This is a genomic window from Streptomyces sp. RLA012 (genome assembly GCF_056270325.1).
Genome location: NZ_JBWDPA010000002.1, coordinates 1 through 227,157, shown reverse-complemented (window position 1 = coordinate 227,157; position 227,157 = coordinate 1). Strand labels below are relative to the sequence as shown.

The following is a 227,157-nucleotide window of genomic DNA, read 5'->3' as shown; positions in this document are numbered from 1 at the left end:
GAGGCGAGGTGGGTGATCGCTTCGGGGTGGTCGAGGCCCGCGCGGATGGCGACCAGGGCACCCCGGTCGTGCCCCGCCAGAGCGAAACGTTCGTGACCCAGCGCGCGGGCGAGCGAGACGATGTCGGCGGCCATGGTGCGCTTGGAGTAGACGGTCCGATCCGAGCCGGCGGTGTCGGAGGGCTTGTCGCTGGCGCCGTAACCTCGCAGGTCGGGGCAGATGACCGTGTGATCGGCCGCGAGGTCGACCGCCACATGCCGCCACATCAGATGGGTCTGCGGGAAACCGTGCAGCAGCACGATGGGGCTGCCGGAGCCTGCGACGGCGACGTTGAGCGCGACCTCGTCGGCGACCCGCACGCGCTGGTAGTCGAAGCCGGGAATGTTCGGTGCCATGAGTCGGCCTTTCGGTAGGGGGAGAGTCGGTAGGGGGAGAGCGACGGACACCACGAGCCTGCCCGGCGCGAATCAGCAGCTGATCAGCGCGTACCGTGGCGGCAGATGTCCGGAGAGGCAGGAGCGGAAGGACGTCCGGAGAGGTGGGAATGGAGCGGGTCGCGTTCGGTGTGCTCGGACCGGTGGTCGCCGCGGGCAGTGGCGGCGCGCTCGCGTTGAAGGGGCCGCGGCATCGTGCCGTGCTGGCGCGGCTGATCGTGGCCCGTCGGCGTGTCGTTCCAGTCGCCCACCTGGTCGAGGACCTGTGGACGGATCCCCCGCCCGGCGCCGTGGGCGCCGTGCAGACCTTTGTCGCCGCGCTGCGCCGCGTCCTGGAACCGGACCGGCCGCCCCGGGCCCCCGCCCGCCTGCTGGTCACCGAAGGACCCGGGTACGCGCTGCGCCCGGAACCGGACGCCGTGGACGCCTGGCGCTTCGAAGCGGCCCTCGGCACCGCCGCGAAGCTGTCGGCCGCGGACGCGCTGCCGCGGCTGGAGGAAGCACTGGGGCTGTGGCGAGGCCCCGCCTACGCCGAGTTCGCGCAGGAGGACTGGGTCCGCGGTGAGCGTTCCCGACTCGCCGAGCTGCGGCTGCAGGCGGTGGAGCGGCGGGCCGGGGCGCAACTGGCCCTCGGCCGGGCCGACGAGGTGGTACCCGACCTGGACGTACACCTTGTCGAGCACCCCTGGCGCGAGGACGCGTGGCGGCTGCTGGCGCTGGCGCTGTACCGGCAGGGCCGTCAGGGGGATGCCCTGGAGGTGCTGCGCAGGGCCCGGGCGGTGCTGACCGACCAACTGGGCGTGGACCTCGGTCCGCAGCTGCGTCGCCTGCAGGCCGACATCCTCACCCAGGCGCCCGGCCTCGACCTTCCGGCCGAGCCGACGGCGACGCCGGCCCGGCTGTGGACGCGGGCGGCAGCCGCCTACGACCGTACGGTCGCCACCGGTGCCCGCGCTCGGCTGGAGACGACGGTCAGCCTGATCCGGAACCTCGCGGTGACGGGCGGCGGCGGCCTGGAAGCGGCCCGACAGCACCGCGTGGAAGCCATCGCGGCGGCTGAGGAGTTCGGCGACCCGGAACTGACCGCCCGGGTGATCGGCGCGTACGACGTTCCCGCGATCTGGACCCGCAGCGACGACCCGGAACTTGCCCAGCGGATTGTCGCTGCCGCCGAGCACGCCCTCACCGCCCTGCCGAGTGACTCGCACGAGGCGGCGCGCTGCCGACTGCTGGCCACGATCGCACTGGAACTGCGCGGCACCCGAGCACCACGCGGCCTCCGGGCCGCCCGGGAAGCGGAGGAGATCGCCCGCCGTCTCGACGATCCCGCGCTGCTGGCCTTCGCTCTGAACGGGGCGTTCATGCAGTCCTTCAGCCGGGCGGGCCTCGCCCCACGACGCGACGAGATCGGCGCGGAACTGGTCGAACTGGCCGTACGACACGACCTGGTGACCTACCAGGTACTCGGCCACCTCATCCGGCTCCAGGCACGCAGCGCGCTCGCCGACTTCCCGGCGGCCGACCGCCATGCCGCCGCCGTGGACGCCCTCGCGGAACACCACGAACTGCCGCTGGCGAGCGTCTTCACCCAGTGGTACGCGGCACTGCGGCTGGCCGCGTCCGGCCAACTGCCACAGGCGGAGGCCGCCTACCGGACCGCGGCCGCGGGGCTGGACGGCGCCGGCATGCCGGGCCTGCAGCAGGGCCTGCTGCCGCTCGCCCTGCTGTGTCTGCGACTGACGCACGCAACGCAGATCGGTGCGGGGTCGGTCGACATCGACCTGGCAGCGGACTGGGGCCCCTTCCGCTCCTGGGCCGAACCGTTCGCCTTGGTGGCAGCCGGTCGCCGTGCGGAGGCGCGGGCGGCGCTGCGTGCGCTGCCGGAGCCGCCAGGAGACCTGCTGTACGAGGTGTGCTGTTGTCTGGAGGCCGCCGTCGCACTGGAAGTCGGTGACCGCGACGTGCTGGAGCGGGTCCATGCCCGCCTGCTGCCGGCCGCCGACGAACTCGCGGGCGCGGGCAGCGGCCTGGTCACCCTCGGCCCTGTCAAGCACTACCTCGCCGACATCGTCACCTCGCTGCGTACTCCGGTACGGCCGACCGACGGCGCCTGACAGCCGCGCAGCAGGCCCGCAACCGGCTACCGCCCGGTCGACGACAAGAACGGCGACCTGGCCGTGCAGGACAAGGAGTCCCAGGAGGTGTCCATGCCCGCCCCCTCCACCTCCTCCAGCCCGCCCCGGTCCACGTCAACACGCGGCTGATACGGCAGCGGCCCCTCACCGGTCCGAACTGGGCCGACGCACTCACCGACGCCGACCGGCGGGCACTGTCCAGCCGTCCTGGACCCGCCATGGCCGACGGGAACGAGAACGCAGCCCTTCCGGGCTGTGCACGCGAGTTGCGACGTCGCTTCGACATGAGACTGGCAGTGGAGTGGCACGCCCGCGCGAATGGGCGGTGTGCGCAAGAACGGGAGTCAGCGACGCCGAGCCCCGCTCAGACGCGAAGCCGTCGAGGAGCACCCCGGCTCGGGGCGTACGGGACCAGGCAACCGGACACTTTCCTCGTTGGTCAACTCCTCGTGCAGTGACGGAAAGCGGGAAGAGGCGACGAATGCGGGTGCGCGGCGTCCTGACGGCGCGCATCCTGCACGATGAGTCTGCCATGTGCCCTGCGGACCCTCCTCCGCAAGTGATCTTACGGTGCGATGATCTTGGGGGTGGCTCATGGGATCACGGCGTCGGAACCCTCCTGGACAGCCCCGTTCAGCGGGCTGAGCCCCCGCGCTTTCGGCACGTTGGTAACCGCGCTGCGCCGCGAGGGCTCCGACGCGCCCGGCCGGGGCCGGCCCTGGAAGCTCCCACGCCGGGGTCCGGCAAGGTCTGGTGCGCGTTCGGCAGCGCGACTGCGAGCGCGTCGGTCAGCTTTGCCGGCGGTCGCCGGTGATGCGGTTCCACAGGGAGCGGGTGGCGCCGAAGTTGCTCTCGTGCACCCAGACGTGGGTGCAGGACGGGCACTGCAGGTGGAGCAGGCTGCCGGTGTTGGAGAGCAGATAGCGCCAGTGGTCCGAGCAGGTGCGTTGTTGCTCGCACGGTGCGCAGCCGCGACTGTCGTCGCAGTTCGGACAGGCCACCCAGGCGCGGCGCCCGAGGTCTGCCTGCGGATCAAGCGGCAGCATGTCCGCCCCCGCGCCGGGGGAGTACGCCGGCCGCGACCAGGTCGTCGTACAGACGTTGCTGCTTCTCGTCGAGACCGGAGTACAGGAGGTCGTACGCGGCCTCCTCGCCGCGCAGTACCTCCATCGGGTCCCAGTCCGGGCCGAGGGTGGTCAGAACCTGGGCTTGCCGGAGCACCTCCTGTGAGGTGAGGTCGACGGCGAAGTCGACCAGCTCGGGGGTGTCCGGCTCGTCGGGGGGTGAGGGGTTATGCGGGGCCATGACACAGAAACTTAGGTATGCCTTCGTTGCCGCGACAAGAGGAGGTGGCCGAAGTCACAGCAGGTCGGCGCGGTCATGGCGTCTCTCCGAAGAGCCGTCCTGGCGATCCGGTGATCCGGCGATGACCCCCGCGCGGCTACCAGCGTCAGGCACATCACCCGGTGACGGGGAGGGCGACGGTGCCAGGGGCGGAGCCGCGAAGCGGCAAGGCGGGCCGCGCCGTCCGTTACCTTCACCTGCCTTCATCGTGAGCGCAGGCGCGCCGAGGTCCGCGACAAGATCGAACTCTGGGTCGATGCCGTCAAGGGCGACATCGGCGGGCAGGCCGATGCCGTTGGCCTCGACCTTTCGCGACGGCCCGTCGGCTTCTCTGGCGGGCCTTTTTGGCTGCTGTCCGAGGAGCCACCGTTCGGCTTGTGTCGGCACGGCCGGGCCGGAGGGCACCAGAGATCGAAGCAGCCCTGGAGATGGCCGGCGACCAAACGCAGTGGAGTCGTGGCCGCGAATTGTTCGACCGCGTCCGCCAAAGCAGTCTGGGCAGCGAAGACCGACTCGCGGAATATCTGGTCTTGCGCCTCGCTGAGCTGGTCGGCAAGCTCGCACACAACGTTGCGGGACCCTATCCGCATTTCGACCATCACGCCGGTTGGCAGATCGGGCCCATTGCGTATCGACTCGCCATCGAAGTGCAGGATCCGGCACTCCAAGACCGGCTCGCTTCCGCGCTGGGAAGCTGGCCGACGAGAGGACCTGGGACCGCACCCTAACCGGCCTGTGACGTTAAAAGGTACGCTAAAGGGCGGTTCTAAGACGTTCCTTTAGCGTTCGGTTAAACGTCAAACTGAGCGGTCAGCTTCCGTCGTCGTCGGCGAAGTAGCAGTAGAGAAAGCGAGCGGATTCGGGCTCCCTTTCCAGCAGGGCGAGATACTTTCGGGCATCGGGCCGGGAGACGATGCGCTCCCGCGGGCCTGCGATCATTTCGCGCAGTGCCTCCATCGCCTCGTCACGATAGACCCGCCCCAGCCCCGCGTAGGCTCCGAAAGCCCACCTGCGGACTTGGTCGTCTCTCCGCCTGTCGGTCATGACCTCACGCAGGGCGTGAGCTGCCTGGGCCGCGTGATCCGGTCCCAGTCCGGCGTAGTGCTGCAGCGCGGATGCCGCGCGCTCGTATTCGTGGGCCATGACGCGGTCGGTGATCAGTTCGCGCAGTGCGGGGCCGGACTCGGTGGCGTAGTCGGGTCCGAGGCTGCCGAACAGCATGACCGCCCGCGCCCGTAGAGAGCGTTCGACGCCGGGATCCGTCAAAATCTCGCGTAGAGCGGTGGCGGCCTGACCGGGCCGGTGCGTGGCCAGCGCGCTCGCCGCCCGCATCCGGTCCGGGCCGGGGGCACGCGCGGTGCGGTTCAGGAACCGTTCGACGGCGGGATGGTGCATCAGGGCGGCCCAGTCCCACCACTGGTCGCATGCGCCCGTGCCCCGGGACGGCCGTGTGGTGAGGAACCTTTCGTAGTGGCGGGTGTCCGCGGGGGCGCCGTCGGCGAGCAGCCGCCCCGCCAGGCACTGATGCGGATTTCCGTCCCGTTGCAGCCAGTCGAGGAGGTCAACGCCGGCCGCGGGACGGTGGTGGAGGAAGTGGAGCAAGGCACCGTAGGGGACCTCCTGGCCGCGGGCGTGCTGGACGACCCAGGTCCAGGTGGCATCGCAGGGGTCGAAGTCCGCGGGGAGCCGGGTCGCGTGGTACTCCGCCGCGAGGTGTTCGGCGAAGCTCGCGTGCAGGAACCGCGCCGTCCTGCCCCTGACCGTGATCAGGCCGGTGCTGGAGAGGGCCGCGGCGACCTTGTCGCTCCACCCGGGCACGCTGGTGGTCGGCCGTGGCCCGAGGCGGCGTTCGAGTCGGCGCAGTGCCGCACCGAGCAGGTCGGCGCCATCACCCGACGTTTGCTCGACGGCCAAGTCGTACAGCATCTCGTTGCGGAGAGCGCGTGCGTTCTCAAGGCCGCTCCGCTGTCCGGAGGCGGCGTGACGATCGGCGGCCCGCAGCAGGGACTGCCAGTGGTCGAGGCACCGGAGCTCCTTGGACTCCGAGAGATACGCCCGGTACTGCTCGTAGAGGTGGTAGCGGTTGGACGGCAGAGGGCGGTCCGGGGTGGCCTCGAAGATCACGGCTGTGATGGTGGCGAGAAGCGGAACCCGGACCAGTTCACGGATCCCGGGCCAGCCGGCCTGCCGCACGTAGGCCGCGGCCCGCCCGCGACCGGAGGCGTCGTCACCGAACCAGCGGGTGGCGAACTCCTCGACGTCGCCCTCGCCGAACGGCTCCAGTGCGTACTGACCGAATCCGGCCTGCCGCAGGGAGGCCGTCTCTCCTCCGGGAAGGGACCGGGTGGTGACCAGGAAACGCACCGGAGCTTCGTCGCGGGTCGCCAGCGCGGTGAGACGCGCGACCAGGGCGCGGCGCGCGGTGGTGTCGGCGATCTCGTCCACGCCGTCCACCAGCAGCAGCCACCCGGTGTGTGCCGGGATCGAGCAGACCGGGCCGGACCGAGTGACGGGGGCGGTCGTTCCCGTGCTCATGAGTTCGTGTGCCGTGCGGACGAGCAGCGCCTCGGGACCTGACGCGGCGTCGTGGAGCAGGCTCGCCGCGGTAACCATGAGGGGGATGGGCGTATGCGGCGGGGGATGCGGTGCCAGCCACGTCCGGGCCAGCGATCCGGCCAGGCGCAGGGTCAGAGTGGATTTTCCGCCGCCGGGGCCGGCCACCACCAGCAGATGCTCGAACGGGCTGTCGGCGAGCACGGCCTCGATGCGCCGTGGAGGCTGGGGCGGCACAGTACCGCCGGATTCGCCTGCGGTGTCCGCTCGGCCGGGAGTCCGCTCGTCGGCGTCATCAGGTACGGCGTCGAGCGACTGGCGCACATGGATGTCCGACAGCTTCGGCAGACGTCCCTCTTGGAGGAGGTAGGGCAGCGACTCCGCGTCCAGGCACTGCTGTCGGAGGAGGGCCAGGACCGTGTCGGAAAGCCTGTGGCCTTCATGGCCTGGCTCCGGCGACGCATCGGGGGATCCTGCGGGGGCGGTGTCACGGGCGGACGTGCGAGCCCGGCTCCACCACTGCTTCCACGTCTCCCAGTCCGGCTCGCCGCCGCGGTGCGAATCCGGGCGAGGGGAGTGCCCGGCCCCGCGTCGGCGACGCGCCCTGGTCGTCAGGGCGGCCAGCACCGGTTGTAGGCGCTCCCAGCGGTCCGGTACGTGGTCGCCGTTCTTCCAGGCGCTGATCAGCCCTCCGGCGGCCCTACCCTGACGTGATCGCAGCCCGGCCTCTGCCGCCACGGCGTTGAGATCAGGTCGGCCGGCCGCCTCCCACAACTTCCGCAACCGCTCGGCGAACCACGCGCGCGGATCGTCCTGCCCGCCGCCCACTGTCCCCCTCCTCCAGGCCCGGCGGGCATCCGGGCCCCGGTGAGCTCCGGATCCGGACCGGACCGGACCGGACAACCACCCTAGACCCCCGGACCTGCCTGTTCACGGCTCCCAGCGGAATCGGCGGCACACCTCGCGCTCCTGGAGACCTGTACTGGACACCACGCACCGAGCACCGTCCAACCGTTTCGAGCCAGACCCTGGGAGCGCCCGTGTTCAACGCCTTGGCTGCCCTGCCGTCCGTACCCACTGCGGTGCTGGTCCTGCTGGCCCTACGTCCCTGCACCCGGCACGCCGCCCTGCTCGCGGGGCTGGTCACGGCTCTCCTCACCACCCGCGGTGAGCAGCGTGTACGGTTGTTCACGGCCTTCGCGCAAGCGACGGAGCCCAGGCGCGGCCCCTCCCGGGGCGCGCTGCCGGCTCCGTGGCGGCCGGGCCGTGGAGAGCGGCCGAGGCAGCGTTGACGAGGGCGCCGGTCAGTGTCGGCCGGCGCATCATCCGGTTTCACCGCGTCCGGCCCAGGATCTCGACAGGCAGACCGGCCGACAGGTGGGCCAGGCGCGGAGCGGCATACCGGCGTCGACCACCATCAGCACGTCCGGATCACTGTCCGTCCACTGGCCGGCGGCGACTCGACGAGGCTCCGGGTGTAGCCGCCGTCGGCCCAGATGAGGGCGAGGCGGTGATGCGTGTCGGCCACCTGTCCAAGCAGCACGTGGGCGGCGGTGCGGTCGCCGGTGTCCGCGCTCGGGACCACCACCGCGAGCATCAGGCCGAGGGTGTCGACCACGACGTGCCGCTTGCGTCCGTTGATCAGCTTGCCGCCGTCGAAGCCGCGGCTGTCCGATCCGACGACGGCGTCTGCCTTGACCGACTGTGAGTCGACCACCCCGGCCGTCGTCCCCGTGTCCCGTCCCAGCCTCGCGGACCTGTCTGCGCAGCCGGTCGTGGAACTCCCTGACCGGGCCATGGTCAGTCACGCCAGCGGCGGAAGAACGCACAGACACGGTCCCACGGCGGGAAGTCCGCGGGCATCGCCCGCCACTTGATGCCGTTGTCCACCAGGTAGCGGATCGCATCGAGCATCGCCCGATGGCAGTACGCCTACGGCCGACCGCCCCGACCCCGCAGCCGGCCCGGCACCGCCAGCAGCGGCCGGATGGCCGCCCACTCCTCATCCGGCATGTCCGTCGGGTAGCGCGGCCGCCGGACCCCGTTGTCGGCGGCGTTTCCGAATCGGTGAGCCAGGCTTCACCTGTATGCGCCAAGCGCCCCGCGACCACGCGATCGAGACTCCCGTTCGACGCGCATCTCTCAAGATCGGAAAGACAACGGCTACCGAGTGGCAAGTGGGTGCTGGGGAGGGGTATTGGGCCCAATGCATCCAGGAGCTCGATCAGGCGCTGTTCTGTCTTGTTCCCACAAGCTGTATCAAGGCGCGAGGACCAGCATCAACCGTCTTGAGGGTGGCCGGCGGGCTCGTGAACGGCGCTGGGTGAGACAGATATTGATGCGGGTTGCGGCGCCTCGCCGGCTAGCATCCTCTGCATCAAGGGGGAGCCTTGGCACCGGGTCGCACGGGATCACGACGCATCGTCGTCGAGGGCACGGCGTACCGGTGGCGGCTTCGCCGACGGCCGACCTATTTCCCGGCCCTGTCCTGGACGCCCCGCACGTTCGCGGTCGAACATGCTGATGTCCCGGGGACAACGCTCGTGGTCGCCACCAACCAGCCACATGCGAGTAACCGGTTCGGACGTGAGGCCAAGCCTGTGCTGCCCTCCGGTGTTGCACGTGCCATTGAGCTTGCTCTCCAACAAGACAAGGGGTCCTGCCCCGGTGCGGCGAGCGGCGGCCGGCCCTGCGGCGGACTGGCAGCGAGATCTACCTCGCCCGCGACGCCCGCGGTGGCGTATGCCGGCAGCGGCCGTCACGGGGGGTTGGCCGCCATTCGGCAGGCACCGTTCGCGGCGCCGCCCGGCGTGCCGGCCTGGGTCAGGGCGCTCACACAGCCCCGCAGGTCACCGTGCACACCTTGGTTGCACGCCATTCTGACGGCGTCTGAGACTTCGACGCCCGTTTGTTGGACCATGTTCGTGCAGGCCGGGATGTCCGCGTGGGCGGCGAAGGCCACGCCGCCGAGTGTGAGGGTCAAACCGGTGAGGACACCGGCGATACGGGCCGCCGTGTGCATGGGAGGCACCTGCTCTCCGGGGCTGGTCGGGGATTCGCGGATTCAAGGCGCCGAGCAGCGGACGCGCCCGGTGTACGACCGTGGCCTCGGGCCCCCGCCCCCGTCGGCTCGGCAGGATTGCCCCTCCTCTGTTCGACGCTAGAGCAACCCGCCGCCGCGCGCACTGCGGCCCGACACCGGGACACTCCTGACCGGCTCATTCCGCTCGTGCGGGCGGTCCCACCGGTGTGGGGCAAGCGCGCCAGCCCAGGCGCCGCCCCGACGCTGTGCTCGGCGGCCTCGGGGGGTACGACAACATGTGACCACCGGCGGTCAAAACCGTCTGCGGTTTCCTGTATGAGCTCACTGAGCGGGGAAGGTGAGCCGCAGAACGATCTCACCGTCGTCCCTCTCCCCGGTGGGCTCGAACCCGAACTTCTGGTAGAAGGGCCATGGTTCGCCGTCGCCGGGCTCGTAGCTGGTCAGCAGCTCGGTGGCGCCGTCCGCGCGAACCAGTGCGGCGATCTGCGTGAGCGCTTCTTGGCCGATCCCTCGCCGCTGGTACCGCTTGTCGACGAGGAGGCGCCAGAGGAAGTGCCGCCCTTTGAAAAGACCGGCCGGCGGCTTCCACGACAGCATCACGAAGCCGACTGGCTCGTCGCCACGGTACACGGCGCGGTACCAGGGATTGGCCTCCGGTTTCTTTGCCGCCTCCTTGAGCGACTTGGACACGGAGGCGACAAACTGCTTCTGGTCCCGTCGGACCCGGAGGGCGCGTACGGCATCCCGGTTTGCGTCGGTGATCTCCTGTAGGTGCACACCTGGAGACCTCATGCCACACCCCTTCCACATCCGGCAGCCGCGCCATCCGAACCGACGTGAAGAGCTGCCACCGGACGGCATTCCCTTGTGCGTACGCGTTATCGAGGACGCCAGGTCGGACGTCTTCGCAGCGTATTCGACATGGGCGATCTGGAGCGGGACTGGCACGCCGGACTGTGACCACGTCCGAGGCAGCTCCTGGTGGAGAGCAATTCGGCCTGACGTGGCGATGCCCGTGCCCAGAGCCCGCTGCCGGGGGTGGGACACCGCACCAGTTTGGAAGATCGCGTACGCGGATTGGGGCTGACCTGTCAGAACGGTGACCTGCGTGTTCTCGGGAGGCCCCCTGGTCGACGATCACGAAGATCATCGCGCGGAGCAGCGCCGGCTGCAGCTCATCTCCGAGAGCGAGGGGGATCGCGAAGATGGCGAGGGTCGCGATGGCCATGCCGATCGAGTACCGCTGCTCGGCTTTCTCGATGCAAGCGGCGTCACGAGCTGAAGGCCAGAACCCGGGGGAGTGGCCGGCGCGCCTCCGCGCCGATCTCTCCTGCCCCGGCTTCGGTGCCTCAGCCGGACTTTGTCGACACCTTCACCAGTCCGGCGACGATCGGGACCGACGAGAAGAGCGAAAACAACCCCATGCTGAACAAGGCGGTGCGGCCGCAGGGGAACACCGAGACCCGCTGAGACGGCGCCTTCGGAATCGTACGGTCCGGCCCCCCCCGGAGGACCGGGCCCGCGGTGTGACCGGCGGCTGCGGTCAGCCGCCGTCAGAGCAGACTGGTGACGTGCTGCTCCCACTGGTGCAGCCGGTCGGCGTGCCCGTTCTGGCCGGTGGTGGGGACGGTCTGCAGGTCCTCGGGCGGACGGCGCGTCACGATCCGAGGTGGGATCGCCGGCCTTGCCCATAACGACGCCGACCTTCCGAATTCCTCCGGCGCGCCGGACTGCCCGACGCCGAGGAACTCCTTGGCGCCTCGGCATGGGACCAATGGCGCGGCGGTCGAGCCCACCTCATGAGGCCGCATGAGCTCGCTCGTATGTGTGGCGTCGTCCGACATCTGGCCATCCCGATCGAGGGCTGGTCGGGGCTCGCCCTCGATCGCGGCCGGCCGCCGTATGGAGCCCGGGGCCATGTCCGCCGGATGCCTGCCCGGTCCGTGTCCCCGTCCTTCCTCACACCGTCGTAGTCGGCTTCCACCCCCACCACTTGGCGCTGGGCCGCTCTGGACCCCGGTCGCCGCCGCGGTGAGGTTCGTCCTGGCGGCGGGCAAGGCCCGCACCGGGCCGCTCCGCTTCTCCCCGGGCAGCACGATGAGGCGAATTTACTAAGGCAGGTTGATAAAGTAGCCTTAGTATATGGACGATGACCTGGACCCCGGTGGAGTCGCCTCGGCCCTGCTGGCGAGTCTCAGCGTGTTGGTGCGGCGGGTACGCCAAGTGCCGATCGACGGCGGACTTACGATGCCCGAGCGGACCGCTCTGTCGCACTTGGACCGCTCGGGCCCCACCACTTCCTCGGCGCTGGCCCGGGACGTGCAGATCACCGCGCAGGCCATGGGGGCGACGCTCAATGCGCTGCGGGCCCGTGGCCTGGTCGAACGCCGCCGGGACCCGAACGACGGCAGGCGCGTGGTGCTGACGGTGACCGAGGGCGGTCTGCAGGCGCTGAAGGACAAGCGCAACGCGCGGGCCGAACTCATCGCCCGGGCCCTGACCAGCGGCACGTTCACCTCGACGGAGCTGGAGCAGCTCGCAGCCGCCGCGCCGCTGCTGGAGCGACTGGCACAGAACATCTGACGCCGACGGAACCATGAGGAAGCGAGCCGATGACGGATCCTGTCAAGACGCGCGCCCCGCGCCGCTCGGCTGGTGACCGGTACAAGTGGACGGCGCTGACGAACACGACCGCCGCGGTCTTCATGTCCGCGCTGGACGGCTCCATCGTGCTGATCGCCCTGCCGGCGATCTTCCGTGGCGTGCACCTGGACCCGCTGGCTCCGGGCAGCATCGCCTATCTGCTGTGGATGATCATGGGGTACCGGCTGGTCCAGGCCGTCCTGGTGGTCACGGTGGGCCGGCTGGGAGACATGTACGGCCGGGTCCGGATCTACAACTCCGGGTTCGCGGTCTTCACATTCGCCTCGATCCTGCTGTCCTTCGACCCTTTCGACGGCGGTCACGGAGCGATGTGGCTGATCGTCTGGCGGGTGGTGCAGGCCGTCGGCGGCTCGATGCTGACCGCGAACTCGGCCGCGATCCTGACCGACGCCTTCCCCAAGGAGCAGCGCGGCTTCGCCCTGGGCATCAATCAAGTCGCAGGCCTGGGAGGGATGTTCATCGGCCTGGTCGCCGGCGGTCTGCTGTCGACCTGGGACTGGCGGGCGGTGTTCTGGGTGAACGTCCCCGTCGGCGTGTTCTTCACGCTGTGGGCGTACCGCACCTTGCGCGAAACCGGCAAGCGCGGCGGCGGTCGGATCGACTGGTGGGGCAACATCACCTTCGCGGTGGGCCTCAGTGCCACCCTGATCGCGATCACCGCCGGCCTCCAGCCCTACGCCGGGCACACTATGGGCTGGACCAACCCGCTGGTCGACGTACTGATCGCCGGCGGACTACTCCTCCTGGCGGCATTCGTCATCATCGAGAACCGCGTCTCCGCGCCGATGATCCAACTGGCTCTCTTTCGCCGACGGGCCTTCACCTTCGGCAATCTGGCGGGCCTGGCCATATCGATCGGCCGCGGCGGGATGCAGTTCGTGCTGATCATCTGGCTGCAGGGCATCTGGCTTCCGTTGCACGGCTACGACTACAGCGCCACGCCGCTGTGGGCGGGCATCTTCATGCTGCCGCTGACCGCAGGCTTCCTCGCCGCGGGCCCGGTGTCCGGCTATCTGTCCGACCGGCTCGGTTCCCGGGGCCTGGCCACCGGCGGCGCGCTGCTGTTCGGTGCCAGCTTCCTGGGCCTGATGCTCCTGCCGATCGACTTCAGCTACTGGATCTTCGCCGTACTGATCGCGCTCAACGGGATCGCCAGCGGCATGTTCGCCTCCCCCAACTCCTCCTCGATCATGGGCAGCGTGCCCGCACACCTACGTGGTGTCGCCTCCGGTATGCGGGCCACCTTCCAGAACTCCGGCACCGCCGTCTCGATCGGCGTGTTCTTCTCCCTCATGATCGCCGGACTGGCCAGCAGCCTCCCGCACACCCTCACCGCCGGCCTGCAACAACAGGGCGTACCGGCCCACGTCGCCACCCAGGTCGGCAGCCTGCCCCCGGTCTCGTCCCTGTTCGCCGCCCAACTGGGCGTCAATCCGATCCAGCACCTGCTCCAGCCCAGCGGCGCCCTGACCCACCTGACTGCGGCGCAGCAACAGACCCTGACCGGACGCGAGTTCTTCCCGACCCTGATCTCCGGACCCTTCCACTCCGGCCTGGTCATCGTGTTCGCCTTCGGCGCCACCCTCGCCTTCCTTGCCGCGATCGCCTCCCTGCTGCGCGGCACGAGCCCCGCAGCCAAGACCCCAGGACCGCGAACGGCCGCCACCGGCGACGCCCTCGCCCGTGCGACCGACGGCCGGACGGGGACGCCGGCGGCTGAGATGGCCACGCCCCCCGAGCCCGGCAACCAGTGACATCCACAGGAGAAACAACCTTGGCACTGACCACGATCGACCCCATGTCCGCGCTCGTCGTGATCGACCTGCAGAAGGGCATCGTCTCGGCCCACACCGACGATCCGCTCACCGCCGTCGTCAAGCAGGCGACCCACCTGGCCACCGAGTTCCGGCGGCACGGCCTGCCCGTGGTCCTGGTCAACGTCACCGGACGCGCGCCGGGGCGCACAGAAGCCGGACGGTCCGGGAGCAGCGCCGCACTGCCGTCCGGCTGGGCCGACCTCATCGACGAACTCGATGTCCAGCCGACCGACCACCTGATCACCAAGCGGCGGCGCAGCACGTTCCACGACACCGGACTCGACACCTTCCTGCGGGACCTGGGCGTCACCCAGATCGTGCTCGCCGGCATCTCGACCAGCGCAGGCGTCGAGTCGACCGCACGCTCGGCCTCCGACTACGGCTACCACGTCGTCCTGGCCACCGACGCCATGAGCGACCCTGACGCCGACGCCCACCGCCACAGCATCGAACGCGTCTTCCCCAAGCTCGGCGAAACCGCCGCCACCACCGAAATCATCGACATGATCGAGGCAACGCGATGACCCTGCTGGGCCGACTCCTGAACAACCGCAGAGCAGGCGAGACCCACACGGCGTGGAATCTGCCCAACCTGCAAGGCCCCGAACTGCTGACCCTCACCAGCCGGCACTTCAGCGACGGTGATGCCATACCGCTGGAGCACGGCGCGAAGCACATCGGCGGCGACGACCTGTCCCCCCACCTGGCCTGGACCCCGCCACCACCCGGCACCGCGCAACTCCTCCTGGTCGTCGAAGACATCGACGTCCCCCTGGCCAAGCCCGCCGTGCACTGCGTCGCCCTGATCGACCCGACGTCCGGGCACCTCGGCCCCGGCGCCCTCGGCGCACGGCAGTCGGCCACCGGAGTACAGGTGCTGCGGTCGACCATCGGACGCGGATACCACGGTCCCGCGCCCATCAAAGGCCACGGGCCACACCGCTACACCTTCCAGCTGTTCGCCCTCTCAACCCCCGTGGACAGCACGCCCGGCACAACGCCACCGAACCGGGCACGGCCCCGCGCCCTCCTGCCCGCCATCACCGCACCCGTCCTCGACCGCGGCCGACTGACCGGCATCTTCGAACGCTGACCCCAGGCCCTGGCCCAGGCCCCAACACAGACAGCCCCGGGCACAAGGATCTACGGGAGGCGAGCCGCCCCACCGAGTAATCGTCGGCCGGCTACCGCGTCCGCTACACCACCGCAGCCAGCCTGGTGAACGAGCTCGTCGAGGCGGCCCATGACAAGCAGCTCGGCAAGACCATCGCCCGCTACGGACACGCCGACCTTTTGGAAATCGACGAGCTCGGCTACCTCGAACTCGACCGCCGCGGCGCCGAGATGCTCTTCCAGGTTCTGACCGAGAGGGAGGAGAAGAACAGCATCGCGATCGCCTCCAACGAAGTGTTCACCGGCGGGTCGAAGACCTTGACCGATCCGCGGCTCTGCGCGGCGATCGTGGACCGGCTCACTTTCAACGCCACCCTCATCGAGACCGGAACCGAGTCCTACCGCTGGCCCGCACCAGGGCCAAGAACAACAGCACCAAATACAAGCCTGTCCTCGAATGGCGCTGACCACGGATCATGGACCGTCTTTCACTTCCCCCATGTCAACCACCCTTGGCGCGCCCCGACCTGACCCGGCTGACTACATGCTGCGAGCCGCGGCCAGCGCCGTCGGCCGCGGCTACAAGCAGGAGTCAATGGAGCTGCTGGACGTCCAGCCGGGCCAGACCGCGCTCGACGTGGGATGCGGCCCAGGCACAGACCTGCCGACGCTGGCAGAACGCGTCGGCGCGAGCGGCACAGTGATCGGCGTGGGCCGCGATCACGCGATGCTGTCCGAAGCTCGCCGACGCACCAGCGCCCTGCCAGCGGTTCAGATCCGCGAGGGAGACGCCCACGCCCTCCCCGTCGAGCCCGGCACGGTGGACCGGGCCAAGATCGACCGGGTCCTCATGCATGTCGCCGAGCCGGTCGGCGTGCTGGCACAACTCCACCTGGCCACGCGGCCAGGAGCGCGGATCGCTCTGGCGGAGCCGGACTGGGACACGCTGGTGGTCGATGCGGAGGATCTCGACATGAGCCGCGCGTTCACGCGTTACACCACGTCGCAAGTGGTCCGTCACGCCACCATCGGACGCAGCCTCGCCCGTCACGCAGAGCAAACAGGCTTCGTCGTCGAGACGGTGAGGGCAACGACACCGGTCTTCCTCGACTTCCCAGAAGCGGATCGCACCCTCGGACTCGGCCGCAACATGCAGCAAGCCATCCAGGACGGTCGCATCGACCAAGCACGCGGTCGTCGGTGGTTCGCCTCGCTCTCCGAGGGACCTTTCTTTGCTTCTTTCACACTCGTCACCGTGATCTGCTCCCGCTGACGAAGGGCCGGGACCCGCGCGGTGACAACTGCGCCAGTCCCGGTTGCCGATTTGGAGCCGGTGGTCCCAAATCAAGCCGCTGCTCAGAGCCACCTCACAACGCCTGATCTTCACAAATCACCCGCGAATTGCGGCCAGTTGGAGTCGCCTGGGTGGGGCCGCTGGCGGGCTCTGGCACAGATCTTGGGGAGTGGTGACGGAGGGTCACTGGAGCAGGATCATTTTGCGGAGCAGTTCGAATCCAGTCCGGCAGATCAGCGCCGGTGCGCTGGGTGAGCATCTGGGCGAAGCCCCGTACGAGTTCATGGGTTTGCTCCAGCTCCGGGCAGGCGTCAAGCACCGCCTTGGGCAGCCGGTTCTCGTCCTCGGTGAGGGTGTCCGGGTGCCGGGTGATCCAGCCGACAACAGTGCGGACGGGGGGCGCCGCGGCGGCCGGTGCGGACACGTCGGGCCACTGCAGGCGGCTGCGGGCCCAGTCCCGCAGGCTGCTGTAGGGCACCGGATGCCATACTCGGCCGCTACGGACCTCACTCTGAGCTCGGTGGGCCTCACACAGCTACATCGCAGACAAGTTGAGGATCGCGGTTGCCGAAGCCGGAGCGGTGCTGACGATTTGAGCTGCTGCGGCGCCCGCTGGTTCTCGGGGATCTTGCACATGCTCCGCGTTGCGGGCGCTTCACGCGGTGGCCGAGTCTCTTGGCGGTTCCTCGATCGGAAAGAGAATCGGGCTGAGCAGGTATCGCGCGCGGTCGCTGGTGGGCCGGTTGGCCAGCCGGGGTGCGATCGCGCTGCGCAGCTCACTGATCAGCTCGTGGAGTTCATCACGGCTGAGCCAGACCGCGTGCTGCCGGTAGCCGACGAGATCTGCGGCCGGGTCGGCGTGGTCTTGTTCGAGGTAGGCATTGAACTCGGCGGCCAGCACGGCGAGTGCGGTGGCGAACGCGCCGCGGTGATCGTCGAGCGAGAGTGACTTGACCATGTCGGCATCGATGACCGCCTGGTCCTGGCGCAGGCGGAAGGTCCGTTCCACTGCGCCCCGCACCCGCCGCTCCTCGGCCACTTCGAGAATGCCGCCCGCGGAGAGCAGGTCGACATGCCGGTAGAGCATCGCCTTCGACACGTCAGGCAACAGCGTGCCCAACTGGGCCGTGGTCAGCATTCGCCCGCCACGCATGGCGTGCACGATCCGCAGGCGTACCGGGTGTGCCAGGAGTTCCAACGTGTCCATGAGTCAACCTTCTCGCAATCTGCTACCGTTCGCAAAAAATGAGAAAGGTGGTGAGAGATGGGACCGAGTCCGACAGAGAGCGCGACGCGGGTCGTCGACCTGGCACGCAGCGGACGCTTCAGCGAGATCGAAGAGCTTTTCGCCCCGCGGCTGCGAGCAGTCGTGTCCGGGGAAACGCTGCGAACGGCCTGGGCGACCGAGATGGGCGCGAAAGGATCGATCTCGGAGATCGGGCAACCGACGAGCGAGCAGCGCGAGCCGGGGCTGGTTCGCGTAAGCGTCCCGGTGACCTGCGAACACGGGGGCCTGACCGTGGTCATGTCGGTGGACGACACCGGCATGCTGCACGGCCTACGATTCGCGCCGCCGTCCACCATCTCCTGGACACCACCGCCCTACGCGGCCCGGAGCAGGTTCGCCGAGCAGGAGGTCACGGTCGGCGCCGGCCCACTCGCCGTGCCCGGCACGCTGACGCTGCCACGGAAGCGTGGCCCACGGCCCGGCGTCGTGCTCCTCAGCGGCGGCGGCCCCTTCGACCGCGACGAGACCAGCGGACCGAACAAGCCGCTGAAGGACCTGGCCTGGGGACTGGCCAGCCGCGGCGTGGCCGTGCTGCGGTTCGACAAGATGACCCACACCCACCCGGACGTCGCCTCCGCGCCCGATTTCACCATGTCGGACGAGTACGTGCCGCACGCGGTCGCCGCCGTCCACCTGCTCCAGCGTCACCAGGCCGTGGACGCCGAACGAGTCTTCCTGCTCGGCCACAGCATGGGCGGCAAGGTAGCGCCGCGCGTAGCAGCCGCCGAACCGTCCGTCGCCGGCCTGGTGATCCTGGCCGGCGACGCCCAGCCGATGCATCACGCCGCCGTCCGAGTCACCCGCTACCTGTCCACCGTGAACCCCAGCCCTGACATCGCCGCCGCCGTCGCCCTCGCCGCCGAACAGGCCGCACGTGTCGACAGCACCGAGTTGTCTGCCTCGACCCCGGCCGGGGACCTACCGTTCGGCTTCCCGGCGCCGTACTGGCTGGACATGCGCGACTACGACCCCGTCTCCGCTGCGGCCAGCGTGGACAAACCGGTGCTCATTCTCCAAGGAGGACGCGACTACCAAGTGACCGTCGACGACGACCTCGCGCGGTGGAGGCGCGGCCTCGCCCACCGCTTGGATGTCACGATCCGCATTTACGAGGCCGACGACCATCTCTTCTTCCCCGGCGAAGGACCCTCCACGCCGACGGACTATGAAGCGCCCCAACACGTCGACCCAGCCATCGTCACCGACATCGCGCAGTGGCTGGCACCGAACCGGGGGAAGCTCACTCGATTCCTCCCCACGGACAGGCGCCGCTGAGACTGATCACTGGCTCGGGCGCGACCACGGTCCGACTCGAAAGGCCGGAGGTCGAGTACGAACTCCGTGCTCGTCCAGGCAGGCCAGCCCCTTCTCGGTCTGGAAGGTCTCCTCCCCCCGCCACCTTGATCCAGCGACCCTGACCAGGGTGGTGAGCGGGACCGGTCCGGTGGAGTGGCAGCGGTAGTAGACCAGTTCACCGGTGCGGCGGTTGAGGCGGATCAGCAGCTGCCGGTGTCCGGGGCCGGGTTCGGCCAGGTCGATGACGGCCCAGTCGTAGAAGCGGTTGCCCTTGACTCCCGCGCTTGCCGACAGCTTCTGCCGGGCCCGCTCAGGTATCTTCGCCGCCGGCGTGTCGGCACGGAACTCGCCTGCTTTGGTGGCGGCTTCGGCCGCGCAGGCCACTGCGAGGACGTAGCCGAGGCCGCGTTCCTCCATGGCGGAGTGCAGCTTGGCGTTGCCGCCCCAGACCTCGTCGCCGGCGATCCGGTCGACGTGGTGTCCGGCGTCCAGGAACCGTTCGATCATCGTGCGGGCCAGCTCAGGCTTGGTCGCGAAGACGATGTCCGCGCCGAGCCCCGCCGCCCGGCAGCGGTCCTGGTCGCAGGTCCAAGAGCGCGGGAGATACAGTTGCCGGTCCACCGCCGCGTGGCCTCGGGCACCTGTATGGACAAGGTAGACGACGACCTGGGAGTTCTCGATTCGCCCGGACGTCCCGGCGTACTGACGCTGGACCCCGACAGTGTGGACACCCTTCTTCACATCGCCTGTCTCATCCACGACCGGCACCGCGGCATCGTCGTGTGCAGGTGCTCGACGACGTACTTGCGGACATCATCACGGACGGCGTCGGCGTCCCAGGAGGCCCTACACAGCAGATGCTGCATGCCGTGCGGATTGGCTTCCCCGGCCCATTCCGCGATCGTCCAGCAGTTCTTGCGCGGCAGGTCAGAGAGCAGGCCCAGCACCAACCGGCCTGCCCGGCACCGTGGTTCGACCCGGGCGAACCGTCCCGTGATACGGCCATGGCCACCTCGAACGCCTCCCGTCAACGAACGGGATCTATGGTGTGACCTGCGGTCACCGTCTCAGCGTTACTCCGCACACGTCACGATGATCAATGGTGGCCGTACCCGTACCCGTACCCGTACCCGGACCCGGACCCGGACCCGTACCCGTACCCGGACCCGGACCCGTACCCGGACCCGTACCCGGACCCGGACCCGGACCCGGACCGGGCCCCACTGTCTGTGACAGCGAGGCTTGAGCGCATGCCGCCGAAGGTTGCGCAGGAGGTCCCGGGCAACATCACCGTCCTTTGAGCTGAGGCAGCCAAGCGGCTACAAGGCCACAACGAGGGCGCAACGGGTGGGTGGCGGCGCTGCAACTCGACGCGGATCGTCCCTACCATCCGGCGTATAGGGGGTACAAATAGCGATCCCCTGGGCAAGGGGGGTCTGTGCAGTCAACCGTTTCATGGCCGGTGTTCCGGCGCTTCGTCGGCGCTTTCGCGGCCGTAGTGGCCCTGGCCGCAACCTCAGGGTGCACGGTTCCCGCCGATGCCGTCGCCGGCATCTCCGTGACCGGCGACGGCCATCTGCTCGGCGTCATGATGGTCTGCGGGCATCAGATCGATGGCGCGACCCTCTACGTGGACGGTACCGGCGTCGACAGTGAGGTGACGGTCGGTTCATGGGCCGCCGACCGACCCCTCACGGCCGGTCTCGCCACCTGGACCCTCGATTCTCCTTCCGACGGCTGGACCGCGACCAGATCTCTCAAACCGCTCAACGCCAAGACCACCTATGCCCTCTACGGCTGGACCAAGGACAGCTCGTGGTCATCGAGTAGCGTCTCCTTCACCCTGACCGACCGGGACCGGCTCACCCCGGGAACGGTCCGCTACGACGACGTCTCGGGCAACGGCGGCGAATCCGCTATCACCGTGCCCGTAGCGGAGTTCAAAGCCAGGGCCTGCGAGAACAGTTGACGCCACGGCGCCTTGCACAGGGCCAGGCACTCAGAAGATCATGATCTACAGCTGGGGTACTAGGCTCGACGGTTCTCCGGACACTTACTGGGCTTTCGGATGCTTCGGGTGGGGGCCCGGCTGCTGGGCGGCGGGCTGTGCGTGAGGTGCTCCAGTTGGGGGCCGGTGAGAGGTTCGCGCGTGGTGACAGGACCTGGGATGTCGCCAAGGGCCTGCGGGTGAACGAGCGTTCAGTGGAGCGTTGGCGCCATGTCTGGTACGAGAACACCTTCCACTCAACATCAACTACCCTGACCCGAGCCGCATAGACGTGTTCAAGATCCGGGGTCAAGGCCCGTTGGCTGCAGAGATACCGATGGACAGGGGCAGGCCGTTTCGGTCGATGATGAGGTGGATTTTCGATCCGTTCTTGCCGCGGTCGGTCGGATTCGGTTCCGTCAGCTGCCCTTTTTAAGGGCTCGGACGCTGACGGAGTCGGCCGCGCACCGCGACCAGTCCAGCTTGTCCCGGGAACCGAGTTCGTCCAGGACCAGGCGGTGAAGCCTGGCCCACACCCTGGCCCGGGACCACTCGGTGAACCGGCGGAAAGCAGTCACCTCCGACAAGCCGAAGCCCGACGGCAACTGGTTCCATATGCACCCGGAGGTAGCCACGAAGACGATCGCAGCGAGCACCTCCCGGTCACCCCGTCGGCGCCGACCCCCGCCGTGTGGCCGCTCGGGAGGAGGCGGAACCATGCGCTGGAACAACTCCCACAGATCCTCAGGCACCATCCGCTTACCGAGCGAAGCTGTCACCACTCCAGACCGTCGCAAGGTCACACCAAACGAAATGGCTTCTTTGTATGGCGGGGTCTCTGTAGCTACTGGAGAGGCACTGCAGCTACTGGAGAGGCACTGCGAGAAGATCTTCTTCCAGATTTCTCCCAGCCGCGGGGCGTTGCCGGGCGGCCAGGAGGCGGCGCGCCGGCAGATTTGCGGGCCGCGCTGGGAGCCTTCCCTGACCTGCCGTTTCCCGGCCCGAGGGCGCCCTCGCCCCACACCCGTCCCACGGTGAACTGCGCTGCGACCTGGGTGAAGCGCGCTCGAAGGCAAGTCCTGACTCACGTCGGCTGGACTTCCGTCCGACTGCGAGGTGCGAGATCCTGGTACTCCGAGCGTGGACCAGCGAACAAACGCGGGCTGGTGCGCCTCTCACGCGTCGTAAAGCCCACCTCATGCTCACACGGCCATCAGCGCGACGGGAGTCGTCGCGCCTTCCCGAAGGAGGCCGGGCGATGAATCTCCCGTCGTACCGTGACCGCAGAAGCGCGACAGCATCACCGCGGCTCCCCGGCCGGGCCAGAAACGCACGCAGACTGAGCACTGCTGCCGCTGTGGCGGCGATGCTCCTGGTGGGCTGTGGTACGGGCACCCCCAAGGCGTCCCCGCACTCCAGTGGCCCCGGTGTGTCCCTCGCGCCGTCTGCCACGTCTTCCCCCTCCCGTTCGACCTTCGCTCCGGCTCTCACCACCGCCGCCACCGCGTGCACCAACAGCACGAAGCTGGCCGGATGGTCGAACCGCCGGCTGGCCATGCTGACCATCGCCGTCCCGGTGTCGGAGACCTCGGTGTCCGGCGTCACCTCCGAGGTGAGCGCCGGTGCGGGCGGTGTGCTGCTGTTCGGCAGCAAGGCGCCGTCCGACCTCGGCTCCCGGCTGACCGCCCTGAAGTCCCATGTACCCGGTCACCTGGGCCTGCTGGTGATGACCGACGAGGAGGGCGGCGGCATCCAGCGCATGGCGAACCTCGTCGGATCCCTGCCCTGGCCCGCGTACATGGGCAAGCACTGGACCCCGGCGCAGATCCAGCAGAACGTCACGAAGGTCGCCTCCAAGATGGCGGCCGCCCAGGTGAACATGGACCTTGCGCCGGTGGTCGACGTCGACGGCAGGAACGTGGCCCCCAGCCGGACGAACCCCGACGGATGGCGGTCCTTCAGCGGCAGCACCTCGGTGGTCTCCAAGGACGGTGTCGCCTACATGAACGGGTTGCGCGCCGGACACGTGATACCTGTCGTCAAGCACTTCCCGGGCCTTGGCGGCTCCAGCTACAACTCCGACTTCGGCCCCGCCCGCACCCTGCCCTGGTCCACCCTGCAAAAGGTCGGCATCCCGCCGTTCACAGCGGCCATCAAGGCCGGTGCCCCGGCCATCATGGTCTCCAACAACATCGTGCCGGGCCTGGGCACCAATCCGGCGAGCCTGTCACCCACCGCCATCAGCTACGAGCTGCGCGGCAAGCTGGGCTTCAAGGGGCTGGTCCTCACCGACTCGCTCAGCGCCAAGGCGATCTCCGCCGCCGGCTTCAGCGTCCCCGCCGCCGCCGTCCAGGCCCTGCGCTCCGGCGCCGACATGGTCATGTTCGACCTGGGGAGCAACGTCAGCTCCCAGACGTCCTCGATCGCCACGGCGATCACCAATGCGGTGGCGGGCGGACACCTCGCCCGCAGCCGCCTCATCGACGCGGCGGGGCACGTCCTGGCCGTCCGGCACGTGAATCTCTGCTCCTGAGCGTGAGCGGGGCGCAAGGAGCTCTTGGCTCACCGGACTGCCCAGTGGGAGGCGTCCCTTGATGCCCGGCCGGCCAAGTGTCAACGTCACCTTTTGCCGAGCTCAAGGACCTCTTGCGGGAGAAGGAGGGTCGCACGGGGGATCCGACGGCGGCGATCGTGGACTCGCAGTCGGTGCGGGCCGCGGTGACTGTCCCGCGCTCGACGTCCGGCTGGGACGGCGGGAAGAAGGTGGGCGGGCGCGAGCGGCACCTGGCGGTCGACTGCCTCGGCCTGGTGCTGGTGGTGCCCGCGGCGAGTGTGCAGGACCGGCGACGCCGTCGTGCCGCTGCTGGAGCGGCTGCGCAAGCTGTACTTCTCCATCCGCCTGGCGTGGGCGGACGGCGGCTACTCCGGTCGCCTGGTCGACTGGGCGGCCGAGAAGCTCAAGCTCACCCTCGCCATCGTCAAACGCTCCGACGACACCATCGTCTTCGTAGTGCTGCCGAGGCGGTGGGTGGTGGAGAGAACGCTGAGCTGGCTGATGCTGCGCTGACGCCGCCTGGCCGGGCGCCGCCGGGATGCCTTCATCCCGAAGCAGCAGGCACCAACGGGCTGACCGCACCGAACACGTTCGGCCGCACCTCCGCGGCGCAGCCCCGCGCGGCCAGCCGCTTCACCCGCGAGCGCACCCCTCGATCCGGGCCGGCGTCGTCTTCCAGCCCAGCTGAACCGCAAACTGTTTCACCCACAACCAGTCGGCGGCCTCCGGCGCGGCGAGGACCGACAGGATCTGCTGGTACTGCGGCGCGAGCACCTCCAGGCCGATGCCCTCGGCCCGCGGCGGCACGACCGAGCCTGACACCGTGGCCCTGACCGGCCTGACCGGCCTGACCGGCCCTGCATGTCCGGCCGACGGCTCCTCGGCCAGCACCTCCGTGACTGTCACCCGCGCATCCGCCAACCGGTCGAGATCGCGCTCCGTCGCTGGGAGCGCGGCCCGCACCCGCTCGGCTTCCTCAGGCAGCCGCACCACTTCTTCCCGGGCCTTCTTCTCCCGGGCGTCCAGCAGACCGAGCACCGACGGCACCAGCCACCTCCACAAGCGAGACGAACGGACGAATCACGCCCATGTCTCCTGCCACCGAACGGAGTTCATGTCCACCCAACCCGAACCAAACGACACGTTCGGAAAGCCGATGGCGTTTCAGGGACTCCAGGAAACCGGGGTCAGCTCATACAGACGGTGGTTCGCAGATCACGCCTGCGAACGGTGGGGCTGGAACGTCCCTGAACTTGGCATGCAGCAGGCCCCGTCGAAGCCAGAACAGCTGAGCTTCGACGGGGCCTGACAGCAACGGGACTACTGGAAGCGGGCGGCGAGACGCTTCAAGCGGGGATCTCCGGGCTTGATGTGGAAGTGGATGTGGAAGTGGAAGTGGGACTGTTTCACCGGCTTCCGGTCCCCGGCCCACGCCACGACGCCCTCGCAGTCGGCGAGGATGTCCGCGACGACGATCCGTTCGGTCTCGCTCATGCCGGTGTTCTTGACGTCGGCGCCGAGCGGGTAGTGCATGGGACGGATCGTGATGGCAGTGCCCGACAGATGGTTCGACTCGAACGAGGCACCAACCCTTCGATCGGTGGTGTGCCCGTGGAGGTCGCCGGCCCTGAGCATGTCGACTTCGTACGCGAACCGGCGGGCCACGTACAGCAGTACCGTCGCAGCGTCGCCCTACGCCAAGGAGGCCTCGACGCCCGTGCCCTCCACCGTGGTACTACGTGGTGTGATCACGGGTCCGGCAGTCGTCAGGGCGATCGCTGCCCCGGCTCCTGCGCCGAGGCCGAGAGCCCGTCAACGCGGCAAGCTCGTTGTCACGAGGAGCCATTCTGTACTTGTAGCGGTTGATGAGGAGCAGGGCGGAACAGACGACGGAGCAGGCCAGCCCCGCGTACAGCAGGGGCGGGACCCAGAACCACACCACTTCGGTGCTGTAGCCGCTGGTCCAGTGGCAGGTGAGGGACGGAGGGAAGCTGTCCATGTTCACCGATGTCAGGCTGTAGTCCCGCCCGGCATCCATGTACACGCCGTCGCCGGTCTTGTCCCCGCATACGTCGAGCGGGTTCGTGAAGGCGAGCCCGTAGACGGTCCCGGCCCCATAGGCGGCGATCGATGCCGCGATCCCGATCACAGCCCAGCGGGCCGGCCTGGAGGGCTTCCTCCAGGCCACCCACAACGCGTACGGCAATGTCCCGACGGCGAAGAGGGCGAGCGTGATCGCGGGCGGGCCGAAGAACGCGAAGAGAGACACCATGCACCCTGACGTTACTTCGAGCGGACGAACCGTTGCTGGTCCGCCCGGTGCTCAGCCCGTCGGAAACTTTCCGCGGAGGCGTGCTGTACAAGGCTGTCGCCGAACGCGTCGCGCCAATCGTCGAGTTGACCGCTGGGAGAAGGCGCGGCATCAGAGCGCCCGTGCCGCCGTACGTCTGGATCAGGAGGATGCGGCCCCCCTGGGCTTGCGGCACGCGGACTGCCTCGTCCTGGCCGCCGTCGATGCCGTTCAGCCCCACTGCCCGCCGTGGCGGCAGGAGGTGTGCAGGCCCTGTCGGGTGTGGCAGGGACCCCTCTCCCACCTGTCGCACGTGGCACGGGACTGTCAGACTGTTTCGTTCGAGAAACGGGGTCAGTCCTGGAGAAGGCCGATGCGCCGCAGCCACGACGGGACTTCGGCATCGGCTTTCCGGACTTCCTCGCCGCGTACCGCAAGACCTTCACCGATGGTCGCGCCGGGGCAGGAGGCCGCGTAGTCGCGCTCGGTGGTACCCAGTCCGCTCATCGCATACGTCGTGACCGGATGGACCCTCTTGCCGCGGAAGTCGTATCTGTCGGCGAAGGTCGACATGATCATGGGTGCTCGGATGTTCCAGATGGGGCTGGCCAACAGCACCACGTCGTAACGCTCGATCGAGGAGGGGGGATTGGCGATCGCCGGCCGCGCGTCGGTGTTCTGTTCGCGGACATTGCGGGCGACCGTCGCGTCGTAGTCGTCGGAGTAGGGGTCGACGGCTTCGATGCGGTGGACGTCGCACTCGATGTGCCCGCTGATCATCCGGGCGAGGACTTCGGTGTTTCCGGTCCTGAGATTCGTACGCCCACCGTAGGAGTAGTTCTCGCCAGGCCGGGAGAAGTAGGCCAGCAGGACCCGCTTCCCGGACCCAGTGGCCGAGGGGCGAGGCGCTCACTCGACTCCGGTGCCGCCCCGCTCGACTGCGACGGGGAACAGCCGGTGATCTGGACACCGGTCATGATGGTGGCTCCTCCCAGAAGTACGCCACGAAGGAGAGCGCGTCGCCCCGGCGAGGCGAGTTTGCCCTTCCCGGTGTCGAATCCGCGCGCTGTCATCCGCTGCTTCCGTTCAGGGAACGGACAGCGTCGAGATCCGCACGCACTGTCTGCGGCTCGGCTTCGACCGGGAGGTCGGCCGGGTCCAACACGCCGTCCACGGAGCCGGATTCGTCGCTCTTCAGGGTGCCGAAGAGCCCGACCCGGTCGGACGGCTCTTCGCCCTCGGCGGCAATGAGCTCGAACGTCCTGCCCAGCGCAGTGCCGGTCAGCAGGCTGCCTACCAGTGTCTCGGCGATCTGTTCGCGGGCGATCCCGCCGTCGGCCGTACCGCCCTGCTCCAGGACGAGCCGCCGCCGAGCGGGGCCGGCGTGGTCGAACCAGCCGGGGCGGCCGATCGCGTAGGGCAGACCGTCGGCTCGCAGGAGGCGTTCGGAGCGCCGCTTCCAGGGGGTGGCGCCCGGGCGGGGGCCGCCACCGGATCCGTGGGTGAGGGCGATCGCGTCGGCTCCGCTGACCGCGTGCTCCAGGGAGGTGGGATCCTTGAGGTCGCCCTGTATCAGTTCGACGCCGGGGAGCAGTCGTTCGGCTCGTCGCATGTCGCGCACGAGTGCCCGCGGGCGCAGGCTGTGTCGCTGCGCGGCGCGCGCGGCGAGTTGTCCGATGCTGCCGGCGGCGCCGACCATGAGTACGTCGGTGATGTTCTGGGACATGATCAGGCCCTGGTCCGTGAAGGGTGGGCGCCGCCGTGAAGACGGCGAGGTGGAGATCCGCGCACGGGTGCCTTGGTCCGGGCGGATGAAGGCACCCGCGCGCGAGAGTTCTGCGGCGGTGGTTGTCGCCGTCTGCCGGGTCAGCCGTCCAGGCGCCGTGCGCTGAGCCAGTTGACCATGGCCGGGTCGTGGTGGTCGAAGAACAGCGAGGCGCCGGTTTCCAGGGTGGCGATGGATGCCATCTGGTCGTCGGTGAGCTCGAAGTCGAAGATGTCGAAGTTCTCGGCCATGCGCTCGGCGCGGACCGACTTGGGGATCGCGACGACGCCGCGCTGGGTCAGCCAGCGGAGCACGACCTGCGCCACCGACGTGCCGTGCTTCTCACCGATCTCGCTCAGGACCGGATTGGTGAAGAGGTCGTTCTTGCCCTCGGCGAACCCGCCCCACGACTGGATCTGGACGCCGTGCTTGCGCATCAGCTCCTGGTAGTCGGCGCGCTGGAAGAAGGGGTGGGTCTCGATCTGGTTGACCGCAGGGGTGACCTCGTTGTTGATGATGAGGTCGAGGAGGCGGTCGGGGTAGAAGTTGGCGACGCCGATGGCCTTGATGTGGCCCGCGCGGTGCAGGTTCTCCATGGCGCGCCACTGGCCGTACACGTCGCCGTAGGGCTGGTGCATCAGGTACAGGTCGAGGTAGTCCAGGCCGAGCTTGTTCAGCGAGGTCTCGAAGGCGCGCCTGGCGTTCTCCTCGGCGGGCGCGTCCTGGACCCACAGCTTGGTGGTGACGAAAAGTTCCTCGCGCGGGATGCCGCCGGCCTTGATGGCGCGGCCGACGGCCTGCTCGTTGGCGTAGGCGGCGGCCGTGTCCAGCAGCCGGTAGCCGGCCGCGAGGGCGTCCGTGACGGCCCGCTCGGTCTCCTCCGCCGGGATCTGGAAGACGCCGAAGCCGAGGACAGGCATCTCGACGCCGTTGTTGAGGGTGACGTTCTGCATGGGATTTTTCTCTCTGTGCGGGGCGGGGCGGGGGACAGATGACCGGTCAGCGTTCGAGTGGGCGTGGGCCCGCGTCGGTGGCGGTGGCCGGAATCTGATGTGGGACTTGAGTGCGCAGCAGCACGGTGGCCACGATGCTCACCGCAACGGTTGCCGCGGCGATCAGGAGGCTGGTGTGGAGGCCGGAGACGAACCCGGTCCGGTCGGCGACCAGCGAACCGAAGACCGCGACGGCAAGGGCGCCGCCGAGCTGGCGGGCGGCGTTCAGCACACCGCTGGCGACACCGGCCCGCCCGGCGGGCACCTTCTCCAGCAGCAGCGCCGTCAGCGCGGTCACGGCCATCGCGCCGCCGGCGCCGACGGGCACCATCAGCACCACCGTCAGCCATACCGGCGCGTCGGCGGGCAGGGCCACCATCGCCAGCAGGCCCGTGGCCATGAGGGACTGGCCGGTGATCACCGGCATCCGTGCACCGAGCCGGGTGGCCAGGCGGGCGGCGACGGGGCTCATGAAGGAGGTGAGCACCGTCATCGGCAGGAAGGCCACGCCGGTGGCGAGCGCGCTCAGCCCGTGCACCTGCTGGAGGTACAGGCCCAGCAAGAAGATCATGCCGTAGAAGCCGACGTTCAGGGCGAACCCGATGGCGGCCGAGAGCGACATCGTGCGGGAGCGCAGCAGCGGCAGCGGCGTCATCGGATGCCGACCACGGGCCTGTGCGATCAGGTAGACGACGGCCGCCACGACCGCCACCGCGAAGGCGACCAGGACCCGCGCGGTGCCGAAGCCGTCGGCACCGGCCTCGATGACCGCGTAGGTCAGCGCGCCCATGGCGGCGACGGCGGCCACCTGGCCGGTCCAGTCGAAGGGCACCTCCTGACGCGGGGAGCGCCGGGCGCGCTTGAGGAGCAGCAGGGCCACCGCGCCGACGGGCAGATTGACGAAGAAGATCATCCGCCAGTCGATGAGGGTGAGCAGCCCGCCGGCCACGGGCCCGGCAGCGGCGCCGACAGAGCCGCCCACGCCCCACAGGGCGATCGCCTTCGCTCGGGCCGCCGGGTCGGGGAAGGTCTCACGCAGCAGCGAGAGGGAGGACGGAACGACGACCGCGGCCCCGGCTCCCTGCACCAGCCGCGCCGCCACCAGAACGCCCAGGTTCGGCGCCATCGCACAGACCGCGGACGCCGCCACGAACAGACCCAGACCGCAGGCGAACGCCTGGCGCGCCCCGATACGGTCACTGACCGCGCCCGCGGACAACAGGAACGCGGCGAAGGCGAGGGTGTAACCGTCGACCACCCGCTGAAGCCCGGTCATCCCGCTGCCGAAACCGCGTCCGATCGAGGGCAGGGCCACGTTCACGATCATCGCGTCGACCATGATCGTGAAGAAGCCGAGCAGTACGGCCGCCAGCGCCGGGCGAGCGCCGGAGACGCTCTGCGGCGGCGGACCGGCCGCGCCGACTCGGAGCGATGCGGGCGAGGCGGACGTGGACAAGGGATGATCTCCTGCACTGGGAAGGCCGGGTGTGCTGTCGGAAATCGAGCCTCGCGCTTTTCCGGCCCCGGTGGCAGGCCGGGATCTGCCAGGCACTGACGTTCAGGGGTGTGACAGGGCCCCCCACGCGCCTGCCACGCAGGTCAGCGCGGTGTGACACTGGCGCTATGGCACCCGAGCAGAGCAGCGGCGCCGACATGGAACTCGGCCGGTACCTGCGCGCGCGTCGCACCCAGATCAGCCCCGGCCAGGTCGGCCTCACCGTGGGTACAGGCATGCGCCGCACCCCCGGTCTGCGCCGTGAGGAACTGGCGACGCTCGCCGGCATCAGCATCGACTACTACGTCCGTCTGGAGCGCGGCAAGGAGACCCGTCCCAGTCCCTCCGTGCTCGACGCCCTCGCCCGCGCCCTCCACCTCGACGACGCCGAGCACCAGCACCTGCGCGAGCTGGCCGCCCGGGCCGCCAGGTACGCTCCCGAACCCGCGCCGCCGCCCAGCCGAACCGTGCGCCCACACCTGGAGCTGGTCCTGGAGACGCTGCGGCCGAGCCCGGCCTACATCGTCAGCCGCAGCATGGACCTGCTCGCCTGGAATCCCGGCGGCCTCGCCCTGTACGCGGGCCTCACAGACTGGCCCGCCACCCAGCGCAATCTCGCCCGCTACCTCTTCCTCCACCCCACCGCGCGCACCCTCTTCCCCGACGACTGGGAACGCCTGGTCCGCGGCTGTGTCGCCCGGCTCCGCGCCGTGGCCGGCACCGCCCCGGACGCCCCCGATCTCACCAACCTGGTGGGTGAACTCCTGCTCAAGAGCCCGGAGTTCGCCAAGCTGTGGGAGCGCTACGACGTCATCGGGCGCAAGAGCGTCCAGAAGACCTTCCGCCACCCCCAGGTCGGCACCCTCACCCTCAGTGGCCAGAGCATGCACCTCGAAGGCACCCCCGGCCAACGCCTGGGCGTCTACACCGCCGAACCCGGCAGCCCCGACCACGACGCCATGCTCCTGCTCGACATGACCGCGCCTCGGCCCGCCGGACGTCCCAAGACGAAAGCGGAACAGCAACGACGCACGCAGTCCTGACTCCAGCTCCACGGGCGGCGCGAGCGGGGCACCAGCATGCGCGTGAGGCCCCCGCACACCTGCCCACTGTTACGGAAGGCGTCCTGAAAGGCAGCCGGTCGGTGGGGGGTGACCCACCAGCACTGCGGCAGCACCGGGGACGTGCGCAACTGCCAGGTCATGGTGATGCTCAGCTACGCCGCCGAGGCCGGGCGCACCTTCTACGACCGGCGCCTGTACCTGCCAGCCGGCTGGGGCGACGACCCGGCCCGCCGCCGGGACGCGAGCGTGCCCGAGCAGATCGCCTTCGCCACCAAGCCCCGGCTCGGCATCAGCATCGGCATCGGCATACTGGCAGGCGCGGTGGCGCGCGGGATGCCGTTCGGCTGGGTCGCGGCCGACGCCGACTACGGCACGGACCGCGCCCTGCGCGCCTTCCTGCACGAACACACCCTGCCCTACGTCTTCGCCGTGCCGGTGACGCTGCCGCCGGCCGGCCCCGCGGCCAAACCCCGGCAGCCCGCGGTTGCGCAGGCCGGGGACCTGCTGCACTACGCGAACAGCCATGACCGGTGGGAGCTCCGCAGCCAGGGTGAGGGCTCCAAGGGACAGCGGTACTACGACTGGGCCTGGTTCGAGGTGACCAACGGCCGGCAGTCAGGCAGCAGGCCGTGCCGGCGGCGCCGAGTACCGCCGGGAACGCTGGAGCGTCAACGCCGTACCGTGGCCGCTGAAGGCGCGGCAGTGGGGAGTCATTCCGGTTCTTGGACATGCTCGCAGTGTCACAAGCTCACTTGCCCGCCGTCTTGTAGAAATGTTCCCCTGTGACCCCCGCCACCGGCCTCGTGCCCGCCGGGTGCAGACCGTCGGGTCAAGCCTTGGACAGGTATTCGGGAGCGGCCCACGCGACGTCGTCGACCGCAAGCCACGGTGCAACCGCAACGGCCGTGGGCGTCACACCGGCGAAGGCCATGACATCCCGGTGGAGGTGGGACTGGTCGGCGTAACCGATCTCCGCCGCCACCCGTGCGGCGCTGTGACCCGAGGCCAGCCGGTGGGCCGCATGGTCGAAACGGACAAGCTGAGCGGCGCGCTTGGGGTTGAGACCGATCTGGGCTCGGAACCGGGACCAGAGACGCTTACGGCTCCAGCCGACCTCGGCTGCCAGCCGCTCGACCCGAACCCCTCCCAGGTTCGTCACCATCTGCCCCCACACGAAGGCCACCTCAGGTTCGACTGCTCGGCTTGCCTCGTGTCGTCGAAGGAGCGCGGCCTCCGCTATCGCGAACCGGTCGTCCCACGGCCCGGCAGCGCGCAGTTGCTCTTGGGTGCGCGCGGCGTCGCGGCCCCAGAAGTCGTCGAGGGAGACCACCGAGGCGCCCGACTCCGCAATGTCGCCCAGCACCGCGTGCGCGACCGGCGGCGACAGCCGCACCTGCAGGCACTCGATGTTCCGGCCGCGCCCTCGAACGCCGCCGGACGCGAGCCCCACGACGACGCTGCCGCTCTGCTGGCGACCGCCGACGTCGTCGACGACGAGTGGTCCGTCGCCGAGGTCGACGGCCACCGTGACCGCCGGGTACGGGACCACGCCCAGGTCGACGAGGTCGGTCGTACGGGCGCGGAATCCGGCCATGCCGACCCCGGGCAGCCGGGCGGGCCGCGACGGGGTGGCGATGTCCCACAACGACGCCGCGTCATGGGCCAGTTCGGCGGATCGCATGGCGTCAAGCTACGCGACATTCGTACAAGACGCGACGTCGTAGGCGCGACAACACTGGCGGCTCCTGCCAGCCCCGTACCGGAAAGGACCGCCCGTGATGCGCTCGCCGATCGACCCGTTCACGCCGGCCGTCGAACTTGCCGCGGCCATCCGTCGGAAGGAGGTGAGTCCCGTCGAGGTGGCCGACTGCTTTCTCAAGCGGATGGATGAGCTCGACCCCCGGCTGAACGCCTTCTGCCACCGGGCCGACGACGACGTCCGCAAAGCCGCGTCCGCCGCGGCCGATGCTGTGGCGCGGGCCACGTCGGCCGAGGACCTCCCGCCGTTCCACGGCGTCCCGCTGCCGGTCAAGGACCTTGTTGACGTTGCCGGATGGCCCACCACCCATGGGTCCGCCGGCGCCGAGCAGGCACCGGCCGAGGCATCGGACCCGGTCGTGCGACGGTTCGTGGACGCGGGCTTCGTCCTGCTCGGCAAGACCACCACCTCCGAGTTCGGCAGCCTGCCCTTCACGGAAAGCGACGCCCTGGGCATCTCGCGCAACCCGTGGGACCCGGACCGCACGCCCGGCGGGTCGTCGAGCGGAGCGGGCGCTGCCCTCGCCGCCGGGATGACGCCCATCGCCCACGCCGAGGACGGCGGCGGGTCGATACGGATCCCCGCCTCGTGCAACGGTCTGGTCGGCCTCAAACCCACCCGCGGCCTGGTCACCAACGCCACCGTGGAGGTGGAGGGTCTCGGCACCAGCGGCGTACTCACCCGCTCGGTGGCGGACACCGCGGCGGCCCTCGATGTGCTGGCGCGTCACGATCCGGCCGCGTGGTGGTCGCCTCCGACACCGCGCACGTCCTTCGCCGCCGCGATGAAGACGGACATGCCGACCGGGCTGCGGATCGGTACGCTCACCGAATCCCCGATCGACGGGATAGACGTGCACCCGGCGTGTACTGCAGCCGTCGATGTCGCTCTTCGGACACTCGAATCGGCCGGCCAGCACCTCGTCGACACCCCCCTTCCGCTGCCGTCGGCCGACGAACTGGTCGCGGCGTTCACGACCCTGTGGAACGTCGGCGGTGCCGGAATCGCACTCGCGGAACCGGACCGTGTCGAGCCGCACAATCGCGCCCTGCGTGAGGCGGCACGAGCGATCGACTCGTGGGCGTACGCGGAAGGGGTGAAGAAGACCCAGCAGTTGTCGCGGCGCATCGTCGAAGGCTTCCTCGCCGGCTTCGACCTCCTTGTCACGCCGACGATGGCCTGTCTCCCGCCGCCCGTAGGTGCCTGGCGGGCAGGCACCGACGACGATCCCCTGAGGGCACTGTTGAACAGCTACCCGATGGGGGTGTTCACGTCGGTGTTCAACGTGACCGGCCAGCCGGCGATCTCCCTCCCCGTCCACCACGACGAGGCCACCGGCCTGCCCGTCGGCATCCAGATCGTGGCAGCACCCTGGCGGGAAGACGTCCTGCTCCAGGTGTCTCGGACCCTCGAACTCGCACACCCCTGGACCGGTCGCCGCCCGCCTGTCAGCTGAGTACGGAGGCTCTCCCCGAAGCCGGACGAGAATGAAGCCAGCGTGCTCAGCTCGTCGACCTGGACGTGCGGGACCGGCAGATATGCTGGGTGCGGGCCGGTGGACCGTATGTATCTGGTGCTGATCGGCACGACGACCGAGTGGGAGTCGCCGATGGCCATGCTGCGGGAGATCAGCGGTCCGTCACGGCGCACCGTCTCAGCCGGTGTGCCCCCGATGAGGAACTCGCCGTGCTGGGGAGTCGGGATCTGCACGCAGTGGCCGTCCAGGAGGCTGCGGGCCTGGCGAAGGAGGCCTTGATGCGTACCCGGAACAGCGTCGCTCTCGTACGCGATGGCCATGGGTTCCAGGAGCCGCTCGGCGTGCAGCGCGAGGCCCTCACGGCCTTCGACGAACAAGCCGGCCTGTTCCAGCACGGCTGCCTGCAGCAGGGGTCGGCCTTCGTTGAGGAGGTGCCGCTGCCGCTTCTGGTGGAAGACCGGGAAGAGGCGCTGGTGCAGGTCGCGGTAGTGCTGGGAGCGGACCCAGTGCAGTGCGATCAGGTTCCGTAGCCAATTGGTGGTCGAGGGGGGCGTCCAGCGCCGTGCCGTCCGCGACCGAGGCGAAGACCTCGGGGAGGTGCTGCTCAACGTCGTTCCAGGTCTGCTCCGGGGAACCGGACGCGTACGGCACGAAGTCCTGGACCCGGCCGACACCGCGCGGGGTACGAGGTTGGGGCAGGCGCTGGTGGTGGCGCAGGCCGTAGGGCTGGACGTGCGGGCCGGCGGTGTACCGGATGGGCGTGGCGAACTGGGCGAGTAGGGCCTTGGAGGTGAGGTGTTGGCGCCGGACCGGCGCGGCGGTCTCGGAGGCCAGTCGGCGATGCGGGTCGGATCGTCGCGTCCCGGCGGCGGTAGTTGTGCAACCACGGCTCAATCGGCCCAGCGCGCCGGGGACTTCGGCTCGGCCTTTTCGTCGGCGCCTGGGGTTACATGGTGCGCCAGGATTCCAGGTGCTGCGCGACGGTACGCAGGTCGGCTTCCTGGGTGCGTACCGTGTGGGCCAGTTCGTAGAGTTCGTCGTCTTTGACCTGGACGGGCTGGCCGGAGAGGGTCATGTACTGGTGGGTGCAGGCCCAGCCGACGACCAGGTTGTAGTCGGTGAAGGGGCGCAGCAGCAGGGCGGTGTGCAGGAAGGTGGCAGCGCGGGCGGGTACTTCTTCGTAGTAGAGGGAGCCGCGTTCACGTTCGAATTTGTGCCGGTCGGCCATGTAGCCGAGGGCACCCCAGTCCGCGATCGGCACGTTGAGCGGAGAGATCGCTGCCTGGACCTGGAGAACCCAGCCGACGTCGACGCGGATGAGCGGGCTCACCGCTGGCCTGCGGGGAAGTGCTCCATGACGGCGGGCAGGATGCGCTCGGCTTCGGCGGTGGCGCCTTCGACGAAGGCGATCCGGTCGGCTTCTTCCACGGTGACGTCGTGGACGTGGTCCTTCAGGCTTTTGCCTGTGATCTTGGCGCGGTCGCGGAGACGGGCCATTTCTTCCGGGGTGAATTCGATGTTGAGTGCTGGCATGTCTGCAGGGTACCCGTACAGGTACCGATCTGGGTACCGGTGGGATGGGTGACGATGGTGTGCCTCCGGCTTCCCAGCGGCCGGCGGGCGGGAGCGGCGCGCCTTTCGGAACACTGGGGTGTGTGCCTGGGCGGCGGCCGCGGCCTGAGCCGATGACAGGGTCGGTGTCCGCCGAGCGGCAGGGATCACCGGCTCGGCGGCACGCGCACGAGGTTTGGACTTCCGGTGTTCAGCCCGTCCCACGGGCAGCGCCTTGCCGGGCGGCAGGGTCCATCCCTGTTTGCCCGCACGGTCCGACGGAGTGGAAACCTTGGCGTTGGGAGGGGCGTGAGTGGCGCGAGGGGCGTCTGTCTCGGCGCTCGGGCGGGTTACGCCTGATCAGAGGCCCGGCAGGGCGGCGGCACTGCTTCTTGAAGGTTGCGCAGTGCCACCAGTCGGGTGCGCGCGGCAACTCACCTACAGCCAGTGGAAGTTCATCGAGCTCTCCCAGTCCAGGTCCTTGGTGATGTGTATCCCGGCGGCGTCGTGGTGCGCTCGGGCGGTAGTGGAGTCCACGCTGACCAGGGACAAGGCTGACCAGGGACAAGTCCGTCTTCGCCGGCCCGCAGGCTACGATGCGGATCTTTACAAGGAGCGGAATACTGTCGAGCGCCTGATCGACAAGCTGAAGGCCTGGCGGGGTATCGCGACTCGTTACGACCAAAAGCCCGAGAGCTACCTCGCAGGCCCCCACCTTCGCGCCTCGATGATCTGGATCAACGACCTCCTGCAGGAAACTGATTGACCGCACCATCACTGAGGAAACGGCGGGACAGATGCGATCAGAAGCGGCCCTTGACCGATGAGTACAGGGTTTCCACGCTGCGCCGGGTGCCGTCACTCCCGCCGATGAAGTTCGTACGAGGGTTCAGACGGAACGTGCTGCCGTCCGCGCGACGTATGCGAACGTACGTATTCCCGGTGTAGGCGCCGTTCATGTGGAGCTCGATGGGCCCACCGCCCAGTGCCACCTCGTCGAGCGGATCCGCCCATAGGAGCCCTTTGTCGCGGATCGACCAATAGGTGCTCTTGACCAGGAGCACCCGGCGGTCGGTCACCCCGAGGACGGCACGCCGGAAACCGGCACCGAGGTACCCGGACAGGGCCACCTTCAGTGTCTCCTTACGTAGATAGGGGTGCAGGGCCCGCTTCAGCTCGGACTCACTCATGACGACCCTCCGTCGGCCGGTGTGTGTATACCTGGCACAGTGCCGCGGCCGAGTGCACACACCCTTCGTCGGTGTTCGCACTACCGGTGTACCCATCGATAGTGCACGCCGTAACGGCCGCGATTCACTCTCAGAGTCCTACCGGATCCCGCCCCCGCCGGGGACGGAACCCGGGAGTTGATCACCACTTCATACACGGCTTACCGATCGTTTCAGATTGGCGGATGAGGATGCGGAGCATGACGAGGGCAGCGGACAGGTAGAGGGAGAAGTCCACGACCTGGCCGTCTTTGTCGGTGCAGCGCCGGAGTTTGCCGTAGGCGTTCATCCAGGAGTGCGTGCGCTCGATCACCCACCGTTTGCCGGCCTGGATCGGTGCGGGCACCCCTGCGGGCGATCTCGCCAGTGAAGCCGAACTCCTCCGGCAGGTCCCGGGCCTTGAGACTTTCGTAGCCGCGGTCAAGGTTCACGTTTACGTCCTCGGGCAGGATTCCGACCTGCTCTTTCGTCGCTTCCAGGGTGGGGCCCAGCAGCGGTGAGTCGTGCCGATTGGCGCCGTCGGAGACGATCCTGAGCGGCACTTCGGTCACATCGGAAGCCACGGAGCGTTTCAGGCCCTGCTTGCCCCGGTCGACCGGGGAGCGTCCGGCCTTTTCGCCTCCCGAGGGTGCACTGCCCCAGCCCAAGCCCGAAGCCTTCGATCTGGCGACCGTGTTGCGCGCCCTCGGCGACCCTGTGCGGCTGGAGATGGTGCGGCGCCTGGCAGCGGACGGGGATGAACTCGATGACCGCTTCCCCTGTCTGCTCGGCGCCGTGCTGGGCCAGTTCGCCCGCTCCTTCGCAAACTCCTGATCCAGCCGGGCCCACCTGGCTGCGACACCGCTGATCGCACCGAGTCCTCGCGATGAGCACGCCGGCGCAGGCGTACAGATGGGTCACTGCCGCGCTGCACAGCCCTGAGAGCATCAATTGCTGGTCGGTCTGAACAGCCAACCAACAACTACTGGCGCAGGGCACTGGAACCGCGTCGTCCTCATGGAGAGGTGGCGTCATCGGCCTGCGGTTCATGTGTTCCGCCCGCCGTTGACACCGACCACCTGGCCGGTGATGTATCCGGCCTCCTCCGAGGTGAGGAAGGCGCAGGCGGCGGCGATGTCTTCGGGAAGGCCGGTTCGGCGTACCGGGGTCTGTGCGATGTGGTGCTCCATGCTCTGGACGAAGCGGCCCAGCTTCTCGTTGCGGCGCAGCATCGGCGTGTCGACGAATCCGGGCGGGATCGTGTTGACGGTGATTCCGGACGGGCCGAGCTCAAGCGCAAGGGCCTTGGTGAAGCCGATGACGCCCGCCTTGGAGGCGACGTAGTGCGTCATGAACGGCTGGCCGCTGTGCGCGCTGGACGAGGAGATGTTGACGATCCGTCCCCAGCCCGCCTCGACCATGTCCGGCACCACTGCCTGGCAGCAGTGGAAGGTGCCGGTCAGGTTCACCGTCAGGAGGGAGTTCCACGCCTCTTCGGTGATGTCGAGGAACCGTTTGGCGCCCTCCTTGCCGGCCGAGTTCACCAGCACGGTGACGGGCCCGAACCGCTCGTGGACCTCCTTGACCGCCCGGTCGATGCTCTGACGGTCCGCGACGTCGACGCCGACAGCAAGTGCCGAGCCGCCCTCGGCCACGATCTCCTCGGCCACCCGTTCGGCCGCGGCCGCGTCGAGATCCAACACGGCCACGTCGGTACCCTCACGGGCCAGGCGCTGCGCACAGGCCCGCCCGATTCCCGACGCTCCGCCCGTGACGAGGGCGACTCTGCCGTTCAGTTTTCCGGCCATCTTCACCTTCCCTTCGGCGTTGGGTTTTCGACCGGGGGAGGGCCTGGGTGGTCGGCGCCCTCGCGGACCAGCACGCCGTTCAGGAACAGCCGGACGGCGTGCTGGATGTGCTGCTCCTCGACCTCGGGCGTCCGGTAGATGCCGTAGGCCGCCAGCCATGCCGGCATTGCGCCGACCATGGCGAAGAACTGCTCGGCCGCGAGCTCGACGTTCACGACGGACACCGTGCCCGCACGCTCGTGACGGTCCAGCAGATCCATGATCACCTGGATGCGCGGCGACCAGGTGACGGCCTGGGAGCTCGCCGCGAACTCGGGGAAGCGTTCCGACTCGGCGATCGCCATCCGGCTGAGCCGCACGATGTCGGGATCGACGGACCGCGCCAGGATCGACCGTGCGATCACGGTCAGGCTGCCGGCGAGGTCGTCGGGCAACGGCTCCAGCACCCGTCCGTCCCGTTCCTGACGGGTCAGCGCCCACGCACTCACTGCCACGAACAGGGTCCGCTTGTCGGCGTAACGGGCGTACAGGGTGCTCTTGGTGATGCCGGCGGCCTTCGCCACCGCCTCCATGGTGGTGCCGTCGTATCCGTGCTCCAGGAAGGTGTCGACCGCGGCCCGCCGGAGCCTCTCGGTCAGCTGAGCGGCCTCCACCGACGTGGGCCGCCCGGATCGCGATCGTTCGCTGCTCGCCTTGGACTCCATTCCCAAAAATGTACGGTCGCGTCTGATTTCGGTCAAGGTGGCAGGTCAGGCCCGTTGACCGTAACCATACGGCATCGTATGGTTTTTGCGCGTCCCTGCCGCGGAGCATCGGAGCAGGCCATCAGAGCAGGCACAGAAGGGACTTGACGATGCCTCATTTTGCGAAGCCTGCCGAGGGCAGCTGGACCGAGCACTACCCTGAGCTCGGCACCGGCCCGATGTCCTACGAGGACTCCATCTCCCCCGAGCACTACGAACTCGAGCGCAAGGCGATCTTCGAACGGACCTGGTTGAACGTCGGCCGCGTGGAGCAGGCGCCGACGAGGGGCAGCCACTTCACCAAGGAGATCGCCGCGGTCCGTACGTCGGTGAAAGTCCTTCGGGACGCCGGCGGCGAGGTCCGGGCATTCCGCGGGAGCCCGTCCGGACCCGTACCGGTCCGCTGCGAGGTCTGGGAGGGCTTCGTCTTTGTCACCTTCGACGACGCCGCCGAACCGCTGGGCGAGTACCTCGGCGGACTCGCCGCCGGCTTGGAGGGCTATCCGTTCGACCGGATGGCGGAGGTCTACCGGTATCGGGCCGACATCGGCAGCAACTGGAAGCTGTACATGGATGCGTTCGCGGAGTTCTACCACGCGCCCGTTCTGCACGCGAAGCAGTACGTGGGCAACGAGTCGCGCAAGCTCTCAAGTTACGGATTCGAGGCCCTCCACTATCAACTCGACGGCCCGCACGGGATGGTGTCGTCATGGGGCGGGATGGCGCCGCCCAAGGACCTGAGCATGGTCAAGCCGATCGAGCGGGTACTGCGCAGCGGTAACTTCGGGCCGTGGGACCGCCCCGACATCCCTGGGCTCGACCCGCTGCCGCCAGGACTGAACCCGTCCGGCCACCAGGCCTGGGGCATCGACTCGTTCGTCTTCTTCCCGAACTTCATGATGGTGGTGTGGGCACCCGGCTGGTATCTCACCTACCACTACTGGCCGACCGCCTACAACCGGCACATCTTCGAGGGCACTCTGTACTTCGTTCCGGCCCGGAGCGCTCGTGACCGGGTGCGGCAGGAGCTGGCCGCAGTCACCTTCAAGGAGTTCGCGCTGCAGGACTGCAACACACTCGAAGCCACCCAGACCATGCTGGAGTCACGGGTGGTCTCCCACTTTCCCCTCAATGACCAGGAGATCCTGCTGCGGCATCTGCACCGGACAGCAGGCAAGTACGTGGCCGCCCACTCCGAGCGGCTCGGGGATCCGGGGCCAAGTCACTCCTAGTGTCCTGCGCCGGAGATTGCGCCGGAGATTGCGTCGGCAGACGCAGCGGGGGAGTCGAGGATCTCTTCGGCTGTCCTGGTCCGGACGCACGGCTCGGGGTCTTCGTTCCAGTCTTTGAGGCGCCCGGCTTCGGGCCGTCGGACCGACTCCCCGGTCAGGTCGGTCGGCGGCGGGTCCACCGGGCGTGGACGGCGGCCAGACCCGCGGCAGGGCCGAGCTGGATCCCGGGCTCGCCCCAACTGCCGTGCCCGGCACCCCTGTCCGGACGGCTGGTGGGCAGCCGGGGCCCGCGGCTGCCGCCGGTGATCGCGATGACGTCGAGGGCGGTGATCACTTCGAGCGGGTGGAGCGGATCGTCGCGGAGCGGGAGCGGACCCGCGAGGCGCTCCTCGGACTCGGCTGGGATGTGCTGCCCGGTGACACCAACTTCCTTTGGCTGCCACGGGCGATGCCTCGGAGCCGGTGGCTCAGGAGCGGGAGCGGCGCGGTCTGCTGGTTCGGGCCTTCCCGGGCAGCGGCCCGCGGGTGACGGTGGGCAGCCCCGCCGCGAACGACCTGCCGATCGCGGTGGCCAAGGCGGCCGCACCACCGGCCCGGTGACCCGCCGCGAGCGGGGTCCGCGCCGGTGTCACGCCGGACCGATGACCTTCTTGCGCATGTGCCCGTAGACCACCGACGTCCGTACGTCGGCGAGTTCCGGGCGCTTCGTCAGCTTGTCCAGGACCACCGCGTGCAGATGGTCGGTGTCCCGGACGGCGACGTGCACGAGGAAGTCGTCGTTCCCGGTGAGGACGAAGATCGAGATGACCTCGGGCATCCCCTCCAGGAAGGTCTGGAAGGCCTCGATCACCGCACGTGTCGGCGGGCGGACGCGTACGGCGATCACCGCCTGCAGCCCGCGGCCGATCGCCGCGAGGTCCGCCTCCGCGTGAAATCCCGTCAGGATGCCGGTCCTGCGCAGCGATCGGATTCGCTCCAGACACGTGGACGGGGCGATGCCGAGTTCCTGGGCCATGTCCCGGTTGGTGCGCCGACCGTCCTCCTGGAGCATCCGCACCAACGCCGAATCTAGTTCGTCCATGCTTGCCTCACCCCGCCGGATTCCGAAGGTAATTCGGACTCTTCGCATCACCTTCGATGATCTTGTTAGCCTCCAGCCTAGTTGACTGACGTTCGTTCGGTCACGGTGTGGTCGGCGGCAGTGGGTGGCGGGCAATGAGCAGTGGGGAGGGGTGACTTGACGCGCGAACGAGGACCCACGGTGTGGGCGGTGTGTGCGGTCATGGCGGCCGCGCTGTTCTGGAGCAGTTCGTACGCGGTGACCAAGCGGGTGCTGGAGGATGTCGGCCCGCTCAGTATCGGCGCCATCAGGTTCACCCTCGCGGATCTACTCCTGGGCGTGACGGTACGGCTGGGCCGGCGCCGCCCGGCCCGGCCGGACCCGCGGCAGCGGCGGCAGCTCTATCTGAGCGGGTTCCTCGGCATCACCGTGTACTTCATCCTGGAGAACGTCGGTGTCGACCTGTCCACGGCATCCGACGCGTCGCTGATCGTGGCCACGTACTCGCTGATGACATTGCTGGTGGAACTGGTCGTCTTCCGCACCAGGATGCCGCTGCTGAGGGTGACGGGTGTGCTGCTGGCCACCGTCGGCGCCTTCCTCGTCGTACGCAACGGGGCCGAGGTCGGCGGCAGTTCGCGCTGGCTGGGGGACATCCTGCTGCTGCTCGGCGGGCTGGCCTGGGCCGGCTACAACGTGCTCGGCAAGCGCGCGAGCGCGGGCCAGGACGCCACGAGCGTCACCTACTACCAGACCCTGGCGGGCGCGGCCGGCTTCCTGCTCGCGTCCCCGCTGGAGGCCGACGACTGGCGGATGCCGGGCGCGACCGCCTCATCGCTGCTGGTCTACCTGGCCGTGGCGTGCTCGGTCGGCGGCTTCCTCCTCTACAACTACGGCCTGCGCAGGATGGCGTCGAGCGTCGCGGTCAACATCCTCAACCTGGTCCCGGTCTTCGGCGTGATCGGCGCCGTCGTGATCAACGGGGAGTCGATCCGGCTCGCGCAGGTGACGGGCGGCGTGATCATCATCGTCGGGGTGGCGCTGGGCATGGTCGAGCGGAGGCAGGGAGCCACAGCGACGCCGGACGCGGGGGGAAGCGAACCTTCCGGGACTGAGACCGCTCGGACTGCGGCGGAGGCGGGACCCATGCCGGACGAGCCCGAAGCGGCCGTACCGACCGCGCATGAAGTGATCGACGGGGCTCGGTAGCCGCTGGCAGGTGTGCGGGGTGGTCGGCCGGGTCGGCCGAGAGCGGGACGGCGCCGACCGGATTCGGAGTCTGGGTGACATCGGCGGCGTCGGGCGGTGCCCCCGCGATCACTGCGCCTGGAGGTGGTCGCCGACGCCGTGGTGGCTGCTCAGCAGATGTTCCGCGCTGCCCTCGGTGCGGAGTGCGGCTTCGGCCGAGCGGGGCAGCATCGTTGATTCGTAGTCGTGGACGGCCTCGTCGACGGTGGCCGCCGAGCTGAGCGCGGCTGCCAGTTCGTAGGCGTCGAGCATGGCCAGGTTGACGCCGAGCCCGACCGGCGGCATGAGGTGCGCGGCGTCGCCGAGCAGGGTCACCCCCCGAACCGGAGCCCACGTGTGGGGCGCCGGCAGCACGAACAGCGGCCGGTCGACGTAGGGACCGTCGTTGTCGGTGATCACGCGCTTCAGGGCGGGCGCCCAGTCCGCGTAGGAGTCGAGCAGCCGGGCTCGCAGGGCGGCAGTGTCGCCGGGGGCCAGTCCGGCGGCGGAGATCCAGTCCGCGGGCAGGCGTTGCATGAGGTAGACGCGGATGTGCCCGCCGTCGCTGCGCTGGGCGAACATGCCGCGGTCCCCGTCGGCCATGGCCGCGCTGCCGGGGCCGGTCAGCTCGGCGAGTTCGGGATGCCGGTCGTCGACCTGATTGAAGTGGGCCTCCAGGAACGTGACGCCGGTGTAGGCGGGTTCGGCCGCGGAGACCAGCGGGCGGACGCGGGAGAACGCCCCGTCGGCGCCGATGACGAGATCGGCTTCCTCGGTGTGCCCGTCGGCGAAGTGCAGCACGTGAACTCCGTCGCCGGTCGCCTCGATCCGCCGCACCCGGCTGCCCCAGCGCACCCTGTCCGCGTCCAGCGAATCCAGGAGCAGGTCACGCAGCTGGCCGCGGTCGATCTCGGGTTTGAAGCGTTCGCCGGGCTCGGGCACGGCACGGGCCACGATCCGGCCGGAGGTGTCCAGTTGGCGCATCTCCTGACCTTCGGGCCGGGCCAGCTCGTGGAAGCGCTCCAGCAGGCCGGCCGCCTCCAGCGCGCGCTGGCCGTCGTCTTCCCGCAGGTCCAGGGTGCCGCCCTGGTCGCGGGCGGTGCGGTGGGCGTCGCGGTCGTGCACGCGCACCGCGATTCCGCGCCGTTCCAGGATGCTCGCGCAGGTCAGCCCGCCGGGGCCGCCGCCGACGATGTGGATGCGGGCGCTGCGCGGAGAGGGAGAGGACATCTGAAACTCCTAGAGCCGAAAGGCCTTCGTAAGTGGTGTGACACCAATAGTGGAGTGACTACACTTGTGGAGTCAACTCTCCTTTGGCAGGATGCGTGCATGAACGCTGGATCTCCCGGGACGTCGGACACGACGTCGACCCGCCGTGAGCGGAAGAAGACGCGGACGCACGCGCTGATCTCGGACACCGCCACGCGGTTGTTCCTGGAGCGCGGCTTCGACGCCGTCACGGTCAAGGAGATCGCCGACGCCGCCGATGTTTCGCCGACCACGGTCTTCAAGCACTTCCCGGTCAAGGAGATGCTGGTCTTCGACGAGGACCCCGGCCTGCAGACGGCGTTGGTCGCCGCGGTGCGTGAGCGCCCCCCGGGGCAGGACGTGCTGGAGGCGCTGGAAACCCACCTCGCGGGCATCTGGCTGGCCAGGCGCGGACGTCCGGGCTTCGCCGAGTTCGCCGGCCTGATCGACGAGACACCCGCGTTGCGCGAGTACGCGCGCGTGATGCTGCTGCGGCACGAGGCCGCGCTGGCGGACGCCATCGCCGAGACCTCCACCCCGCCCGTGAGTGCGGTGAGCGCGCAGGCGCTCGCCAGGTTCGCGCTGTCCGCGCTCGACCTGGCGGACCGACAGGGCGATCGGCGCACCGCCGCGCTCGCCGAGGTCTTCGCGCTCCTCCGCAGCGGATGGCCGACCGGGCCCCGGTCCACGCAGTGATCACCCTGGCGCCGACCAGGACGGTGCGTGGGCCGCGGTCGCATTGAGGGCACTTTCCCGAGCCCGCCGGCTGCCGCAGCCGCGTACGCGCCGTCCCGTCGGCGCCGACGCCGCGGGCCGGCGTTCCAGAACGGGTGCCACCACAGGCGTACGGACAGTCGCAGGAGACGGCGGCGCAGGGCTGTGGTGTCGCGGGGCTGGGGCGCGGTGAGTGTTTGGTGGGTGGCGTTCTGGACCTGCTGGGTCTGCACCGGGTCGTCGGGGAAGTCGGAGCAGCTGACCAGTGCGACTCAGCGCTTTGATTGGCCAGTGAGCGCGCCAGTTGGAGTGCCAGTCGGCCCCACTGGTGTCGCCGGTGGAACGACTCCCCCACCGGGAAGGCGTTCGGGGCGCAGGCCGATGAGGGGCCACCGCCCGTGGTACGACGAGGCGTACGGGCCTGGTCGGGGGTCTGACACCCCGTTGCGGCCACTTTTGCCCAGTCCCTGGCTGGAGTTGGGGGAGAGGGAGGGCGGGATGGGCGGCGCGGACGCCCGGGGACTGGGCGCGCTCGCTTGTGGTGCGCGTCCGCGCCGCCGCCGCGCCTCGCCGCCGTCAAGCGGCGCGATGGTGGAGGTCTTGGAGAAGGAGCACGGCATCACCGCCAGCCGCTACCACGACCGCCCGTTCCGGCCGGCCTGCCATCCGATCCGCCAGGACTACCTGGAGCGCCGCAGGCCGCGCCGGCCCGGTCGATGCCCAACTCACCCAGGGCGGTGAGCTGTTCGGCGGTGAGCTTGTCCCGCCTCGACTTGGTGTTCGACACCCGGACGCCCAGCTTCACGACCACCGGCTCCGCCTCGCCGTCGACCGCGATCTCCCCACTGTTGTCGCGGCTCTCGGGGACCTGCGCCGACGTGCGCGAGCGACGACCGCGTCCATTCAGAACTTGAGCTCAGCCTGTCGATTGCTCGGGGCACCTTGGTCGCAGCCGCGGCCTCCTTCGGATCCACCGTCCGCGGCGCCTTGGCCCCTCGGCGGCAGAGGTTCGCAGGTCGTAAATGTACTCCTATAGTGTTTTATAGTGGTCCAACCAGTCAACAAACCTAGTGGAGGATTCCGATGCACCAGACTCAGACGGAGCGGAACAAGGCCGTCGTCCTTGAGTTCCTGACAACCGCGTTCAGCTCCAAGGATTTCGCCGCGCTGGACCGGTACGTGCACCCGGACTACGTGCAGCACAACCCGTTCATCCCGCCGGCCAAGGCCGGGCTGCGCGGGTTCATCGCCGGCCTGCCCGACGCCACCCGTTACGAGCCCGGAGCGATCATCGCCGAGGGGGATCTGGTCATGGTCCACGGCCGGTACTCCGGAGGGTCCGACAAGCCCCTCCTCGGGATCGACATCTTCCGCTTCGAGGACGGCCTGGTGGTGGAGCACTGGGATGTCCTGCAGGACGAGGTGGCCGCGGAGGACACCGTGGCAGGCAACCCCATGTTCACCAACCCGCAGGCCGGCCTGGCCGACCGGCAGGCCTGACCCGGCGACGCGACGGCTCGGGTATGCACTCCGCGGCGGCGCCCGACGCGAAGACCCGACACCGACACCGACCCCGGCCGGACCCCGCCGACCTCACGGCACGCCAACCTGATGTCGGTGGGGCACGGCGTCCACGCCGCTTCTCGCGGCGGCTTCCGCCGCAGGCGCGCCGAACGCGCGCCACAGGCGAACGCCGCAGGAGCATCGACACGCAGACAGCGTCACTCACCATGGAGACCTACCCATGACGAACCTATTGGATCTTGTTCTTGAGGCCCATGGCGGCCTCCGGCGGTGGCAAGAAGCAAGAACCATCCATGCCACGGGGGCCTTGGGCGGACTCCTGTGGACCCTCCACGGCCGGCAGGGAATCCTCGCCACGGCGGACATGACCGTTGACGTGCAGCAGCAGCGCGTGGTCTTCGAGGGCTTCACCGGCCCGGGACTGCGCGGCGTGTTCACGCCCGGCCGAGTCGCTATCGAGGGGCGGGAGGGCGAGGTCGTGGCCGAGCGGACCTCCCCACGCGAAGCCTTCGCCGGCTACGGCCCGGACACTCCCTGGGACGAGCTCCATGTGCTGTACTTCGCGGGCTACGCCATGTGGAACTACCTCACGGCCCCCTATCTGCTGACGCGCCCCGGCGTCGTGGTGGAGGAACTGGAGCCCTGGCAGGAAGCCGGCGAGAACTGGCGACGGCTGCGGGCGACCTTCCCTGATGCTCTCGCAACACACGCCAGCGAGCAGATCTTCTACTACAACGCTGCGGGACTGCTGCGACGCCATGACTACGCTGCGGAGGTGCTCGGCGGCGCGCCGGCTGCACATCTGTGCGAGAAACACACAACAGCATCGGGACTGACCTTCCCGACTCACCGGTACGTCCTGCCCATTCGGGAGGATGCGCGGGTCCTGCCCGAGCCGGTCCTCGTCACCATCGATCTCACCGAGATCTCTGTTGCCTGACCACGGCCCGAGTGCACCCCCGCGCCGGCGTCGCCCAAGGGCAGCCGTCCATCGCCACCCCGGCACGTGCGTGCTCTCCGGCGGGGGAGGCCGGGCAGCGCCCGACGGGAAGAACGGCGTTGCCCTCGGCCAGGCCCCGCTGACCCCGGGGCCCCGCCCCAGGGCGACGGCTCACGACGCCTTTTTGTGGCTGCCGCATCCGAGTGGGCTGCCGCGAGATCTCATGTCCCGAGCCGGCGTATACGCGTCTGCGGCGGACCATGCCACGTGGCTTGCCCCGAGTGGCGGTCCCCGTTGATTACCCCGCCCGGTGGGCACCTTGAAGCACAGAAGTTTGCGTTAGGACGTTGCGGGTGCTACCGTCAATCTAAAGCTCATTTATGTGCGTTAAAGGTTCGGTGTCGTGCGGGACGCCACGGACCGCCTCCCAAGGTCGCCGATCCTCGTCCCGCGCCGGGAGTCAAACATGAGTTCGATACAGCCTTTGCTTCTGCCCTACCAGATGCGTGACGTCCCTCTGGCGAACCGTGTGGTCATGGCCCCGTTGACGCGGAGTCGTGCACGCAACCGGGATCTGCTGCCCACCGATCTTCACGCCGAGTACTACGTTCAGCGGGCATCAGCCGGACTGATCGTCTCCGAGGGCGTGTGGATCAGCCGCGACGCGGTCGGATGGCATGACGTCCCGGGGCTGTTCACCGGCGAACAGGTCGCCCACTGGAAGCAGGTGACGGACGCAGTCCATCGTGCAGGCGGTGTCATCTTCGCTCAGCTGTGGCACACCGGGTCCGCTTCGCACCCCGACTTCTTCGACGGTCGCCCGCCCCTTGCGCCCTCGGCCGTCGACCCGGGGCTGCCGTCCCCGACGTCGACGGGCCGCAAGCCCACCGTGGAGCCGCGGGCGATGTCGGCGCACGACGTCCGGCAGACGGTCGCCGACTATGCGACGGCGGCTCGCAACGCCATGGCGGCAGGATTCGACGGTGTGCAGCTGCAGGCAGGCTTCAACTACCTGATCAGTCAGTTCCTCAATCCCCGTACCAATCGGCGCACGGACCGCTACGGCGGCTCGATCGAGAACCGCGCCCGCTTCCTCTTCGAGGTCATCGAAGCCGTCGGCGAGTTCGTCGACCTGCGGCGGGTTGGTGTGAAAGCCGGACCTGCCTGGTCCGAGAGGGGAGAATTCGTCTCCGGGCCCGAGGCGCTGGATGACAGCGAGTACGTGCTCGGACGGCTCAACGACTATGAACTGTCACATCTCCTGCTCATGGGGATGATGGCCGACCCCACCGGCGGGCCGTTGGAGGAGTTGGCCGGCGACGGCATGTTCCGGCACTTCCGGAAGATCTATCAAGGCACCGTCATCGCGAACGTCGGGTTCGACCAGCACCGGGGGAACACGATCCTGGCCGACGACCTGGCAGATCTGGTCGCCTACGGGCAGCCGTTCATAGCCAACCCGGATCTGCCGGCCCGGTTCGCCTCCCACGCACCGCTCGCCGAACCGAAGGCGAACCTCTTCTATGGTCCGGATGCCGCCGGCTACACCGATTACCCACTGCTGGAAGGGTGAAGGCAGGACAGGTGGTCACATGCCGGGCCGGACGGTCTCGGCAGCGAGCGGGCGAATCGACCTGATCGACAAGGCGACGGAGAGCCACACCTCGGTGGCCACATCCCCGCCGGCCCTCCTGGCTCGCTCTGAAGGGGAATGCCGCACGCTTCGCGCCTGACCGATGGCGGGAGCTCTTCCATCGACCCCGAGAGACCACCGACCCCGCGCCGCAGCAACGACCGGCCCGGCTGCCGGCCCGCCGCACCACCCAACAGCGTCAGCGCCGCTGTCCACCGCGCCCTACCGGCCGGCCCACGCAAGCACTCGCGCCGGGCATTCGTTCAGTGAGGGAGCACAGGACAATGCGCGGGTTGCCGGGAGCGGCACGTCCGGCGGGCGCGCAGGCCGGTCGACGTCTTGCACCGGGACCGGGAACCCGCCTCATACGGACTCGTACGAGACTCGTTCACCAAGCGGGTCGGTGGGCAGGGGTTGCTCGGTCCAGATGCATTTGCCGGACCCTGTGTAGCGGGCGCCCCATCGGCTGGTCACAGCGGCGATCAGCTGGAGTCCGCGGCCGTTCTCGTCGGTGTCGGCCGCTCGACGGATTCTGGGCATCGCGGGGCTGGCGTCCGCGACTTCGCAGGTGAGGGTTCGGCCGCGCAGCAGCCGCAGGGTGATCGGTCCTCTTGCGTGGCGGACGACATTGCCGACGAGCTCGCTGGCGACGAGTTCGGTGGTCATGATCAGCTCGTCCAGGTTCCAGGCGGCGAGCTGGGCTCGGACATGCGCGCGGGCCTGGCGGGCGGCCGTGGGGTCGTCGTGCAGCCGCAGGCAGGAGATGTCCTCGGGAGCCAGCGCGTGGGTGCGGGCGACGAGCAGTGCGCTGTCATCGCGGCTGCGCTGGTCGGGCAGCAGGGTGGTGATCAGGCGGTCGCACAGGTCGTCGAGGGTCTCTGTCACCTGAGGGTGGGCGGGGCGAACGTGGCGCGCGAGGCGGCTCATGCCTTCGTCGATGTCCAGTCCGTCGGATTCGACGAGACCGTCGGTGTAGAGCGCGAGGACTGCGCCGTCGGGCAGGCTGAACTCGGCGCTGTCGAAGGGCGGGGTGGCGGCACCGAGCGGGGGGTTGACGGGCAGGTCGGGGAAGTAGCTGGTTCCGTCGGGCCGGAGGATGACGGGCGGAGGATGACCGGCGGTGATGGCTTCACACATTCGGCTGGCCGGGTCGTAGACGATGCACAGACTGGTGGCGTAGAAGTCGTCCCCGAAACCGCTGACGACTTCGTTGAGGTGGAAGAAGCACTCGTCCAGGGGCTGTTCGAGATCGGCGAGGGTACGGACCGCCGTGCGCAGGCGGCCCATGGTGACGGCCTCGGACAGGCCGTGACCCATGACGTCTCCGATGACCAGGGCAACCTGCTCGGCCGACAGCGGGATGACGTCGTACCAGTCGCCGCCGATGTCCGTGCCGTCGCCGGTGGGCTGGTAACGGGCGGCGGTGGTCACAGCGGGCAGGGCGGGCAGACGCCGCGGGAGCAGACCGCGCTGGAATTCCTGGGCCCGGCGGTGCTCGGCGTCGTACAGCCGGGCGCGCTCCAAGGCCTGGGCCACCATGCCGCTCATAGCAGTGAACAGGGTGCGTTCCTCGTTGCTGAAGGCGTGCGGACGGTCATAGATGACACAGGAAGCGCCCACGGCGCGCCCGGAGGCGATCAGCGGCAGGATCGCCCACGCCTGGGCCCCGCTCGCAGCGGGCAGGTCGGCAAGCGCCGGGTAGCGGCTGATGAACTCCTCCGCGGAGGAGATGAAGTCCAAAGTGCCCTCGATGAAGGTTTGGGCAGACGCCGGGAGCTCTGCGATGCGGGCGCCTTCGAACCGGCGGAGGCTCTCCTCGGACTGGCCGGCACTGCCCATCAGAAACGCTCGGCCGTATTCGTGAGCCCAGACGCCGACGCCTTTGGCGCCGAACAGGGGCACCATGTGGGCGGACATGACATCGGCCACGTCATGTCCGGTGACCGCACCGGCAAGGGCTCGGGTCAGCTCCACGATTCGCATGGTGCGCCCGACGGCAGCGCCCTCGGTGGCGGCCTCCTCGGCCTGTCGGCACCGGGTGCCGCTGATGTCGGTGATGCACAGGCCCAGGCCGTCCGGCAACGGGGCCAGTCGCACATGCAGCCACCGGCCGGTGTCCGAGCGTATGTCCAGCTCGGTCGGTCTGCCCTCGGCCGTTGCCCGCCGGCCGGCTTCCTCCATGCCGAGCGAGCGCAGCGCCGGAACCGCATCCCACAGCACTTGCCCGAGCAACTGCCCCGACGGGTCGAGAAGGCGCTCGGCGTCCGGATCGGCAAAGATGATCCGCCAGGTGCGGTCGACGGCCAGGAATCCGTCGTGCACGAGCCACTGGGCCCGCTGCGCCGATTCCTTGGCCAGGTGGTCCGAGGTGATGTCACGTACGATCCCGGCCAGGCGAGGGCCGGAGCCGCCGTCGGCACTCGACGTCTGGCCCCGTACCTCCAACCGGCGCATGCCGGCATCCGGCCGGCGGACCCGAAATTCCGTCTGGTACGGCGTGCGGGCGCGGAGGGCCTCGTCGGCCCGGGCCAGCACCTGCGGCAGATCCTGCGGGTGGACCAGCCGCCGCCAGGTACGGATCCGCCCGTCGAACACCTTCGCGTCGATCCCCAGGATGCCGAGCGCGGCATCGTCCCAGATCACCGTGCCGGCACCGAAATCCCAGCCCCAGAATCCGACGGGGAGTTCCGCGGTGTCGCAGTCAGCCGGGCGGCCCCCATCCTCGGGTTGAGGAGGTCCCGGACTGTCGCGCAGACAGTCGGCGATCCAGCCTGCCACGGCCGCCAGTTGCTGGTGCAGGGCCGGCTCCTCCGGCATACGGGTGAAGACGGACAGCGCGCCTAGGGGCTCGTCCGAGGCCGGTACCGGAACCGAGAGCAGTGCGGCTCCTGCAGGCACGCCGGGCAGGGACGCGGCGAATTCGGGGCTCGTCGGCGCCGTCCATGCCGGGGCGTTCGTGCGCACCGCGTAGGCGGGAGCCTCCGGCGAGCGGCGCTCGACCTCTTCCCAGCGCCGCGTTGCCGACTCCTCGAAGTTGCTCTCCACCGCCAAGTACAGGCCGCTGCTCCCAAGGGGTCCGAGGTGCACCATGCCGCCCACGGCCTGAGTCACTGCCACCGCGTGGTTCAGTCCGAGCCGTAGCGTGTCGTAAGCGTTCAGATCAGCACTGTGCGCGGGCGGCAAAGGCCGGCGAAGCGCCTTTGACGGGGCGCCGCAGGGGGTGTCGTCCACCGCCTGCGGGTGCTGGGCGCGCCTGTTCTTGCCTGACATCGTCTCCCACCTGCATTCCGGTGCATTCCGGCAAGGAAAGTTACAGGCAAACATATCCGAATGGGTGAAATAGCGGGGATTCTGACCTTCGTGGATGGGTGGTCTGCTCCGACGTCGGAACGACCGGCTCGGCGAGCGTGACGCAGGTGGAGGTGAAAGCGCTCGGCCGATCGCATTTCGACGGTGGCGGTCTCACGGCCCTCGGCCGGCGAATTGGCCTGCGCCGCCCGTGGCGGCATGGGCTCCGAGCGGGAAGGTCGCCATCTGGGTCGCCTTCCACCGCGGGGTCGAGGGCCGCGAGTTCCCACTCCGTAAGGCTCTTTCGCTGGAGACTATGACTCCAAAAGAGTTTATGGGGCCTCTTGGTTTCCTGGTATAGAATATGGTCATGGTAGAGCAGGAGCGGTCGGTGACCATCGACCCGGATCGGCCTATGGACATCCTCGATGCGGCCTGCCCCAGTCGTGATGTCTTTGTGGACCTGGCCGACAAATGGGCTCTGCTGATGCTGGCGAGCCTGCGTGAGCGAGGTGCCCAGCGGTACTCGGAACTGCAGCGGTCCCTGGGCGGGATCAGCCGCAAGATGCTGTCGCAGACCCTGCGGACGCTGGAACGCGACGGCCTGGTCCTGCGCAGCGTCGACCCCGAGGTTTCGCCGCCTTTGGTGCTGTACGGGCTGACCGACCTCGGCAGTGAGATCGCCGAGGAGACCCGGGCCCTGTGTTCCTGGACCGAGAAGCGGGCCGCGCGCGTGCATGCGGCCCGCGTCGCCTACGACCGGCGCCACACCTCCGACCAGGGGACGTGAGCCGACTCGGGCGGTGAGTGACCGGGACCGGTCCGCGCGGGCCGTTCCGCCGTATGGTCAGGTGCCGAGCAAGGTGGTGATGCGGTCCAGGCATGCCTGGTAGAAGCCGCCCACTGCGCCCGCGGCCTCGTCGGCGGGGACGCCGGGGACAGGCTCGAAGGATGCCGTCCACTCGATCGTCGACCGGTCCGGTCCGTCCTCGACGACGGCGATCCGGGCGGTGAAGTCGGCCACCGGAATCGGGCCGGGGTCATCGAAGCGGTAGTGGTGGAACCACTTCCCCTCGTTGAGCAGTCGCTCGACGAGCCGTCCGCCGTCGTGCATGGTGAGTGTGCGGGTCCGCCGGTCGGTGTCCGGAACGGTGCCGGCGACGCCGGGCATCCAGGCTTCCACGGAGTAGAAGTCCCCGATGAGATCCCACACCGTGGATGCGGGTGCTGCGTAGTGCTGCTTCTTGCTGAAGGTCGTCATGTGCTCGTTCTCCAGTCGACGGTTGGGTGAGCCGTCCGGGGTGCTTCGGGGGCCGGGCGGATGGCGAAGCCGCGGACGGTCGGTGCCTGCACGGTGCCGGTGCCGGTGTCGGCGTGGCTGTCGTCGAGGGCCGTGACATCGGGCTCGATGCCCTTGACCTGAGGGACTGTCAGCAGGGCTGAGGGCAGGTGGTGGAACACGGCTGTCACCCGGCTGCGATTCGTCCCGGCGGATGTACTCGGGGTAAACGGTCGGGCGTTCGCGCGGGGCGAAGCCCGTCTTGACGGTGTGGGCCAGGTCGTCGACCTGCGGCCGGGGCCGCTCGGGGTCGACGTGGTCCGGAGCCGGCGGGGGTGACACCGTCGTGTCGCCGACCCGTCGGCGAGGTGCCAGGGGAGCGGTGCCGTCCGGAACGCCCCACCCGGGTGAGAGCGGCCGGTCAGTGCTCGTCGGCAACCGGTTCGAGGACGAAGAGGGGGATGTCGCGATCGGTCCCGGCCCGGTAGTCGACGAACGGCGGGTAGGCGGCGTCCGCGCGCTTCCACCATTCGGTCTTCTCCTCGCCGTGGAGCTCGCGGGCGATCATGTCCTGCTTGACCGCACGGTCCTGCACCTCGACAAGGGGATGGGCGACCACGTTCTGGTACCAGGAAGGGTGTGTGTCGGCGCCTCCGTTGGAGGCGGCCACGGCGTAGGAGCCGTTGTGCTCGACCCGCATCAGGGGCATCTTGCGGATCTTTCCGGACTTCACGCCCTTGGTGGTCAGGATGATGACCGGCAGGTCCAGGAAGGTCCCGCCTTCCGCGCCGTCGGTGGCCTCGTACTGCGCGACCTGGTCGCGCACCCACGAGGTGGCGCTGGGCTTGTACTCACCGTGCAGAGGCATTGATCGTGCTCCTGGTCGTTCTTCATGGGACGGACCGTGAGGATTCTCGCGGTCCCGGTAAGAGAGGGCTCTTCACCAGAAGGCCCCTGGAGGCACCGGGAATTGGGGTGCCGGACGGGTCAGGCAGTGACTTCGGCCAGGGCGGCCCGGCCGGCGGGGAGGGCCATGGCCTGTGCGGCGACCCGCGTCCCGAGGTGTTCGGCGGTGGCGATGTCGGCTTCGTGCACCGTCTTGATGACACCGTCCTGGGGGGTCTGGGCGGTCAGGAAGTTCAGGGTGTTGAGCTTGTCCCCGCTCTTGGAGGCGGAGTTGGTGAAGCCGGCGGCGATCTTGTCCGCCCAGGTGCCGTTGAGGTACCTGCCGCTACTGGCCTCGGCGAACGCGTGGAAACCCGCGGATACGCCGCCCATGTACGTCGGCGACCCGAAGACCACCGCGTCAGCCGTGTCCAGCTGGTGCCACTGCTCGTCGGTGATGGCGTCCACCGCGATGAGCGTCAGGTCGGCGCCGGCCTTCTCGGCACCGCGTTGGACCGCCTCGGCGAGGACGGCGGAGTGTCCGTATCCGGAGTGGAAGGCAACAACCACGCGCGGCTGGGTGACAACGACCTGGAACATCTGGGGCTCCTTGGCAAGTCGAATGAAGCAGGTTTCCGAGCGTGGTCTCTAAAGTAGACCACACCTCCATTGGTGTCTAAACATAGAAAGGAGCTTAGGTGCCCGGTGGAGTTCTTGGGTGTGGCGTTGGGCACGCTGCGGCGGGAGCGGCCGTGTGTGCGGGCCTCGGCGGGACCGGTCGCTGCTGCGGTTGCTGCGGTTGCTGCGTGACGTCTGACCGTGCCGTCCCGGCGTTCGGCGTGGGGGTGGGTGACCGCATTCCGGTAAGGGCGGGGCCTGCGCTTCCGTTGTGGTCCAGGCGGACCACAACGGCGTACCCTGGGGACATGGGAAGGAAGCGAGGCTTCGACGAGGCCGTTGTGCTGAATGTCGTACGCGACCGGTTCTGGATGACCGGATTTGTCGGCACGTCCACCTATGACCTCATGGAAGCGACCGGGCTGGGCAAGGGCAGCATCTACAAGGCGTTCGGCAACAAGCACGACCTGTACGTGCGTGTCTTCTCCGACTACTGCCAGGACCTCGTCGCCCAGGCCCGCGAGCAGCTGCAGGGCGGCCCGGAGGCGGTGCTCCCCTCGCCGGTGGCGCGACTCGAGCGCTACCTCGTCTCCCTCGCCAGCGCCTTCGCCGGTGAGTCGCCCCACCGCGGATGCTTCCTCAGCAAGGTCACCGCGGACCGCGCCGGGGAGGACGAGGAGGTGGCGCGGACGGCCCGCCGCGCGTTCGACGATCTCGCCGGCGTCCTCGCGGCCGCGATCCGCGACGCCCGGGACGCGGGGGAGGTGGCCGACCACGTCGACTCCTCGGCGTTGGGGTATCTGCTGCTGAGCGTCATCAGGGGCATCGATTCCATTGCCAAGGCCGATGTCGACGCGGCGACGCTTGAGCAGGTGGCGCGATCCGCCGTGGCCCTGATGCCGAGGGCGGACCCGCCCCGTGTGGAGGTCTGACCCCCGTCGAAGCGCCCGGCCGGCCGCTGCCTCCGTCCGCGTACACATCGGCTTTGGCCTGGAGGTTCTTCAGGACCGCAGCCCACGTGCCATCGATGTGCCAGCCCCGGAACATCGTGTACGCCGTCTGCCAGGGCCCGTACCGCTCGGGCACATCCCGCCATGGAAAGCCGGTTCGCGCACGCCATCAGATCCCGTCGAAGACCTGCCGCCGATCCCTTGGCGGTCGGCCCATCCGCGCTGTCGGCGACAACAGCGGCTACAGCGGCGCCCATTGATCATCCGTCAGATCTCCGCGGGCCACACCGAGTTCGTTTCACGGCTTTGATCGACGCCTTCAGCGGGCGGCGACCCGGGGCCGCCGCCCGCTGTCGTTCAGAGCGCAGTCCGCTCCACGGGGATCCACAGTTCCGCATCCGCCTGCGTGGCATCCTGCGACAGCCGGGTCCGCAGGATCTCGGGTCCCGGCCGGCTCCGGTATGGATTGGACGGGAACCACTGCGTGAACACGTCCCGCCAGAGGTACTGCAGCGCCTGCGGAAACGGCCCAGAGTTCTCGAAGACGGCCCACGTCCCGGCCGGCACGGTGAGCGCATCCATGTCCTCGGGCACGGCGGCACGGGTCACCACCCCGTGGTGGTAGTCGAGTTCGGTTCCCTCCGCCCGACTGGGGTCGAGGTTCACACTCACCCCTACGATCCCCTGTGGCTCCTGATCAGACAGACTCTGAATGCGCTGCAGCGTCTCCCGGCCGATGCCCCGGATGAAGTCGGCGATGGCAGAGTTCACCCCTTCGTGCACGAGGGGGACGTGCGCCTTCCTGCCGACCACACGGAACTCGTCCTTCTCCACGACCCGGTATCGCATACTGCTTCTCCCTTCGACGGTGAGGCGGAAGGACAACCGTGGCTGGGACTGCAGACTCGCACCGGACCGTCTGGCCTCGCCGGGGCCGACGCCGTGCATGACGCGGAACGCACGCGCGAACGCATCCCCCGACGTGTAGCCGTAACGCACCGCGATCTCCAACAGTGTCCGGTCCCCGGCCAGCACCTCAGCACCAGCGACCGTGAGCCGCCTGCGCCGGATGTACTCCGACAGCGGAATTCCCGCCAGCGCGGAGAACAGCCGCCGGAAGTGGTAGTCCGAAGTCACCACGATCCGCGCCAGGTCGGCCACCTCGATCCGCCGGTCAAGGTGGCACTCGATGTGCTCCATGGCCTGGTTCAGTCGCTCCAGCACCCCGGCCTCCTTCCCTTTCGATCACTCACGTTAGGAAGGATCCACCCTGCCGGACCCGACATCCTGTGCCCGATCCAGTCGGGTACGACAAGCGGCCACGATCCGCGCACATCACACTTGCATGAACCACTGCGGGTGACACTGGACGCTGCGATCACATCTCAAGCACGGCCCAGTCTTCCGAGTCAGGAATTCTGTTCGGATGTACAGGCCTGCTGTTTGGTACGGACGGGGCGGCCGAAGGCCGAGTTGACGCTGTCGGACGAGGAACGGGCCGTACTTGAGGGGTGGGTGCGGGGTCGTTCCACGCCGCATGTGGTGGGCCGTTGGCGGGTTCGGTTCGTGCAGTACCGGATCGCCGGTCCGGGTGACGTGCCATGTTCCGGTGGCCCCAGGACAGTGACGGACGAACAGGTCGCCGCGGTGGTCACCAAAACGCTGGAACCCACTCCGAAGAATGCAACGCACTGGCCGACGCGGCCGATGGCGAAAGAGACGGGCCTCTCACCGGCTCCCGAGCGACTCACGGCCATGTGCGTGCCGGCACCACCATGTTGTTCGCAGCCCTTGAGACCGCGACCGGCAAAGTGACCGGCTCTGTGCACCGCAGGCATCGGGCCGAGGAGTTCAAGAAGTTCCTGACCAAGCTCGACAAACAGGTACCTTCCGGCCCACCCCCGGTTCCACCTGCACTTCTTACCGACCGGCTCGTCCTGGCTGAACCTCGTCGGGCGATGGCTCGCCGAACTGACCGACCAGCAGATACGCGATACGCCAAGGCGTTCCTCGAACGCCTCGCCAGCCATCTGAACAGGATTCCTGACTCAGGAGACTAGTAGTAGGCCAACAGAATCCCGGAATGATCCCCAGCCCCCTGCCGCGCGACGACGCCACCTCTTCGGGTGCGGGCGTCATCAGCGTAGGGGCAGACACATGCCGTGTGGGGTGTGGGGTGTCAGTGGGCGGCGGCAGTGGTCTGCTGCGGGTCGGGGGTGGCGGTGAGCAGTCCGGCTGCCGGTGCGAGGGTCTGGTGGCGTCGGGTGAGGTGGCGGTCCAGCAGAGTGCTGCCCATGGCGGTTACTGCGAAGGCTGCGCCGATCCAGGCGGTGCCCGCCAGTCCGAGCCAGGTGTCGATGACGAGACCGGAGACTACGGGGGCAGCGGCGATGCCGATGTTGAAGGCGGCGATGTTCACCGCGCCGCCCAGCGTTCTGGTCTCGCCCAGGATGGAGAACACCCGGGCGTTGACCGCTGGGGTGACGGAGAATTCGGCCGCGCCCAGCAGTACCACGAGCGGGATCGCCGCCCATGCGCTGTCCGCGGTGACGGCGAGTACGGCCGCGACCACGGCGAAGGAACCCATGCCCGCGAGCAGGACGGTGAAGGGGGCGCGGTCGGCGTTGCGTCCTCCGATGGTCAGGCCGGCCAGCGCGCCGACTCCGTAGAGTCCCAGCACGAGGGGTATCAGGCCGTTGCTGATGCCGGTGACGTCCTCCAGGAGGGCGCCGAGGTAGGCGAAGATCGCGAAGTTGGCGGCTACGGACAGTGCGGTGGTGGCGTAGGCGACCCACAGCCGCGGCACCCTCAGCGAGCGCAGTTCCGTGCCCAGGCGCGGCTGTGCCGCCGTGGTGTCACGGCCGCCGGGCAGGACGACCAGCAGTACGACCGCGGAGAGCGCGGTGATCGTGGCCACGGCCCAGAAGGCAGCCTGCCATCCGGCGTGCTGGGCCAGCAGAGTGCCGGCCGGGACGCCGATGATGGTGGCTACGCTCAGCCCCGAGACGACCACCGATATGGCCCGGCCGCGCTTGGCGGCGTCCACGAGTGAGATGGCCGCGACCGAGGCCACAGCCCAGAACCCGGCGTACGCCATGGCCGACACCACCCGCATGACCAGCAGGAACGCGAAGTCCGGGACGAGCGCGGCGGCGACATGGGCGGCGATGAAGATGAGCTGGAAGCCGATCAGCGCGGCACGGCGCGGCATCTTCAGGGTGGCCGGGCCCAGCAGGGGTGCTCCGGTGAACATGCCGACGGCGAAGGCGGACACCAGCAGCCCGGCGGAGGAGAGAGGGACGTCGAGATCGTGGGCGACGGAGGGCAGCACCCCGGAGAGCATGAACTCCGAGGTGCCCTGAGCGAAGATGCCCAGCCCCAGGACATAGATGACGAACGGCATGATCCAGCTGCTCCGTAAGGTGGTAGAAGGACGAACCAGGCGGCTTCCGCTCCGCTCCCTGCGGTCACTGCACGCAGCTGAGGGCTCCGCTTCACGCCGTACAGCGCGGGTGAGGCGGCGCTGCCATCCCGGTTCACATCCAGCCTCGCGCCCTCCCGGCCGTTACAGACCTCCTTCGCGCGTCTTGCTGAACCTAGGTCCAGGCGGTCCACCTTCGCCGCCCCGTCAGGGCACTACGGCGGTAACACTGATTGCATGGATCAAAACGGCGAATCGGGTGATTTCCTGCCCGGTCACGCATCCGTCGGCGACCAGATTGTCCGCCCTGTCAGGCAATGCCTCGGCGAATAGCCGGCAGGGGTAAGTCCCGCTGTCTCTGGGCCCGAGGTCCACGGCCCGAACGGGCTCTCGATCACCTGGCGCCACTTCCACACCGTCACCCGTCTGCCGGACGGGCCACAAAAAGGAGATCACCAATGACTGAATTCGCGCCTATGCCTGATTTCGCTCAGGGCCCGGAAATCCCTGAGTCCGGTTATGTCGTCACCGACCTGGGCGGCGGTGTCCACGGCGTCACCCAGGGGATGATCAACACCGTGTTCCTGCTGACCAAGAAGGGCGTTGTCCTCGTGGACGCCCCTCCGGTCCTGGGTGACAAACTGCTGGCGGCCATCGAGGAGGTCACTCCGAAGCCGCTCACCCACCTCATCTACAGCCACGCGCACTCCGACCACATCGGGGCAGCTCACCTGCTGAACCGGGACGGCCTGAAGATCATCTCCCACGAGCTCACCGGCGAGTTCATCAAGGAGGCGCATGACGACAGGCGGCCCCTGCCCACCGAGACCTTCAGCGGGAGGCGCAAGGAGCTGGACATCGACGGAGTGAGGTTCGTCCTCGATTACACGGGGGACTGGCATCAGGCGGGCAATCTGTTCATCCACCTCCCGGAACAGCAGGCCATGGCGGCGATGGACAGCTTCACAGTCAAGAACGCGCCGTTCTTCCGCCTTGTCTTCTCCGCTCACGTACCCGCGTACTTCGAGGCCATGGACCAGTTGCTGGAGTACGACTTCGAGACCATCGCGACCGGTCACATGTCCCTGTACGGCACTCCCGAGGACGTACAGACGAATCGTGAGTACATTCGCGACCTGCGGACCTCTGCTGTCGAGGCGCTGCGGACGGTGGATCTGAAGGAGGCCGCGGCCGCTGCCAAGGTGCCGGCGAGCAATCGGCAGGGTGAGCTCAAGGTCTGGATGGACGCGGTCGTCGCTCGCGCGGCAGAGCTGATGCCGTCCTGGGAGAAGCGCCTCGGGGGGACCGACATCTTCCTCGCCGACAACCTCAACGCCGTCGCATGGAGCGTCTTCATCGACTGAAGGCCGGCTGTTCGGCATTGGGCCGGTCGTCCCATTGATTCCCCAGGCGAACCCGCACTGACCTGCGGACAGGCCGCCACAAGGGAGAGGCCGCCCGACAGCCGACCAGCACCAGGGCCGTGGCGGCCCGGACACTGATCGCGTGGGCGGCTCCGGCTCACCCGGGGCCCGGCGCTCACTGAACGTTCCCACTCGCGGTGCGAGTGGAGCGCGTGAGCGCCTCCGCGGACGTCATGGTGGTGGAGGCGGTGTCCGTCGGGCGGCCGGCCGGGTCGGTGCCCGGATGGTCGGAAGCGGTCCGCGCGGGCGTACAGCTCGTGTCAACGGACGCTGGACGAACGGCCGTTGGGCGGCCGACGGGTCGTGATCCTGCTCCGGGTACGGCGGTTCTTCTGCGGCCGGAGAAGCTGTTCTCGTAGGACGTTCGTGGAGCAGGCCGGCGGGCTGACCGAGCGGCACCGCCGGTCGAGCATGGGGCTGACGCGGGGTGGCTGCAGTCGGTCGCGGTGGAGCTGGGCAGCCGTCCGGCCGCGCGGCTGTGCCGGAGGTTACGGCTGGCCGCGGGCCGGACCCGGCTGCCCGGGCTGCTGACGGCACCGCCTGTGCCGGACCGGGCCCCGCGGATGGACGAGTTCACCTTCCATAGGGGCTGCACTTACGGCACTGTCCTGGTCGACGCCGAGGCCCGAACTGCCGATGCCGGAACTGCCCCGCACCCAGATCATCGAGTGGACCCGTCACCGCTACGAGGACATCCACCTCCTAATGATGTTGTCAAGCCGCAGCAGTGACGGGGAGGTTGCTTTGGTAGCACTGTCCGTCACGGATGAGAGCCCACAGGACGTTCACGCGTCGTCGGGCCAGGGCGAGGACGGCCTGGATGTGCCGCTTGCCTTCGGCGCGCTTGCGTTCGTAGAAACGACGCGACTGGTCGCAGCTGCGGATGCTGATCAGCGCGGAGGTGTAGAAGACGCGTTGCAGCCCGCGGTGATAGCGCCTGGGCCTGTGCAGGTTGCCACTGATGTTGCCCGAGTCCCGGGGGACCGGGGCAACTCCGGCAAGGCTGGCCAGGCGGTCAGCGGTGCCGTAGCGGCTCATGTCGCCGGCGGTGGCGGCGAGGAACTCTGCGCCCAACAGTGGGCCGATGCCGGGCATGCTGGAGATTACTTCGGCGAGTTCGTGGTCGCGAAACCGGGCCGCAATGAGCTTGTCGATCTCGGTGATCTGCTCGTTGAGGCTCATCACCTCCTTGGCCAGGGTATGGATCACCTGCGCCGTGATCTTCTCCCCGGGGACGGCGGTGTGCTGGCGCTCAGCCGCTTCCAGGGCGACCTCGGCCAGGGCTTCGGGACTGCGGGTGTTACGGTTCCGCAGCCAGGTCTCCAGGCGCCTGCGGCCGGTTCGACGCAGAGCGGCCGGCGTCTGATAGCCGGTCAGCAGAATCAGCGGCCCGGCGTTGCCCAGGTCGAGGACTCGCTCCAAGGCCGGGAAGATGCTGGTGAGTTGGCCGCGCAGGCGGTTGATCCGGCGGGTGCGGTCGGCGTTCAGGTCGGCCCGACGGCTGGTGAGGATCCGCAGTTCGATGGCGTGCTCGTCGTCCGGCTTCAGGACGGTCAGGTCTCGGCGCATCCGGGCCTGGTCGGCGATGACGGTGGCGTCCTTCGCGTCGGTCTTGCCTATGCCCCGGTAGCGGCCGAAGCCCGGTTAACCGCCAGGCCGGGTATGTAGACGAGGTGCTGGCCGTGGTTGAGCAAGAGGCTGATCCACAGTGCGGCCATGCCGTCGGCGACGTCGACCGCCCAGACCACGTCCTCGTCGAGGGCCAGCACATCGGCGAGCAGGGCCAGCAGCTCCGGCTCGTCGTTCAAGACCCGTCGCGACAGCAACCGTGCGCCCTCCACGTTGAGGACCACGCAGTGGTGATGGGTCTTGCCGATGTCCGTACCCGCCCAGATCTGGGCCACCTGTTCCTCCGGTCGTTCGATGACGCTCTGTTCTCCCGGACGACCTCGCCGGCGTGGTCCTACTCAGCGATCCGCTCGAAGGCGTTCGCAGCTCCTAATCAGCGGCCGAGTCGTCGTGAGACACCGGGCGGCCAGGTGGATGGAACCATCGAGGGCAACCGCTTGGAAGCCATACCTGGTGTCTCTGGGTCTCTGGACCTTACGACGGCCCGTCCAACCCACGAACAAGGTAGGACCGCTTGGTGAAGAAGGGCTCGACGATCAGCGCGATCGCCCGGCGACTGAACCTCGACCGCAAGACCGTGCGCCGCTTTCGCGACACCGCACTCGACCAGCTGCTCGTCTCCGCCCGCTGCCGCCGCACCAACGGGGTGCCGGAACCGTTCAAGGCGTACCTCAACGCTCGCTTCACCGGGGCAGAGTGCCAAGTCGGCGGCACATGCCTGTTCCTGGAGATCCAAGAGCGCGGCTACCGGGGCAGCCGCCAGGTCATCCGCAAGCACCATGCCGCCCTGCGAGCGGGCACCGCCGCGCCGGTCCGAGCCGACATCCCTGGCCCACGCGAGATCACCTCCTGGATCGTGCGGCCCCGCCAGACCCTGACGGAGAGCCAGGACCAGCGCCTCCTTCAGGTCCGGCTCGCCTGCCCGGACATCACCCGGGCCCGCGACCTCGCCCGAGCGTTCGCCGATCTCGCCCGTCACCGGCGCGGCTACCTCCTGCTGGAGTGGATCCGCCGGGCTGAACAGGATGCCCCGAAGCCGATGCGGGGCTTCGCCACCCAGCCATGACCTGGCCCAAAACCGTTTCGTCAGGCGCCACACTGCCGGGTACGTTCACCTTGTGTGCTACTACGCCGGGAAGCCCTACAAGCTGCATTACGCGTGCGTGCCCTGCCGCGTCGCGTTCAAGCGGCACCCCGGGCCCGGCGAGCACCGATGCCCCCGATGCTCAGAGCCAATGGCCTGTGCCGGCCACGACTTTGCGGCACCACGGCGCCGAGACACCAAGGCATGGACCGTCGTGGCCGCGGTGCTGGGTGCCGGACTGCGTTACGAGGGCCGTGAACTCTGCGGCTGCGGCAAGGAACCCAAGTTCCGTCCACGTACCCGAGCCCAGTTGCGAGCACGTCGAATCGCGGCAGCCCGGACAGGCACCTCTCTCGCCGACATGCTGGGACGCGCAGATTCACCGGCATCCGTATGACCTGACCGAGCAGTGCACAGGCGGCACATGGTCCGGTCCGCCACCTCATCCACAAGATCATTCACGCGGCTGCGGCCCGAGCCGTTTTCAAGAATCCCCGTCAACGTCAGGCTTTACGCCGCTCATGCGCGGGTCGGCTCCATCGGGGGTCCCTGCCGGTCAGGGCCAGTGCGCGGTCGAACAGGGGCGCGTGGGTCTCTTGCGGCACCTCGTCGGCGAGAAGGCCCAGGCCGCGCATGCGAGGTGCCTCGCGTGTGTATGTGTCGAACGCGGCCTCGGCCAAGGACGTGGGGATATTGATGGGCTGACCGGTGGCTACTGCCGTGTCCCATGCGTGGATGGTGAATTCGGCGATGAGGATCCTGCCGAGGGCGGTGGCGGCCATGGGCGGTCCGCCGAGGCTCGCCTCTCCTTCCCATGCCGCCGGGTCGGACCAGGCCTTTGCTGTCGGCGCCGCTTCGTCGGCCAGCAGTTGAGCCCAGTCGGACTCCGGCCGTCCGGCGAGGAAGGGCACTGGGTTGGCGGTCAGCAGGCTGGGGTCCGATGCCGTCCGGGTGCCCGAGTCCCTTGTCATGAGGAGCATCATGGCGATGTGGTTGACGAGATCCCTCACCGTGAAATCCGAACACGGGGTTGGATTCTGATACTGGTCCACTGGCGCGCCGTTGACGGCGTCCAAGACCAGATCGATGCTCTGTGCCAGCAGTTCCGCCCTAGTCGGTGACATCATGCGGTGGCCTTTCCTCTCGTGTTTCAGGTCGGGTGAACGGTCGTTCGGCCGTGTGTGGTTGGGTCAGGGGTACGGTCTGCGCAACCGGCTCCGGTCGCCTTGTTCGCCTTGTTCGCCTTGTTCGCCTTGTTCGTCATGTTCGTCATGTTCGTCATGTCGTCATGCTGATGGTGTGGGCACTTGCGAGCGTGAAGCGTCACACGCCGGCAATCGGTGTACTCGGTCGTGTCCGGGCCGTCGATCAGTACGACAGTTGTCGTGTGTCCGTACTCGGCGCTGTCGGCGAAAGCATGTCGGCCGCACGAGTGCTTGACAGAAGTCAGCCCGTACATGGGGTGACCAGGCAAGTCGAGGCGTCGCCTGGCGCGCGATCTGCGCTGTGAATCATCCGCCTGGACTATATGAAGCATATGTCCACCCGACCCCTTAACGCAAAAGTCTGGGCCATAGGGTGGCCGTGTGGATCCTCACTCTTCTTTGCGCCGACACACAGGTGGCCGTAGCTGTGATCGTCAGGTGTGCGCCTGTGTGCTCTTTGCGGTGAGGCCGACGATGCCGGCAAGGTGGCGCCACTGGGCGCGCGGCGGAGTCTCTCGTTCTTCTCCGGTGATGATCTGCAGGGCCAGGTGGTCGGCGCCGGCGGTGTGGAACTCGGCCAGACGGGTGCGGATCGCGTCGTCGGTGCCCCAGACGGCGAGTGCGTCGACCAGGCGGTCGCTGCCGCCGTCGGTTCGGTCGTCGGCGGTGAAGCCCAGGCGTTCGAGGTTGACGGCGTAGTTGGGAAGTTGGAGGTAGTAGTCGAGGAAACCACGTGCGATCTCGCGTGCTCTGGCGGGCTCACTCTCCAGGACCACGGTGACTTCGGGAGCCAGGAGCGGTCCGTCGCCCAGGAGGCTGCGGGCCTGCTCGATGTACTCAGGGGTGACCAGGTAGGGGTGGGCGCCGACGGCCCGGTCGCGGGCAAGGCACAGCATCTTCGGTCCGAGCGCCGCCAGGATCCGGCGCTGTGCCGGGACAGGCGGGGTGGCGGTGTCGAGGACATCGAGGTACTCCACCATCGTGGAGTAAGGCCGCTGGTAGTTCCGGGCCAGTTGTGCGTGGCTCGCGCCCAGGCCCAGGAGGAACCGGTCGGGGTGGGCACGCTCCAGCTCGGCCCACTGCCGGGCTACCGTGTGGGCGGTCTCGTACCAGATGTTGAGGATTCCGGTGGCCAGCAGGATGCGCTCGGTCGACTCGGTCAGATGCGCCGCGTGGCGCACACTGCTGCTGCCACCGAGCCAGACTGCGCCGAAACCGAGTTCCTCCAGTTCGGCCGCCGCGTCTCGCAACTGGTCTTGCTGCGTGGGGTCTTCGGAGCGCAGCTCGTGGCTGAAGATACCGTAGCGGCCTGCGGCGTGCTTCGGCGCTGTGGGGTGTGGGGTGTCCATCGTCTGCTCCTTGCGGGGAGGACCAGCTTTGCTCGTGCTTCGGTCCGATTCGTGTGCGAGTAACGCGTGTGCCGGTCGTGGGTGGGCGTGGACAGGGTGCTGGTGCGCCGCCTTGGGGGCGGGGGAGCGGCGGCGGGTAGTGAGGTATGCCCTCCGGTGAACGCGGTGAACGCGGTGAACGCGGTGAACGCGGTGAACGCGGTGAACGCGGTGAACGCGGTGGGCGGGCCGGCGGGGGCGTGGCGGGATGGCCGACAGCTACGGCTCCCATCGGGTCCCATCCGGACGGTAGGTCCAGTGCCTCGCGGACGGTGTCGCGGATGGCAACCACGAACATCTCCCGTTCGGCCGCTGCGCGGCGCGCAGCGGGGTGGGCGCGCGAGCCGTCCATGACCAAGGCAGGGCACGACCAGATACGGGGCATGTCGCGGTACGTCGCCGCGCCGGGTGCGTCGGGCGACACGGGTCTCGTCCCAGCTGTCCAGGCCGGCAAGGCAGCGCTGTCAGGAGGCGAGCATGGCATCAGGCAGCCGGCTTTGTGTCTGTGGCGATTCCACCAGGACGAAGCGCCAGGGAGCGGTGTGGTGGGGAGCGGGAGCGGGAGCGGTGAGGCTGCGGCGACAGTTCCGCGGATGGTTCCGGTGTCCACCGGCTGGTTGCTGAACTCGCGCACGGTGCGCCGCAGGGTCACCGCCGCACGGACCGCCTCGGAGGTACCCGGGCGGAACATGTCCTCATCGGCCGAACGGATGAGGGGACGGGTGCCTCCTCCGCCGCTGTCGGTGACCAAATGGGCCGGAGCCCGGATCACGGCGACGGGAGTGCCAGTGGCCCTGCCCTTGGCCAGGTCCGCGGCAGCGGTCGGCTCGTCGGCTGTCGCGGTCACCGTCAGCTCCGCCATGTTGCCGTGTCCGTCCACGCGGCCTCCGTGATCCTCGATCACCTGGATGCCGGCCGCGCCGATGGCCACATCGGTCGGTCCGTTGCGCCAGGGCCCGGACGACGTGTTGGGGGCGTCCACCCCGGCGGCAGTCATGACCAGCTCCTGCCGGTTCTCCACGATCCGGGCTGCTCCCCGGTGAGCGACGACCCGGACGGTTTCCGCGTCGATGGCCGCTTCACGGTCGGTGGCGTGCATCAGGCGCCCCTCGGCCTCGCCGATCACCTTCGAGGTCACCAGCAGCACGTCGCCGTCGGCCGGACTCACCCCGGTGGCCGGCAACAAGGAGGCAAGGTCGTCGCCCGCCGCCACTTCCGGCAGCCCGTCACCCCAGAAAACCTGGTAGGCGCTCATGCGCCGTGCCGTGCCCGGAAGGGGAGGATGCTTCTTTACCCGCCGGGGTGCTCCAGCTGGCGAGCAGCCGGAGCGTCTCCGCGGAGGCGGAGCCGGGTTCGGCGGTGTAGAGGCAGACGGTCTGGTCGGGATCGGCGGGAAGGGCCAGCGTCTCGTAGGAAAGCGTGAGCTCGCCGACCACGGGGTGATGGAGGCGCTGGGTGCCGTGGGCACACTGGTCCACGCGATGGTCGGCCCACCAGGTGTGAAACTCGGGCACCTTGATGGACAGCTCCCCGACCAGCTCGTTCAGCTGGGGGTCGTCGGGGTGGCGGCCGGCCGCCAGGCGCAGGCTGGCGACGAACGTCTCGGCGGCCTTCTCCCAGTCCATGTACAGATCGCGCGCGGCGGGGTGGAGCAGGACGAAGCGGGCGAGGTTGCGCTCGCGGTACGGCAGCGCGTCGAAGTTTGTGATCAGCGCCTGGGCGAGATGGTTGGCCGCCAGGATGTCGGTGCGGTGGTTGATGACGAGGGCCGGAGAGACGTTGTCCAGAACGTCCAGCATGCGGTGGACCGCCGGCCGCACTCGTGGCACGCGGGCCGGACGGCGCCGGCCCGGACCGGGTGTCTTGGGCCGGGCGAGCTCGAAGAGGTAGCCGCGTTCGATGTCGTCCAGGCGCAGAGCGCGAGCCACAGCCTCCAATACCGTCTCCGAGACGTGGGGGTGCCGACCCTGTTCGAGGCGGGCGTAGTAGTCCGTACTCACCCCGGCCAGATGTGCGACCTCCTCGCGGCGCAACCCCGGCACCCGGCGCGCGCCGCCACTGAAGTTCAGCCCCGCGTCCTCGGGGCGCAGACGGGCCCGTCGCGAGCGCAGGAAGTCACCCAGTTCGCCGTTCTGTTTCATGTATCCAGTGTTAGCACCGCAGCGTCCTGACGGGGCCGTGAAGGTGGACCGCCTGGACCTAGGTTCAGCAAGGCGCGCGAAGGGGGTCCGTAAGGGCCGGGAGGACGCAACGCCGACCGCGCCCCTTCACCGTTCTGCTCGCGGGCATGGGCTCCTTCGCCGTGGCCGCGGCCGTACTCGCGGCACCGGTTATGGACGGGACTCCGGGACTCCTGATTGCGGCAGGAGGTTCCGGGCGAGCACACTCAGCGCTTCGGAGACCTCCCTCAGCCGGTGCCGGTCATCGGATCCGAGTGCCCTGGCGAGAGCATCCTCGATACCGACGGCGCGGACCTGCGCCACGCGCTCGGACACCTCGGCGGCCTGACGCACCAGCACGCGGCGCCGGTCGACGGGATCCGGTGCCGTCTGCACCGACCCGGCTTCCTTGAGCCGGGCGATGGCCGAGGACACCTGACTCTGCGGAAGGCCGGTGCGGGCGGCGATCTCACCGACGGCGGTGTCGGGATGGACGGCGATGTCACTGGCCACGATCAGCACCAGCCGGGCACTGCCGGCATAGCGGCCGGCGCCGCCCGGAGGCTCCGGCAGGGCCTCCTCGCCGATCTTCATCAGGGCGCGTCCCAGCAGGAACAGCTCGACTCCGTTCACACCACCCAATATACATCGAACTGGATTCATCGAACTGGATTCAGCGAAGTAGATGCATCGAGATTGATACATCTAGTTCGATGGATTATGTTGGTCGAACGACGCGGCGGAAGGACCGCCGCACGTAAGGGGGACCACCATGCCCAAGACGACCGGCACGCTCACCGTTCCCGGCGCAGTCCTGCACTACCAGGTCCGCGGCACCGGCCCGCTGCTGCTCATCTCGCAGAGCGGAGAGGGCGACGCCGACCGCAGCACCGACCTCGTCGCCCACCTCACCGATTCCTACACCGTGGTCACCTACGACCGCCGCGGACTGTCCCGCAGCCGACTCGACGCCCCCGAACGAGGCGCGACACTGGCCGAGCATGGCGACGACGTCCACCGCCTGCTGGCCTCTCTCACCGATACCCCCGCCCTCATGCTCGGCTGCAGTCTCGGAGCCGTCATCGGTATGCACGCCGCCCTGCAGCACCCCGAGCAGATCCGCACCCTCATCGCCCACGAGCCCGTCGCCCCACGTCTGCTGCCCGACAACGAACGCGTCCGCCACGAGCACGAACTCGCCGCGCTTCAGGACCTCTACCTCCGGGAGGGCCTCGCCTCCGCACTCCCGGAGATCGCCAGGACCCTGGGCATCGACCCCGCAGCCACGGACACCGAACCCGATCTGACGCCCCAGCCGATGAACGCGCTGCGCACGGTCAACTTCGACTACTTCATCCGGCACGACTTCACCGCGGTCATCCACGACACTCTCGACATCGCCGCACTGAAGGGCGTCAGCACACACATCGTGCCCGCCGCCGGGCGCACCACTCCGCGGACCGTCTTCGACTACCAGTCCGCCACCGCCCTGGCCACACTGCTCGACCGAGAACTGCAGCAGCTGCCCGGCGGACACAACGGAAACACCAGTCACCCGCGGGCCTACGCAACACGCATCCGGGAAATCCTCAACGCCGCAGGATGACACCGAGCGGCTCGGCTCAACAACCTGCCGGAGGGCCGGGTGAGGCAGACTTCCACCACCCCGGCGGCCCCGGACCGGACTGCCCTCCGGGTCCACCTCACCTCGCCTTGTCTTCACGAATCATCTCCGAACCGGGGCCAGTTGGAGTCACCCCGGCGGAGCCCCCGCGTGCTCCGGCGGCATTGCTGGTTCGCATCGACATCACGTCACGGGTCCGACCACGGCAGGTCGGCGAGGCGCAGTGCCTCGGTTGCCGCTCGCGCACCCGACACTACGAGTTGAGCTCCTGGCACACGTCCAGGAGCAGTCACAGTCGCCACAGCGTGGCGAGTGCCTCCTGGAGGGTGAACGCGGTCTGCTGAAGGGTGAGGTCTGGCCGTCGCAGACCACGACCTCCACCACTGGCCGCGCCCACGCGCTTCTGAATGTCGGTGGGTTTCGATGTCACTCGGGTATGTGGCACGGGCAGTGGTAGATCGTTGGAGATCAGTCCCCGGCGTGAAGTGCGGGGGTGTCCGCATGCGTGCCTGGCAGTGGGAAGGGCCAGGAGTCTCCTTGACCTGAAGCGCGATTTGAGGGGCCGCGCGTTTTCCGGACAGCTGCCGTGCGCCTGAAATCTACGCTGCGAGCCGCATGTTGCGATGCTCGAGATATGCCTCACGTGGCGTCAAGTATCCGATTGCCGAGTGAAGTCGCATGCGATTGTACCAAAATTCAATGTACCTCGTGATGTCCTGTCGGGCTTCCTCCCGCGTGCTATACGTGATTCGACTCACCCGCTCGTTCTTCAGGGCCCCGAAAAAAGACTCAGCCATGGCGTTGTCGTAGCAGATTCCGGTCCGGCCGGCGGAGCGCCGGAGGTTGAGCTGGTCGAGAGTCTTGCCATACTCGGCGGACATGTAGTTGCTGCCTCGATCGGAGTGGAATATGGCCTTCTTGGCGAGCTTTCGGTTGCGCGCAGCGTTCTTGATGGCTCGGGATATGAGTGGCGTTTGGTAGTGGTCGTCCATGGCGTACCCGATGACTTCTTTTGTGCAGCAGTCGATGACGGTCGCCAGATAGAGCCAGCCTTCGCCGGTAGGGATATAGGTGATATCCCCGACCATCTTTTCTCCTGGCCGTTCTGCGGTGAAGTTGCGGCCGACCAAGTCGGGCACGGGGAACGGCATGTCGGCCTTGGTCAGGCTGAAACGCTTGGGCTTGGGCTGGCAGGGCACCAGGCCCAGCTCCCGCATGACCTGGCGGACGAGCTCCAGCCCGGCCTGCACGTCCCAGCGGCGCAGCTGCGCGTGCACGCGCCGGTAGCCGTAGGTGCTGTCGGAGTCCTCGAATATCTTCTCGATAATGACCTTGAGTTCTTCCCGACGGACAGCCGTGGCGGATTCCGGCCTGTTGCGCCATTCGTAGTAGCCGGAGCGGGAGACGTCGAGCTTGGTGCACATGAAATCTACAGGGAATGCGTACTCCGCTGTGTCGAGTCTCGTCTGATCGATGAACTCGAACTTGTCACTTATCGGTGATCCTTCGCGAAGTACGCTGCGGCTTTTTTCAGGAAACTGTTTTCCATCTCCAGCTCGCGGTTCCGCCGTTCAAGTTCCTTCAGGCGTGCGCGCTCATTTACGGTCAGTTCCGCATCAGCCGAAGGCTCCTGCTGCATCTGATGCTTCTTCACCCAGCCGCGAAGGGTTTCCGAATTGAGGCCGAGCTCCCGAGCAACCTCGGTGACGGTCTTACTCGACCTCAGCGCGACCTGGACGGCTTCCTCGCGGAACTCCGGTGAGTACTTGCTGGGTGGTGCCACAGTTACCTCGTTTCCTTTGAACAGAGATCCTATTGGGTCTCTGTCCGGAAACCTCGGGGCACCTCAATTGAGGTTCTAGCGTGTCCTCAAGTTGATCATCTGACGGCAGGAGAACGCGCTCATGATCCTCGTGACCGGAGCCACCGGAAACATAGGAAGTGCGCTGCTGAGGGAGTTACACGCATGCGGTGCGGGCCCGCTGAGAGGGCTCACCCGTGACGCCGTACGGGCCACGTTCCCTGAAACGGTCGAGGCCGTTGAGGGTGACTTCGCGGAGCCGGAGTCATTGAAGCCCGCTCTGGAGGGGGTGCGCTCGCTGTTCCTCGTGTCGCGTCTGGGTTCGGATGCCGACATCCTCAAGGCCGCCCGACTGGCGGGTGTGGAGCACGTGGTGCTGGTGTCGTCCATTACCGCCCAGACTCATTCGCACCTGGGCCCCGCCGGCGAGAACCTGGCGGTCGAGCGGCTGCTCAAGGGCAGCGGCATGGCCTGGACGATCCTGCGGCCGACGCAGTTCGCCTCGAACGCTCTGATGTGGGCGGCGTCGATCCGCGACCGTGAGGCGATCCGTGCGCCGTATGCGGACACCGGGCTGCCGACGATCCACCCCGCGGACGTCGCGTCGGTGGCGCGGGTGGCGCTGACCGAGCCCGGCCACCAGGGGCGGACGTATGCCCTGACCGGTCCAGAGCCGGTGACAGCCCGGCAGCAGGTCGAGGCCATCGCGGTGACACTCGGGCGGGATGTGTCCTTCATCGAGATCGGTCGGCAGGAGGCGCACGCTCAGATGGCCGCGGTCTTCGGGGACGAGGCAGCGGATGCGGTACTCGACGTCACGGGCGGAGACGTCAATGACGAGCTGCTGGTGGTGCGCGACACGGTTTCACGGGTCACCGGTTCCCCGGCCAGACCGTTCCAGCAGTGGGCTGCGGAGAATGCCGACATCTTCCGCTGAGACACCCGGCTCGTGAGAGCCGGGCGTCTGGTGGTGGTCGATCGCGGGGTCAGGGTGTGGCGGCCTGCTCGGGTCGTGCCCGGGGGGCCGGGCGACGCGGTAGGAGTCCGTGCCGGTTTCGGATGGCCGCGTCGAAGGTGAGCCGGTCGACGATGGCCGTGCAGAGCCGCGGATCCGTGAACGTCTTCGTCCATCCGCCGAAGCTCTCGTTGGAGGCGATGGCGACGCCGGCTCGTATCAGCAGATGGGACTTGCCTGTGCCCGAGTCGCCGATCAGACAGAGCGACTTTCCTTTCCCGCATTCCTCCGCCCCGTCCCGGGCGCAAACAATCTTTGGGGGTTGGCAACGGAACAGCTGGGATAAATCTTTGGGTATCTGACAGAACGGATCATCAATCCCTGGCGCCAACGGCTCCCGAATGATGGGAGCACGCTGTTTTCGAAGCGGGTCATGGCGCAGATCCGGTCGTCGGCGAGGGTGAGGACGTAGAGGCCGGTCCCGTGGCTGATGCCGTTGGGGACGCGCAGGTAGGCGCCGAACGCCGGCTGACCGTTGGCTCGTGTCGGGATGAGGTTCCCTCTCCGGCGCAGGGCCGGACTGGGCCAGGATGATGGGTAGCGGGAGGGAACCCGCAAGGCCCCGCCCCGTGGGGTCGGTTGACGCCCGTCGGGCACCATGCGAAGCCGGACGGCGCCACCGAGAACCCCGTGGCCGTGTTCACGCGTCGAGTGTCTTCTCCAGTGCGGCCAGACCCTCGGTGTAGATGCCGTGGAACAGGGTGATCGCTTCTTCTTCGCTTGTCCCTGCCGGTGTGAAGGTGCCCGACCACTCCACACGGCTCTGCCCGGCGGACACTTCGTGCACGGCGAGGGTGGAGCGGTAGCCGGTGACAGGGAACGGGGCCTGGACAATGGAGTAGCTGTACGTGCGCGCCTGGTCGTCGAATGCTTCGAGGCGTTCGACGATGACGCCGCCTTCCTCGTTCGTGAGGCTGCGGACGCGGCCGCCCTCGCTGAGCGTGCTCGCGGGAATGTAGGGCAGCCAGTCGGGCAGGGAGTCGAAGCCGCCTATGAGCTGCCAGACGCGCGCAGCGGGCACGGGGATGTCGATGGTTGCGGTCGTAGTTGCCATGGTTGTCTCCTGAACAGGTGAGGTAGAGGTCAGGCGCTGGGTACGGGGGCGTCCTGAGCGATCAGCCCCTGCGTGCGCAGAGCCGTCCAGAAGGCCGCCGGGACCCTCTCGCCGAGTGCGGTGGCGTCCTCTACGATGCGGCTCGGCCGGGAGGCGCCGGGGATGGCCGCGGCGACCGCGGGGTGAGCAAGGGAGAACTGCAACGCTGCCGCCTTGATGCCGACGCCGTGCTGCCCTGCGAGTGCCTTGATGCGCTCCACCTTGGTGATGACCGGGGCGGGGGCCTTCTGGTATTCGAAGTGCTGCCCGCCGGCCAGGATGCCGGAGCTGTACGGTCCGCCGACGACGATGTCGACGTTCTGGGCCTCCGCGGCCGGCAGCAGCCGCTGCAGGGCGCGCTCGTGGTCAAGCAGCGTGTAGCGGCCGGCGAGGAGGAACGCGTCCGGCTTCGGCTCGTCGAGGTCCAGCGTCAGCTCCAGGGGCTCGACCCGGTTGACCCCAAGGCCCCAGGCCCTGATGACGCCTTCGTCGCGCAGCTTCTGCAGCACCCGGAACGCGCCGGTGCGGGCGGTTTCGTATGCGGCGAGCCACTCGTCGCCGTAGAAGTCCTGCGCGACGTCGTGCACCCACACGATGTCGAGGCGGTCAGTCTTCAGTCGCTTGAGGCTGTCCTCGATGGAGCGCAGTGTGGCGTCGGCCGAGTAGTCGTTGACCATCTTGTTGGGGCGCCCGTGTTCGAACAGTCCGCCCTTCTCGCCCAGGTCGCGGGCGGAGGGGTCCTCGATCTCGTCGAGGATGACGCGGCCGACCTTCGTGCTCAGGACGAACTCGTCGCGGGGGTGGCCGGCCAGCGCTTCACCAAGCCGGATCTCGGACAGGCCCGCGCCGTAGAAGGGCGCGGTGTCGAAGTAGCGGATTCCGTTGTCCCAGGCGGCGTCCACGGTGGCCGCGGCCTCCTCGTCGGGTATGGCCCGGAACATGTTGCCCAGCGGTGCGGTGCCGAAGCCCAGGCGGCCGGGCAGGAAAGACTTGATCGACATGGTGCAGATCCTTGCTTTTATGAGAGATGTGACGGATAAGACGGACATCCGCTATATCTCGTTTGCGTGGCCCGTCGGCCTGACAGTTCGAGGCTAGGATCTAGACTTGAGACTGTCCAAGACTTACTTGGACACACTTGAGTCCTTAGAGGTCTGACATGCTTGACCTGCGGCAACTCCGCTACTTCGTCGCTGTCGCCGAGACCGAACACGTCGGTCGGGCCGCCGAGCGGCTGCACATCTCCCAGTCACCGCTCAGCCGGCAGATCGCGCAACTTGAGCAGAACCTGGGCCTCAAGCTGTTCGAACGTGGCCAACAAAGAATCCGGCTCACCCGGGACGGCCAGGTCTTCCTGGCCGAAGCGCGCGGGCTACTGCGGCATGCGGATCGTCTGGAGAACCTGGGCCGTCGGCTGGGCCGCGGAGAAGAGGGCGGCCTGTGTATCGGCTACGTCGCGGACGCCATGCACACCGGCATCCTGCCCGGCGCACTACGCGCTCTGCACAACGAACGCCCCGGCATCCACATCGCTCTGTACAACCTTCCGCCCACCGAGCAGTTTGAAGGCCTGCGGCAGCGCAGCCTCGACATCGCGCTCGTCCATGAACCTCCGACCGCGGGCGACCCCGACCTACTGGCCGCATCCCTGCTCGAGGACCCGCTGCTGCTCGCCCTGCCCGCAGGGCATCCACTCGCCAACCAGGAAAAAGTGACTCCCAGGGACCTCGACGGTCAGCCGTGGATCGCAGTCGAGAATGCCCAGGACCCCGCCTGGCGGGACACGTTCGTCGCCACCTGCACGGCGGCCGGCTTCACGCCCGACATCCGCCTCGACGCCGCCGAGCCACTGACCGCGCTCGGCCTGGTCGCCTCCGGGCTCGGACTCGCATTCGTGCAAAAAAGCATGGTCCGCGCCACCACTGAGGATGTCTCGGTGCGCGAGCTTCCCTGGCACGACACATGCGTCCAGCTGTGGGCCGTATGGCACCGAGTCGACCTGCGGCCCCTGGTGACATCGTTCCGCGCCACCATCCTGCGCACCAGCAGCACCGCCTAGCACCGGGATGCGAAGATCGGCAGGCTCCGTGCCGTGCCCGTCGTCTGCGGTGACAGTGCCCGTGGTTCGCGCCTCGGCCCGGATGCGTCTCGCATCATTGAACGTTGGAAGCCGCCGACCGGCCCGACGTCTTCGGCACCCTTCCCGCGCGCCCCGATCCGCGGGAGCGATCCGGTGACGAGAGGCACGGGAGTGACCGCGACACGGTGAGCGTCCTCTTCTGGCCCGGCGGGTCGGGCGGGCCAGGAATGGGGCCTGCCGACGGCGTGCCGCCGTGGTTTTGGATGCGCGGGCGTGTCCGACGCGAGAGCCTGGCGTCAGGTCAAAACGGGCCGTGCAGGCTGCCGAGCCTGTCGGTCAGACGCAGATTCTCGGAATAGTCGACGGGGCAGGCGATCACGGAGACCGTGTCGTCGTCGAGGGCGCGGCGCAGCGCGGGCAGCAGTTGGCCGGCGGACTCGATCGCATAGCCGCGTGCGCCGAAGCTCTCGGCGTAGGCGACCAGGTCCGGGTTGGTGAACCGGGTGTGGCTGTGGCGGCCGAGTTCGAGTTCCATCTTCCAGGTGATCAGGCCGTATTCCTCGTCGACCAGAACGAGGACGACCAGAGGGACGGACTCGCGGATGGCGGTCTCCAACTCCTGGGAGTTCATCAGGAACGAGCCGTCGCCCATCATCGCCAGAGCTCGTCGGTCCGGCCGGGCCAGCTTGGCGGCGATGGCGCCCGGCAGCGCGAACCCCATGGTGGACAGGCCGTTGGAGACCAGGCAGGTGTCCGGTTCGTAGGTCGGGTAGAGGCGGGACATCCACATTTTTCCGGCGCCGGTGTCGGCGAGCACGATGTCGTGGCGGTCCAGCGCGGTGCGGACATCGGACACCACGCGCTGTGGCACCAGGGGGAACGCGTCGTTGCCGCGTCCATACCGGAGTTCTTCATCGAGCAGTTCACGGATCCTCGCACTGCTTCCGGGCTCGTAGGTGAGCCCTTGGGGCAGTGCGGCCCCGAGTGCGTCCAGCCCCTCCGACAGGTCACCGACGATGCCCACTGAGACCGGGTAGTGGGCGTCGACCTCGGCGGGGAAACGATGCACGTGCACGATCCGCTTGTCGCCGCCCGGATTGATCCTGGCCGGGTCGAACTCCTGGATCTCGTATCCCACGCAGATCAGTACGTCGGCCGTGTCGAAGCCGAAGTTGCCGTAGTCGTGGCGCATGAAGCCGACCGCGCCGAGGGCATGGGGGTGGTCGTCGGGGAAGACGCCCTTGCCGTGGAACGTGGTCGCGACCGGGAGATTCAGCCGCTCGGCGAACCGCACCAGGGCGGCCGAGGCCCCGGCTCTGGCGGCACCGTGGCCCGCCAGCACCACGGGGTGCCGTGCCGCGGTGAGCACCTCGACCGCCCGCGCGATCTGGGAGGGGGACGGCGCACCGGCACGTACCGTGTCGATCTGCAGGGGCGCCAGCGGCTCGGCGGGACGCTCCGCTTCGATGTCCTCCGGCACGGCCAGGAACACGGCGCCGGGGCGCTCGCTCTGGGCGGTCTTGAACGCCTTGCGCGTCATCTCCGGCACCGCGTCCGGACACGCGATGCCGACCGCCCACTGCGTGACGGGAGCGAACATCGACACCAGGTCGATGACCTGGTGCGACTCCTTGTGTACGCGGCGCAGGGAGCCCTGGGCGGCCAGGGCCACCATCGGCGCGCTGTTGGTCGTGGCGTCCGCGGTGCCGAGCAGCAGATTGATCGCGCCGGGCCCCAGCGTGGCCGAACACACCCCGGCCCGGCCGGTCAGCCGCCCATAGATCTCCGCCATGAACGAGGCAGCCTGCTCGTGGCGCACCAGGATGTACCGGATCCCGGAATCGTTCAGGGCGTCGACGAAGCGGATGTTCTCCTCACCGGGAATCCCGAAGACGTACTCCACGCCCTCGGCCCGCAGACAACGCACCAACAGGTGTGCGACGTCCTCGGCCCCTGCCGTGTTCCGCGACCCGATCGCGCCTTCGGTGTCCATGAGACGAAACGTAGGCACCCCCGCCTGCCCCGGCCACTTATCAGCCGCCGACCAAAGGTGGCAGGTGGCGGGTGCCAACCTGAGCGCAAGCTCACGCACCGCAAGGTCGGCCTGGGCCATTCGGAGGCGTTGCAGTAGGCGGTCGGACCGCACGCTGGAGCCGGATAGGGACGCACAGCCGTGCATCATGCGGTGGCTGCGGCGCGCGAATCGGCCCACCCGTTCACCGGGAGTGCCGGTGCGACCTTCGCGCCGAGCCGACGGCGCCCGTGCGGAGCGCCGCGACGACTGCCAGAGCAGCCCCGGCAGAGAGCGCTGCCGCGAAGATGATCACTGCCGCGTCGATGGTGAGATTTCGATGATGAGATGGCGAAGCACGATGCTGAACAGGAAGGCGAGCGGACGAAGCCCGCCCTCACCCGCTATATGGCGGCCTGGGGTTGGCCTAGGGTGTGGTGGTCGCGGTGCGGTAGAAATCGGCCGCGGTGACGTTGGCGGGGACGCCGAGTTCGGCGGCGACCGCGGTGATCGCGGTGGCGCCGACGGTGAGGTCGGCTTGGCCGTTGGTGGTGAAATACGGTGCGATGAACCTCTCGTAGTGGGCGCGGGCTTCGTCCGCGGTGTGTCCGCCGAGGAATGTCTGCATGTGCCGCACCGTGGTGTCGGGGTCGTTGCGGATCACCTGCAGGGCGCGCCGGTGGGCTCGTAGGACGGCCTGGACCGCGGGGTCGTCCGGGTCAACGTAGGTGGGGTCGACGGCCAGGCCCACGGTGGGGATCCGGAAGTGGTCGCCGACCCAGGCCAGTACCTTCCAGCCGTGCTCGGCGGCTATTGCCTCCGGTGCCATGGTGCTGCCGACCAGGGCGGCGTCGATGCTGCCGTCGTGCAGCCGGCGCAGGTCCATGCCGTAGTCGCCGGGTGGGCGGACGATGGTGTGGATGTCGCGGTCCGGGTCGAGGCCGGCCTGGCGCAGCACGATCCGGGTGAAGCATCCGGGTGCGGTGTGGGGGGCATGTACCGCCAGCCGCTGGCCGGCCAGGTCGGCCAGGGAGGTCAGGCCGGGGCGGGCGAGGAACCAGAACAGCGGGCGGTGGGTGTTGACGTTGAGCGCGACCCAGGGGGTGCCATCGGTCAGTCGGGACAGCAGTGCCCGGCCGAGCCCGATGGTGGCGCTGCGGCGCAGTCGCTCCTCGTTCCAGGTGCAGCCGTCGCGCAGTGCGACGTGGACGCCCTCGTCGGCGTAGTAGTCCTGCTGGTCGGCGATGTAGGCGGTCAGTTCCTCGTGCAGGCCCCGCCCGACGTAGGCGAGATCGATGGTGTGCATGAATGTCTTCCTTGGTCGTGTCACCACCCTGCGCCCGTGCGTGCCGCGCGCAGGGCGCCGCGGTCCATGCTGCTGAGGTGACGGTGTGCCGGATGCGGTCCGGCCGTCGGCCGGATCAGGACGGTATGGTCCGTGTGCAGGGGACAGCGGGGTGTCAGTCCATGGACATTCCGCCGTTGACCGCGGCCGTGGTGCCGGTCATGAAGGCGTTGTCCTCACTGGCGTAGAAGGCGACCGCCTGGGCGACGTCGCCCGGGTGTGCCAGGCGGCCCAGGGGAGTGGCGGCCACCTGCCGCTGCTTGTGCGCATCGTCGAACACATCCGCCATGCGGGCCATGCGGGTGTCCTCCACCGGGCCGGGCGCGACGATGTTGACGGTGATGCCCTGCGGGCCCAGTTCCTGGGCGAGGTAGCGGGCGAACTGCTCCAGTGCGGCCTTGGACACGCCCAACGCGATCATGTTCTCCCGGGGCCGGCGGCTGAGGCCGGTACTGAGATAGATGATGCGTCCCCAGCCCTGTTCGGTCATGGCGGGCAGGACGGCTTTGGTGACCGCGAACGCCGCGTGCATCTCGGCGTCGAGCTTGCCGCCCAGTTCTTCCCACGTCATGTCCCGAAACGGCTTGACCGCATAGGGGATGAGCGCGTTGTGCACGAGCACGTCGATGCCGCCCCATGCCGCCCGGACCTGCTCGACCATGCTCCCGATCGCCGCTGCCTCGCGCACGTCGGCCTGCACGGCCATGGCCTGGCCGCCCGCGGCCTCGATGCCGGCCACGACCTCCTCGGCCGCCGTGCCGCTGCGGAGGTAGTTGACCACCACGCGCATTCCTCGCGCGGCCAGCAGGCGCGCGGTGGTCGCGCCGATTCCGCTGCTGGCCCCTGTCACCAATGCCACCCTGCCGGATGTCCCCGTCACGAGCCCACCTCCTGGTCGTCATCGCGGGCCGTCGGAATGACCGCCCGGGGTTGTTTGTCGTCGATACCGGGGTGCGCTGAGCGGATCGCCCCGTAGAGCACGGTGTCGACGGTCGCCCGCAGCAGATCGGCCGCGGTCCAGTCGAGTTCGAGTGGCAACTGCGAGGTGAGCAGCCGCTCCACCGCGCCGCGGGTGATCTCACTCAGCAGCTCGGGCGGTACCGACAGCAGTCCCTGCCGGTGGCCGTCCTGGAACAGCTCGTCGACCCGCCGGTAGACCACCATGTCCACGCGCTGCTCCACGAACTGGCGCAGCATCGCATCGCCTTGCCGCCCCGTCGCGAGCTGAGCCGCGCCGATCCGCCCGAGTTCCGTGCCCGCCGCGATCAGGAACCGCTGGACCCGCACACCGAACGGCTGCCCTTCTGCGTCCTCGGCCGCCGCCACCAGCGTGCGCTCCACCGCCGCGAACTGCCGATCCAGCACCGCGGCCAGCAGACTGCGCTTGTCCGGGAAATGACGGTAGATCGTCTTCTTGCTCATCCCGAGCTCACGAGCGAGATCGTCCATGCTCACCCGCGCGAAACCCGGCGCGAAGAACAGCCGGCCGGCCGCCTCCACGATCACGTCAGCACGCCGCCCGCCATCCTCGGAAACTTTTGAAACTGATTTAGTTTCCATAGTTCCCATGCTGGTTCCCTGCCCCTCCGCTGTCAAGGCACGCCGGGTGTGCGGAGCCGCGGGGCCGACTGCCGTGATCTTGGCCGGCGGCGAGGACCCGGACCGCGGGCGCAGGGAAGGTCGGCGGCGCTCCGTCGAATTGCTCCAAGAGCCGGGCGTGGTATCCGCGACAACCGATGACACCCAGTCTGCCGTCCGCGCCGGTCGCCACCACTCGCTGAGACATCTCACGATGCCAAGTGGTCGGGCGGCTATGGCCGGTTGGGAAGGAAATGCGATGTGTTCGTCGAGCAGTTCGCTGCTCTGGAGGCAGTGGTGGAGCTGTCGCAGCCGGGATCGACGCCGACGCGGGCGAATTCATGTCAGCGTTCGAGGACCAGGGCGACGCCCTGGCCCACGCCGATGCAGAGGGTGGCGACACCAACTCCCCTTCCCCTGCGGGCGAGTTGGTGGGCGACGGTGCCGGCCAGGCGGGCACCGGAGGCGCCGAGGGGGTGCCCGAGGGCGATGGCGCCGCCCTGCGGGTTGAGGATCGCCGGGTCGAACTCGGGCCATTCGGCCACACACCCGAGGACCTGCGCGGCGAAAGCCTCGTTCAGTTCGAGCACGTCGAGATCGGTGAAGGCCCGGCCGGCCTTGGCCAGGGCCCGGTTGACGGCTTCGACAGGGGCGAGACCGAAGTAGTGCGGGTCGATCGCGGACACTCCCGTGGCGGAGAGGCGGGCCAGCGGCTCGCGGCCGGTGGCCTTCAGGCCCTCCTCGTCGGCCAGGAGCAGGGCGGCGGCGCCGTCATTGAGCGGCGAGGCGTTGCCCGCGGTCACTGTGCCGTGCGCGGTGCGGAAGGAGGGCTTGAGTTTGGCCATCGCAGTCAGGGAAGCGTCCGGGCGGATGCACTCGTCGGCGGCGAAGAGCACCGGGTCGCCCTTGCGCTGGGGGATCGACACGGCGGCGAGCTCGGGCTCGAACAGGCCCTCGGCCTGAGCCGTCGCGGCCTTCCGGTGGCTGCTCAGCGCGAACTCGTCCTGCCGCTCGCGGCTGATCCTGTGCTTGTCGGCGATGAGTTCGGCCGACTCGCCGAGCGGGATGGTCCACTGCGGGTCCATCCTCGGATTGACCATGCGCCAGCCGAGGGTGGTCGAGTACAGCTCGGCGTGCCCGGCGGGGAAGGGCCGGTCCGACTTGGGCAGCACGTACGGAGCCCGGGTCATCGACTCCACACCACCGGCGACGGCGATGGAGGCGTCGCCGACGATGATGGCACGGGCGGCCTGAATGACGGCCTCCAGTCCGGAGGCGCACAGCCGGTTGACCGTCACGCCCGGCACCGAGGTGGGCAGGCCCGCGAGCAGCGCGGCCATGCGGCCGACATTGCGGTTCTCCTCACCGGCGCCGTTGGCGTTTCCGAAGTACACGTCCGCGATGCGCGCCGGGTCCAACTGGGGGCATCGGGCGAGGAGTTCGCGGATGGTGTGTGCGGCCAGGTCGTCGGGGCGTACCGAGGCCAGGCCACCGTTGTGACGCCCGATCGGCGTGCGCACGGCGTCGACGATGTATACGTTCTTCACTTCAGGCCCTCCGTGACGGTCAGCTCGGCGTCGGTCTTGGTGATGATCTCCTCGACGCCGACGCCCGGTGCGCACTCGACCAGCACCAGTCCCTCGTCGGTGATGTCGAGGACGCCGAGGTCGGTGATGATCCGGTTCACGCAACGCTTCCCGGTCAGCGGCAGCACGCACTCGGTGAGGATCTTCGGTGAGCCGTCCTTGGCGGTGTGCGTCATCACGACGATGACCGTACGGGCGCCGTGCACCAGGTCCATCGCACCGCCGATGCCCGTGACCATCTTCCCGGGGATCGCCCAGTTCGCCAGGTCTCCCTGCTCGGAGACCTGCATCGCGCCCAGCACCGCCACGTCGATGTGGCCGCCGCGGATCATCGAGAAGGACAGCGCCGAGTCGAAGAAGGAGGCGCCGGGCAGCACCGTCACGGTCTCCTTGCCCGCGTTGATCAGGTCGGGGTCGACCTGCTCCTCGGTGGGGTACGGGCCGGTGCCGAGGATGCCGTTCTCGGACTCGAGGATCACTTCGACGCCGGACGGGAGGTAGTTGGGGATCAGCGTCGGCAGCCCGATGCCGAGATTGACGTACTGGCCGTCCTCCAGCTCCCGCGCGGCCCGGGCGGCCATCTCCTCACGACTCCAGGCCATCAGCCGCTCACCGGCCCTTGTGCCGCAGGCACGGACACCGTGCGCTGCTCGATCTTCTTGTCCGCCGTCTGTTCCGACGTGAGGGCCACCACCCGCTGCACGAAGATCCCCGGCAGATGCACCGCGTCCGGATCGATCGCGCCCGGCTCCACCAGCTCCTCCACCTCGGCGACCGTCACCCTTCCCGCCATCGCGGCCAACGGGTTGAAGTTGCGAGCCGACTTGCTGAACACCAGGTTGCCGTGCCGGTCCCCCTTCGCCGCCCTTACCAGCGCGAAGTCGGTACGGATTCCGTGCTCCAGCACATACGCGACTCCGTCGAAGGTCCGCACCTCCTTGGCCGGCGAGGCCAGCGCCACCCCGCCCGAGCCGTCGTACCGCCAAGGCAACCCGCCTTCCGCGACCTGCGTGCCCACCCCGGCGGGGGTGTAGAAGGCGGGAATTCCCGCACCGCCCGCCCGGAGCCGTTCGGCCAGCGTGCCCTGGGGGATCAGCTCCACCTCCAGCTCCCCGGCCAGATACTGCCGCGCGAACTCCTTGTTCGCCCCGACATACGAGCCCGTCACCCGTCCGATCCGGCCCGCCGCCAGCAGCACCGCCAGGCCCGAGTCCATCGCCCCGCAGTTGTTCGAGACGACCGACAGCCCCGACACCCCCCGCTCGAACAGCGTCTGGATCAACACGTTCGGCACACCGCTCAACCCGAACCCGCCCACCGCCAACGACGCGCCTTCCGGCACATCCGACATCGCCTCCAGGGCCGTGGCGACCACTTTATCCATCTTTTTTTACTCTGCCTCTCGCCAATGCGGACCCATCGGACGCTGTTTCCGTGCGATGCCAGGAATTCGGCCGGGTTCTGTAATATTTCTGCGGGCGTCGCGGAAATCGCGGGAGTGGATCCGCCCCAGACTTGCCCGTCTCATTCGCATCTCACGTGACCGACACCTGCTTCCACGGTCCAGCGCCTTGGCATCCGTCGGCATCCCGCAGATGAGTGATATCGCCCGTGATCCCCAGGCCACTCCGTCGGTGCGCGTCGCGCGAACAAGGTATTCCCTCGCCGATCCTCGTTATCACTCACGGATTCCGTTGACGCGCATCATCCGAGTGCCGACGCTTCTTCCATGAATAGAGGATCGGCAGGACCGAGGAAATTCTCATGAAGACATTCGTACATCGGGGACAGATCACCAAGGTGGTCTTCGGCAGCGGTACGCGCAGCCGTGTCCCCGAAGAGGCCGATGCTCTCGGATGCCGTCGGGTGCTCATCCTGTGCACACCCGGTCAAGTGGACCAGTCAGCGGAGATACGCGACCTGCTTGGTGCGGCCGCCGTGGGAACTTTCGCCGAAGCGGCTCCTCATACCCCTGTCGAGGTCACGGAGAAGGCGGTCGCATACGCCAGATCCGTGGGAGCGGACTCCGTGCTCGCCATCGGCGGTGGATCGACCATCGGCCTCGGCAAGGCGATCGCCGTACGGACCGGACTTCCGCAGCTGGCGCTGCCCACCACCTATGCCGGCTCGGAGATGACGCCGATCCTCGGAGAGACCGAAGGCCGCAGGAAGACGACCCGGCGGCTGCCGGAAGCACTGCTCAAGACGGTGGTGTACGACGTCGACCTGACGCTCACATTTCCGGCGGCGATATCCGTGGTCAGCGGCATCAACGCGATGGCGCACGCCGTGGAGGCCCTCTACGCACAGGACCGGGACCCGCTCGCCTTCCTGATGGCCGGTGAAGCGCTCGATTCCCTCACCCGATCCCTTCCGGTCGTCGCGCGACGTCCGGAGGACGGCGAGGCGCGGGCGGATGCGCTGTACGGGGCGTGGCTGGCGGGCACGTGCCTCGGCACGGTGGGCATGGCCCTGCATCACAAGGTGTGCCATGTGCTGGGCGGCACATTCGGGCTTCCGCACGCCGAAACCCACACAGTCGTCCTGCCGCACGTGGTCGCCTACAACGGGCCGGCGGCCCCCGAAACCATGGCACGCATCGCGCAGGCGCTGCCGGGGGACGACGCCGCGAGCGGTCTCTTCGACTTCGCCGGGAGGCTCGGCGCCCCCAGTGCACTGCGGGACCTCGGCATGCCCGAATCGGGGATCGAGCAGGCGGCCGAACTCATCGTGCGGGACGGCTACTGGAATCCGCGCCCAGTGGATCGGACGGCTGTGCGCGCCTTCCTGACCCGCGCCTGGGCCGGGGAGAGGCCGTGGACATCACCCGGCAACGAACATCCCCAGACCGACTCCGTCATCGAACACTCAATCACCACGGGAGCGAGCCATGCGTGATCTGACCAGCGACACCATCACCGGGGCTGTGATCTCGACCATGCGGGACACCAAGGACTCCCGCCTCGCGGAGATCCTGGAATCACTGGTGCGACACCTCCACTCCTTCGTCCGTGATGTCGAGCCGACGGAGGAGGAGTGGGCCCGGGGAGTGGACTTCCTGACGCGCACCGGGCAGATGTGCACGCCGACGCGCCAGGAGTTCGTCCTGCTGTCCGACGTGCTGGGCGTCACCATGCTGGTCGACGCCCTGAGCAATCGACGCCCCACCAACGCCACACAGAACAGCGTCCTGGGCCCCTTCTTCAGGGAGGACAGGCCACAGCCCGCCGACGCCGCCGACATCTCCGGAGGCCTGCCCGGTACCCCGATGTTCTTCGAGGGACGGGTCGTGGACCGTGAAGGAGCGCCGGTGACCGGCGCCGCGGTGGACGTCTGGCACAGTGACTCGGAGGGCCATTACGACGTGGATGTGCCCGGCCAGGTCGACCCGGCCATGCGCGCGCTGTTCCGGACCGACGCGACGGGACACTTCAGCTTCCGTTCCATCCGCCCGTCCAGCTATCCGATACCCGGTGACGGCCCGGTCGGCGAACTCTTGAGCGCGACCAGCAGGTCGCCCATGCGTCCCGCCCATGTGCACCTGCTGATCGACGCTCCGGGATTCCAGCGCGTGACCAGCATGCTGTTCCCTTCGGACGACCCGTACCTGGACACCGATCCGGTGTTCGGGGTCAAGGAGTCGCTGGTCGAGTCCTATGACACGTACGCGGCCGACGCCGGGCCCTGCCGCGCCCTGACCGATGTGCCGTACACCCTGCTGCGCCACACCTTCGTCCTCGAACCTCTCCCCGCGGACCGGTAGGCACTGACAGCCGGCGTCGCACGCTTCACCACAGGCACCAGGGCCCAGCGCGGCACGGGTGTCGTCGAACCCCCGGTACCGGGCCGGCCCGCAACTCCGCCTTGAACTCGGCGAAGCGCGATCCGCCCACCACGCGCGCGATGACCTCGCGTACGTCACAGGGCAGCCGCTCGCCTTCCTGCCCCACGCGAACGACATGCCCGCCAACCCACCCAGTGGGGTGGTGAGTTCACCCAGTGTCCTGCGCAACAGGCCGACGCTCTTCCGACTTTCACGGAGGTCCTCCGATGACCGAAACCCTTGACATGACAGTCGATTTCCGAGCCACGATGAGCCGGCTCGCCACGGGTGTCAGCGTGATCACCACGTGCTCCGGAAGCACACCCATCGGCATGACGGCGAGCGCCGTGGCCGCCCTCTCCCTCGACCCGCTCCAGCTGCTCGTGTGCATCGGCAACCACCTGTACACGCGGACCGCGATCGCGGCGCACGGCCGCTTCGCCGTCAATGTACTCGGCGAGGACAGCGAGCACCTGGCGCGGAACTTCGCCGCTTCCAAACCGGACAAGTTCGCGGGCATCGAGACCTTCGACGACCACGGTGTGCCGGTGTTGAAGGACGCCATCGCGGCTGTCGTGTGCGACGTCGCCGAGGCGCTCCCCGGCGGCGATCACACCATCTTCGTGGGCGACGTCCGCCATTGGGCACACAAGGTGGACTGCCGACCGCTGGTCCACTTCGCGGGCGGCTTCGGCGCGCTCAGGGCTCCGCACTAGTCCTGGTGGCAGCGGTCCGAAGGCGGCCGCTGCGGGGCCCGTGACCGGCCCGCCACCGCCCCCGATGCACGGCTCCTGCGAGGCGAGCCATGGCCGTCGGGGGCTCCGCCCGTCCCGACGACTCCACGGAAAGTGCCATGACCAGCTCCGTTGCGACATTCAAGCTGCATCCTCCGGCCCAGCCCCCGCATCTGCTGACACGCCCGCGTCTGCTGCGTCGGCTTGACGCGGCGACCGAGCCCGTGGTGGTGGTCTCCGCGCCGGCCGGTGCCGGGAAAACGGTGCTCCTGACCGAGTGGTCGCAAGGCCTGGCGGCTCGCGGAGAGTGCGCGTGGCTCAGCCTGGACGCGTACGACAACGCCCCGGGCCGGCTCTGGGCCTGCATCCTGCGAGCGGTGCACCACGCACGACCGAACCTGCCCGCCCGCCTCGACAGCGACGGGTGGACGGTCGAGGCATGGCTAGAGGAGATCCTGCCGAGTCTTCTGGCCGGACTGGGCGGAGAGGGACGGCTCACGCTGATCCTCGACGGACTGGAATCCATCACGGACGCCGACGCGGTCCGTAGCCTGGCGGACTTCCTGACAAGGCTTCCCCGCGGCTTCCGTGTCGTTCTGTCGACCCGGCACATTCCCGGAAGCCCCCTTCCGACCCTGCGCGCCCGGGGTCTGACCGCCGAACTCGACCAGCACGACCTGGCCTTCACCCCGGAGGAAGCACAGGCAGTGCTCACCGGTCTGCTCGGGTCCGCTCCGAGCGCGGACACTTCGAGCGCGCTGTACGAGGCCACCGGGGGATGGGCGGCGGGACTGTGCACCATGGGGCGCACCCTCGCCCGCTCGGCGAACGAGGCCGACACGGAAGGGAACCTGGCCCGCGGCAGGCAAGCGGTCACCGAATATCTGGCCACCGAGGTGCTCTATCGGCTCACCACCGAACAGCGCCGGTTCCTGCTGCGTACCAGCGTGCTCGACGAACTGACTGCCGGGCCGAGCCAGGCCCTCGCCGGGGACCGGGCGGGCGTACTGCTGCGCGAGCTCGCACGGACCGTGCAACTGCTCGTGCCCGTCGCCGCCGATCCGCCGGCGTACCGGCATCACCCAGCACTGTCTTCGCTGCTGTCCGACGTCCTTGAGTCCGAAGGGTCGGACACCGTCGTGTCCCTGCACCGGTCGGCGGCTCAGTGGTACTCCCGGCAAGGGGAGACGACCGCGGCCGTACGGCACTGGATGCTGGGCGGCGATGAGTCCGCGGCCGTCGCGTCGGTCCTCGACGGCTGGGAGAAGGCGATCTCGGCGGGCCGTGGTGCGGAGGTCTCGCACTGGCTGGACCTCTTGCCGCCCCGCACGGTCGCCGCCGACGCGAGACTGTGCGTCGTGGCGGCGATGGCGGCCCTCTCAGGGGGCGCCCCGGAAACGGCCCGGCGCTGGCTGGATGTGGCCCAGCTCAGGCAGACGGGACCGCAGACGGTCGGCGAAGGCAGCACGGTGTCCGATGCCGCAGCCGTCGCTCGGGTCGTGGCCTGCTGTCTGAAGGGAGAGGTCCTGACCGCCGGCCGTCTCGGCGAAGCCGCCGTCGCCGGCACCCTGCCGTTGACTTCCTGGCGTGCCCTGGCCTGTACGGCCCGCGGTGCCGCTCTGCTGTGGACCTGCCGGTACGAGGAGGCGGAGGCGCTGCTCGGCGAGGCGACCCGTGACGCGCATGCCGCCGGGCACGGCCTGGCGCTCGTCCGCGCGCTGGGTCTGCGGGCGGTGTGCGCGCTCTTGGCCGGGCGGCACGAACTGGCGCGCATCTTGAGTGACGAGGCCCTTGATGCGGTCGCGACGGTCGGCCTCGGCCGGCACTTCGTCTCTGTGCCTGCCTACATCGGCCGGGCCGGCCTACTTCTCGAAGAGGGACAGGTCGAGGAGGCCGAACGGGTTCTGGCCGGCGCGGAAGCGGTGCTGGCGGGCTCGACCCGGACGGGAAGCGAACCGCACATACGCGCCTTGTGCCACTTCACGCGGTCGCGACTTGAGAGCGCGCGGCACAACACGGACGCGGCGCGAAAGGCCCGCGAGGCAGCCGAGCGGGCGGCGGCCCGGTGCGAGTCGCCCGGGGTGCTGACGGACCTGCTCGGCCGAGTCGGCGGGGACACAGCGGTGACACCTGCCGCCCCCCGCCCCCAGGACCTGTCGGTGAGAGAGCGCCGAGTGCTCCGTGCCCTGTGCGGTCCGCTGACGCTGCGTGAGATCGCCTCCGAGCTCTATGTGTCCCACAACACCGTGAAGACACAGGTACGGGCGATCTTCCGCAAACTCGACGCGCACGACAGGGATGCGGCGGTTGCCAGGGCCAGGGAGTGCGGCGTGTTCTGATCCGAGCCCTGGCATCCTGCTACCGGGACTCATTCGCAGTGCATCGGGCTTCGGCCCGGTGACGAAGCGAATCCGAGGATGGCGACGCGGAGCGTCGCGAGCCCGGTGCCGACGGCGCCGGGTAGTGCTCACACCGGCCGGTTCCGCTGCTCGATGTACTGCCGGACCACGGAGAGCGGGGCACCACCGACGGTCCCGGCGAAGCAGGAGCCGGACCAGAGCTTCTCTGCGCGACGCCGAGGCCGCCTACCGCAACTTCTTCGCTTCCCTCAAGGGCACCCGCAAGGGACCGAAAACGGGCGCGCCGAGGCTCAAGCCCCGTAAGAACAAGTGGCATTCGACCCGGTTCACCGCAGACGCCCGCTGGTCTCTCACTGCCGCCGGGCGGCTGAACCTGCCCAAGATCGCCGCGATGCCGGACACCGACCAGCAGATCGGCAACGACCTGGGCCTCACCCACTTCGCGATCCTCTCCGACGGCACGGAAATCGGCTCCCCGCGGTTCCTGCGCCGCGCGCCCACACGAAGGTGGCCGACGCGCGCCGCGAGTTCCACCACCAGCTCTCCACCAGACTGATCCGCGAGAACCAAGAGATCGTCCGAACCCCGCGCCGCGTAGCGGCGCGGGGTTCGGACGGGAAGGCGGGAATCCGCGGGCCTCAGCCCGAGGAGCAGGTCAAGAGGCGTCCGGGCGTGACGCGTCCTGGCGCCGGGCGTAGTTCGCCTGAGCCTTGTACACGGTCTCCTCGTCGTCGCGCACGCTCTCGATGCCGCAGACCTTACGCGCGAGGTCCGCCATGCTGCCGCTCGGGGACATCTCGGCGCGCTTCATGGTGAGGCTGCGGATGGCCAGCAGGGGTGTGCCGTTGAAGTTCTCGAAGGTGCTGATCCGGTCGCCCCAGTCGGACAGGAACATGTCGCGGATCACTCGGCTGATCTTCAGCCGGTCGTAGGGCCTGCCGACCGGTCCGGTCTGCAGCGCCTCCAGCCACGGCCGCAGTTCGGGCTGCTGCCACTGCCCCTCGGTGGGGTAGATGAGCGCGGCACGACCGGACAGGTCGAGGAGCTCGTGGACCATGTCGGTGATGTGCTCGATGTAGTACGCCCGCCCGAAGTCGAACATCAGGACGTTCGGCTTGAAGATGCCGCCGGGAGTGAAGAACCCCTGGTCCTCCGAACCGACCGTATGCGCCTTGAGCGTCTGGTGGAAGCCGGCGAACCGGGCGACCCGGGCCTGGACCGGCGGCAGCTGGTAGGTGCCGATGTGCTCGGTGATCAGCAGGGCCAGGCCGAGCATCAGCTCGGCCTTCACCATCGCACGCACCAGTGAGTGGTAGTGCAGCCAGTCGAAGACGCGCTGCGGGTACAGCGATGCGTGCTGGGGGTTGCCGATGTGGAAGACGCGGTTCCAGGGGATGAGTACGTCCTCGAACACGATGACGCTGTCGAGCTCGTCACCCTGCGAGGCGAGCGGGTGTTCCACCTCCTCGCCGTCGCGGACGTTGCTCTCCCGGCAGATGATGGTGACCCCGGGGGTGTCGGGCTTCACCGCCCCGTAGATGATCTGTTCCGAGATGATGCCGGGGCGGTAGAAGACGCCGATGTGGATCCAGTCCCCGAAGGCCGCGCCGGTGCTGATCGCCTTCACACCCCGCACGGTGATGCCCTCGTCCGAGGTGGCGACCACCCGCAGGGCAGGGGACTCGGCCTGCGCGGAATCGCGCGAGCGGTCCGCCTGCGGGTCGACGAAGGCCGGCGTCGCGTTGAGGTCACCGTCCCGCACCACGTTCCAGAAGTCGAGGATCCCCTCGGTGAGGTCCCTCCCGTCGGTCCCGACGGACTGGCTGCTCCAGGGCTCCGGGTCGTCGATGTAGGTCAGCAGGACGTAGTTGTTGACATCCGGTGTGCGCGGGATCGCCCCGCCGCCGAGTTCTCGCTGCACCGTCTCCAGGTAGTGCCGCTTGCGCCGCAGGTCCTCCTTGGAACGGTGCTGGAACCATGTCATGGACCGCCGGACGCCCCCCTCGTCCACGAACGTCATGACGTCCTGGAGGTCCGGGCGGTGGTGCAGGTCGTAGAAGTCCGCGAGGCTCTGGGCGTACGCCCTGGTCTTCGGGTGCGTGGCCACGTTGTCGACGAGTTCGTCACCCACCCACACCTTGCGGCCGTCGTTCAGCGCTGCCAGGTATTCCTTGCCTGTACGCACGTCGTGCTCCTCTCCAGGGGCAAGAGATCCGGATGGCACGGAGCATGCGTCGCGGCAGGGTGACAGGACGGCGCGCAGCCGGCAATCACCCGGGTGAAAGCGGCGATCACCGGGGAACCGACGTTGAGGGCGGATGCGGCCGTGCGCCATGCTTGCCCCATGAGCAGCACAGACCCCGCCGACGGCCAGTTCGGTGGGCGCGGGAACCAGGCCATGACCGGGCTGCGCCTGCGGGGACGGGACCGCGAGATCACGGCTGTCCGTGAGGCCCTGGACGCGGTGCGTGGCGGACGGGGTGCCTGCGTCGTCGTGGAAGGCGCGCCTGGCGTCGGCAAGAGCCGGTTGCTCGCGGAGCTGGACGAGATGGCGCGGCGGTCCGGCTTCGATGTGGTGTCGGTACGGGCCGACGAGCTCGACCAGTACGCGGCAGGAGCCGCACTGCAGTCCGCCCTGCAGTCCTCCGATGGTTCCGACCGAGCCGCCGCAGCCACCGACGACCAGCGGCTCTGGCTGCTGGACAGCATCACGGACGCTCTGGAGGACCGGGCTCAGCGCGCCCCGGTGGCCGTCCTGGTGGACGACGCGCAGTGGGCGGATCCGGCCACGCTCTTCGTGCTCCGCACCCTGCCCGGACGACTGGCCGCCTCGCGGATCCTGTGGGTGCTGGCGGTACGGTCGGACACCGAGCGACCGACCGTGGCCAGGGTGCGGGAGGACCTCGAACGCCTCGGAGCCCGATGGCTGACCCTCGGCCCCCTGCCACAGCAGGAGCTGCAGGACATCGCGGCCGATGTCCTCGGGGCGAGGCCGTCACCCGGTCTGGCCAGGCTCCTGCGAGCCGTCGCGGGCAACCCCTTCCTGGCGATCGAACTGGTGCGCGCTTTTGCCGACACGGATGCCGTCAAAATGGAGACGGGCGAGGCGAGCCTCCTGCATGACGGCATCCCCGTCAGTTTCCGGCGGAGTATCGCCGCGCGTCTGGACCGGCTCCCGGAAGATGCCGTGCGCCTGCTCCAGATCGGGTCCGTCCTCGGCCGCGAATTCGACCTCGGCACGGCCGCCCGCATGCTCGGCAGGCAGGTCGGCAGCCTGCTGTCGGGCGTCGAGGCCGTCCTGAACGCCGGTCTGCTCTCGGCCGACAGTCCGCGACTCGCCTTCCGGCACGACCTCATCCGGCAGGCTGTCCACGAGAACCTGCCGCTGGCCGTACGGACCGCTCTGCACCGGGAGGCGGCCGACAGTCTGCGTGGCATCGGGGCACGCTCGGCCGAGGTGGCCTGGCACGTCGTCATGTCGGGCGGCCCGGTCGACGACGATGCCGTGACCACGCTGACCACCGCCGTACAGGAACTGTCGTCGTCAGCCCCCGACGCGGCTGCGGACTTGGCCCAGCGGGTCGCCGGACTGCTGCCCCCACACGACCGGCGTCGCATCACCCTGCTGACCGACGCCGCCGAGTACCTCGGCCGGACCCGCCGGGTTCACGAGGCGCTCGACCTGGTCGACGCCACTCTGCCGGAAGGCCTTGAGCCACTGCAGGAGGCACACCTGCGTCTGGTGGCCGCCGAGATCCACCAGGCCGCGGGCGACGACGCCGCCGCGATGACACACCTTCAGCAGGCCCTGGCCCTTCCCGCGCTGCCGTCCGACCTGCGCGTGCGGCTGCTGAAGACCAAGGCGACGGGCCATGTGTACCTCGGGGACATCACCGCTGCCGAGCAGACCGGCCCCTGGCTGGTCGAGGCCTCCTACCGCAGCCATGATCCGGCCGTCGTCGTCAGCGCCATGGTGTTCCAGTCGCAGACGTCCTTCTACCGTGGGCGCCTGTCCCGCGCCCTTGAGCTTGCCGAGGAGGCCACCCGACGCGCCGGCACCCAGTCCGCCGCCCTCTACCTGCGGCCCCCACGGATTCCGGCGCTGTGGCTGGCCACCGTACTGACCGCCACCGACCGGCTCGCGGACACCGGGCGGATCCTGCGGGAGGGACAGCGCGAGGCGGAGGCGCTGGGCCTCGGCTGGTCCCTTCCCCACTGGCATGCCGCCCGTGCCTGCGCACTGCTCGAACAGGGAGCGCTGGACGACGCGGCCGTGGAGGCCGAGGCCAGCCTGATGGTGGCGGACGAACTCGAGATCACTCTGCCGAAACCGCAGGCCCGCTCCGTGCTGGCATTGGTGGAGATCAGACGTGGCGACCTCGCCAAGGCCAGGGACCACCTCCGCGCCGCCGAAACCGGTTCCGGCACGCACACGACGCAGCGGTACGGCCCTTGGATGTCTCTCGCGCGCGCCGGCCTGGCGGACGCGGAGGGCGAAGACGGCGAAGCGGCGGTGGCACTCACGGAAAGCTTCAAGAGCCCTGAGCCGACGCGGCTGCTTGCGGTACCTCCGTCCCACTGGCCCGCGATCGTGCGCATCGCGCTCCGCGGCGAGGACCCTTCGGTCGCGCAGGCCGTGTCCGGCGCACTGCGCAGCCTGACCACGCAGGACGAGAGCCGGCAGATCATCGGGGCAGTCCGCGCCCATGTGGACGGCCTGCTCCACCGCGACCCCCGTGCACTGGGGTCCGCCATCACCGGCTACCGGAGCACCGGCAGGCCGTTGGCCCTGGCGGCGGCCTGCGAGGACCTCGGCGAGCTCATGGCGGCATCGGCCGACACGACGCCGGCGATCCCGTACTTCGAAGAAGCGGGTCAGCTGGCGGCGGCCTCAGGAGCCGGGCGCGATCAAGAACGGATCAGGCGGCGCCTGCGCCGGCTCGGCGTGCGCACCGCCCCCGTGCGGAACCACACGGCCGGTCCCCAGGGGTTGGGGAACCTGACCGAATCCGAGCGGAAACTGATCCCGCTCGTCGTCGAAGGCCTCACCAACCGGGCCATCGCCGACCAGCTCTACGTGTCCGTGCACACCGTCAATACGCATATGAAGCACATCTTCACCAAGCTCGGCATCAACTCGCGGGTCGAGCTGACCCGGCTGGCGATCGAGCGGGGCATCAGCGCCGACGGGGCCGACTGAGCGCTGCACCGACCGCAGGGCACGGTGGCAAGGATCCCTTGAATGGGTGACGCCCGGCTTTGGCACCACCCGTGATGCTGGACGCAACGGCGTGGCCTCCGCCACGGCACCGTCATTCATCAGGAGGTGAGCGCCTCATGAACATGATGCGCGCAATACGCGCTCACCGACGCGGAGGCCCCGAACAGTCGGCCCACGAGACCGCACCGCGTCCCCAGCCCGGGCCCGGGCTGGGCGATATCGTCGTCGCGGTACGGGCCGCCTCCATCACCACGGGAGAACTTGCCCGGGACGCCACTTGGACCGACAGCTTCGACGGATCCGGGGGTGACAGGGCACCCGTCATTCCCGCGCACGAGGTGTCCGGTGTCGTGGCCGAGCGCGGAGCCGGTGTCACAGCTCCCGCCCTGGGCGCCAAGGTCTACGGACTCGTCCCGTTCCTGCGTGACGGAGGAGCCGCCGAGTACGTCGGCGCGCCGGCCGGGAACCTCGTCGCCGAACCGGCCCGACCGGACCACCGAAGAGACTCACTCGACTCCCTCCAGACCCGCGCCGCGTACGAGGCGCTCAAGAAGGAGCACAGCCGTGGCAAGGTCGTCATCCATGTCGCGGACGGACAGCCAACCGCAGCCCAGGGCGGTCGGGCCCGGTGCCCGTACGGGCCCGGAGCGCGGATACCGCGGCCAACTCCGGGCTGCTGTGACCGCGAGCGCGGCCCCGCACGGGTACACCCTGGCGCTATGGACCGCCACCGCGGTGACGTCGTCCGATCGGGGCGCCCCAGGGGCAGCCGAAGTCCTGGCGCTCCTTGCCGGGCGACGTTCACCTTCGTCGCGTTGGCCGCTGTCGCGCACGGCGGTGCCGCCGTGATGCCGGACAGGTCCGCCCCGGCCGGCACGCGGATCTGGGCGGCCTTCCATCTGCCCATGGCGGCTTGCGCGGCGCTGGTCAGCCTGTTGCTGACACGGTGTTGTTCAGGGCCCCTGCTGTGCGGGCTCGTCGGGACGACCACGACCGCCGTGCACCTGCTGGGTGTCAGCGCCCAGTTCCTCTGCTTTGCAGTTCGTCATGTCACCCGGAAGCCACAGACACTCACCCGTAAGAGGTCCGCCATGTCCCTCGCGCTCGACCCCGCCGCCCAGGACCCTCTGTTCCGGGAGGCACGGACCGCCAACACCGTCACCAACGAGTCGGTGAACGGACGACCAGATCGAGGCCATATACGACCTGGTCAAGTACGCCCCCACCTCGATGAGCCAGCAGCCGCTGCGTATCGTGCCGGTCCGTTCCGCCGAGGCGCGCGAGCGCCTGGCCGAGCACCTGTCCGAGGGCAACAGCAAGAAGACCGCGGCCGCCCCGCTCGTCGCCATCCTCGCCGCGGACCATGAGTTCCACGAGGAACTGCCCAGCCAGTTCCCGCACTTCCCACAGGCCAAGAGTCTCTTCGCCGAGCGTGCGGTGCGCGAGCGGTCCGCGAAGCTCAACGCGCTCCTCCAGGTCGGCTACTTCATCATCGGTGGCATACGCGCAAGTGGTCACTACCGTCTGATCGAGGGGCAACGGTCGGCCGGTCACGCGGTCACCACGCCGCCCGGACCGAACCCCGTCAACGCCAAGAGTGCCACGGTCACATCCGTACCTTGGCCCCGGCCGATCGCCATCCCGAGCAGCGCGGGATCGCTCGTCGTGGCCCCGGCAGCATGGCCCGGACTCCGGCCCATTCCACCCTTCATGAAATCCGCACACGCCGATCTGATGGTGATTCCGTCCGCCAAATGTGCCGGATGTCGCATCACTGAGGAATTGTCACGTATCCCGGGAAGGATGTAAGTTCCACGCATGATCAGAATTGCAGTGATCGGATTCATCGGGGCCGTCGCTATCGCCTTTGGCGCCGAGGCGTTGACCGTCTCACCCTGGTGGTGGCCGGCCGCCGTGTTGTGCGCGGCGATAGCCGGAGTCGGCACTCATGATCTGCTTCAAAGGCGCCATTCAGTCCTGCGTAACTATCCGGTACTGGGGCATATTCGCTTCATGCTGGAGTCGATCCGACCGGAGTTGCAGCAGTATTTCATTGAGCGAAATTACGATGGCCGTCCGTTCGACCGGGATGTGCGCAGTCTCGTCTACCAGCGCGCCAAGGGAGACGAAGCGGAGATTCCGTTCGGAACCGAGCGGAACGTCTACGCCCAAGGCTATGAATACTTCGAATCGTCGATCAGGCCATTCCCGGTCGCGATGGAGGAGCCCCGCGTCCGCGTCGGCGGCCCGGACTGCACCAAGCCCTACGACATGTCCTTGCTCAACGTCTCGGCGATGAGCTTCGGTTCGCTGTCCGCCAACGCCATCCTCGCCCTGAACCGGGGGGCCGCCCTCGGAGGCTTCGCCCACGACACCGGCGAGGGCGGCCTGTCGGATTACCATCTGCGCCACGGTGGTGACCTGGTGTGGGAGATCGGCACCGGATACTTCGGCTGCCGCACCGCGGACGGAGGTTTCGACCGCGCGCGGTTCGCCGAAAAGGCCGCTTACGACAACGTGAAATGCGTGTCACTCAAGCTGTCTCAGGGAGCCAAGCCCGGCATCGGAGGAGTGCTGCCCGGAGAGAAGGTCACCGCCGAGATCGCCCGGGTGCGCGAGGTTTCCGAGGGGCAGACCGTCATCTCGCCCCCGTACCACCAGGTCTTCAGCACGCCCCGGGAGCTGATCCGGTTCATCGCCGAAATGCGCGAGCTGTCCGGGGGCAAGCCGGTCGGCTTCAAGCTGTGTGTGGGCTCCCGGCGCGAGTTCCTGGCGGTGTGCAAGGCCATGACCGAAGAGGGCACTGCGCCGGACTTCATCATCGTGGACGGAGCGGAGGGCGGCACCGGAGCGGCCCCGCTGGAGTTCGCCGACCACCTCGGCAGTCCACTCACCGAGGGACTCATCACCGTCCACAACGCCCTGGTCGGCGTCGGCCTGCGGGACCGGATCAAGATCGGTGCCAGCGGCAAGGTGGCCACCGGAGCCGACATCGTCAAGCGCATAGTGCAAGGCGCCGACTTCACCAATTCGGCACGCGCCATGATGTTCGCCATCGGATGCATCCAGGCGCAGAGCTGCCACACCAACGCCTGCCCCGTCGGCGTCGCCACACAGGACCCGCGCCGCGCACGCGCATTGAACGTCGACGACAAGTCGGCCCGGGTCCACCGCTTCCAGTCCGCCACGGTGAAAAGCGCACAGCAGATCATCGCCTCGCTGGGCGTGAGCGAACCCGCCGAACTGCGCCCGCACATGCTGCGCCGGCGTGTGGACCCGGTCACCGTCCAGTCCTACGCGGAGCTCTACGACTGGCTGGCTCCCGGGCAGTTGTTGATGGAGCCGCCCGAGTCCTGGGCAGCGGACTGGAAGGCCGCCGATCCCGACCGCTTCAACGCATGACAAGTCTCGCGGCGAGCACACGTGCTTCCTGGGAACGCGGCATGAGCTGCCTGCGTTCGGTCGGCAGGGCTTTCGAGCACAGGTTCAGCACTGTTGCCGAACAAAGGAATTGACCGTTGCCGACCGACGGGTAGGCACCGGCGTCGCCGGGGGGCGGGGACCGAGGGGCGGATCTTCTTGTGCGGGTGCAGCCCGGCGATGCGGAACTTCCGCATGACGCGTTCGGCTCAGGAGCCGTCAATGCCCCATCAAGGTGATGGTGTTGCGGCTGCTGAGCACGCCGGACAGCACTCGATGGCGGTGGTCAAGGATGCCGAAGCCGGGGTTACGGCCACTCCGGTCCCCGCCCGCCTTCCGGCGCTCTGCCTCGGCCAGGATCTGACGGCACGGTTCGAGTGGGGCACGAGCTGGTCGAACTCCTCGCGCGTCATGCCGGTCAGGGTAGGATCGGTGAGCAGGAAGGATGCCTTGGCCGGGATCTCGCGGACTGATCTTGTAGTTCGCCTCGCCGTGGAACTCATCGCGGGCGACGCGCTCCATGACGGCCTTGCGTTCGGCCCTGATGAGTTTGCGGCCGGCGGGGTAGTCGTTCTCGTCCAGCGTGGCCTTGATGGTCGGTCCAGTGCGGGTGTGGGTGGCCGAGATGGTCTGTATCAGCACCTCGTAGCTCGTCAGGGGCCGGCCGCGGAGGCCGTGGGTGATGCGGGAGAACAGCCGGTGTCCGACTTCCTGGTCGCCTGTGCGACGCATCTCGGTTCTGGGACCTGTATGGCCAACTGTCTCTGAGCAGAATGCCAACCACCGTTGGGCAGCGGCCGCTCGCCACCTCCGGCGCTGCGCGCGCTGTGCCGGCTGGCGGACGCCCCCTCACTGTTCTCCGCCATCCAGTGGATCAAGCAGAGCCCGAACACCAGGCTCCTTGCCGGGCTCGCGGCCGAAGGCCACACGTTCAGCCACGAGCTTCTGGACGAGCTCCCGCCCAGCGCTGGAACCAGCGCTGCATCCGTCAACTCCTCGTCCACACCGGCGTCCTGGAGGAACGCAACGAGGACCTCGAACGCATCCCCGGCCGGCTTGAGTACGAGCTCGTGGACAGGCCGGCCACGCACGCCAACCTCGCCCGCCCATTCCTGCACTGGTTCCTGTTTCGGCGAGTACGCCAACGGGCCGCCACCCGCCGCCATTCCGCCTCCGCCGACCGGGACCCGCGGCGCCGCGGCGCCGCGTCAGCGTCGCCCTGGACTTCCTGGCCTGGATGGACCGACACGGCGTGGCCCGCGCCGGCCTCGCCCAGGAGCACATCGACGACTGGATCGCCGAAGCCACCAGCCAACGCCGCTATCTGATCCGCTACTTCCTGAAATGGACCACGAGCCGCCGGCTCACCCGTGAACTGACCGTCCCCAGAAACCGGGCCGCCACGGCATCCCGGTTCGCAGCGCCCGCAACGCGGCGCTCGCCGCCCTCGCTGCTGATGCCGAGGACCTGAAGCAACCACCCGGGGGTGGCGGCTGCCGGTGACGGCCACGATTCGTGCAGCGGCTGAGTTGATCGATAGGGTGCCAGGTCACGACCGCACCCCGTTCGATCCACGGGCCGGTCAGGGCTCCGCCGCAGTTGGTGGCACCTCCACGGCTGCCGTGCTGATCTCTGCCTGCCCGGGCCCTGGGATACGGGGGCGATCCTCACGGCGGGGCAGTCGGGCCCCGGCCGACGGGTCAGGAGGAACGAGTGGCACAGATCATCGCCGAGGTCTCACGGACGTTCAACGAGTTTCTGCTCTTGCCGAACCGGACTCGGACCGACTGCTCGACGCGACGGTTGACCTGCACACGCCCCTGGTGCGGCACATCGCGGGCGAGGCGTCGGCGATCGAGCTGCAGTCCCCGTTCACGTCCGCGATCATGCAGGCCGTCAGCACACCCGATCTCGCGATCGCGCTCGCGCGAAACGGTGGTCTTGGTTTCCTGCACCACAACCAGCCGATTCAGGACCAGGCCGCAGCGGTCCGCCAGGTGAAGAACTTCAAGGCCGGATTCGTCACCAGCGACACCAACGTCCGCCCCGACGACACCCTGAGCCTCCTGGTCGATGTCATGCGCCGCACCGGTCACAGCACCGCCGCGGTCACCCACGACGGGACCGCCACCGGCCGTCTGCTCGGCCTGGTGACCTCCCGGGACTTCCACCCCCGGCGCCATGATCTAAACGGACCGGTCAGTGGCCGGACCTCGCCCGCCGCGCCGACACCACCCCCCTCACCGCCCGACGCCGACTGGAGGCGCTGGTCGGCGACCAGGTCCTCAGACTCGCGACCGAAGTCGACCTCGCCCGGCTGGGCATCCGCACCGAGGCACTGTTGTGGATCACCGTCGCCCCCGGCGGCCTGGAAGAGACAGGCCGGCAACTCAGCCGCCACCCGCAAGTCCGCTTCGCCGCCGCCACCACCGGCCCGGCCAACCTCCTCGTGGCCGTCGCCGCCGCCGACCTCGACGCGCTCTACCACTTCCTGAGCGACACCGTCGGCGCCCTCACCCACATCTCCACCATCGAGGTCACCCCCATCCTGAGCGGGGTCAAAAGGACCGGTCTGGTCCGCCCCGGCAGCCTCTGAACCGACTGCACATGGCGACAACGTCACCGGCACCACAGCGACGCACACGTGACCGAGGGCATCTCGGCAGACATACCGCAGCCTTGATCCGTAGGGCGGGCCCGCCATGCCGGTGGGCCCACCCCGTTTCCGTCATGGACAACGGACGGGCGCTGCCGGAGGAGCGGGATCACCAGTGTCCGGCCGCGAAGTGAGACGCGCGTCGCACCCTGTGCGCTCAGTACGTCGAACCAGAGTTTCAGTGGGACGAGCGCGACCGTTGCCCGGCTCATCGCGGTGGCCGGACGAGCTGCCCACGATGTGGGGTGCGGTCAGGTGGACGGTGGTGTCGCGTGCTCGGTCAGGCGGCGTCGATGCGGTCGAGCAGCGCCCGAGCCTCGGCGGTGCGGCGATGGTCCGGGCCGAAGGAGGCCAGGCAGGCGTCGTGGGTGGCTGCGGCCCCGGTGCGGGCCTCGCTACCGCGGCCCAGCCCCAGGACGGCGGTGGCCACGGCCAGCTCGACGGCGCCGGTCTCCGAGCGGCACTCCTCCTCGGGCAGGCTGCGGCGCAGCTCGTCGGCGCGCTCAGCCTCGGCGAGAGCCGCCTCGTGCCGCGCCTGGCCGTTGAGGCTGCGGGCCAGGCCGAGCCGCAGGACCAGGGTGAGCCGGTCCGGTACGTCATGGGCGGCGAGGCCCTCGCAGGCGAGCGCCTTGGCCTCCGGGTGGCGTCCCTGCGCGTTGAGGGCGAAGATCAGTCCATTGCGGGCGGCCGCCGCACGAACACGCCGAACGGGACGATCTTCGTGGCAGTCCCGTTGAAGACATGACCTGTTTGATCAGCGAACCGCACGAGGGGGTCTTCCAGGAGAGCCTTCAAGGAGATCGTGACCTGGCCATTACGCGTCTCAGACGTGATCACCTCACCGGTGATCCGCTGGCCGGCCTCGACCGCATCCGAGGGGTGATTGATCCGGTCCCACGTCAGGTCGGGCACGCGGATGAACCCAGTGCAGAGCCCTTGGGGCTCGCCGTCGAGATGGACGAAGACCCCGAAGTTGTGAATCCCCGACACGGTCCCGAAGACGATCTGTCCAGGCTGAATGGCCATCAGGAAGGCGCGTAGCGCGGGATTCTCGCAGGCGCGGGCCGAGAGGTTCAGCTGCCCTCGCCGGCGTCCGATCTCCTCGGCTTCGATCTGCCGGCCGACCTCGAAGATCTCGGACGGGTGGTCAACGCGGCGGATCGACACTTCATGTTGGGGAATGCGGCCGACTTCGCTGCCCTCCTCGCCCGACTCCCAGAGGAGGACAAGGACGTCTCCTCCGTCGAACCCTGTGACCGTCATGCTCCTCACGGGACCCGGCCGGAGCTTGTTGAGCAGAGACTGCAGACGAGGATCGGGGTCGGACTCGGACATGGGCGGAGCTTAACTGGACCAGCTGTCCAGTTGGTTCAGAGAAGCGGTGGCCCTGGACGAGGAAACGGTGCCGACCTCCAGAACGCGATCGCCCGGACACGGGACTCGGCCGCCGACCGCACCACCCGAGATGCCGCCAGTCCGGCGTGCGGCTGCGTATGCACGTCGGTATGCGGCAGGGCCTGGCGCAGACTTCTTGGCCGGAGCGGGCACTGGCCGTCGGCACGCAAGGAGGCCCGGTCCGTCACCACGGGGGGAGTGACGGACCAGGCCTGAGGTCCACCGTGCCACAACCGTTCCCGACACGCGCAGTCTCCGGGCGAAGTCGCCGCAGGCGGGGGGCACGCCCTCGGCGGAGCAGGTGAGTTGTGCGCGGGCCTGCAGCAGGGTGAGGACGGCGACCGCGTATGCGCGGGATCGGTCCCACACGCCGAAGCAGTCGGCACGCAGCTGGTCGAACTCCTCGTCCCGGCCGGGCTGGACCCGGATGCCACTGCCGCGGCAGAGGAGAAGGTTGGCCCGGCGGCTCGCCTCCGGGCTCAAACCGCGGATCAGGGGCAGCGGGTCGTCCGGGCCGCCTAGTCGGAGGTCGGGCCCGGGCGGTGGGATCGCCCGCCGGATGCCGGGGTACGTGGCGTTGACGGTGTTCACCCACCACCGGGGCACGAGGCCGCCGGGCAGGGTCCGCGGCTGCGGCAGGCGACTGGGAGGCCGCTACCCGTCGGCCCGCCGGGCGAGCAGCTTGCGGGTCGCGCGCAGCGAGGCGGCGTCGTGCGCCTTGCTCAGGACCACAGCGACCCGGAGTTCGCGGTCATGAGCCTTGTACTGGGGCGTCAGCACGTACGCGTGGAGCCGGCGCTGGTAGTCGGCGGGCTCGAAGCCGTCACGGTTTGGCCTCGTGGGGCTCCTGGACTCCCGGACGTCTTCGCCTCGTCCCCACGCCGGTCGGCCGCCTGAGCTTGGGCGAGCTGAGACGCGAGTCGTTCGGTGGCTGTCGGCCACGGGCTCCCCACCACGATCGCCCTTCCCGCGTCTGCGTCCGACGTCCTCTCAGCCGGGCCCCTGGAGCAGGCGCAGGACGCCGACGACCTTCCCGAGAATCTGTGCGTCGTCGCCGCGGATCGGTTCGTAGGACGGATTGCGCGGCATGAGCCACACCTGCCCGTCCTGTCGGCGCAGCACCTTGACCGTGGCCTCGTCTTCCAGGAGCGCGGCCACGATGTCCCCGTGATCGGCGCTGTCCTGCCGCCTGACAGTCACGATGTCGCCGTCGCAGATCGCCGCGTCGATCATGGAGTCGCCGGAGACCGGAAACCGACAGGTTCCCGAATCCCTGGAGGGGATCGAGCGTGAACCTGTTGGTCCTCTCGGGGCATCGGCGGGGTTGTGCGACGGGTTCAGCGACTTCGCGGGGCATTCTCGAGTATCCGGTGTCGGCGGCTGATGCGCCGTCAACGGCGAACTGACCAGCCGGTGAAGCCCGCTGAAGTACTAACAGCCCAGCGAGCGGCGCCGCCAGTAGACGAACCTCTCCAGTGGGTCGCTTCCGTGCTCGCCCACCAGCAGGCCACTGCCCTGAGCACAGGACGACAGAAGGCCAAGCCTTACGCCGTTGCGCTCCTCGACGCCCTACCGCGGGCGGAGCGGCGCGCGGCTGCCTACGATCCGGCAGATGTCACAGGTCCGTGATACGGATCCCGACGTGCGCCTTGTAGCGGCGGTTCACCGAGATGAGGTTGGCCACGAGGGCCTCGACCTGATGGGCGTTGCGCAGTTTGCCGGCGTAGATGCCGCGCATGCCGGGGATGCGGTCGATGAGTGCCTGCACGGTGTCTGTGTCGGCGCGGTCATCCCCGAGGACCAGGACATCGGTCTCGATCGACTCGATTCCGGGGTCGGTCAGCAATGTGGCTGACAGGTGGTGGAACGCGGCCGTGAGCCGGGCTTCCGGTAGGAGAGCGGCGGCCTGCTCGGCAGCGCTGCCCTCGTCGGGGCGGAGGGCGTAGGCCCCCCTGGAGTCGAAGCCGAGAGGGTTGACGGAGTCGATGACGAGTTTGCCCGCCAGGTCCTCGCGCACTTCCTTGAGGGTGGCCGCGTGCCCCTCCCAGGGCACGGTGACGATCACGATGTCGCTGTGCCGTGCGACCTCGCGGTTGGAGTGCCCGGTGACGTTGAAACCGAGTTCGGAGGCCGTACTCCGGGCGCGCTCGGGTAGCCGGGAGCCGATGGCGACCGGTTGTCCGGCGCTGGCGAGGCGGTAGGCGAGGCCACGGCCCTGAGGCCCGGTACCTCCGATGATGCCGACGGTCTGCTGGGCGATGTCGAGGGTCTCGGAGCCTGCTCGTACCGGCTGGGGTGCGGTGATCGGGGTGTCGGTGGAGCTCACGGTTCGTATTCCTTTCCAGGTGGGTCTAGCGGTGGGACGTCGAGGGAAGCTCGACGGCCGACTCGAAGACGGCGCGGGTGTATCGGCCGACACCGAGTCGGTGGGCGAGCCGGAGATCGTCGAGAGTGTCGACGTCAAGACGGACGCTGGGCGCCTGCAGGTCGGTGATCTCGACTGCTCCGCCGCGTCGGTGACGGCGGCGGGAGCCCTGCTCGAAGGCGGGGTTCAGCCATCGCGGGCGGCTTGCCGAGAGCAAAGTGGTGCCCTCTCCCCTGTGATCCGCGAGGAACGCCTGGTCGTGGGTGGCTGCCGATGCCAGAACGTCGTTCAGCTCGGTGCTCCGCAAGGCCGGCAGATCGGCGGTAAGAACAGCGATGGGACGCCTCCCGGCCAGCGTGTCCGCGTAGGAGGCCGCCATACGGATTGCTGCGTTGAGTCCGTATGACGGGTCGTAGACGACCGTGGCTCCTAGGGAGTGTGCCTCGGCGCCCGCTTCCCGATCGCCAGTCACGACGATGACGTGAGCGACGTCGGTGGTGCCGAGCACGGCTTCCAGGGTGTCTCGGAAGAAGGCGTGCGCGAGCTTCTCGCGTGATGTTCCGGGCCAGGCGGCCAGGCGGCTCTTGGCTCGGTGAAAGGGCTTGACCGGCAGCACAATCGTCCAGTTGACAGCCATGGCGTTCACTCCGTCTGCGGGGCACTGGGCGTCACAGGGTGCGAGGTGGCGTCCGTCAACGGCAGCAGCTCCGGCAGATGCCCGTCGGAGGCCTCCGCCGCCTTCTGCCGTTCCTCGGACACCTCCCCGTACAGGGTCGTGCGCGGCCGTGCGGGGCGGCCCGCTGCCTCCGCCACCGCGATCAGGTCCTTCACGGACTTGTACGAGCCGTACGACGAGCCCGCCATCCGCGAGATCGTCTCCTCCATCAGGGTGCCGCCCAGGTCGTTCGCCCCCGAGCGGAGCATCTCGGCCGCGCCCTCGGTGCCGAGCTTGACCCAGCTGGTCTGGATGTTCGGCACCCAGGGGTGGAGCAGCAGGCGTGCCATCGCCGTGACCGCCCTGTTGTCCCGCATGGACGGGCCCGGGCGGGCGATGCCGGCCAGGTACACCGGGGCGTTGGTGTGGATGAAGGGGAGCGTCACGAACTCCGTGAAGCCGCCGGTGCGTTGCTGGATTCCGGCCAGCATGCGCAGGTGGCCCAGCCAGTGGCGCGGCTGGTCCACATGGCCGTACATCATCGTGGAGGAGGACCGGAGGCCGATCTCGTGCGCGGTCTCGATCACCTCGATCCAGGTCGCCGTCGGCAGCTTGCCCTTGGTCAGGATCCAGCGGACCTCGTCGTCGAGGATCTCGGCGGCCGTGCCGGGGATGGAGTCGAGGCCGGCATCCTTGGCCGTCGTCAGCCACTCGCGGATGGACATGCCGGTGCGGGTCGCGCCGTTGACGACCTCCATCGGGGAGAAGGCGTGCACATGCATGCCGGGGACCCGCTCCTTCACCGCGCGCGCGATGTCGAAGTACGCCGTCCCGGGCAGGTCCGGATGGATTCCGCCCTGCATGCAGACCTCCACCGCGCCGACCTCCCAGGCCTGCTGGGCGCGGTCGGCGACCTGGTCCAGGGACAGGGTGTAGGCGTCGGCGTCCGTGCGCCGCTGGGCGAAGGCGCAGAACCGGCAGCCCGTGTAGCAGACGTTGGTGAAGTTGATGTTCCGCGTGACGATGTACGTGACGTCGTCGCCGGCCACCGACTTGCGGACGTCGTCGGCCACTTGGCACAGGGCGTCCAGGGCGGGCCCGTCCGCGTGCAGCAGGGCGAGGGCCTCTTCGTCGGTCAGGCGGGTGGGGTCGTCGGCGGCGACCCGCAGCGCCTGCCGTACGTCCGTGTCGATGCGCTCGGGCACCATGCCGGGGGCGGCCGCCTCGCGCAGGGCGCCCCAGTCGCCGTAGACCTCGTCGAAGTCGTCGCGGCGGTCGGACGAACGGCCCTCGGTGTCGATCGTGGCGTGCAGATCCGTGCGGCCTGACGGGACGAAGACCTCCTCCGGCTCCTGCCAGGGCAGTCCCCGCGGCAGGGCGTCGGGGCGGGCAAGGCCCGTCTCCGGGTCCGCGAGTGCCGCCACGTGGGGCCGCAGCCGCGGATCCAGCCAGGGCTCGCCGCGCTGCACGAACTCGGGGTACACACAGAGCCGTTCCCGCAGCTCGAAGCCGGCGGCGCGCGAGCGTTCCGTGAGCTCCTCGATCTGCGGCCACGGGCGCTCGGGGTTCACATGGTCGATGGTGAGCGGGCTGACCCCGCCCCAGTCGTCGATCCCCGCCCCGATCAGGCGCTCGTACTCGCTGTCGACCAGGTTCGGCGGGGCCTGGATGTTGGCGGCCGGGCCCATGATGAGGCGGGCGACGGCCACCGCGGCGACCAGCTCGTCCAGTTCCGCGTCAGGCATGCCGCGCATCGCGGTGTCCGGCTTGGCGCGGAAGTTCTGGATGATCAGTTCCTGGACGCTGTGATACGCCCGTGCTGTGCGCCGGAGCGCGAACAGGGACTCCGCGCGCTCCTCGTACGTCTCCCCGATCCCGAGGAGGATGCCGCTCGTGAAAGGCACCGACGAACGCCCGGCGTCCTCCAGGACCCGCAGCCGTACGGCGGGCTCCTTGTCCGGGGAGCCGTAGTGCGGTCCGCCGGGCTCGGACCAGAGCCGCTCGGCGGTCGTCTCCAGCATCATGCCCATGCTCGGCGCGACGGGCTTCAGCCGCTGGAAGTCTGTCCAGGACAGCACGCCCGGGTTGAGGTGGGGCAGCAGGCCCGTCTCCTCCAGGATGCGGATGGAGATGGCCCGGACGTAGGCGATGGTGTCGTCGTAGCCATGGGCGTCAAGCCACTCCCTGGCCTCCGGCCAGCGGTCCTCGGGCTTGTCGCCGAGGGTGATCAGCGCTTCCTTGCAGCCCAGCGCGGCGCCCTTGCGGGCCACGTCCAGGACCTCGTCCGGGGACATGAACATGCCGTGACCGGCCCGGCGGAGCTTGCCGGGCACGGTCACGAAGGTGCAGTAGTGGCACTTGTCCCGGCACAACCGGGTGAGGGGGATGAAGACGCTCTTCGAGTACGTGATGACACCGGGACGCCCGGCCTGTTCGAGGCCCGCGTCCCTGACCCGGGCGGCGGACGCGGTGAGGTCGTCCAGGGCCGGGCCGCGGGCCTGGAGCAGCACCGCGGCCTCGGAGACGTCGAGGGCGACGCCGTCCCGGGCACGTTTGAGAGCGCGACGCATGGAGTTCTCGGTGGGGCCGGTGGGCGCAGTCGCGCTGTCGGAGTCGGCCATGCTGCTCAAGGGATTCCTCTCGGATGGCATCAGTGGGTGGTGTCAGGCGTGCGCAGCCTGTCCGACGAACCACTGAGAGGGCGGTGCGTGAGTTGATGTCCGTTTCCGGGCGAGGTTGGGGGCAGGGGTCTGGCTGCGCGGCAAGCGGATCGGGGGCGCATCGCCCGCAAGGGCGTCGAGTCCAGCGAACGCTGAGGGCGACGCCGTTGGGTCATCGAGCGGGCGATGTGCGCCACGAGGCGCTCTGTTGGTGAGCGCCATGGCCCCTCTTCGGATCTGAACCAGCTGTGCCGCGTCAGTGCTCCTGGGCCGCCGGCTCCAGAACGAAGACCGGGATCTCCCGGTCCGTCTTCTTCTGGTAGTCGGCGTAGTCCGGGAATGCCTCGACGGCGCGAGCCCACCAGACGGTCTTCTCGTCCCCGGTCACCTCGCGTGCCACCATGTCCTGGCGCACCGGGCCGTCCTGAAGCTCCACCCGGGGGTCGGCCACCACGTTGTGGTACCAGACCGGGTGCTTGGGGGCTCCTCCCATGGAGGCGACGGCGACGTAGGAGCCGTCGTGCTCCACCCGCATGACCGGGGACTTGCGGATCTTGCCGCTCTTAGCGCCCAGGGTGGTCAGGATGACGACAGGCAGGTCCCGCCCCGCCTCCGGACCCATCAGCTCGTTCAGCGTCAACCCTTCCGTACCGCCGGAGCTTTCGTACAGCTCCACCTGGTCACGTACTGGTTGCATCGCGCTCGGCTCGTACTCGCCTTTAAGTGGCATGTCGCTTATCTCCATACTGTCGAAGAGTTTTCGTTTGTACTAGTTCCGGCCGAAACCGGCCGCGAGCTGGGTGTGTCCGCACCGCAGGTGGGCCAGCACCGGCAGAGCCTGCCGGTCCGCCGGGAGCCGACGCCATCGGGTACCGAGCTCACGTCGCCGGGCAGCCAGCAGGCGGGACAGGAACCGAAGGGTCGAGCTGGACAGATCCAGCCCCGCCGGGTGACAGGCGCATGAAGCTCCGGGCGGACCTGTTGCTCTTGGTCGACAACCCATCTACCAGGAGCTTCACCTCTTCCCGAACGCGGCCCCCACACCAACTCACGCCACCGTCAGCCGGGTTGGCAAAGGCTCAGCGGTGCGAAGCGATCCCTTATCCGTGTCACTAGCGTATCGAATATATCTAGAGTTGCAACACTGGAGGATCAGTTAATGAGGCACCCGTAGCGTTCACGTATCCTCTACAAGGGAGCCGGGTAGCGAACCAGACAGGAGACAGACATGGGCCGAGCACTGCGGGCAGATGCCGAGCGCAGTGTGCGCGCGATCCTGGAGGCGGCCGAGCAGGTCCTCGCCCAGGACGCCGGTGCTTCCATGGAGCAGATCGCCGAGGCGGCGGGGCTGACGAGGATCACGGTGCACCGCCGGTTCGCGAGCCGGCAGGCGCTGCTGGAGGCGCTCGCCGTCTCCGCGAAGCAGCAGATCATCGACGCGATCGAGGAAGCCCGGCCCGACTCCGCCCCCGCGCTCGTGGCGCTGTACCGGGTGACCGCGAACGTACTGCGGGTCAAGAACACCTGGCGCTACACCCTCAGCCACGCCACGGCCCATACCCCCGCCGCCGCGGTCGCCCTCTGGGCCGAGATCGACGCGCACACCGTGAAACTCCTGACCCGTGCGCAGGGAGAGGGAATACTCGCTCCGGACGCGGACCTGGAGTGGACGCGGCAGGTGTACTACGCCCTCCTCAACGAAGCCCTCAACAGGCCCGGCGCCGATCAGGATCCAGCAGCGCAGGACCCGGACACCCTGGCCGCGCTCGTCATCGACACCCTGCTGCATGGCGCAGGACCGCGAGGCTGAGTCACGGCTGCTCGGCACATGCGTAGTTACCGGAAGAGTCCTGCGTTTTCCGTGATCCAGTCGGGAACGGAGCGGGCGGGCCGCCCGAGCACGGCCTCGACGGTCGAGGTCGTTTCGGTGCTGGCGCCCGACGCAAAGGCCTCGACGTCGATGCCGAGGAGGATTCCGACGATCATGTCGGGCAGTCCGAGTGACAGCAGCAACGCTCGCTGCTCGTCGGGAGTTCGATGCGTGTACTTCACCGTGCGCCCGATCGCCAGCGAAAGGTGCTCCGCGATGGCATCCATGCTCAGCCCGCCAGGCCCGGTGAGGTGGTAGGGCCTGCGTACCGAGCCACTCGCTGCGCCGCTCAGGATCAGACGGGTTGCCACATCTGCGACATCGCGCACATCAATGAGGTTCGCGGGCACAGTTCCAGCGGCTCCTCCCCACAGGTTGTTCTTGATGAGGTTCGCCTGGGCGCCGATGACTGCACTGAACGTCGTGGGTCGCAGCAGGCTGTAGCCGATGTCGACCTTGCTGAGGTGGTCCTCAACCTGCAGGTGCCAGTCGATGGGGTGCATGCGGGAAGGCCAGGCCCACGTACTCACCTTCACCACATGCTCGACTCCGGCGTGGACGGCTGCGTCGATGAGCGCTATCTCCTGATGAGCTTGGTCATCGGAACTGCCCAAGGAGATGACCAGCACGCTTGCGCCGTCAACAGCGGACGCTATCGAGCCGGCGTCCGCGTAGTCGATTTGGCGGCTCGTGGTCCGGGCGTCGGCGGTCTCCGGATCTGACGGTGTCCGGCTGAGTGAACGTACCGCGGCTCCTGCGTCGGAAAGTCCCTCGACGATCCCGCGGCCGACCCGTCCTGTCGCGCCGGCGACGGCAACGAGCCCCTGCTTTGATACTTCATTCATATCGGCATCTGCATTCTCTTAGTGGTTACGGCTTGGGCTGGGCGCGCAGTGCGCCGACCCCGGCAACAACGGCTGACATGGCTACCGCTGCCGCGAGGACGCTGGTGCGTGGGGCAACGTCCCGTCGGATTCCCGAAGAGACAAAGGCGACGGCATCGACCGCATCCATCACGGCGTTCAGCTTCAGGAACGCCCGGGGATCGGTGACCGTGTCGAGCCGCAGCAGCCCCAGCCCCAGAGCGGCATTGCGGATCGCGAACATCCGCCCGTACGCGACGCCGGGAGTCCCTCGCATCTCCATCCCGAAGATCTGCGCGACGGCGCCGGGAGTTGCCAGGTGGCTGGCGGCGACAACGAATCTGCCGGTGGTCAGCAACTTGAGCCAGACGGACGGCGCTATCGGAGCAGGCGGGGAACTCGCCATGCGAGGACTCGCTTTCGTCGGGTCGGCTGGAGGCGCAAGCATCTCAACTATAAGAACACTAGTCACTAGGATTACGCAAGTTACTAGTGGCCTGCTACCTTGGTGCCAGCCAGGATTTGCGGAAGGAGTAGCTGTGACTGACGAAGTCGACCCGTACTGCCCGTACTTCAGTGCCGCGATGGACACACTGAGCAAGCGATGGGCCGGGCACGTGCTTCGCGCGCTGGTGCCAGGTCCGATGAGGTTCAACGCGGTGGCGTCGGCCATCCCCTCACTGACCGAGAGCACCCTGTCGCAGCGCCTGAAGGAACTCGAGAGTGCAGGATTGATCGATCGAGCGGTCTATAACGAACATCCCGTGCGCGTCGAGTACGCGCTGACCGACAAGGGCCGCGCGCTAGGCGATGTGCTGCTGCAACTGAACGGCTGGGCGCTGGAATGGATCACCCTGCCCAACGGGACGACGTCGCAGTGACGACTGGGGCGCCATCGCCTTGATGCGATACAGGAGCGGAGGGTGGCGCCTCGCTCCGCGTGCCCCCCCCGCCGGATGCTGGAGATGTGCTCGTCAGTCAGCCTTTCCCAGCCTCAGGTCCGCCCGCTGATCGCGTGCCATATTCGCCTCCCCCCGCCTACGGGGCGATGGGGCCGTTGTTCTTGTCCGGGTGTGCCGACAGGACGTAGCGGGTGGCGGAGAGGTTGGACAGGCCGAACAGGTCCATCAGCCGGACGGGGTCGGCGCTGTGGCGCGCCTCGTCGACGATTCGGTCCACGCGCAGGCGGCCGGCCGGCAGGCCGACTCGTTGGAAGAGCTGCTGGACCACGCCGGCGCTGATGGGCGGGCCTGAGTCGTCGACGGCGGTGTTGCGGGTGACGAAGAGGTGGGGATTGGAGCTGTCGGGCCAGCGCCAGTAGCGCTGGACTTCCCATGCTGTGGCCAGGCGCAGGGTGAAGGCGTCGAGGTAGATGACATGGTCCATGTGTCCCGTCCGACGCAGGCGCAGTCGGCCCTTGCTGCGGTCGAGGTCGGTTCGCCGGAGGTGGACGAGCTGTCCGGGGAGGAGGGCGTAGATGGCGACGAGGGCAACCATGAGGCGGTCGCGGGGGGCGTCGAGGCGGTCGAGGAGGCCGGCGATGCGGTCGGAGGGCAGCGCGGTCGGCACGGTTTGGTTGCTGGTGAGGGAGATGCTGCGGGCCGGATCGCGGAAGGTGAGGCGTTCGCGCTTCAGGGCCCTGAAGAAGGAACGCAGCGCGGTGTGCAGGCGGCGGGCCTGGTCGCCGCGGAGCGGGGCCAGGGCGTCCTCGACGTGCTTCTTGGTGATCTCGCGGGGATCGGTGAGCCCGTCGGCGATCCACGCTTCGAGGATGTCCAGGATGGCGGCCACGTAGTTCTCGACGGTCTTGGGGCTGCGGGCCCGGCTGGTGGTACTTCCCTGGCCGAGGAGTACGTCGATGAAGGTGTGCACGGCTGCGGCGAAGGCCGGGTGAGTGATGGCGGTGGCATGGTGCCGGGCGCGGGCGATGCAAGGTTCGCTGGGCGATTGGGCGTCGAGCAGGCCGCGTAGGCGGAGGTAATTGATGACGCGGGCGCCTTGGAGGTTCGCGAACGTGGAGGCCAGGGCCCGGATGTCGCTCTCCCGGATGGGAAGGTCAGCACCGAGGTGTCCGGTCACGATGCGCAGGGTTCGGACGCTGCCGCTGAAGGAGTCGGTGTTCCACCCACGGCCGCGCATGTACGCGGTGAAGTCAGCAACCAGGTTGGCCGCCGTCGGGGTGAGGGCGGGCGGGCTGCTCGTGTCCAGGCGGGTCCAGTCTCGGGGCGGGGTCGGGAAGAGTTCCAGCTGGTCGGGGGCGAGGAGGTACTCGGACGATCGGCGTGCGGTCTCGGCCCGGGCGCGGGCGCGGCGGCGTTTGAGGGCGAAGCGGCCTTGGAGAGCTGCGGTGCCGGGCAGCAGGCGTCCGACGGCCAGCCCGGCGGCGTGGGGGCGGGCGAACCACAGCTGGTCGCCGTTCTTCATCGCGATCTGGGCGGTGTCGACCTCGGTTTCGGCGACGACGATCCGGCACATGCGGCAGATCCCAGCGCTGAGCATCAGCGTGCGGTGGCAGCGGTCGCATTCGGCCTCGTGGCCGCCGCGCTTGCGCATCTCGGAGCACCAGCTGGCGCACGGCACACACAGGACCCGGCGATCGTTCGCCCAGGCCAGACAGTGTGCGCACTGTCCCCGCAGCTCAGGGTCCCGCTGCCCACCCTGGCGGGTGGGGCCGGTTCCGCGCGGCGGGACCACCCGGCGCGGTGGGGGCGGTGCGAGGAGACCGGCACGGTCCAGGGCCTGTCCGAGGATCGGACCGTTGTAAAGGAGGTCCTTGAGGGCCTCGCTCGCAACCAGGTGCTGGTCAGGGTCGCGGGCGGCCAACGCCAGGCGGGCGAAGCCTTCGAGCCGCCAGATCCACATGGTTCGGGCGCGTACCTGGCGCTCGTCCGCCATCTGCTGCAGTTGCTCGGAAACGGCGTCGAACCCGGGAATGTTCCGGTCGCTGATGCGGGCCGCGTGGGTGCGGGCGAACTGGCGGGCCGGGGTGGGGAAGAGACCCAACTGTCCGGGAACTTGAACAGGGCAGATCCGGGGATCGTCCTGAGCTGGCTCGGGAAGCCTGGCCCGTAACCACGGGGGGATGGCCGATCGCCGCCCGGACTTGGCCTGGGGCATCCGCACCGGCCTCGCGTCGGGCAGCGCGACCCCGTCGATGTCCAGGGTGAGCTGACGCGGCCGACCCGAGGCGAGAGCTTCGTCGTGGAGCTCGCTCCAGGCCCAGGGATCGTCCTCTCCAAGGCGGACACCCAGCAGGCAAGGCGCACACACGCCCGCCCGCGTCACCGGCACGGTCCATGCGCAGCGGCGGCACGAAGCCTCGCTCCAGCCGTCCCTGCCCGAGGACACGCGGATCCACGCCCACGCGCACCGAGGGCACATGGCCCTGCCGTTCACCGCCCCCCAGCTCGCGCACGTCCCGCACGACCCGAGCAGCCCAAACCCTCTGATCACCGGTCGCCCCGGTCAATTCGGCGGCAGCGAACGCCGGGCTCCACCGCTGCCCGGTCGGGGAATCGGGCGTGCGGGCCCGCTCTCGCCGACGGCGCGCTGCTCGGTCTCCGGGCGTCCCTCGGCCGCCGCTACCGGCTCGGCTTCCATCAGGTCCGCGACCGTGCACTGGAGGGCGGCGCAGATCTTGTCCAGGTCCTCCAGCCGGACGGTGACCGGCTTGCCCGACCACAGGGCGGCCACCTTGCTCAGGGACGGGGTGAATCCCACCTCCCGGAAGGCGGCCTGCAACTGGGTCGGGCGCCAGATGTCGCGCTTGGCCGCGGCCCAGCGCAGGTTCCACTTCAAGGGATCACGCCTCCGTGCTCAGCCGGCGAACCGCTCGCCGGGAAGACTCCAGGCTCGCCCGTTCCGGGTCGCCCTTCGCGGTCGCGAGATAGCCGACCGTGGTGGATGCCCAGACATGGCCGAGCAAGACCTGTACGTCCCACAACGGCATCCCCGCCTCATAGTTGTGGGTCGCGCAGGCGTGCCGCAGGAGATGCGGGAAGAGCTCGCTGACCGGACCCCCCCAGATGCTCGTGCGAGGCCAACTTCAGCGCGCGCCGGAAGGTGTCGGGCACCACCGGCGGGGCGAGCAGTCCGTCCATGCCGGCCAGCGACTTCGCCAGCCGCTCGGAGGGGAACAGCGGCGCTCGCGGGTCGGAGGGGTCATCGGGAAACTCACCGCGCACCTCCTCGACGTACCACCACAGGAGCGCGCGGCCCTCTTCGAAGAGGAAGGCTTCGCGGTCCCGGGGGCCGGAACCGCTGGCGCCCTTGCCGTGGACCAGGAAACGGCCCCACTGCCCGTTCTCCCAGTGCACGTCTCCGAGCTGCACCAGGCAGAGCTCGGCCGCACGCACCCCAGAGATGTACGTCAGCTTCGCCATCACGTAGTTGCGGACCGCCACCGGGTACTTCCGCGCCCGCGGCAGCGCCTCCCGCCAGGAGGCGAAGAACTCCTTCGTCGCCCGGGCCGACGGCGGGATCCGAAGCCCGAAATCCCCGCGGTGGACCGGCCGGTTGAACGAGTCGACGGGCGACTCGACCACCGCGCCGAACCGGCGGTGGATCTCGCCGGCGTACCGCTGTTCAAGGAAGGCGTAGTAGAGGTCGATCCGGTTGATCTTCGACCGAACCGTCGTGTGCCGCGGCCGCTTGCCCGGGCCCGCGAAGTACTTGTCCAGTTGCCGCGAGGTCAGGTGCCACGGCATGACGTCGTAGTACGAGCAGATCTCCAGCACCGGCTGCACCAACGCCTCCAGCGTGCGCGGTGACAGGCCCGCGACGTCCCTGGCCCACACGTATTCGGCGAGGGAGTCTTGGAAGAGCGCCTGCTCGGCTTCCACGGACGCGGTCGCCGCGGTCGCTCGCTGGAGCGTCAGGACGTCAGCCAGGCCTGGCTCCGGCTGCACGTGGTCGCCAGGCCGGTCCTTCACAGCTACGTCGCCGCCCGTGATGAGGGAGAAGCGACGAGTCCCGGAATCCTTCACAAGGAAGCAAATTACAGAGAGAACTCCTGGAATCTGCGAGTAATCGTCAGATCTCCACACGATCGAGTGAAGCGTCTTCTCGCGCCTCCGACCTGCATGAACAGCCACAACTCCCGCACGGGGCAGCGGAACGAACCCGTCGGCGCTCCAGTTTGAGGGCGAACAGGTCGCCGTCGCCCACGACTTGGCGGGGAAGGGAGTAGACGTCCTCGACCATCTCGTCGGCGAGCAGGGGCGCACCGGCGGCGATGCGTCCGACGAGCGGCACGTCGACCAGCATCTCGCTCCTGTTGCCCAGGTCGGGCGCCCAGGAGGGCCTCACCCGGTAGGCACGGGGACGGTGCGGGTCGCGGTAGAGGACGCCTTTGCGCTCGAGGGCCATCAGCTGGTGTGCGACTGAGGACGTGCTCGCGAGATTCACGGCTTGGCCGATCTCCCGCATCGACGGCGGGTAGCCCTGTCGGTCGACCGACTCGGTGATGTAGCGGACGATGGCCGACTGGCGGCTCGTCAGTTCCCCCTCGGCAGTCCGGGGACCCGGGGGACGGCCCGGGCGTGCGGGCGCGCTGTTCTCCATCTCCAGGCCACCTCCGTACAAGATCCTCGCAGAACGCGACCTTAACCCGTCATCGGTGCACATGGAACACTCTTTCGATCGGTCCCGCAGACCTTTCAGCCAGGTGGGCGGCATCGAGGCATGCCAAGTGGTCGCGGCTGTCCACTTCGCCCCACTTCAGGGAACACCCCCAGCTCGCGTAAGGGGCGATCCGTACATCTGCGGCCGCGCCTCAGCGTCGACGCGGCCGCGCACGCCTTCCAGAGCACCCCCGCCCCGCCGGCGGCCTCCATCGGACCGAACGCGCTGCGCGGGCGCATCGAGTCCTTCGCCACCCGGACCACGGACCATGCCCGGCGCCTGGGCCGCGACCACGAAGTCGTCCCCGACGACCGGCACGGCGCGATCGGGCCGGCCCGCTTCCGCACAACGCCGGCCTGGCACGTCGCGCGCCGCCCGGGTGGGCTGGTGGCGCTGGAAGCGAATCGGGGCGACCCCGTCCACGACGTCCACGTCGGCCCGCACGTTTCGCACCCGCTCAGTCAGGGCCGGGGTGAGCAGTTGCGGCCGGTGGCCCGGCCGCCACGACCGCGCCCCGCGACAGCCGTGCAGCGTGACGACGGTGGTCACCGGCAGGCCCGTCACCAGCTCCAGCAGGTCGAGCTGGTGGTGCACGTCCAGGTGGTTGGTCGGCTCGTCCGTCAGCAGTTCGGTCGGCTGCTGGGCGAGGGCGAGGGCGAGGGCGAGGGCGAGGGTGAGGGCGCGTGCGATGTGCGTGCGCCGGCGCTTGCCACCGGACAGCGTCCGCCACGAGCGGTCCCACAGCTCCGGCAGAACGCACACCCGCAGCGCGTCGACCACCACCGGATCGTCCCGTCGTGAGCCGTGTGCCCACACCGCCCGGTGCGGTGTGCGCCTGAGCTCCACCACCTCCGCGACGGTCAGGTCGACCTCGGTGTGCGCGGGCTGCTCCACGACGCCGATGCGCCGGGCGAGGTCCCCGCGCCATCTGGACCTCCGTGGTGTCCGAGGGCGCCCGAGTACTTGCGCCTGCCGGGCCTTCACCGCACTGGGGCGGTGGAAGGCCCGGCAGACGCCACGAAGGAACGCCCCAGGCACCGGTCCGGGTTTGTGCTCCCCGGCCTGCGGGACCACAACTTCTTGCCTGCCGGGAGCCGCTGGGGATGACCGTCCGCCTGGAGAAGTGGACGAACAGGCACCCGACCTGCGGAAAGCACTCGTTCAGGTACCGCGGCGCGCGTGAGGCTGCGGCACGTTTTGGCATGTCTGGCGCGGTCGCGTCCCGCGACGTGGGGTAGCGATGCGGAGTTCATGGCTGTGCAGGTCGACTGGGCGGCGCAGCCACCTCCTTGCCGGCTTGCCGGATCGTGCTGCCGGCGCCTGGGAGCAGCACGGACAGCGTGGACGCCGTCACCGTGCACTCCCCTCTGAAGTGCTCGCATTGACCGAGCGAGCCGCTGCACCACCCCATCGGGCCCGGCGCGATTCAGGCGTTCCTACCAAGCCACCGGCAGCTCCAGCGGGAACCGCCGGATCGTCTCCGTGTCCCATCGCACTTCCTCCGGCGGCACCGCAAGCCGCAGCCCGGGGAAGCGCTCCAGGAGGCGCCCGATCGCCACTTCCAGCTCCGCCATGGCCAAGGGCACCGCGATGCACCGGTGTCCGCCCCAGCCGAACGTCATGTGCGGCTGGTAGGGCCGGTCGGGGTCGAGGACGTGCGAGTCCGGGAAACGCTTCGAGTCACGGTTGGCCGTCAGGTACGACACGTGGACGAAGTCGCCCGCCCGGATCCGTACGCCGTCCAGCTCCACGTCCTCAAGGGCCACCCGGGGGATACCGACCCCCTTGCGGAACGGGATGTGGCGGAGCATCTCCTGCAGGACGTCAGTCAGGGTCTCCGGCCGGCGCCTGAGGTGTTCCATCAGCTCAGGACGCGTCAGGAGCAGGTACGCGATGTCGCTGATCTGGCACGTCGCCGTGTCCTGGCCGCTGAGTGTCAGCGTCAGTGCCATGACCGCCAGTTCCCTGTCGTCAAGCTGGTCCTTGCCGTCCCGCGCCGCGGCCATCGCGCTGATGAGGTCCGTGCCGGGGGAGTTCCGGCGCTGCTCGACGAGTTTGGCGAAGTAGGCCGTCAGATCGGCCTTGGCGCTCGCCGCGGCCTCCTTGTTGCCCGCGCCGACGACGAGCAACTGGCGCACGGACTCCTGCATCCGGGGCCAGTCCTCCTGTTCGACGCCGAGGAGGTCCAGGATGGTGTGCTGGGGAAGCGGGTCGGAGAGGTACTGAACCAGGTCCGCCGGCGAGCCGCCCTTCTCCATCTTGTCCAGCAGGACGTCCGCGAGCCAGGTGATCCGGCTCCGCAGCCCGTCCACTTGCTGCTGGGTGAAGGCCTGCGAGGCCAGCCGGCGGACGCGGCTGCTGTGCGGCGGGTCCATCACGTTGATCGATTCGGGCGAGACGATGGGCTCCGGCGTCAGCCGGGGGTAGTCGTGGCCGATGATGGCGGCCCGGCTGAGCCGGTGGTCGGTGGTCACCTGCTTGACGGAGTCGAAGCCGGTGACCAGCCAGGCGTCCGCATCGCCGTAGGGAAGCCGGATGCGTGCGGGGGAATCGCGCTGCATCAGGTCCCCGAGCGCGGGGTCGAACTCCAGGGCTTCGCTGAAGTCGAACGGGCAGATGGGTGTCTCGTTGTCCGCGGTCATCAGGCGGCTCCTCCGGGCATGGGTACGACGTTGGTGGCGTCCACGGCCCGGCGAATGGCCTTGGCGAGGCTGACGGCATCGCCGACGGCCCAGTAGTGGACGAAGAACAGGCGTGGTTCGTCGGTGGGGTTGTGGCGGTGCACCGCGGTGAGTTCGACGCCACCGCGCCGCAGGGCCACGAGGACGGGCTGGACCTCCTCGGCGATCACGACCAGGTCACCGCTGAGGGCGGCCCTTCCGCCACCGAGCGGCTGGAAGTTGACAGAGGTGGTGGCGCCCAGCCCCGGAGGCAGGATCACAGAGCCGTCGGTGACGGTCTCGCGGCGGACATAGGCGCACTTGTGGATCTCGCCGTCGGTGGCGCCCTTGACGCCCACGGCGGCGTCGATCGCGGCGGTGTCCAGGTCGACGGGCGGCGAGGAAGTCATGGGTTCGGGGGGCGGGGTGCCGGTGCGGTCGAACGCGGCGCGCAGACCGCGGGCGACAGTGACCGGATCGTGGCCGTGGGCATGCAGATGAACCCACCGGACATCCGGCTCATGGGCGAGCAGATGCCTGTGGACGGCGGTCTGCATGATCCCGTGCTCCTGCAGGACATCACCGAAGTGCTGCAGTTCGCGCTCGGTGACCACGGCGTCGCCCATCAACAGCGTGCTGTGGTCTGCGTACCGGACGAAGGACACCTGCGTGCCCAGGGCGAGCGCGGAGTTGATCCGGATGCCGTGGGAGAAGACCGTGAGGTCCCGGCGCGGCAAGCCCGTGCGGTACATGAACCGCCTTGTGTCACCGGGTCGGCCGAGAGCCTCGCCCACGTCCGCCCAGTCAGCCGGCTTGGTCATCACCGGTTCGATCAGGGCGCGGTCCCGTGGTCCGGCGGACGGGGCGCGGGCCCCGGCAGGCACACTGGTGAGTATGGGCGCAGGGGCGGCCGCGGCCAGCACACGGCGCCGGGGCGCGGTGAGTCGGAAGCGGGTGTCCTGCTGTCGCTCGTCATCCATGTCATATGCCTCCTGGCGTGATGCAAGCACAGGAGACACCGTGGACCGATGATCGGCACAGTCACATCCCGCCAGGTGGGCTAACCGGCTGCCGCCTTTGGACCGCGGCTGTACAGCAGCTCGCCGCGCGAGCCATCGAGGCCACCCCGACGACATCGGGTGTCTCACCGGGAATGTCGTATCCGGCATCCATCCGACGTCGACCGTGAGATTCCGACACGAAATTTGAGCCCCTGCAGCCGGTGTGCAGGGGCTCGCCGCTCGTGAGCGCGCCTGTACGGACGGCAGCCGGAACGGGCGGCCGGCCTGCGGCGTCTCAATTCGACGCCGCGTTCGGGGGCCTGGAGAAGCCGCACCCGGAGGGCATCGCCGATGCGGTCGCCCGTATCGCCTGCAGTCCGTGCCGCCGCGCGGTCAACGAGATCGCCGTCCGCCCCACCGACCAGGCTTCCGAGTTGCCGCCGGTGTCCCTCCTCGCCGGAGGCAACGACACGAGCCGGCGGTGTGCGAGGCGTGAGCGGGGACAAGTGCCTTATCCGACACCGCGGAGGAACGAGGTCACCACGAGGTCGGCAGCCGGACCTGGTTCGATGTCGACCAACACGTGGGCCATGTTGTCGACCATGCTGCCCAGCAGTGCCATCGCCCACCCGGGGGGCAGGTCCTGCCGGATCAACCCCTCGTCAGCCGCCCGCCGGAGAAACGCCTCCAGCCGCCCACGCTGCGCCTCGGCCCGCTGTTCGGCCTCGGGATCTTCCTTCATCATTCGCCGAATATCCAGCGGCCAGCGCCGACTGACCGGGATGATCGACTCGACGTATCCGTGCAGTGCGATCGCGACCGGCGCTTCCGTCAGGCGTGCCGCGTCCAGGACCGCCTCGGAGGCGTCGAGCTTCGCCGCGTAGACGGCGGACAGAAGCGCTTCCCTGTTCGCGAACCGGCGATAGACCGTGCGCCGGTCGACTCCGGCCTCCGCGGCGATCGCGGCCATGGTCGTTGCCGGGTCCTGTGCGAGCAGCCGTGCCCCCGTCTGCAGGACCGCGTCCAGGTTGCGGGCTGCGTCGGCTCTCATGGCAGCGAGCACCTTCCGTTGTTCCAGGCTTCCGTAGCGACACACTAGCATCACGCTTGTTGCTTTAAGTGTCACACCGACGTAGCGTTTATGGCGTGAAGAAGACATGGTTCATCGCTGGTGCCGCCGGAGGTCTCGGACGGCACCTGGTCGGCACCGCCTTGGCGGCAGGGTATGACGTCCTGGCTGCCGACATCGATGCCGACGGACTCTCCGAGCTGAATAAGGCCACGCTCACCGGCGGCTCCACTGGGCGCCTGGTCACCACAGAGCTCGACCTGACCGACCGCCGCACCGTTGACCGGGCGGTGCAGCAAGCCGTCACCGCCTTCGGCGGGCTCGACGTGGTGATCAACAGTGCCGGGTACCGCGGTGTCGGATCGGTCGAGGACATGCGCGAGGAGGAGTGGCGCCGCACGATCGAGACCAACCTGTACGGCAGCGTCCATGTGGTCCGCGCCGCCTTGCCGGTCCTTCGTCCGCGCCGCTCCGGACACTGCGTACAGATTTCGACGATCGGGGGACGGCGGGCGCAGCCTGGGCTGGCCGCGTACCAGACAACGGCCTGGGCGGTCGGTGGGTTCTTCAAGATCCTCGCCCGCGAACTCGCTCCGATCGGGATTCACGCGACCGTGCTGGAGCCGGGAGGCATCCGGACGGCGAGGGCGGAGAGGCCGCTGCCGACCGAAGGCCGGCAGGAGGAGTACGAGCCGACCGTGGGGCGCTTCGCCCGGACCTACCAGCGCAACCCGGATGTGCAGCGCGGTGACCCGGCGAAGATCGCCGAAGCCGTCCTGCGCCTGACTGCCGAGTCCACCCCGCCGACCCGGCTGCTGCTCGGCTCGGACGCGGTGTGGCTGGCACCGCGGATCGCGGCAGTACGAGCGGCCGAGGACGCCACCTGGCGCGACCTGAGTCTGTCCACGGACCGCGACGGGCTGCCCGACTTCACCGTCACGGAGGTCGCCCGCATGGTCCGCCCCGACCAGCCATGACCGGCTGCAGCCTCCCCACACACACGAACACACGACAGGACAGGAAGAAGACAGCACCATGATCGTGCGCGACAAGCTCTACATAGGCGGTCTCTGGACCGACCCGAGCGACACCACCCCGCTCGACATCCGTTCCCCCCACGACCAGTCGCTCGTCGGCCGGTCCGTCCAGGCCCTGCCGGCCGACGTCGACCACGCGGTCGCAGCGGCACGGACGGCCTTCGACGCGGGACCTTGGCGGCAGACGACCCCGGAGCAGCGCCAGGACCTCATCGTGCGCCTCAACGAGCTGCGCGAGGCGCGTGCCGAGGAGGTCGCGAGGCTCATCACCAGCGAGCGCGGCAATCCGCTGTGGTTCAACAGGGCGGGCCAGGGCGGACTGACGCGGCAGGCGCTCGGCTACCTCAAGGGCGCCCGGGGGTTCGGCTGGGAGGAGACGCTCGACTCCTCCGCCCCCGACGCCGCCTTCCGCAGCGTCGTACGCCGCGAGGCCATCGGAGTCGTGGCCGCCGTCATTCCGTGGAACTCGCCGTTCTCGGCGGCGCTGGCGAAGATGATCCCGGCGCTGCTCGCGGGCAACACCGTGGTCCTGAAGGCGTCGCCGGAGAACTCCCTGAGCATGATGCTGCTGGCCGACCTCTTCGACGAGCTGGGGCTGCCCGAGGGCGTGGTCAGCATCCTGCCGGCCGGCAAGGAGACCAGCGAGTACCTGGTCGCGCATCCCGACGTCGACAAGGTGGCCTTCACCGGCTCGACCGGCGCGGGCCGCTCCATCGCGGCCGTCGCGGGCCGCCAACTCAAGCGGGTCAGCCTGGAGTTGGGCGGCAAGTCCGCGGCGATCATCCTGCCCGACGCGGACCTGACCGAGGCTGTGCCCGCGTTGCGGTTCTCCTCGCTGGTGAACAACGGCGAGGCGTGCATCGCGCAGACCCGGGTCCTGGCGCCGCGGAGCCGGTACGACGAGGTGGTGACCGCCCTCAAGGACCTGCTCGAAGGGCTGAAAGTCGGCGATCCGTCCGAGGAGGACACCTTCATCGGCCCGCTGGTCCGCGCCGAACAGCAGGAGCGCGTACGGTCCTACATCCGGCTCGGCATCGAGGAGGGCGCCCGGCTGGTTACCGGAGGGCCCGAGTCGCCGGCCGGTCTGGAACAGGGCAACTACGTCAAGCCGACCCTGTTCGCCGACGTCGACAACAGCATGCGGATCGCGCGTGAGGAGATCTTCGGTCCCGTCCTGGTGGTGATCCCCTTCGAGGACGAGGACGACGCCGTGCGCATCGCCAACGACTCCGAGTACGGCCTCAGCGGCGGCGTGTGGACGGCCCGCGTAGAGCACGGCCTGGAGATCGCCCGCCGGATCCGGACCGGCACCTTCACCGTCAACGGCGCGTCCATCGGCTTCGACGGCCCGTTCGGCGGCTACAAGACGAGCGGCACCGGGCGCGAGTACGGAGCCGTCGGCCTGGCCGAGTACGTCGAGCACAAGACGATCACGGTCCCGGCCTGACGGCCCCCGCAGACAGCATGGAAGGAACCTCATGACGCGACCGAAAGCCGCCCCGCAGCAGGCTCCGGCTCAACCGCGGGCACATCTCACCCTGGGCCATTCGGACATCGGCATCTTCCCGATCGGTCTCGGGTGCATGGGAATGTCGCAGTACTACGGCACCGCCGATCCGGACGAGTCAGTCGCGACCCTTCACGCGGCCATCGACGCCGGCATCGACTTCCTCGACACCTCCGACACCTCCGACATCTACGGCGCCGCGGGCGCGGTCACCGGACAGGCCCAGGCCGGGTTCGGGCACAACGAGGAGCTGATCGGCCGCGCCGTCAGCGGGCGCCGCGACGAGGTGGTGATCGCGACCAAGTTCGGCACCCGCCCCGGGCCCGCCGGAGGCGTCGAATTCGACGGGCGCCCGGAATACGTCCTGCAGGCATGCGAGGCGAGTCTGCGGAGGCTGGGGACGGATCACATCGATCTCTACTACCTGCACCGGCTGGACCCCGCCGTGCCGATCGAGGAGACCGTCGGCGCGATGGCCGGGCTGATCGAGGCCGGCATGGTCCGGGCGATCGGGCTGAGCGCCGTCAGCGCGGACATCCTGCACCGGGCCGCGGCCACCCATCCGATCTCGGCCCTGCAGAGCGAGTACTCACTGTGGGCACGCGAGCTGGAGGACGATGTGCTGCCGGCCTGCCGACAGCTGGGCATCACTCTCGTGCCCTACAGCCCACTCGGCCGGGCAGCGCTGACCGGCCGCCTGGGTGCCGACACCGACTTCGGCACCGACGACTTCCGCACCACCCTGCCGAAGTTCAACGGCGACAACTACAGCCACAACCTCCGGCTCGTCGACGAACTCAAGGCGTTCAGCGGCCGACGCGGGCACACCGCGGGCCAGGTCGCACTGGCCTGGCTGCTCGCCCAGCCGTACGCCGTCGCCCCGATCCCGGGCACCAAGCGTGCTGTCTACGTACGCGAGAACGCCGCCGCGTCGTCAGTGCCGCTGAGCGCTGATGACGTCGCCGTCCTGAACGAGATGTTCGCCCCTGACCGGGTCCGCGGTGAGCAGTACGGGCACCTCGACATCCGTACCCGTTGACCCCGGACCACACGATCGGCAAGGAAGCCGACAATGACTGCTAGGACCTGGCTCATCACCGGTGCGTCCGCCGGGCTGGGACGCGAGCTCGTGGTGGCCGCACTGAACCGCGGAGACCGAGTAGTTGCGGCCTCGCGCCGGCCGGAACACCTCGACGACCTCACGCGAGAGCACGGTGACCGGCTGCTGGCCATGACGCTCGACGTCAACGATCCCGACGACGCCCGCTCAGTGGTAGCGGCGGCCACCCAACGCTTCGGCACGCTGGATGTCGTGGTGAACAACGCCGGCTACGCCACCAGCGCGGGGATCGAGGACATCCCGGATGCCGAGTTCCGGGCACAGCTGGAAACCAATCTGTTCGGCGTGGTCAACGTGACCAAGGCGGCACTTCCCGTCATGCGCCGGCAGCGCTCCGGGCACATCATCCAGATCTCGTCGATCGGCGGGCGGGTAGGCGGCACCCCTGGCCTGAGCGCCTACCAGACCGCGAAGTTCGCCGTAGAGGGGTTCTCGGAGGTACTCGCCAACGAGGTGGCGCCCCTCGGCATCAAGGTGATCATCGTTGAGCCCGGCGGGCTGCGTACCAACTGGGCGGCCGGCGCGGCCTCCGCCCCCGTTCCGGTCAGCGAGGACTACGAGCAGACCGTCGGCCAGTGGACGCGCAGGTTCGCTTCCTACACCGGCAACGAACCCGGTGACCCGGTCAGGGCCGCGAAGGTTCTCGCGGAGATCGTCGACGCCGAAGAGCCGCCGCTGCGGCTGCTGCTGGGCTCGGACGCGCTGGGACTCGCGCTGCAGTCAGGTGCTGAGCGCAACACGGAAGCCGAGAAGTGGGCCGCCGTCAGCCGGTCCATCGATTTCCCCTCACCCGACAAGGAGTAAAGGGAGCAAAGGGAGTAAGCAGGGGACCGGCTCAGGTCTGGATGCGCTTGAAGACGTCGAGACGAGTGGGCCGCGCACTGGCGTTCATGCATCTCCTCGTACCAGTCCGGGGCGTTCTTCTTGAACTTGCGGTGTCTGCCCGCTCGCGCCGAGATGTCGACGACCCCGGTGAGGGTACGCAGCCTGGTGCCGGGTGCGACGGTCGTACTTCACCGATTGCGCGCGTGATCGTGGAGTGGTCGACACCGAACCGGCAGTCCGGCACATTGTGTGTGACGCCGTGCCGCAGCCGAACGAGGGCGGTCGGCAGCCGGTCGACGAAGACCAGCTTGTGCTTTGCCCCGGCCCCGACCGCCTCGGGCGCCGAGGGCGCAAGGCAAGCACGGCCTGGAGCCGCTGGTGCCACAACAGGCCGATCTCCACGACGAGTTCAGCAGCCACATCCGGCGACAGGCGGGCCCGTGATCCGCCGGCTCCGAACGATCGCCGCACGCGCCCGGGTCCCTTCGTATGCACGAAGAGGTACCCGGCCTGCTGCTCAAGCACATACCGATCGCAGGCTCGGGCAGAACGATCGCTGACACCAACACGGGCGAGGCGATACACCGGGCCGAAACCTGCCCCCGCTCAAGCAACTCAGCCCGCTGACAGGAGATGTTGATCGCATCTCCGACAGGTGGCGAATGCCCACTGTTCGGCCGCTGGTGCATGACAGCATCGCTGCCATGGACTACCGATATGCCACTGCGGCTGACGCCCCGGCCATGGCTGAGCTCTTCGCGGCCAATCATTACGACTCCCTCACCGAACAGGAGCGTGCTGACCAGGGCTTCGTGCAAGGTGGCCTCGATGTCGGCACCTTGCGCTCGATGGCCGATGACGGGAGCCTTCTCGTCGCGGACGATGCCGGGCGCCTGGCCGGTCTGCTCGGTCTTGCCGCGCCGGACAGCATGCCGAGCCCGCCGCCGCCGGTGCAGACGCTGTTGAGCGCGCAGGACTCGTTGCAGTGGCAGGGACACTCGCTCAGTGCAACACGCTGGCTGCTCTACGGGCCTGTGGTGGTCGCTGCCGACTACCGGGGGAAGGGGGTGGCCCGGGGGCTGTTCACCACGGCGGTCCAAGCGGCCTCGGAGCGGGCCGACGTGCTGGTCGCGTTCATCGAACTGGCCAACCAGACGTCGTGGAAGGTCCATGTCGACGGCTTCGGCATGACCCCGCTGGGCGAGTTCGCCATCGGCGATCGCGCCTATGGCGTGGTCTGCGCATCCGTCAGGCAGTCAGCGGAACCTGGAGCCTGAGCAGGGTTAGGTCCTGTAGGTCCTGGCGGATGCCGGCTTCTTCGTCCAGTCGGCGCGGGGGGCCTTTGCGGGTGGGGCTTCTGGTCACGATGGTGATGGGTGCCCAGGTCAGGTGCAGCTCTGAGCGCTGGGGAAGCCGTTCGTGGTCGCGGACATCGCGCCGGGATTTCATAGTCCATCCCGTTGGGTCGGCCGCGCGGTGAGCGGTCATGGCAGGTGTCGCAGGCCACCACGGGGTTGCGACGCCGATGCAGCATGACGCGCGCCCAGTCGGAGGGCTGCCGTCCTGCGTGCGCGAGATCGGCGAGAGCGCGGGCATGGTGCGCTTGCACGGTGCCCTTGCTCCCGCGGATGTCGCAGGCGTCCGCCAGGAGCGGTCAGCGGGACGCGGGGAAGCCCAGGTCCGGACCGGCCGCCACCTCGGCCGGGTCGGGCCAGCGGGTCGTGATGACCTTCCCGCGCGTGTAGAAGTGCGCGGCCTCGCTGCCGTACATGCGGTGGTCGCCGAAGGCCGAGTCCTTCCAGCCGCCGAAGGAGTGGTAGCCCACCGGCACCGGCATCGGCACGTTCACGCCGACCATGCCGGTCTCGACCTCCAGCTGGAACCGGCGGGCCGCGCCGCCGTCGCGGGTGAAGATCGAGCTGGCGTTGCCGAACGGGGAGCCGTTGATGATGTCCATGGCCTCCTCGTAGGTCTCCGCGCGGATCACGCACAGGACGGGGCCGAAGATCTCGTTCCGGTAGGCGTCCGAGTCGGTGCGGACCTTGTCGAGGAGCGAGACACCCATCCAGTGCCCGTTCTCCAGGCCCTCGACGGTGAAGTCCCTGCCGTCGAGCACCACGTCGGCTCCCTGGGCGGCCGCGCCCGCGACGTAGTCCGCGACCTTGTCACGGTGCGCCTTGGTGATGAGCGGGCCCATCTCGGACGTCGGGTCGTTGCCCGGGCCGATCTTGACCTTCTTGGCCCGCTCGGCGATCCGGGCCACCAGCGGGTCGCCCGCCGAGCCGACCGCGACCACCACGGAGACCGCCATGCAGCGCTGGCCCGCGGAGCCGTAGGCGGCCGTCACGGCGGCCTCGGCCGCCGCGTCGAGGTCGGCGTCGGGCAGCACCAGCATGTGGTTCTTCGCTTCGCCGAGCGCCTGGACACGCTTCCCGGCGGCGGACGCCCTGGTGTAGACGTGGCGCGCGACCGGCGTGGAGCCCACGAACGACACGGCCGCCACGTCCGGGTGGTCGAGCAACGCGTTCACCGCGACCTCGTCGCCGTGCACGATGTTGAGTACACCGTCGGGCACGCCGGCCTCGGCCGCGAGTTCCGCGAGGAGCATGGACGCGGACGGGGCCTTGCTGCTCGGCTTGTGGACGAAGGTGTTCCCGCAGGCGATCGCCATGGGGAACATCCACATGCTGATCATCGCGGGGAAGTTGAACGGTGAGATGCCGACGATCACACCGAGCGGCTGGCGGATCGACGCCACGTCGACGTTGCTCGACACCTCCGTGGACGTGTCGCCCTTGAGCGCCATGCCGAGCCCACAGGCCAGTTCGACGATCTCCAGGCCCCGGGCCACCTCGCCCAGCGCGTCCGCGTGGACCTTGCCCTGCTCAGCGGTGATCAGCGCGGCGAGGTCGTCGCGGCGCGCGTTCAGCAGCTCGCGGTAGCGGAAGAGGATCGCGATCCGCTGCGCGAGCGAGGACGTGCGCCAGGTGGCGTAGGCCTCCTTCGCCGCGGCGACCGCGGCGTCGACCTCGTCGGTGCCGGCCATCGCGACCCGTGTGGTGACCTCTCCGGTCGCGGGGTCGGTCACGGGGCCCCAGATGCCGGAGGCGCCTGAAGCGTCTCCGAAGGGCGTGCCACCGATCCAGTGGGTGACGGTCTTCATCGGCGGAACTCCTTCAAAGATGACGGCGGCGGGCAGCGAGGTTCCTGTCGTTCACCTCACGGGCCTCGACTTCGGCGGACGGGCCGCGGTCTCGGCCGCGGACACGCCCCCCACGCCGGGAGGCTGACTTCTGATATCGAAGCTACCGTTCCGATCCGCACGTACAGGCGTTTCGGGGCCTCGGGGCCCGAAGTGCCTCCCACAGGTCCCACACTGTCGTGGCGTGGATCACTCACAGGCCGAGCGCCACCGCGTTCGCCGCGAGATCGACACCTACCCGTGGTCCTGCAGGATCACCATCCGCAGCGGCAGCCGGTTCCTGCACGGCGGTCACGATCTCCGTCGGGTGCATCAGGCAGCAGCGACCACACATGCCGGCGCACCTTCCGGCGTGCCGTGGAATCGGAAACCACGGACCCGAGCCGGCCCCGACGTCACCGAGCCTGAGGGGTGTGGCGGATGAGGCGACGAGTGCGACGAGTGCGACGAGCGCGACGACGAGATCGGCGGGGCCGGTGGTGGCGCAGAAGCGGACGTGCGGGTGGACGCTGAGGGTCTGCGCGGTGTCGATGCCGAGGGGCGGGGGAGGCGCTGTCGGTTGCGCCGGGTCGGGGTCGAGCCGGGCCTGTTCTTCGGGTGAGAGGAGACCGGCGGCGGTCCAGCGGAACGCGGTGGGGAAGACGCGCAGCAGTGTGTGGGAGGTCCAGGCACCGACGGCGTCGGTGGCGGGCAGGTCGTGCAGGAGCAGTGTGTTGCGGGCGTCGAGGCCGTCGAGGAACAAGACCGTGGAGATCTCGCCGCCGCCGAGGATGTCGACCCAGACGGTGTCGGTACGGCGCGCCAGCGCGTGGGTGACCTGACGGATCTTGTTCGGGCGGGAGCGGATGCGCTGGACCCTGGGGATCAGCCGGTGGAAATGCGCCGGGTTGCGGACGACCGTCGCGCGCGGGGTGCCGTCGGCGTACAGCGGTGCTGCGCGGCGTACGACGGCGCGCTCGGACAGGCCCAGGCAGCGGGCCACCTCGCGCCAGGAGGCACGCGGCGAGGCCAGAAGGGCAGCCGCGATCGGGCAGTCCGTCTCGTCGAGACTCTGGCGCATGATCGGCATGCTGGGCCGCAGGTTTGGCGTACTTCCTGTGCTTCTGCCATCCAAATGTACGTGAATCAGCGGAGAGTCCGTACAACGGCTTTGCCGGAGGACGTGGTGGACGACCGGTCCGCCGGGCGCGGACCCCGTCACCCGCGACCCCCGGCACGCCTCGAACGACGACTTCCAGATGGTGGTGGAGAAGACCATGACTGATCACGGAGCCGATCTGGTGATCCGGGCCGACGCGGTGCACACACTGGTGCCCGGCCAGGCCCCGCAGCGGGCGCCGGCCGTGCGGGGCGACCGCATCGCGGCCCTCTCACCCGACCCGAACGGTCTCGACCACTGGGTGAGTCCGCAGACCACGGTGCACGACCTGCCCGGTGCCACGGTGCTGCCGGCGTTCGACGACACCCACACCCACCTGATCTACGCCGCGCTCGGCGCGCACGACGTTCCCGTCCACCAGGCCCGCACCATCCCCGGTTCCCGGACCTGATCCGGCAACGGGCCGAGGCCACCCCCGAGGGCGAGTGGATCCGCACCACCACCAACTGGCAGGAACTCAACCTGGCCGAGCGCCGCCTGCCCACCGCGGCCGAACTCGACCAGGCCACCGACCGGCACCCGGTCCTGGTCAAGCGCGGCGGACACAACGACGTCGTCAACACCTACGCGCTGCGCCTGGCGGGCATCACCGAGGACACCCCCGTACCGCCGGGCGGTGTGATCGGCCGCGACGCCGACGGCAGGCTCGACGGTCGGCTGATCGACAACGCCCTGGGTCTGGTGGAGCACGTGGTCCCGGCGCCGGACCGGGCTCAGCGCATCGACGGGCTGCGGCTGGCCTCCAGTCAGTACGCCGCCACCGGCATCGGTACCGTGCGCGACTGCGCGGTCACCCCCGACGACTACGCGGTGCTTCTGGCCGCCCGCGAGGCGGGGGCGCTGAGCACCCGGGTACGGGCCCTGATCTCAGCGCTCGGCATGACCGGTGCGGCCCAGGTGGAGAACCTGCTCGACGTCATGGAGGACTGGCGCCACAGTTCCGACCCCTGGCTTCGGGTGTGGGGAGTGAAGTTCGGGCTCGCTGGAGGCCGGGGCCACCGAAGAGCCGTACGCCTGCGACCACGCCTTCTCCGGAACGCTGACCTGGGAGCCCGACGCACTGGTCGAAGCCGTCGAGGCCGTGGTCCGCCGCGGCTGGCGGGTCGGCACCCACGCCTACGGCGATCGTGCGGTCCGCATCCTCCTGGACGTCTACGAGCGTGTCCTCGTCCGCAACCCCGGCCTGCCCGCCGGCACGCTGGTGATGGAGCACGGCGGTCTGGCCGGCCCCGAACAGTGCACTCGCGCCGTCGAGTTGGGCATCCCCGTCACCATCCAGCAGCCGCTGCTGCACGACACCGCCGAGGTGGAAGAGGGCTTCTGGGGCCCGGAACGCGTCGCCCGGCTCTTCCCCGCCCGCGGTTGGATCGACCTGGGTGCCCAGATCAGCGCCGGATCCGACTTCCCCGTCGGCCGGTTCGGCGCCATGCGCTCCGTCTGGGGCATGACCACCCGTCAGACGGTCATCGGCGTCAAGGGCCCCGAACACGCCATCACCTACGACGAAGCCCTCACCCTGCACACCGCCAACGCCGCCCGCCTGCTCGGCGAGGAGAACCTGCGCGCCACCCTCACCGCCGGCCGCCTCGCCGACCTCACCATCTGGGACCAGGACCCCGCCCACTGCCCCAGCGACACCCTGCGCGACCTCAACCCCACCCACACCATTATCGGCGGCCTCGTCGTCACACCCGCCGATGCCCGCTAGGTGGCGGGCAGGACTTGGACCTAGACCACGATGCTCGACCAGTCCGCCGCCAAACCGCCGCCCACCCCAAGCAGGTGCTGGTCGGCGCCGGGTACTGCTCCGAGGCCAACCTCGAACCCGCCAAGGCCCGGCAACTGGCCGGCAGTATTGGCATGTTCATGACCATAGGTCGCGCCCGCGACACTTGGGGGACCGGGCGCGGGGCGATGACGGCGGCGAGCACCGTGGTCAGCCGCTGGGACAGCGAGACGCGTCTGTCGGGGAGCTGTACGGCGAGCACCTTGCGCCGTATGTGCCTCACATGTATCTGGGGGCTGTTGAGGCACATTGGGTACGTGAGCCACGATGCGCCGCGCCGCGACCCCCACCGGCCACGGCGGAGGCCGTTGCGCTCATCGCGCTCATCTCCGAGCTGTACGCGGAGGGGGCCGCACCGAAGAAGGGCGGCGCAGCCCGATCGTGGTGACGGCCGTGGCGGTCCGTCAGGTGCGGCTCGGTGTCGGCTCCGGCTCGGAGAGATGCGCTGTCGCGCGGCGGGGGAGCAGCAGCGGGGTGGCCAGCAGGAGCACGCCGGCCAGGCCGATGGCCGTACGCGGGCCGAGCAGGGCGCCCAGCACGCCCCAGACGGCCGTCAGAAGCGCGGTCGAGGCCTTGGTCGTCACCGCCCAGGCGGACAGCGTGCGGGCGACCCGGTCGGTCGCGGTGCGTTCGAGGCGGTAGGTGGCGTAGACGGGGTTGAAGACCCCGCAGCAGAAGATGAGCCCGAGCTCGACGCCCATCACCAGCAGCAGCCCTCCGGTGCCCGGCCCCAGGAAGGCCAGTCCGACGGGCCAGAGTGCGCGCAGCGCCCCGGACACGACCAGGACCTGGTGCTGCCCAAAGCGGGTGACGAGCGGTCGGGCCAGCCGTGAACCAAGCAGGCCGCCGATCGAGGGCGCGGCGAAGGCGAGGCCGTACTGCCACGGTGCGAACCCGAGTCGGCCGAGCATCAGGACGGCCAGCAGCGGCTGGGTGGCCATCACCAGGCCGTTGAACAGGGCGGTGTTGAAGAACAGCGGACGCAGCGTCGCGTCGGCGAGGATGTACCGCCAACCGTCGAGCAGGTCCGCGGCCCGCATGTGTGCGGCCTCCCGGCGCTCGGGCCGTGGCTCGGGCCCGCCCATCGCGCGGATACCCAGGGCCGAGAGCAGGTAGCTGACCGCGTCGGCCACCACCGTCGCCACCGGACCGAGGAGCCCGATCGCGGCGCCGCCCAGCGGCGGTCCGATGATCGTGGTCGTCCAGGCCGTGGACTCGAACCGGGCGTTGGCGACGAGCAGGTCCTCGGCCGGCAGCAGCGTCTTCAGGTACGCGCCGGAGGCGGAGCGGAAGGTGATGTCGGCCGCCGCGACGACGACCGAGACCAGCAGGAGCTGAAGGAAGGTGAGCACGCCGAGCGCGAACGCGGCGGGGATCGTCAGCAGCGCCGCGAACCGCACCAGGTCCATCGCGATCAGCACCGGCCGCTTGCGGCGGAACTCCACCCACGGGCCGAGCGGCACCGTCACGGCCGCGCCCACCGCGGCCCCCACGGAGGAGAGCGCGGCGACCTCGGCCGGTCCGGCGTGCAGTACCTGGATGGCGATCAGCGGGAACGCGCCGAAGGCGAGCCACGTGCCGAGCGCGCTGGTCCCGTACGCTCCCCAGAGCCACCCGAACCGCCGCCCCAGCCGATGTCCGAGCAGATGTCCCAGCCGGTGCCCGTTCCTCATGCCCGCCGCCCCTCGCCACTCACCCGTACAACCGATCCGCGATCGGAAGCATCAAAGCGGGCACCACACCCGGGGATCAAACAACCGCAGGACCGCCTGGCCACAACCAACGGTTGTACCCATAGGGTGTCGACGTGGACCTCGACACCGTCCGGACCTTCGTCGCCGCCGCCGACGCGGGGCAGTTCCAGGAGGCCGCCGCCGAGCTGGCGGTCACCCAGCAGGCCGTCTCCAAGCGCATCGCCGTGCTGGAGCGCAACCTCGGCGTGCGGCTGTTCACCCGCACCGCGCGCGGCGCCGAGCTCACCATCGACGGGCAGGCGTTCCTGCCCCACGCGCGCGAGTTGCTGCGTGTCGCCGAGCGCGCGGTCGCGTCCGTGCGTACCGGCCGCCGTCCGCTGCGCGTCGACGTGCTCGCCTCGCGCACCGCGGCGTCGGGCCTGCTGCGCGGCTTCCACCGCGCACACCCCGACATCGAGCTCGACGTGCTGATGCTGTTCGACATCGAGACGGCCGTCGCCGCCATCCGGTCCGGTGCGATCGACGCGTCCTTCCGCGCCGTCGCCGTGCCCGGCCGACCCCTTCCCGAGGACATCGAGTCCGTCCGGGTGCTCGACGAGTCGCTCCAGCTCCTCACCGGCCCCGCCCACGCGCTGGCGGGCGCCCGGTCGGTGCCCCTCGCTCAGCTCACCGGGCACCGGATCTGGATACCCGGCCTCGTCCCCGGTACCGAGTGGGCCGCCTACTACGACGACCTCGTCGCCGAGTTCGGCCTCACCATCGAGGCGACCGGCCCCAACTTCGGCTCCGACGCGCTCCTCGACACCATCGCCGACACCCCGGCCCTGGCCACCTTCATGGGCGAACAGACCCGCCTCATCTGGCCCGCCGACCACGGCCTGCGCCGCATCCCGGTGACCGACCCGACGCCCGTCTACCCCCACTCGCTCCTCTGGCACCGCGACAACCCCCACCCGGCGCTGGCCACCCTCCGCGCCCACCTCGCCGCCACAGCGGCCGGCCACGACGCCGCCGGGACCTGGACGCCGGACTGGGTGATTCCGCGCTGAACGCCGCCGCGTCTTCGAGCATCGTGGCCGGACCGACGGACGGTGACCCGGGGGCAGGCGTGGCCATCGGCACACTCCGGCTCTCCCCTCCGTGTGCCTCATACGCCTTGACGGTGATCAAGGCTGTGAACTGCCGATTCGGCTCAGGAACCCCAGATAACAGCTGGTGACGGTGGCAGAGCTGGGCAGTGCGCAGGCGCAAGCCGGACAGGACGTCGCAGATCCAGCTGTACTCACTCGCTGAGAGGCAGGGTGGGCCGTCCTGCGCGGACGTAGTCCTGGTACTCGTCTACCTACGGCCATTCGTCTGATTGACCTACCGGTCACGGCCTGCGCCGATCCTCTCCTCGGCGATGGCCAGGGCTCGGCCCATCGGATGCCGGGATCTTCCGGGGTCCTGGCAGTGCCCAGGATCTGCTCGTGGAGGCAGGCTCACAGGCCGACCGAACCGGCTTCGCCACGATCCCCTCCACCCCCGCCGTGCCTTGCAGCGCCCTGTACCGGAGGAGAACCTGGCCGCGCTCCACGTACGGACGCGGGCGCAGGCCAAGGCTGCGTGCCACGGGATGGGCCGGGACGCCGAACGCCGAAGCGCGCAGGCTTCCCCCATTCCCGTGCCAGAACCGTGAAGCAACTCGTACGCGATCTTCAGCCGGGCGGTGAGCCGCTCGGCAAGCCGGGCCGGTGGCGACGGCCTGCCAGGTGCCGCGCTGCGGCTCGGTGGGCGCGGCGAACGCGCCTGTGAACCACACCCTGGTCGCCGGCGAGAACGGCGCCAGCGCATCGTCGCTCACCACGCGCCGATCCTCGCCTGTCCCACCGACAGTTTCCGGCCCGCTGATCAGCCGGTTCACCGGCGGAGCCGGGGCGCGAGCACCGTGCGCACGACCTTGGCCACCTTGCTCGCGGCGGGTCCGCCCTCTTCTTCGGGTTCCGGTTCCAGCACGTGCTGGAACTGCAGCAGCAGCTGGTTGGTCGAGCGCCAGAGCGGGACGAACATGCCGGCCACCGGCCCGACACCCTGGATCGGGCCGTTGGACAGCTCGGTGACCTTCTTGGCGATCGTGACCGTTGCCGGGTCCCGCAGGATCAGGTGCACCTCATCGTCGACCAGCCGGATTTCCATCTTGCGCGCGGCGGCCTCCTCCGGGTTCGCGTCCGTGGTCGTCTCCGGATCCAGTTCGTCGATCTTGGCGGCGACCGCGTCCGGGTCGACCCCGAGTTCGCGCAGCACCCTGGCCGCCATGCTGTTCTCCGCCCGCAGCATCGCCTCAAGCAGGTGATGGCTGCCGACCGGTGCGCCACCGGCCAGCGCGCTGGCGGCGGACACGGTGTCCTCGGTGGCAGGTGTACCGGCCGGCCATGGGCCGGCCGCGACGTCCTGCGATCCCTCCGGTGATGCCAGCACCGTGGCACGGATCTTGCTGATCGGATTGATCCGCTCGGCAAGCACCTTCGCGCCGACGCCCTCACCTTCCCTGACCAGGGCGAGCAGGATGTGTTCCGTACCGATGTAGGTGTGGTGCAGCTGCTGCGCCTCATGCAGGGCGAGTTCCAGCGTCTTCTTCGCGCGCGGCGCGAACGGGATATGGCCGCTCAGCTCCTGCGTGCCGGGCTTGACCACCGCGGCGATATCGACCTGCGCCGTCTCCTTGTCGTACCCGAGCTGGTGCAGAACTTTCGCCGCCATGGTGTCCGGCGCGTCGAGCAGCCCCAACAGGATGTGCTCCGTGCCGATGTAGTTGTGCTTGAGCAGCCTCGCCTCCTCCTGAGCCGTGACGACCACCTTGCGTGCTTCCACCGTGAACCTTTCGAATGACATGGTTCCATGCTCTCAACCATGTCAATACACTGTTATTGATAGGGTCACCATGCTGAAGGGAGGGTGTGATGGAGACACCGTCGGACTGGGAGGACCGGCTCGCGCGCTGGCAGAATGAGCTGGAGTTGTTCGAGCAGCTGGACGAGACACCCTGGGTCACGCTGGCCAAGGCGGAAGCCGAGACCGGCGTTTCCCGCTCGGCCCTGCGGTCCTGGTACCGCAACGGCGAGATCCAGTCCCGGCTGGCGGACGGCCCGAACGGGCCGCAGCGCCTGGTCCAGCTGGACGCGGTGATCGAGCGCGCCGCCGCGTCACCGCGCATTCAGCGCAGGGCGGAACGGGAAGTCAGCCTGGAAGCCCAGGTCACCCTGCTACGGCACCGGGTTGACCAGCTTGAGCTGCGGCTGGCCGCGCTGGAGCGGAAGTGACCGGCGCGAGCAGCACCGTGCCGTCGGCCCGGAACGGTGCCACCGTCGCCGGATCCGTGTGCTCATCCACGACCAGGGTGTATGGCCGGTCCGGCGGCGCCCAGTAGGGGAACGGGCCCGCACCGAGCTTGGACTGCTCGGCCGACACCACCGCGGTCCGTTCCGCGTACAGCATGAGCCACCGGCCGTGACCGGCACCGCGAGTAGCAGTGCCCGCATTGCCGGATCAGCCGTTCCGGAACGCGACGTATCCGGGCCGCAACGGCGTTCCGGCGTTCCGGGTCACATCGGTCCAGGGCCAGTGGCGGGCGAACCTGAGGTGCCGGCGGCGGGCGGTGGTGACCAGCTGGGCGGCGGCGGAGAGCAAGCGGGGTCGCAGGCGGCGGGGCTCCCAAGGCCGGGCGGTGCCCGTCAGCGCGGGCATCGGTATCCAGGCCAGCAAGTCCAGGGCGATCTGGACGATCTCCAGCCAGATCTGATTCTGCGCGGCATCGTGCAGGGGCAGGTTGCTCAGGCCAGTGGCGCGGGCCGCGCGGATGCGATTCTCGGCACGGGCGCGCTGGCGATGGCGGAGTTCGAGTGCGGCGATCGGTGTGTTCCCGGTGTTGGTGGCGAACACGGTGAGGCGCAGACCGGCGGCGTCGGTGAAACGCAACTGAGCGCCGGGGCGCGGGCGTTCCTTGCGGACGATCAGCCGCATGCCGAGAGGCCAGCCCTTGAGGACGTCGCCATCGAGTTCGGCGACCCAGGCGCCGTCGCGGATCTCGCCTCCGGGCTCGACGGCCGCCGTCCAGTCCGAGGCGGGACGGTGAGAACGGCCTGGTGGATGGCGTCGGTGATGGTCCTGCCGACCGGGTAGGACAGCCACCGGCCCTGCTGGGCCAGCCAGGCCACGAACTCGTTGGTGCCGCCGCCGAAGTCGGTACGGATGAGTGTCTGCCGACCACGTCGATGGTGTCTGGGCAGCTGGGCCAGCGCGAGTTGGGCCGTGGTGAAGTGGTCGGCGGCGGTGTTGCGGCCCGCGTTGCCGGGCCGCAACAGGCCCGCGACCGGCTCGCCGCTCCCGCCTCGGCCGTGGTCGACGAAGCCCATCAGCGGTTGGTGCCCGAAGGTCTGCTTCCCGGTCGTGGCGGCGTCCTGCTTCTCGGAGTGCGCCGGCACAAGCACCCCATCCAGGTCCACGATCACTTGCCTGTCGGCATCCCGTGCCGGGGAACCAGCCAACTTCCACACATATGCTCGGACTTGGGCTCGTGCGGCCCGGATCGCCCCCAGGGTTCTCGGTCCGGCCCCTGCCAGGGTGTCGACCAGGCGGGACACCGTCGGGTCGGAGGCCAACGGCCCGAACACGTCCCGCTCCGCTCGCAGCATCCCGACATCGGCCAGGCAGTCCCCGCCGACCGCGACCGCGAGGGCCACATCCAGCAGGATCTTCCCCGGATCACGCACCGCCCGTTGCTTCCGCCACGGCGTCAGGGCCGCCGATATCGCCTGGTACAGCCCGGTCTTACGGACTGTCTCGACCAGCGGCACGCCACCGGCCTGGCTCACCACTCCACGACCGCCGCCCTCAACGCTGACATATGGATACGATCCGACAAGGTTCTCCACCTGAGGAGTGCAACTTTCTTGACGACGACCAGGACCCTGGACGTCCCCTCGTCCCAAGACGGAGGCGCTCCTTACCTTTTGCTCATGCTTCGGACGGGCTCGTTGGTGAAAGCGTAAAACTGGGACCTTAGGAAACATCCTTCCGCAACGACGTGATGAGGCGGTCAAGGTCCCCGCGTGCCGTGTACGTACGGATCGGGTCGATGTAGTCGCGTGACTCGATGATCTGACCGTCCCGGACACGCATGACGAAGACGCAGGGCACCTTGGTCATGGAGTCGTCCGGCAACGTGAACTCATAGGCGAACTCGGCGACGATCACTTCAGGATCGGCGGTCTCGTGAACGACGACGTCGACGACCCGCCTCTTCGGCAAGGACTCCCGAACTTCCGGCGGTACTGTGAAGTGTTCCTGGAGCGCACGTCGACTCGTCAACGGCTCGGACTCCGGCGTCGCCATCGGATGCCGGACGTCGGTGACCTCGCCATATAGGTCAGGCAACTCGTCGAAGTTCCCGCCGGCGACCCCGTGAACAAGCCGGAGAAACACCTCGCGTGGACTCAGACCCACAAAACCTCCCCAAGTAATACTGAACCGTTCCGGATTCGGTAGAGACTCTGGATTGTGGCTGTGGCCTGCAGTTTTGGCTGCTGTTGGTAATAGACGGCTTCGTATTCGGCTGGCGGGACGTGGCCTATCTCACCGTGGGGTCGGCGGTGGTTGTACCAGTCGGCCCACTCCGCCGTGGCCAACTCGACGTCGCTGAGGGCCTTCCATGGCCGCTGAGGCTTGATGAGCTCGGTCTTGTACAGGCCGATCGTCGATTCCATCAGTGCGTTGTCGAGGGCGTCGCCGACGGTGCCGATGGACGCCGCGATCTGTTCGGCGGTCAGGTGGGCGGCGAGGCGGAAGCTGGTGTACTGCGATCCGGCATCGGAGTGATGGATCAACTCCCCTGCGATGACAGGGGTGTTCGCGCGGTCACGTTGCCACAGGCCCATTTCGAGTGCGGACAGTACCAGCGGCGTCTGCTTGTTCGTCGCGGCGGACCAGCCGACGATCCGGCGGGAGAAGGTGTCCACGACGAACGCGACGTAGATGGTGCCCGACCAGGTGGCCACGTAGGTGAAGTCGGCGACCCACACCCGGTTGGGGGTGCTGGCCACGAACTGCCGGCCCAGCCGGTCCGGGGCCCGGTCTGCTTCCTTGTCCGCCCTGGTGGTGACGGCCTTCTTCCCGCGCACCGCTCCCGTGATGCCTTCGGCCTTCATCAGGCGCTCGACAGTGCACCGGGCCACCTGATGTCCTTGCCGTTTCAGTTCGGCCCAGATCTTGCGGGCTCCGTGGACGCTGTAGTTGTCGCGGTAGATCTTGGTGATGAGCGGTGCCAGTTCCGCGTCCCGCAGTGAGCGGGCCGACGGCATGCGCTTCTTGTGTGCGTAAAAGGTGGACGGGTGGATGCTGCAGTCGTGCTCGGTGAGCGTCCTGCAGATCGGCTCGACTCCGCCGAAGCGGTCCCGGTGCTCGTCGATGAACGCTACGAGCGTGTGTGTGGCCGGTCGAGCTCGGCCGCGAAGAAACTCGCCGCGGCCTTCAGGATCTCGTTCGCCCGCTTCAGCTCGGCGACTTCTTTCCTGAGGGACTTGAGCTGGGCGGATTCCTCGGTCGTGGTACCGGTCCGGGCACCGGCGTCGACTTCGGCCTGACGCACCCAGTTCCGCAGGGACTCCGGCCCGATGTCGAGTTTCGCTCCGATCGAGCGGATCGCCGCGGACTCGGTCTTGTACTGATCACGAGTCTCCAGGACCAGACGCACGGCCCGCTCCTTGAGCTCCTTGGGGTATTGCTTCGCCATAACGGACTCGATCCTTCCAAAAGATCGAGCCTCGATCAAACCCGGAACGGTTCATACACGCAGGCCGCTAAGCTCGGTGTTTATCGTCTGTGGTCGAACATGGCCTCGAACTTGCTGACGTTTTCGGTTGAGTGCCAGACATGAGACCAGACATGAGAGTGGCCTTCGCCTGATTCTGTGCTCCGTAACAGAGGCGCTTGACCAGTACGAAGGCCGTAGCCATGAGTCTGCTGCACCGGGATGTCCCGCGGGATGCGTTTGCCGAACTGTCATGGTTCCGGGCAGAGTTCTACGCGTGCCTGGCCGGGCGGAGCGACGCATTGTTCGAGCTGGCTGACGCCTTGCTGTGTTGTCAGCCACTGGCTGTGGCCGGGCGCGAATACCAGCCCGGACCGGCTGTTCTGTCACACCTACGGTCGGGGCAGGGGCTCGGCCCAGATAATCCCAGGATGGCCCTACTCCTTCCTCGCCGCTCTGGAACCGGGTCGGACGTCGTCGACCGCCATGCTGGACGTGGCCCTGCTGCGTCCCGCGCCCCGAAATAAGCCAAGACCTGCCCCTGACTCCCGTGAAAGGCCGCAACTGCGGCAGACGAGACGCCGCTGGGCAAACAGCGAGGGCGTCGAGTCATCGGGAGCTTGGCGGACCGGGAGTACGTGTGCACCCTTGGCACATTTTGGGCAGCGGACGAGGATTGCATCGACGAAGTGATACTTCGTCAACCGAGGGTCCCGGAACCGAGATTGAGACGACAACGAGACCATCAACCCAGTATGCGATGCACGGCCGCGCGGTGCAGCACCTCTCGGGCTCAAGTATGGCTCCGCTCGGACACGGCAGGGCCTGAGGTGTCGTTCTCGGCCTCGCCGCAGCAATGTGCTGCTACAAATGGCTCCTTCGCCTCACCACATGGGACATCGTCTAAATGATGTCGAGGCAGTCGAGGAACGGTGTCGCGGCGGATGCGTCCCCGGTGATGCGGCAGTGGTCGCGCCAGGGTTTGCGGATGGTGGCCCACGCGATGAAGTCGAGTGCCGTGCTGTGGACCCGGGTGGTGGCGTCCGCACCGGGTGCCACGGTCAGTTGCCCGTCCGGCCCGGTGGCGGGGAGGATGGTGACGGTGGTGGCGCCCGGCCCGGTCAGGTCGAGGACGAGGGGCCTGCGGACGGTGGCGGTGAGTTCGTGCCCCTGCATCTGGGGGAGGCCGGCGAGCATGAAGTCGACGGCGGGGGCGACCTGGCTGTCGGTCGGTTCCGGCAAGGTGAACGGGAGAGGGCCGTCCGGGCCGAGCATGTCATTGCGCAGGTGGCAGAAGACGTTGAACGCCATGGTGTTCGCCAGGAGGTGGCGCGGATACGTCCCCAGCCCGGGCACCTCGACGGACTCGTCGGCCCTGGGCGGTTCCTGGGCGGCTTCCAGGAGGTCCAGTTGCCGGGGTGTGCTGCGCCGCCACTCGTCGAGGACTTCGCCATGGCTCCAGCCACGGCGTTCGTCGACGCGCAGGTCGTGGTAGCGCTCGCGGTTCTTCGGCAGTGAGGGGTCGGGCGGTGGCGGGTCCACCGCCTCGGAGGCGAGGGCCGCGAGGTGGGCCACCACGTCGATCACGCGCCAGCCGACGCACGCGGACGGCAGGTCCCATTGCTCGTCGTCCACCTGGGGAATGATCTCCGCCAGTTGGGCCGTGCTCGAACGCGCGGCGGCGATGCCGGTACGGGTCATCGTTCCTCCCTCGCCTCTCTCGAACCTCGCCTCTCTCGAACGCACGGCCCGGTCAGGATGCGGCCTTGCGGGACGTGCGGTAGGTCGCGGCGACGTCCGCGCGGCCCAGTCCGTCGTCGGCCGCGAGGTGGAGGCGTGCGCGTACGACTTCCGCGATGCCCAGGTGCAGGCCGGCGGCACGGGCGGTGTCGACGATCAGGCCGGCGTCCTTGGCGGCCGCTTCGAGGGGGAAGGAGGGGGTGTCGAGGTCGTCGTCGATCATCTTCGGGCCCTTGCTCTGGACGTACGGGCTGTTGAGGCCGCTGTCGTCGATGATGTCGATGACCAGGCGTGGGTCCATCCCCAGGGTGCCGGCGAGGGTGAGGGACTCCGCGATGCCCTCGACGGTGGTCAGGACCCAGGCGTTGTAGGCGAGTTTGAGGCTGCTCGGCTGGCCGACCTCGTCGAGCCACACGGTGCGTGTGCCCACCGCCTCCAGGATTGGCCGCACCTCTTCCCGTGCCTCCTGCTGGGGGGAGGCGGCCAGGATGGTCAGAGTGCCGGCCACGGCCGGCTCCTTGGTGCCGAGGAGGGGGGCTTCGACGTAGGCGACGTTCAGGCGGGTCGCCTGTTCTGCGAGGCGGCGAGACCCGTCCGGGGAGACCGTGCACGTCTGCACCCATACCGTGTGGCCGCCCAGGCCGTCGCGGGCCTGGTCCATCACGTCGGCGACGACCTTCTCGTTCGCGAGCGCGGTCAGTACGATGTCGGCGCCGTGGCAGGCCTCGGCCGGCGTGTCGCACACCGCGGCGCCGGCGTCGGCCAGTGGTTCGGCGGCGGCGCGGTTGCGGTTCCACGCGCGCAGTCCCACTCCCGCCGCCGCGATGTTCCGTGCCATGGCCTCCCCCATGGTCCCCGTACCGAGCACGGCCACCACGGGCCTTCCCTGCCCGGACGGCGGGGTCCGGTTCGTTCCGCTCATCGTCGCGCCTCCATACGATCGACGCGCCGCGCGCCGCGACGGTCGGCGCGCATGCCAGTGGTGTCGACTGCCGCCCGGTATCGGGGGGTTCAGGCGTCCTGGCCGATCCAGACGGTCTTGGCGTTCATGAACTCCCGCATGCCGAGGTCGGACAGCTCGCGTCCGTAGCCGCTGCGTTTGACGCCACCGAAGGGGATCTCGGGGTAGCTGGTCGTGTTGCCGTTGATGAAGGCCATGCCCGACTGCACGTCGCGGACGAAGAGTTCACGGTCGGCCTCGTCCTCGCTCCACAGGTTCGACCCGAGGCCGTAGGGGTGTCCGTTGGCTTCCCGCAAGGCCTCCTCCAGGGAGGGGACGGTCCACACCTGTGCCACGGGACCGAAGACCTCCTCGTGGTACATCCGCATCTCCGGCGTGATGCCGGTCAGCGCGGTGGGCGGGTAGAACCAACCGGGCCCGTCCGGGCGTTCGCCACCCAGCAGCACCGTCGCGCCCTTGCTGACGGCGTCGTCGACGTAGGACTCCACATCCCGCCGGCCGGACTCGGTGGCCAGCGGACCGACGTCGGTGCCCTCGTCCATCGGGTCGCCCATCACCAGCGCGCCCATCTTCGCCACGAACATCTCGATGAACGCGTCACCGATGTCCTCGTGGACGAAGAACCGCTTGCCGTTGATGCAGGACTGCCCGTTGTTCAGGCACCGCGCCTTGACCGCGACATCGGTGGCCCGCTCCAGGTTCGTGGAGGGCATGACGATGAACGGGTCGGAGCCGCCGAGTTCGAGGACCACCTTCTTGATCTCGTCGCCGGCGATGGTGGCCACCGACCGCCCCGCCGGTTCACTGCCCGTCAGCGTCGCGGCCGCCACCCGCGGGTCGCGCAGCACCTGCTCCACCCTCCCCGCGGAGATCAGCAGGGTCTGGAACACGTCGTCCGGGAAACCCGCGTCACGGAAGAGCTCTTCCAGGTACAAGGCGCACTGCGGCACGTTCGAGGCGTGCTTGAGCAGGCCCACGTTCCCCGCCATCAGGGCGGGCGCGGCGAACCGCATGGCCTGCCACAACGGCAGGTTCCACGGCATCACCGCGAGCACCACACCGATCGGCTGGTACGTCACGAACGTCTGCTTCGCGCCCACGCGCCGACCGTCACCCTCCAGGTCCCGCAGGAACGCGGGGCCCTCGGTGGCGTAGAAACGCAGCCCGTGCACGCACTTGGCCACTTCCTCCTCCGCCGCCCGGAAGGTCTTGCCCATCTCCGTGGTGACCATCCGGCTGACGCTCTCGATCTCCTTCTCCAGACGTTCGGCCGCATGCTGCAGCCATCCCGCCCGCTCCTCGACGCCCGTCAGCCGGTACGAGGCGGCCGCTGCCGCCGCCCGGGCGAGCTTGTCCTCCAGTTCCTCCGGAGTCAGTTCGTCGAACCTCCTGAGGACCTCACCTGTCACAGGACTCGTCGTTGCAATAGCCATGAATCCACGCTACGGCCGCCTGGAAAGACATGCAATTCACCCATTTGTACCACCGCCCGGCCTGCGAAGTGGCGCGCTCACCATCAGGGCCGTACCTTCCAGGTCAGCCAGAACCCCGCGGTCCGACAGCGACGACCCGCCACGCGGCCACCGCACCCGCTGCCGATCACCCAGCACGGCACCGGATGCGTCGCAACCGCAGGTGCGCAAGCATGGTGATATCCGAAGCGGCGGCCGCGGTGGCCGCCGACCGTGAAAAAGCACCCACCGTCGGCTCTTCGCTTTCCGTGCCGGAGGCTCCCGTCCGGGTTCGCGTAGCCGACGGTATACGGCAATCGCGGCGGCTGTGCCCGACGCCTTCCGCGCGATCCCTACTGTGCTCAGTCGCCACTGTGCTCAGTCGCCGAAAAGGCCGAGTTCACCTTGTACGCCGAGGAAGGGGAAGCACATGACCGCCTCTGGGATCTTGAAATCAGGCAAGGGCGGACTGGCCCTCGGAGCGGCGGTGCTCTCCGTCCTGACCGTGGTGCCGGCTCACGCCGCAGATGACATCGGCAGGGCCCCGGGGGGCCAGAAGCCGACCGTGGTGCTCGTCCATGGAGCATTCGCCGACGGGTCCAGCTGGAACGGAGTGGTGCAGCGCCTGCAGCGGGACGGCTACCAGGTCATCGCCCCGCCCAACACGCTGCGCGGCATACCCCAGGACTCGACGTACCTGAACAGCCTCCTGAAAACCATCAAGGGGCCGATCGTCCTCGTCGGACACTCCTACGGCGGCGAGGTGATCTCGCAGGCGGCCGCCGGGCTCGACAGCGTCAAGGCACTGGTGTACGTCAACGCGATCATGCCGGACAAGGGTGAGTCGTTCGCCAGCCTCTCCGCCAAGTTCCCGGCCGCCCCGCTCAACAAAGCGCTCCAGGAAGTGCCGTTCCGCAACGGCGACGGCACCACGGGCACGGACGTGTACATCCAGGCCGCCAAGCTCCACGCGATCTTCGCCCAGGACCTCCCGCAGGAGCAGGCGTCCATCATGGCGTCGACGCAGCGCCCGATCGCGCAGTCGGCGTTCACCGACAAGCTCACCGCAGCGGCCTGGCGGGACAAGCCGGTCTACGTGCTCGTCGGCAGGCAGGACCGGGCCATAGACCCGAGCCTTGAGCGGTACGAGGCCAGGCGCGCGCACGCGCGCAAGACGGTGGAGATCAACTCCTCGCACGTGTCCCTGGTCTCCCACCCCCAGGCGGTCACGGATCTCATCGTGAGCGCGGCCCGCGACTCCGGTCACCAGTAGGCGAACGGGCATGGGCTGCCACAGCCGCGGGCTGCGGTTCTACGCCGCGGTGCTGCCGACAGGAACAATGGCTGGCAGGCGGTGAGGGCGGGTTCATCAAAGGCGGGGAGCGCGAGGCGCTGGTGACCGCCTGTGCGCCGGGAGCGGAGGCCCGCTGGCCCGCCTTGTACGCCAAGGCCCGCAGCGAGGGCGAGTGTTCGGTGCGCACCGACGCGTTCGACGCGATGGCCACGGGGGAGTGGGAGCTCGTGCCCGGGGTGTGGCAGGACACCGAACTGCTGCTGTGGAAGCCGCCGGTGGCGTGGTTCAGCATCAACGCCTTCTTTGCCACCGACGGCAGCGGCGCGCAGCGGCTGAGGAACTGGTACGTCAACTTCGAGCACCCCGCCGGCCGCACCGCGAACGGCTTCGACACCTTCGAGCTGACCGTCGACCTCGTCATCGACCCCGACCTGAGCACCCTCACCTGGAAGGACGAAGACGAGTACGCGCACGTGCAGCGCCTGGGCATCGTCACCGACACCGAGCACCAGGCCGTGGACGATGCCCGCGCCCAGGTCCTCGCGATGCTCGCCGAACGTCACGCCTGGAGATCAGCCGACCCATCCGATGTCACGGACCTCGATCTCTCCGGCGTGCGGCATGTACCGGACCCAGCACCGCCGTCGAACGCCTCCCGGATCTCCCTCACCACCACGCCGTACCGCATTCCGCACACCCCCGTGTGATCGACTCGGGCAGCAGCATACGGAGGAACCGCCGATCACGTTTCGGCCTGTGGATAACCCGGATCGGGCATGGTTCAGAGACCGGACGGCGGCGCAGACTACATGTACCGCCATGGCGTGTGAGCGGGTGCGGTGGCCGGCCGTGGTGGACCGGGCGAGACGGATTGTGGCGGCGTACGCGCCGCTCAAGGTCACGCTGCGGCAGGTCATGTACCGGCTGGCCTCCGAGGGCGTCCTGCCGCACACGCCGCCGATGTACCGCCGCCTGTCCTCGCGGTGGCCAAGGCCCGCCGCGAGGGCCGCTTTCCCGACCTGATCGACACCCTGCGGGGGGTCCACGTCCCGGTGGCCTGGCCGGTGGTTCTGTAGGTGGGGGTGGACGGCTTCGGCGCCTGGGTGACCGCCCTGCATGAGCGTTGCGTGCGAACGGTCCAGCGCTCGATGCCTGAGGAGAGGCATTACGTTGGTGACTTGCCCGGATGGCTCCTGTCCCGGCGAAGCAGCGGCAGGGGCTTATCGAGGGGTCCCGGCACTGGGAGGCCGACGCCGACCGTCGGCCTGATCACCTGTCACGGTTCGCAGGTGGGCGGAAGTAGAACTCGCCGGCCAGGTCCGTGGGTTCAGACAAGAGCGTCGCGCGGCAGCGGCACCCAGGACGCGCGGGTTCCTGGCGCCGTCGAGTGGCCTGCTCAGCATTGCTCTGAGCAGGCCGGAATGGGCTGCTTGCGTGTGCTGCTTCAGCCTGTGGAGGCGTCTTGTACCGCCGCTCGGTTCGATGCTCACATGATCTCGGACGCTCGTGCCTGCCCTGCGTCCGACAGCGACGGCCGGGCTACTTGCCGCAGAACTCCGCCTCGATGACCTTCACGGGGTCGCCGGCCCAGTCGCCGTTGAAGTTGAAGGCGAGGGAATGCTTGCCGTCGGTCGTGGTGAACGCCACGGAGCTGGAGCCGTGGATGCCGCCGCTGTGGCCCCAGATCCGGACACCGCAGCTCAGTTCGCTCTCGATGAGGCCGAGCCCGTAGCGGCCGCCCACTATCTCGGCCGGGACGGTCGTCTTCATCTCGGCGAGCTGCTTCGCAGGCAGGACCCTGCCGGCCAGCAGTGCCGAGTAGAAGCGGTTCAGATCGCCGGAGCTGGAGAGGATCTCGCCCGCGGAGTTGGCGGCCGAGGGGTTGAATTCGGTGACGTCGTAGATCTTTCCGGTGGTGTTCTCGGCGAGCTGCGAGTATGCCCGGCTGCTCGGTTGCGGCACGGTGGGGCTGGTCCCGGGCATGTATGTGCCGTGCAGCCCGAGCGGCTCGATGACGCGCCGGCGGACCTCGTCGCCGTACGGGTTGCCGGTCACCTTGTTGATCAGCATGCCGGCGAGCAGATAGTTGGTGTTGGAGTAGCCCCAGGAGGTACCCGGAGCGAATTCGGGCTTGTGGCTCATGGCGATCTTCATGAGCTCTTGGGGCGTCCAGGTGCGGTACTGGTTCTTGAAGAAGTTCTCGGGCAGGAAGATTTCGTTCGCGAAGTCCTCGTCGTCCGTGTAGCTGTAGATGCCGCTGGTGTGATTGAGGAGCTGGCGGACGGTGATCTTGCGGCCGTCGTGTCCGTGCCCTCGGACCAGGCCAGGGAGCCACTCTTCGACCTTGTCGTCGAGCGAGAGCCGGTGCTCGGCTTCGAGTTGGAGCAGCACCGTCGCGATGAAGGTCTTGGTGATGCTGCCCGCCCGGAAGCGGTCATGGGCGCTGCGCGGGGCGCCGGTCTTCAGGTTGCCGACACCCGAAGTGGCCTTCCAGACCCCGTGCTTGTCCTTGGCCTGCAGGGCAACTCCGGGAACGCCTTCCTTGACGACGGCGTCCATCGCCTGCCGGGTCGCGTCGTGGTGGGCAGGCGCCGCTCCCGGCTGCGCGGACGCGGGTACGGCGGTGAAGGCCACGGCCGTCACCACCACGGCCGCGGTTGCCCCCACGAACCCCTTGCGTGCGTATCCCTTGTGTACTGACATGCGTCTCCCCGTCCCACCGTTGAGTTCTGTCGAGGGGAGGGACCCCGGTGGGGGGAGCGAGGTTGCCGGGCTTCAGATGGTTGAGCGGGTTTTAGCCTTTCTGGCCCGTGAGCCGGGACTGCACCGCTTTACCAACATCCGTGCGCAAGAAGCAGTCGAGCCGGTCGGCGAGTTGAGTTGCCCAAGCCCACACTCCGATGCCCCCATCGGCAAGCCCTCGGGTGTTGTCAGAAGTCAGCGACATCGCCCTCGGGCGAAACCGGGCGGTGCCTGCTCTCAGCAACAAGTGGTGTCGGCTTCCACGTACAAACCCACCTGGGCGACGGAACTGCGGCTGGAGCAGGCCCGCATCATCAAGGTCGCGAACATGTCGGCGGGCCAGACGGTCGTGCGCGCCCTGCCGATCCTCGCGCCCGGGTTCCTACCCGCAGCAGAGCCGGCCGACGTCGCACCGTCGCCCGCGGGCTCGCTGGCGGGCCCGGTAAAGACCAGGGAGACGGCCTGCGAGGGCTGCCGCCGAACGCTCGCCGCGCACCAGGACGCCCGTCCGGACAGCCGGGTGGATTCGGGCATCGCGAAGGCAGTGGAGCGGCAGACCCGTGCGATGCGTGAGCTGAGCGGGCGCGCGTTCCCCGCGCCGGAGGCGGCCCCGGATGACCGGCCGGCCCCGGTCGAGGTAGGCCCGTGTCCAGCGTCGCCGTGAAGCCGAGGCCACCCGCGCGGCTGCTCTGCGCCGGGCCCGTGCGGAGCGAGCAGGATGGGAGGCCCGGACGGCGGCTGTTGTTGCGCATCCTGCGCCACTGCGTACGGCGGCTTGATCACGGCGATGGTCTGTAGCGCCAACTCCGCGGGTTGCAGGATGAGTTGGGGCGAAAGGTGGGGGTCCGTGCGGGGTGACAGGCGGCAGATTCAGGCGGCGGTCCTGGGCAGTGCGGACTCAGAGGAGCCGCTGATGCTGCCGCTGGAGGCGATCGAGCTGGATGCCTTCCGTCGGCGGCACGAGCGCGACACGTTCTGGTGTGGGCTGCTGCCGGGTGGCTGCGGGGTCCAGCTGACGTCGAAGCTCTATACCGACCTTCTCTGAACCAGTCCTGTACTTCGCGGGTCGCTGATTCGGTTGGAGCGGGTGGCTCGGTGGTGTCCGGGTGGGGGCCGCAGGAGCCGGTGGTTGTCCTGCGCGACGTTGACGATCAGGTCCTGGCCCAGGCGCAGCACCTGCGCCCCGTCGACCGTGTGGACGGGGAACTGGCCGGGCTCCGGCTCGGGCGGCACGATGAACTTTCCAGCTTCGGAAGGGCGCAGGGAATACGTCGCGCAGCCCGGCGTGCCGGGCGAGGAACACCCCGGGCCTGAAGACCAGGAGCATGGAGTCGATGTGGGTCGCGGTCGACTGGCTGAACAGGCACGTGGAGAGCCGCTTCCGCGTGCACACCGTGTTCCGCGTGGCCGACCCTCATGGCAACCGAGTTCGAAGCCGGCCACGTCACCACGCCCCGTACCACGATCGTCGCGGACCTGCGTGAACTGTGGGCCCTGCACGCGGCCGGGGCAGTCGGCTTCCCGTGCGTCGTCAAACCGGCCGACGGTGCCGGATCGGCCGGCGTCACCGTGGTCACCGGTCCCGAAGAGCTGGAGCCGGCCTGGCATGCCGCTCGCGCGGCCAGCGTGATGTACGGCATGCCGTGCGATGAGCGCATCTTGGTCCAAGAACACGTCCTGGGCCGTGAGTTCAGCGTCGAGTCCGTCACCCAGCACGAGGTCACCACTCATCTGTGCATCACCCGTAAGCACACCACCGACGGCATCCACCGTGTCGAGCTGGGGCATGCGCTGCCCGCCTGCCTTCCTGCGGCCGCGGAGCGGGCCCTGCTCGAAGAGGCCGGACGGGCGATCGCCGCGGTCGGCGTACGCAACGGCGCCACCCGCACCGAACTCGCCCTCGGCCCCGACGGCCGGTGCACCGTCCTGGAGATCGGCGCTCGCCTCGGCGCCGGGCACATCGGCGTCTTGATGCAGCACGCTCTCGGCATCGACCCGTGGCGCACAGCCCCGTGTGCTCACCGGGGATCTGTGGACCGTCAACACGATGCTCGCGGCCGCACCCACGCACCGCGTCCGGCGTCCCCGCTCGCGTGCTCCGCGGGTGCAGCGTCCGGAGGTCGGCGCCCGCCTGGTGGAGGTGTTCGCCGACGGTGCCCGGCCGCCGCGACCAGGGCCGCGTACTTCTCGTTCGGAGTCAGCGCCTCGCCGAGATCATCCAACTCCCCAACGAGGGAGGGTTCATCTGGGAGGCCATCGGAGCAACGGCACCAGTAGCCAGGCCGGGGGTCTGTCCCGAACCCCCGACGTCATCCGCGCCCAACGCCACTGCTGGCGGCTCCGACAGCGCTACGGCGCGGCTGCCATCGACATCTGCGCCGAGGCCACCGGCCGACTTTGGAGTGGCCGGCCTACCGCCACTACCGGCTTACCCGGCGAGCCGAGCTCCTTCATGACCTGGTCCGGATCCCTCTCTGTCAAAGTGACTCAAGCCAGGCATACTGGATGATTCATTGAGTCGAGGGCGGAGAAGGAGGAGTGCCCGTAGTGGCCGGCACCAACGACCACGGGGCCCCGGATCCGCAGGTGACACCCCGGTCGACCGGGCAGCGGCGGTACTCGGCGGAGTACAAGGCGAGGATCCTGGCCGAGTACGAGACGCTCGACAAGCAGGGCAAGGGTGCCCTGCTGCGGCGGGAGGGTCTGTACTCGTCGCTGATCACGAACTGGCGCCAGCAGCGGGACAACGGCGCGAAGGCGGCGCTCGCCGCCCCTGCGGGCCGGCCGAAGGCGGATCCCAGAGAGAAGGAGATCGCCCGGCTCGAAGCCGAAAATGCCAGGGCTCCGCAGCGAGTTGGGCAAGGCCCGCACCGTCATTGAGGTGCAGGGAAAACTCTCCGCGCTGCTGGATCAACTCGCCACGGGCAGCGACGGGACGACGGGCGAGAAGCCGTGACGGCAGCGGGAGGGGCCTTCGAGGCCGCCCGCGCCAAGGCCCTGGAATCGCTGTCGTTGCTGGTGGGACGGGTGCAGGCGTGCGCCGCGCTCGGCCTGAGCCGGGCGACCTGGTATCGGCACCACCGCAGGTCCCCGGCTCCGGTGCGGCAGAAGCGGGAGCGCAAGCGGCATCCGCGGGCTCTGACAGAGACGGAGGAGGCGAAGGTCCTGGCCGTGCTGCGCTCGGCCGAGTTCGTCGACATGGCGCCTGCCGAGATCTGCGCGGTGCTGCTGGACCGCGGCATCTACCTGTGCTCGGAGGCGACGATGTACCGGATCCTGCGCAAGCACGGCGAGGTCCGCGAACGGCGCCGCAGGCCACGCATCCGCCGCGCAAGAAGCCCGAGCTGATCGCCACCGCACCCAACCGGGTGTGGTCGTGGGACATCACGAAGCTGAAGGGCCCGGTCAAGGGCAGCTATTTCTGCCTCTACACGATCATCGACATCTACAGCCGCTACACGGTCGGCTGGATGGTCGCCGCCTCGGAGAACAAGGAGCTGGCCGAGCAGTTCCTGTCCTCGACGATCGCCAAGTACCCCGTCCGGCAAGGCAAGTTGACGATCCACTCGGATCGCGGTTCGCCGATGATCGCCCACAACGTCGCGCAGATGCTGAACAACCTGGGTGTCACCAAGTCGCACTCTCGGCCCAAGACGTCCAACGACAATCCGTACTCGGAGAGTCAGTACAAGACCCTCAAATACCGGCACGACTTTCCCGGGCGGTTCGGCTGCATCGAGGACGCCCGCGCCTGGTGCACCGGTTTCTTCGACTGGTACAACCTCGCCCACCGGCACTCCGGAAAAGCCATGCATACCCCCTTCGACGTGCACTTCGGCCTCGCCGACCAGCTCCGCGAGATGCGCGCCGACGTCCTCACGAGCGTCTACCGCCAGCACCCCGAACGATTCGTCCGCGGGGCACCCGAACCACCGAAACTCCCCGAGGCCGCCTGGATCAACAAGCCCGCCGACCTCCGACACGACGATCAAACGATCCCGGCACAGGGATAGAACGATCTACCTGCCTTGATCGCGTTGACAGGCTCCGAGTCCGTCCACCTCGCACTCACGGTTGAGCCGGCAGAACTTCGTGTCGCCATCGGCCCCCAGAGCGACGCCCGCCTTCACGAACTCTTCGACGGACCATGCGCGACGGTCGTCCGCATGGCACTGGAGCAGGAACAGGCCCAGCCGGTACAACGCGCGATCACCTACGACCCCATGGCCGACCTCGGACCGGACACCGTCCTGCTCATCGAGGACCACGCCCTGCGCGAGGACGGCGAGGACCGCGGCGAACTGATGATCTCCTTCTCGCCCTTGCTCAACCCGCACTTCCTGAGCGCCTTCGCTCCGCCGGTCGCGGAAGCCATCCGCACCGTCCTCCGGGCCACCTGAGCGCCTGCCGAACCGTCAAAAAACCTTGGCGGGCTCAAGCGGTCAGGGCGTCACCGCTGTTCAGAAGGGCAGCGTAGACCTCTGCCGGCGTGCGGTAGCCATGGGTTTTGCGCGGACGGTGGTTGAGCTCGTGGGCGATGGTGTCCAGGTCAGCCTGGCTGAACGTGCGGAGGTCCGAGCCCTTGGGGAGGTACTGCCGCAACAGCCGGTTGGTGTTCTCGTTGGTGCCGCGCTGCCATGGGCTTCGCGGCTTGCAGAGATGGATCGGCATACCCGTCTCGGCGGTGATGGCCTGGTGTTCGGCCATCTCGCGGCCCCGGTCCCGGGTGAGCGTCCGCCGCAGTTGGGACGGGACACCGAGAAGGCTTCGGGTGAGGTACGGGGCGACCTGCTCGGCCTTGATGCCGTCCGGCAGCGCGACGATGGCGGTGTACCGGCTGGTGCGCTCGCGGAACTCCTGTTCCGCTGGATCGACAGCCGGGACAACATGAACACCGCGACCAACCACACTTCCCGGTGGCTGTTCCCCGGCCGTCGAGCCGGACAACCGGTACACCCCGACGTCCTTGCGGCCCTCCTCAACGACCTCAGCATCCCCACCACCGCCGGCCGCACCGCCGCAATCCGACAGCACGTTCTGGGAGATGCCTGCCCCCGTCGTCGCGGAGGCTCTCGGGTACCACCGGGTCACCACGGCCAAGCTGGCCACCGAGGCCGGAGGTACCTGGAGCCGATACGCCACCGGTGACCACTGGCGGTCACCACCAGGCTGGACCCCGCCGAGAACGGGTAACAGCTGACCACGCGAGCTCACCAGTAAGCCCGTCCCCGGAGGAGCGGGCGATCAGCCGTTCGGCGTCCGCCGGTGCCGGGGCGCCGGTCCAAGCCCGTGAGCTGCTCGGGGGTGGCATAGACATTCCTCATGAGAGATCTCGACCTTCTTTCTGGGCTGCTGCTTGAATGCGTGCATGGCTGCAATCGGCGCGATCTTGGGTGTGTTCGTCGGCGGGGCGTTCTTGGCGGCTTTGCACCTCAACGGCCAGCAGCGCAACATCACGGCCAACCTCATTGATGGGCGGCGGATCGAGGTCCTGTGCGTCTTGAAAGATCCCCATGCACCTCGATGGACACGTGGACACTTCGTAATCGAGTCCGGGACGTGGACATGGGAGCCAAGTGCGCGGCAGGACCATCCGTTGATGCTCCCTTCGGATGTGCAACCGGTGCGCATGCGGCCTCCGGCCCCGGGGGAGGGACGCCTCAATCACCGCTTCCTGGTTATGGAGTGCACTGAGGTGCCCCGAGGTTTCCGGACAGAGACCCAATAGGATCTCTGTTCAAAGGAAACGAGGTAACTGTGGCACCACCCAGCAAGTACTCACCGGAGTTCCGCGAGGAAGCCGTCCAGGTCGCGCTGAGGTCGAGTAAGACCGTCACCGAGGTTGCTCGGGAGCTCGGCCTCAATTCGGAAACCCTTCGCGGCTGGGTGAAGAAGCATCAGATGCAGCAGGAGCCTTCGGCTGATGCGGAACTGACCGTAAATGAGCGCGCACGCCTGAAGGAACTTGAACGGCGGAACCGCGAGCTGGAGATGGAAAACAGTTTCCTGAAAAAAGCCGCAGCGTACTTCGCGAAGGATCACCGATAAGTGACAAGTTCGAGTTCATCGATCAGACGAGACTCGACACAGCGGAGTACGCATTCCCTGTAGATTTCATGTGCACCAAGCTCGACGTCTCCCGCTCCGGCTACTACGAATGGCGCAACAGGCCGGAATCCGCCACGGCTGTCCGTCGGGAAGAACTCAAGGTCATTATCGAGAAGATATTCGAGGACTCCGACAGCACCTACGGCTACCGGCGCGTGCACGCGCAGCTGCGCCGCTGGGACGTGCAGGCCGGGCTGGAGCTCGTCCGCCAGGTCATGCGGGAGCTGGGCCTGGTGCCCTGCCAGCCCAAGCCCAAGCGTTTCAGCCTGACCAAGGCCGACATGCCGTTCCCCGTGCCCGACTTGGTCGGCCGCAACTTCACCGCAGAACGGCCAGGAGAAAAGATGGTCGGGGATATCACCTATATCCCTACCGGCGAAGGCTGGCTCTATCTGGCGACCGTCATCGACTGCTGCACAAAAGAAGTCATCGGGTACGCCATGGACGACCACTACCAAACGCCACTCATATCCCGAGCCATCAAGAACGCTGCGCGCAACCGAAAGCTCGCCAAGAAGGCCATATTCCACTCCGATCGAGGCAGCAACTACATGTCCGCCGAGTATGGCAAGACTCTCGACCAGCTCAACCTCCGGCGCTCCGCCGGCCGGACCGGAATCTGCTACGACAACGCCATGGCTGAGTCTTTTTTCGGGGCCCTGAAGAACGAGCGGGTGAGTCGAATCACGTATAGCACGCGGGAGGAAGCCCGACAGGACATCACGAGGTACATTGAATTTTGGTACAATCGCATGCGACTTCACTCGGCAATCGGATACTTGACGCCACGTGAGGCATATCTCGAGCATCGCAACATGCGGCTCGCAGCGTAGATTTCAGGCGCACGGCAGCTGTCCGGAAAACGCGCGGCCCCTCAGCACCTCCGACGAGGGCGATGTCTTGATAGCCGCGCTCCATGGACAGGTTGAGCACGTGTTCATGGCTCTGACCCGCGGATGACTCCTGTCCCTTGCCGCGGGAACGAGAACGGCCAGCAGGGCTTCGATTCCTGCGAGCGGTTCTCCCGCTCGACCGATGCCTCGGCTACCACCAGGTCACCACGACGCGGCTCGCGCCGAAGCCGGAGAAAACCTGAAGCCGATACGCCCCCGGCGACAACACACGGTCACCAGCAGGCTGGACCCCACAAGGAACCGGCGACAGTTGAATACGCGAACTCACCAGTATCACACCCGGTGAGTTGAACCGTTCCGGGTTTGATCGAGGCTCGATCTTTTGGAAGGATCGAGTCCGTTATGGCGAAGCAATACCCCAAGGAGCTCAAGGAGCGGGCCGTGCGTCTGGTCCTGGAGACTCGTGATCAGTACAAGACCGAGTCCGCGGCGATCCGCTCGATCGGAGCGAAACTCGACATCGGGCCGGAGTCCCTGCGGAACTGGGTGCGTCAGGCCGAAGTCGACGCCGGTGCCCGGACCGGTACCACGACCGGGGAATCCGCCCAGCTCAAGTCCCTCAGGAAAGAGGTCGCCGAGCTGAAGCGGGCGAACGAGATCTTGAAGGCTGCGGCGAGTTTCTTCGCGGCCGAGCTCGACCGGCCACACACACGCTCGTAGCGTTCATCGACGAGCACCGGGACCGCTTCGGCGGAGTCGAGCCGATCTGCAGGACGCTCACCGAGCACGACTGCAGCATCCACCCGTCCACCTTTTACGCACACAAGAAGCGCATGCCGTCGGCCCGCTCACTGCGGGACGCGGAACTGGCACCGCTCATCACCAAGATCTACCGCGACAACTACAGCGTCCACGGAGCCCGCAAGATCTGGGCCGAACTGAAACGGCAAGGACATCAGGTGGCCCGGTGCACTGTCGAGCGCCTGATGAAGGCCGAAGGCATCACGGGAGCGGTGCGCGGGAAGAAGGCCGTCACCACCAGGGCGGACAAGGAAGCAGACCGGGCCCCGGACCGGCTGGGCCGGCAGTTCGTGGCCAGCACCCCCAACCGGGTGTGGGTCGCCGACTTCACCTACGTGGCCACCTGGTCGGGCACCATCTACGTCGCGTTCGTCGTGGACACCTTCTCCCGCCGGATCGTCGGCTGGTCCGCCGCGACGAACAAGCAGACGCCGCTGGTACTGTCCGCACTCGAAATGGGCCTGTGGCAACGTGACCGCGCGAACACCCCTGTCATCGCAGGGGAGTTGATCCATCACTCCGATGCCGGATCGCAGTACACCAGCTTCCGCCTCGCCGCCCACCTGACCGCCGAACAGATCGCGGCGTCCATCGGCACCGTCGGCGACGCCCTCGACAACGCACTGATGGAATCGACGATCGGCCTGTACAAGACCGAGCTCATCAAGCCTCAGCGGCCATGGAAGGCCCTCAGCGACGTCGAGTTGGCCACGGCGGAGTGGGCCGACTGGTACAACCACCGCCGACTCCACGGTGAGATAGGCCACGTCCCGCCAGCCGAATACGAAGCCGTCTATTACCAACAGCAGCCAAAACTGCAGGCCACAGCCACAATCTAGAGTCTCTACCGAATCCGGAACGGTTCAAGTTCCGTGAGTTCAGGGAAACTGAAGGTTTCTTGGCGGGAACCCGAGGGGCGGGTGTCCTGATTCCTGGGTGCGGCCTCTTGGGTTCGTTGCGAACTCGCCGGTGTGGCCTCGCTGATGTGGGGGTGTGCGTGTCGTCCGGACTCGGTTCACTCTTCGTCGCGGTGGGTGAGGTGGCCGTTGGTGAGCCGCCAGTAGTGCTGGTGCGGCGTCAGTTGCCAGGTCTCGTCGGCAGCGATCGCCTGCGTGATCCATTCGTGGAGTTGCGGGAGGGCTTGCGCTCGTAGAACAGCGCGGGTGGCAGCACGTTCAGTGGCATCGACTGGGTGGACGTCTATGTGGAAGCCGACCATATCCGGGTGGATGCCGCGGCCGTAGTTGCGGGGGTTCGGAGCAAGCCACGCTGCTCCCAGGACGATGGTCCCGCTGCCATGCCCGGTAAGGAACTGCAGGTCCTTGACGCGGGTCATGTAAAGGCCGAGGCACTCGTTGATGTCGGTGGTGGTCAGTGGCCAGGCACGGTGCCGGGGCAGTCTTCGATTTCGTGCGGACATGGCAAGCAGAATGGCAGAAGGCCACCGTCAGTTCTCACAGGTTTGTTCGGCGGACTGCACCAGCAGTGCCCGTGCGGAGTCCGCGTAGCGCATCGCAGTCTTCTCGTCGAGGCCGAAGACTTCCGCGAGGTGGAGCGGGTCGGGGCCTTTGATCATGGCTTCTTTGAGCTGCCGGTCGACGCGCCATGACGGCGGCGTACTGGTCAACATGCTCTCCCTGGCCTCCTGGACCGGGCGGCCCGACTTCCCCGGTTACGCGGCCTCCAAGGCAGCCCAGTGGTCACTCACCGACTCCCTGCGCCAAGGCCTGCGGGAGCAGGGAACCCTGGTGGTGGGTGTCCACGCAGGCTTCGTCGACACCGACCTCAGTGCCCGGATCGACGAACCCAAGATCACATCAGCCGAGGTGGCAGAGCAGACCACGCAAGCGATTGCCGACGGCCGGACCGAAGTCCTCGCTGACGAGCCCACCAGGCGGCTCAAAGCTACCCTCTCCCAGTCCCCTCAGCGCTGAGCTTGCCTCCGTCGTGAAGTTTCCCCGTGATCCTGGACGCTCGATCTCTCTGTCACGAGGGCGTGTTGGTGACGCTGCCTGGTCTCAGCTGGGGTGAGGTGGCCGAAGACCTTGTGCTTGCGCAGGCGGCGGCGGTCATAGAACGTCTCGATGAAGGCGAAAACCTCGGCGCGGGCGGTGGCCCGGTCTGGCGATGCCCGGGTCCCGATCTCTTCTTCGAGCAGGGCCCAGAAGTCTCCGCGGCGGCGTTGTCGAAGCATGATCCGGTGCGGCCGCAGCTGTGCTGGAGGTTCAACTCGCCTGTCTCTCACTGGAATTGACCGGACATGTATGCGCTGCCGCGGTCCGAAGGCGCTATGCAGGCGGGCTGGAGCCGGCCGCGTCCCGCGGCCATCCGCAGCGCGTCGATGACGAGGGCGGCGCGGTAGTGGTCGGCCATCGCGTAGCCGACGACCTTGCGGGTGGCCAGGTCCAGCAGGCAGGCGAGGTAGAGCCTGCCCTCGCCGGTCGGGAGAAACATGATGTCGCCGACCAGCTTCGTGCCGAGGCGGTCGGTGAGGAGGTCGCGTCCGGTCAAGTCCGGGGCCGGCCTCGCCTTCTTGTCCGGCCGCGTCAGCGAGTGCGGCCTGCGGCGATGGGGCCCTGGAAGCCTCGCTCGCGCATGACTCGGGAGACCCGCTTGCGGTCACGCGCTGTCCCAGACGCCGCAGTTCGGCATGGATGCGCGGGACGCCGTAGGTCTGGTGGGAGGCGACGTGTCGTGCCGGGCAGCAGCTTCACGGTCGCGCCGGTGGCGATGATGCAAGAGCGGAAGGAGAGCGTCGCCTCGCCGTCGCGCAGGCGCACTTGCATCGTGTGCGGGTCGATGAAGGTGCCCTGGCCCTCGAACTGGGCGATCTTGTTCTTGCGCATGAGATAGCCGACGCCCTTCGCGCGGCCGTCGGCCACCACCTGGCTCCGCTCGTAGGCGCTGGGGTAGTCCAGGCTCACGTTCCCGCTGACCTTTACGCCGAACTTCTCCGCGTCGTGCAGGATCAACTGTGCGACCTCGGCGTTGCGCAGCAGCGCCTTGGCCGGAATGCAGCCGATGTTCAGGCACACCCCGCCCCAGAAACGGCCCTCCACGATGGCCGTACGAAGCCCCAACTGCGCGGAGCGGATGGCAGTCACATATCCGCCGGGGCCCGCACCGAGGACGACGACATCGAAGGCAGTGTCCATTCCACCTCTCCCTTGGTGTCGGATGGCCTTGGGTAATCCCGCAGTCGCTGTTCACGGCGCTGGCTCCAGGAGTTCCACAGGGCCGGACAACGCCGCGCGCACCCGGCGGGAGACCTCATCGACCAATACCTCGGGCATGTCGCGGCTGATCGCCTCGATGGTCTGCGCCGCCACCTCCGCAGCCGGCACTTTCGGCACGTCGAGACCCACGGTGGCGTCGGTGTCCACAGGACCCACATGCACCCCGACGACCAGTGTCCCCTGCTGTCGCAGACCAACGCGCAATGAATTGGTCAGCGACCACTCAGCGGCCTTCGACGCCGCATAACTGGGCCACCGCATGTTCACCCGCCACGACGCCACCGACAGGATGTTCACCAGAGCTCCGCCGCCGTTGGCCGCGAGCACCGGAGCGAAGGCTCGCGAGACCGCCCAGGGGCCCAGGTAGTTCACCTCCAGCTCGCGCCGCGCGCCCTCCAGAGATCCCTCCAACAGGCTCGGCCCGGCCTGGATGCCGGCGTTGTTGATCACGATGGTCACGTCGGACGCCGCCACCGCCGCAGCAGCGATCTGGTCCTCGTCGGTGACATCGAGACGCAGCGTCTCGACCCCCCGCTCCCGGACGCCCTCGGGGCCGCGGACGCCCGCATACACCTTGGCTGCGCCCCGGGCGAGCAGAGCACGGGTGAACGCCAGTCCGATACCCCTGTTCGCGCCGGTCACCAGCGCGACCGATCCTTTGATCTCCATGGCCGGACACCTCGTTTTCGTAAGTTGCCGCCGTGCCGATAGAACCGCGGGCCCCGTATCTGGAACATTCAGCCAATAGGTGGTTAGGCGATCTGCAGCTTGCCTCTGAACTCCGCAAGCCCATAGCGTCCCTCCAAGGAAACAGCCGCGCGACCAGCACAGCTCGAACATCGGCGCCGCTCGCCGGCTGACGAGCGACCGGGGACTCAACCCAGGGTTTCGCATCAGCAGCGGCGCTGCATCACGTGGGACGCGTAGTTCCGGCGCCTTGGTGACCACGAGTAACTGGATTGGCCGGGCGAGCCGTATGTGGGGGCCACCTGTGCCGACTGGTTTGCGTGGTGCGTCCTCATGCGCTCGTGCAGGTGTCACGGGATGCAAGCCAGAACGGTGGGCAACGCAATCGGCGTACGACATCTTTCTGGCGAGTTGCCAACCACATCCGCCGCATCCCGATGCTGGCGCTGGTCGAAGTTCCTCGGTCCGAGCCTCGGCGCCACGCGTCGCTGGTTGTTGTCACATCGGTCAGACGCAGTCAGACGAAGCTTTCAGCATCGTGTCGGGCTCTTTCGGCGGCACGGTGAACGCCGGGTGCCGTGTGGTGCCGTTGCCTGGTGCGAAGTGTCTTTCGTCGGTGTCGGCCCAGGACGGTGTGGGTGCGTAGTCGGTTGTGGCCCGGTGTGGTGTGGGGCGGTCATTGCCGGACAGGTGCGGGTTCGGGGCGGTCTGGGGCTGGGGCGGTGCGGGGGCCGCCGGGCGTTGTTTGGTGGCGCGGAAGGCCAGCAGGACCGCGGAACCCGCGGCCCACAGGATGAGCGTCGCCAGCGGGGCGAGGACGTGGGAGCCCTGGAAGTAGCTGAGGTCGGCGATGGCACGGACAGCGGCGCCGGGGGGCAGCAGTGCCGACAGGGTCCGGGCTCCGCTGGGCATCAGGTCGGTGCCGACGGTTGCGCCGCTGGTGGAGTTGCCGACGGTCAGCAGCAGCAGGGTGGCGAGGGGGATGCCGAGGGGGCCGACGTAGGTGGCCAGCATTTTCGTGGTGAAGGCAGCGGCGGCGGCCAGCAGGGCCAGGACGAAGGCGAGGGGGAGATACGGTGCGGGGACGGCGTCGAGGATGGGGCCGGCGATGGCGGCCGCGACCAGGCCCGACGCTGCGGCGAAGACGGCCATCAGGGTGAAGCGGTGCCGCAGCTGGAGCAGGCTGCTGAGTCCCACGACGTTCTGGGCGAGGGCGAAGCCGGAGAGGGTCACTCCGAAGGAGACGTAGAACCCGGCCAGGCCGCGGGCGTCGTACCGGTCGAGCGGCACGATGTCGGAGACACTGAGGTGCTGGTCGGCGCCGTGTGCGTAGGCGGTGACGAGTTTGGTGACCGCGGTGGTCGTGGACAGGCCGTTCGCGCTCGCGACGTCGAGTTTGAGGTCCTTCCCGTGGGGGCCGGCGCCGAGCACGGCCACGATGTCACGGTGGCGCAGTGCGTCGCGTGCCTCGGTGGTGGAGTCGGCGCGCCGGACGTCGATCGAGTCGCCCAGGGCCTGCTGGACCTCGTTCGCCAGCCGGGGGCCCGTGACCGCCACGGGGATCCGGTGGGGCTGGGGGTCGCGCATGAGTCCGACGTAGCAGCTGACGAACGCCGAGACGATGACCAGGCCGATCAGGAACGGCTGCAGCCAGACGCGGATGGGATGGCGGCGCCGGTGATGTGGGGGGTGGGGCTGGGGATGCACTTCGGGTTTCTCCATGACTGGTGGGTGATCGACGACCGTGGGACCGTTCGGGGTGACCGCTGGGTGGTTCACCGCCGGGCCACCCCCTTGAGCCGGGCGGCGGTGGCGACGACCTCGGCGAGCGCGGGGGCCACTCGCGGGTCGAAGGGGGAGGGGATGATGTGGTCGGGGCGCAGTTCGTCGGCGCCCACGGAGGCGAGGGCATCGGCGGCGGCGAGTTTCATGCCGGGGGTGATGCGGCTGGCGCGGACGCGGAGGGCTCCGGCGAAGATGCCGAAGATGCCGGGGAACGCGAGGACGTTGTTGATCTGGTTGGGGTAGTCGCTGCGGCCGGTGGCCACGACATCCGCGTAGCTGCGGGCGATGCCGGGGTGGATTTCCGGGGTGGGGTTGGCCATGGCGAAGACGCACGCTCCCTTGGCCATGGTGGCGACGGCGGTTTCGGGGACAGTGCCGTCGGAGACGTCGGAGACGTCGGAGACGTCCGAGACGCCGATGAAGACGTCGGCGTCGGCGAGGGCGTCCTGCAGGGTGCCGGTGAGTCCGGCCCGGTTGGTGTCGACCGCCAGGTCGCGCTTGACATCGGTCAGGTCGGTGCGGCCGCGGTGGATGATGCCGGTCCGGTCGGCAACGGCGATGTCCCCGATGCCTGCCTCTATGAGGATCTTGGCGACGGCGACGCCGGCCGCGCCGGCGCCGGAGATGACCGCGCGAAGGTCGGCGAGATCGCGGCCGGTGAGCCGGGCGGCGTTGCGCAGGGCGGCCAGGGTGACGATGGCCGTGCCGTGCTGGTCGCCGTGGAAGACGGGGATGTCTTGGCATTCCTGGAGCCTGCGTTCGATCTCGAAGCACCAGGGGGCGGAGACGTCCTCAAGGTTGATGCCGCCGAAGGAGGGGACGAGGCGGGCCACCGTTTCCACGATCTCGTCCACGTCGGTGGTGGCCGGCGCGACGGGGACCGTGTCCACGGCGCCGAACTGCTTGAACAGGACCGCTTTGCCTTCCATGACCGGCAGTGAGGCCCGCGGCCCGATGTCGCCCAGGCCGAGCACGGCGGAGCCGTCGGTGACGACCGCGACGGTGTGCGAGGTCCAGGTGCAGTCGTGGACGAGTTCGGGCTGCTCGGCGATCGCGGTGCACACCTCCGCGACGCCGGGCGTGTAGTCGAGTGAGAGGTCGTCGCTGTCCCGCAGCGGCACGGTCGATGTGATCGCCGTCCTGCCGCGGCGGTGCAGCGCGAAGACAGGCTTGCTGTCCCGGGCGGCGGTTTCGCGGTGCCCGGCTGACGTGGCGCTTTCTGCGTTCATGACTGCTGTTCCTTCGTGCGGCAACGCGCCTGCCTGCCCTGGGCAGACAGGCGCGGGGGCTGCGCTGGCGGTCCGTTCCCCCGGGCTGGTGCCGTACGGGACGGCGCCGTGCGTTGTGGTGCCGGGGAGTCTTGCGGCCGGCCCGGGCCGTGGCGTGGCCGCCCTGCCAGGCACTGGTGCCGGTCATGGGGGCCGGTCACGGTGGGTGCTGTGCACTCGGCACCCGTCGTTCATCGGCGGGTGCCGGCGGCAGGGGGCGTGGTGCCTGGGGGAGGGGTCCTGCGGTTTTCTGTGGTGGTGGGGGTGGGCCCGGGGCCGGTCAGTGGCCCTGGAAGTCGACGGCGGGCCGGGGCTGCTTTGCCTTGAAGGCCTTGACGGCGGAGGCGAGACCCTTGTTGACGTCGTCGGTTTCGAACAGCGGCATGGCGATGTCGAACATCGCCTCGTCCGCGGCGGAGACGCCACCGACCGTCCAGGCGCGCAGCAGGGCCTTGTGCGCGGCGTAGGCGCGGGTGGGTCCCTTGGCCGCCTCGCGAGCGAAGGCGGTCGCCTCGGCCAGCAGGGTGTCGTCGGCGACGACCCGGTTGACGACACCGGCGTCGGCCATGACCCTGGCGGGCACCTGCTCGGAGGTGAGTGCCCATTCCGCGGCGCGTGCCCGGCCCGCACGCTCAGCGACCCGGTAGATCCCGCCGAGCAGGGTGACGATGCCCAGGGTCTGCTCGGGGTGGCCGAAGCGGGCCGTCTCGCCGGCGAAGATCACGTCGGCTCGGAGCGCGAGTTCCAGACCGCCGCCGAAGCACAGCCCGTGGACGGCGGCGATCACCGGCAGCGGGAGCCGCTCGAGCTGGTTGAAGACCTGCATGTAGCGCTCGAAGAGGGTCCGTAGTTCGCGTACGTCCGCATCCGGCCAGTCGACGATGTCGCCGCCGAAGCTGAAGTCCGGGCCCTCGGCGCGCACCAGGACCGCGCGGGCGTCGCTGTGGCCGATCGCCTCCAGCGCTTCGGCGAGGTCGGTGGCCATCTGCGGGTCGATGCGGTTCTGCGGCGGGTTGCTCAGGACCAGCGTGGCGAGGCCATCGTCGATGGAGTAGGTCAGATGGGGCATGGTTCGTCCTTGCACTCTGTCGGGGGCGCTCGTCAGGAGAGGTGCCGGCGGAACCAGTCGAGGGCGCCGGTGCTCGCCTGGTCGAACTCGGTGGTGTACGGGGCGAAGTGGCCGCCGGGGATCATCTGCAGCCGCTTGGGCTCCAGGGCCTGCTCGAAGGCCGCGAGCCCCGTGTCGGTGAGGGTCACGGTGTCGTTCTCGGCGACCACCATGAGCAGCGGCGTGGGGGAGACCCGGGTGATCCAGGTCCCGGGCTCGTACATGCGGGCCAGCCGGTTGGAGCGGACCGTGACCTCGTTGCTCCACACGCCCTCGGGCTTGGGCTGGAGGTAGAAGTCGATGGCCTCCTGCGTCCGGTAGGACGCGGGCACCGCCGGGTCGTCGCTCACGACGGCCTGGCTGCGGGGGGCCTCGCCGCGCGCCTGGGCGCGCTCGTCCTCGTCGAAGGCCGCCTCCAGCTTCGTCACCGCCTCCGGCGCGATGCGGCGCCGCCCCTGCTCGAAGCCGCTGATGGTCGGGACCTGGGCGACCACGGCGCGCAGCCGGCGGTCGGTGGCGCCCAGCACGATCGCGTGGCCGCCGGCGTAGCTGGTACCCCACAGGCCGATCCGGCCGGCATCGACCTCGGGCCGGCTCTCCAGGTGGGAGATGGCGCGGCGCCAGTCGGCGATCTGCCGCCAGGGGTCGATGTCCTGCCGGGGAAGGCCGTCGCTGGCCCCGAAGTTGCGGTGGTCGTGCAGCAGGACGACGAACCCCGCCGCGGCGAAGGCCCGCGCGAAGGGCTCCAGGCCGTGGTCCCTGACCCCGGCGTAGCCGTGGGCCATGGTGATCGCCGGGTGCGGGCCGGGACCGTCCGGCAGGAAGAGCCAGCCGCGCAGCGTGACCCCGCCGTCGGCGTCGAATGCGACATCCTCGCGCTGGACCATTGAACAACCTCCTCGGTGCGACCAGGGCCGGGCCATGGCCGGAATGACGGAAACGGGGGCTTAGCCCCGGTGGAAATACTCGGCGTCGAGTACACCGTTCAGCCTGCGGCCCAGTTCGGCGGAGAACCGGTGGACGGCGCCGAGCGGCCGGTGGTGGATGGCGGCCCGGACGATCTGCCCGTCCGCGTTCTTCGTCAGGATCGTCACGCCGTCGATCTGCGTGCCGCCGAATGCGGTGGCCTGCCACTCCATGTAGGAGCGCTCCCCGCTGACGGTCTCCTGGGTGAAGACGAGCGAGTCGTAGATGGTGCTCGCCGCGGCCATCACGTTTTTGACCAGGTCCCGGCCCTCGACCGTGCGGGTGAGGATGCTCGCCTCCAGCGTCACGTCGGCGGCGAACGCCTCGCTGAACGCGTTGGCCGACTTCTCCTCGAAGGCGTTGGTCCAGTCCGACGCGCGTACGGCGGGCAGCACACCGGCCAGGAAGCGGTCGAGATGGCCCGCGACGGTGGCCGGCTGCTCCAGGTGGGCCCAGTGCCCGGTCTGGCCGACCGCGACCGTCTCGGGCGCGGCGAATCGCGGAGCGACCCCCCGGGCGACCAACTCGTCGGTGACGAAGCCGTCGTCCTCGCCGCGCACGATGAGCACGGGCCCCGTGTACCGGCTGGGCTGCTCGCCCGCCGGGTGCCCGCTGTTCCAGCAGTCGGCGGCGTCCCGCACGGTCTCGGGACGGATCCGCGTGCCGCTCACCACCAGCCGGTCGAGGTCCGCCTCCGCCAGCGCGGCCGACAGCTGCGTCCTGACCGTGCGCTGTGCGTCGCCGTCGCCGCCCAGGGAACGGAAGGTGTCCATCACCTCGTCTGGCTGCCGGGTGCCGGCCAGCGGGACCGGGGTGACCAGGACCAGGCCGAGAGCCCGGTCGGGGCGCTGGGCGGCCACCAGTTCGGCCACCGCCGACCCCATGCTCTGCCCGACGATCACGAAGGGCTTGCCGAGGGCGTCGGCCACGGCGCCCACCTCGTCGGCGAACCGGTCGTAGGTGAACGGCCCGCTCGCCTGCGTGCGGTCCCCGTTCCCAGCCAGGTCGAGGGTGACGCATTCGATGCCCGGGGTGGTGAGTTCGCCGATCAGGCCGTCCCAGACGTACTGGTCGTCCAGGAAGCCGTGGACGAACACCACGGCGAAGTCCCCTTCGCCCTGCCGCCGGAACCGCACGCCGCTCGTTCCGATCCGGTCTGTCCTCATGATTGCTGTGCTCACTTTCCGGGGGCGATCCTGACCTCGCCCGAGGGGGACCACTCCTTGGTGCCGATCGGGGACCAGTCGGTGGGCCGTCCGTCCAGGCGCTGCATCCGCAGGCCGTGCTTCGCCTCCAGCAGTTCCTTGTCCAGGGGGGTGGTGAAGACGTTCTCGACCAGCGTGTACTCGGCGGCCAGGCGTCCCACGGCCGGCAGCGCGGCGGTGTCGATCCGGCCCCGCTCCAGGTAGAGGTCGTCCCGGACGTGGAAGCGCACCACCCGGCCCCACACCACGTGGTCGACCATGTCGTCCCCGACGGGGATGATCCGGTCGACGACGCACTCGAAGGAGATCGGCGCATCCTCGACCCGGGGGGCGCGCACCACCTCGGACGGCTCCTTGCCCAGGCCGAGCGCCTCGAACTCGTCCACGTCCGACTCGAACCCGAACGCCGAACCGTGCATGGCGTCCGCCTGCGGCAGCGTCACCAGGTTGGTCACGAACTCGCCGGTGTCACGGATATTGATGAAGGTGTCCTTCAGTGTGACGCCGTCCGCCTGCGGCTGCAGTGTGATCGAGACCATGGGCGGCTTCCTGCCGACCGCGGTGAAGAAGGAAATGGGTGCGAGATTGGCCACGCCCTCGGTGGACACCGTACTGACCCAGGCCACGGCGCGCGGAATGATGCTTCCGATCAGCAGTTTGTACGCGTGGGCGGCGTCGAGTTCCGCAGCGTCAATGATCATCGTCAGACCTCCATCGAGTTGAGGCGCGGCCCGTGGGCAGTGCTGCGCGCAGCGCGATCGGCGCCGGAGAGAAGTGACTCGCGTGGCGGCATCGAACGCCTGCCCTGGGTACGTCACACTCACATGACAGAAGTATATGCCTTTTAGTTATGTCGTGCGAGTGGAGGGGCGAGCAGGCTTCGGCCGCTGATTGCGGCGAGCGCCTGATGGCCCCGCCCGGAATAGCGGCAAAGGGAGGCGGCTGGGGAGCCGACGGGGCGCGGCGAGGCGTACGCGCTGTTCCAGGGGTCGGGACGGCTGCAAGGTGCCGGCGCCGTTCGTGTCGGCCGCTGCGCTGTCGCCACGACGGCTTTTCCTGGTCACTCTCCCAATAGCCCGACCGCTCCGTACCAGACCGGACCCGGGTTGAGCAGATCCGGGTAGAGCTCTGTCATCCGGTCGAAGAACTCGCGGGCAGTCGGTTTTTCGTCGAGCAGCCGGATGGCGTCCAGCAGGTACTGCCGGGTTCGGTTGAGAATGGCGGGATCGTCCGGTAGGTCTTTGTTCTTGTGGCCGGCCACGACCGAGCGCGGCTCAAGTGCGGCGACACGGTCGATGGCCGCAAGCCATTTCTGCAGGCCGTCATTGCCGGCTTCGAGGATGTACTGGTGCACCCCGTTGTAGGCGACGTCGCCGGCCACTATGAGGCCGATGGACGGTACGTGCAGGACGGACGTCTCGTCGGTGTCCGTGTGTCCGACCTCGACGGCCTGGATGAGGTTGCGCTCCAGCTGGAAGCCGTCGGCGGGAATGGGCTGGGCCAGAACCGGGCTGTCGGGGATCAGGCCGGGAAAGCGCTTGTCCCACATCTGTTCGCGCCCGTCGGTGGCCTGCTGGTGCATGACCTCGATGGTGCCGCGGGTCGCGTGGACGGTGACGCCGCGGAATCGCTTCACGAGTTCCGCGGTGCCGAACCAGTGATCGCCGTGCCCGTGGGTGGAGTAGATGTGGGTCAGGCGCTTGCTGGACCGCTCGACCCAGTCACCGACCCGTTCGGTCTGTTCACGGGTGAAAGGCGGATCGACGAGCACGGCGTCTTCCTCCCCGAAGATCAGCGTCGAGGCCAGCGGTGAGGAAGCGAGCCGGTCACCGTTCGGCAGACGTTCCTCGCCGGCCCGGGGTGTGCCGTCCGAAATGAAAGTCTCGTACGCCAGAGAGCTGGGCGTGGATGCGGTCATGGTGACTCCTCCCTGAAGGGCAACGTGCGGCCTGCGCGGTCGTCGGGTCACGTACCGGCGGCGCACCGCTTGCGCATGGGAATTCAATGCCTACGCAAGGATGACTAGACGACATAATCGTACGCTTGTTGACTCTGTTGTTTGCTTGAGTTACTTTCGGCTGGAGAAGTACGACAAGGCCAGGCAGCATTCACAGGTATCTACATGGCTGATCGGTTACAGCTCGCTTGTGGCTGCCTCTGAGTCCCAAGGAAGCGATCATGTCCGGAGCGCAACTGAGCTGGAGTGTCCACGTAGCGCCGTCGATCCCCACAGAGATCGCCGACCTGCCGCCCGACGTCCCCCGGCGCATGTGGTCGCCCATCACGGCCACACTGATCACAGGCGAGCGCGATGCGGTGCTGGTCGACGCGCTGATGACTGCCGAGCAGGCCGACCGACTGGCCGACTGGGTTGCGGCGAGCGGCGTGAACCTCACCACGGTCTTCGTGACCCACGGGCACGGTGACCACTGGTTCGGGCTGGGCACCCTTCTTGAACGCTTCCCGGGGGCGCGCGCACTGGCGACGCCGGCGGTGGTGGAGCAGATGAAGAAGCAGATGGCACCGGAGTTCGTCGCGTCGTTCTGGGACAAGCGCTTCCCCGGCCAGATCCCGGACCGGCTCGTGGCGGCGGAGCCGCTGGCCGGTGATCGGCTGGAGCTGGAGGGTCACGACCTCGTCGTCGTGGGACTCGGGCACACGGACACCGATGACACCACCTGTCTGCACGTGCCGTCCATCGGCCTGGTCGTGGCCGGAGACGCCGTCTACAACGATGTGCACCTCTACCTCGCCGAATCGCCCGCCGAGGGCCGAAGAGCCTGGCTGGACGCGCTCGACACCATCGCCGCGCTGGAGCCAGAAGCGGTGGTCGCGGGACACAAGAACCCCGACCGTCCTGACGACCCGAAGACAATCGCCGAGACCCGGCGCTATATCCACGACTTCGAGGCGGTCGCAGAGCGCACCACGACCACTCTCGACTTCTACCACGGCATGTTGGAACTGCATCCTGGCCGGGTCAACCGGGGCGCACTGTGGGGCTCGGCGAGGTCCGCCAAGGGCTGAGCGGCCGGGCCTGGCCGCCCGGTCACGCAATGGTCGGGGCGTCCGGGGCGAGGAGGCGTCAGCTGAGTGAGTATCCGACATCCATATGCTTCTGTTCGCGACTCACCCGAGTGGCACCGCCTGCATGGGTGAACCGACCGGCTCCTACCTGGAACTTCGGGGAGCTGACACTCGTCATTCGGGGAGTTACACTTCCAAACGTAATAAGTAAATGCGCAATGGGCATGTTGGCGTAGCTGCCGTCACCGAAAGAGATCCGCGAATGTCCTGGACTGCGACAGCCCGATACGGCCTGGAGCCCGCCCCGGGCGGGCTGGCCTTGGTGCAGGACCTGCTCAACACACTGTCCGCAGGCAAGCCCCGGGAGCCCGACCTTCTGCAGACCGCTGAGGGCGCCCGTGCTTGGCTCGACCAGGCATTGAAGAGCTGGAGTGGCGCGACCCACCGGCCCGCACCCGGCATCGAACTGACAGCCGAGGACGTACAGGGCCTCCGCGACTTCCGTCATGACCTGGGCCAGAGCCTCCACGCCCAGCTCGGTGACTCGGCGACAGAGCCCGGCCCGGCGGCTTCACTGATGACCTTGCCCACCGCACTGCGGCTCGACGAGCACGGGGCCATCCACGCCGAGCCCCGCGGTACGGGATGGCGGCAGGCGGCGTCACTCGCCCTCATCGAGGTCTACCAGGCGCAGTGCACCGACACTCTGCGCCGCCTGAAGTCCTGCCGAAACACGCGCTGCCTGGTTGCCTTCTACGACCGCTCCCGCAACAACAGCGGCGTCTGGCACGACGTCCACGTCTGCGGCAACACGGCCAACCTGCGCAACTATCGTGCGCGCAAGCGGGCCGGCGCCGACCAGGTCTGACAGTCGGCTCTTTGGCGCGGTCCTCGCCGCTGTGCCTCGCTTGTCGACACCTGAGCTGCCTGCCGCAGCAGGGCAGCCTCCTCCGTGAACGGATTCGTCGTGCAGGAACGACCCACGGAGTCGACCGTCTGGCGCATCGCGCGGGCCTGATCGTGAGGGTGCCGTTTGTCGCACGATGTTGCCGTCCGGGTAGGGACAGTCGTCAAGGGCGGACGAGGACGGTGTCGATCTTGCCGGGGCGTACCGCGTGCTCCACGGCATCGGCCAGCTCGCCCAGGCCGTACGTGTCGGCCACGTCGAACTGGTCCTTGAGTGTCAGTGCGATCTGCGCCGCGGCAGCTACGTCGGATGCCCGCCTCTCGGGGGAGGCCTCGTACAGCCACCGGCCCAGGTTCGCGCCACGCAGCGTCAGCGATTGGTACAGCAGCGTCGACGCAGGCACCGAGATCGGCTCCTCGGTGAGCTCCCCGTAGATGACCAGTTTCCCGCCCGGCGCCAACAGGCCCAGAAGGCCTTCGGTCAGCTTCCCGCCGACCGGGTCGAAGGCCACACTGACCGGGCGGCCGCCGGCTGCCTTGCGGACCTCGTCGGCCCAGCCCGGATGCTCTGTCGCCACGACCGGGACGTCCGGGAACCGCTTGCGTATCTCGGCGGCACCGCGCTCGCTGCGGACGACGTTGACCAGGCCCATGTTGTGGAACTGGCACACACCCGTCACCAGCCGGCCGACTGACCTTCCCCTCGTAGCGTAGAGACCCTGACTGCAGGGGAAGTTGAGGGTCATGGCAGGCAAGAGGCGGAAGTTCGACGCGGAGTTCCGTGAGGGGGCTGTGCGGATCGTCGCCGAGACCGGCAAGCCGATCGCGCAGGTCGCGGAGGATCTCGGGATCAACGAGACCACGCTGGCGAGTTGGGTGTCGCGGGCTCGCAGGGCGGCGGGGCCACGGCGACGGGTGAGAGCGAGGAGCTCGCGCGGCTGCGGCGGGAGAACGCGCAGCTGAAGAAGGACAACAAGGAGCTGGCCATGGAGCGTGATGTGCTCAAACGCTGCATGGTCTTGTGGGTGAAGTAGCTGTGGCGGACCCGGCGTTGCTTGTCGGGGTGATCAGCGACCAGAAGACCGTGCACAGCATTTCGCACCGCACCTCCTGTCGGGCCCTGGGCGTGTCGGAGGCGTGGTTCTACAAGTGGCGCCGCAGGCCGTCCGAGCCGACAAAACGCGAGATCAGACGCGCAGAGCTGGCCGAGCGGATCCGTTACTTCTTCGACTGCTCCGGCCGGACGTACGGCTCGCCGAGGATCACGCTGGATTTGTGGGAGGAGGGCTGGCAGGTGTCGCAGAACACCGTCGCCGAGATCATGGCCGAACTCGGCCTGCAGGGCCGCAAGCCGCCTCGTCGACGCCGCTCGCTCACCCGCCCAGGCAAGCGGAAGACCGCTCCTGACCTGGTGCGACGCAAGTTCGACGCCATCGCTCCCGACGTCTTGTGGTGGGGCGACATGACGGAGATCGAGACCGGAGAGGGCAAGCTCTACCTCGCATCCGTCCACGACGCCTTCTCCCGCCGCGCCCTTGGCTACGCGATGGGCGCGCGGCACGACGCCGCGCTGGTCAGCGCGGCCCTGCAGATGGCGATCGCGACCCGGGGCGGCCAGGTCGACGGCGTCATTTTCCATACGGACCGCGGCAGCGAAGGCGGATTCAACCGGTCGTTGCAACACCTCGTCCTCGGAGGTGTTGATGGGCAGGCCAGCAGGGTGGATGGCAGCGTTGACCGGGCGTTCGCCGATGAAGTCACCAGGTGCACCGGCGCTACGGCGGGAAGCGGAACGTCAGTTCTGGCGGGGGATCGCGAAGGGACTGCTCCCGGAGGAGTCGGCAGCTTCGGTCGGCGTATCCCAAGCGGCGGGGGAAGGTGGTTCCGCCACGGTGGCGGCATGCCACCAATGGATCTTGCTCCGCAGTCCGGCCGGTACCTGTCCTTTCACGAGCGTGAAGAGATCGCGATCCTGAAAGCGCGGGGCATCAGCGTCCGGGAGACCGCGCGACGTCTCGGCCGTGATCCTTCGACGGTGTCCCGGGAACTGCGGCGCAACGCCGCGACTCGTGGCGGCCGACTGGACTACAGGGCTTCGGTCGCCCAGTGGAAGGCCGATCTGGTGGCCCGGCGCCCGAAGACCGCGAAACTGGCGGCCAACGACCGGTTGCGCGACTACGTACAGGAAAGGCTTTCCGGCCAGGTCAGCCGCCCCGACGGGATGATGCTGGGGCCGGAGGGGCCGCGGTGGAAGGGCAGGAACAAGCCGCACCGCGGCGACCGCCGGTGGGTCATGGCGTGGAGTCCGGAGCAGATCGCGAACCGGCTGAAGGTCGACTTCCCCGATGATGAGTCCATGCGGATCAGCCACGAGGCGATCTACCAGGCCCTGTTCATCGAAGGCCGGGGAACGCTCAAGCGCGAGCTCGTCGCCTGCCTGCGCACCGGCAGGGCCCTGCGGGTGCCCCGAGCCCGGTCCAAGCGGACGTCGTGGGCCCACGTCACGCCCGAGGTGTTGATCAGTGAACGGTCGGCCGAAGCCGACGACCGGGCCGTTCCGGGACACTGGGAGGGCGATCTTCTGATCGGACTGGAGCGGTCGGCGATCGGCACGCTGGTCGAGCGCACCACCCGGTTCACGGTGCTCGTCCATCTTCCCCGCGAGGACGGCTACGGCACGGTTCCCCGGACCAAGAATGGGCCGCCGCTGGCCGGCTACGGAGCGGTGACGATGAAGAACGCGCTGGCAGCAACGGTCGGCACCCTGCCCGGGCAACTATGGCGGTCGCTGACCTGGGACCGCGGCAAGGAGCTGTCGGCACACGCCCAGTTCACGATCGAGACCGGCATCCCGGTCTACTTCGCCGACCCGCACAGCCCCTGGCAGCGCGGCACCAACGAGAACACGAACGGCCTGTTGCGCCAATACTTCCCGAAGGGAACTGACCTTTCTCGATGGGCGGCTGAGGATATCGAGGCGGTCGCTGCCACGCTCAACAGCCGGCCCCGGAAGAGCCTCGGTTGGAAGACGCCCGCCGAGGCCCTCAACGACCATCTACTATCGATGAAATAAGCCGGTGTTGCATCCACTGGTTGAACCTGGCGAATACACGTCCGAGGCGTTCCAGCAGCTGTGCGGCAGGTGGGGCGTGGTGCAGTCGATGGGGCGCGTCGGGTCGGCGCTGGACAACGCCGCCGCGGAGTCGTTCCACTCGGTCCTCAAGGTCGAGTACATCCACCGGCACACCTTCGCCACCCGCACCGAGGCCCGGCTGAAGACCGCCACGTGGATCGCGGACTTCTACAACACGAAACGCCGTCACAGCGCGGCCGGGGGGAAGCCACCCGCCGAGTTCGAACGGATCATCCGGGAAGCGCGAGCTCGGACCGATCAGGAAGGCCGGGCCGCATAACCAACGTCTCTACGCAACCAGGGGATTGACAGTAGAGCAGATAGACAAGTGCGCAGCATGCCGTCCACCACAGGAGCGGTGTGCCCAGTGCGAGGATCGCCTGCGAGCAGTCAGCCGTCGCGTGGCACCCGTCCTGCCCGGGTTTCGGCGACTGGTAGTGGAACAGCACAGGGCGGCCGAGGACCAGCCAGCTCCAAGGGTTGGACTCGTACCGGTGCCAAGTATGGAGCCCCACATTGAACTGGTACACCCCGTACTCGTAGTGCCACAGGCTGCGGAGCGGAGCCGGAATCCACGACCAGGTGCCACCGCGGCTGTCCGCCCAGTGCCGTCCGTAGCCGTTGTCGGACAGGAACCAGCCTGTCCACGTCACCAGATAGGTCGCCACGGCGACCGGAACGACGGACAGCAGCGACCAGCCGAGGTCCTTGCGCAGCACCGCCCGGTACGGGCGGCGGGCCCCCGCCACGCGACGAGAGCCGACGTCCCACAGCAGGGTAAGGACCACGAAAAAGGCCAGGAAGTACAGGCCGTTCCACTTGGTCGAGGCCGCCAGTCCCAGGAAGAGGCCGGCTGCCAGCCGCCATGGACGCAATCCCATCCCGGCGCGGTCGCCTGTGACTTGATCCGGGCGCGCGTGGCCGTCCTCGCCCACCGGGAGGGCGGCCGCGAGCCGGGCCCGTGCGTGGTCCCGGTCGAGCAGCAGGCATCCGAACGCCGCCAGTACGAAGAACATGACGACGAGGTCCAGGAGAGCGGAGCGGCTCATCACCAGGTGCAGACCGTCCACCGTCATCAGCGCGCCGGCCAGGCAGCCCAGCGCCGTCGACCGGAACAGGCGACGGCCTTTTCGGCACAGCATCAGCACCGACAGCGTGCCCAGGACCGCAGTCATGAAGCGCCAGCCGAACGGGTTGAGGCTGAACATCCACTCGCCGAGGGCGATCACCCACTTGCCCGTCGGCGGGTGCGCGACAAAGGACCCGGTGTCGGAGAGCGGGATCACCTGAGGGTGCGCCAGGACCTGAGGGTCGGCGATCTTACGGTCCGGCCAGGTGCCCTCGTAACCGAGCTGCAGCAGCGCCCAGGCGTCCTTGGCGTAGTAGGTCTCGTCGAAGACGAGGTCCTGCGGTTGCCCGAGGTGCCAGAAGCGGATCGCTCCGGCTATGACGGCGGTGAGTACCGGCCCCAGCCAGTCCATTGCCTTCGCGACGCGGTACGCCAGCGCCGGATTGATGCGTGTGAGCTCCCAGAGGCGGGTTGACGGCTCGGGAAAGGGCGGAACCAGGCGCTCGCGGATGTCGGTACGGGAGCGTCCGGCGTATCCGAACAGGCGTAGACGGTCCTCCCAGTTGCCGGGCGCCGCAGTCGGACGAGTGCTGTCGAGGACATGGGAACGCGGCGCGCTGCTACTCGTCACCGGATGATCCTCGCGCGTGGCAGCCGAGTTCTGGCTGCGGGGGGCGGCGCAGGCCAGTCCTGTGCTGCCGGGCGTTGCGCTGTGTGACCCCCGCCCGGACGGTCTGCTCGCGTTGAGGACGTAGTTCTCGTACGAGGCCGGGTTTTTCAGCTCCCTGACCTGCCCGTCGGCTTGCGGCCTGTGTGCGATCCGGACGCGGGACACGATGAGTGAAGGACGTCCGGGAGTCGTCGTTACTGCGGTAGGCGAACCTGGGTAGGAGGAACTGGGTGATGGCGCCGACGGTGAGTGCGTACAGCACGGTGCCGACGCCCACGCTTCCCCCGAGTAGCCAGCCCGCCGTGAGCACGATGATCTCGATCAGGGTACGGATGAGCCGTATGGAGCGCGTGGTTATGCCGGACACTCCGGTCATCAGTCCGTCGCGGGGGCCAGGTCCGAAGCGCGCGCCGACGTACACAGCGATGGAGAATCCATTGAGGAGGACACCCCCGACCAGCAGGCCGGCCCGGGCAGGGAGTCCGAGGTGCTCTGGGATGAGTGAGAGGCCGAGATCCGATGAGTATGCCAGGACGATGATGTTGGCGACGGTGCCGAGTTTCGGTCTCTGTTTGAGGGGGATCCACAGCAGGAGCACGAGAACTCCGACAACGGCACTGATAGTGCCGAAGCTGAGGGACGTGTGCTTCTCCAGCCCCTCGTAGAGAACACTCCAGGGGTTGACGCCCAGCGAGGCCCGGACCATGACCGAGAGGCTGAATCCGTACAGGGCGAGGCCGATGAGCAGTTGGGGAAGGCGTCTCAGCGGGTGCTCACGGAGGGGGACGTAGGCGAGGAGCGGCGTAGGCATGCGCGGTGCCGGCGCAGCTTCGGTGGGTTGTTCCAGAGCGCGGTCATGGGGGTGCGGGGCGTCAGTGCTCAAGGACGGACCTCCAGCGCGGCGCCGACGGACTGCGGGACGAACAGCGCCAGTCCGCCCGTCGTGCCCGACACCGTCCAACTGGTCGCGCTCGTCGTCACCCCGAAGTCACGGGAGACGAGCGGTAGCGGGGCCTGCGTGGAGTAGAGGAGCGCGAAGGCCGCGACCTCGGTGAGGAAGAGGGCGAGGCTCATCCGGCGGTAGCCGGTGCCGCCCAGGGGCAGACGGGAATCGGCGACGGGAAGGGCGGTGGCATGGGCGCCCATGGTGGTGGACGCCCCGGTATCGGCAGCAGGCATGGCTGGAACGTACGGACCCCTAAACCCATCCGTCCAATGCACAGAAACTCACTGATCGTTCCTGTGGCGCATCAGCAGAGCTCAGCGGGGCTCCGTCAACGTTCGGTGACACAAGTGGCGCCGCAGACTTCGATACGCTGCTCGCGCCGCGTCTTGCGTACTTCGCGGCGTGGCCCGGACCGAGCACGTGACGCGGGCCGGGCAGAAGATGCAGGAGATGCAGGAGATGCAGAAGATGCAGGTTCCGCAGAAGAAGTCATGTCGGGATCTTTAAAGGGGCCTGCCTCAGCCCTCCTAACCTCGCCCTTGACCCAGGGTTCGCCCAACTCCCTTCATGTTCCGGGCTGTTTGAACGGTGAAGCAGCATGGCTGGTGCGGGTACACAAGGCCTACTCCGAGATCGCCACCGCCCAAGCGCAGCAGCTGCTCGCGCGAGCCGAGGAAGGGCTGGTGGCATGAGCCGACTCGATAGGCCCAAGATCGGCACCGGGCCAGGGGATGGCAGACGCTTCATCGTGGGGCGTCCCGCCTCCTGTTGGGGTGCACCGCGCTCAGCTTGCTGCCGCGAAGTCGGCCGGCTGGCGTGCAGCCACGGAGTGCACCACAAAGTGACACAGTGATACGAAATTCGTCCCCGCGCAGTACATACCTACACCGGGCACCGCACCCGTCACCGGAACTGGCCTTGGCCGAGCAGCTCGACGGACAGAGCTGCCACGACGTTGGCGAGGCCGGTGGCGTCGTAGCCGGCGTCCATGACGATGAGGATGTCCGCATCGCCGGGCTTCCACTGCCTGGTGTGCACGAACCTGGTGACCAGGTCGAGGAGTTGGGCAGCGGTCACAGCGGTGGCGTCGTAGGCCAGGCCCCAGCCGGATCGAGTGCCCCAGCCGGATCGAGTCCAGGACCGCGGTCCACGATGTGCGGCCCGTCTCCAGGGCGGCGAACGGGTAGGGCCGGCCCGGGATGAACTGGTCGGCGTTGCGGCCCCGGCCGTGGCCGTACACGTGGCAGAACAGCAGGTCTGGACTGGTCGGCGCGTGTCGGGGCGCAGGCAGTTGGTCACATCCACCGCGAGGACGAACCGCCCGTCTGCCGCACGCGGCAGCGGTGTGGAGGCAAGGAGCCTGCGCAGGCGGCGTGGTTCCAGCCAGCCGTGGTTGACCGCGTCGTACATCGACCCGTGCCCGCGTCGGTGCTCGGCCGTCAGCGTGAGCTCGGTCAACGACGTCACCGGACCGTCCGCACACAGCGCCGCGTCGGCCGGCTCGAAGAGTGCATCCGCCCGCTTGTAGAGACAGTGGTAGAACTCGACACGAGAGTGGGACAGCACGCTCATCGCGGCGTCAGCAGGACCTGCAGGAGCCAGACTCTTCACAGCGGCCGTTCCCTCACGTGACGTTGCTCGACACCTCGAAGCGTGAAGAACGGCCGTCCTGCTGTCTCAGGAAGAAGCCAAGAGCAGCAGGTCAGGTGACCTGACGAGGCTTAACACCAAGCTGAGACCGGCAGGCGCCCGATCTCACACTCCGGCCACACCGGGCTGGTTCTACGGCGCATGCTCTGATCCGGTAAGGGCAGCCCGTGCCCTCATGGAGTCGCCCCTCTGACAGCGGATGTGGTCGGTCAGACCTTCACGGGCGCGCGCTTGAGCCGCGCGGCGACCGTCTGCAGAAGCTGATCGGAGAGCTCGGGGTCGGCAACCGCCCGCGACATCAGCAGCGCGCCGACCATCGCACTCAGCGTGAGCATGGCGTCGGCCTGTACTTCGTCGGAGTCGCCGCCATCCGCCGTCTCGCTGATGAGTTCCAGGTAGCTCCGTACCTGCTTTTCGTACGCGTCCTTCATCTCGGCTTCGCCGCGGCCTGCCGCGGCGCCGAGCGTCACCACTGCGCAGCCTGTTCCAGGAGTATCACGGTGGCGGGCGCTGAGGTAGGAGTCGATCAGTCCTGTGCGGGGCTCCTCGCGGTTCCGGCGAGCGGCGTTCGCCATCTTGGTCTCCCCGTCGACCAGAGCGAGGGCCGCAGCCTGATTCATCAGGTCGTCGCGCGAGGTGAAGTGCTTGTAGAACCCGCCGTGGGTCAGACCGGCTTCGCTCATCAGCTCCGCGACGCCCGGGCGGGTCAGTCCCTCCTCGCGGATACGGCGTGCGGCGACCCGCAGGACCCGCTCACGTGACTCCGCCTTGGCTGCCTGGGAGTGACCCATTTCAAGACCTCCCGATCTGTGACAGGCTGCACCGGTCAAATGTGGATGACAATCATCATACACCCTGGCCGGGAACACAGCCTTTCCTCACGGTCGTGGGCACATCATCCGGTGCTCACTCTGCTGCTCGGGTGGGGGGCTGTGTTCAGGTAGCCGCCGGCGAGGCCCGGTCGGGGCCGGGTCCGGCATGCGCGACAGGGCGAGGAGCGCGCTTCGGCCGGGCCGGCGCCGCCCTGAGCAATCAGCGCACCCGCGCACCCGGTCGCTCTCCCGGGCCTCGCTGCGGCCCTGGACGCGCGACGGCGAAAGCCGAGGGCGTCCAGGAAGCCTTACACGCGCCATCCGGCACGCGCGAAGCGCGACGCGGCGATTGTCACTGCGCGCGCTCCCAGACGAGGACGCCCGTGCGGCGGGCGCCCCAGATCAGGGCGGGTTCGGGCAGGGTCAGCCGGAGCCTGTCGCCGTCCCAGTCGGCGACCCTGGCCAGGGTGGTGCCGACCCAGTTGGGAAACAGGCTGAGCTCGACGTGGTGGACCACGAAGTCGTCTTCTGGAACCTCGTACGTCCCTCCGTAGGCCATATAACCGACGGCCGCCGCGGCCAGCTCCTCGGGCAGACCCTCCTCAAGGCGCCCCTGCCGGAAACGGGGGCGCAGCGGACGCATGATCTGGGCCGACATATGGCCACTGGGTGTGTAGGTGATGAGGCCCTGGGGCTGCGGGCCGAAAGGCTCGATGACCTCGCCGTCGTCGACGGCGGTGGCCTTGTACGACACCAGGCGCCAGGCGCCGACCAGGGACTTGCGCAGTTCGTCGGGATTCATGTGGTTCCTCACTGGTATGTGACGCCTGCGGGGCGCCGTCTGTCGGTTGCCGCGGTCCGCACGCCTTCCCGGGAGTGCTTCGAAGGCTGATGGGGCGGCGCGGGAGTGGACGGCGCCGAAACCTCGGCGCCGTCCTTCTGGTGACTGCCGAGCCAGGGCCGGCGTGGGGGAGGTGTGCTCACGCTGCCTACGCGCGCGTCGGCGCAGAGGTCGGGCGGCAGCACAATGTGGATGATTGACATCATACAGATGAGTCCGCGCCAGGCGCCTCTCCTTGACATTCAGGATGACGTCAATAATCCTGAATGTGGATGATGGCAGTCATCCAGACTGGAGAAGGACGACGCACCATGACAGACACCTACGACCCCACCCGCACCGCGGTCCTGCTGGTCGACCCCTACAACGACTTCCTGTCCGAGGGGGGCAAGATCTGGCCCGCGGTCCGGGAAGTGGCCACCGACGTCGGCCTACTGGACAACCTGCGCGCCGTCGTCGCAGCCGGCCGCCGGGCGGAACTGCAGATCACCTTCGTCCCCCACCGCCGCTGGCAGGAAGGCGACTACGAGGACTGGGACCACCCCAACCCCACCCAGCGGCTGATCCAGCAGCGCCACAGCTTCGCGCGGGGCACCTGGGGAGGCGAGTTCCATCAGGATCTCCAGCCCTCCGACGGCGACGTGATCGTCCAGGAGCACTGGGCGCAGAGCGGTTTCGCCAACACCGATCTGGACTTCCAGCTCAAGCAGCACGGCATCACCCACGTGATCGTCATCGGCCTGCTCGCCAACACCTGCATCGAATCCACCAGCCGATACGCGATGGAACTCGGCTACCACGTGACCCTCGTCCGCGACGCCACCGCCGCCTTCCTCCCCGAGATGATGCACGCCGCCCACGAACTCAACGGCCCCACCTACGCCCACACCATCACCACCACCGCAGAACTGCTGCGGACGCTGGAGAACGGAGAGTACTGAGATGACACTGACCGGAGACATGCTGATCGGCTCGTCGAACGTCCCGGCATCCGCCGGCACGATGAAGGCACTCAGTCCCGCAACGGGCGAGGACATCGGACCGGAGTTCGCGCTCGGCGGCCCGGCCGAGGTTGACCGTGCCGCACACCTCGCCGACGAGGCCTTCGACAGCTACAACCACACCGGCCTGAAAGAACGCGCCGCGTTCCTCGAACTGATCGCCATGCGGCCCGGCTCCCGCACCCGACTCTGCCACCGCCTGCGCGCCCATCCCGCCGGCAAGGGCAAGCGACGCAGCCTGGGCGAACGCGACTTCATCGCCCTGATCGACGGCGCCCACCAGCTGGTCAAGGCCCCGATCGTGCTGGTGTGGGACCGGCTGAACACCCACGTCTCCCGCAGGATGCGGCAGTTGATCACCGAGCGCGAGTGGCTGACGGTGTTCCTGCTGCCTGCCTACTCGCCGGACCTGAACCCTGTCGAGGGCGTGTGGGCCCACGTCAAACGCAGCCTGGCCAACCTCGCCGTCGTCGCACTCGACCGACTCGAAGTCCTCGTTCGCAACCGCCTCAAGCGCCTTCAGTACCGGCCCGACACCCTCAACGGATTCATAGCCGGAACCGGCCTGGACCTCGACGCGCCAACGTCACCCTAACCAGCCGAAGTCAGTATCTGACGGACCGAACGCGGTACACGAGCAGGACCCCCACGGTCGCGGCCACGCCGACGCAGGAGAACAGGAGTGGATAGCCGCGGTCGGAGGTGATGATGAAACTGGCGATCAGAGGGGCCAGCGCGGGCGGGACGACCGTCCCGATGTTCATGGTCCCGAGGTCCTGGGCCCGGCTCTCGGCGTCGGGCAGGACCTGGGTGATCAGAGCCTGGTCGACGGCCATGTAGGCGCCGAAACCCGCGCCCATGACGGCTGACGCGACCAGCGTGACGCCGAGGTCGGGAAAGCTCGCCAGGAGGAAACCCGATACCGCCTGGAGCAGCGCCGCCAGCGCGACGAAGATCCGCCGTCTGCCGAGGCGGTCGGACAGCACGCCGGCGACGGAGCTGGCCAGGACGCCGGCCACGAGGTAGAGGGCCGTACAGGCGAGAAGGCTGCCGGCCGGATCGGGGACTTTCAGGTCGTCGGTCAGGAAATAGAGGGTGTAACAGACGCCCAGGGAGTTCGCCAGGTTGACCAGGAGCCGTCCGCCGAACGCCCAGGCGAAGTCGCGGTTCCTGAGCGAGCGGCCCATGGAGGTGAGCAGCGTCCGCAGACTCAGCTCGGGCTCGGAGTCGTACGAGGTGTCACGGAAGCGCGCGAGGAACGGCACGGTACAGACGATCAGCAGGGCCGCGACGACGAGGTAGCCGCTTGCGGGGGACAGCGCGAATGCGGAGACGAGGGCGATGCCGACCACCACGCCGAGGGCCTGGGGGCCGTAGATCGCGCTGGACACCACACCGCGCTGGTCGACGGGGACGCGGTCGGCGATCATGGCGGTCAGCCCGGCGGTGGCGGCGCTGAGACCGAGCATGCTCGCCGACCACGCGAGGGTCATGCCCCTCACCGTCGTCTGCTCCGCGGTGATCACCAGCCCCGCCGCGAACGACAGCGCGCCGCCCGCGAGCCAGAGCCTTCTGCGTCCGAAGCGGCTTCGGGAGCGGTCGCACAGCGCCCCGCACACCGGGAGGGCGAGCAGTGAGACCAGCCCGGCCAGGGCGTTGACGACGGCGAAACCCTGGACCTTGGACGCCGGATCGATGATCTCCAACTGCTGGGGGAGCAGCAGCTGAAGGGGGACGAGACTCGCCATCCAGTACCCGAACCAGACCAGGCCGAACAAGGTGATCCAGCCACGGGAGACGGGCTCGGTCGGCGCATGGCCGGCGTCTGTCGCGACGGCGGCCGCCGGCACCGGGGCCGGAGGGTGGAACTCGGTGGACATACGGCCTCCGGGGAACAGGAACTGGCCTGTTCAGGAACTGGCTTGTTCAGGAACTGGCTTGTTCAGGAACGGGTCACAGGAAGGCGTGTCCCTCGCCTCGGTAGGTCGCGACCTCGTCGACGACCTCCGCGCCGGACACCAGGTGGAGTGTGTTGGCGCGTTCGCACAGTTCGCCGGCCTTGGCGTGCCGGAACCACACCTGGTCGCCGAGCCGCAGTCCGTGCGCGGCGGCGCCCAGGACCGGTGTCTGTACCTCGCCGGCCCCTTCCCTGGGGTTCGTGCGCAGGCCCTGCGGCCAGGCCAGAGTCGGCTGGCGGTCGAGGCCGGGCGGGCCGGAGGCGATCCAGCCGCCGCCGAGCACGGTGGCGATCCCGGGGCTCGGGCGGCGCACGACGGACATGACGAAGAAGGCGGCGGGCCGGGGGCGGAAGCGCCAGTAGAAGTCGAAGAGTCCGGGCCCGTAGAGCCCCGATCCGGCACCGATCTCGGTGATGACGTGTTCGGCGGCGGTCTGCTCGATGGAGCCCGTACCGCCGCCGTTGACGAACTCCAGCGGCGCCACGGCTTCGACGGCGGCTATGGCCGCCGCACGCCGATCGGCCAGTTCACCGGCGGAGACACGCTGCATGGCGCGGATCGCGGCCCGCCTGAGCAGCGACCCGGGCTGGTTGTCGCCCAGTCCGGCGATCTGGCCTTCGTAGGACATGACCCCGGCCAGCTGGAATCCGGACCGGTCCTGGACGGCGCGGGCGAGTGCGGCGGCCTGCCGGGGGGAGTGCACGGGCGAGCGGTACGGGCCCAGGTGGATACGGCCTCCGGCCAGTTCCAGCGAGGCGTCCAGATCGATGCAGACGCGGATGCTGGGGCGGGAGGCGCCCACCACCTCGTCGACGAAGTCCAACTGGCCGATCGAGTCGATCATGAGGGTGATGCGCGAGGCCGCGCGCTCGTCCGAGGCGAGCCGCTTCAACGCGGCGCGGTCCGTCGTCGGATATCCGATCACCACGTCCTGGTGGTCCTCGGCCAGCCACAGGGCCTCGGGCAGGGTGAAGGCGAGGATTCCCCGATACCCCTCACGCCGGACGGCACGCCCGATCAGATCCCGGCTGCGGACCGACTTGCTGGCCAGGCGGATGGTCGCCCGACCCGCCGCCCGGTGTGCCAGATCCGCGGCGTTGGCGTCGAAGGCGTCCAGGTCCACCACGGCGAACGGCGGGTCCAGGTGCTCGGTCGCCCTGCTCAGCCGGATCATCCGGGCCTCGTTCGGCCCGGTGACAGCGGATACGGCCTTTTTCCGGTCCGGCTCTTTCACATCCGGTCGGGACGTCGTGTGTGTACTCATGTCCGCACCCTTTCTGGGAGGTTCGTCTTTGCCGGCCGGGCACGTGGGGCCGGGCATGGCTGTGGGCTTTCGAAGAGATGGCGGGTTCGAAGTGCGGGCGGGGGAAGGCCCCTCAGTTCCCGGATGCCGGGATCTCCTGAGCGGAGAGCAGCCTCTCCCGCCGGCGCCGGCCTTTGGCCTCGACGATGGGGATGACGCGGCGCATCAGTCCGGGGAAGACGCCGGCGATCCGCTGGAAGCGGCCGGCGAACGGCGGGAACACCACTTCGACCGGCTTGGCGGTGACCGCGTCGACGACGGCCTCGGCGATCCGCTCCGGGGCGTAGGACTTCTCCGCGAAGGCGATGGCGGAGGAGGGGTCGGCCATCTCCTGGTCGAGCATGCCGGTCCGGGTGGACGGCGGATGGAGGATCGTGAAGTCCAACGGTCCGTCGCGTTCCTCGATCGCGACGCTGTGGTGAAAGGCTCGAAGTCCGTGCTTCGTGCCGCCGTAGGTGGCGTATCCGGGCAACGGCAGGAACGACGTCATGCTGCAGACGTTGATGATGTGACCGTGACCCTGCGCGGTCATGCGCTCGATCGCCGTGCAGACCCCCGTGATGGTGCCGAGCAGGTTGATCTCGACGATGTCGCGGTGCTGCTGGGGACGGAGATCGCGTGCGTGTCCGGTGTGGGTGACGCCGGCGTTGTTGACCAGCACGTCGACGACCCCGAATCGCGCCTGAGCCGCGTCGAACGCCCTGCTCCAGTCCACGGGACTACGAATGTCCAGAGCGTGTGCGGCGGCCCGCTCGCCCAGGGCACGGGCTCGGGCCAGGACGGCCTCCTCGTCCACGTCGGTCAGCATGACGCGATGGCCGCGCGTGATCGCCAGTTCCGCGATGGCGGCTCCGATGCCGCCGGCCGCGCCGGTCACGAGAATGACCTGGCTCTTCTCAGATGGTTGGGGCATGGCCACAGATTCTCTCCGGTCGATTGTCCAAGTCAATTGTCCAGAACGGATTGGCCCGGATTGCTGCTCCGGGACTCACGGCCGCACCATCTCGATGCGGCCACCGTTGAGTTCGGCGGCGCGGACGGGATCGTCCGTCGGGACGGTGGCGGCGAAGAGGGTGCGTCCGTCGTGCCCGGCCATCAGGCAGCTCAGAGTGTGCTGGCTCGTGGCGATCCGCTTGAGGACGCGGCCACCGGGGGCGATGCGCACGCATTCACCTCGAAGGGCGTTCGCGACCCATATGGACGTACCGTCGGCGTCCCACGCGATGCCGTCCGGCGCGATCGGAGACGAGGAGCGCTTCGATATGGCCGGGTGGTCGAGGAGCGCCGAGACCCTGCGGGTGACACGGCCGGCCGTCCCCGGGTGGTTCACGAGGCGCCACAGGAGCGGTGAGATCAGGGGTGCCCACGGTTGCGGATGTGTGAGGGAGCCGTCGGGGTTCCTGGAGAAGGCGGTGAGCCGCATGGCCAGGGTCTCGGCCACGATCACGTTCTTGCCGTCGGCGGTGAGCAGGGTTCCGTTCGGGAAGAGCAGGGGCTCCGTCAGCCCGAGCAGGCTTCCGTCCGGCGCCAGGCAGGCGATCGGGGCTCTCGGGGGGCCGGGTGGCGCGTAGAGCATGGAGTTCGGATGCTCGCGAGAGAAAGCGTGGTAGTCGAAGCCGAAGTTGCCGACATAGGCACGCCCCTCGGGGTCGACGAGCATGTCGTTGACCGGACCGCCGACGATGTGGCGCAGATCGGCGTGTTCGACCAGTTCACCCTCGGCCTCCAGGCGGTAGACGCGGCCCCCGTCCATGGATACGACGAGCAGGCGGCCGTCGGGAAGCCAGCCGAGCCCGCCGGCCCGGCCGGGGATCTTGAGCACCGTCTCCGGCTCCGCGGTGCCGTCCCACCGGTGCACCGTGCCGTGCGCGAGATCCGAGAACCACAGGGCTCCTTGGTGCCAGCGCAGGGACTCGGGAACACCCAGGCCGCTCAGTGCGACCGATGCCGTCCTTTTCATCCAACCGCTCCTTCGTGGCGCGGGATCGAGAGGGTTGGTCGCCTCTCCCCGTAACTTGGACGCTTGTACAAGACGCTTGACTTGTACGACTGACCGTCTCATTCTGAGTGAAGAGAAGTCAACGTTCCGGTGGGGAGTTTTCGTGACTCAGGATCAATCCCTCATGACAGACGGCCCCCCGGCGGGCGCGCGCATCGCGGTGGACAACCCCGCCACCGGAGCGGTGGTCGGCGAGGTGTCCGACACGACCGCGGAAGAGGTGGCGCAGGCGGTGGAGCGCGCCCGGCGGGCGCAGAAGGGCTGGGCCGAGCTGGACACCCGTGCTCGCGCCGAGTTCTTCGCGCGTGGCCGCCGCTGGCTCCTGGCCCACCGGCAGGAGATCGCCGACCGCATCGTCGAGGAGAACGGCAAGGCGGAAGAGGACGCGATCGTCGAGATCGTCTACTGCGCGAGCGCCTTCGCCTACTGGGCGAAACAGGCCCGCGGCCTTCTCGCCACGACGAGGATCCGCTCCCTCTCGCCGTTCGTCCTCGGCCGCAGCATGTACACGCGCCGGGTGCCGCGTGGTGTCGTCGGAGTCATCGGCCCGTGGAACAACCCGTTGCTCAACTCCTTCGGCGACGCCATCCCCGCCCTCGCCGCGGGCAACGCGGTCGTCCTGAAGCCTTCCGAGCAGACGCCACTGACCGCGCTGCTCATGGAGCGGATGGCCCGTGAGTGCGGCTGGCCCGAGGACGTCTTCCAGGTCGTCACCGGCGCGGGGGCCACCGGCAGCGCGGTCGTGGACACCGTGGACTTCGTGATGTTCACCGGATCGACCAGGACCGGCCGCCTCGTCGCGGCCCGTGCGGGCGAGCGTCTCATCCCCTGCTCACTGGAGCTCGGCGGCAAGGACGCCCTGGTCGTCCTCGCCGACGCCTCCCTGGAGCGGGCCGTCAACGTCACGATCCAGGGGGCCCTGTCCAACGGAGGTCAGATGTGCACCTCGGTGGAGCGGGTCTATGTCGAGGAGCCGGTGTACGACGCGTACGTCACCCTGCTGCGTGAACGGTTCCAGCAGGTCGCCTCGGGCAGGCCGGCCGGGCTCGGCAGCGTCGACGTGGGTGCCGTCACCTTCCCTCCCCAGCTGGAGGTCATCAAGGACCATGTCAGCGACGCCGTGCACAAGGGCGCCCGCGTACTCGTCGGAGGGCACGCCTCCGAAGGGCCCGGCAGGTTCTTCGAACCCACGTTGCTCGTCGACGTCGACCACGGCATGAAGTGCATGCGCGAGGAGACCTTCGGCCCCACGCTGCCCGTGATGAAGGTCGCCGACGCCGAGGAAGCCCTCCGGCTGGTCAATGACAGCAAGTACGGGCTGCAGGCCTCGATCATCGGATCGGACATGAAGCGCGCCCGCCGCCTCGCCAAACGGTTCGAGGCCGGCTGCGTCACCATCAACGACGCCCAGACCAACTACATGGCCCTCGGTCTGCCGATGGGCGGCTGGAAGGAGTCGGGCCTCGGTGTCCGCCACGGGGCCGAGGGATTCCGCAAGTACACGAGGCTCCAGGCCATCAGCGCGAACCGGTTCCCGATGCGCCGGGACATGCACATGATCCCGTACGAGCCCTCGGCCTACCGGTTCATCCTCCGCCTGGTGGACGCCATGTACGGCACCGGCCTGCGCGGCCGCGCCAAATAGCAGTTCACGCCCCGCCGTTCACGCATCCGCCGTTCACGCAGCCGCAGATCACGAGAGGCCAGACCATGACCACGACACCTGAGACGCCCACGCATGCCTCCGTCGCCACCTTGCCCGAAGGCGTCTTCCTGCCGCTGCCCCAGCAGAACCTGAGCTTCGAGCAGGAGCGCGAGGTGCGCAAACAGGAACTCGCCGCAGCCTTCCGTCTGTTCGCCCGCTTCGGCTTCTCCGAGGGAGTGGCCGGACACATCACGGCCCGTGACCCCGAGAACCCGTCGGCCTTCTGGGTCAACCCCTTCGGCATGTCGTTCAGCCAGATCCGCGTCTCCGACCTGATCCTGGTCGACCACGACGGCACGCTCCTGGAAGGCAGGCGCCCGGTCAACAACGCCGCGTTCTGCATCCACTCCGAGGTGCACCGGGCCAGGCCGGACGTGGTCGCGGCGGCGCACACCCACTCCGTGCACGGCAAGGCCTTCTCCAGCCTCGGCGTCCCGCTGCAGCCGATCACCCAGGACGCCTGCGCCTTCTACGAGGACCACGGCATTTACTCGGACTACCGGGGCGTGGTGAACGACGCCGAGGAGGGCCGGCGCATCGGCGCGGCCCTGGGCGACGGCAAGGCCGTCGTCCTGCAGAACCACGGACTGCTCACGGTCGGGTCGTCCGTCGCCGAGGCGGCCTGGTACTTCATCACCATGGAGCGTTCCTGTCAGGCCCAGCTGCTGGCCATGGCTGCCGGAGAGCCCGTACTCATCGACCCCGAGACGGCACGGATGGTCCGTGACCAGATCTCCGGTGCGCTGCCGGGCTGGTTCCAGTTCCGTCCGCTCTGGGATCAGATCACGGCGGAACAGCCCGACCTGTTCGACTAGGCGACGTAAGCGGCGCGCGACCTGTCGGGCTGTGCGAACGACTCTTCCGCGTCTCCAACGACAGAGAGCCGGGCCTGCGTCGTGTGGCCGGAGCCGCTCCGAGTGCACCGGGGCGGTCGCGGCCGCTTGTCCCGACCGGTGGCGACTACGACTCCGGGTCCGGCTGTGCTGTCGGCCGGGGCCGCTTGCGGGCCAGCGTCAAGAGGTGCTCGCCCGTCAGACGCAGAACCTCGCGACTGTGCTCGCTGTCGCGGTCGACCAGCCAGCTCAGGGTGACGCCGTCGAGCACCGAGTTGAGGTAGCGGGCCAGCACCGGAACGGGAACGGCCCACTCGATGTCCGCGGCCTCGGCGGCCTCCTCCAGGAGTTCCTGGTGGACTTCCCGGTAGTGCTGGTACTGGCGTCGGGCCAGGTCCTCGAACCCGGCCTGGCGCAAGGCGTAGTGCGTCAGTTCATAGCTGACCTGGTGTTCTCCCGGGCTGAGCTCGACAGTGCCCCAGAAGGCGCTCAGGCTCTTGGTGATACGCGATTCGAGGTCGCCCTCCCCTTCGAACGTTTTCCGCGCAGTGGCCACCGTGCTGTCGGTAAAGCGGGTGAGGACTTCCTGAAGCAGTTCTTCACGCGAGTCGAAGCAGTAGTGGAAGACGCCCAGCGGCATTTTTGCCTCGCTGACGATCGCGCGGGTGGTCGCCTTTGTGACTCCCTCGCGGATCATCACCCGAAACCCCGCCGCGATCAGCTCTTCGCGTCGGTCCTTCGCTGCCATACGAGACATCTGGCTCGCTTTCTGCTTCGAGAACGGAATGCGTATGCCACTCATGATATCGCAGCGTCTTGGACGGTTGACCAACATCTGGGGTCAAGGGGAAGCTTCAACAACGCCTGTCCCCAAAAGCCGATATAGCGGACTCACACCACCCGCCACCGCCCTCTGCCCAGAACGTCCCCCACCAGCCCAAACCCAGGAACCAGAGCAACCAAACGGAGTCCTACTAGAGATCGCTTGTCCTCGACGTCGGCCGTTTCCACCACTCGGCTGTCGCTGTCGTAGCGCGTCTGCTCGACCGCGCCCCTGCCGGCGAGGAATTCGTAGCCGGTGCGCGTGTACGGGTTGCCGGGCTCGATGCCCAGGCGTCGGGCGATGCTTTCCGGGGTGGGCACGCGCCTTCCCGGTGCTGCTGAGGCCGACCTCGACCATGTCCGCTCGGACGGGGCTGCCGTCGTGGCCCATGCCCGGACTCCGTACCCGCCTGCGTGTGTAGGCCCCGGTCTTCGCCATCCTCAGCGAGGAAGTCCCCCTGGACGCGCCCGACTTCCTTCACCAGACCGCGGAGAGCTTCGGACATCGCGCCCGCAACGCCGCGCCCGCAACGCCGCGCCCGCAACGCCGCGCCCGCAACGCCGCGCCCGCAACGCCGCGCCCGCAACGCCGCGCCCGCAACGCCGCGCCCGCAACGCCGCGCCCGCAACGCCGCGCCCGCAACGCCGCGCCCGCAACGCCGCGCCCGCAACGCCGCGCCCGCAACGCCGCGCCCGCAACGCCGCGCCCGCAACGCCGCGCCCGCAACGCCGCGCCCGCAACGCCGCGCCGGCCACACCGCGCGCGTCCCGGCGGGTCGCCGCATACGCCACGCGACGCCCGCGCATACGTGCGTGCCACGTGCCGCGGCCGGTGTGTGCCCCACGAGGCTGCCGACACCCCGACACCCTCCCGCCCATTACCGGCGAGTCTGCAACCAACGCTGTCCTCCACGCGCGCGGCGACGAGGTCGTCATCTCGCTGCTGCTGTCCCCACGGCCCGCGTGGGCCGTAGTCGAGCCGACCAGGGCCGCCCCCGCACGCCCATTGCCCCGCACGCCCATCGCCCCGTGCGAGGTAGGTCCCGCGCCCACACCGCGTCATAGGCCTTCGACCGGCCGTCCGACCTCGATAAACTGCCATTCGGAGTAACCCACAGAGCCCGAGGAGACCGGATGCCGGCACACGACTCGTCCGTCTCCGACGATGCGGCCGGGGTTAACGGGCTGTCCGCGGCGCCGGTCCGCCAGGTGCTGTCCGACAGCGTCTACGAGGGCATCAAGGCCATGGTCATGGACCATGAGATCGCCCCCGGGGCCCGCGTCGGCATCGAAGCCCTGGCCCGCACGCTCAACGTCTCACCGACCCCCGTGCGCGAGGCCCTGGCCCGGCTGGAGTCCGACGGTCTCGTCGTCAAGCGCTCCCTGTCCGGGTACCGGGCGACCGAGTTGCTGACCCGGCAGGGGGTGGAGGAACTGTTCGAGATGCGGCTGCTCCTGGAGCCGCGAGCCGCAGCCCTGGCTGCCCTCCACGCCGACGACTCCCAACTCGACGCCATCGAGGCGATCCTGGAAGACATGCAAGCCCACCCCGGCCCCGCCGGGACGTACGCCGCCTATCGTGACTTCGCCGCCCTGGACCAGCGATTCCACGACGCCGTCGCGGAGGCCGCCCACCGGCCCTTGCTCGCGGACGCGGTGCAGCGGCTCCACGCGCATCTGCATGTCTTCCGACTCAGCAGCCTTCAGAGCGAGGGCGACCCGACCTTGGCGGAGCACGGGCGGGTGGTACGCGCGATACTCCGCCGAAGGGCCGAACGCGCGGCCGAGGCGATGGCGGAACATCTCACCCGCAGCCTGGAGCGCCAGCTCGGCCGGTTCGAACCGAGTTGACCCGCGCGTGACCGCACGGTGCGCCGAAACCCAACCACCTGCTCCATGCGGAACACCTGCTCCATGCGGAATACCTACTCCATGAGGAACACCTGCTCCATTGAGGCCCACCACTCGCCCACCCCGGCTTCCTCAACGGGCTGCTGGCAAGGTGCGGTCAGCTCCCACCACCGCTGTGTGACGGGATCGTCGGCCATCAGGGCAAGATCGGCCGCCAGATCATCCCCGTGGTACTCGAAGTAGCCGAACAGTCGGTCTCCGAGCAGATGGATCGAGTAGTTGGCGATGTGGCAGCGCCGCAGCCGTTCAAGGACGGGTCCCGGCACCTCGCGGTGCAGTTCGCGGTACTCGTCCGCCTTCTCCGGGCGGATACGCACGACCTGCGCGACGCGTCTCATGCGGCGGAACCCTTCGCCGGCACCACCGACACGGACCGTTCGTGGATGATGCGGATGATCTTCCCGCTCATCCGGTCGTAGTCATGGTCGTTGTCCACCTCCCCGCGGATGCGGTGATCGGCCATGACCACCACCCGGTCGGCCAGAGTGATCATCTCCGCCAGGTCGCTGCTGATCAGCAGGATGGGCAGACCGCCGCGGGCCAGCTCCCAGATCAGTTCGTGGAAGGCGTGCTTGGTGCGCACGTCCACGCCGACGGTCGGCTCGTCGACGACGAGCAGCCGGGTGTCGGCCGCGAGCCACTTCGCCAGGCTCACCTTCTGCTGGTTCCCACCGGAGAGTTCACCGGCGTTCTGTTCGAGACCGGAGACACGGATGCCGAGACGCTCGACGAGATCCTCGGAGACGTCCTTCTCCTGGCGCGACGAGACGTATCCCAGGGCCCGGGCGAGCTTCTTCCACACCGTGACCGTGATGTTCCGGACGATGGGCTGCTCCAGGAAGACGCCTTCCTCCTTGCGGTTCTCGGTCAGGTACCCGATGCCGTACTCGTGGAGAGCCTCGCGCGGCGAGCCGATCCTCGCGGTCCTGCCGTACACCTGGATCTCACCGCCGGTGACGCGGTCGAGGCCGAGAACGGCCTTGACCAGTTCGCTGCGGCCCGCGCCGACGAGTCCGTAGAGGCCGACGATCTCCCCGGGGCGGACGCTGAGCGAGATGTCCTGGTGGCCCGCGGCCGTGGAGACGCCCGTGAGGGCGAGCGCCGGGGCCGCGGAGGTGTCCACGGTGCGCAGCGCCATGTCCGTCACCGCGTGGGCGCGGCCGACCATGAGGGTGACCACGTCGTCCTGGGTGTGCTCGGCGAGCGGAGCCGACTCCAGCACGGCGTGGCCGTCGCGCAGGACGGTGACGGTGTCGCAGACGGCGAAGACCTCCTCCAGCTTGTGACTGACGAAGACGACGCAGGTGCCGCGTTCCGTGAGCCGCCGTACGACGTCGAAGAGGCGCTCGGCCTCCTGCGGGGAGAGGGAGGCGGTGGGCTCGTCGAGCAGGAGCACCCGGCTCTCGGTGTAGAGGGCCTTGGCGATCTCCACCAACTGCTGCTGGGCCACCGGCAGTTCGCGCACCGGCCGGTGCGGGTCGATGTCCAGGCCGAGTTCGGCGAGGCAGCGCCTGGCGGGGGCGGTCATCGCCTCCCGGTCGACCAGACCGCGCCGCGAGGGCGGGCTCTGCAGCGTGATGTTCTCCGCGACGGAGAAGCCGGGAATCAGGTTGCGTTCCTGGTGGACGACGCCGATCCCGGCCCGGGCAGCCTCCAGAGGGGAACGTAGGTGTATCTCGTCGCCGCGTCGCAGCAGCCTGCCGCCGTCGGGCGTGTGCACGCCGGTGATCACCTTGATCAGTGTCGACTTGCCCGCGCCGTTCTCGCCGAGCAGCGCGTGCACGGAGCCGGCGGTCAGCCGTAGGCCCACGCCGTCGAGAGCGCGCACACCGGGGAAGACCTTGACGATGTCTTCGCACTCCAGCAAGACGTCTCCACGCTGGATGTCTTCCCGCAGGGCATCTTCCCGCGGGCCGTCTCCCGGTAGTCCGCCTTCCGGCAGTCCGCCTTCCGGCAGAACCTCGCTCATCGTGTGCCTCCCGTGGTGGGCAGCGCGCCGGCCGGCTGCGGGCCGCTCTCCGGCGGCACGGGTGGCGTGCGTCCGGGAGCCCGGCCCCTCTTGTCGAGATGGGTCTGGTGCATACGGCCGCCGACGACCGTGCCGAGGACGACCACGCCGATGAGGAAGTTGACCCAGCTCGGGTCGAGCGAGAACTGGGCCCGTGCGGTGTCGATCAGGCGCATCACGAACGCGGCGAGCACCGTCCCGAACACGGCCACGGAGCCCCCGGTCAGGGCGACGCCGCCGATGATGGGCGCCGCGAAGCTGGGCAGCAGCCAGTCCCCGCCGACGCTGCGGTTGACGCCGGGCAGCGAGGCGGTGGCGGTCAGCGCGGCGATGCCGACGAGCAGTCCCGACAGGGTGTGCGCGAGCACGATCTGCCGGTCGGTGGAGATGCCCGACAGCCTGGCCGCGAGCGGGTTGCCGCCGGCGGCCAGCAGCCGTCGCCCGGCGACGGTGCGGTACATGAACGCGGCCAGCAGGGCCGCCGCGACGAGCGCGGTGACGAAGACGAGGGGGATGTTCAGCGGCGCCGCGCGGCCGAGGTCGCGCAGTGTGGGGGAGTACCCGTCGATGGTGCGCGTCCCCGACAGCCTGTACTGCGCCCCGAGCAGGATCGTCATGGTGCCGAGCGTGACGATGAAGCCGTTGATGCGCGTGGCGACGATGAACACGCCTGTCACCAGACCGATCAGGGTGGCGCTCAGCACACCGGCCGGCACGGCGAGAAGGGCCGGGACTCCGTTGTCGGCCATCAACACGCCCATCAGACAGGCGCTGAAGCCGCCCAGGGCGCCGACGGCGAGGTTGAGCTGCCCGACACACAGGGCCACCATCTGGGCCAGCCCGATGAGGATCGGCGTGGCGAGGTACTGCAGGAACGTACGCAGGGAAGGGCCCTCGAAGAAGGAGCCGGACGAGGAGATCCCCAGTGCCACATAGCCCGCGAGGACCACGCACAGCAGAGTCATCGTCGTGGAGCGGGAGAAGCGCCGCAGGGCGGGCAGGGCGGCTGCTCTCCGGTCGTGGAGCGTGGTCATGTGGAGCGCACCACCTTGCGATAGGACACGACGGTGCGCACCCGGTCCGCGGACAGGGCCAGCAGCAGGACGCAGCCGAGGTAGATGTTGAGGCTTTCGAGGCCGACCCCGAGGAGATCGAGGCCCTTGCGGATCACGCCGACCAGGGAGGTGCCGAGCAGGGCGCCGATGACGGAGACGACACCGCCGGTGAGCAGGGTCCCGCCGAGGACCGCCCCGAGGAACGAGGGAAGCATGAAGTCGTCACCGATGGAGGCGCTGAACGTGCCCGTGCCGACCGCGGCCATGAAACCGGCGAGTGCGGCGAGCAGTCCCGACAGTGCGTGCGCCAGGACGATCCGGCGGCCCGTCGGGATGCCGGACAACTCGGCGGCGGCGGGGTTCGCACCGGTCAGCAGCAGTTCGCGTCCCATGCGGGTACGGGCGTAGAGGAAGCCGAGGCCGACGAGGGCCAGCACCGTGAACTGGGCCATCTGCGGTACGGCCGGGGAGCCGCAGACGGGCCCGAGGCAGATGTCGGCGAGCGAGTAGGAGCGCAGCTCCGCGAGCCCGTCGGGCCGGGTGGTGAACGCGGCGTTCTCGGTGAGGGACGAGTACAGCAGGGAGACCAGACCCAGCAGGGCGAAGTCCATCGCCAGCGTCACGACGAAGGAGCTCACCCCCGTACGGGCGATGATCCAGCCGGTCAGCGCGCCGATGGCGCAACCGGCGACGAGGCACAGCAACAGGCCCGGCGCGAGCGGCAGTCCGAGCCGGTCGTAGCCGAACCCGGCGAAGAAGGCGCCGAACGCGGCCATGCGCCCCACGGCGAGGTTCATGTGCCCGACGGAGAGCACCACCATCTGCGCGAGGGCCACCACGGTCAGCGTCGAGATGTCCCTCAGGAGCGGGAAGAGCACCAGCCGCGCGTCGAAGAACGCCGGCCGCAGGACACCGAAGAAGGCGCTGAGCGCGATGACGAGCACCAGGAGTCCGAGCCGCTGGTTGACCCAGAACGGCAGCCGGTGGGCGGGCCGCGCTCCGTCGGTGGGGCGGTCCGTCCCGCTGTCGGGCTCGGTGACGGCGGCCGCCTTCATGACACCCTCCGGTCCTCAAGGGCGTCCATGTCCCAGTCGATGCCGATGCCCGGCTGGTCGGGGGCCACGGCCAGGCCGTCCTGGACGGTCAGCTCGGTGCGGGTCACGGCGCGCAGCTGCGGGATGTACTCCACGTACGCGCCGTTGCTGATCGCGGCGACCAGGCTGACGTGCAGTTCCATCAGGAAGTGCGGGCAGACCATGACGTTGAAGGTCTCCGCCAGGTGGGCGACCTTGAGCCACGGGGTGATGCCGCCGACGCGAGCGACGTCGACCTGCACGATGGACGCGGCGCCGCGCTCCAGATAGGTGCGGAACTGCATCGGTGCGTACATCGACTCACCGACCGCGATCGGGATCCTGGTCGAGCGGGCGAGCGTCGCATGGCCGCTGATGTCGTCGGCGGGCATGGGCTCTTCGAGCCAGTACGGGTCGTACGGTTCGAGTGCGGCGGCCAGTTGCACGGCACGGGACAGCGACTGCGACTGGTTGGCGTCCGTCATGATGTGCAGGGCCGGTCCGACGGCCTCGCGCACCGCGCGCAGCCGCTCCGCGTCCTCGGCGATGTGCGGTTTGCCCACCTTGATCTTGACTCCGGCCCACTGGGCGTCCTTCGCCGCGAGTGCCCCTTTGACCAGGTCCTCGGTGCTGAGGTGGAGCCAGCCGCCCTCGGTGTCGTACACCGGGACGTGCTGGCGGTGACCGCCGGCGAGCCGCCACAGGGGCTCGCCGGCCCGCTTGCAGCGCAGGTCCCACAGGGCGGTGTCGATCGCGGCGAGCGCGAGCGAGGTGATCGCCCCGGTGGTCGTCGCACGGGTCAGGCTGAACAGTTCCTGCCAGAGCGCTTCGACGTTGCGTGCGTCCTTCCCGGCGAGGAGCGGCAGGAGGTGGTCGCGCAGCAGCGCCAGTACGGAGGTTCCGCCGGTGCCGATCGTGTAGGCGTAGCCGGTACCTTCTAGCCCGTCCGCCGTGGTCAGGCGGACGAGGATCGTCTCCTGCTTGACGAACGACTGCACAGCGTCGGTGCGGTCCGTCTCGACCGCGATATCGGCCAGCAGGGCGGTGGCGTTGGTGATGATGCTCATGTCGTGTGGCGGCTTTCTGTCGTCCGTGGCCCGGGCGTTCAGCGGCAGGAGAGGTACGTGTCGGCGAACTGCTTCTTCAGCTCGGCGGTCTTGGCCTGCCGTGCGCTGTCGTAGCCGGCGACGTTCGCCTTCGTGACGACGAAGGAACCGGAGTCGACGATCTGTCCGGGCTTCGCCATCGTGCACTGCTTGGTCTGCAGCAGGGCGAGGGCCCAGGTGCCGATCTCCGCCTGGCCGACGGGGTTCTGCACGACCGTGGCGGTGACGGAACCGTTCTTGATGGAACTGAGGATCTTGGCGTCGTCGTCGATGGCCACGACCTTGGCCTTCGAACCGGTCTCGTGTACGGCCTCGGCGGCGGCGACCGCCGGGTTGTAGGCGGTCGAGACGATGCCCTGGATCTTCGAGCCCTTGGCGGCGAGCAGGTCGGAGACCGCCTTCTGCGCGGTCTGGAGGTCCTTGTCGATGTCGGTGATGGTCTGGAGCAGCGTGACCTTGCCGCCGGTCTCCTTCACCGCCTTCTCCACGCCCTTCATCCTCAGTTGAGTGTTGGCGTCGACGTTGTTGCCCGTGAGGTGGACGAGGGAGCCCTTGCCGCCCATCGCCTTGATGGCGGCCTGCGCGGCCTTGTAGGCGGCGAGTTCGACGTCGGTCGACAGGCAGAAGTCGGCCTCGTTGGTCCCGCCGGCGGGGCAGGAGGCGAGCGAAGCCACGGCGAAACCCTGGGACTTGAGGTCGGCGAAGGTGGAGTTGATGTCGGTCGGGGACACACCGAAGATGCCGAACGCGTTGTAGCCGCGGGCAGCCAGGGTCGAGAGCAGGTCGTTCTGCTTCTGCTGGTCCCATTCGGCGGTCTCGTCGAAGGTGACGTCACCCAGACCGAGGGTCTTCTCGGCCGCCGCGCCGGCCTGCTTCCAGGGCTGGAAGTAGGGGTGGGCCCCACCCGGCACCAGCGCGACCTTGGTCCCGGAACCGTCGGCGAGCTCGGCCGACCCGCCACCGGTCTGCGCGGAAGCGGCACCGGCCGTACTCGGTTCGTCCGAGTTCTTGATGGTGCAGGCGGCGGTCGAGCCGGCGAGGAGAACGAGGGTGACGGTGGCTGACAGCACTGATCTACGACGGGTCATGGAGCTCGCCCCACTCAAATCAAATAGGATTTCTGATGCCCGTGATGCTGGGGGAGGGGTGATTGCCACGTCAAGACCCGTGCAGCGATTTCCCCTACACCGCGAAAGTGAGGGATCGCATAGGATTTCCGGGGGAGTTGGGGGAGTTGGGGAAGTTGGGGGAGGGCGAGGCGCCCTCCCCCTCCACCACCCGCCTCAGTCCGAGGCGACGGAGGTGTTCAGACCCTTGTCGTAGTGGTTGCGTGCGATCCGGATGCCTGAACTGCCGTGGAACACGAACAGCGGGGAGGTGTACGGAGGTTGATCCGCTCCGTCCGACCGCCGGACGGCGTTGCCGGTGAAAGTGAACCCGCCGACGCTCTTGGCGTTGACCACGGTGACGTCGCCGATGTCGAACGAGTTGTGCTCGACCGAGATGTTGTGATGCACCGGGTTCGCCGGGTCGATGACCTGGTTGGTCGGCTCCACGAAGATGACCGGACCGCTGGGCCGCGTGAACGTGTTCCCGCGGATCGTCAGGTCGGCGACCGGCCCGGACTCGTACCACTGGTAGGCGTCGGCGGAGACGTAGATGCTGGCCATGGACATCGCGTCGAACCGGTTACCGGTGATCAGGACGGGTTTGCGGGTGGTGACCAGAATGCCGCGGGTCGGCACGTTGCGGAACACGTTGCCGGAGATGACGACCGACGGGGTGGCCGTGATGTTCTCGACGACCGTGCCGCCGATCTCGACGCCCGCGGGAACCGGTCGGTCGAAGGTGACGGTCATCGTGGTCAGCGGCTTCGTGTGGTCCATCCCGCTCGGCCCGTCGACCGCGGTGACCTTCGCGTGCGCGTCCGCCAGCGGTGTCATCGTGCGCTTGGCGGTGAACTCGACCTCGTCACCCGGGGCGAACTGCGGGAACCCGGCGGTCTGCGGGTGTTCGTAGGCGAGCGTGAGGGTGGACGGCCCGGGTTGTCCGACGACCTCGAGATAGGTGCCGTGGATGTTGATCGGGTCGTCGTGCGGGCCGTCGAAGAGACTCCGGGTGATCGAGACCTTCCCCTTGACGCCGGACATCTGCACGAAGTCCGCGAAGGAGGCCGTCGACCGGCCGGACCTCGGATCGGGTGCGAAGTTCACCTTGTCGATGGAGATGTTCTCGCTGAACTGCCCCACCACACCGAAGGACTGGAGGTAGTAGGCGTTCATCGAGCGCATCGTGACGTTCTTGGACTCCCAGAGGAAAGCGCCCGGTTCCGTCCGCTCGATGAGGCGCATCTGATAGACGAGCCCGGCATCGGTAGGCCGTGCCGCGGTGCTGTAGTCGACCCGGATCCGCCGGGCACCGAGGTCGGTGACCGAGGCGACGTCGTTGAACAGCGGGTTGTCCCCGCGCCAGGTCCGTTGCGCCTTGGGGTCGTGGATCTGCGTGTACTGGAGCCCGTCGACGCCCGACCAGTACGGCTGCCCGGTGGCCGGACTCTTCTCGCCGAGCCAGGTGATGTGCGTGCCGTTCACCTGGTACGGGCTGCCGGCCGGGATCGACAGGACGCGGTAGGCGTGCCCGTCGGTGACACCGGCGGTGGCGACGGTCGCGTCGATGACCTCGGGGGCCGCGTAGTCGAAGGAGAAGTTCGTGAAGGTCACGTCGGTCGAGCGGATCGACGCGAACGCCGTCTGCAGGCCGTGGTAGACGAGTTTGGCCCCGCCGCCGTCGACGGTGACGTCGTGCATGTCCTCGATGAGCAGCCCGATCTTCTTGTCCCGGTACCGCTGGTCGGCGCCGACGGTGTTCGACACGTACAGCTCACGCGTCTCGGCCCGCTCGGGGTAGAGCTGGTAGGTGCCCTTCGAGAAGACGATCCTGACCGGCCGATGGACGCTCTTGGCGTGCCGCAGCGCCGCGGCGACGGCGGGCGCGGAGTCCGTCCGGCCCGTGGGGTCGGCTCCGTATTCGTCCACGTCGACCACCACCGGTCTCGCCTTTGGTGCTGCGACGACAGGACTGGCGGCACCTCCGAGCAACGCGAGTGCCAACCCGAGAAACACGAACCGAGACTTTGGCATAGCCCCTCCGGAGCATCCATGAGTCACGAAACACCCAACGAATTGGCGGAGTTGCCGCCCGTTACCTGGGCAGATTTCCGCGAGCAGAGTGTCCATAGATCCGATGTCTAGGTCAATGGTGTGGACGGGTCTCACTCCGTCCTCGGCGTCGCCGTGCTCGCGCGGATCACCAGCTCGGGGTCGAAGAGGGGTTAGCCGACGGGGACGTCGCGGTTGCCGACCGGGGCAGGATGCTGCGGGTCACCTCCGGGGCCAGGCGGTCGGCCGGCTGGCGGACCGTGGTCAGCAGGGGATCGACGAAGTCCATGATCATGTAGCCGTCGTAGCCGTCGTAGCCGTCGTAGCCGTCGTAGCCGTCGTAGCCGTCGTAGCCGACGACCCACACGTCGCCCGGCACGTCGTACCCTTGACGGCGCGCGCCGCGGATCGCGTCCAGGGCCATGTAGTCGCCGGCGGCGACGACGGCCGTGGCGCCGCGGCCGAGGAGCGAGATCGCGGCGGACTGACTGCCCTCGACGGTGTACGACTGCCGGACCACCCACTGCTCCGGATCCTCCGTCCCGCGTCCAGCGAGCGAGGAGACGAAGCCGCTGACGCGACGGTCGGCCGGACGGTTACCGACCGGTCCCGATGCCATGCCGATACGGCGGTGACCGAACCGGAAGAGATGGTCGATGGCGAGTTCGGCGGCCGGCAGGTCGTCGCTGGAGAAGACCGGCGCCTCGCCCACGCCCTCGAACTGGTCGGTGACCTCGACGAACGGGATCCTGCGGAAGCGCAGGAGTTCGTATGCGTGCGGGTTCGCGCCCTTGATCGTGTTGCTGGCCGAGAGGAGGACGACGGCGGCCACGCCCCGATCGGCGAGGGACGTCACGAAGTCAAACTAGTGTCCTGCGCCAGAGCCCTGTCCAATGACGAACAGGCCGAGTTGGAGGAGGCCGCCGCGGTACTTCGCCGGGTCCGGGCCGACGGCGACCAAAAGCTCCTCCCCCAAGCAGGTCCTGGACCACGTCCCGGGGGAACCCCTGCCCTGATTTACGGCGTCCGCACAGCGCGCGGTGAACGCCTGCTTCGCGCTGGAGCGCACGCCCAGGTCCGGCTAGATGTCGGCTGCTCGTTCGCACGACTTGCCGACGACTTGACGATCCGTTCCATGGGCGTTCAGCCAACTGTCTGTGTCTGGGGTGTGTGTTGCCCCTAGGGTCCCTGAGGATTTCGAAAGAAGGGGTTCATGGACACACTCCACGCGGTCCGAGCCGGTGGGATCACCAAGCGCTTCGGCGACGTTGTCGCGCTCGACGGCGTCGATCTGGACGTGACGCAGGGACAGATCCACGGCCTGGTCGGGCCGAACGGGGCCGGCAAGACGACACTGCTCGGTCTCCTGCTGGGCCTGGCCGTCGCCGACAGCGGCCGCCTGGAGATCCTGGGTACGCCGGTCGGGCGGGCGTTCGCCGCTCCCGACGGTGTCGCAGGCTTCGTGGACGGGCCCGGTCTCTACCCCTCGCTCACCGCCAGGCAGAACCTCGCCGCGTTGGCCGCACTCCGCGGCCATGACGCGCGGACAGCGGGCATCGACGAGGTGCTCGACCAGGTCGGGCTCACCGATGTCGCCGACGACCGGACCCGCGGCTTCTCGCTCGGCATGCGTCAGCGGCTCGGGCTCGCCGCCGCCCTGCTCACCAAGCCCCGGCTGCTCGTGCTCGACGAACCTTCCAACGGCCTCGACCCGGCCGGCAAACGACACATACACGGTGTGCTCACCCGGCTCGCCACGGACGGAACCGGCGTCGTGCTCTCAAGTCACCGCATGGACGACCTTGAGGCACTGTGCTCCGAGGTCACCATCCTTGCCACCGGGCGGGTCGTCTTCTCCGGCCCGCTGAACAAGCTGGCTGCCGAAAACCGTGAACTCGACTACCGGTTGCGCACCTCCGACCCGCAGGCCGCGCGCCTGCTGGCTGCAGAAGTGGCTGGGATCCGGCTCGTCGACGACGCCGGGGCACGGCATGACGCCGAGGTACTCGTCATGCGCGCGCTGGTGCCCGCCCTCGACGAACTGGTGGTGAGTCTCGTGCAGTCGGGCATCGCGGTGCGGGAACTCGCCCCCGTGGTGTCGCCGCTTGAGGCCGCGTTCCTCGCGCTCACCGACCAGCAGGAGGCGGACCGATGACCGTGGTCGTCGCCAATGACAGCGTTGCCGGTGCCCGCCGAGTCTCGGTTTTGCGCGGCTATCGCTTCGAGCTGGTCAAGCTGGTCTCGCAATGGCGGATCCGCTTGCTGATCCTCGCCTGCTGGGTCGCGCCGGCGCTCTTCGTCGCCGGGGTGAGCCGGCAGAGCACGCTCCCCACCGACACTCTCTTCGGTCGCTGGATGCACGCCACGGGGTGGGCCGGACCGCTGGTCATGCTCGGTTTCGCCGGCACCTGGGCGCTCCCGCTGCTGACCTCGCTGGTCGCCGGGGACGTATTCGCCTCCGAGGACCGGCTCGGCACCTGGCGCCACCTGCTGGTGGCGGTCCGCTCGCCCAGGCGGATCTTCGTGACGAAGTCCCTGGCCAGCCTCACCGTCATCCCGCTGCTCGTGGCCGGGCTGGCCTGTTCCAGCGCGGCCGGCGGGCTCGCGTCGGTCGGCAACCAGCCGCTGGTCGGCCTCGACGGCCACTTGCTGGCGCCGGGGGACGCCGCCGGGCGGGTCCTGCTCGCCTGGGTCTGCGCCCTCGCCCCGACCCTGGCCCTTGCCGCGATCGGACTCCTCGGGTCGGTCGCGTTGGGGCGGTCCCCGATGGGGCTGCTGCTGCCCGTGCTGGTCGCCCTCGCGATGCAGGTCGCCCAGATGCTGCCGCTGCCCGTCGCCGTGCGTCTCGCCCTGCCCGGTTACGCCTTCATCGCCTGGAACGGTCTGTTCACCAGCCCGGCCCAGCTCGCCCCGCTCCTGATCGGCATCGCGGTCAGCCTGGTGTGGGCCGTGCTCGCGACCGCGCTGGCCTACGTGCTGTTCGTACGGCGCGACTTCACCAACCCGGCGTACGACGGTTCCGGGCGCCGCGCGATCACCGTCGGTGTGCTGCCGCTGGCCGCGCTGACCGCCGTCACCGTCGGGGCGGTCGCCGTGGCGACGCCGTCGACGGGCTCCGGAATCGAGCAGGACAAGGTGCAGCGGTCCCTCGCCACGGTGTTCGCCCACCTTTATCGCCTGCAGACGCGGCAGCTCCACCGCCCCGCCGTCACCGAGTCCCAGCTGCGGACCACGGCGGCGTGCACCAAGAGCGACGGCCAGGCCGCCCAGGAGGGCGCGGGCAACGACTGGCGCTGCGTCGTGACCTGGCATCTCCCCGGGGTCCCGGTCGCGGGGACGGCGATCTACCAGCTCGACATCACCTCGGACGGGCGGTTCGTGGCGGACGGCGACGGTCCCAAGGAAGTCAACGGTTACTTCCTGGTGCGGACTTCGACCGGAGACGCCCCGAATCCGCTGTGGCAGTTCGACGGCAACGTCGAATTGCTTGACAACCACTGAAGGGAACAGTTCCGTGCAGGTAACCCGCCAGCGTCGGATCAACGAGAAGAAGCAGGTCAACCTCTTCGGGAGACATGTCGGCCGCCGGGCCATGCTGGTGACGGCGGGCATCGCCGTCGCCCTCGGCGTCACGGGTACCGCGGTCGCCTCGACGTACCAGTTCGGCACCCAGCAGGTCGGCCAGACCACTGCCAACGGCCAGGTCATCTCCAGCGACCAGTACATCAAGCCGTACGGCAGCCGTACCGTCATCAACGACGGCAAGATCATGTCGTCGACGGTCAGCCCGGACGGCACCCACCTCGCGGCCTCGGTCGCCGACGGTGACGCGTCCCTGATCGTCATGGACCTGGCCACCGGTCAGGTCAAGCAGAAGGTCGGCACCAACGCGGCGGACGACCTGCGCATCAGCAGCGGCTCCGTCGGCCAGGAGGGCCCGACCTACTCGCCCGACGGCAAGCAACTGTGGCTGGGGCAGGCCAACGGCTACACCAAGTTCACCGTCAACGCCGACGGCACCCTCTCCAGCCCGACGGCCGTCCCGATCGCGGCCGACGGCTCCAAGCAGGCGCTGGTGGGCGCGGCGGTGTTCTCCGCCGACGGCGCCACCGTGTACTCCGCGGTCAACGGCCAGAACAAGGTGGTCGCCATCGACGCGGCGACCGGAACCATCAAGCAGAGCTGGGCCGTCGGCAACGCCCCGCGCGGCATCGCGCTGGTCGGCGGCAAGTTGTACGTCAGCAACGAGGGCGGGCGCCCGGCCAAGGCCGGCGACACCACCATCAACTCCTACGGCACCGACGTGCCCGCCAACCCCGACACCGGTGCCAGCACCACCGGCACGGTCAGCGTCATCGACACCGCGGACCCGTCCGCCGCCGTCGGCACCATCGACGTCGGTCTGCACCCGACCGCGGTGTACGCCAAGAAGGGGGCGGTGTTCATCACCAACACCGCCGACAACAGCGTGTCGGTCATCGACACCCGCAAGGGCAAGGTCGTCCAGACCATCGCCACCCAGCCGTGGCCGGAGGCCTCGGTCGGCTACGAGCCGAACGCGGTCACGCTCACCGACGACGGCCGGCTGCTGGTGACGCTCGGCCGCGCCAACGCGGTCGCCGTCTACCGCTACGCCTCCCCGCAGCAGCCAGCCCGTTACGTCGGCCTGCTCCCGACGGACTACTTCCCCGCGGAGATCACCACCGTCGGCAAGAAGGTGGTCGTCTCCAACACCCGTGGCATCGACGCGCTCCGCCCCGACAGCGCCGGCCACAACACCCACGACACGACGTCGAGCCTGACCCGGTTCACGCTGCCGAGCGACCTCGTCGTCAAGTCCCAGACGGCCAAGGTCTTCAAGCAGAACGGCTGGACCGGCGGCTCGGTCACCACGGCCAAGGGCAAGAGCCACGCGAAGCCGGTCCCGGTCCCGGCGCGGCTCGGCGACCCCTCGACGATCAAGCACGTCTTCCTGCTCGTCAAGGAGAACCGCACCTACGACCAGGTCTTCGGCGACCTCCCGCAGGGCAACGGCAACTCCTCGCTCACCCAGTTCGGCGAGAACGTGACGCCCAACCAGCACGCGCTGGCCCAGCAGTTCGGGCTCTACGACAACTTCTACGACATCGGCACCAACTCCGCCGAGGGCCACAACTGGCTGATGCAGTCCGACAACCCGGAGTACACCGAGTCCTCGGCCGGCGAGTACACGCGCAGCTACGACACCGAGAACGACGTCCTCGGCCACCAGAAGACCGGCTTCATCTGGACCGGTGCGCAGGCGGCCGGCAAGTCCGTCAAGGACTTCGGCGAGTTCCAGTCGCTGGAGACCAAGCCGTCCGGCGCGACCTGGCAGAACCTGTACTGCGACAGCAAGAACATGGCCGCGACCGGGGCACAGACCGCGTACCCCATCAAGACGGGCTCGGCGATCCCCTCGCTCAACAAGGTGTCGGTGCAGGGCTTCCCGCTGTTCGACCTCGACGTCCCGGACATCTACAAAGAGCAGATCTGGAAGCAGGACTTCGAGAAGAACGGTCCGGCGAACCTGAACATGTTCTGGTTCTCCAACGACCACACCGGCGGCCCGGCGAACGCGGCCGCCGAGGTCGCCGACAACGACCTCGCGGTCGGCAGGATGGTCGACCAGATCACCCACAGCAAGTACTGGAAGGACTCGGCGATCTTCGTCGTCGAGGACGACTCCCAGGCGGGCCTCGACCACGTCGACGGCCACCGCGCCCCGGTCCAGGTCATCAGCCCGTACGCCAAGCACGGCACCGTCGACGACCACTACTACTCGCAGATCACCATGGTCCGCACCATCGAGCAGATGCTCGGGATCCACCCGATGAACCAGCTCGACAGCGCGGCCACACCCATGTACGGGGCGTTCACCGGGAAGGCCGACGACACGCCGTTCACTGCGGTCCCCAACCGGACCTCCCTGACCCTCGGCGTGAACCCCCAGCCGTCCTGCGGCTCGGACACCCCGGCGGCCCAGGACACCAAGGCGGCGGCCGCGCCGACGACGGTCTCGGTGCCGGCGGCCGAAAAGACGCTCGCGGCGCAGTGGAAGACCTGGACGTCCCACCAGCGGCTGACCGGCCCGAACGCAGTGCCGGACTACGCGAACCCCACCCAGATGAACCGATACACCTGGTACCAGACCCACAACTGGACCAAACCGTACCCCGGTGACAGCAAGATCTACGCGCCGAACGACGTGCCGGGCGCCTACCTCCCGTCGTCGGAGTCCGACGGCTGACACAGCCTCATCGCGTCAAGGGTCCCTGGCCGGCGTCACCGTCGGCCAGGGCACGCCAAATCTTTGGGCATCGTCCTTCCGACCTGCTGGACTTGGCGCCATGGACAATGCAAATCTGTCACTGGCGGTTTACGAGTGCCGCGGCGGGCACCGCCGCCGTGCTGGCCCAAGGCTTTCTATAGCTCTGTCGTGGCATCAGCGATTACATCCTCCCCTTCGTGCGGCAGGCGCTGGACGACGTCGACGACAAGCTCCTGGACGTCTCGGTCCGGCGTGCTGTGCGAGTCGCCAACCTGGTCGGCGACACCAGGCACGCGATCCGTCTCTCTCGAGCTACGGCCTACAGGGGGTGACCGGCAGAGCAACGGCGAGACCTCCCGCATGCTGATGTCGGACCCCTCCACCTGGGGATCCGCCACGAGGCCCGCTGGGCAGGCCGTGCGGGCCTCAAGACCGTCCCGGTGGCGGGTTTTTCGTGGACGCGGGCCGGTGTTTGAGCACCTGAAGCTGAAACCGGAGCCTGGCACCCCGCCTTGCGTACGGCGACGGCGAGGTGTGTGCGCCTGTGGACGAGGCGAGCGAAGGGACTCATTACATTTAAGCCGCTTTCACGGCGGAAGAGAAGGAAGCCCTTTCATGGCCTCGCCTCAGGAAATTCTATCAGTCGGCTCAAGACCAAGTCCTGTGCGTTTTCCGGGGCGATGACCGTCGGCACACGCGAAAACTGGGAGGCGCCGCGCGGGCGCCTCCCAGTCGAAGCCGACGGCGAGGAAAGCGAAAGAACTTGTTTTCAGAAAAGGAATTGAGAAGGAAGCCCCTTCATGGCCTCGCCGTGGGCAACGCTAGCACTCAGCCCGGGATCAAGTCGCGCAGATTTTCGAGGGTGATGACCCGGGAGTCCGGGTGCAGCCCCTCGGGACGTTCGAGACCGATGTACATCACGGGCTCGTCCGGGACCGGCTCGCCGTCCCACAGATCCACGGCCGTGGCGTCGCCGGACATCAGGTCGATCAGGTACCGCACCGTCAGATGCTCGCGCTCTACGATGGCGCGCACCACCTTGGACACTGACACCTGGTTCTCCTCGACCCGGTTGGCCGACGAGATGCCCTTCAGATACAGGTGCAGCCACTTCGCGCGCCACTGGCCGTCGTCCTCGCGCCGGAACACCAGCGGCAGCGCCACTCGGCCCACCCCACGAAGCTCCGACTTCATCCGCACCGTGCGCGGCTCGAACGGCCGGCCCTTCTGCTCACCGTCGCGCAGCATGAAACCGAAGAACGACTCCTCGACCTCCTCGAAGCTCTCGCCGGCGTAGATATTGACCTGCGGAACGATGAATGTGCTGCGTACCCGGTCCAGGGACAGGTTGATGAATTCCGAGGCCCCGTCGGGCGCCTCGGTGACATCGCCCGAGTGCTCGCCCCCGACAGCCTTGAGGGAGGTGTAGGAGAGCCAGGAGTCGGTGCTGTAGTCGGTGTGGAGAAGCAACGCCGAGAGGTCGTAGTCGGTCCGGTTCTCGGTCTCCTTCCAGTACACGAAGAAGCGCAGCTGTTCGCCTTCGACCGCCGAGACCGAACCCCGCGGCAGTACGCCGAGCCCGGTGGCGGTCGCCCTGCCGCTGAGCGGGAGCGCCACGTCGAGGACGTCGGGGCCGAGCAGCAGCCGGCCCGGCGCCGGGAGCCTGCGGCGCAGCTCGGCGTCGAGGGCGGCGATCAGACGATCGCGGTCGGCGGCGGGGACGGGCGGCCGGTAGTCGGGGGTCACCCAGGCGCGGCCCCGGCGGTTGACGAAGATGCGGGGTTCGTCGGTCTCCCGCTCCCGGTTGTGGAAGTGCTCGCGGACCGAGAGCACGACCCGGCCGGAGACCTCGGGGGCGACCCGCACCGCGGCGACCACCACCGCGTCCCGCTCCTCCTGGCCGGCGGCGATACGCAGCAGGAGGTCCAAGGCGCGGAACAGTTTGCCGGGAGCGGACTCCAGCAGCTTCACCGCACCGAGGACGTCGAACTCGTCGAGCAGCTTCTCGACACGGCTGTCGAAGGACCGGGCCTCCTTCTCGCCGCGCGCTACGGCGAACACATCGGCGGCGTGCGGCCAGCGCGGGTACTCGTGCGGGTGCAGACGCTCACCGAGCCGCTTGAAAGGCTCGCGGTGCGCGTGCACATCGGCCAGCTTGGCGGGGTTCGCCGCGACCACGGCGTCGAGGCCCGCCAGCAGCGCACGGCGGGTCGCCCGCGAGAGTGCCCGAAACCGGGTCGGCTCCTGCAGCGTCACGTCGCCGCCCGACAGCGCGCAGGCCAGCCGCAGCACATCAGTGACGGTGTCCAGAAGGAGGTCCGCGCCGACAGCGAGACGGGCCTGGTTGACGACCGCCCGGTTCTCCCGGACCGGGATCGACTCCGGCTGGGGGCCGAGCGCGCACCGCTCGGCGAGGGTCTTGAGGTCGCGCAGGTGGTCCTCGCCCAGTGGCGTCGTGCTGCCCGCCAAGGCCAGGTACAGGTCCGTGAGTTCGTCGTCCAGGTCCCGCCCGAGGTGCAGAACGGTCACCCGGTCGCCTGCCGAGGCGATCAGCTCGTCCTGTGCGGCGAGCATCTCCGCGTAGGTGTGCTGGTAGCGGCCGTACGCGGGGAGACTGAGCAGGTCCAGCACCCCGTGTGCCAGCTGCGTCAGCACGTTCTCGCGCGACTTGTCGTCGCCGAGCGCCTTCGTCACGCACCGCATCCAGAACTCTTCGGTGTCCGGCACGTTCGCTGGAAAGTCGATGAAGTACGAGTTGTGCCGGACGTGGTCGCCCACCATCTCGCTCACGGTGCGCAGCGTCCGCTTGGCGGTGTGCACGACCGCGGCCGGGGACAGCCCCGACAGCCGCTCCAGCAGCTCCGCCGAGAGCTTGAAGCCCACGGTTGTCAGCGCCGCGTCGAACTGCCGTGCGGCTGTGGTTCCTTCCCCGGCGGAGCCCTTGGGGGAGGAAAGGCGGTGGGTGTGCCGGATGACCAGCGATTCGAGACTGTGCGCCATTCGGGGATGATCGCAGAGGTGTGCGAGCCGGCGCACAGGAGTTTTTTGTGCGCGCTCCGACGCCCGGGCGGGTGCAGCGCGGCGCGGTGTTGGGTGGTCAGGCTCCCTTCGCGTCCTTCGCGTCCTTCGCGTCCTTCACGTACGGCGATGTCGCTGTTGCGGGTTGTGTGGCGGCTGTGGGTTCGGGGCCGCTGGCCTGGTCCTCGTTGCGGCCTCCCCTCAGGTGGGCGGCAGCCTGATCGGTCTCGCAGCGGCCCGGCACACCGCACTCGTCCGCAACGGCCGCGTCCTGTATGCGGCATCGGGTCCCAACCGCGCCGACATCACCCGCCGCATCATCGCCGCGGAAGCCGGCGGGGACTACGCACGTCTGAAGTCCGGGACCCTCACCCCGCACGAGCAGGAGGTCGTCGAACGGCTCCGGCACGCGCCGCTGCTCATCGATGACGGCAGCGACCTGACCGCGGAGGCCATCGCCGAGACCGCTCCGCTGGCCGAGGACCTGGCGCTCGTCGTCGTGGACCGACTGCAGCGGGCCCGCAACCCGCGTCTGCCGTTGTCCGGAGAACACCTCCCGGCCGCCAGCCAGGTCCTGCGCGAACTGGCCCGCACCCAGCACGTGCCCGTTCTCGCGGTCCTCGACACCGACGACCCGGCCATCGTGAACCTGCTGGACGCGGACGTCATCCTGACGGTCACCGCGGTCCCGGACGCCCCGGAGACGACCGTGACGGTCGCCGAACGGGATCTGGGCATCATCGGCAGCGCTCGTCTGCGCCCCGACCTCGCGCACGCCCGATTCCTCGACGCCGGTACTGCCCCCGTCAGCGGAACGAGCGCAGAGGCACCCGGGCAGAACGCGGGCAGTGGGGTGGAGCAGGAATTGCAGGAGTCGGCCGAAGCCGCGCTTCCCTACACGTCCGGCGCCCAGCAGGGGTTGCCCGCCTCCTTCACCCATGTACTGGCGGCATTGCGCACCGCGCTGGCCAACGGTGACCCCGAAGCCCTTGCGGAAGTCGGGCCGTTCCTCGCTGAGGTGGCTGCGGCGCCGCTGCAACTGCCGGACACCGCTGAGGGACGCCGCCTCGCCGCCGCGCTGCAGTCGTACAGCACCGACGCGTCAGCCGGCACCACCGGGCAGCCCGCCGATGCCCAACCCACCGCTGACAGTGGGCAAGTCTCCGACGACGTCGACGAAGAAGACGACGGGGACGGGGACAGGGACGGGAACGGCCTGGTACCGGGGGATGAGGAGGACGAGCCCGAGGGGGCGGTCTTCCCCGCCCTGAAGATCCTCAAGGACGCGGTCGACCGCTCGAAGATGCACCCGATCAAGGTCATCCGCACCGAGGAACGCGACAGTGGTCCGTGGCCGCTGATCAGTGAGGACATGGACGGCGAGCCCCGTTGGGTCCACCCCGACGTCACCAGTAGGGCGTGATGTGCCTGATCGACCGTAACGGCAGCTACCCGTCCGCCTGTTCGGCCGTTCCCCTCGCCCCGAACAAGCTGCTGCACACCGGCCCCCTCGAAGCGTTCGACAAGACCCAGGCCGGCATCTACCTCATTGACATCCCGGAGTGGAACCGCTCCGACATGGCGCACCCTCTGGGGCGGATCATCGAGCGGCCCGATGAGCAGGGCCGGGTGTGGGTCACCACCCCGCATATCAAGCAGTTCGAGAAGCTTGTGCGCGAAGGCCACCTCGGCGCGGCACCGGCCATCCATGACTCCTGGACCGGGAAGGCCCGCGAGTCGCTCTTCAAGCCTTTCTACGAGGCCACCCGGAAGGCATGGACCGAGCTCGTCCAGGTCGGCGGTGACCCCTACAAGGCGTACAAGACACGGCTGTCCATCGCGCTGCGCCTGCTGTGGCCCAAGCGCGTGGAACAGCGGTCCCCGTTCTGGCGGCCCGACTGGCGCATGAGCATGGTCGCCGAGGCATCCGTCCGTCACTGGGCGGTGGCCTTCAGGGCGGTTCAGGATGGGCACACGCTCATCGCCCTGCGCAACGTCGACGCGGCCGTCTTCAGGACCCCCGCGGACACGCCGCCCGCCACGTACCGGATCGGGACCGGCTTCGGCGAAGTGAAGGCCAAGTACGTTCAGCGCGGCGAGATCATTCCCGAGGGTGACGACTGATGGCCGGGCCCACAGGCCGCGGAGGCTCCCTGGGCGCCGCCCTGAACGACCTCCTGCGCTCTCAAGTCACTCCCCGGCACCGGCTGTCGTCGTACAACGCCCGGTACTGGCACGCCCAGCTCAGCCAGCTCACCGGAACCCACCGCGGCTACCAGGCCCTGGAAGATGCCGGACTCCACGTGACCGCCAAGACCCTGATCAACTGGCTGTCCGATCCTGAGTACAGCATCCGCCGCAGCTACCGCGACCTCATCCCCACCGCCTACGAGAGCGTCGCCATCGTTCCCGCAGCCCCGATCCTCGAACACATCACGGACGGCCAGTTCGAGATCAGCGGCACTGCCAAGACGGGCGATGACGAACGTGAGCGCGGCACGCGGCGGGCAGCGCCCCTGCGCATCGACGGCAGCAGGGGCGACTGGGACGAGATCGAGGAACTCTGGGCCGCCGGCGAGCTCACCGACGACGAGTTCGAGGACCACTTCATCGACGACGTCATCGTGGAGGACATCGGCGAAGGCACCGACGGATGGGAGTTTCCCGGAAGCTCGTACTCCGTCGAGCTCAGGTGACACCCTCATTCCGGAGTCCTTCAAGAACGGCCAGTTCAAGATCAACTTCAGGTCGGGGCCGTGGAAGCCGCTCAGTGCGAGGCCATCGAGGTGGATGCCTCCGGGCCGCGCGGGCGCGGCGATCAGTTCGAGGAAGACCGGCTCACCGCGGTACAAGCCGTCACCAACAGACTCGCCCACATCGCCGACCGAACCCTCCAGCAGGCGCGTACGGCGGACGCCGCGCCGGATCCACGGCACCAGGGCAGGCGCCGCCCTGCCGACGGCCGTCGGGAGCGTGGATGAGGCACGGGTGAGGCGGGTCCTGGCGGTGGCCGAGCAGATCTTCCGCAACCTGACCGGATGCACCGGCTACAGCGGCGAGATGTCACGCGAAATCCGTTGGCCTCCTGCCGGTCAGCGTGGAAGACCGGGCCGGTTATCCGCAGCAGCTGGAGGCCTTCGCCGAGCAGAACCGCGATCGGCTGATAAACACCTGGCCATGGTCACTGGATCATTTGTGTGGCAACAACCCCTGAAATCCGCCTCCAGCGGGGCGGGCCACCTGCGTGCACCTGTTCGGCTGCCGCAGCGCCGAGCCTGCCGTGACCGACGGAGCCATGCCCCTATATGGCATCCAAGATCCCAGGTATGCGGGTGCATCGTCGGCGTCGGCGTCGTCACTCGTTCGAGTTGCATGCTCACAGAGCGAAAGATAGCGTTACGGGCAGTAATAGGCCTGTCGCGTGGTATGAGTGTCGAGGTGCCGTGCGACTCCACGCTCGATTCGGTACACCTGCGGTGCAGCCTCGGTGTGCGCACGATTCATGTCCGCGCCGACGAGTGGAAGCCTCATCGGAGGAAGCGCTCCTTCTGTACACTCCGCGACTCCGGACCCAGGAATTCAGGGAGATCCGTCATGCCCGATTTTCTCCGTTCCTATTCCCGTCGGAAGTTCATCTCCACATCGGCGACCGTCGCGACCGCGGCGGCGACAGGGGCTTTCGGTCTGCGAGCCTGGGGGGAATCCGGAAATCCGGTGTCGGCAAGTGAGAGGCAAAGCATCCGCCCGTTCCGCGTGCACATTCCGGAGCAGGATCTGACTGATCTGCGTCGACGCATCAAAGCGACACGATGGCCCGACCGGGAAACCGTCCGCGATCAGTCCCAGGGTGTCCAGCTGGCCACGATGAAGGAACTCACCCACTACTGGGGAACGACGTACAACTGGCGGAACATCGAGGAGAAACTCAACTCGCTGCCGATGTACATAACAGAGATCGACGGACTCGACATACAGTTCATTCACGTCCGCTCCCGCCACGCGGATGCCTTGCCGATCATCTTGACCCATGGCTGGCCCGGCTCCATTCTGGAGTTCTTGAAGGTCATCGGGCCGCTCAGCAATCCCACGGCCCACGGGGGCCGAGCCGAGGACGCCTTTCACCTCGTCATACCGTCGATGCCGGGCTACGGCTTCTCGGAACGGCCGACGACCACCGGGTGGAACCCCGACCGCATCGCTCGCGCCTGGGCCGTGCTGATGGAGCGTCTGGGGTACGAGCACTATGTTTCCCAGGGCGGGGACTGGGGTGCTGTGATTTCGGACAAGATGGCCGTACAGAAACCACCCGGGCTGCTCGGAATCCACGTCAACTTCCCGGCCACCGTGCCGCCGGACATCGCGAAGAAACTCGCCTGCGGTGACCCCGTACCCGCCGGTCTCAGCCCCGACGAGAAGGCCGCCTACAACCAGCTGGCCGCCTTCTACAAGACTGGATCCGGTTACTCGGCCATGATGGTCACCCGTCCGCAGACCGAGGGATACGGACTGACGGACTCGCCCGCCGGATTGGCCGCCTGGATGTACGACAAATTCGCGGCCTGGACCTACAGCGGCGGCCACCCCGAGCGCGAACTCACCAAGGACGAGATGCTCAACGACATCACCCTGTACTGGGTGACGAACACCGCGGTCTCCTCGTCGCGTCTTTACTGGGAGAACAACGCCAACAACTTCAACGCCGTGTCCGTGTCCATCCCGGCCGCCATCACGGTGTTCCCCGGCGAGATCTACCAGGCCCCGCGCAGCTGGGCGTCACGCGCTTACCACGATCTCTTCTACTATCACAAGGCCCGTAGCGGCGGCCACTTCGCGGCGTGGGAGGTCCCGGGCATCTTCACAGATGAACTCCGGGCCGCATTCTCGTCACTGCGTAACTCCCAGAGAAAAGCAGGAAAGTAGGCTGTCGACAGAATTCGCCTTTCGATGAGCGGTCGACGATCACTGAGCGGCTGGAAGACGGTCAGCCGATCGGCCTCGCTGTCGGCGCCCGATGCGGAACCCCCTCGACCGCGCGGCCCCGCCGCCCGCCGAAACGCCGGACCCGGCCGCACCCACGGCACAGGGGCCCGAGCGCCTCCCCGAGGTGCAGTGGCCGTATCAGCCGCAGTGGGCTCGCGTGCGGCGGGCTGCCACCACTCCCGGCGGCGACTGCGGACGGCTGCTGGTCTTCGTCACCGACGGACCGGCCGACAACCGCCTGACGCCGCAGCATGGTCACCACCTTGGCGAAGCAGCGCGGGCTCAGCCTGGTGAACGGAGCTGTCCAGGACGGCTGCGACGCCGTGATCACACCAACCACGGTGAGATCCTCACACGGTGACCGCAGGTACCGGCGCGCTGATCACTTGCTGGACAGGCAGAGATCTCCGGACCAGGTGTCGCACCGGACACGGCCGGAGGCGAAGGCGATCTCAAGCGCGAGCCGCCCGGTGTCCGGGTCCGCTTCTTCGCGTACCGCCAGGACCGTCTCGCCGAGGTGGTCCGCGAACGCGGTCTCACTGTTGACTGGCGCCACCTCGACGCGGCCCGGCTCCGCCATGTCGTATCCCTCGAATCGGGCCGACGATTCCACGATCAGGCACCACTCCGACCCGGTTGACACGCGGGTAGCGGCCTCTTCGCTGTCGATCAGCCACACGTCCAGCGGACCGGATGGGGACTCTGCACCGCACAAGTGCCACGACGCGACCACTCGTTCAAGACGCCGGCCAACATGGCGAGACCAGGTGCTCGGCAGCGGCGACCCGGTCCGGAATCAAGGTGCCGAGCTCTGGCGCGCTCGTACGCTGGAGCTGTATGAGCCAACTCGTTCGGGTGGCTCGCGGAGATGCGCGTATCGCGCTGGGCGTCTCGTTTCATACCTTCCGTCATGCGGGCTACTGAGGCTCGGCCCCGCGGCCCTACGCCGCCACCGTGCCCAGTAATCCGCCGACGGCCGTTGGCCGCTACGACGACCAAGGTGAGCACGAGTGCACCCGAGAAGGAGACAGCAATGGCGACTGGCACGGTGAAGTGGTTCAACGCGGACAAGGGCTTCGGCTTCATCGAACAGGACGGCGGCGGCGATGACGTCTTCGCTCACTTCAGTAACATTGCCGCTCAGGGCTACCGCGAGCTCAGGGAAGGCCAGAAGGTCACCTTCGACATCGTCCAGGGCCAGAGGGGCCTTCAGGCCGAGAACATCATTCCCTCCTGACGCACGACACAGTGCGCCCCACACCACGCTTGAGTTCTAGTGGTCGTCGAAACACCCCGGCTCAGGGGTTGCGATGGACTTCGAGATTCGACAGGACAAGCTGGGCAGGGGGCGCCGTCTGACGCGTGAGCGGGCGGCATACTTCCAGCTCATGCAGCAGGGCTACAGCAGTGCGGAAGCCTGCCGGACCGTCGGCATCAACTACCGGACCGGCAAGAGATGGCGCAACGGCTGGCATTCGCCGCCCAACGGGCGGAAGGCGAAACCTGCGATCTACGCGGAGGTCTCGCCTTCCGGTCCGTCCAGGTACCTTCGCGAGGAGGACCGCATCCACATGGCCGACCGGCTGCGCGAGAAGGCTTCCGTGCGCGCCATCGCGGCCGAGCTGGGCCGCAGCCCGTCCACCATCAGCAGGGAGATAGGCCGCAACGGCATGGCTCTGCACGGAGACGATTCCCGATGGGTCTACCGGCCACATGCTGTCCAGCGCCGCGCTGAGCAACACCGGCCCCGTCCCAAGCCCGGTAAGCCCGGCAAGACCGGCCAGAGCCGGAACTGCGGGACTTCCTCCAGGACCACCTGGTCCTGCGCTGGAGCCCGGAGCAGATCTGCACCGCTCTGCGCGCACGGTTTCCTGACCGGCCGGAGAGGCGCGTGACCCACGAGACCGTCTACCAGGCCCTCTACGTCCAAGGCCGCGGAGAACTCCGCCGCGAACTCACCAAGGTCCTGCGGACCGGCCGGGCCCGCCGACGGCCCCACCGCCAGGCATACAAGCGCCAGACCCGCTTCACCACGCCCATGGTGATGATCAGCGACCGGCCTGCCGAGGCCGCTGGCCGAGCCATTCCCGGACACGGGGAAGGAGACCTCATCGTCGGAACCGGTCATCGCTCCGCCATCGGCACGCTCGTCGAGCGGACCCCCCGCCACCTGATGCTCGTCCACCTCTCCGACGGCTACCGGGCCGAACACTTCAACCATGCACTGACCAGCACCGTCCAGATGCTGCCGCCCCGCCTCCGGCGGTCGCTGACCTGGGACCAGGGAAGCGAAAGGGCAGGCCGCCAAGCCTTCTCCACCGCCGCGGACATGCCGGTCCACTTCTGCAACCCCGGTAGCCCCTGGCGGCGGGGCTCGAACGAGAACACGAACGGCCTGCTGCGGCAGTACTCCTAAGGGCACCGATCTGTCCCTGCACTCGCGCGAAGACCTGGACGCCGTCGCCGCCGAACTCAACGGACGCCCACGCAAAACGCTCGACTGGGAAACCCCAGCCGAGCGCCTGTCGAGACTTCTCGCGGCGTGATCCGAGCGGGAAACCCGCTCGCCCGAGCCCCTGCCGTCGAGCTTGGATACAGGCCATGGACCTCGATCTGGGCCTCGAAGATGGCCTACATACGCACATCCTGACCGTGGACGACGCAGCGCTGCTGGTCGAAGCCACCCATGGGGAGACGGCACGATCCTTGTGGGCAGACCGACCCTTGGGACCCTACGGACTGAACCGTTCCGGGTTCGGTAGAGACTCTAGATTGTGGCTGTGACCTGCTGTTTTTGCGTGTTCTGGTAGTGGGTGGTTTCGTATTCGGCGGGTGGGACGTGGCCGATCTCACCGTGGAGTCGACGGTGGTTGTACCAATCGACGTACTCAGCGGTGGCCAACTCGACGTTGCTCAGGGCTTTCCAGGGCCGCTGCGGCTTGATGAGCTCGGTTTTGTAGAGCCCGATGGTCGATTCCATCAGGGCGTTGTCGAGGGCGTCCCCGACGGTGCCGATGGACGCGGCGATCTGTTCGGCGGCCAGGTGGGTGGCGAGCCGGAAGCTGGTGTACTGCGATCCGGCATCGGAGTGGTGGATCAACTCCCTTGCGGTGACGGGGTTTCCGGCCCGGTCACGCTGCCACAGCCCCATTTCCAGTGCGGACAGCACCAGCGGGGTCTGCTTGTTCGTCGCTGCGGACCAGCCGACGATCCGGCGGGAGAAGGTGTCGACGACGAAGGCGACGTAGACAGTGCCGGACCAGGTGGCCACGTAGGTGAAGTCCGCGACCCATACCCGGTTCGGAGCACTGGCCACGAACTGCCTGCTGAGCCGGTCCGGAGCCCGCTCGGCGTCCCTGTCCGCCACTTGGGTGGTGACGACCTTCTTGCCGCGCACCGCCCCGACCAGGCCCTCGGCCTTCATCAGCCGCTCGACGGTGCACCGGGCCACCTGATGGCCCTGGCGCTTGAGCTCGGCCCAGATCTTGCGGGCTCCGTAGACGCTGTAGTTGTCCTGGTAGATGCTGACGATCAGCGGCGCCAGTTCCGCGTCTCGCAGGGCACGGGCCGACGTGGGACGTTTCTTGTACGCGTAATAGGTGGACGGGTGGATGCTGCAGTCGTGCTCGGTGAGCGTCCTGCAGATCGGCTCGACTCCGCCGAAGCGGTCCCGGTGCTCGTCGATGAACGCTACGAGCGTGTGTGTGGCCGGTCGAGCTCGGCCGCGAAGAAACTCGCTGCGGCCTTCAGGATCTCGTTCGCCCGCTTCAGCTCGGCGACCTCTTTCTTGAGCGCTTTGAGCTGGGCGGATTCCTCGGTCGTGGTCCCGGTCCGGGCACCGGCGTCGACCTCGGCCTGACGCACCCAGTTCCGCAGGGACTCCGGCCCGATGTCGAGCTTCGCTCCGATCGACCGGATCGCCGCGGACTCCGTCTTGTACTGATCACGCGTCTCCAGGACCAGACGCACGGCCCGCTCCTTGAGCTCCTTCGGGTATTGCTTCGCCATAACGGACTCGATCCTTCCAAAAGATCGAGCCTCGATCAAACCCGGAACGGTTCACACTTCTCCGCCACCATGGCAAGACGGTCCGCGCCTGGGCCCGGAAGAACTAGGTCGAGCTGTGCTTCACCCCGACCTACGTCTCCTGGGCGAACCCGATCGAGGCGCACTTCGGGCCGCTTCGCCCGTTCACCCTGGCCAACTCCAGCCACCCCAACCACACTGTGCGGACCCGCGCCCTTCACCGCTATCTGTGCTGGCGCAACGCCCACGCCCGCCACCGCGACGTCCTCGCCGCCCAGCGGCGCGAGTGCGCGCGGATCCGCAGTGAGAAGGGCATCCGCTGGGGCCGGCGGCTCACAAAGGCCGCAGCCTGATCGTCGGCCCCGGTGAGCGTGCCCGGTCAGAGCCGAGTGCGGGACTGCTCGTCAGGGGCGGGCGTGAACGCCGAGGCCTCCGGAGACGACGAGGTTGTCGCCGGTGATGTAGCCGGCGGCGTCCGAGGCGAGGAAGGCCACGGCTTCGGCGATGTCGGCGGGAGCGCCGACGCGGCTGAGCGGGATGTCCCGAGCCCAGGAGTCGATCATCTCCTGGGAGACACCCATCTTGCTGTAGACAGGGGTGTTGATCAGTCCTGGGCTGACGGCGTTGACGCGGATGCGGCGGGGGGCGAGTTCGAGCGCGAGGGATCGCATGAGGGGCACCAGGGCGCCCTTGGCGGCTGTCATGGCGGCTCCGAGCCCTTCGCCGGCGCCCACGGTGAGCACGACCGAGGCGCCCTCGTTGAGGAGCGGGAGCGCCTTTTGCAGGGTGAAGAAGGTGCCTTTGACGTTGATGTCGAACAGGGCATCGAAGGCGGCTTCGTCGGTTGACTCGATCGGGCCGGGTCGGGAGATGCCCGCGTTGAGGAAGAGCAGGTCGAGGGAGCCGAATTGCCGGCGTGCCTGCTCCATTGCATGGTCGATGTCCGGCAGGGACCTTGCGTCGGCCCGGACGGCCGTGACGTCTTCGGGGAGTCCGGCGTCGGCGAAGTTGCTGACGCCGGTGACCATGACGCGGTAGCCGCGGGAGTGGAGCAGTTCAGCGGTCGCCTTGCCGATGCCGCTGGTTCCACCGGTGATCAAAGCTGCAGGTGCAGACATGATGCGCTCCTTTGTGTGCTTCTGGGAGGTAGGGGGTGATCGGTGAGCGGCTCCGGTCCGTGGGGCGGCGGGCCGTGTCGCGACGGTCACCTGTGGCAGCGTACGCCTGCTTGGCAGTGACTGCCAAATTGCGTGTGAGCGTCACTCTGGCAGTACTGGGTTAACCTGGGCGCATGAAGCAGGAAGCCGAGACAGCGACGGGTGCACCGGCCACGCTGTGGGACCGGACACGGCAGCTGGCCTCCCGAGAGATCCTTGAGACGGCTCTGCGCCTGTTCACCGAGCAGGGCTACGACGAGACGACCATCGCCCAGATCGCCCGGGAGGCCGGTGTCTCCCAGCGCACCCTCTTCCGCTACTTCGGCGCCAAGGAGGACCTTCTCGGCGGCGACCAGGACCGGTTTGGGCAGGTCCTGACGGACACGATCAGCGAACTGCCGGCCGAAGTCGGTGTCTGGGAGGCCCTGCGTGCAGGGGTTGCTGCCGTACTGGCCCTGCATGACAGCCGCGAGCAGGCCCTGGAACGGTTCCGTCTCCTGCACAACACCGCCTCGCTGCGTGCCGGTTGGCTCGAAAAGCGACTGCGGTTCCAGGAGGACCTGCTGCCGCTCGTCGAGGCGCGCATGGACGCTGCTGTCGGCAGCGCGGATCCGGGGGCCCGCGCGGTGATCGGGACGGCGTTCGCGTGCCTGGATGCCGCATCGATGACGTGGGTCGACACTGGCGGCAAGGGCGACATCATCGACCTGTACGACGAATGCCTGGCCGCAGTGCGCTGCTAACCCGCAGCGACCAGCCAGCCCAGAAACCGTGGTTCCGGGACGTCCTCGCCCACCCCGTCCGCTACGAGTTCATCGGCGTCGCCGAGATGCTGCCCGGCCTGGCGCCTGCACTGCCAGATCCTCTCCGACACCGACCAGGCCCAGGCGCTCCTCGTCTACACAGCCACCCCCACCGAAAGCCACGAGAAACTCAAGCTGCTCTCCGTCCTCGGCGACCGGCAACCCCACCTCTGACCTGCGCCGGTCGGCGCGGGGCATGCCGTCTATCGACCATCCCGGCAATGCCCCGAGAATGGTGGACAGGGGCGACTGAAGTTCCCCCCGGGGCCTGGACAGCGGGTGTTTACGCTGCGGGGGTGAGGTCCTGCCGGAGCAAGGTTCTCGTTTCGAGCGGGGTGACGTACCCGTACTCGGGATGCCTGCGGAGTCGGCTGCGGTTGTACTCGATCTCGATGTAGCGGAAGACGTCGGCCCGGGCAGCCTCGCGGGTTTCCCAGACGGTGGTACCGATCTCCGCTTTGAGGACGGCGAACCAGCTTTCCGCAGCAGCATTATCGTAACAAGAGCCGACACGTCCCATCGACTGCCTCATGTGCAACTGACGTATCTCGGCTCGGAATTCGTCACTTGTGTATTCGCTGCCGCGGTCGGTGTGCATGATGCAGTCGTCCTCCAGGCCACCGCGTCCGGCCGCCATCCGCAGGGCGGCGACCGGCAGCTCGGCGCGGTGGTGGCCGGCCATCGCCCAGCCGATCACCTCCCGCGTCGCGAGATCGATGCAGGTCGCCAGATACAACTTCCCTTCCAGGGTGACGAGTTCGGTCATGTCACCAACCAGCCGCATCCCGGGGCGGGGTGCGGTGAAGTCCCGGCCGATCAGGTCGGCGGCGAACACCGCTCGCTTCGCCTGCCGGGTCAGGCCCCGACGCCGACGACGGGTGATCCCGACGATCCGGTGCTTGCGCATCAGCCGCTCGACCTTCTTCGGGTTCACCGCCCGCCCGGCCCGCCGCAGGGCGGCGTGAATCCGCGGGGCTCCGTAGGCGCCGCGCGACCCGGCGTGGAGCACTCGGATCTCGTCCACGAGGCGCTCCTCCTCGCGCCGTGCGGCCCGCCGCGCCGACGCGGCCGCGTGGTGCGCGTAGTAGGTAGAGCGCGGCACTCCCAGTGCACGGCACAGCAGCGCCACGCTGTGACCTGCAAGATGGCTGTCAGATGCCTTCTCCGCGTCGATGAAGCGGCACCGCGCGGCGGTGTCTACCTCATCTTGTCCTGCGCGAAGAAGGCGGTCGCTTTTCCCAGGATGTCGACCGTCTTTTCCAGCTCGCGGACCTTGCGCCGCAGCTGGGCGAGTTCTTCCCGCTCGGCGCTGGTCAGAGCCCCGGCAGGCCCCTCGCCCCGATCGACCTTGGCCTGCTTCACCCAGCCACGCAGACCCTCCGGACTCACCCCCAGGTCCCGGGCGACCTCGGTGACCGTCTTGTCCGACGACAACGCCAGCGCGACGGCATCCCGCTTGAACTCCGCCGTGTACCGCTTGCTCGTATTGCTCTTCTTACTCACTACCTGTGACTGCTTCCTCCGGGACCTTCCGTCCCAGTATCAGGCTGTCCAGGTCACAGGGGGAGCTTCAGATAGCCACATCTGATGTCCCTGGGCGTCCCCACCCTACGAATGGGAGGACCAACCCGATCAAGAACGTAGAGCCCTCTGACGGCCGTGCCCATGCGAACTTGCCGCCCATCCGGGCAGAATGGACCCAACGACGGACGGGTTTATGCGCAGGGCGGTCCGAGAATCTACGAACCTGCGCGTTTCCGCGTGGGACATCCTTGTCCACCCGGACCACGGCGACGTCCGCGCCCGTCGGTACGATGCACGCCGCGCTCTTCTCCTGGACCTGTTCCAGGAGTACGATGTCCAGCCGCCGATCCAGGCCGTCCCGATGACGGACGACCCCGATGTGGCGATGACCTGGTACCAACAAGTCCAGGAGCAAGGCGTCGAAGGCATCGTCTGCAAGCCGGCCGCCTCGGCGCACAGAGCGGGGCGGATCTGGAAGAAGGTCAGGCACGCAGACACGGTGGACGCCGAGATCGTCGGCTACACCTGACCTGCCAGCCCGCCCGCGTGCTCTTGTCGTCCGGCTCCCCGGCGGCCGCATCGCGCTCACACAGACGCTCAAGGCGCTGCTCGCGGCCCAGGTCTCCGCGTACCTCGTTGCGAGCGGACCGTCGCGGAGCGCCCGCACCCGCGCTGTTGCGGCTGGTCGAGCCGGATGAGCGCGGGGATCCGATGTCGCCGTTGCGGTGGACGACCAAGTCGACCCGCACGTTGGCGGTCGAGTTGACCCGCCAGGGGCACCGGGTCGGTGCGGATACCGTCGCCGCTCTGCTGCGGGAGGAGGGCTGCCGCTCAACCGGGGAGTGGAATCGAGCGAGCCCTGGAGCATGCTGGGGACGAGGACTTGCCCCGTCGGTAGCCCATCGCCCGCGACGCAGAATCGCGCAAGAATTTGCGCATCTTGCGTTCACTTGCGGTCTCGGAGCGCAAGCCCACAGCCGCCGCCGAGTCGCGGACCGGACTGTGCGGGCCCGTAAACCTGACCCCGATGCCTGCCATTTGACCGCTTCAGTGGCTCGGAAGTGGCGCCCGCGCCGCCACCGCTCCTGAGTGATGGGTGCTTCTGGTGAATATTGTGCCGTTCCGGCTGTAGACCCGCCCATGCTGCTCTGCAATATTTCGATGAAACAACGCAAAATGCTGCCTCACGACGCCTTTGTAGAGATCTTCTCCGTCAGGTCGGCTCCTGCCGCCTGAACGCACTGCACCCACCTCCGCACTGATCGTCCTGCACCTTTCTGCACCACTCCGCCAGGAATGAGCCGCCCTCGCCGCCCCACCGGCGCGCGAGCCTCCGCAGGAAGCGACCCCGCATGACTCGACACAAGCAGAGATCCCCAAGGCGGCGCGCAGCGACCGCCGCACTCGCCTCCGCCGTCATGGTTCTGGGCCTGCCCGCCGTCGGCGCACACGCGGTCGGCGGCCCCAACGCCGCTGCTGACGCCAAGACCACGGCGGGCAGCATCCGTGGCGCACACGCCGCCGCCAACATCGCCGACGGCGACACCGACACCTACTGGCAGGCCGGAAAGAAGTCGGCCCAGTGGGTGCAGACCGACCTCGGGCGGACCAAGCGCGTCCGCCAGGTCGTGCTGCGTCTGCCCGAGCACTGGCAGACCCGCAAGCAGACGCTGGCGCTCCAGGGAAGCGCCGACGGAAAGAGCTTCGCCACGCTCACGTCGTCGGCGCAGTACGTCTTCAGCCCCGGCAACGACAACACGGTGAAGGTCTCCTTCCCCGCGACCCTCGCCCGGTACGTACGGGCCGACTTCAGCGCCAACTCGGTCGCCGGCACCGCTCAACTCGCCGAGATGCAGGTCCTCACGACCGCCGCCGCGACCCCCAACCTCGCCCAGGGCAAACCCTTCAGCGAGAGCGGGCACGCCGACGTCTACGGCGCGGCCAACGCCGGTGACGGCAACCGCAACACCTACTGGGAGAGCACGAACAACGCCTTCCCCCAGTGGCTCCAGGTCGACCTCGGCTCGTCGGTCCAGATCAACCAGGTGACGTTACGGCTGCCCAGCGGCTGGCCGAGCCGCAGCCAGACCTTCAAGGTCCAGGGCTCGACCGACAACCAGAACTTCACCGACCTCACGGCTTCGAAGGCGTACACCTTCGACAGCACCAACGACCAGTCGACGACCATCTCCTTCGACACGACCACCACGCGGTACGTGCGCGTGCTGTTCACCGCCAACAGCGGCTGGCCCGCCGGGCAGGCGTCCGAGCTGGAGGTCTACGGACCGGCGACCGGCGACACCCAGGCACCCACCGCGCCGTCCAGCCTGAGCTACACCGAGCCGGCCACCGGGCAGATCAAGCTGAACTGGAGCGCGGCCACCGACGACACGGCCGTGACCGGCTACGACGTCTACGCCAACGGCCAACTGCGGGCAAGCGTCGCCGGGAACGTCCTGACCTACACCGACACCCAGCCGGCCGGCAGCGACATCACGTACTTCGTGCGGGCCAAGGACGCCGCGGGCAACGTCTCCGCCAACAGCAACAGCGTCACCCGCAAGGGATCGAGCGGCGACACCCAGGCCCCCACCGCACCCGGAAACCTCGCCTACACGCAGTCCGGCAGCGACGTGAAGCTCACCTGGCAGGCGTCGAGCGACAACGTCCAGGTCACCGGCTACGACGTCTACGCCAACGACCAGGTCGTCAAGACCGTGGCGGGTGACGTCACGACGTACACCGACACTCCGTCGGCGGGTGCCACGGTCACCTACTACGTGAAGGCGAAAGACGCCGCCGGGAACGTGTCGGTGGCGAGCAACAGCGTCACCCGGACCGGTTCCGGCGGCGGTTCCGACCTCGCCCAGGGCAAGCCCATCGAGGCCTCCTCGTACACCTTCACCTACGTCGCCGCGAACGCCAACGACGGCCAGGTCAGCACCTATTGGGAGAGCGGGGGCGGCGCCTACCCGGCCGCCCTCACCACCAAGCTGGGCGCCAACGCCGACCTCAGCCAGGTCGTCGTCAAGCTCAACCCGGATGCCGCTTGGTCCACGCGTACCCAGAACATCCAGGTGCTCGGCCGCGACCAGGATGCGACCGCGTTCACCAGCCTCGCGGCAGCGAAGGACTACACCTTCAACCCGGCGAGCGGCAACACGGTGACCATCCCGGTCTCCGGCGCCGCCTCCGACATCCAGCTCAAGTTTGCCTCCAACACCGGCGCCCCCGGCGCGCAGGTCGCCGAGTTCCAGGTGATCGGCACCCCGGCCGCCAACCCGGACCTCAAGGTCACCGGCATCACCAACACGCCCGCGGCCCCGGTCGAGTCGGAGGCCATCAGCCTGACGGCGACCGTCACCAACAGCGGCAGCAGGGCGGCCAAGGCCACCGACCTGAACTTCACACTCGGCGGAACGAAGGCCGCCACGGCAGACGTGCCGGCCCTCGCGGTCGGCCAGACGACGACGGTCACGGCGAGCATCGGCACCCGGGACGCGGGCAGTTACCCGGTCGGCGCCGAGGTGGACCCGTCGAACAAGGTCATCGAGCAGAACGAGGCGAACAACTCCTTCACCCGCTCCGACGCCCTCGTCGTCAAGCCCGTCTCCAGCTCCGACCTGGTCGCCGCGCCGGTCGCCTGGACGCCCTCCAGCGCCTCTGCGGGCGACAACGTCACGTTCACCGTGGCGATCAAGAACCAGGGAACGTTGGCCTCTGCGTCCGGTGCCCACGGCGTCACGCTGACGATCCAGGACGCAAACGGCACCACCGTCAAGACGCTCACCGGCTCCTACAACGGCGTCATCGCGTCCGGCCAGACGACCGCACCGGTCGGCCTCGGCTCTTGGACGGCCGCCAACGGTAAGTACACCATCAAGACCGTCATCGCCGACGACGCCAACGAACTGCCGGTCAAGCGGGCCAACAACACCACCACACAGCCCCTGTTCGTCGGCCGCGGCGCGGACATGCCGTACGACATGTACGAGGCCGAGGACGGCACCGTCGGCGGCGGTGCCAAGGTCGTCGGCCCGAACCGCACGATCGGCGACATCGCGGGCGAGGCGAGCGGCCGCAAGGCGGTGACCCTCACCGGGACCGGCCAGTACGTCGAGTGGACCACCCGGGCGGCCACCAACACCCTGGTGACCCGCTTCGAGATCCCGGACGGCACCGACACGACGCTCAATGTCTACGTGGACGGCCAGTTCCTCAAGCCGATCGACCTCACGTCGAAGTACGCCTGGCTCTACGGCAACGAGACCTCTCCGGGCAACTCGCCCGGCTCCGGTGCCCAGCGTCACATCTACGACGAGGCCAACCTGCTGCTCGGCAAGACCGTTCCGGCCGGCTCCAAGATCCGGCTCCAGAAGGACGCGGCCAACACCTCCACCTACGCCATCGACTTCATCAACCTCGAACAGGCGACGGCGGTCCCGAACCCGGACCCGGCCGCCTACACGGTCCCGGCCGGCTTCTCCCACCAGGACGTGCAGAACGCGCTCGACAAGGTCCGCATGGACACCACGGGCAAGCTCGTCGGCGTCTACCTGCCCGCCGGCGACTACGAGACCTCCAGCAAGTTCCAGGTCTACGGCAAGGCGGTCAAGGTCGTCGGAGCCGGGCCGTGGTTCACCCGCTTCCACGCACCCGCCTCGCAGGAGAACACCGACGTCGGCTTCCGGGCCGAGGCCAGTGCCAACGGCTCGTCGTTCACCGGCTTCTCCTACTTCGGCAACTACACGTCCCGGATCGACGGTCCGGGCAAGGTGTTCGACTTCTCCAACGTCTCCAACATCACCATCGACGACATCTGGGTCGAGCACATGGTGTGCCTCTACTGGGGCGCCAACACCGACAACATGACCATCAAGAACTCCCGCATCCGCGACACGTTCGCCGACGGCATCAACATGACGAACGGCTCCACGGACAACCACGTGGTCAACAACGACGCCCGTGCCACGGGCGACGACAGCTTCGCGCTCTTCTCGGCGATCGACGCGGGCGGCGCCGACGAGAAGAACAACCTCTACGAGAACCTGACGTCGACGCTCACCTGGCGTGCGGCCGGTATCGCCGTCTACGGCGGCTACAACAACACCTTCCGCAACATCCGTGTCGCCGACACCCTGGTCTACTCCGGCATCACGATCTCCTCGCTGGACTTCGGCTACCCGATGAACGGCTTCGGAACCGATCCGACGACGATCGAGAACGTCTCCCTGGACAGAACCGGCGGCCACTTCTGGGGCTCGCAGGTCTTCCCGGCCATCTGGGCGTTCTCGGCCTCCAAGGTCTTCCAGGGCATCCGCGTCAATGACGTCGACATCGACGACTCCACCTACGGAGGAGTGATGTTCCAGACCAACTACGTCGGCGGCCAGCCGCAGTTCCCGGTGAAGGACACGATCTTCACCGACATCTCCATCACCAACTCCAAGAAGAGCGGGGACGCGTTCGACGCGAAGTCCGGGTTCGGCATCTGGGCCAACGAGCTTCCCGAGCCCGGTCAGGGACCCGCCGTCGGTGAGGCCACTTTCCGCAACTTGCGGATGAGCGGCAACGCGGAGGACATCCGCAACAAGACCACCACCTTCCAGATCAACATCCAGTAGCTCCCGACAGCACCGCATCGAGCGGGGCCGCCCTTCACAAGGGCGGCCCCGCTTCGCCATGTCCGTGCGAGCTGGAACAGCGCCTGGGTGTTGCCTGTGTCGGCGGCCTTCCGGGCGAGCCGTTCAGCCGTCATTCGGTCCGGTGCGATCGACGCGTCCTTCCGGACCGTCGGCGTGCCGGCCGACCCCTTCTCGAGGGCATCGAGTGGGTCCGGGTGCCCGACGCAGCGGTCCAGCTCTTCATCGGATCTGCCCACGCGCTGGTGGGTGCCCGGTCGGTGACCGTCGCTCAACTCGTCGGGCACCGGATCTGGATGCCCGGCGTCGTTCGCGGTAACGAG

The 227,157-nt window shown here is 68.6% G+C and carries 201 protein-coding genes and 32 pseudogenes (1 of these 233 only partly in view); 100 read left to right on the top strand and 133 right to left on the bottom strand.

Going from position 1 to position 227,157, the window contains the following annotated elements:
- A protein-coding gene (locus RV986_RS01330) for an alpha/beta fold hydrolase (RefSeq protein ID WP_475915608.1) crosses the window boundary here: on the bottom strand, positions 1–395 show its beginning. The gene continues 496 nt to the left of window position 1, outside the view; only the first 395 of its 891 coding nucleotides appear in the window; its start codon is at positions 393–395; its stop codon lies beyond the left edge, outside the window.
- A gap of 149 nt (positions 396–544) precedes the next feature.
- On the opposite strand from RV986_RS01330, the gene RV986_RS01325 reads away from it, so the two are divergent.
- On the top strand, positions 545–2,548 hold the full coding sequence (locus RV986_RS01325; protein ID WP_475924148.1) for an AfsR/SARP family transcriptional regulator: 2,004 nt from the start codon (positions 545–547) through the stop codon (positions 2,546–2,548).
- Between the two features lie 608 nt (positions 2,549–3,156).
- Positions 3,157–3,297 (top strand): annotated as a pseudogene (locus tag RV986_RS01320) (IS5/IS1182 family transposase); the annotation flags it as partial.
- 60 nt (positions 3,298–3,357) lie between these two features.
- Here RV986_RS01320 and RV986_RS01315 read toward each other — a convergent pair.
- The 3 genes from RV986_RS01315 to RV986_RS01305 form a co-directional block, all read right to left on the bottom strand.
- Positions 3,358–3,615 (bottom strand): hypothetical protein, encoded by a 258-nt coding sequence (locus RV986_RS01315; protein ID WP_475915607.1) that lies wholly within the window; start codon positions 3,613–3,615, stop codon positions 3,358–3,360.
- Positions 3,602–3,874 (bottom strand): DUF6400 family protein, encoded by a 273-nt coding sequence (locus RV986_RS01310; RefSeq protein WP_475915606.1) that lies wholly within the window; start codon positions 3,872–3,874, stop codon positions 3,602–3,604. The genes RV986_RS01315 and RV986_RS01310 overlap by 14 nt, the downstream gene beginning before the upstream one ends.
- An 849-nt stretch (positions 3,875–4,723) precedes the next feature.
- Positions 4,724–7,294, bottom strand: a complete 2,571-nt coding sequence (locus RV986_RS01305) for an NACHT domain-containing protein (RefSeq protein WP_475915605.1) — start codon at positions 7,292–7,294, stop codon at positions 4,724–4,726.
- Positions 7,295–7,506: 212 nt separating this feature from the next.
- On the opposite strand from RV986_RS01305, the gene RV986_RS01300 reads away from it, so the two are divergent.
- A complete protein-coding gene (locus RV986_RS01300; RefSeq protein WP_475915604.1) occupies positions 7,507–7,758 on the top strand; it encodes a hypothetical protein in 252 nt (83 codons plus the stop codon).
- Between the two features lie 125 nt (positions 7,759–7,883).
- Here RV986_RS01300 and RV986_RS01295 read toward each other — a convergent pair whose 3' ends face one another.
- From RV986_RS01295 to RV986_RS01280, 4 genes are all read right to left on the bottom strand, one after another.
- Positions 7,884–8,183 (bottom strand): transposase, encoded by a 300-nt coding sequence (locus tag RV986_RS01295; protein ID WP_475915603.1) that lies wholly within the window; start codon positions 8,181–8,183, stop codon positions 7,884–7,886.
- Positions 8,184–8,266: 83 nt separating this feature from the next.
- A complete protein-coding gene (locus tag RV986_RS01290) occupies positions 8,267–8,380 on the bottom strand; it encodes a transposase (protein ID WP_475915602.1) in 114 nt (37 codons plus the stop codon).
- Between the two features lie 844 nt (positions 8,381–9,224).
- The gene (locus RV986_RS01285) at positions 9,225–9,488 is read right to left on the bottom strand and encodes a hypothetical protein (protein ID WP_475915601.1); all 264 of its coding nucleotides are present in this window, start codon (positions 9,486–9,488) and stop codon (positions 9,225–9,227) included.
- A 342-nt stretch (positions 9,489–9,830) separates the two neighbouring features.
- A complete protein-coding gene (locus RV986_RS01280) occupies positions 9,831–10,301 on the bottom strand; it encodes a GNAT family N-acetyltransferase (RefSeq protein ID WP_475915600.1) in 471 nt (156 codons plus the stop codon).
- A 316-nt stretch (positions 10,302–10,617) separates the two neighbouring features.
- On the opposite strand from RV986_RS01280, the gene RV986_RS01275 reads away from it, so the two are divergent.
- From RV986_RS01275 to RV986_RS01240, 8 genes and pseudogenes are all read left to right on the top strand, one after another.
- On the top strand, positions 10,618–10,791 hold the full coding sequence (locus RV986_RS01275) for a hypothetical protein (protein WP_475915599.1): 174 nt from the start codon (positions 10,618–10,620) through the stop codon (positions 10,789–10,791).
- 62 nt (positions 10,792–10,853) lie between these two features.
- Complete coding sequence (locus RV986_RS01270) at positions 10,854–10,979, top strand: hypothetical protein (RefSeq protein WP_475915598.1); 126 nt, start codon at positions 10,854–10,856, stop codon at positions 10,977–10,979.
- Between the two features lie 672 nt (positions 10,980–11,651).
- The gene (locus RV986_RS01265; RefSeq protein WP_475915597.1) at positions 11,652–12,092 is read left to right on the top strand and encodes a MarR family winged helix-turn-helix transcriptional regulator; all 441 of its coding nucleotides are present in this window, start codon (positions 11,652–11,654) and stop codon (positions 12,090–12,092) included.
- A 29-nt stretch (positions 12,093–12,121) separates the two neighbouring features.
- Positions 12,122–13,927 carry an MFS transporter gene (locus RV986_RS01260; protein ID WP_475915596.1) on the top strand — a complete coding sequence of 602 codons (1,806 nt, stop codon included), beginning with the start codon at positions 12,122–12,124 and terminating at the stop codon, positions 13,925–13,927.
- Between the two features lie 20 nt (positions 13,928–13,947).
- Positions 13,948–14,514: an isochorismatase family protein gene (locus RV986_RS01255; protein WP_475915595.1), complete on the top strand. Its 567-nt coding sequence runs from the start codon at positions 13,948–13,950 to the stop codon at positions 14,512–14,514.
- Positions 14,511–15,083 carry a YbhB/YbcL family Raf kinase inhibitor-like protein gene (locus tag RV986_RS01250; protein ID WP_475915594.1) on the top strand — a complete coding sequence of 191 codons (573 nt, stop codon included), beginning with the start codon at positions 14,511–14,513 and terminating at the stop codon, positions 15,081–15,083. The genes RV986_RS01255 and RV986_RS01250 overlap by 4 nt, the downstream gene beginning before the upstream one ends.
- Positions 15,084–15,169: 86 nt before the next feature.
- Positions 15,170–15,508: pseudogene (locus tag RV986_RS01245) on the top strand (ATP-binding protein); the annotation flags it as partial.
- A gap of 94 nt (positions 15,509–15,602) precedes the next feature.
- Positions 15,603–16,376 (top strand): methyltransferase domain-containing protein, encoded by a 774-nt coding sequence (locus RV986_RS01240; protein ID WP_475915593.1) that lies wholly within the window; start codon positions 15,603–15,605, stop codon positions 16,374–16,376.
- 94 nt (positions 16,377–16,470) lie between these two features.
- Here RV986_RS01240 and RV986_RS01235 read toward each other — a convergent pair whose 3' ends face one another.
- On the bottom strand, positions 16,471–16,875 hold the full coding sequence (locus RV986_RS01235) for a hypothetical protein (protein WP_475915592.1): 405 nt from the start codon (positions 16,873–16,875) through the stop codon (positions 16,471–16,473).
- Between the two features lie 177 nt (positions 16,876–17,052).
- Positions 17,053–17,604, bottom strand: coding sequence for a helix-turn-helix domain-containing protein (locus RV986_RS01230; protein WP_475915591.1), 552 nt, complete (start codon positions 17,602–17,604; stop codon positions 17,053–17,055).
- Between the two features lie 57 nt (positions 17,605–17,661).
- On the opposite strand from RV986_RS01230, the gene RV986_RS01225 reads away from it, so the two are divergent.
- Positions 17,662–18,960, top strand: a complete 1,299-nt coding sequence (locus RV986_RS01225) for an alpha/beta hydrolase (RefSeq protein WP_475915590.1) — start codon at positions 17,662–17,664, stop codon at positions 18,958–18,960.
- A 57-nt stretch (positions 18,961–19,017) separates the two neighbouring features.
- Here RV986_RS01225 and RV986_RS01220 read toward each other — a convergent pair.
- Positions 19,018–20,012: pseudogene (locus RV986_RS01220) on the bottom strand (IS701 family transposase); the annotation flags it as partial.
- Positions 20,013–20,419: 407 nt separating this feature from the next.
- Between RV986_RS01220 and RV986_RS01215 the strand changes: the two are divergent.
- Complete coding sequence (locus tag RV986_RS01215) at positions 20,420–20,950, top strand: hypothetical protein (RefSeq protein WP_475915589.1); 531 nt, start codon at positions 20,420–20,422, stop codon at positions 20,948–20,950.
- A 336-nt stretch (positions 20,951–21,286) separates the two neighbouring features.
- Here RV986_RS01215 and RV986_RS01210 read toward each other — a convergent pair.
- Positions 21,287–21,747 (bottom strand): annotated as a pseudogene (locus RV986_RS01210) (IS5 family transposase); the annotation flags it as partial.
- Positions 21,748–22,334: 587 nt separating this feature from the next.
- On the opposite strand from RV986_RS01210, the gene RV986_RS01205 reads away from it, so the two are divergent.
- Together RV986_RS01205 and RV986_RS01200 are read left to right on the top strand one after the other, a co-directional pair.
- Positions 22,335–23,501: a glycoside hydrolase family 3 N-terminal domain-containing protein gene (locus RV986_RS01205; protein ID WP_475924147.1), complete on the top strand. Its 1,167-nt coding sequence runs from the start codon at positions 22,335–22,337 to the stop codon at positions 23,499–23,501.
- Positions 23,502–23,798: 297 nt separating this feature from the next.
- Positions 23,799–24,035: a transposase gene (locus tag RV986_RS01200; RefSeq protein WP_475915588.1), complete on the top strand. Its 237-nt coding sequence runs from the start codon at positions 23,799–23,801 to the stop codon at positions 24,033–24,035.
- A gap of 120 nt (positions 24,036–24,155) precedes the next feature.
- On the opposite strand, the gene RV986_RS01195 is transcribed toward RV986_RS01200, so the two are convergent.
- The 7 genes from RV986_RS01195 to RV986_RS01165 all read right to left on the bottom strand — a co-directional run bounded on the left by RV986_RS01195 (position 24,156) and on the right by RV986_RS01165 (position 30,025).
- Positions 24,156–24,569, bottom strand: coding sequence for a hypothetical protein (locus tag RV986_RS01195; protein WP_475915587.1), 414 nt, complete (start codon positions 24,567–24,569; stop codon positions 24,156–24,158).
- Between the two features lie 273 nt (positions 24,570–24,842).
- Positions 24,843–25,055 carry a hypothetical protein gene (locus RV986_RS01190; protein WP_475915586.1) on the bottom strand — a complete coding sequence of 71 codons (213 nt, stop codon included), beginning with the start codon at positions 25,053–25,055 and terminating at the stop codon, positions 24,843–24,845.
- A gap of 202 nt (positions 25,056–25,257) precedes the next feature.
- Positions 25,258–25,794, bottom strand: coding sequence for a hypothetical protein (locus RV986_RS01185; protein WP_475915585.1), 537 nt, complete (start codon positions 25,792–25,794; stop codon positions 25,258–25,260).
- Positions 25,795–26,166: 372 nt separating this feature from the next.
- Entirely contained in the window at positions 26,167–26,592 is a 426-nt protein-coding gene (locus tag RV986_RS01180; protein ID WP_475915584.1) for a flavodoxin, read from the bottom strand.
- A 289-nt stretch (positions 26,593–26,881) separates the two neighbouring features.
- Positions 26,882–27,538 (bottom strand): NAD(P)H-binding protein, encoded by a 657-nt coding sequence (locus tag RV986_RS01175; RefSeq protein ID WP_475915583.1) that lies wholly within the window; start codon positions 27,536–27,538, stop codon positions 26,882–26,884.
- 140 nt (positions 27,539–27,678) lie between these two features.
- Positions 27,679–28,530 carry an aldo/keto reductase gene (locus RV986_RS01170; protein ID WP_475915582.1) on the bottom strand — a complete coding sequence of 284 codons (852 nt, stop codon included), beginning with the start codon at positions 28,528–28,530 and terminating at the stop codon, positions 27,679–27,681.
- A 46-nt stretch (positions 28,531–28,576) separates the two neighbouring features.
- The gene (locus tag RV986_RS01165; RefSeq protein ID WP_475915581.1) at positions 28,577–30,025 is read right to left on the bottom strand and encodes an MFS transporter; all 1,449 of its coding nucleotides are present in this window, start codon (positions 30,023–30,025) and stop codon (positions 28,577–28,579) included.
- A 167-nt stretch (positions 30,026–30,192) separates the two neighbouring features.
- Here RV986_RS01165 and RV986_RS01160 point away from each other — a divergent pair, with 167 nt between their 5' ends.
- Positions 30,193–31,107: a helix-turn-helix transcriptional regulator gene (locus RV986_RS01160; protein WP_475915580.1), complete on the top strand. Its 915-nt coding sequence runs from the start codon at positions 30,193–30,195 to the stop codon at positions 31,105–31,107.
- A 108-nt stretch (positions 31,108–31,215) separates the two neighbouring features.
- Positions 31,216–31,914, top strand: a complete 699-nt coding sequence (locus RV986_RS01155) for a transposase (RefSeq protein ID WP_475915579.1) — start codon at positions 31,216–31,218, stop codon at positions 31,912–31,914.
- 43 nt (positions 31,915–31,957) lie between these two features.
- Here the strand turns inward: RV986_RS01155 and RV986_RS01150 are convergent, their stop codons facing one another.
- On the bottom strand, positions 31,958–32,809 hold the full coding sequence (locus RV986_RS01150; RefSeq protein WP_475915578.1) for a helix-turn-helix domain-containing protein: 852 nt from the start codon (positions 32,807–32,809) through the stop codon (positions 31,958–31,960).
- A 97-nt stretch (positions 32,810–32,906) separates the two neighbouring features.
- Between RV986_RS01150 and RV986_RS01145 the strand changes: the two genes are divergently transcribed.
- From RV986_RS01145 to RV986_RS01135, 3 genes are all read left to right on the top strand, one after another.
- Positions 32,907–34,343 (top strand): amidase, encoded by a 1,437-nt coding sequence (locus RV986_RS01145; protein ID WP_475915577.1) that lies wholly within the window; start codon positions 32,907–32,909, stop codon positions 34,341–34,343.
- Positions 34,344–34,642: 299 nt separating this feature from the next.
- Positions 34,643–34,894 carry a hypothetical protein gene (locus RV986_RS01140; RefSeq protein WP_475915576.1) on the top strand — a complete coding sequence of 84 codons (252 nt, stop codon included), beginning with the start codon at positions 34,643–34,645 and terminating at the stop codon, positions 34,892–34,894.
- A 4-nt stretch (positions 34,895–34,898) separates the two neighbouring features.
- Positions 34,899–35,144 carry a hypothetical protein gene (locus RV986_RS01135; RefSeq protein WP_475915575.1) on the top strand — a complete coding sequence of 82 codons (246 nt, stop codon included), beginning with the start codon at positions 34,899–34,901 and terminating at the stop codon, positions 35,142–35,144.
- A gap of 166 nt (positions 35,145–35,310) precedes the next feature.
- Here the strand turns inward: RV986_RS01135 and RV986_RS01130 are convergent, their stop codons facing one another.
- Together RV986_RS01130 and RV986_RS01125 are read right to left on the bottom strand one after the other, a co-directional pair.
- A complete protein-coding gene (locus RV986_RS01130; RefSeq protein ID WP_475915574.1) occupies positions 35,311–35,694 on the bottom strand; it encodes a hypothetical protein in 384 nt (127 codons plus the stop codon).
- Positions 35,691–35,897 (bottom strand): hypothetical protein, encoded by a 207-nt coding sequence (locus tag RV986_RS01125; protein WP_475915573.1) that lies wholly within the window; start codon positions 35,895–35,897, stop codon positions 35,691–35,693. The genes RV986_RS01130 and RV986_RS01125 overlap by 4 nt, the downstream gene beginning before the upstream one ends.
- A 565-nt stretch (positions 35,898–36,462) precedes the next feature.
- Here RV986_RS01125 and RV986_RS01120 point away from each other — a divergent pair.
- Positions 36,463–36,681: pseudogene (locus tag RV986_RS01120) on the top strand (IS5/IS1182 family transposase); the annotation flags it as partial.
- A gap of 37 nt (positions 36,682–36,718) precedes the next feature.
- Here RV986_RS01120 and RV986_RS01115 read toward each other — a convergent pair.
- The gene (locus RV986_RS01115; RefSeq protein WP_475915572.1) at positions 36,719–37,105 is read right to left on the bottom strand and encodes a hypothetical protein; all 387 of its coding nucleotides are present in this window, start codon (positions 37,103–37,105) and stop codon (positions 36,719–36,721) included.
- 181 nt (positions 37,106–37,286) lie between these two features.
- Positions 37,287–37,776: pseudogene (locus RV986_RS01110) on the bottom strand (transposase family protein); the annotation flags it as partial.
- On the opposite strand from RV986_RS01110, the gene RV986_RS01105 reads away from it, so the two are divergent.
- Positions 37,727–37,957, top strand: a complete 231-nt coding sequence (locus RV986_RS01105) for a hypothetical protein (protein ID WP_475924720.1) — start codon at positions 37,727–37,729, stop codon at positions 37,955–37,957. The pseudogene RV986_RS01110 and the gene RV986_RS01105 overlap by 50 nt on opposite strands.
- A 212-nt stretch (positions 37,958–38,169) precedes the next feature.
- Here the strand turns inward: RV986_RS01105 and RV986_RS01100 are convergent, their stop codons facing one another.
- Both RV986_RS01100 and RV986_RS01095 read right to left on the bottom strand, forming a co-directional pair.
- Positions 38,170–38,931: an SDR family NAD(P)-dependent oxidoreductase gene (locus RV986_RS01100; protein ID WP_475915571.1), complete on the bottom strand. Its 762-nt coding sequence runs from the start codon at positions 38,929–38,931 to the stop codon at positions 38,170–38,172.
- Between the two features lie 2 nt (positions 38,932–38,933).
- Positions 38,934–39,635, bottom strand: coding sequence for a TetR/AcrR family transcriptional regulator (locus RV986_RS01095; RefSeq protein WP_475915570.1), 702 nt, complete (start codon positions 39,633–39,635; stop codon positions 38,934–38,936).
- A 149-nt stretch (positions 39,636–39,784) separates the two neighbouring features.
- Between RV986_RS01095 and RV986_RS01090 the strand changes: the two genes are divergently transcribed.
- Positions 39,785–40,906 (top strand): aromatic ring-hydroxylating dioxygenase subunit alpha, encoded by a 1,122-nt coding sequence (locus RV986_RS01090; RefSeq protein ID WP_475915569.1) that lies wholly within the window; start codon positions 39,785–39,787, stop codon positions 40,904–40,906.
- Between the two features lie 154 nt (positions 40,907–41,060).
- Here the strand turns inward: RV986_RS01090 and RV986_RS01085 are convergent, their stop codons facing one another.
- Positions 41,061–41,240, bottom strand: coding sequence for a hypothetical protein (locus tag RV986_RS01085; protein WP_475915568.1), 180 nt, complete (start codon positions 41,238–41,240; stop codon positions 41,061–41,063).
- 98 nt (positions 41,241–41,338) lie between these two features.
- Between RV986_RS01085 and RV986_RS01080 the strand changes: the two genes are divergently transcribed.
- Positions 41,339–41,506, top strand: coding sequence for a hypothetical protein (locus RV986_RS01080; RefSeq protein ID WP_475915567.1), 168 nt, complete (start codon positions 41,339–41,341; stop codon positions 41,504–41,506).
- A 28-nt stretch (positions 41,507–41,534) separates the two neighbouring features.
- Here the strand turns inward: RV986_RS01080 and RV986_RS01075 are convergent, their stop codons facing one another.
- Complete coding sequence (locus RV986_RS01075; protein WP_475915566.1) at positions 41,535–41,987, bottom strand: Lrp/AsnC family transcriptional regulator; 453 nt, start codon at positions 41,985–41,987, stop codon at positions 41,535–41,537.
- 156 nt (positions 41,988–42,143) lie between these two features.
- Between RV986_RS01075 and RV986_RS01070 the strand changes: the two genes are divergently transcribed.
- A complete protein-coding gene (locus RV986_RS01070; protein WP_475915565.1) occupies positions 42,144–43,175 on the top strand; it encodes a DMT family transporter in 1,032 nt (343 codons plus the stop codon).
- A gap of 108 nt (positions 43,176–43,283) precedes the next feature.
- On the opposite strand, the gene RV986_RS01065 is transcribed toward RV986_RS01070, so the two are convergent.
- Entirely contained in the window at positions 43,284–44,423 is a 1,140-nt protein-coding gene (locus tag RV986_RS01065) for an FAD-dependent oxidoreductase (protein ID WP_475915564.1), read from the bottom strand.
- A 99-nt stretch (positions 44,424–44,522) separates the two neighbouring features.
- On the opposite strand from RV986_RS01065, the gene RV986_RS01060 reads away from it, so the two are divergent.
- Positions 44,523–45,137, top strand: a complete 615-nt coding sequence (locus RV986_RS01060; RefSeq protein ID WP_475915563.1) for a TetR/AcrR family transcriptional regulator — start codon at positions 44,523–44,525, stop codon at positions 45,135–45,137.
- 637 nt (positions 45,138–45,774) lie between these two features.
- Here the strand turns inward: RV986_RS01060 and RV986_RS01055 are convergent.
- Positions 45,775–45,966 carry a hypothetical protein gene (locus RV986_RS01055; RefSeq protein WP_475915562.1) on the bottom strand — a complete coding sequence of 64 codons (192 nt, stop codon included), beginning with the start codon at positions 45,964–45,966 and terminating at the stop codon, positions 45,775–45,777.
- A gap of 272 nt (positions 45,967–46,238) precedes the next feature.
- On the opposite strand from RV986_RS01055, the gene RV986_RS01050 reads away from it, so the two are divergent.
- From RV986_RS01050 to RV986_RS01040, 3 genes are all read left to right on the top strand, one after another.
- The gene (locus tag RV986_RS01050; protein WP_475915561.1) at positions 46,239–46,655 is read left to right on the top strand and encodes a nuclear transport factor 2 family protein; all 417 of its coding nucleotides are present in this window, start codon (positions 46,239–46,241) and stop codon (positions 46,653–46,655) included.
- Positions 46,656–47,043: 388 nt separating this feature from the next.
- Entirely contained in the window at positions 47,044–47,619 is a 576-nt protein-coding gene (locus tag RV986_RS01045; protein ID WP_475915560.1) for a hypothetical protein, read from the top strand.
- Positions 47,620–48,085: 466 nt separating this feature from the next.
- Complete coding sequence (locus RV986_RS01040; protein ID WP_475915559.1) at positions 48,086–49,192, top strand: alkene reductase; 1,107 nt, start codon at positions 48,086–48,088, stop codon at positions 49,190–49,192.
- A gap of 423 nt (positions 49,193–49,615) precedes the next feature.
- Here the strand turns inward: RV986_RS01040 and RV986_RS01035 are convergent, their stop codons facing one another.
- Positions 49,616–52,522: a SpoIIE family protein phosphatase gene (locus RV986_RS01035; protein ID WP_475915558.1), complete on the bottom strand. Its 2,907-nt coding sequence runs from the start codon at positions 52,520–52,522 to the stop codon at positions 49,616–49,618.
- A gap of 388 nt (positions 52,523–52,910) precedes the next feature.
- Between RV986_RS01035 and RV986_RS01030 the strand changes: the two genes are divergently transcribed.
- A complete protein-coding gene (locus RV986_RS01030) occupies positions 52,911–53,330 on the top strand; it encodes a winged helix-turn-helix transcriptional regulator (RefSeq protein ID WP_475915557.1) in 420 nt (139 codons plus the stop codon).
- Between the two features lie 57 nt (positions 53,331–53,387).
- Here the strand turns inward: RV986_RS01030 and RV986_RS01025 are convergent, their stop codons facing one another.
- From RV986_RS01025 to RV986_RS01010, 4 genes are all read right to left on the bottom strand, one after another.
- Entirely contained in the window at positions 53,388–53,801 is a 414-nt protein-coding gene (locus tag RV986_RS01025; RefSeq protein ID WP_475915556.1) for an SRPBCC family protein, read from the bottom strand.
- A complete protein-coding gene (locus tag RV986_RS01020; RefSeq protein ID WP_475915555.1) occupies positions 53,798–54,010 on the bottom strand; it encodes a hypothetical protein in 213 nt (70 codons plus the stop codon). Before RV986_RS01020 ends, RV986_RS01025 begins: the two co-directional genes overlap by 4 nt.
- Positions 54,011–54,240: 230 nt before the next feature.
- The gene (locus RV986_RS01015; RefSeq protein ID WP_475915554.1) at positions 54,241–54,687 is read right to left on the bottom strand and encodes a nitroreductase family deazaflavin-dependent oxidoreductase; all 447 of its coding nucleotides are present in this window, start codon (positions 54,685–54,687) and stop codon (positions 54,241–54,243) included.
- Positions 54,688–54,806: 119 nt separating this feature from the next.
- Positions 54,807–55,304 carry a flavodoxin family protein gene (locus RV986_RS01010; RefSeq protein WP_475915553.1) on the bottom strand — a complete coding sequence of 166 codons (498 nt, stop codon included), beginning with the start codon at positions 55,302–55,304 and terminating at the stop codon, positions 54,807–54,809.
- Between the two features lie 326 nt (positions 55,305–55,630).
- Between RV986_RS01010 and RV986_RS01005 the strand changes: the two genes are divergently transcribed.
- Positions 55,631–56,254 carry a TetR/AcrR family transcriptional regulator gene (locus RV986_RS01005; protein WP_475915552.1) on the top strand — a complete coding sequence of 208 codons (624 nt, stop codon included), beginning with the start codon at positions 55,631–55,633 and terminating at the stop codon, positions 56,252–56,254.
- Here RV986_RS01005 and RV986_RS01000 read toward each other — a convergent pair.
- The 3 genes and pseudogenes from RV986_RS01000 to RV986_RS00990 form a co-directional block, all read right to left on the bottom strand.
- A pseudogene (locus RV986_RS01000) lies at positions 56,139–56,429 on the bottom strand (transposase); the annotation flags it as partial. The gene RV986_RS01005 and the pseudogene RV986_RS01000 sit on opposite strands and share 116 nt — an antisense overlap.
- 200 nt (positions 56,430–56,629) lie before the next feature.
- Positions 56,630–57,496, bottom strand: coding sequence for an AraC family transcriptional regulator (locus RV986_RS00995; RefSeq protein ID WP_475915551.1), 867 nt, complete (start codon positions 57,494–57,496; stop codon positions 56,630–56,632).
- 955 nt (positions 57,497–58,451) lie between these two features.
- Positions 58,452–59,675, bottom strand: coding sequence for a Cmx/CmrA family chloramphenicol efflux MFS transporter (locus RV986_RS00990; RefSeq protein WP_475915550.1), 1,224 nt, complete (start codon positions 59,673–59,675; stop codon positions 58,452–58,454).
- Between the two features lie 494 nt (positions 59,676–60,169).
- Here RV986_RS00990 and RV986_RS00985 point away from each other — a divergent pair, with 494 nt between their 5' ends.
- Positions 60,170–61,057, top strand: a complete 888-nt coding sequence (locus RV986_RS00985; RefSeq protein ID WP_475915549.1) for an MBL fold metallo-hydrolase — start codon at positions 60,170–60,172, stop codon at positions 61,055–61,057.
- A gap of 774 nt (positions 61,058–61,831) precedes the next feature.
- On the opposite strand, the pseudogene RV986_RS00980 reads toward RV986_RS00985, so the two are convergent.
- Positions 61,832–63,021 (bottom strand): annotated as a pseudogene (locus RV986_RS00980) (IS110 family RNA-guided transposase).
- Between the two features lie 239 nt (positions 63,022–63,260).
- On the opposite strand from RV986_RS00980, the gene RV986_RS00975 reads away from it, so the two are divergent.
- Positions 63,261–63,812 carry a hypothetical protein gene (locus RV986_RS00975; RefSeq protein WP_475915548.1) on the top strand — a complete coding sequence of 184 codons (552 nt, stop codon included), beginning with the start codon at positions 63,261–63,263 and terminating at the stop codon, positions 63,810–63,812.
- Between the two features lie 521 nt (positions 63,813–64,333).
- Here the strand turns inward: RV986_RS00975 and RV986_RS00970 are convergent.
- From RV986_RS00970 to RV986_RS00950, 5 genes and pseudogenes are all read right to left on the bottom strand, one after another.
- Positions 64,334–64,954 carry a TIGR03086 family metal-binding protein gene (locus tag RV986_RS00970; protein WP_475924146.1) on the bottom strand — a complete coding sequence of 207 codons (621 nt, stop codon included), beginning with the start codon at positions 64,952–64,954 and terminating at the stop codon, positions 64,334–64,336.
- Between the two features lie 515 nt (positions 64,955–65,469).
- Positions 65,470–66,384, bottom strand: coding sequence for an LLM class F420-dependent oxidoreductase (locus tag RV986_RS00965; RefSeq protein ID WP_475915547.1), 915 nt, complete (start codon positions 66,382–66,384; stop codon positions 65,470–65,472).
- Between the two features lie 211 nt (positions 66,385–66,595).
- A pseudogene (locus RV986_RS00960) lies at positions 66,596–67,678 on the bottom strand (coenzyme F420-0:L-glutamate ligase); the annotation flags it as partial.
- The gene (locus RV986_RS00955) at positions 67,650–68,564 is read right to left on the bottom strand and encodes a helix-turn-helix transcriptional regulator (protein WP_475915546.1); all 915 of its coding nucleotides are present in this window, start codon (positions 68,562–68,564) and stop codon (positions 67,650–67,652) included. The gene RV986_RS00955 and the pseudogene RV986_RS00960, both read right to left, overlap by 29 nt.
- Before the next feature lie 189 nt (positions 68,565–68,753).
- Positions 68,754–69,215 (bottom strand): MarR family winged helix-turn-helix transcriptional regulator, encoded by a 462-nt coding sequence (locus RV986_RS00950; RefSeq protein WP_475915545.1) that lies wholly within the window; start codon positions 69,213–69,215, stop codon positions 68,754–68,756.
- Between the two features lie 139 nt (positions 69,216–69,354).
- On the opposite strand from RV986_RS00950, the gene RV986_RS00945 reads away from it, so the two are divergent.
- Positions 69,355–70,188 (top strand): alpha/beta fold hydrolase, encoded by an 834-nt coding sequence (locus RV986_RS00945; RefSeq protein ID WP_475915544.1) that lies wholly within the window; start codon positions 69,355–69,357, stop codon positions 70,186–70,188.
- Between the two features lie 617 nt (positions 70,189–70,805).
- Here RV986_RS00945 and RV986_RS00940 read toward each other — a convergent pair.
- A protein-coding gene (locus RV986_RS00940) for an IS3 family transposase (RefSeq protein ID WP_475915484.1) occupies positions 70,806–71,989 on the bottom strand; the annotation gives its coding sequence in 2 pieces (ribosomal slippage) (positions 70,806–71,725 and positions 71,725–71,989; 1,185 coding nt in all).
- Between the two features lie 121 nt (positions 71,990–72,110).
- Here RV986_RS00940 and RV986_RS00935 point away from each other — a divergent pair.
- Positions 72,111–72,944 carry an NAD(P)H-binding protein gene (locus RV986_RS00935; RefSeq protein ID WP_475915543.1) on the top strand — a complete coding sequence of 278 codons (834 nt, stop codon included), beginning with the start codon at positions 72,111–72,113 and terminating at the stop codon, positions 72,942–72,944.
- Positions 72,945–72,993: 49 nt separating this feature from the next.
- Here the strand turns inward: RV986_RS00935 and RV986_RS00930 are convergent.
- The 3 genes and pseudogenes from RV986_RS00930 to RV986_RS00920 form a co-directional block, all read right to left on the bottom strand.
- Positions 72,994–73,239: pseudogene (locus RV986_RS00930) on the bottom strand (ATP-binding protein); the annotation flags it as partial.
- A 423-nt stretch (positions 73,240–73,662) separates the two neighbouring features.
- Positions 73,663–74,076: an SRPBCC family protein gene (locus RV986_RS00925; RefSeq protein ID WP_475915542.1), complete on the bottom strand. Its 414-nt coding sequence runs from the start codon at positions 74,074–74,076 to the stop codon at positions 73,663–73,665.
- Between the two features lie 29 nt (positions 74,077–74,105).
- A complete protein-coding gene (locus RV986_RS00920; protein WP_475915541.1) occupies positions 74,106–75,116 on the bottom strand; it encodes an aldo/keto reductase in 1,011 nt (336 codons plus the stop codon).
- Positions 75,117–75,274: 158 nt separating this feature from the next.
- Between RV986_RS00920 and RV986_RS00915 the strand changes: the two genes are divergently transcribed.
- Positions 75,275–76,174, top strand: a complete 900-nt coding sequence (locus tag RV986_RS00915) for a LysR substrate-binding domain-containing protein (RefSeq protein ID WP_475915540.1) — start codon at positions 75,275–75,277, stop codon at positions 76,172–76,174.
- A 322-nt stretch (positions 76,175–76,496) separates the two neighbouring features.
- Here the strand turns inward: RV986_RS00915 and RV986_RS00910 are convergent, their stop codons facing one another.
- The 7 genes from RV986_RS00910 to RV986_RS00880 form a co-directional block, all read right to left on the bottom strand.
- Positions 76,497–78,188, bottom strand: coding sequence for an acetolactate synthase large subunit (locus RV986_RS00910; RefSeq protein ID WP_475915539.1), 1,692 nt, complete (start codon positions 78,186–78,188; stop codon positions 76,497–76,499).
- A 445-nt stretch (positions 78,189–78,633) separates the two neighbouring features.
- Positions 78,634–79,512: an ABC transporter substrate-binding protein gene (locus RV986_RS00905; protein ID WP_475915538.1), complete on the bottom strand. Its 879-nt coding sequence runs from the start codon at positions 79,510–79,512 to the stop codon at positions 78,634–78,636.
- Positions 79,513–79,666: 154 nt separating this feature from the next.
- On the bottom strand, positions 79,667–80,431 hold the full coding sequence (locus RV986_RS00900; protein ID WP_475915537.1) for an SDR family NAD(P)-dependent oxidoreductase: 765 nt from the start codon (positions 80,429–80,431) through the stop codon (positions 79,667–79,669).
- A complete protein-coding gene (locus tag RV986_RS00895; protein ID WP_475915536.1) occupies positions 80,428–81,120 on the bottom strand; it encodes a TetR/AcrR family transcriptional regulator in 693 nt (230 codons plus the stop codon). The genes RV986_RS00900 and RV986_RS00895 overlap by 4 nt, the downstream gene beginning before the upstream one ends.
- Before the next feature lie 353 nt (positions 81,121–81,473).
- On the bottom strand, positions 81,474–82,676 hold the full coding sequence (locus tag RV986_RS00890; protein ID WP_475915535.1) for a thiolase family protein: 1,203 nt from the start codon (positions 82,674–82,676) through the stop codon (positions 81,474–81,476).
- Positions 82,673–83,317: a CoA transferase subunit B gene (locus RV986_RS00885; RefSeq protein WP_475915534.1), complete on the bottom strand. Its 645-nt coding sequence runs from the start codon at positions 83,315–83,317 to the stop codon at positions 82,673–82,675. Before RV986_RS00885 ends, RV986_RS00890 begins: the two co-directional genes overlap by 4 nt.
- The gene (locus RV986_RS00880; protein WP_475915533.1) at positions 83,317–84,099 is read right to left on the bottom strand and encodes a CoA transferase subunit A; all 783 of its coding nucleotides are present in this window, start codon (positions 84,097–84,099) and stop codon (positions 83,317–83,319) included. The genes RV986_RS00885 and RV986_RS00880 overlap by 1 nt, the downstream gene beginning before the upstream one ends.
- Positions 84,100–84,479: 380 nt before the next feature.
- On the opposite strand from RV986_RS00880, the gene RV986_RS00875 reads away from it, so the two are divergent.
- The 4 genes from RV986_RS00875 (at position 84,480) to RV986_RS00860 (ending at position 89,611) form a co-directional block, all read left to right on the top strand.
- Positions 84,480–85,613: a maleylacetate reductase gene (locus RV986_RS00875; protein ID WP_475915532.1), complete on the top strand. Its 1,134-nt coding sequence runs from the start codon at positions 84,480–84,482 to the stop codon at positions 85,611–85,613.
- Entirely contained in the window at positions 85,606–86,478 is an 873-nt protein-coding gene (locus RV986_RS00870; RefSeq protein ID WP_475915531.1) for a dioxygenase family protein, read from the top strand. The genes RV986_RS00875 and RV986_RS00870 overlap by 8 nt, the downstream gene beginning before the upstream one ends.
- Before the next feature lie 287 nt (positions 86,479–86,765).
- A complete protein-coding gene (locus tag RV986_RS00865) occupies positions 86,766–87,254 on the top strand; it encodes a flavin reductase family protein (RefSeq protein WP_475915530.1) in 489 nt (162 codons plus the stop codon).
- A gap of 137 nt (positions 87,255–87,391) precedes the next feature.
- On the top strand, positions 87,392–89,611 hold the full coding sequence (locus tag RV986_RS00860; RefSeq protein ID WP_475915529.1) for a helix-turn-helix transcriptional regulator: 2,220 nt from the start codon (positions 87,392–87,394) through the stop codon (positions 89,609–89,611).
- 128 nt (positions 89,612–89,739) lie between these two features.
- Here the strand turns inward: RV986_RS00860 and RV986_RS00855 are convergent.
- A pseudogene (locus RV986_RS00855) lies at positions 89,740–89,832 on the bottom strand (IS200/IS605 family transposase); the annotation flags it as partial.
- A 191-nt stretch (positions 89,833–90,023) separates the two neighbouring features.
- On the opposite strand from RV986_RS00855, the gene RV986_RS00850 reads away from it, so the two are divergent.
- A complete protein-coding gene (locus tag RV986_RS00850) occupies positions 90,024–90,188 on the top strand; it encodes a hypothetical protein (RefSeq protein WP_475915528.1) in 165 nt (54 codons plus the stop codon).
- Between the two features lie 99 nt (positions 90,189–90,287).
- Here RV986_RS00850 and RV986_RS00845 read toward each other — a convergent pair whose 3' ends face one another.
- The gene (locus RV986_RS00845; RefSeq protein WP_475915527.1) at positions 90,288–91,817 is read right to left on the bottom strand and encodes a 4-hydroxyphenylacetate 3-hydroxylase family protein; all 1,530 of its coding nucleotides are present in this window, start codon (positions 91,815–91,817) and stop codon (positions 90,288–90,290) included.
- Positions 91,818–91,976: 159 nt separating this feature from the next.
- On the opposite strand from RV986_RS00845, the gene RV986_RS00840 reads away from it, so the two are divergent.
- From RV986_RS00840 to RV986_RS00825, 4 genes and pseudogenes are all read left to right on the top strand, one after another.
- A complete protein-coding gene (locus RV986_RS00840) occupies positions 91,977–94,832 on the top strand; it encodes a helix-turn-helix transcriptional regulator (protein ID WP_475915526.1) in 2,856 nt (951 codons plus the stop codon).
- A 74-nt stretch (positions 94,833–94,906) separates the two neighbouring features.
- Positions 94,907–95,317, top strand: a pseudogene (locus tag RV986_RS00835) (alcohol dehydrogenase catalytic domain-containing protein); the annotation flags it as partial.
- A 627-nt stretch (positions 95,318–95,944) separates the two neighbouring features.
- Positions 95,945–96,368, top strand: a pseudogene (locus RV986_RS00830) (malonic semialdehyde reductase); the annotation flags it as partial.
- A 303-nt stretch (positions 96,369–96,671) separates the two neighbouring features.
- Positions 96,672–98,255, top strand: a complete 1,584-nt coding sequence (locus tag RV986_RS00825; RefSeq protein WP_475915525.1) for an FMN-binding glutamate synthase family protein — start codon at positions 96,672–96,674, stop codon at positions 98,253–98,255.
- A 249-nt stretch (positions 98,256–98,504) separates the two neighbouring features.
- Here RV986_RS00825 and RV986_RS00820 read toward each other — a convergent pair.
- Positions 98,505–99,035 (bottom strand): annotated as a pseudogene (locus RV986_RS00820) (ISAzo13-like element transposase-related protein); the annotation flags it as partial.
- 475 nt (positions 99,036–99,510) lie between these two features.
- Between RV986_RS00820 and RV986_RS00815 the strand changes: the two are divergent.
- The 3 genes and pseudogenes from RV986_RS00815 (at position 99,511) to RV986_RS00805 (ending at position 100,869) form a co-directional block, all read left to right on the top strand.
- Positions 99,511–99,744 (top strand): hypothetical protein, encoded by a 234-nt coding sequence (locus tag RV986_RS00815; protein WP_475915524.1) that lies wholly within the window; start codon positions 99,511–99,513, stop codon positions 99,742–99,744.
- 28 nt (positions 99,745–99,772) lie between these two features.
- A pseudogene (locus RV986_RS00810) lies at positions 99,773–100,312 on the top strand (IMP dehydrogenase); the annotation flags it as partial.
- Positions 100,313–100,614: 302 nt separating this feature from the next.
- A complete protein-coding gene (locus RV986_RS00805; protein WP_475915523.1) occupies positions 100,615–100,869 on the top strand; it encodes an Lrp/AsnC ligand binding domain-containing protein in 255 nt (84 codons plus the stop codon).
- A 340-nt stretch (positions 100,870–101,209) separates the two neighbouring features.
- On the opposite strand, the gene RV986_RS00800 is transcribed toward RV986_RS00805, so the two are convergent.
- The 9 genes and pseudogenes from RV986_RS00800 to RV986_RS00760 form a co-directional block, all read right to left on the bottom strand.
- Complete coding sequence (locus RV986_RS00800; protein ID WP_475915522.1) at positions 101,210–101,359, bottom strand: hypothetical protein; 150 nt, start codon at positions 101,357–101,359, stop codon at positions 101,210–101,212.
- Positions 101,360–101,598: 239 nt separating this feature from the next.
- Positions 101,599–102,264 (bottom strand): S1 RNA-binding domain-containing protein, encoded by a 666-nt coding sequence (locus tag RV986_RS00795; RefSeq protein ID WP_475915521.1) that lies wholly within the window; start codon positions 102,262–102,264, stop codon positions 101,599–101,601.
- A 714-nt stretch (positions 102,265–102,978) separates the two neighbouring features.
- Positions 102,979–103,104 carry a hypothetical protein gene (locus tag RV986_RS00790; protein ID WP_475915520.1) on the bottom strand — a complete coding sequence of 42 codons (126 nt, stop codon included), beginning with the start codon at positions 103,102–103,104 and terminating at the stop codon, positions 102,979–102,981.
- A gap of 210 nt (positions 103,105–103,314) precedes the next feature.
- Positions 103,315–103,608, bottom strand: coding sequence for a LexA family protein (locus tag RV986_RS00785; RefSeq protein WP_475924145.1), 294 nt, complete (start codon positions 103,606–103,608; stop codon positions 103,315–103,317).
- A 331-nt stretch (positions 103,609–103,939) separates the two neighbouring features.
- Complete coding sequence (gene npdG / locus RV986_RS00780; RefSeq protein WP_266945182.1) at positions 103,940–104,629, bottom strand: NADPH-dependent F420 reductase; 690 nt, start codon at positions 104,627–104,629, stop codon at positions 103,940–103,942.
- 46 nt (positions 104,630–104,675) lie between these two features.
- Entirely contained in the window at positions 104,676–105,326 is a 651-nt protein-coding gene (cofC, locus tag RV986_RS00775) for a 2-phospho-L-lactate guanylyltransferase (protein ID WP_475915519.1), read from the bottom strand.
- A 5-nt stretch (positions 105,327–105,331) separates the two neighbouring features.
- A complete protein-coding gene (locus tag RV986_RS00770; protein ID WP_475924144.1) occupies positions 105,332–107,965 on the bottom strand; it encodes a bifunctional FO biosynthesis protein CofGH in 2,634 nt (877 codons plus the stop codon).
- 295 nt (positions 107,966–108,260) lie between these two features.
- On the bottom strand, positions 108,261–108,734 hold the full coding sequence (locus tag RV986_RS00765; RefSeq protein WP_266944908.1) for a nitroreductase family deazaflavin-dependent oxidoreductase: 474 nt from the start codon (positions 108,732–108,734) through the stop codon (positions 108,261–108,263).
- Positions 108,735–108,782: 48 nt separating this feature from the next.
- Positions 108,783–109,007, bottom strand: a pseudogene (locus RV986_RS00760) (hypothetical protein); the annotation flags it as partial.
- A 225-nt stretch (positions 109,008–109,232) separates the two neighbouring features.
- Between RV986_RS00760 and RV986_RS00755 the strand changes: the two are divergent.
- Positions 109,233–109,814 carry a TetR/AcrR family transcriptional regulator gene (locus RV986_RS00755; protein WP_266944906.1) on the top strand — a complete coding sequence of 194 codons (582 nt, stop codon included), beginning with the start codon at positions 109,233–109,235 and terminating at the stop codon, positions 109,812–109,814.
- Positions 109,815–109,840: 26 nt separating this feature from the next.
- Here RV986_RS00755 and RV986_RS00750 read toward each other — a convergent pair whose 3' ends face one another.
- Both RV986_RS00750 and RV986_RS00745 read right to left on the bottom strand, forming a co-directional pair.
- Positions 109,841–110,719: an NAD(P)H-binding protein gene (locus tag RV986_RS00750; protein WP_475915518.1), complete on the bottom strand. Its 879-nt coding sequence runs from the start codon at positions 110,717–110,719 to the stop codon at positions 109,841–109,843.
- A 25-nt stretch (positions 110,720–110,744) separates the two neighbouring features.
- Complete coding sequence (locus RV986_RS00745; RefSeq protein WP_475915517.1) at positions 110,745–111,095, bottom strand: hypothetical protein; 351 nt, start codon at positions 111,093–111,095, stop codon at positions 110,745–110,747.
- A 181-nt stretch (positions 111,096–111,276) separates the two neighbouring features.
- On the opposite strand from RV986_RS00745, the gene RV986_RS00740 reads away from it, so the two are divergent.
- Entirely contained in the window at positions 111,277–111,618 is a 342-nt protein-coding gene (locus RV986_RS00740; protein ID WP_266944899.1) for a winged helix-turn-helix transcriptional regulator, read from the top strand.
- Positions 111,619–111,775: 157 nt separating this feature from the next.
- On the opposite strand, the gene RV986_RS00735 is transcribed toward RV986_RS00740, so the two are convergent.
- The 9 genes and pseudogenes from RV986_RS00735 to RV986_RS00695 all read right to left on the bottom strand — a co-directional run bounded on the left by RV986_RS00735 (position 111,776) and on the right by RV986_RS00695 (position 121,071).
- On the bottom strand, positions 111,776–114,007 hold the full coding sequence (locus RV986_RS00735) for a site-specific integrase (protein ID WP_475915516.1): 2,232 nt from the start codon (positions 114,005–114,007) through the stop codon (positions 111,776–111,778).
- Between the two features lie 195 nt (positions 114,008–114,202).
- On the bottom strand, positions 114,203–114,535 hold the full coding sequence (locus RV986_RS00730; protein WP_475915515.1) for a helix-turn-helix domain-containing protein: 333 nt from the start codon (positions 114,533–114,535) through the stop codon (positions 114,203–114,205).
- A gap of 4 nt (positions 114,536–114,539) precedes the next feature.
- Positions 114,540–114,686 carry a hypothetical protein gene (locus tag RV986_RS00725; RefSeq protein ID WP_475915514.1) on the bottom strand — a complete coding sequence of 49 codons (147 nt, stop codon included), beginning with the start codon at positions 114,684–114,686 and terminating at the stop codon, positions 114,540–114,542.
- A 7-nt stretch (positions 114,687–114,693) separates the two neighbouring features.
- Positions 114,694–115,644 (bottom strand): site-specific integrase, encoded by a 951-nt coding sequence (locus RV986_RS00720; RefSeq protein ID WP_475915513.1) that lies wholly within the window; start codon positions 115,642–115,644, stop codon positions 114,694–114,696.
- A gap of 193 nt (positions 115,645–115,837) precedes the next feature.
- Positions 115,838–116,299 (bottom strand): annotated as a pseudogene (gene lexA / locus RV986_RS00715) (transcriptional repressor LexA); the annotation flags it as partial.
- Positions 116,300–116,455: 156 nt separating this feature from the next.
- Positions 116,456–117,343, bottom strand: a complete 888-nt coding sequence (locus RV986_RS00710; RefSeq protein ID WP_475924143.1) for an ATP-binding cassette domain-containing protein — start codon at positions 117,341–117,343, stop codon at positions 116,456–116,458.
- Positions 117,344–117,795: 452 nt separating this feature from the next.
- The gene (locus RV986_RS00705) at positions 117,796–119,001 is read right to left on the bottom strand and encodes a cytochrome P450 (RefSeq protein WP_475915512.1); all 1,206 of its coding nucleotides are present in this window, start codon (positions 118,999–119,001) and stop codon (positions 117,796–117,798) included.
- On the bottom strand, positions 119,001–119,999 hold the full coding sequence (locus tag RV986_RS00700; RefSeq protein ID WP_475915511.1) for a DUF1259 domain-containing protein: 999 nt from the start codon (positions 119,997–119,999) through the stop codon (positions 119,001–119,003). The genes RV986_RS00705 and RV986_RS00700 overlap by 1 nt, the downstream gene beginning before the upstream one ends.
- Before the next feature lie 532 nt (positions 120,000–120,531).
- Entirely contained in the window at positions 120,532–121,071 is a 540-nt protein-coding gene (locus RV986_RS00695) for a TetR/AcrR family transcriptional regulator (protein ID WP_475915510.1), read from the bottom strand.
- Positions 121,072–121,166: 95 nt separating this feature from the next.
- Here RV986_RS00695 and RV986_RS00690 point away from each other — a divergent pair, with 95 nt between their 5' ends.
- Genes RV986_RS00690 through RV986_RS00675 form a run of 4 tightly spaced genes read left to right on the top strand, consistent with a single transcriptional unit; the run spans position 121,167 to position 125,557 of the window.
- Entirely contained in the window at positions 121,167–122,066 is a 900-nt protein-coding gene (locus RV986_RS00690) for an SDR family NAD(P)-dependent oxidoreductase (RefSeq protein ID WP_475915509.1), read from the top strand.
- A gap of 58 nt (positions 122,067–122,124) precedes the next feature.
- A complete protein-coding gene (locus RV986_RS00685; RefSeq protein WP_475915508.1) occupies positions 122,125–123,573 on the top strand; it encodes an aldehyde dehydrogenase in 1,449 nt (482 codons plus the stop codon).
- 31 nt (positions 123,574–123,604) lie between these two features.
- Positions 123,605–124,672, top strand: a complete 1,068-nt coding sequence (locus RV986_RS00680) for an aldo/keto reductase (protein ID WP_475915507.1) — start codon at positions 123,605–123,607, stop codon at positions 124,670–124,672.
- A 33-nt stretch (positions 124,673–124,705) separates the two neighbouring features.
- Positions 124,706–125,557 carry an oxidoreductase gene (locus RV986_RS00675; RefSeq protein ID WP_475915506.1) on the top strand — a complete coding sequence of 284 codons (852 nt, stop codon included), beginning with the start codon at positions 124,706–124,708 and terminating at the stop codon, positions 125,555–125,557.
- 31 nt (positions 125,558–125,588) lie between these two features.
- Here RV986_RS00675 and RV986_RS00670 read toward each other — a convergent pair whose 3' ends face one another.
- Positions 125,589–125,963 (bottom strand): transposase family protein, encoded by a 375-nt coding sequence (locus RV986_RS00670; RefSeq protein WP_475915505.1) that lies wholly within the window; start codon positions 125,961–125,963, stop codon positions 125,589–125,591.
- 319 nt (positions 125,964–126,282) lie between these two features.
- On the opposite strand from RV986_RS00670, the gene RV986_RS00665 reads away from it, so the two are divergent.
- Positions 126,283–126,855, top strand: coding sequence for a GNAT family N-acetyltransferase (locus tag RV986_RS00665; protein WP_475915504.1), 573 nt, complete (start codon positions 126,283–126,285; stop codon positions 126,853–126,855).
- On the opposite strand, the gene RV986_RS00660 is transcribed toward RV986_RS00665, so the two are convergent.
- The 3 genes from RV986_RS00660 to RV986_RS00650 all read right to left on the bottom strand — a co-directional run bounded on the left by RV986_RS00660 (position 126,804) and on the right by RV986_RS00650 (position 129,840).
- Entirely contained in the window at positions 126,804–127,208 is a 405-nt protein-coding gene (locus RV986_RS00660; protein WP_475924142.1) for an HNH endonuclease, read from the bottom strand. The genes RV986_RS00665 and RV986_RS00660 overlap by 52 nt on opposite strands.
- Positions 127,209–127,232: 24 nt before the next feature.
- Positions 127,233–128,741: a CoA-acylating methylmalonate-semialdehyde dehydrogenase gene (locus tag RV986_RS00655; RefSeq protein ID WP_475915503.1), complete on the bottom strand. Its 1,509-nt coding sequence runs from the start codon at positions 128,739–128,741 to the stop codon at positions 127,233–127,235.
- A gap of 232 nt (positions 128,742–128,973) precedes the next feature.
- Positions 128,974–129,840 carry an AsnC family transcriptional regulator gene (locus RV986_RS00650; protein WP_475915502.1) on the bottom strand — a complete coding sequence of 289 codons (867 nt, stop codon included), beginning with the start codon at positions 129,838–129,840 and terminating at the stop codon, positions 128,974–128,976.
- A 196-nt stretch (positions 129,841–130,036) separates the two neighbouring features.
- Here RV986_RS00650 and RV986_RS00645 point away from each other — a divergent pair, with 196 nt between their 5' ends.
- Together RV986_RS00645 and RV986_RS00640 are read left to right on the top strand one after the other, a co-directional pair.
- Complete coding sequence (locus RV986_RS00645) at positions 130,037–130,330, top strand: hypothetical protein (RefSeq protein WP_475915501.1); 294 nt, start codon at positions 130,037–130,039, stop codon at positions 130,328–130,330.
- Positions 130,327–131,647, top strand: a pseudogene (locus RV986_RS00640) (amidohydrolase). The gene RV986_RS00645 and the pseudogene RV986_RS00640 overlap by 4 nt, the downstream one beginning before the upstream one ends.
- Before the next feature lie 482 nt (positions 131,648–132,129).
- Here RV986_RS00640 and RV986_RS00635 read toward each other — a convergent pair.
- The gene (locus RV986_RS00635) at positions 132,130–133,398 is read right to left on the bottom strand and encodes an MFS transporter (protein WP_475915500.1); all 1,269 of its coding nucleotides are present in this window, start codon (positions 133,396–133,398) and stop codon (positions 132,130–132,132) included.
- Between the two features lie 134 nt (positions 133,399–133,532).
- Between RV986_RS00635 and RV986_RS00630 the strand changes: the two genes are divergently transcribed.
- Positions 133,533–134,468 (top strand): LysR family transcriptional regulator, encoded by a 936-nt coding sequence (locus RV986_RS00630; RefSeq protein ID WP_475915499.1) that lies wholly within the window; start codon positions 133,533–133,535, stop codon positions 134,466–134,468.
- An 850-nt stretch (positions 134,469–135,318) separates the two neighbouring features.
- Here RV986_RS00630 and RV986_RS00625 read toward each other — a convergent pair.
- The gene (locus tag RV986_RS00625; protein WP_475915498.1) at positions 135,319–136,290 is read right to left on the bottom strand and encodes a Clp protease N-terminal domain-containing protein; all 972 of its coding nucleotides are present in this window, start codon (positions 136,288–136,290) and stop codon (positions 135,319–135,321) included.
- Between the two features lie 68 nt (positions 136,291–136,358).
- Here RV986_RS00625 and RV986_RS00620 point away from each other — a divergent pair, with 68 nt between their 5' ends.
- On the top strand, positions 136,359–136,718 hold the full coding sequence (locus RV986_RS00620; RefSeq protein WP_261559483.1) for an excisionase: 360 nt from the start codon (positions 136,359–136,361) through the stop codon (positions 136,716–136,718).
- 226 nt (positions 136,719–136,944) lie between these two features.
- On the opposite strand, the pseudogene RV986_RS00615 reads toward RV986_RS00620, so the two are convergent.
- From RV986_RS00615 to RV986_RS00605, 3 genes and pseudogenes are all read right to left on the bottom strand, one after another.
- Positions 136,945–138,329: pseudogene (locus tag RV986_RS00615) on the bottom strand (IS1380 family transposase).
- A 127-nt stretch (positions 138,330–138,456) separates the two neighbouring features.
- Positions 138,457–138,879: a nuclear transport factor 2 family protein gene (locus tag RV986_RS00610; RefSeq protein ID WP_475924141.1), complete on the bottom strand. Its 423-nt coding sequence runs from the start codon at positions 138,877–138,879 to the stop codon at positions 138,457–138,459.
- Between the two features lie 11 nt (positions 138,880–138,890).
- Positions 138,891–140,185, bottom strand: a protein-coding gene (locus RV986_RS00605; RefSeq protein WP_475915497.1) for an IS3 family transposase whose coding sequence is annotated in 2 segments (ribosomal slippage) — positions 138,891–139,912 and positions 139,912–140,185 — 1,296 coding nt in all. Because the reading frame shifts where the segments join, the coding sequence is not laid out codon by codon here.
- 221 nt (positions 140,186–140,406) lie between these two features.
- Between RV986_RS00605 and RV986_RS00600 the strand changes: the two are divergent.
- A pseudogene (locus RV986_RS00600) lies at positions 140,407–140,716 on the top strand (hypothetical protein); the annotation flags it as partial.
- 390 nt (positions 140,717–141,106) lie between these two features.
- Here RV986_RS00600 and RV986_RS00595 read toward each other — a convergent pair.
- From RV986_RS00595 to RV986_RS00585, 3 genes are all read right to left on the bottom strand, one after another.
- On the bottom strand, positions 141,107–141,904 hold the full coding sequence (locus tag RV986_RS00595) for a maleylpyruvate isomerase family mycothiol-dependent enzyme (protein ID WP_475915496.1): 798 nt from the start codon (positions 141,902–141,904) through the stop codon (positions 141,107–141,109).
- Positions 141,905–141,956: 52 nt separating this feature from the next.
- Positions 141,957–142,865, bottom strand: coding sequence for an NAD(P)-dependent oxidoreductase (locus tag RV986_RS00590; RefSeq protein WP_475915495.1), 909 nt, complete (start codon positions 142,863–142,865; stop codon positions 141,957–141,959).
- 89 nt (positions 142,866–142,954) lie between these two features.
- A complete protein-coding gene (locus tag RV986_RS00585) occupies positions 142,955–144,337 on the bottom strand; it encodes an NADP-dependent succinic semialdehyde dehydrogenase (RefSeq protein WP_475915494.1) in 1,383 nt (460 codons plus the stop codon).
- Between the two features lie 448 nt (positions 144,338–144,785).
- Between RV986_RS00585 and RV986_RS00580 the strand changes: the two genes are divergently transcribed.
- The 3 genes from RV986_RS00580 to RV986_RS00570 all read left to right on the top strand — a co-directional run bounded on the left by RV986_RS00580 (position 144,786) and on the right by RV986_RS00570 (position 146,672).
- A complete protein-coding gene (locus tag RV986_RS00580; RefSeq protein WP_475915493.1) occupies positions 144,786–145,628 on the top strand; it encodes an alpha/beta fold hydrolase in 843 nt (280 codons plus the stop codon).
- A gap of 122 nt (positions 145,629–145,750) precedes the next feature.
- Entirely contained in the window at positions 145,751–146,356 is a 606-nt protein-coding gene (locus RV986_RS00575) for a ribonuclease FAU-1 family protein (protein ID WP_475915492.1), read from the top strand.
- 112 nt (positions 146,357–146,468) lie between these two features.
- Positions 146,469–146,672 (top strand): hypothetical protein, encoded by a 204-nt coding sequence (locus RV986_RS00570; RefSeq protein ID WP_475915491.1) that lies wholly within the window; start codon positions 146,469–146,471, stop codon positions 146,670–146,672.
- Positions 146,673–147,188: 516 nt separating this feature from the next.
- Here RV986_RS00570 and RV986_RS00565 read toward each other — a convergent pair.
- Positions 147,189–148,352: a serine hydrolase domain-containing protein gene (locus RV986_RS00565; protein ID WP_475915490.1), complete on the bottom strand. Its 1,164-nt coding sequence runs from the start codon at positions 148,350–148,352 to the stop codon at positions 147,189–147,191.
- Positions 148,353–148,641: 289 nt separating this feature from the next.
- Here RV986_RS00565 and RV986_RS00560 point away from each other — a divergent pair, with 289 nt between their 5' ends.
- The 5 genes and pseudogenes from RV986_RS00560 to RV986_RS00540 all read left to right on the top strand — a co-directional run bounded on the left by RV986_RS00560 (position 148,642) and on the right by RV986_RS00540 (position 152,791).
- Positions 148,642–149,055 (top strand): hypothetical protein, encoded by a 414-nt coding sequence (locus RV986_RS00560; RefSeq protein ID WP_475915489.1) that lies wholly within the window; start codon positions 148,642–148,644, stop codon positions 149,053–149,055.
- A 249-nt stretch (positions 149,056–149,304) separates the two neighbouring features.
- A complete protein-coding gene (locus RV986_RS00555) occupies positions 149,305–149,436 on the top strand; it encodes a hypothetical protein (protein WP_475915488.1) in 132 nt (43 codons plus the stop codon).
- A gap of 371 nt (positions 149,437–149,807) precedes the next feature.
- The gene (locus RV986_RS00550) at positions 149,808–150,668 is read left to right on the top strand and encodes an ATP-grasp domain-containing protein (protein ID WP_475915487.1); all 861 of its coding nucleotides are present in this window, start codon (positions 149,808–149,810) and stop codon (positions 150,666–150,668) included.
- Between the two features lie 261 nt (positions 150,669–150,929).
- Positions 150,930–152,404, top strand: a pseudogene (locus tag RV986_RS00545) (IS3 family transposase).
- A gap of 153 nt (positions 152,405–152,557) precedes the next feature.
- Entirely contained in the window at positions 152,558–152,791 is a 234-nt protein-coding gene (locus tag RV986_RS00540; RefSeq protein WP_475915486.1) for a hypothetical protein, read from the top strand.
- Between the two features lie 34 nt (positions 152,792–152,825).
- Here RV986_RS00540 and RV986_RS00535 read toward each other — a convergent pair.
- Positions 152,826–153,239, bottom strand: a pseudogene (locus RV986_RS00535) (IS30 family transposase); the annotation flags it as partial.
- A gap of 472 nt (positions 153,240–153,711) precedes the next feature.
- Entirely contained in the window at positions 153,712–153,906 is a 195-nt protein-coding gene (locus RV986_RS00530) for a hypothetical protein (protein ID WP_475915485.1), read from the bottom strand.
- A 242-nt stretch (positions 153,907–154,148) separates the two neighbouring features.
- Here RV986_RS00530 and RV986_RS00525 point away from each other — a divergent pair.
- Positions 154,149–155,332, top strand: a protein-coding gene (locus RV986_RS00525; RefSeq protein WP_475915484.1) for an IS3 family transposase whose coding sequence is annotated in 2 segments (ribosomal slippage) — positions 154,149–154,413 and positions 154,413–155,332 — 1,185 coding nt in all. Because the reading frame shifts where the segments join, the coding sequence is not laid out codon by codon here.
- 423 nt (positions 155,333–155,755) lie between these two features.
- Positions 155,756–156,993, top strand: a protein-coding gene (locus RV986_RS00520; RefSeq protein WP_475915483.1) for an IS3 family transposase whose coding sequence is annotated in 2 segments (ribosomal slippage) — positions 155,756–156,029 and positions 156,029–156,993 — 1,239 coding nt in all. Because the reading frame shifts where the segments join, the coding sequence is not laid out codon by codon here.
- Between the two features lie 176 nt (positions 156,994–157,169).
- Here the strand turns inward: RV986_RS00520 and RV986_RS00515 are convergent.
- The gene (locus tag RV986_RS00515) at positions 157,170–157,574 is read right to left on the bottom strand and encodes a hypothetical protein (RefSeq protein WP_475915482.1); all 405 of its coding nucleotides are present in this window, start codon (positions 157,572–157,574) and stop codon (positions 157,170–157,172) included.
- 27 nt (positions 157,575–157,601) lie between these two features.
- Positions 157,602–157,784: a hypothetical protein gene (locus RV986_RS00510; RefSeq protein ID WP_475915481.1), complete on the bottom strand. Its 183-nt coding sequence runs from the start codon at positions 157,782–157,784 to the stop codon at positions 157,602–157,604.
- Here RV986_RS00510 and RV986_RS00505 point away from each other — a divergent pair.
- On the top strand, positions 157,783–158,088 hold the full coding sequence (locus RV986_RS00505) for an SDR family NAD(P)-dependent oxidoreductase (protein ID WP_475915480.1): 306 nt from the start codon (positions 157,783–157,785) through the stop codon (positions 158,086–158,088). The genes RV986_RS00510 and RV986_RS00505 overlap by 2 nt on opposite strands.
- 26 nt (positions 158,089–158,114) lie before the next feature.
- Positions 158,115–158,408 (top strand): hypothetical protein, encoded by a 294-nt coding sequence (locus RV986_RS00500; protein ID WP_475915479.1) that lies wholly within the window; start codon positions 158,115–158,117, stop codon positions 158,406–158,408.
- Here the strand turns inward: RV986_RS00500 and RV986_RS00495 are convergent.
- The 10 genes and pseudogenes from RV986_RS00495 to RV986_RS00450 all read right to left on the bottom strand — a co-directional run bounded on the left by RV986_RS00495 (position 158,396) and on the right by RV986_RS00450 (position 168,327).
- Entirely contained in the window at positions 158,396–158,665 is a 270-nt protein-coding gene (locus RV986_RS00495) for a DDE-type integrase/transposase/recombinase (protein ID WP_475915478.1), read from the bottom strand. The two genes, RV986_RS00500 and RV986_RS00495, sit on opposite strands and share 13 nt — an antisense overlap.
- Before the next feature lie 176 nt (positions 158,666–158,841).
- Positions 158,842–159,309 (bottom strand): annotated as a pseudogene (locus tag RV986_RS00490) (FAD-dependent oxidoreductase); the annotation flags it as partial.
- Between the two features lie 51 nt (positions 159,310–159,360).
- Positions 159,361–160,059, bottom strand: coding sequence for an SDR family oxidoreductase (locus RV986_RS00485; RefSeq protein ID WP_475915477.1), 699 nt, complete (start codon positions 160,057–160,059; stop codon positions 159,361–159,363).
- A gap of 525 nt (positions 160,060–160,584) precedes the next feature.
- Entirely contained in the window at positions 160,585–161,799 is a 1,215-nt protein-coding gene (locus tag RV986_RS00480; RefSeq protein WP_475915476.1) for a hypothetical protein, read from the bottom strand.
- A 53-nt stretch (positions 161,800–161,852) separates the two neighbouring features.
- Entirely contained in the window at positions 161,853–163,091 is a 1,239-nt protein-coding gene (locus tag RV986_RS00475) for an NAD(P)-dependent malic enzyme (RefSeq protein WP_475915475.1), read from the bottom strand.
- 319 nt (positions 163,092–163,410) lie between these two features.
- Entirely contained in the window at positions 163,411–164,199 is a 789-nt protein-coding gene (locus RV986_RS00470) for an enoyl-CoA hydratase/isomerase family protein (RefSeq protein WP_475915474.1), read from the bottom strand.
- Positions 164,200–164,231: 32 nt separating this feature from the next.
- The gene (locus RV986_RS00465; protein WP_475915473.1) at positions 164,232–165,125 is read right to left on the bottom strand and encodes an alpha/beta hydrolase; all 894 of its coding nucleotides are present in this window, start codon (positions 165,123–165,125) and stop codon (positions 164,232–164,234) included.
- 60 nt (positions 165,126–165,185) lie between these two features.
- Positions 165,186–166,370: an alpha/beta fold hydrolase gene (locus tag RV986_RS00460; RefSeq protein ID WP_475915472.1), complete on the bottom strand. Its 1,185-nt coding sequence runs from the start codon at positions 166,368–166,370 to the stop codon at positions 165,186–165,188.
- 11 nt (positions 166,371–166,381) lie between these two features.
- Entirely contained in the window at positions 166,382–167,110 is a 729-nt protein-coding gene (locus tag RV986_RS00455; RefSeq protein WP_475915471.1) for a flavin reductase family protein, read from the bottom strand.
- A 359-nt stretch (positions 167,111–167,469) separates the two neighbouring features.
- The gene (locus RV986_RS00450) at positions 167,470–168,327 is read right to left on the bottom strand and encodes an MBL fold metallo-hydrolase (protein ID WP_475915470.1); all 858 of its coding nucleotides are present in this window, start codon (positions 168,325–168,327) and stop codon (positions 167,470–167,472) included.
- Positions 168,328–168,587: 260 nt separating this feature from the next.
- Here RV986_RS00450 and RV986_RS00445 point away from each other — a divergent pair, with 260 nt between their 5' ends.
- Positions 168,588–169,436: an MBL fold metallo-hydrolase gene (locus tag RV986_RS00445; RefSeq protein WP_475915469.1), complete on the top strand. Its 849-nt coding sequence runs from the start codon at positions 168,588–168,590 to the stop codon at positions 169,434–169,436.
- Positions 169,437–169,698: 262 nt separating this feature from the next.
- The gene (locus tag RV986_RS00440; protein WP_475915468.1) at positions 169,699–170,304 is read left to right on the top strand and encodes a CGNR zinc finger domain-containing protein; all 606 of its coding nucleotides are present in this window, start codon (positions 169,699–169,701) and stop codon (positions 170,302–170,304) included.
- Positions 170,305–170,506: 202 nt separating this feature from the next.
- Here RV986_RS00440 and RV986_RS00435 read toward each other — a convergent pair whose 3' ends face one another.
- Entirely contained in the window at positions 170,507–171,088 is a 582-nt protein-coding gene (locus RV986_RS00435) for a zinc-binding dehydrogenase (protein ID WP_475915467.1), read from the bottom strand.
- Here RV986_RS00435 and RV986_RS00430 point away from each other — a divergent pair.
- The 5 genes and pseudogenes from RV986_RS00430 to RV986_RS00410 form a co-directional block, all read left to right on the top strand.
- A pseudogene (locus RV986_RS00430) lies at positions 171,087–171,194 on the top strand (transposase); the annotation flags it as partial. The gene RV986_RS00435 and the pseudogene RV986_RS00430 overlap by 2 nt on opposite strands.
- A 20-nt stretch (positions 171,195–171,214) precedes the next feature.
- Complete coding sequence (locus RV986_RS00425; protein ID WP_475924719.1) at positions 171,215–171,376, top strand: hypothetical protein; 162 nt, start codon at positions 171,215–171,217, stop codon at positions 171,374–171,376.
- Positions 171,364–171,990, top strand: a pseudogene (locus tag RV986_RS00420) (IS3 family transposase); the annotation flags it as partial. The gene RV986_RS00425 and the pseudogene RV986_RS00420, both read left to right, overlap by 13 nt.
- 76 nt (positions 171,991–172,066) lie before the next feature.
- A pseudogene (locus RV986_RS00415) lies at positions 172,067–173,415 on the top strand (IS30 family transposase).
- A gap of 7 nt (positions 173,416–173,422) precedes the next feature.
- Positions 173,423–173,755 (top strand): integrase core domain-containing protein, encoded by a 333-nt coding sequence (locus RV986_RS00410; protein WP_475915466.1) that lies wholly within the window; start codon positions 173,423–173,425, stop codon positions 173,753–173,755.
- Here the strand turns inward: RV986_RS00410 and RV986_RS00405 are convergent.
- The 6 genes and pseudogenes from RV986_RS00405 to RV986_RS00380 form a co-directional block, all read right to left on the bottom strand.
- The gene (locus tag RV986_RS00405) at positions 173,706–175,175 is read right to left on the bottom strand and encodes a dolichyl-phosphate-mannose--protein mannosyltransferase (protein WP_475915465.1); all 1,470 of its coding nucleotides are present in this window, start codon (positions 175,173–175,175) and stop codon (positions 173,706–173,708) included. The two genes, RV986_RS00410 and RV986_RS00405, sit on opposite strands and share 50 nt — an antisense overlap.
- Entirely contained in the window at positions 175,165–176,025 is an 861-nt protein-coding gene (gene yczE, locus RV986_RS00400; protein WP_475915464.1) for a membrane protein YczE, read from the bottom strand. Before yczE ends, RV986_RS00405 begins: the two co-directional genes overlap by 11 nt.
- Before the next feature lie 107 nt (positions 176,026–176,132).
- Positions 176,133–176,393 (bottom strand): annotated as a pseudogene (locus RV986_RS00395) (MFS transporter); the annotation flags it as partial.
- A 670-nt stretch (positions 176,394–177,063) separates the two neighbouring features.
- Positions 177,064–177,732 (bottom strand): transposase, encoded by a 669-nt coding sequence (locus tag RV986_RS00390; RefSeq protein ID WP_475915463.1) that lies wholly within the window; start codon positions 177,730–177,732, stop codon positions 177,064–177,066.
- A gap of 287 nt (positions 177,733–178,019) precedes the next feature.
- Positions 178,020–178,601 carry a TetR/AcrR family transcriptional regulator gene (locus RV986_RS00385; RefSeq protein WP_475915462.1) on the bottom strand — a complete coding sequence of 194 codons (582 nt, stop codon included), beginning with the start codon at positions 178,599–178,601 and terminating at the stop codon, positions 178,020–178,022.
- A gap of 373 nt (positions 178,602–178,974) precedes the next feature.
- Complete coding sequence (locus tag RV986_RS00380) at positions 178,975–179,424, bottom strand: lipocalin-like domain-containing protein (protein ID WP_475915461.1); 450 nt, start codon at positions 179,422–179,424, stop codon at positions 178,975–178,977.
- 350 nt (positions 179,425–179,774) lie between these two features.
- Here RV986_RS00380 and RV986_RS00375 point away from each other — a divergent pair, with 350 nt between their 5' ends.
- Both RV986_RS00375 and RV986_RS00370 read left to right on the top strand, forming a co-directional pair.
- The gene (locus tag RV986_RS00375) at positions 179,775–180,404 is read left to right on the top strand and encodes a cysteine hydrolase family protein (RefSeq protein ID WP_475915460.1); all 630 of its coding nucleotides are present in this window, start codon (positions 179,775–179,777) and stop codon (positions 180,402–180,404) included.
- 1 nt (position 180,405) lies between these two features.
- The gene (locus RV986_RS00370; RefSeq protein WP_475915459.1) at positions 180,406–181,059 is read left to right on the top strand and encodes an aldehyde dehydrogenase family protein; all 654 of its coding nucleotides are present in this window, start codon (positions 180,406–180,408) and stop codon (positions 181,057–181,059) included.
- Between the two features lie 10 nt (positions 181,060–181,069).
- Here the strand turns inward: RV986_RS00370 and RV986_RS00365 are convergent, their stop codons facing one another.
- The 4 genes from RV986_RS00365 to RV986_RS00350 form a co-directional block, all read right to left on the bottom strand.
- Positions 181,070–182,344 (bottom strand): MFS transporter, encoded by a 1,275-nt coding sequence (locus RV986_RS00365; protein ID WP_475915458.1) that lies wholly within the window; start codon positions 182,342–182,344, stop codon positions 181,070–181,072.
- 73 nt (positions 182,345–182,417) lie between these two features.
- A complete protein-coding gene (locus tag RV986_RS00360) occupies positions 182,418–183,686 on the bottom strand; it encodes an amino acid deaminase/aldolase (protein ID WP_475915457.1) in 1,269 nt (422 codons plus the stop codon).
- A gap of 112 nt (positions 183,687–183,798) precedes the next feature.
- A complete protein-coding gene (locus tag RV986_RS00355; RefSeq protein ID WP_475915456.1) occupies positions 183,799–184,638 on the bottom strand; it encodes an SDR family NAD(P)-dependent oxidoreductase in 840 nt (279 codons plus the stop codon).
- A 75-nt stretch (positions 184,639–184,713) separates the two neighbouring features.
- Positions 184,714–185,685: an SMP-30/gluconolactonase/LRE family protein gene (locus RV986_RS00350; RefSeq protein ID WP_475915455.1), complete on the bottom strand. Its 972-nt coding sequence runs from the start codon at positions 185,683–185,685 to the stop codon at positions 184,714–184,716.
- A 163-nt stretch (positions 185,686–185,848) separates the two neighbouring features.
- Between RV986_RS00350 and RV986_RS00345 the strand changes: the two genes are divergently transcribed.
- Positions 185,849–187,369, top strand: coding sequence for an aldehyde dehydrogenase family protein (locus tag RV986_RS00345; protein ID WP_475915454.1), 1,521 nt, complete (start codon positions 185,849–185,851; stop codon positions 187,367–187,369).
- A 65-nt stretch (positions 187,370–187,434) separates the two neighbouring features.
- Entirely contained in the window at positions 187,435–188,244 is an 810-nt protein-coding gene (locus RV986_RS00340) for a class II aldolase/adducin family protein (RefSeq protein ID WP_475915453.1), read from the top strand.
- Positions 188,245–188,389: 145 nt separating this feature from the next.
- On the opposite strand, the gene RV986_RS00335 is transcribed toward RV986_RS00340, so the two are convergent.
- Positions 188,390–189,010 carry a TetR/AcrR family transcriptional regulator gene (locus RV986_RS00335; RefSeq protein WP_475915452.1) on the bottom strand — a complete coding sequence of 207 codons (621 nt, stop codon included), beginning with the start codon at positions 189,008–189,010 and terminating at the stop codon, positions 188,390–188,392.
- Between the two features lie 143 nt (positions 189,011–189,153).
- Entirely contained in the window at positions 189,154–189,405 is a 252-nt protein-coding gene (locus RV986_RS00330) for a hypothetical protein (protein WP_475915451.1), read from the bottom strand.
- An 813-nt stretch (positions 189,406–190,218) separates the two neighbouring features.
- Between RV986_RS00330 and RV986_RS00325 the strand changes: the two genes are divergently transcribed.
- Positions 190,219–190,935, top strand: a complete 717-nt coding sequence (locus RV986_RS00325) for a GntR family transcriptional regulator (protein ID WP_475915450.1) — start codon at positions 190,219–190,221, stop codon at positions 190,933–190,935.
- A gap of 74 nt (positions 190,936–191,009) precedes the next feature.
- Here the strand turns inward: RV986_RS00325 and RV986_RS00320 are convergent, their stop codons facing one another.
- From RV986_RS00320 to RV986_RS00285, 8 genes are all read right to left on the bottom strand, one after another.
- A complete protein-coding gene (locus RV986_RS00320; protein WP_475915449.1) occupies positions 191,010–191,333 on the bottom strand; it encodes an L-rhamnose mutarotase in 324 nt (107 codons plus the stop codon).
- On the bottom strand, positions 191,330–192,964 hold the full coding sequence (locus tag RV986_RS00315) for a sugar ABC transporter ATP-binding protein (RefSeq protein WP_475915448.1): 1,635 nt from the start codon (positions 192,962–192,964) through the stop codon (positions 191,330–191,332). The genes RV986_RS00320 and RV986_RS00315 overlap by 4 nt, the downstream gene beginning before the upstream one ends.
- Complete coding sequence (locus RV986_RS00310) at positions 192,961–194,037, bottom strand: ABC transporter permease (protein ID WP_475915447.1); 1,077 nt, start codon at positions 194,035–194,037, stop codon at positions 192,961–192,963. The genes RV986_RS00315 and RV986_RS00310 overlap by 4 nt, the downstream gene beginning before the upstream one ends.
- Entirely contained in the window at positions 194,034–195,113 is a 1,080-nt protein-coding gene (locus RV986_RS00305) for an ABC transporter permease (protein ID WP_475915446.1), read from the bottom strand. Before RV986_RS00305 ends, RV986_RS00310 begins: the two co-directional genes overlap by 4 nt.
- Positions 195,110–196,198 (bottom strand): mandelate racemase/muconate lactonizing enzyme family protein, encoded by a 1,089-nt coding sequence (locus RV986_RS00300; RefSeq protein ID WP_475915445.1) that lies wholly within the window; start codon positions 196,196–196,198, stop codon positions 195,110–195,112. Before RV986_RS00300 ends, RV986_RS00305 begins: the two co-directional genes overlap by 4 nt.
- 38 nt (positions 196,199–196,236) lie before the next feature.
- Positions 196,237–197,325: a substrate-binding domain-containing protein gene (locus RV986_RS00295; RefSeq protein WP_475915444.1), complete on the bottom strand. Its 1,089-nt coding sequence runs from the start codon at positions 197,323–197,325 to the stop codon at positions 196,237–196,239.
- A 195-nt stretch (positions 197,326–197,520) separates the two neighbouring features.
- Positions 197,521–199,272, bottom strand: coding sequence for a right-handed parallel beta-helix repeat-containing protein (locus RV986_RS00290; protein WP_475915443.1), 1,752 nt, complete (start codon positions 199,270–199,272; stop codon positions 197,521–197,523).
- Between the two features lie 271 nt (positions 199,273–199,543).
- The gene (locus RV986_RS00285; RefSeq protein ID WP_475915442.1) at positions 199,544–200,251 is read right to left on the bottom strand and encodes a substrate-binding domain-containing protein; all 708 of its coding nucleotides are present in this window, start codon (positions 200,249–200,251) and stop codon (positions 199,544–199,546) included.
- A gap of 357 nt (positions 200,252–200,608) precedes the next feature.
- Here RV986_RS00285 and RV986_RS00280 point away from each other — a divergent pair, with 357 nt between their 5' ends.
- The 3 genes from RV986_RS00280 to RV986_RS00270 are packed head-to-tail and all read left to right on the top strand — an operon-like array spanning position 200,609 to position 205,663.
- The gene (locus RV986_RS00280) at positions 200,609–201,550 is read left to right on the top strand and encodes an ABC transporter ATP-binding protein (RefSeq protein WP_475915441.1); all 942 of its coding nucleotides are present in this window, start codon (positions 200,609–200,611) and stop codon (positions 201,548–201,550) included.
- A complete protein-coding gene (locus RV986_RS00275; protein WP_475915440.1) occupies positions 201,547–202,896 on the top strand; it encodes an ABC transporter permease in 1,350 nt (449 codons plus the stop codon). Before RV986_RS00280 ends, RV986_RS00275 begins: the two co-directional genes overlap by 4 nt.
- Positions 202,897–202,909: 13 nt before the next feature.
- Positions 202,910–205,663 carry a bifunctional YncE family protein/alkaline phosphatase family protein gene (locus RV986_RS00270; RefSeq protein WP_475915439.1) on the top strand — a complete coding sequence of 918 codons (2,754 nt, stop codon included), beginning with the start codon at positions 202,910–202,912 and terminating at the stop codon, positions 205,661–205,663.
- Between the two features lie 849 nt (positions 205,664–206,512).
- On the opposite strand, the gene RV986_RS00265 is transcribed toward RV986_RS00270, so the two are convergent.
- Entirely contained in the window at positions 206,513–208,684 is a 2,172-nt protein-coding gene (locus RV986_RS00265) for a TerD family protein (protein WP_475915438.1), read from the bottom strand.
- Between the two features lie 223 nt (positions 208,685–208,907).
- Between RV986_RS00265 and RV986_RS00260 the strand changes: the two genes are divergently transcribed.
- The 5 genes from RV986_RS00260 to RV986_RS00240 all read left to right on the top strand — a co-directional run bounded on the left by RV986_RS00260 (position 208,908) and on the right by RV986_RS00240 (position 213,622).
- A complete protein-coding gene (locus RV986_RS00260) occupies positions 208,908–210,125 on the top strand; it encodes a DnaB-like helicase C-terminal domain-containing protein (protein ID WP_475915437.1) in 1,218 nt (405 codons plus the stop codon).
- Positions 210,125–210,826, top strand: coding sequence for a hypothetical protein (locus RV986_RS00255; protein WP_475915436.1), 702 nt, complete (start codon positions 210,125–210,127; stop codon positions 210,824–210,826). The genes RV986_RS00260 and RV986_RS00255 overlap by 1 nt, the downstream gene beginning before the upstream one ends.
- Entirely contained in the window at positions 210,826–211,398 is a 573-nt protein-coding gene (locus tag RV986_RS00250; protein ID WP_475915435.1) for a hypothetical protein, read from the top strand. Before RV986_RS00255 ends, RV986_RS00250 begins: the two co-directional genes overlap by 1 nt.
- Positions 211,399–211,458: 60 nt before the next feature.
- Entirely contained in the window at positions 211,459–211,683 is a 225-nt protein-coding gene (locus tag RV986_RS00245; RefSeq protein ID WP_475915434.1) for a hypothetical protein, read from the top strand.
- Positions 211,684–212,128: 445 nt separating this feature from the next.
- Positions 212,129–213,622 (top strand): epoxide hydrolase family protein, encoded by a 1,494-nt coding sequence (locus tag RV986_RS00240; RefSeq protein WP_475915433.1) that lies wholly within the window; start codon positions 212,129–212,131, stop codon positions 213,620–213,622.
- Between the two features lie 304 nt (positions 213,623–213,926).
- On the opposite strand, the pseudogene RV986_RS00235 reads toward RV986_RS00240, so the two are convergent.
- A pseudogene (locus tag RV986_RS00235) lies at positions 213,927–214,022 on the bottom strand (IS5/IS1182 family transposase); the annotation flags it as partial.
- A gap of 42 nt (positions 214,023–214,064) precedes the next feature.
- Complete coding sequence (locus RV986_RS00230) at positions 214,065–214,262, bottom strand: hypothetical protein (RefSeq protein WP_475915432.1); 198 nt, start codon at positions 214,260–214,262, stop codon at positions 214,065–214,067.
- Between the two features lie 453 nt (positions 214,263–214,715).
- On the opposite strand from RV986_RS00230, the gene RV986_RS00225 reads away from it, so the two are divergent.
- Together RV986_RS00225 and RV986_RS00220 are read left to right on the top strand one after the other, a co-directional pair.
- Positions 214,716–214,919 (top strand): cold-shock protein, encoded by a 204-nt coding sequence (locus tag RV986_RS00225; protein WP_475915431.1) that lies wholly within the window; start codon positions 214,716–214,718, stop codon positions 214,917–214,919.
- Positions 214,920–214,992: 73 nt separating this feature from the next.
- Positions 214,993–216,228: pseudogene (locus RV986_RS00220) on the top strand (IS30 family transposase).
- A 221-nt stretch (positions 216,229–216,449) separates the two neighbouring features.
- Here the strand turns inward: RV986_RS00220 and RV986_RS00215 are convergent.
- A protein-coding gene (locus RV986_RS00215) for an IS3 family transposase (RefSeq protein ID WP_475915430.1) occupies positions 216,450–217,690 on the bottom strand; the annotation gives its coding sequence in 2 pieces (ribosomal slippage) (positions 216,450–217,417 and positions 217,417–217,690; 1,242 coding nt in all).
- Between the two features lie 83 nt (positions 217,691–217,773).
- Here RV986_RS00215 and RV986_RS00210 point away from each other — a divergent pair.
- A pseudogene (locus RV986_RS00210) lies at positions 217,774–218,061 on the top strand (IS630 family transposase); the annotation flags it as partial.
- 51 nt (positions 218,062–218,112) lie between these two features.
- On the opposite strand, the gene RV986_RS00205 reads toward RV986_RS00210, so the two are convergent.
- Entirely contained in the window at positions 218,113–218,826 is a 714-nt protein-coding gene (locus RV986_RS00205) for an SDR family NAD(P)-dependent oxidoreductase (RefSeq protein ID WP_475915429.1), read from the bottom strand.
- Between the two features lie 173 nt (positions 218,827–218,999).
- On the opposite strand from RV986_RS00205, the gene RV986_RS00200 reads away from it, so the two are divergent.
- A complete protein-coding gene (locus RV986_RS00200; protein WP_475915428.1) occupies positions 219,000–219,608 on the top strand; it encodes a TetR/AcrR family transcriptional regulator in 609 nt (202 codons plus the stop codon).
- Positions 219,609–219,951: 343 nt separating this feature from the next.
- On the opposite strand, the gene RV986_RS00195 is transcribed toward RV986_RS00200, so the two are convergent.
- Together RV986_RS00195 and RV986_RS00190 are read right to left on the bottom strand one after the other, a co-directional pair.
- Complete coding sequence (locus tag RV986_RS00195; RefSeq protein WP_475924140.1) at positions 219,952–220,842, bottom strand: IS3 family transposase; 891 nt, start codon at positions 220,840–220,842, stop codon at positions 219,952–219,954.
- 23 nt (positions 220,843–220,865) lie between these two features.
- Positions 220,866–221,171: a transposase gene (locus tag RV986_RS00190; protein WP_111007219.1), complete on the bottom strand. Its 306-nt coding sequence runs from the start codon at positions 221,169–221,171 to the stop codon at positions 220,866–220,868.
- Positions 221,172–221,385: 214 nt separating this feature from the next.
- Between RV986_RS00190 and RV986_RS00185 the strand changes: the two genes are divergently transcribed.
- The 4 genes and pseudogenes from RV986_RS00185 to RV986_RS00170 form a co-directional block, all read left to right on the top strand.
- Positions 221,386–221,721 (top strand): ATP-dependent DNA ligase, encoded by a 336-nt coding sequence (locus RV986_RS00185; RefSeq protein ID WP_475915427.1) that lies wholly within the window; start codon positions 221,386–221,388, stop codon positions 221,719–221,721.
- 137 nt (positions 221,722–221,858) lie between these two features.
- Positions 221,859–222,017 (top strand): annotated as a pseudogene (locus tag RV986_RS00180) (ISAzo13-like element transposase-related protein); the annotation flags it as partial.
- A 527-nt stretch (positions 222,018–222,544) separates the two neighbouring features.
- Complete coding sequence (locus tag RV986_RS00175; RefSeq protein WP_475915426.1) at positions 222,545–226,816, top strand: discoidin domain-containing protein; 4,272 nt, start codon at positions 222,545–222,547, stop codon at positions 226,814–226,816.
- Between the two features lie 126 nt (positions 226,817–226,942).
- A pseudogene (locus RV986_RS00170) lies at positions 226,943–227,157 on the top strand (LysR family transcriptional regulator); the annotation flags it as partial.

Coding starts and splice junctions, on each gene's coding strand:
- RV986_RS01190 (WP_475915586.1), bottom strand. CDS start 25,055: ATGCACTACCCGCTCGGCGCCGACGTCAAGAACACCGGCATGAGCGAG.
- RV986_RS01030 (WP_475915557.1), top strand. CDS start 52,911: ATGGTAGAGCAGGAGCGGTCGGTGACCATCGACCCGGATCGGCCTATG.
- RV986_RS00655 (WP_475915503.1), bottom strand. CDS start 128,741: ATGAAGACCGTCACCCACTGGATCGGTGGCACGCCCTTCGGAGACGCT.
- RV986_RS00625 (WP_475915498.1), bottom strand. CDS start 136,290: ATGTCATTCGAAAGGTTCACGGTGGAAGCACGCAAGGTGGTCGTCACG.
- RV986_RS01100 (WP_475915571.1), bottom strand. CDS start 38,931: ATGGCCGGAAAACTGAACGGCAGAGTCGCCCTCGTCACGGGCGGAGCG.
- RV986_RS01160 (WP_475915580.1), top strand. CDS start 30,193: ATGGCACCCGAGCAGAGCAGCGGCGCCGACATGGAACTCGGCCGGTAC.
- RV986_RS00705 (WP_475915512.1), bottom strand. CDS start 119,001: ATGACCGCGGACAACGAGACACCCATCTGCCCGTTCGACTTCAGCGAA.
- RV986_RS00380 (WP_475915461.1), bottom strand. CDS start 179,424: ATGAATCCCGACGAACTGCGCAAGTCCCTGGTCGGCGCCTGGCGCCTG.
- RV986_RS00590 (WP_475915495.1), bottom strand. CDS start 142,865: ATGAGCGGAACGAACCGGACCCCGCCGTCCGGGCAGGGAAGGCCCGTG.
- RV986_RS00910 (WP_475915539.1), bottom strand. CDS start 78,188: ATGGACACCGAAGGCGCGATCGGGTCGCGGAACACGGCAGGGGCCGAG.
- RV986_RS00450 (WP_475915470.1), bottom strand. CDS start 168,327: ATGACCGCATCCACGCCCAGCTCTCTGGCGTACGAGACTTTCATTTCG.
- RV986_RS00880 (WP_475915533.1), bottom strand. CDS start 84,099: ATGGATAAAGTGGTCGCCACGGCCCTGGAGGCGATGTCGGATGTGCCG.
- RV986_RS01060 (WP_475915563.1), top strand. CDS start 44,523: ATGAACGCTGGATCTCCCGGGACGTCGGACACGACGTCGACCCGCCGT.
- RV986_RS01280 (WP_475915600.1), bottom strand. CDS start 10,301: ATGAGGTCTCCAGGTGTGCACCTACAGGAGATCACCGACGCAAACCGG.
- RV986_RS01140 (WP_475915576.1), top strand. CDS start 34,643: ATGCGTACCCGGAACAGCGTCGCTCTCGTACGCGATGGCCATGGGTTC.
- RV986_RS00385 (WP_475915462.1), bottom strand. CDS start 178,601: ATGGGTCACTCCCAGGCAGCCAAGGCGGAGTCACGTGAGCGGGTCCTG.
- RV986_RS00555 (WP_475915488.1), top strand. CDS start 149,305: ATGCTGCCGCTGGAGGCGATCGAGCTGGATGCCTTCCGTCGGCGGCAC.
- RV986_RS00875 (WP_475915532.1), top strand. CDS start 84,480: ATGAAGACATTCGTACATCGGGGACAGATCACCAAGGTGGTCTTCGGC.
- RV986_RS00305 (WP_475915446.1), bottom strand. CDS start 195,113: ATGAAGGCGGCCGCCGTCACCGAGCCCGACAGCGGGACGGACCGCCCC.
- RV986_RS01015 (WP_475915554.1), bottom strand. CDS start 54,687: ATGCCTCTGCACGGTGAGTACAAGCCCAGCGCCACCTCGTGGGTGCGC.
- RV986_RS00510 (WP_475915481.1), bottom strand. CDS start 157,784: ATGTTGACCAGTACGCCGCCGTCATGGCGCGTCGACCGGCAGCTCAAA.
- RV986_RS01225 (WP_475915590.1), top strand. CDS start 17,662: ATGGGACCGAGTCCGACAGAGAGCGCGACGCGGGTCGTCGACCTGGCA.
- RV986_RS00955 (WP_475915546.1), bottom strand. CDS start 68,564: ATGAAACAGAACGGCGAACTGGGTGACTTCCTGCGCTCGCGACGGGCC.
- RV986_RS00695 (WP_475915510.1), bottom strand. CDS start 121,071: ATGAGAGCCGACGCAGCCCGCAACCTGGACGCGGTCCTGCAGACGGGG.
- RV986_RS01025 (WP_475915556.1), bottom strand. CDS start 53,801: ATGACGACCTTCAGCAAGAAGCAGCACTACGCAGCACCCGCATCCACG.
- RV986_RS00685 (WP_475915508.1), top strand. CDS start 122,125: ATGATCGTGCGCGACAAGCTCTACATAGGCGGTCTCTGGACCGACCCG.
- RV986_RS00645 (WP_475915501.1), top strand. CDS start 130,037: ATGACTGATCACGGAGCCGATCTGGTGATCCGGGCCGACGCGGTGCAC.
- RV986_RS00675 (WP_475915506.1), top strand. CDS start 124,706: ATGACTGCTAGGACCTGGCTCATCACCGGTGCGTCCGCCGGGCTGGGA.
- RV986_RS00920 (WP_475915541.1), bottom strand. CDS start 75,116: ATGTCGATCAAGTCTTTCCTGCCCGGCCGCCTGGGCTTCGGCACCGCA.
- RV986_RS00295 (WP_475915444.1), bottom strand. CDS start 197,325: ATGACCCGTCGTAGATCAGTGCTGTCAGCCACCGTCACCCTCGTTCTC.
- RV986_RS01010 (WP_475915553.1), bottom strand. CDS start 55,304: ATGTTCCAGGTCGTTGTCACCCAGCCGCGCGTGGTTGTTGCCTTCCAC.
- RV986_RS00345 (WP_475915454.1), top strand. CDS start 185,849: ATGACAGACGGCCCCCCGGCGGGCGCGCGCATCGCGGTGGACAACCCC.
- RV986_RS00465 (WP_475915473.1), bottom strand. CDS start 165,125: ATGGTCCAGCGCGAGGATGTCGCATTCGACGCCGACGGCGGGGTCACG.
- RV986_RS01175 (WP_475915583.1), bottom strand. CDS start 27,538: ATGTCCCAGAACATCACCGACGTACTCATGGTCGGCGCCGCCGGCAGC.
- RV986_RS00870 (WP_475915531.1), top strand. CDS start 85,606: ATGCGTGATCTGACCAGCGACACCATCACCGGGGCTGTGATCTCGACC.
- RV986_RS00650 (WP_475915502.1), bottom strand. CDS start 129,840: ATGCGCCAGAGTCTCGACGAGACGGACTGCCCGATCGCGGCTGCCCTT.
- RV986_RS01075 (WP_475915566.1), bottom strand. CDS start 41,987: ATGGACGAACTAGATTCGGCGTTGGTGCGGATGCTCCAGGAGGACGGT.
- RV986_RS00595 (WP_475915496.1), bottom strand. CDS start 141,904: ATGACCCGTACCGGCATCGCCGCCGCGCGTTCGAGCACGGCCCAACTG.
- RV986_RS00300 (WP_475915445.1), bottom strand. CDS start 196,198: ATGAGCATCATCACCAACGCCACCGCCCTGCTGGCCGATATCGCGGTC.
- RV986_RS00915 (WP_475915540.1), top strand. CDS start 75,275: ATGCTTGACCTGCGGCAACTCCGCTACTTCGTCGCTGTCGCCGAGACC.
- RV986_RS00885 (WP_475915534.1), bottom strand. CDS start 83,317: ATGGCCTGGAGTCGTGAGGAGATGGCCGCCCGGGCCGCGCGGGAGCTG.
- RV986_RS01265 (WP_475915597.1), top strand. CDS start 11,652: ATGGACGATGACCTGGACCCCGGTGGAGTCGCCTCGGCCCTGCTGGCG.
- RV986_RS00505 (WP_475915480.1), top strand. CDS start 157,783: ATGCTCTCCCTGGCCTCCTGGACCGGGCGGCCCGACTTCCCCGGTTAC.
- RV986_RS00320 (WP_475915449.1), bottom strand. CDS start 191,333: ATGAGACGCGTCGCGCAGGTCGTGCGTATCCGCCCGGAGAAGGCGGAC.
- RV986_RS00360 (WP_475915457.1), bottom strand. CDS start 183,686: ATGAGTACACACACGACGTCCCGACCGGATGTGAAAGAGCCGGACCGG.
- RV986_RS01240 (WP_475915593.1), top strand. CDS start 15,603: ATGTCAACCACCCTTGGCGCGCCCCGACCTGACCCGGCTGACTACATG.
- RV986_RS00460 (WP_475915472.1), bottom strand. CDS start 166,370: ATGAGGACAGACCGGATCGGAACGAGCGGCGTGCGGTTCCGGCGGCAG.
- RV986_RS01095 (WP_475915570.1), bottom strand. CDS start 39,635: ATGGAGTCCAAGGCGAGCAGCGAACGATCGCGATCCGGGCGGCCCACG.
- RV986_RS01285 (WP_475915601.1), bottom strand. CDS start 9,488: ATGCACACGGCGGCCCGTATCGCCGGTGTCCTCACCGGTTTGACCCTC.
- RV986_RS01125 (WP_475915573.1), bottom strand. CDS start 35,897: ATGCCAGCACTCAACATCGAATTCACCCCGGAAGAAATGGCCCGTCTC.
- RV986_RS01185 (WP_475915585.1), bottom strand. CDS start 25,794: ATGGTGTCTCTCTTCGCGTTCTTCGGCCCGCCCGCGATCACGCTCGCC.
- RV986_RS00370 (WP_475915459.1), top strand. CDS start 180,406: ATGACACTGACCGGAGACATGCTGATCGGCTCGTCGAACGTCCCGGCA.
- RV986_RS00750 (WP_475915518.1), bottom strand. CDS start 110,719: ATGAATGAAGTATCAAAGCAGGGGCTCGTTGCCGTCGCCGGCGCGACA.
- RV986_RS01260 (WP_475915596.1), top strand. CDS start 12,122: ATGACGGATCCTGTCAAGACGCGCGCCCCGCGCCGCTCGGCTGGTGAC.
- RV986_RS00230 (WP_475915432.1), bottom strand. CDS start 214,262: ATGGCGGAGCCGGGCCGCGTCGAGGTGGCGCCAGTCAACAGTGAGACC.
- RV986_RS00175 (WP_475915426.1), top strand. CDS start 222,545: ATGACTCGACACAAGCAGAGATCCCCAAGGCGGCGCGCAGCGACCGCC.
- RV986_RS00280 (WP_475915441.1), top strand. CDS start 200,609: ATGGACACACTCCACGCGGTCCGAGCCGGTGGGATCACCAAGCGCTTC.
- RV986_RS00475 (WP_475915475.1), bottom strand. CDS start 163,091: ATGAACGCAGAAAGCGCCACGTCAGCCGGGCACCGCGAAACCGCCGCC.
- RV986_RS00985 (WP_475915549.1), top strand. CDS start 60,170: ATGCCTGATTTCGCTCAGGGCCCGGAAATCCCTGAGTCCGGTTATGTC.
- RV986_RS00935 (WP_475915543.1), top strand. CDS start 72,111: ATGATCCTCGTGACCGGAGCCACCGGAAACATAGGAAGTGCGCTGCTG.
- RV986_RS00200 (WP_475915428.1), top strand. CDS start 219,000: ATGAAGCAGGAAGCCGAGACAGCGACGGGTGCACCGGCCACGCTGTGG.
- RV986_RS00970 (WP_475924146.1), bottom strand. CDS start 64,954: ATGTCACCGACTAGGGCGGAACTGCTGGCACAGAGCATCGATCTGGTC.
- RV986_RS00365 (WP_475915458.1), bottom strand. CDS start 182,344: ATGTCCACCGAGTTCCACCCTCCGGCCCCGGTGCCGGCGGCCGCCGTC.
- RV986_RS01310 (WP_475915606.1), bottom strand. CDS start 3,874: ATGGCCCCGCATAACCCCTCACCCCCCGACGAGCCGGACACCCCCGAG.
- RV986_RS01035 (WP_475915558.1), bottom strand. CDS start 52,522: ATGTCAGGCAAGAACAGGCGCGCCCAGCACCCGCAGGCGGTGGACGAC.
- RV986_RS00815 (WP_475915524.1), top strand. CDS start 99,511: ATGGACCGACACGGCGTGGCCCGCGCCGGCCTCGCCCAGGAGCACATC.
- RV986_RS00725 (WP_475915514.1), bottom strand. CDS start 114,686: ATGCCGTTGTGGGACGTACAGGTCTTGCTCGGCCATGTCTGGGCATCC.
- RV986_RS00905 (WP_475915538.1), bottom strand. CDS start 79,512: ATGCACACCATCGATCTCGCCTACGTCGGGCGGGGCCTGCACGAGGAA.
- RV986_RS01315 (WP_475915607.1), bottom strand. CDS start 3,615: ATGCTGCCGCTTGATCCGCAGGCAGACCTCGGGCGCCGCGCCTGGGTG.
- yczE (WP_475915464.1), bottom strand. CDS start 176,025: ATGCCTACGCCGCTCCTCGCCTACGTCCCCCTCCGTGAGCACCCGCTG.
- RV986_RS00440 (WP_475915468.1), top strand. CDS start 169,699: ATGTCCTGGACTGCGACAGCCCGATACGGCCTGGAGCCCGCCCCGGGC.
- RV986_RS00765 (WP_266944908.1), bottom strand. CDS start 108,734: ATGCCACTTAAAGGCGAGTACGAGCCGAGCGCGATGCAACCAGTACGT.
- RV986_RS00700 (WP_475915511.1), bottom strand. CDS start 119,999: ATGGATGACGAGCGACAGCAGGACACCCGCTTCCGACTCACCGCGCCC.
- RV986_RS00550 (WP_475915487.1), top strand. CDS start 149,808: ATGGCAACCGAGTTCGAAGCCGGCCACGTCACCACGCCCCGTACCACG.
- RV986_RS00335 (WP_475915452.1), bottom strand. CDS start 189,010: ATGGCAGCGAAGGACCGACGCGAAGAGCTGATCGCGGCGGGGTTTCGG.
- RV986_RS00965 (WP_475915547.1), bottom strand. CDS start 66,384: ATGGACACCCCACACCCCACAGCGCCGAAGCACGCCGCAGGCCGCTAC.
- RV986_RS00580 (WP_475915493.1), top strand. CDS start 144,786: ATGACCGCCTCTGGGATCTTGAAATCAGGCAAGGGCGGACTGGCCCTC.
- RV986_RS00635 (WP_475915500.1), bottom strand. CDS start 133,398: ATGAGGAACGGGCACCGGCTGGGACATCTGCTCGGACATCGGCTGGGG.
- RV986_RS00225 (WP_475915431.1), top strand. CDS start 214,716: ATGGCGACTGGCACGGTGAAGTGGTTCAACGCGGACAAGGGCTTCGGC.
- RV986_RS00315 (WP_475915448.1), bottom strand. CDS start 192,964: ATGAGCGAGGTTCTGCCGGAAGGCGGACTGCCGGAAGGCGGACTACCG.
- RV986_RS00755 (WP_266944906.1), top strand. CDS start 109,233: ATGGGCCGAGCACTGCGGGCAGATGCCGAGCGCAGTGTGCGCGCGATC.
- RV986_RS00455 (WP_475915471.1), bottom strand. CDS start 167,110: ATGATCATTGACGCTGCGGAACTCGACGCCGCCCACGCGTACAAACTG.
- RV986_RS00340 (WP_475915453.1), top strand. CDS start 187,435: ATGACCACGACACCTGAGACGCCCACGCATGCCTCCGTCGCCACCTTG.
- RV986_RS00665 (WP_475915504.1), top strand. CDS start 126,283: ATGGACTACCGATATGCCACTGCGGCTGACGCCCCGGCCATGGCTGAG.
- RV986_RS00865 (WP_475915530.1), top strand. CDS start 86,766: ATGACCGAAACCCTTGACATGACAGTCGATTTCCGAGCCACGATGAGC.
- RV986_RS00445 (WP_475915469.1), top strand. CDS start 168,588: ATGTCCGGAGCGCAACTGAGCTGGAGTGTCCACGTAGCGCCGTCGATC.
- RV986_RS00435 (WP_475915467.1), bottom strand. CDS start 171,088: ATGACCCTCAACTTCCCCTGCAGTCAGGGTCTCTACGCTACGAGGGGA.
- RV986_RS00565 (WP_475915490.1), bottom strand. CDS start 148,352: ATGTCAGTACACAAGGGATACGCACGCAAGGGGTTCGTGGGGGCAACC.
- cofC (WP_475915519.1), bottom strand. CDS start 105,326: ATGGCTGTCAACTGGACGATTGTGCTGCCGGTCAAGCCCTTTCACCGA.
- RV986_RS00515 (WP_475915482.1), bottom strand. CDS start 157,574: ATGTCCGCACGAAATCGAAGACTGCCCCGGCACCGTGCCTGGCCACTG.
- RV986_RS00350 (WP_475915455.1), bottom strand. CDS start 185,685: ATGAAAAGGACGGCATCGGTCGCACTGAGCGGCCTGGGTGTTCCCGAG.
- RV986_RS00925 (WP_475915542.1), bottom strand. CDS start 74,076: ATGGCAACTACGACCGCAACCATCGACATCCCCGTGCCCGCTGCGCGC.
- RV986_RS01290 (WP_475915602.1), bottom strand. CDS start 8,380: ATGCTCGATGCGATCCGCTACCTGGTGGACAACGGCATCAAGTGGCGG.
- RV986_RS00485 (WP_475915477.1), bottom strand. CDS start 160,059: ATGGAGATCAAAGGATCGGTCGCGCTGGTGACCGGCGCGAACAGGGGT.
- RV986_RS00470 (WP_475915474.1), bottom strand. CDS start 164,199: ATGCCCCATCTGACCTACTCCATCGACGATGGCCTCGCCACGCTGGTC.
- RV986_RS00390 (WP_475915463.1), bottom strand. CDS start 177,732: ATGAGCGTGCTGTCCCACTCTCGTGTCGAGTTCTACCACTGTCTCTAC.
- RV986_RS00770 (WP_475924144.1), bottom strand. CDS start 107,965: ATGGCCGACTCCGACAGCGCGACTGCGCCCACCGGCCCCACCGAGAAC.
- RV986_RS01065 (WP_475915564.1), bottom strand. CDS start 44,423: ATGTCCTCTCCCTCTCCGCGCAGCGCCCGCATCCACATCGTCGGCGGC.
- RV986_RS00620 (WP_261559483.1), top strand. CDS start 136,359: ATGGAGACACCGTCGGACTGGGAGGACCGGCTCGCGCGCTGGCAGAAT.
- RV986_RS01205 (WP_475924147.1), top strand. CDS start 22,335: ATGCTCCTGGTGGGCTGTGGTACGGGCACCCCCAAGGCGTCCCCGCAC.
- RV986_RS00860 (WP_475915529.1), top strand. CDS start 87,392: ATGACCAGCTCCGTTGCGACATTCAAGCTGCATCCTCCGGCCCAGCCC.
- RV986_RS00825 (WP_475915525.1), top strand. CDS start 96,672: ATGATCAGAATTGCAGTGATCGGATTCATCGGGGCCGTCGCTATCGCC.
- RV986_RS00895 (WP_475915536.1), bottom strand. CDS start 81,120: ATGGGAACTATGGAAACTAAATCAGTTTCAAAAGTTTCCGAGGATGGC.
- RV986_RS01325 (WP_475924148.1), top strand. CDS start 545: ATGGAGCGGGTCGCGTTCGGTGTGCTCGGACCGGTGGTCGCCGCGGGC.
- RV986_RS01170 (WP_475915582.1), bottom strand. CDS start 28,530: ATGCAGAACGTCACCCTCAACAACGGCGTCGAGATGCCTGTCCTCGGC.
- RV986_RS00540 (WP_475915486.1), top strand. CDS start 152,558: ATGGCACTGGAGCAGGAACAGGCCCAGCCGGTACAACGCGCGATCACC.
- RV986_RS01090 (WP_475915569.1), top strand. CDS start 39,785: ATGCCTCATTTTGCGAAGCCTGCCGAGGGCAGCTGGACCGAGCACTAC.
- RV986_RS00375 (WP_475915460.1), top strand. CDS start 179,775: ATGACAGACACCTACGACCCCACCCGCACCGCGGTCCTGCTGGTCGAC.
- RV986_RS00945 (WP_475915544.1), top strand. CDS start 69,355: ATGCCCAAGACGACCGGCACGCTCACCGTTCCCGGCGCAGTCCTGCAC.
- RV986_RS00585 (WP_475915494.1), bottom strand. CDS start 144,337: ATGGCTATTGCAACGACGAGTCCTGTGACAGGTGAGGTCCTCAGGAGG.
- RV986_RS01230 (WP_475915591.1), bottom strand. CDS start 17,604: ATGGACACGTTGGAACTCCTGGCACACCCGGTACGCCTGCGGATCGTG.
- RV986_RS00240 (WP_475915433.1), top strand. CDS start 212,129: ATGAGTGTCGAGGTGCCGTGCGACTCCACGCTCGATTCGGTACACCTG.
- RV986_RS01180 (WP_475915584.1), bottom strand. CDS start 26,592: ATGATCAGCGGGCACATCGAGTGCGACGTCCACCGCATCGAAGCCGTC.
- RV986_RS01005 (WP_475915552.1), top strand. CDS start 55,631: ATGGGAAGGAAGCGAGGCTTCGACGAGGCCGTTGTGCTGAATGTCGTA.
- RV986_RS00795 (WP_475915521.1), bottom strand. CDS start 102,264: ATGTCCGAGTCCGACCCCGATCCTCGTCTGCAGTCTCTGCTCAACAAG.
- RV986_RS00265 (WP_475915438.1), bottom strand. CDS start 208,684: ATGGCGCACAGTCTCGAATCGCTGGTCATCCGGCACACCCACCGCCTT.
- RV986_RS01145 (WP_475915577.1), top strand. CDS start 32,907: ATGCGCTCGCCGATCGACCCGTTCACGCCGGCCGTCGAACTTGCCGCG.
- RV986_RS01050 (WP_475915561.1), top strand. CDS start 46,239: ATGCACCAGACTCAGACGGAGCGGAACAAGGCCGTCGTCCTTGAGTTC.
- RV986_RS01150 (WP_475915578.1), bottom strand. CDS start 32,809: ATGCGATCCGCCGAACTGGCCCATGACGCGGCGTCGTTGTGGGACATC.
- RV986_RS00185 (WP_475915427.1), top strand. CDS start 221,386: ATGCGCAGGGCGGTCCGAGAATCTACGAACCTGCGCGTTTCCGCGTGG.
- RV986_RS00840 (WP_475915526.1), top strand. CDS start 91,977: ATGAGCAGCACAGACCCCGCCGACGGCCAGTTCGGTGGGCGCGGGAAC.
- RV986_RS00990 (WP_475915550.1), bottom strand. CDS start 59,675: ATGCCGTTCGTCATCTATGTCCTGGGGCTGGGCATCTTCGCTCAGGGC.
- RV986_RS00570 (WP_475915491.1), top strand. CDS start 146,469: ATGGCGTGTGAGCGGGTGCGGTGGCCGGCCGTGGTGGACCGGGCGAGA.
- RV986_RS00250 (WP_475915435.1), top strand. CDS start 210,826: ATGGCCGGGCCCACAGGCCGCGGAGGCTCCCTGGGCGCCGCCCTGAAC.
- RV986_RS00310 (WP_475915447.1), bottom strand. CDS start 194,037: ATGACCACGCTCCACGACCGGAGAGCAGCCGCCCTGCCCGCCCTGCGG.
- RV986_RS00480 (WP_475915476.1), bottom strand. CDS start 161,799: ATGGAGAAACCCGAAGTGCATCCCCAGCCCCACCCCCCACATCACCGG.
- RV986_RS00205 (WP_475915429.1), bottom strand. CDS start 218,826: ATGTCTGCACCTGCAGCTTTGATCACCGGTGGAACCAGCGGCATCGGC.
- RV986_RS00850 (WP_475915528.1), top strand. CDS start 90,024: ATGCCGGACACCGACCAGCAGATCGGCAACGACCTGGGCCTCACCCAC.
- RV986_RS01040 (WP_475915559.1), top strand. CDS start 48,086: ATGAGTTCGATACAGCCTTTGCTTCTGCCCTACCAGATGCGTGACGTC.
- RV986_RS01115 (WP_475915572.1), bottom strand. CDS start 37,105: ATGAGTGAGTCCGAGCTGAAGCGGGCCCTGCACCCCTATCTACGTAAG.
- RV986_RS00255 (WP_475915436.1), top strand. CDS start 210,125: ATGTGCCTGATCGACCGTAACGGCAGCTACCCGTCCGCCTGTTCGGCC.
- RV986_RS00325 (WP_475915450.1), top strand. CDS start 190,219: ATGCCGGCACACGACTCGTCCGTCTCCGACGATGCGGCCGGGGTTAAC.
- RV986_RS00275 (WP_475915440.1), top strand. CDS start 201,547: ATGACCGTGGTCGTCGCCAATGACAGCGTTGCCGGTGCCCGCCGAGTC.
- RV986_RS00530 (WP_475915485.1), bottom strand. CDS start 153,906: ATGGGGATCTTTCAAGACGCACAGGACCTCGATCCGCCGCCCATCAAT.
- RV986_RS00355 (WP_475915456.1), bottom strand. CDS start 184,638: ATGCCCCAACCATCTGAGAAGAGCCAGGTCATTCTCGTGACCGGCGCG.
- RV986_RS01250 (WP_475915594.1), top strand. CDS start 14,511: ATGACCCTGCTGGGCCGACTCCTGAACAACCGCAGAGCAGGCGAGACC.
- RV986_RS00680 (WP_475915507.1), top strand. CDS start 123,605: ATGACGCGACCGAAAGCCGCCCCGCAGCAGGCTCCGGCTCAACCGCGG.
- RV986_RS01045 (WP_475915560.1), top strand. CDS start 47,044: ATGACCGTTGACGTGCAGCAGCAGCGCGTGGTCTTCGAGGGCTTCACC.